At 66.1% G+C, this 230686-nt stretch carries 190 protein-coding genes and 7 pseudogenes (1 of these 197 running past the window's edge); 78 read left to right on the forward strand and 119 right to left on the reverse strand.

Features of this window, described 5'->3' with window-relative positions:
• Nucleotides 1-12 precede the first annotated feature (12 nt).
• Nucleotides 13-1026 carry a L,D-transpeptidase family protein gene (locus HIV01_RS11385; RefSeq protein WP_425600278.1) on the reverse strand — a complete coding sequence of 338 codons (1014 nt, stop codon included), beginning with the start codon at nt 1024-1026 and terminating at the stop codon, nt 13-15.
• A 113-nt stretch (nt 1027-1139) separates the two neighbouring features.
• Nucleotides 1140-2099 (reverse strand): hypothetical protein, encoded by a 960-nt coding sequence (locus HIV01_RS11390; protein WP_200607197.1) that lies wholly within the window; start codon nt 2097-2099, stop codon nt 1140-1142.
• A gap of 345 nt (nt 2100-2444) precedes the next feature.
• On the opposite strand from HIV01_RS11390, the gene HIV01_RS11395 reads away from it, so the two are divergent.
• From HIV01_RS11395 to HIV01_RS18385, 4 genes and pseudogenes are all read left to right on the forward strand, one after another.
• A complete protein-coding gene (locus HIV01_RS11395) occupies nt 2445-3164 on the forward strand; it encodes a TylF/MycF/NovP-related O-methyltransferase (RefSeq protein ID WP_207526938.1) in 720 nt (239 codons plus the stop codon).
• A 226-nt stretch (nt 3165-3390) separates the two neighbouring features.
• Complete coding sequence (locus tag HIV01_RS18375; RefSeq protein ID WP_425600227.1) at nt 3391-7464, forward strand: hypothetical protein; 4074 nt, start codon at nt 3391-3393, stop codon at nt 7462-7464.
• Nucleotides 7395-7931, forward strand: a pseudogene (locus tag HIV01_RS18380) (glucoamylase family protein); the annotation flags it as partial. The gene HIV01_RS18375 and the pseudogene HIV01_RS18380, both read left to right, overlap by 70 nt.
• 67 nt (nt 7932-7998) lie before the next feature.
• Entirely contained in the window at nt 7999-12333 is a 4335-nt protein-coding gene (locus tag HIV01_RS18385; protein WP_425600228.1) for a GH36-type glycosyl hydrolase domain-containing protein, read from the forward strand.
• Here the strand turns inward: HIV01_RS18385 and HIV01_RS11410 are convergent.
• Together HIV01_RS11410 and HIV01_RS11415 are read right to left on the reverse strand one after the other, a co-directional pair.
• Nucleotides 12310-13248: an NAD-dependent epimerase/dehydratase family protein gene (locus HIV01_RS11410; protein WP_200607204.1), complete on the reverse strand. Its 939-nt coding sequence runs from the start codon at nt 13246-13248 to the stop codon at nt 12310-12312. The two genes, HIV01_RS18385 and HIV01_RS11410, sit on opposite strands and share 24 nt — an antisense overlap.
• 1 nt (nt 13249) lies before the next feature.
• Nucleotides 13250-14761: an aldehyde dehydrogenase family protein gene (locus HIV01_RS11415; protein WP_200607206.1), complete on the reverse strand. Its 1512-nt coding sequence runs from the start codon at nt 14759-14761 to the stop codon at nt 13250-13252.
• 272 nt (nt 14762-15033) lie between these two features.
• Between HIV01_RS11415 and HIV01_RS11420 the strand changes: the two genes are divergently transcribed.
• The 3 genes from HIV01_RS11420 (at nt 15034) to HIV01_RS11430 (ending at nt 17648) form a co-directional block, all read left to right on the forward strand.
• Complete coding sequence (locus HIV01_RS11420; RefSeq protein ID WP_200607208.1) at nt 15034-16155, forward strand: sensor histidine kinase; 1122 nt, start codon at nt 15034-15036, stop codon at nt 16153-16155.
• A complete protein-coding gene (locus HIV01_RS11425; protein ID WP_200607210.1) occupies nt 16152-16913 on the forward strand; it encodes a LytR/AlgR family response regulator transcription factor in 762 nt (253 codons plus the stop codon). Before HIV01_RS11420 ends, HIV01_RS11425 begins: the two co-directional genes overlap by 4 nt.
• Nucleotides 16914-17099: 186 nt before the next feature.
• Nucleotides 17100-17648: an ester cyclase gene (locus HIV01_RS11430; protein WP_200607211.1), complete on the forward strand. Its 549-nt coding sequence runs from the start codon at nt 17100-17102 to the stop codon at nt 17646-17648.
• Between the two features lie 124 nt (nt 17649-17772).
• On the opposite strand, the gene HIV01_RS11435 is transcribed toward HIV01_RS11430, so the two are convergent.
• From HIV01_RS11435 to HIV01_RS11455, 5 genes are all read right to left on the reverse strand, one after another.
• Nucleotides 17773-18231, reverse strand: coding sequence for a PgaD family protein (locus HIV01_RS11435; RefSeq protein WP_200607213.1), 459 nt, complete (start codon nt 18229-18231; stop codon nt 17773-17775).
• Nucleotides 18228-19484, reverse strand: a complete 1257-nt coding sequence (gene pgaC / locus HIV01_RS11440) for a poly-beta-1,6-N-acetyl-D-glucosamine synthase (protein WP_200607215.1) — start codon at nt 19482-19484, stop codon at nt 18228-18230. The genes HIV01_RS11435 and pgaC overlap by 4 nt, the downstream gene beginning before the upstream one ends.
• Nucleotides 19481-21226, reverse strand: a complete 1746-nt coding sequence (pgaB, locus tag HIV01_RS11445) for a poly-beta-1,6-N-acetyl-D-glucosamine N-deacetylase PgaB (RefSeq protein WP_200607217.1) — start codon at nt 21224-21226, stop codon at nt 19481-19483. Before pgaB ends, pgaC begins: the two co-directional genes overlap by 4 nt.
• A gap of 35 nt (nt 21227-21261) precedes the next feature.
• The gene (pgaA, locus tag HIV01_RS11450; RefSeq protein ID WP_207526939.1) at nt 21262-23334 is read right to left on the reverse strand and encodes a poly-beta-1,6 N-acetyl-D-glucosamine export porin PgaA; all 2073 of its coding nucleotides are present in this window, start codon (nt 23332-23334) and stop codon (nt 21262-21264) included.
• A gap of 235 nt (nt 23335-23569) precedes the next feature.
• Nucleotides 23570-24136 (reverse strand): DUF2306 domain-containing protein, encoded by a 567-nt coding sequence (locus HIV01_RS11455; RefSeq protein ID WP_200607220.1) that lies wholly within the window; start codon nt 24134-24136, stop codon nt 23570-23572.
• A 383-nt stretch (nt 24137-24519) separates the two neighbouring features.
• Between HIV01_RS11455 and HIV01_RS11460 the strand changes: the two genes are divergently transcribed.
• Nucleotides 24520-25917 (forward strand): amidohydrolase family protein, encoded by a 1398-nt coding sequence (locus tag HIV01_RS11460; RefSeq protein ID WP_200607222.1) that lies wholly within the window; start codon nt 24520-24522, stop codon nt 25915-25917.
• Between the two features lie 40 nt (nt 25918-25957).
• On the opposite strand, the gene HIV01_RS11465 is transcribed toward HIV01_RS11460, so the two are convergent.
• The 5 genes from HIV01_RS11465 to HIV01_RS11485 all read right to left on the reverse strand — a co-directional run bounded on the left by HIV01_RS11465 (nt 25958) and on the right by HIV01_RS11485 (nt 31087).
• Nucleotides 25958-26371, reverse strand: a complete 414-nt coding sequence (locus HIV01_RS11465) for a GFA family protein (protein ID WP_486624451.1) — start codon at nt 26369-26371, stop codon at nt 25958-25960.
• An 82-nt stretch (nt 26372-26453) separates the two neighbouring features.
• Entirely contained in the window at nt 26454-26672 is a 219-nt protein-coding gene (locus HIV01_RS11470) for a polyprenyl synthetase (protein ID WP_200607225.1), read from the reverse strand.
• Nucleotides 26673-26778: 106 nt separating this feature from the next.
• Complete coding sequence (locus HIV01_RS11475; RefSeq protein WP_200607227.1) at nt 26779-28008, reverse strand: sensor histidine kinase; 1230 nt, start codon at nt 28006-28008, stop codon at nt 26779-26781.
• Nucleotides 28008-28685, reverse strand: a complete 678-nt coding sequence (locus tag HIV01_RS11480; protein ID WP_200608483.1) for a response regulator transcription factor — start codon at nt 28683-28685, stop codon at nt 28008-28010. The genes HIV01_RS11475 and HIV01_RS11480 overlap by 1 nt, the downstream gene beginning before the upstream one ends.
• A gap of 41 nt (nt 28686-28726) precedes the next feature.
• Complete coding sequence (locus HIV01_RS11485; protein ID WP_200607229.1) at nt 28727-31087, reverse strand: TonB-dependent receptor; 2361 nt, start codon at nt 31085-31087, stop codon at nt 28727-28729.
• 308 nt (nt 31088-31395) lie between these two features.
• Between HIV01_RS11485 and HIV01_RS11490 the strand changes: the two genes are divergently transcribed.
• The 5 genes from HIV01_RS11490 to HIV01_RS11510 all read left to right on the forward strand — a co-directional run bounded on the left by HIV01_RS11490 (nt 31396) and on the right by HIV01_RS11510 (nt 37906).
• Complete coding sequence (locus HIV01_RS11490) at nt 31396-32403, forward strand: amidohydrolase family protein (protein WP_200607231.1); 1008 nt, start codon at nt 31396-31398, stop codon at nt 32401-32403.
• A 1184-nt stretch (nt 32404-33587) separates the two neighbouring features.
• Nucleotides 33588-33944 carry a hypothetical protein gene (locus HIV01_RS11495; protein WP_200607233.1) on the forward strand — a complete coding sequence of 119 codons (357 nt, stop codon included), beginning with the start codon at nt 33588-33590 and terminating at the stop codon, nt 33942-33944.
• A 285-nt stretch (nt 33945-34229) separates the two neighbouring features.
• Nucleotides 34230-34763 (forward strand): HD domain-containing protein, encoded by a 534-nt coding sequence (locus HIV01_RS11500; protein WP_200607234.1) that lies wholly within the window; start codon nt 34230-34232, stop codon nt 34761-34763.
• A 488-nt stretch (nt 34764-35251) separates the two neighbouring features.
• On the forward strand, nt 35252-36007 hold the full coding sequence (locus tag HIV01_RS11505; RefSeq protein WP_245156786.1) for an isochorismatase family protein: 756 nt from the start codon (nt 35252-35254) through the stop codon (nt 36005-36007).
• Between the two features lie 81 nt (nt 36008-36088).
• A complete protein-coding gene (locus HIV01_RS11510; protein WP_200607236.1) occupies nt 36089-37906 on the forward strand; it encodes an amidohydrolase in 1818 nt (605 codons plus the stop codon).
• A 52-nt stretch (nt 37907-37958) separates the two neighbouring features.
• Here HIV01_RS11510 and HIV01_RS11515 read toward each other — a convergent pair whose 3' ends face one another.
• From HIV01_RS11515 to HIV01_RS11550, 8 genes are all read right to left on the reverse strand, one after another.
• Nucleotides 37959-38936 carry a hypothetical protein gene (locus HIV01_RS11515; protein ID WP_200607237.1) on the reverse strand — a complete coding sequence of 326 codons (978 nt, stop codon included), beginning with the start codon at nt 38934-38936 and terminating at the stop codon, nt 37959-37961.
• 3 nt (nt 38937-38939) lie between these two features.
• On the reverse strand, nt 38940-40187 hold the full coding sequence (locus HIV01_RS11520; protein WP_200607239.1) for a hypothetical protein: 1248 nt from the start codon (nt 40185-40187) through the stop codon (nt 38940-38942).
• Between the two features lie 35 nt (nt 40188-40222).
• A complete protein-coding gene (locus HIV01_RS11525; RefSeq protein ID WP_200607240.1) occupies nt 40223-41050 on the reverse strand; it encodes a hypothetical protein in 828 nt (275 codons plus the stop codon).
• Nucleotides 41051-41064: 14 nt separating this feature from the next.
• Nucleotides 41065-41553: a putative periplasmic lipoprotein gene (locus HIV01_RS11530; RefSeq protein WP_200607242.1), complete on the reverse strand. Its 489-nt coding sequence runs from the start codon at nt 41551-41553 to the stop codon at nt 41065-41067.
• Nucleotides 41554-41675: 122 nt separating this feature from the next.
• A complete protein-coding gene (locus tag HIV01_RS11535; protein ID WP_200607244.1) occupies nt 41676-42329 on the reverse strand; it encodes a penicillin-binding protein activator LpoB in 654 nt (217 codons plus the stop codon).
• Nucleotides 42330-42614: 285 nt separating this feature from the next.
• The gene (locus tag HIV01_RS11540) at nt 42615-43607 is read right to left on the reverse strand and encodes an aspartyl protease family protein (RefSeq protein WP_200607246.1); all 993 of its coding nucleotides are present in this window, start codon (nt 43605-43607) and stop codon (nt 42615-42617) included.
• Between the two features lie 96 nt (nt 43608-43703).
• Nucleotides 43704-44165 carry a DUF3617 domain-containing protein gene (locus HIV01_RS11545; protein ID WP_200607247.1) on the reverse strand — a complete coding sequence of 154 codons (462 nt, stop codon included), beginning with the start codon at nt 44163-44165 and terminating at the stop codon, nt 43704-43706.
• A complete protein-coding gene (locus HIV01_RS11550; protein WP_200607249.1) occupies nt 44162-44668 on the reverse strand; it encodes a YybH family protein in 507 nt (168 codons plus the stop codon). Before HIV01_RS11550 ends, HIV01_RS11545 begins: the two co-directional genes overlap by 4 nt.
• A gap of 217 nt (nt 44669-44885) precedes the next feature.
• Between HIV01_RS11550 and HIV01_RS11555 the strand changes: the two genes are divergently transcribed.
• Nucleotides 44886-46010, forward strand: coding sequence for a sensor histidine kinase (locus tag HIV01_RS11555; RefSeq protein WP_200607251.1), 1125 nt, complete (start codon nt 44886-44888; stop codon nt 46008-46010).
• Nucleotides 46007-46756: a LytR/AlgR family response regulator transcription factor gene (locus HIV01_RS11560; protein ID WP_200607252.1), complete on the forward strand. Its 750-nt coding sequence runs from the start codon at nt 46007-46009 to the stop codon at nt 46754-46756. The genes HIV01_RS11555 and HIV01_RS11560 overlap by 4 nt, the downstream gene beginning before the upstream one ends.
• A gap of 111 nt (nt 46757-46867) precedes the next feature.
• On the opposite strand, the gene HIV01_RS11565 is transcribed toward HIV01_RS11560, so the two are convergent.
• From HIV01_RS11565 to HIV01_RS11580, 4 genes are all read right to left on the reverse strand, one after another.
• On the reverse strand, nt 46868-47287 hold the full coding sequence (locus HIV01_RS11565; RefSeq protein ID WP_200607254.1) for a hypothetical protein: 420 nt from the start codon (nt 47285-47287) through the stop codon (nt 46868-46870).
• Nucleotides 47288-47422: 135 nt separating this feature from the next.
• Complete coding sequence (locus tag HIV01_RS11570; RefSeq protein ID WP_200607256.1) at nt 47423-47605, reverse strand: hypothetical protein; 183 nt, start codon at nt 47603-47605, stop codon at nt 47423-47425.
• 142 nt (nt 47606-47747) lie between these two features.
• Nucleotides 47748-48023 carry a hypothetical protein gene (locus tag HIV01_RS11575; RefSeq protein ID WP_207526940.1) on the reverse strand — a complete coding sequence of 92 codons (276 nt, stop codon included), beginning with the start codon at nt 48021-48023 and terminating at the stop codon, nt 47748-47750.
• Between the two features lie 247 nt (nt 48024-48270).
• Nucleotides 48271-48897, reverse strand: coding sequence for a response regulator transcription factor (locus tag HIV01_RS11580; protein WP_200607260.1), 627 nt, complete (start codon nt 48895-48897; stop codon nt 48271-48273).
• A gap of 842 nt (nt 48898-49739) precedes the next feature.
• Here HIV01_RS11580 and HIV01_RS11585 point away from each other — a divergent pair.
• A complete protein-coding gene (locus HIV01_RS11585; protein WP_200607262.1) occupies nt 49740-50087 on the forward strand; it encodes a transposase in 348 nt (115 codons plus the stop codon).
• A 118-nt stretch (nt 50088-50205) separates the two neighbouring features.
• On the forward strand, nt 50206-50988 hold the full coding sequence (locus HIV01_RS11590) for an alpha/beta fold hydrolase (RefSeq protein WP_200607264.1): 783 nt from the start codon (nt 50206-50208) through the stop codon (nt 50986-50988).
• 22 nt (nt 50989-51010) lie between these two features.
• Here HIV01_RS11590 and HIV01_RS11595 read toward each other — a convergent pair whose 3' ends face one another.
• Complete coding sequence (locus HIV01_RS11595; protein WP_200607266.1) at nt 51011-51427, reverse strand: nuclear transport factor 2 family protein; 417 nt, start codon at nt 51425-51427, stop codon at nt 51011-51013.
• A 26-nt stretch (nt 51428-51453) separates the two neighbouring features.
• Nucleotides 51454-52203, reverse strand: coding sequence for a glucose 1-dehydrogenase (locus HIV01_RS11600; RefSeq protein WP_200607268.1), 750 nt, complete (start codon nt 52201-52203; stop codon nt 51454-51456).
• A 98-nt stretch (nt 52204-52301) separates the two neighbouring features.
• On the opposite strand from HIV01_RS11600, the gene HIV01_RS11605 reads away from it, so the two are divergent.
• A complete protein-coding gene (locus HIV01_RS11605; protein ID WP_200607269.1) occupies nt 52302-53192 on the forward strand; it encodes a LysR family transcriptional regulator in 891 nt (296 codons plus the stop codon).
• A gap of 14 nt (nt 53193-53206) precedes the next feature.
• Here the strand turns inward: HIV01_RS11605 and HIV01_RS11610 are convergent, their stop codons facing one another.
• Nucleotides 53207-54076 carry an SDR family NAD(P)-dependent oxidoreductase gene (locus HIV01_RS11610; RefSeq protein WP_200607271.1) on the reverse strand — a complete coding sequence of 290 codons (870 nt, stop codon included), beginning with the start codon at nt 54074-54076 and terminating at the stop codon, nt 53207-53209.
• Nucleotides 54077-54148: 72 nt separating this feature from the next.
• Between HIV01_RS11610 and HIV01_RS11615 the strand changes: the two genes are divergently transcribed.
• Nucleotides 54149-54556 (forward strand): MerR family transcriptional regulator, encoded by a 408-nt coding sequence (locus tag HIV01_RS11615; RefSeq protein WP_200607273.1) that lies wholly within the window; start codon nt 54149-54151, stop codon nt 54554-54556.
• A gap of 8 nt (nt 54557-54564) precedes the next feature.
• On the opposite strand, the pseudogene HIV01_RS11620 reads toward HIV01_RS11615, so the two are convergent.
• A pseudogene (locus HIV01_RS11620) lies at nt 54565-55190 on the reverse strand (response regulator transcription factor).
• The gene (locus tag HIV01_RS11625; RefSeq protein WP_245156787.1) at nt 55183-58269 is read right to left on the reverse strand and encodes a sensor histidine kinase; all 3087 of its coding nucleotides are present in this window, start codon (nt 58267-58269) and stop codon (nt 55183-55185) included. The pseudogene HIV01_RS11620 and the gene HIV01_RS11625 overlap by 8 nt, the downstream one beginning before the upstream one ends.
• Nucleotides 58270-58839: 570 nt before the next feature.
• Here HIV01_RS11625 and HIV01_RS11630 point away from each other — a divergent pair.
• Nucleotides 58840-59880, forward strand: a complete 1041-nt coding sequence (locus HIV01_RS11630) for a LysR family transcriptional regulator (protein WP_200607276.1) — start codon at nt 58840-58842, stop codon at nt 59878-59880.
• A 460-nt stretch (nt 59881-60340) separates the two neighbouring features.
• Entirely contained in the window at nt 60341-61177 is an 837-nt protein-coding gene (locus HIV01_RS11635) for an alpha/beta fold hydrolase (protein ID WP_200607278.1), read from the forward strand.
• A gap of 415 nt (nt 61178-61592) precedes the next feature.
• On the opposite strand, the gene HIV01_RS11640 is transcribed toward HIV01_RS11635, so the two are convergent.
• The 3 genes from HIV01_RS11640 to HIV01_RS11650 all read right to left on the reverse strand — a co-directional run bounded on the left by HIV01_RS11640 (nt 61593) and on the right by HIV01_RS11650 (nt 65453).
• Complete coding sequence (locus HIV01_RS11640; RefSeq protein ID WP_200607280.1) at nt 61593-62378, reverse strand: TSCPD domain-containing protein; 786 nt, start codon at nt 62376-62378, stop codon at nt 61593-61595.
• 91 nt (nt 62379-62469) lie between these two features.
• A complete protein-coding gene (locus HIV01_RS11645; protein ID WP_200607281.1) occupies nt 62470-63015 on the reverse strand; it encodes a hypothetical protein in 546 nt (181 codons plus the stop codon).
• A 284-nt stretch (nt 63016-63299) separates the two neighbouring features.
• The gene (locus HIV01_RS11650) at nt 63300-65453 is read right to left on the reverse strand and encodes an adenosylcobalamin-dependent ribonucleoside-diphosphate reductase (RefSeq protein WP_200607283.1); all 2154 of its coding nucleotides are present in this window, start codon (nt 65451-65453) and stop codon (nt 63300-63302) included.
• A gap of 553 nt (nt 65454-66006) precedes the next feature.
• Between HIV01_RS11650 and HIV01_RS11655 the strand changes: the two genes are divergently transcribed.
• The 11 genes and pseudogenes from HIV01_RS11655 (at nt 66007) to HIV01_RS11705 (ending at nt 76850) form a co-directional block, all read left to right on the forward strand.
• Nucleotides 66007-67440, forward strand: coding sequence for a trypsin-like peptidase domain-containing protein (locus HIV01_RS11655; protein ID WP_200607285.1), 1434 nt, complete (start codon nt 66007-66009; stop codon nt 67438-67440).
• Nucleotides 67441-67528: 88 nt separating this feature from the next.
• On the forward strand, nt 67529-67891 hold the full coding sequence (locus HIV01_RS11660; RefSeq protein ID WP_200607287.1) for a hypothetical protein: 363 nt from the start codon (nt 67529-67531) through the stop codon (nt 67889-67891).
• 93 nt (nt 67892-67984) lie between these two features.
• Nucleotides 67985-68371 (forward strand): annotated as a pseudogene (locus HIV01_RS18390) (phage holin family protein); the annotation flags it as partial.
• Between the two features lie 153 nt (nt 68372-68524).
• Nucleotides 68525-68959 carry a hypothetical protein gene (locus HIV01_RS11670; RefSeq protein ID WP_200607291.1) on the forward strand — a complete coding sequence of 145 codons (435 nt, stop codon included), beginning with the start codon at nt 68525-68527 and terminating at the stop codon, nt 68957-68959.
• Between the two features lie 35 nt (nt 68960-68994).
• Entirely contained in the window at nt 68995-70077 is a 1083-nt protein-coding gene (locus HIV01_RS11675) for an AI-2E family transporter (protein ID WP_200608489.1), read from the forward strand.
• A 41-nt stretch (nt 70078-70118) separates the two neighbouring features.
• The gene (locus HIV01_RS11680) at nt 70119-70835 is read left to right on the forward strand and encodes an HAD-IA family hydrolase (protein ID WP_200607293.1); all 717 of its coding nucleotides are present in this window, start codon (nt 70119-70121) and stop codon (nt 70833-70835) included.
• Nucleotides 70832-72205 carry a leucyl aminopeptidase family protein gene (locus tag HIV01_RS11685; RefSeq protein WP_207526941.1) on the forward strand — a complete coding sequence of 458 codons (1374 nt, stop codon included), beginning with the start codon at nt 70832-70834 and terminating at the stop codon, nt 72203-72205. The genes HIV01_RS11680 and HIV01_RS11685 overlap by 4 nt, the downstream gene beginning before the upstream one ends.
• Nucleotides 72206-72323: 118 nt before the next feature.
• Entirely contained in the window at nt 72324-73583 is a 1260-nt protein-coding gene (locus HIV01_RS11690; protein WP_200607296.1) for an efflux RND transporter periplasmic adaptor subunit, read from the forward strand.
• Nucleotides 73584-73648: 65 nt separating this feature from the next.
• Nucleotides 73649-74344, forward strand: a complete 696-nt coding sequence (locus HIV01_RS11695; protein ID WP_200607298.1) for an ABC transporter ATP-binding protein — start codon at nt 73649-73651, stop codon at nt 74342-74344.
• Nucleotides 74345-74363: 19 nt separating this feature from the next.
• Entirely contained in the window at nt 74364-75521 is a 1158-nt protein-coding gene (locus tag HIV01_RS11700) for an ABC transporter permease (protein ID WP_200607300.1), read from the forward strand.
• Nucleotides 75522-75533: 12 nt separating this feature from the next.
• On the forward strand, nt 75534-76850 hold the full coding sequence (locus tag HIV01_RS11705) for an ABC transporter permease (protein WP_425600229.1): 1317 nt from the start codon (nt 75534-75536) through the stop codon (nt 76848-76850).
• Between the two features lie 61 nt (nt 76851-76911).
• Here HIV01_RS11705 and rarD read toward each other — a convergent pair whose 3' ends face one another.
• Together rarD and yedA are read right to left on the reverse strand one after the other, a co-directional pair.
• A complete protein-coding gene (gene rarD / locus HIV01_RS11710; RefSeq protein ID WP_207526942.1) occupies nt 76912-77823 on the reverse strand; it encodes an EamA family transporter RarD in 912 nt (303 codons plus the stop codon).
• A complete protein-coding gene (gene yedA / locus HIV01_RS11715; protein WP_200607304.1) occupies nt 77820-78764 on the reverse strand; it encodes a drug/metabolite exporter YedA in 945 nt (314 codons plus the stop codon). Before yedA ends, rarD begins: the two co-directional genes overlap by 4 nt.
• 203 nt (nt 78765-78967) lie before the next feature.
• Here yedA and HIV01_RS11720 point away from each other — a divergent pair, with 203 nt between their 5' ends.
• The gene (locus tag HIV01_RS11720; protein ID WP_200607306.1) at nt 78968-79459 is read left to right on the forward strand and encodes an Lrp/AsnC family transcriptional regulator; all 492 of its coding nucleotides are present in this window, start codon (nt 78968-78970) and stop codon (nt 79457-79459) included.
• Between the two features lie 6 nt (nt 79460-79465).
• Here HIV01_RS11720 and HIV01_RS11725 read toward each other — a convergent pair whose 3' ends face one another.
• The 13 genes and pseudogenes from HIV01_RS11725 to HIV01_RS11785 form a co-directional block, all read right to left on the reverse strand.
• Nucleotides 79466-80296, reverse strand: coding sequence for a methylated-DNA--[protein]-cysteine S-methyltransferase (locus HIV01_RS11725; RefSeq protein ID WP_200607308.1), 831 nt, complete (start codon nt 80294-80296; stop codon nt 79466-79468).
• A 69-nt stretch (nt 80297-80365) separates the two neighbouring features.
• A complete protein-coding gene (locus HIV01_RS11730) occupies nt 80366-82615 on the reverse strand; it encodes a carboxy terminal-processing peptidase (RefSeq protein ID WP_200607309.1) in 2250 nt (749 codons plus the stop codon).
• A gap of 300 nt (nt 82616-82915) precedes the next feature.
• On the reverse strand, nt 82916-83932 hold the full coding sequence (gene lipA, locus HIV01_RS11735) for a lipoyl synthase (protein WP_200607311.1): 1017 nt from the start codon (nt 83930-83932) through the stop codon (nt 82916-82918).
• Nucleotides 83933-83945: 13 nt separating this feature from the next.
• Nucleotides 83946-84584 (reverse strand): lipoyl(octanoyl) transferase LipB, encoded by a 639-nt coding sequence (gene lipB / locus HIV01_RS11740; RefSeq protein ID WP_207526943.1) that lies wholly within the window; start codon nt 84582-84584, stop codon nt 83946-83948.
• Between the two features lie 68 nt (nt 84585-84652).
• On the reverse strand, nt 84653-84931 hold the full coding sequence (locus HIV01_RS11745) for a DUF493 family protein (RefSeq protein WP_200607315.1): 279 nt from the start codon (nt 84929-84931) through the stop codon (nt 84653-84655).
• Between the two features lie 115 nt (nt 84932-85046).
• Complete coding sequence (locus HIV01_RS11750; RefSeq protein ID WP_200607317.1) at nt 85047-86267, reverse strand: D-alanyl-D-alanine carboxypeptidase family protein; 1221 nt, start codon at nt 86265-86267, stop codon at nt 85047-85049.
• A 73-nt stretch (nt 86268-86340) separates the two neighbouring features.
• Nucleotides 86341-87495, reverse strand: coding sequence for a septal ring lytic transglycosylase RlpA family protein (locus HIV01_RS11755; protein ID WP_245156788.1), 1155 nt, complete (start codon nt 87493-87495; stop codon nt 86341-86343).
• Nucleotides 87496-87506: 11 nt separating this feature from the next.
• Entirely contained in the window at nt 87507-88667 is a 1161-nt protein-coding gene (gene mltB, locus HIV01_RS11760) for a lytic murein transglycosylase B (protein WP_200607319.1), read from the reverse strand.
• 130 nt (nt 88668-88797) lie between these two features.
• Nucleotides 88798-89910, reverse strand: coding sequence for a rod shape-determining protein RodA (gene rodA, locus HIV01_RS11765; protein ID WP_200607321.1), 1113 nt, complete (start codon nt 89908-89910; stop codon nt 88798-88800).
• Nucleotides 89907-91959, reverse strand: a pseudogene (mrdA, locus tag HIV01_RS11770) (penicillin-binding protein 2). The gene rodA and the pseudogene mrdA overlap by 4 nt, the downstream one beginning before the upstream one ends.
• A 2-nt stretch (nt 91960-91961) precedes the next feature.
• On the reverse strand, nt 91962-92447 hold the full coding sequence (mreD, locus tag HIV01_RS11775; RefSeq protein WP_200607324.1) for a rod shape-determining protein MreD: 486 nt from the start codon (nt 92445-92447) through the stop codon (nt 91962-91964).
• Nucleotides 92444-93550, reverse strand: a complete 1107-nt coding sequence (mreC, locus tag HIV01_RS11780) for a rod shape-determining protein MreC (RefSeq protein WP_200607326.1) — start codon at nt 93548-93550, stop codon at nt 92444-92446. The genes mreD and mreC overlap by 4 nt, the downstream gene beginning before the upstream one ends.
• A gap of 164 nt (nt 93551-93714) precedes the next feature.
• Nucleotides 93715-94761 (reverse strand): rod shape-determining protein, encoded by a 1047-nt coding sequence (locus HIV01_RS11785; protein ID WP_158732703.1) that lies wholly within the window; start codon nt 94759-94761, stop codon nt 93715-93717.
• Nucleotides 94762-95025: 264 nt separating this feature from the next.
• Here HIV01_RS11785 and HIV01_RS11790 point away from each other — a divergent pair, with 264 nt between their 5' ends.
• Nucleotides 95026-95958 carry a carbohydrate kinase family protein gene (locus HIV01_RS11790; RefSeq protein WP_200607328.1) on the forward strand — a complete coding sequence of 311 codons (933 nt, stop codon included), beginning with the start codon at nt 95026-95028 and terminating at the stop codon, nt 95956-95958.
• 19 nt (nt 95959-95977) lie between these two features.
• Here HIV01_RS11790 and HIV01_RS11795 read toward each other — a convergent pair whose 3' ends face one another.
• The 5 genes from HIV01_RS11795 to ubiE form a co-directional block, all read right to left on the reverse strand.
• The gene (locus HIV01_RS11795) at nt 95978-96445 is read right to left on the reverse strand and encodes an aminoacyl-tRNA deacylase (protein ID WP_200607330.1); all 468 of its coding nucleotides are present in this window, start codon (nt 96443-96445) and stop codon (nt 95978-95980) included.
• A 195-nt stretch (nt 96446-96640) separates the two neighbouring features.
• Nucleotides 96641-97363, reverse strand: coding sequence for a hypothetical protein (locus HIV01_RS11800; protein ID WP_200607331.1), 723 nt, complete (start codon nt 97361-97363; stop codon nt 96641-96643).
• A gap of 11 nt (nt 97364-97374) precedes the next feature.
• A complete protein-coding gene (locus tag HIV01_RS11805) occupies nt 97375-98349 on the reverse strand; it encodes an alpha/beta fold hydrolase (protein ID WP_200607333.1) in 975 nt (324 codons plus the stop codon).
• Between the two features lie 80 nt (nt 98350-98429).
• A complete protein-coding gene (locus HIV01_RS11810; protein WP_200607335.1) occupies nt 98430-100373 on the reverse strand; it encodes a M1 family metallopeptidase in 1944 nt (647 codons plus the stop codon).
• 206 nt (nt 100374-100579) lie between these two features.
• Nucleotides 100580-101359 carry a bifunctional demethylmenaquinone methyltransferase/2-methoxy-6-polyprenyl-1,4-benzoquinol methylase UbiE gene (gene ubiE / locus HIV01_RS11815; RefSeq protein ID WP_207526944.1) on the reverse strand — a complete coding sequence of 260 codons (780 nt, stop codon included), beginning with the start codon at nt 101357-101359 and terminating at the stop codon, nt 100580-100582.
• 76 nt (nt 101360-101435) lie between these two features.
• On the opposite strand from ubiE, the gene HIV01_RS11820 reads away from it, so the two are divergent.
• From HIV01_RS11820 to HIV01_RS11850, 7 genes are all read left to right on the forward strand, one after another.
• Nucleotides 101436-103088, forward strand: coding sequence for an MFS transporter (locus HIV01_RS11820; RefSeq protein WP_200607339.1), 1653 nt, complete (start codon nt 101436-101438; stop codon nt 103086-103088).
• Entirely contained in the window at nt 103085-104197 is a 1113-nt protein-coding gene (locus HIV01_RS11825; RefSeq protein WP_200607341.1) for an HlyD family secretion protein, read from the forward strand. Before HIV01_RS11820 ends, HIV01_RS11825 begins: the two co-directional genes overlap by 4 nt.
• A gap of 31 nt (nt 104198-104228) precedes the next feature.
• Entirely contained in the window at nt 104229-104705 is a 477-nt protein-coding gene (locus HIV01_RS11830) for a GNAT family N-acetyltransferase (protein ID WP_200607343.1), read from the forward strand.
• A gap of 56 nt (nt 104706-104761) precedes the next feature.
• Entirely contained in the window at nt 104762-105217 is a 456-nt protein-coding gene (locus HIV01_RS11835) for a nucleoside deaminase (RefSeq protein WP_200607345.1), read from the forward strand.
• Between the two features lie 115 nt (nt 105218-105332).
• Nucleotides 105333-106049 carry an AraC family transcriptional regulator gene (locus tag HIV01_RS11840; protein WP_200607346.1) on the forward strand — a complete coding sequence of 239 codons (717 nt, stop codon included), beginning with the start codon at nt 105333-105335 and terminating at the stop codon, nt 106047-106049.
• A gap of 45 nt (nt 106050-106094) precedes the next feature.
• Nucleotides 106095-107162: a hypothetical protein gene (locus tag HIV01_RS11845; protein ID WP_200607348.1), complete on the forward strand. Its 1068-nt coding sequence runs from the start codon at nt 106095-106097 to the stop codon at nt 107160-107162.
• 45 nt (nt 107163-107207) lie between these two features.
• Nucleotides 107208-107657, forward strand: coding sequence for an OsmC family protein (locus tag HIV01_RS11850; RefSeq protein WP_200607350.1), 450 nt, complete (start codon nt 107208-107210; stop codon nt 107655-107657).
• A gap of 23 nt (nt 107658-107680) precedes the next feature.
• Here HIV01_RS11850 and hslU read toward each other — a convergent pair whose 3' ends face one another.
• From hslU to HIV01_RS11905, 11 genes and pseudogenes are all read right to left on the reverse strand, one after another.
• The gene (gene hslU, locus HIV01_RS11855) at nt 107681-109069 is read right to left on the reverse strand and encodes an ATP-dependent protease ATPase subunit HslU (protein WP_200607352.1); all 1389 of its coding nucleotides are present in this window, start codon (nt 109067-109069) and stop codon (nt 107681-107683) included.
• A gap of 7 nt (nt 109070-109076) precedes the next feature.
• Nucleotides 109077-109628 (reverse strand): ATP-dependent protease subunit HslV, encoded by a 552-nt coding sequence (gene hslV, locus HIV01_RS11860; RefSeq protein ID WP_200607354.1) that lies wholly within the window; start codon nt 109626-109628, stop codon nt 109077-109079.
• Nucleotides 109629-109704: 76 nt separating this feature from the next.
• Nucleotides 109705-110619, reverse strand: a complete 915-nt coding sequence (gene xerC / locus HIV01_RS11865) for a tyrosine recombinase XerC (RefSeq protein WP_280633563.1) — start codon at nt 110617-110619, stop codon at nt 109705-109707.
• A gap of 25 nt (nt 110620-110644) precedes the next feature.
• Nucleotides 110645-111319: a DUF484 family protein gene (locus tag HIV01_RS11870; RefSeq protein WP_200607357.1), complete on the reverse strand. Its 675-nt coding sequence runs from the start codon at nt 111317-111319 to the stop codon at nt 110645-110647.
• Nucleotides 111316-112185: a diaminopimelate epimerase gene (gene dapF, locus HIV01_RS11875; RefSeq protein ID WP_200607359.1), complete on the reverse strand. Its 870-nt coding sequence runs from the start codon at nt 112183-112185 to the stop codon at nt 111316-111318. The genes HIV01_RS11870 and dapF overlap by 4 nt, the downstream gene beginning before the upstream one ends.
• Nucleotides 112178-112600, reverse strand: a complete 423-nt coding sequence (lptM, locus tag HIV01_RS11880; RefSeq protein ID WP_207527174.1) for an LPS translocon maturation chaperone LptM — start codon at nt 112598-112600, stop codon at nt 112178-112180. The genes dapF and lptM overlap by 8 nt, the downstream gene beginning before the upstream one ends.
• Complete coding sequence (locus HIV01_RS11885; protein WP_200608495.1) at nt 112564-112989, reverse strand: YbaN family protein; 426 nt, start codon at nt 112987-112989, stop codon at nt 112564-112566. The genes lptM and HIV01_RS11885 overlap by 37 nt, the downstream gene beginning before the upstream one ends.
• 93 nt (nt 112990-113082) lie before the next feature.
• A pseudogene (locus HIV01_RS11890) lies at nt 113083-115231 on the reverse strand (S9 family peptidase).
• 36 nt (nt 115232-115267) lie between these two features.
• A complete protein-coding gene (locus HIV01_RS11895; protein WP_207526945.1) occupies nt 115268-117385 on the reverse strand; it encodes a prolyl oligopeptidase family serine peptidase in 2118 nt (705 codons plus the stop codon).
• Nucleotides 117386-117558: 173 nt separating this feature from the next.
• Nucleotides 117559-117894: a hypothetical protein gene (locus HIV01_RS11900; RefSeq protein WP_245156789.1), complete on the reverse strand. Its 336-nt coding sequence runs from the start codon at nt 117892-117894 to the stop codon at nt 117559-117561.
• A 71-nt stretch (nt 117895-117965) separates the two neighbouring features.
• Nucleotides 117966-118934, reverse strand: coding sequence for a helix-turn-helix transcriptional regulator (locus tag HIV01_RS11905; protein WP_200607367.1), 969 nt, complete (start codon nt 118932-118934; stop codon nt 117966-117968).
• Nucleotides 118935-119135: 201 nt separating this feature from the next.
• Here HIV01_RS11905 and HIV01_RS11910 point away from each other — a divergent pair, with 201 nt between their 5' ends.
• From HIV01_RS11910 to HIV01_RS11935, 6 genes are all read left to right on the forward strand, one after another.
• A complete protein-coding gene (locus HIV01_RS11910) occupies nt 119136-119747 on the forward strand; it encodes a hypothetical protein (protein WP_200607369.1) in 612 nt (203 codons plus the stop codon).
• A gap of 68 nt (nt 119748-119815) precedes the next feature.
• Nucleotides 119816-122671 (forward strand): molybdopterin oxidoreductase family protein, encoded by a 2856-nt coding sequence (locus HIV01_RS11915; RefSeq protein ID WP_200607371.1) that lies wholly within the window; start codon nt 119816-119818, stop codon nt 122669-122671.
• On the forward strand, nt 122668-122904 hold the full coding sequence (locus HIV01_RS11920) for a hypothetical protein (protein WP_200607373.1): 237 nt from the start codon (nt 122668-122670) through the stop codon (nt 122902-122904). The genes HIV01_RS11915 and HIV01_RS11920 overlap by 4 nt, the downstream gene beginning before the upstream one ends.
• A complete protein-coding gene (locus HIV01_RS11925) occupies nt 122901-123677 on the forward strand; it encodes a 4Fe-4S dicluster domain-containing protein (RefSeq protein ID WP_280633564.1) in 777 nt (258 codons plus the stop codon). The genes HIV01_RS11920 and HIV01_RS11925 overlap by 4 nt, the downstream gene beginning before the upstream one ends.
• 23 nt (nt 123678-123700) lie before the next feature.
• Nucleotides 123701-124690, forward strand: coding sequence for a dimethyl sulfoxide reductase anchor subunit family protein (locus HIV01_RS11930; protein WP_200607375.1), 990 nt, complete (start codon nt 123701-123703; stop codon nt 124688-124690).
• A gap of 106 nt (nt 124691-124796) precedes the next feature.
• The gene (locus HIV01_RS11935; RefSeq protein WP_200607377.1) at nt 124797-125459 is read left to right on the forward strand and encodes a DUF481 domain-containing protein; all 663 of its coding nucleotides are present in this window, start codon (nt 124797-124799) and stop codon (nt 125457-125459) included.
• 4 nt (nt 125460-125463) lie between these two features.
• Here HIV01_RS11935 and hemC read toward each other — a convergent pair whose 3' ends face one another.
• Entirely contained in the window at nt 125464-126378 is a 915-nt protein-coding gene (gene hemC / locus HIV01_RS11940) for a hydroxymethylbilane synthase (protein WP_200607379.1), read from the reverse strand.
• Nucleotides 126379-126465: 87 nt separating this feature from the next.
• Nucleotides 126466-126876 (reverse strand): VOC family protein, encoded by a 411-nt coding sequence (locus HIV01_RS11945; RefSeq protein WP_200607381.1) that lies wholly within the window; start codon nt 126874-126876, stop codon nt 126466-126468.
• Nucleotides 126877-127035: 159 nt separating this feature from the next.
• Between HIV01_RS11945 and HIV01_RS11950 the strand changes: the two genes are divergently transcribed.
• Entirely contained in the window at nt 127036-127974 is a 939-nt protein-coding gene (locus HIV01_RS11950) for a helix-turn-helix transcriptional regulator (RefSeq protein ID WP_200607383.1), read from the forward strand.
• A 111-nt stretch (nt 127975-128085) separates the two neighbouring features.
• Nucleotides 128086-131040 carry a TonB-dependent receptor domain-containing protein gene (locus HIV01_RS11955; protein ID WP_425600230.1) on the forward strand — a complete coding sequence of 985 codons (2955 nt, stop codon included), beginning with the start codon at nt 128086-128088 and terminating at the stop codon, nt 131038-131040.
• A 151-nt stretch (nt 131041-131191) separates the two neighbouring features.
• Here the strand turns inward: HIV01_RS11955 and HIV01_RS11960 are convergent, their stop codons facing one another.
• Nucleotides 131192-131929 carry a LytR/AlgR family response regulator transcription factor gene (locus HIV01_RS11960; RefSeq protein ID WP_200607387.1) on the reverse strand — a complete coding sequence of 246 codons (738 nt, stop codon included), beginning with the start codon at nt 131927-131929 and terminating at the stop codon, nt 131192-131194.
• 99 nt (nt 131930-132028) lie between these two features.
• Nucleotides 132029-132727: an alpha/beta hydrolase gene (locus HIV01_RS11965; protein WP_200607389.1), complete on the reverse strand. Its 699-nt coding sequence runs from the start codon at nt 132725-132727 to the stop codon at nt 132029-132031.
• A 105-nt stretch (nt 132728-132832) separates the two neighbouring features.
• On the opposite strand from HIV01_RS11965, the gene HIV01_RS11970 reads away from it, so the two are divergent.
• The 4 genes from HIV01_RS11970 to HIV01_RS11985 are packed head-to-tail and all read left to right on the forward strand — an operon-like array spanning nt 132833 to nt 139009.
• Nucleotides 132833-133219: a hypothetical protein gene (locus HIV01_RS11970; protein WP_200607391.1), complete on the forward strand. Its 387-nt coding sequence runs from the start codon at nt 132833-132835 to the stop codon at nt 133217-133219.
• 54 nt (nt 133220-133273) lie between these two features.
• Complete coding sequence (locus HIV01_RS11975) at nt 133274-134566, forward strand: TolC family protein (protein WP_200607393.1); 1293 nt, start codon at nt 133274-133276, stop codon at nt 134564-134566.
• Nucleotides 134563-135834, forward strand: coding sequence for an efflux RND transporter periplasmic adaptor subunit (locus HIV01_RS11980; RefSeq protein WP_200607395.1), 1272 nt, complete (start codon nt 134563-134565; stop codon nt 135832-135834). The genes HIV01_RS11975 and HIV01_RS11980 overlap by 4 nt, the downstream gene beginning before the upstream one ends.
• Nucleotides 135835-135844: 10 nt before the next feature.
• A complete protein-coding gene (locus HIV01_RS11985; RefSeq protein ID WP_200607397.1) occupies nt 135845-139009 on the forward strand; it encodes an efflux RND transporter permease subunit in 3165 nt (1054 codons plus the stop codon).
• A 51-nt stretch (nt 139010-139060) separates the two neighbouring features.
• Here HIV01_RS11985 and HIV01_RS11990 read toward each other — a convergent pair whose 3' ends face one another.
• From HIV01_RS11990 to HIV01_RS12000, 3 genes are all read right to left on the reverse strand, one after another.
• Nucleotides 139061-139648 (reverse strand): hypothetical protein, encoded by a 588-nt coding sequence (locus HIV01_RS11990; protein WP_200607399.1) that lies wholly within the window; start codon nt 139646-139648, stop codon nt 139061-139063.
• Nucleotides 139649-139658: 10 nt separating this feature from the next.
• The gene (locus HIV01_RS11995) at nt 139659-141836 is read right to left on the reverse strand and encodes a xanthine dehydrogenase family protein molybdopterin-binding subunit (RefSeq protein ID WP_200607401.1); all 2178 of its coding nucleotides are present in this window, start codon (nt 141834-141836) and stop codon (nt 139659-139661) included.
• Nucleotides 141837-141897: 61 nt separating this feature from the next.
• On the reverse strand, nt 141898-142353 hold the full coding sequence (locus HIV01_RS12000; protein ID WP_200607403.1) for a (2Fe-2S)-binding protein: 456 nt from the start codon (nt 142351-142353) through the stop codon (nt 141898-141900).
• A gap of 115 nt (nt 142354-142468) precedes the next feature.
• On the opposite strand from HIV01_RS12000, the gene HIV01_RS12005 reads away from it, so the two are divergent.
• Entirely contained in the window at nt 142469-143449 is a 981-nt protein-coding gene (locus tag HIV01_RS12005; RefSeq protein ID WP_200607404.1) for an XdhC family protein, read from the forward strand.
• The gene (locus tag HIV01_RS12010) at nt 143446-144051 is read left to right on the forward strand and encodes a nucleotidyltransferase family protein (protein ID WP_245156790.1); all 606 of its coding nucleotides are present in this window, start codon (nt 143446-143448) and stop codon (nt 144049-144051) included. Before HIV01_RS12005 ends, HIV01_RS12010 begins: the two co-directional genes overlap by 4 nt.
• Nucleotides 144052-144158: 107 nt before the next feature.
• On the opposite strand, the gene HIV01_RS12015 is transcribed toward HIV01_RS12010, so the two are convergent.
• The 3 genes from HIV01_RS12015 to HIV01_RS12025 all read right to left on the reverse strand — a co-directional run bounded on the left by HIV01_RS12015 (nt 144159) and on the right by HIV01_RS12025 (nt 146350).
• The gene (locus tag HIV01_RS12015) at nt 144159-144545 is read right to left on the reverse strand and encodes an HU family DNA-binding protein (RefSeq protein ID WP_158732745.1); all 387 of its coding nucleotides are present in this window, start codon (nt 144543-144545) and stop codon (nt 144159-144161) included.
• A 172-nt stretch (nt 144546-144717) separates the two neighbouring features.
• Nucleotides 144718-145353 (reverse strand): bifunctional 4-hydroxy-2-oxoglutarate aldolase/2-dehydro-3-deoxy-phosphogluconate aldolase, encoded by a 636-nt coding sequence (gene eda / locus HIV01_RS12020; RefSeq protein ID WP_200607406.1) that lies wholly within the window; start codon nt 145351-145353, stop codon nt 144718-144720.
• Nucleotides 145340-146350 carry a sugar kinase gene (locus tag HIV01_RS12025; RefSeq protein WP_200607408.1) on the reverse strand — a complete coding sequence of 337 codons (1011 nt, stop codon included), beginning with the start codon at nt 146348-146350 and terminating at the stop codon, nt 145340-145342. The genes eda and HIV01_RS12025 overlap by 14 nt, the downstream gene beginning before the upstream one ends.
• Nucleotides 146351-146596: 246 nt before the next feature.
• Here HIV01_RS12025 and HIV01_RS12030 point away from each other — a divergent pair, with 246 nt between their 5' ends.
• The 5 genes from HIV01_RS12030 to HIV01_RS12050 all read left to right on the forward strand — a co-directional run bounded on the left by HIV01_RS12030 (nt 146597) and on the right by HIV01_RS12050 (nt 152843).
• Nucleotides 146597-149422 (forward strand): TonB-dependent receptor, encoded by a 2826-nt coding sequence (locus tag HIV01_RS12030; RefSeq protein WP_200607409.1) that lies wholly within the window; start codon nt 146597-146599, stop codon nt 149420-149422.
• 140 nt (nt 149423-149562) lie between these two features.
• Nucleotides 149563-150915, forward strand: a complete 1353-nt coding sequence (locus HIV01_RS12035) for a pectate lyase family protein (protein WP_200607411.1) — start codon at nt 149563-149565, stop codon at nt 150913-150915.
• Between the two features lie 25 nt (nt 150916-150940).
• Complete coding sequence (locus tag HIV01_RS12040; protein ID WP_207526946.1) at nt 150941-151315, forward strand: pectinesterase; 375 nt, start codon at nt 150941-150943, stop codon at nt 151313-151315.
• Nucleotides 151316-151336: 21 nt separating this feature from the next.
• Nucleotides 151337-152086, forward strand: coding sequence for a pectinesterase family protein (locus HIV01_RS12045; RefSeq protein ID WP_207526947.1), 750 nt, complete (start codon nt 151337-151339; stop codon nt 152084-152086).
• Nucleotides 152087-152099: 13 nt separating this feature from the next.
• On the forward strand, nt 152100-152843 hold the full coding sequence (locus HIV01_RS12050) for a rhamnogalacturonan acetylesterase (RefSeq protein ID WP_200607414.1): 744 nt from the start codon (nt 152100-152102) through the stop codon (nt 152841-152843).
• 3 nt (nt 152844-152846) lie between these two features.
• Here HIV01_RS12050 and HIV01_RS12055 read toward each other — a convergent pair whose 3' ends face one another.
• A complete protein-coding gene (locus HIV01_RS12055) occupies nt 152847-154115 on the reverse strand; it encodes a pectate lyase family protein (RefSeq protein WP_200607416.1) in 1269 nt (422 codons plus the stop codon).
• 236 nt (nt 154116-154351) lie between these two features.
• Here HIV01_RS12055 and HIV01_RS12060 point away from each other — a divergent pair, with 236 nt between their 5' ends.
• The 8 genes and pseudogenes from HIV01_RS12060 to HIV01_RS12095 form a co-directional block, all read left to right on the forward strand.
• Nucleotides 154352-155203, forward strand: a complete 852-nt coding sequence (locus HIV01_RS12060) for a 2-keto-4-pentenoate hydratase (protein WP_200607418.1) — start codon at nt 154352-154354, stop codon at nt 155201-155203.
• The gene (locus HIV01_RS12065) at nt 155200-156204 is read left to right on the forward strand and encodes a TRAP transporter substrate-binding protein (RefSeq protein ID WP_200607420.1); all 1005 of its coding nucleotides are present in this window, start codon (nt 155200-155202) and stop codon (nt 156202-156204) included. The genes HIV01_RS12060 and HIV01_RS12065 overlap by 4 nt, the downstream gene beginning before the upstream one ends.
• A gap of 9 nt (nt 156205-156213) precedes the next feature.
• On the forward strand, nt 156214-156771 hold the full coding sequence (locus tag HIV01_RS12070; protein WP_200607422.1) for a TRAP transporter small permease: 558 nt from the start codon (nt 156214-156216) through the stop codon (nt 156769-156771).
• Nucleotides 156771-158051 carry a TRAP transporter large permease gene (locus tag HIV01_RS12075; protein WP_200607424.1) on the forward strand — a complete coding sequence of 427 codons (1281 nt, stop codon included), beginning with the start codon at nt 156771-156773 and terminating at the stop codon, nt 158049-158051. The genes HIV01_RS12070 and HIV01_RS12075 overlap by 1 nt, the downstream gene beginning before the upstream one ends.
• Before the next feature lie 80 nt (nt 158052-158131).
• Nucleotides 158132-159229: a LacI family DNA-binding transcriptional regulator gene (locus HIV01_RS12080; protein ID WP_200607426.1), complete on the forward strand. Its 1098-nt coding sequence runs from the start codon at nt 158132-158134 to the stop codon at nt 159227-159229.
• Between the two features lie 157 nt (nt 159230-159386).
• Nucleotides 159387-160232, forward strand: coding sequence for a 5-dehydro-4-deoxy-D-glucuronate isomerase (gene kduI, locus HIV01_RS12085; RefSeq protein WP_200607428.1), 846 nt, complete (start codon nt 159387-159389; stop codon nt 160230-160232).
• 8 nt (nt 160233-160240) lie between these two features.
• On the forward strand, nt 160241-160999 hold the full coding sequence (kduD, locus tag HIV01_RS12090) for a 2-dehydro-3-deoxy-D-gluconate 5-dehydrogenase KduD (protein WP_200607430.1): 759 nt from the start codon (nt 160241-160243) through the stop codon (nt 160997-160999).
• A gap of 85 nt (nt 161000-161084) precedes the next feature.
• Nucleotides 161085-161453: pseudogene (locus HIV01_RS12095) on the forward strand (cupin domain-containing protein); the annotation flags it as partial.
• A gap of 17 nt (nt 161454-161470) precedes the next feature.
• Here the strand turns inward: HIV01_RS12095 and HIV01_RS12100 are convergent.
• Nucleotides 161471-165487 (reverse strand): autotransporter outer membrane beta-barrel domain-containing protein, encoded by a 4017-nt coding sequence (locus tag HIV01_RS12100; RefSeq protein WP_200607433.1) that lies wholly within the window; start codon nt 165485-165487, stop codon nt 161471-161473.
• A gap of 353 nt (nt 165488-165840) precedes the next feature.
• Here HIV01_RS12100 and HIV01_RS12105 point away from each other — a divergent pair, with 353 nt between their 5' ends.
• Nucleotides 165841-166422, forward strand: coding sequence for a DUF4136 domain-containing protein (locus tag HIV01_RS12105; RefSeq protein ID WP_245156791.1), 582 nt, complete (start codon nt 165841-165843; stop codon nt 166420-166422).
• 54 nt (nt 166423-166476) lie between these two features.
• Here the strand turns inward: HIV01_RS12105 and HIV01_RS12110 are convergent, their stop codons facing one another.
• From HIV01_RS12110 to HIV01_RS18170, 6 genes are all read right to left on the reverse strand, one after another.
• Nucleotides 166477-168087 (reverse strand): serine hydrolase, encoded by a 1611-nt coding sequence (locus HIV01_RS12110; protein ID WP_245156792.1) that lies wholly within the window; start codon nt 168085-168087, stop codon nt 166477-166479.
• Nucleotides 168084-169127 carry an N-acetyltransferase DgcN family protein gene (locus HIV01_RS12115; protein WP_200607435.1) on the reverse strand — a complete coding sequence of 348 codons (1044 nt, stop codon included), beginning with the start codon at nt 169125-169127 and terminating at the stop codon, nt 168084-168086. The genes HIV01_RS12110 and HIV01_RS12115 overlap by 4 nt, the downstream gene beginning before the upstream one ends.
• Nucleotides 169128-169133: 6 nt before the next feature.
• Nucleotides 169134-171473: a TonB-dependent receptor gene (locus tag HIV01_RS12120; RefSeq protein ID WP_207526948.1), complete on the reverse strand. Its 2340-nt coding sequence runs from the start codon at nt 171471-171473 to the stop codon at nt 169134-169136.
• A 62-nt stretch (nt 171474-171535) separates the two neighbouring features.
• Nucleotides 171536-172879 (reverse strand): peptide MFS transporter, encoded by a 1344-nt coding sequence (locus HIV01_RS12125; RefSeq protein WP_200607439.1) that lies wholly within the window; start codon nt 172877-172879, stop codon nt 171536-171538.
• A gap of 2 nt (nt 172880-172881) precedes the next feature.
• On the reverse strand, nt 172882-173880 hold the full coding sequence (locus HIV01_RS12130; RefSeq protein ID WP_245156793.1) for a dipeptide epimerase: 999 nt from the start codon (nt 173878-173880) through the stop codon (nt 172882-172884).
• A gap of 19 nt (nt 173881-173899) precedes the next feature.
• On the reverse strand, nt 173900-175936 hold the full coding sequence (locus HIV01_RS18170) for a serine hydrolase domain-containing protein (protein ID WP_245156794.1): 2037 nt from the start codon (nt 175934-175936) through the stop codon (nt 173900-173902).
• 228 nt (nt 175937-176164) lie between these two features.
• Here HIV01_RS18170 and HIV01_RS12135 point away from each other — a divergent pair, with 228 nt between their 5' ends.
• Together HIV01_RS12135 and HIV01_RS12140 are read left to right on the forward strand one after the other, a co-directional pair.
• Nucleotides 176165-176797, forward strand: coding sequence for a helix-turn-helix domain-containing protein (locus tag HIV01_RS12135; RefSeq protein ID WP_200607443.1), 633 nt, complete (start codon nt 176165-176167; stop codon nt 176795-176797).
• Between the two features lie 77 nt (nt 176798-176874).
• Complete coding sequence (locus HIV01_RS12140) at nt 176875-177900, forward strand: methyltransferase (protein ID WP_200607445.1); 1026 nt, start codon at nt 176875-176877, stop codon at nt 177898-177900.
• Between the two features lie 44 nt (nt 177901-177944).
• Here HIV01_RS12140 and HIV01_RS12145 read toward each other — a convergent pair whose 3' ends face one another.
• From HIV01_RS12145 to msrA, 6 genes are all read right to left on the reverse strand, one after another.
• Nucleotides 177945-178295 (reverse strand): J domain-containing protein, encoded by a 351-nt coding sequence (locus HIV01_RS12145; protein WP_200607447.1) that lies wholly within the window; start codon nt 178293-178295, stop codon nt 177945-177947.
• Complete coding sequence (locus tag HIV01_RS12150; protein WP_200607449.1) at nt 178292-178999, reverse strand: hypothetical protein; 708 nt, start codon at nt 178997-178999, stop codon at nt 178292-178294. The genes HIV01_RS12145 and HIV01_RS12150 overlap by 4 nt, the downstream gene beginning before the upstream one ends.
• A complete protein-coding gene (locus tag HIV01_RS12155; RefSeq protein ID WP_200607450.1) occupies nt 178996-179865 on the reverse strand; it encodes a DUF2167 domain-containing protein in 870 nt (289 codons plus the stop codon). Before HIV01_RS12155 ends, HIV01_RS12150 begins: the two co-directional genes overlap by 4 nt.
• Nucleotides 179866-180028: 163 nt before the next feature.
• Nucleotides 180029-180700: a dioxygenase family protein gene (locus HIV01_RS12160; protein WP_200607452.1), complete on the reverse strand. Its 672-nt coding sequence runs from the start codon at nt 180698-180700 to the stop codon at nt 180029-180031.
• 80 nt (nt 180701-180780) lie between these two features.
• Entirely contained in the window at nt 180781-182646 is a 1866-nt protein-coding gene (locus HIV01_RS12165) for a serine hydrolase domain-containing protein (RefSeq protein ID WP_200607454.1), read from the reverse strand.
• 105 nt (nt 182647-182751) lie between these two features.
• Nucleotides 182752-183258 (reverse strand): peptide-methionine (S)-S-oxide reductase MsrA, encoded by a 507-nt coding sequence (gene msrA / locus HIV01_RS12170; RefSeq protein ID WP_200607456.1) that lies wholly within the window; start codon nt 183256-183258, stop codon nt 182752-182754.
• A 201-nt stretch (nt 183259-183459) separates the two neighbouring features.
• Between msrA and HIV01_RS12175 the strand changes: the two genes are divergently transcribed.
• Nucleotides 183460-183921 (forward strand): MarR family winged helix-turn-helix transcriptional regulator, encoded by a 462-nt coding sequence (locus tag HIV01_RS12175; RefSeq protein ID WP_200607457.1) that lies wholly within the window; start codon nt 183460-183462, stop codon nt 183919-183921.
• A 9-nt stretch (nt 183922-183930) separates the two neighbouring features.
• Here the strand turns inward: HIV01_RS12175 and HIV01_RS12180 are convergent, their stop codons facing one another.
• The 3 genes from HIV01_RS12180 to HIV01_RS12190 form a co-directional block, all read right to left on the reverse strand.
• Nucleotides 183931-185127, reverse strand: coding sequence for an epoxide hydrolase family protein (locus HIV01_RS12180; RefSeq protein WP_200607459.1), 1197 nt, complete (start codon nt 185125-185127; stop codon nt 183931-183933).
• 63 nt (nt 185128-185190) lie between these two features.
• Nucleotides 185191-186405: an epoxide hydrolase family protein gene (locus tag HIV01_RS12185; RefSeq protein WP_200607461.1), complete on the reverse strand. Its 1215-nt coding sequence runs from the start codon at nt 186403-186405 to the stop codon at nt 185191-185193.
• Between the two features lie 510 nt (nt 186406-186915).
• Complete coding sequence (locus HIV01_RS12190) at nt 186916-188163, reverse strand: glycosyltransferase (RefSeq protein ID WP_200607463.1); 1248 nt, start codon at nt 188161-188163, stop codon at nt 186916-186918.
• A gap of 75 nt (nt 188164-188238) precedes the next feature.
• On the opposite strand from HIV01_RS12190, the gene HIV01_RS12195 reads away from it, so the two are divergent.
• Complete coding sequence (locus HIV01_RS12195; RefSeq protein ID WP_207526949.1) at nt 188239-189453, forward strand: hypothetical protein; 1215 nt, start codon at nt 188239-188241, stop codon at nt 189451-189453.
• Nucleotides 189454-189510: 57 nt separating this feature from the next.
• On the opposite strand, the gene HIV01_RS12200 is transcribed toward HIV01_RS12195, so the two are convergent.
• The 3 genes from HIV01_RS12200 to HIV01_RS12210 all read right to left on the reverse strand — a co-directional run bounded on the left by HIV01_RS12200 (nt 189511) and on the right by HIV01_RS12210 (nt 191544).
• The gene (locus HIV01_RS12200; RefSeq protein ID WP_200607467.1) at nt 189511-189900 is read right to left on the reverse strand and encodes an MAPEG family protein; all 390 of its coding nucleotides are present in this window, start codon (nt 189898-189900) and stop codon (nt 189511-189513) included.
• A gap of 77 nt (nt 189901-189977) precedes the next feature.
• Nucleotides 189978-190430: an Ohr family peroxiredoxin gene (locus tag HIV01_RS12205; protein WP_200607468.1), complete on the reverse strand. Its 453-nt coding sequence runs from the start codon at nt 190428-190430 to the stop codon at nt 189978-189980.
• A gap of 310 nt (nt 190431-190740) precedes the next feature.
• Nucleotides 190741-191544 (reverse strand): SDR family oxidoreductase, encoded by an 804-nt coding sequence (locus HIV01_RS12210; protein ID WP_200607470.1) that lies wholly within the window; start codon nt 191542-191544, stop codon nt 190741-190743.
• Between the two features lie 423 nt (nt 191545-191967).
• On the opposite strand from HIV01_RS12210, the gene HIV01_RS12215 reads away from it, so the two are divergent.
• Nucleotides 191968-192645, forward strand: coding sequence for a hypothetical protein (locus tag HIV01_RS12215; protein WP_200607472.1), 678 nt, complete (start codon nt 191968-191970; stop codon nt 192643-192645).
• A 51-nt stretch (nt 192646-192696) separates the two neighbouring features.
• Here HIV01_RS12215 and HIV01_RS12220 read toward each other — a convergent pair whose 3' ends face one another.
• The 6 genes and pseudogenes from HIV01_RS12220 to HIV01_RS12245 form a co-directional block, all read right to left on the reverse strand.
• Entirely contained in the window at nt 192697-193149 is a 453-nt protein-coding gene (locus tag HIV01_RS12220) for a nuclear transport factor 2 family protein (protein WP_245157001.1), read from the reverse strand.
• Nucleotides 193150-193275: 126 nt separating this feature from the next.
• Nucleotides 193276-194462: pseudogene (gene prpF, locus HIV01_RS12225) on the reverse strand (2-methylaconitate cis-trans isomerase PrpF).
• A 35-nt stretch (nt 194463-194497) separates the two neighbouring features.
• Nucleotides 194498-194962, reverse strand: a complete 465-nt coding sequence (locus tag HIV01_RS12230; RefSeq protein ID WP_200607475.1) for an SRPBCC family protein — start codon at nt 194960-194962, stop codon at nt 194498-194500.
• 42 nt (nt 194963-195004) lie between these two features.
• Nucleotides 195005-197602: a Fe/S-dependent 2-methylisocitrate dehydratase AcnD gene (gene acnD / locus HIV01_RS12235; protein ID WP_207526950.1), complete on the reverse strand. Its 2598-nt coding sequence runs from the start codon at nt 197600-197602 to the stop codon at nt 195005-195007.
• Nucleotides 197603-197815: 213 nt separating this feature from the next.
• Nucleotides 197816-198595: a bestrophin-like domain gene (locus HIV01_RS12240; RefSeq protein WP_200607479.1), complete on the reverse strand. Its 780-nt coding sequence runs from the start codon at nt 198593-198595 to the stop codon at nt 197816-197818.
• 93 nt (nt 198596-198688) lie between these two features.
• The gene (locus tag HIV01_RS12245; RefSeq protein ID WP_200607481.1) at nt 198689-199717 is read right to left on the reverse strand and encodes an NADP-dependent oxidoreductase; all 1029 of its coding nucleotides are present in this window, start codon (nt 199715-199717) and stop codon (nt 198689-198691) included.
• A gap of 153 nt (nt 199718-199870) precedes the next feature.
• Here HIV01_RS12245 and HIV01_RS12250 point away from each other — a divergent pair, with 153 nt between their 5' ends.
• Nucleotides 199871-200476, forward strand: coding sequence for a hypothetical protein (locus HIV01_RS12250; protein WP_200607482.1), 606 nt, complete (start codon nt 199871-199873; stop codon nt 200474-200476).
• Nucleotides 200477-200488: 12 nt separating this feature from the next.
• On the forward strand, nt 200489-201343 hold the full coding sequence (locus HIV01_RS12255) for an outer membrane protein OmpK (RefSeq protein ID WP_200607484.1): 855 nt from the start codon (nt 200489-200491) through the stop codon (nt 201341-201343).
• A gap of 18 nt (nt 201344-201361) precedes the next feature.
• Here HIV01_RS12255 and HIV01_RS12260 read toward each other — a convergent pair whose 3' ends face one another.
• The 6 genes from HIV01_RS12260 to HIV01_RS12285 all read right to left on the reverse strand — a co-directional run bounded on the left by HIV01_RS12260 (nt 201362) and on the right by HIV01_RS12285 (nt 205784).
• The gene (locus HIV01_RS12260; protein WP_200607486.1) at nt 201362-201775 is read right to left on the reverse strand and encodes a low affinity iron permease family protein; all 414 of its coding nucleotides are present in this window, start codon (nt 201773-201775) and stop codon (nt 201362-201364) included.
• A 96-nt stretch (nt 201776-201871) separates the two neighbouring features.
• Nucleotides 201872-202489, reverse strand: coding sequence for a hypothetical protein (locus HIV01_RS12265; RefSeq protein ID WP_200607488.1), 618 nt, complete (start codon nt 202487-202489; stop codon nt 201872-201874).
• 13 nt (nt 202490-202502) lie between these two features.
• Complete coding sequence (locus HIV01_RS12270; protein WP_200607490.1) at nt 202503-203285, reverse strand: DUF899 domain-containing protein; 783 nt, start codon at nt 203283-203285, stop codon at nt 202503-202505.
• A gap of 116 nt (nt 203286-203401) precedes the next feature.
• Nucleotides 203402-204073, reverse strand: a complete 672-nt coding sequence (locus HIV01_RS12275; protein ID WP_200607492.1) for a Vgb family protein — start codon at nt 204071-204073, stop codon at nt 203402-203404.
• Between the two features lie 44 nt (nt 204074-204117).
• On the reverse strand, nt 204118-205338 hold the full coding sequence (locus tag HIV01_RS12280; protein ID WP_200607494.1) for a helix-turn-helix domain-containing protein: 1221 nt from the start codon (nt 205336-205338) through the stop codon (nt 204118-204120).
• A gap of 47 nt (nt 205339-205385) precedes the next feature.
• On the reverse strand, nt 205386-205784 hold the full coding sequence (locus HIV01_RS12285; protein WP_200607496.1) for a DUF1801 domain-containing protein: 399 nt from the start codon (nt 205782-205784) through the stop codon (nt 205386-205388).
• A 150-nt stretch (nt 205785-205934) separates the two neighbouring features.
• Between HIV01_RS12285 and HIV01_RS12290 the strand changes: the two genes are divergently transcribed.
• Both HIV01_RS12290 and HIV01_RS12295 read left to right on the forward strand, forming a co-directional pair.
• On the forward strand, nt 205935-206390 hold the full coding sequence (locus tag HIV01_RS12290; protein WP_200607497.1) for a DUF6010 family protein: 456 nt from the start codon (nt 205935-205937) through the stop codon (nt 206388-206390).
• A gap of 292 nt (nt 206391-206682) precedes the next feature.
• Nucleotides 206683-207039: a helix-turn-helix transcriptional regulator gene (locus tag HIV01_RS12295; protein WP_245156795.1), complete on the forward strand. Its 357-nt coding sequence runs from the start codon at nt 206683-206685 to the stop codon at nt 207037-207039.
• A gap of 288 nt (nt 207040-207327) precedes the next feature.
• Here the strand turns inward: HIV01_RS12295 and HIV01_RS12300 are convergent, their stop codons facing one another.
• The 12 genes from HIV01_RS12300 to HIV01_RS12355 all read right to left on the reverse strand — a co-directional run.
• Nucleotides 207328-207843: an SLATT domain-containing protein gene (locus HIV01_RS12300; protein WP_200607501.1), complete on the reverse strand. Its 516-nt coding sequence runs from the start codon at nt 207841-207843 to the stop codon at nt 207328-207330.
• A gap of 91 nt (nt 207844-207934) precedes the next feature.
• Nucleotides 207935-208555, reverse strand: coding sequence for a DUF3238 domain-containing protein (locus HIV01_RS12305; protein WP_200607503.1), 621 nt, complete (start codon nt 208553-208555; stop codon nt 207935-207937).
• Nucleotides 208556-208601: 46 nt separating this feature from the next.
• Nucleotides 208602-214811: a hypothetical protein gene (locus HIV01_RS12310; protein ID WP_200607505.1), complete on the reverse strand. Its 6210-nt coding sequence runs from the start codon at nt 214809-214811 to the stop codon at nt 208602-208604.
• Between the two features lie 4 nt (nt 214812-214815).
• A complete protein-coding gene (locus HIV01_RS12315; protein WP_207526951.1) occupies nt 214816-222156 on the reverse strand; it encodes a hypothetical protein in 7341 nt (2446 codons plus the stop codon).
• A gap of 20 nt (nt 222157-222176) precedes the next feature.
• Entirely contained in the window at nt 222177-222989 is an 813-nt protein-coding gene (locus HIV01_RS12320; protein ID WP_200607509.1) for a ComEC/Rec2 family competence protein, read from the reverse strand.
• A gap of 62 nt (nt 222990-223051) precedes the next feature.
• Nucleotides 223052-223804 carry a hypothetical protein gene (locus HIV01_RS12325; protein WP_200607510.1) on the reverse strand — a complete coding sequence of 251 codons (753 nt, stop codon included), beginning with the start codon at nt 223802-223804 and terminating at the stop codon, nt 223052-223054.
• Between the two features lie 11 nt (nt 223805-223815).
• Nucleotides 223816-224817: a DUF2235 domain-containing protein gene (locus tag HIV01_RS12330; protein WP_200607512.1), complete on the reverse strand. Its 1002-nt coding sequence runs from the start codon at nt 224815-224817 to the stop codon at nt 223816-223818.
• Nucleotides 224818-224897: 80 nt separating this feature from the next.
• Complete coding sequence (locus HIV01_RS12335) at nt 224898-226073, reverse strand: ComEC/Rec2 family competence protein (RefSeq protein ID WP_200607514.1); 1176 nt, start codon at nt 226071-226073, stop codon at nt 224898-224900.
• The gene (locus HIV01_RS12340; RefSeq protein WP_200607516.1) at nt 226057-227775 is read right to left on the reverse strand and encodes a gluzincin family metallopeptidase; all 1719 of its coding nucleotides are present in this window, start codon (nt 227773-227775) and stop codon (nt 226057-226059) included. The genes HIV01_RS12335 and HIV01_RS12340 overlap by 17 nt, the downstream gene beginning before the upstream one ends.
• A 61-nt stretch (nt 227776-227836) precedes the next feature.
• Nucleotides 227837-228913: a ComEC/Rec2 family competence protein gene (locus HIV01_RS12345; protein ID WP_207526952.1), complete on the reverse strand. Its 1077-nt coding sequence runs from the start codon at nt 228911-228913 to the stop codon at nt 227837-227839.
• Nucleotides 228906-230453: a hypothetical protein gene (locus HIV01_RS12350; RefSeq protein ID WP_200607520.1), complete on the reverse strand. Its 1548-nt coding sequence runs from the start codon at nt 230451-230453 to the stop codon at nt 228906-228908. The genes HIV01_RS12345 and HIV01_RS12350 overlap by 8 nt, the downstream gene beginning before the upstream one ends.
• Nucleotides 230450-230686, reverse strand: the 3' end of a protein-coding gene (locus HIV01_RS12355) for a caspase family protein (protein ID WP_200607522.1). The gene runs 936 nt beyond the window's last position; the window shows 237 of its 1173 coding nt (coding positions 937-1173); the start codon falls outside the window, past its right edge; the stop codon is at nt 230450-230452. The genes HIV01_RS12350 and HIV01_RS12355 overlap by 4 nt, the downstream gene beginning before the upstream one ends.

Consider the following 230686-nt stretch of genomic DNA (forward strand, 5'->3'; position numbering starts at 1 on the left):
GGTATGTGCGCGTCACTGCTGCAAGAGCGTCGGCGTTCCTGGCGCCACCGCATTCGCCAGCGCGGCGGCATTCCAGTTGGTCATGCGGATGCAACCATGCGATTCGGTCTTTCCCACCATGCCAGGCTCCGGCGTGCCGTGGATGCCGTAGTGGTCCTTGCTGAGGTCTACCCACACCACACCCACTGGGTTGTTCGGGCCAGGCGCGATCCTCGCCCCCTTGTGACCCGGCTCGGCGTCCCAGAACAGTTTCGGGTTGTACTGGAAATGCGGATCGCGTGCGACGCCCTTGATCGTCCAGTTTCCGATGGGCAAAGGATCGTGCTCGCTGCCCGTGGATGCGGGATATCGCGCGTACACGCGGCCCTGGTCGTCCCTGAGCATGACCGATGCATCCGACTTGTCGACAACCACCGAAGCCGCCTTGGCAGGCTCGGTCGCCTGCACGTCCGGCACCCACAGTGCAGTGCCTTCGCGCGTTAGGTCTGCGTTGGGATTGAGCGCCTTCAGTAGCGCGGGACTCGAATGGAAGCGCTCGCCCAGCGCTTCGACCAGCGAGGCGAACCCCAGTCGCGACAGGGCCGCCTTTGCCATCATGTCGTCCGGCATCGCACTGTACGGGCCGGCGACGTCCTCGGCCGTGAGGCGGTACTCCACCAGCACCGGCGAGGCGTCGGTGTTGAGCGCCTGCCATGTGGCCTCATCGAGAGCACCACTGGTTTCCAGGTCGCGGCTGCGCTGGAACGCCGCGATTGCGCGCTCGGTATTGCTGCCCCACCTGGCGTCGATCTCGCCCGGGCCGAACTGCATTCGATCGAGCAGTATCTGCACGCGCAGCCAGGCAGGAGCGTTGGCGTCATCCTTTGGATCGCCTTGAATCGGGGACGGTTCCAGGGCGCGCAGCAGCACTGGAGCTCCCGAGGTAACGCTCTGTGCAAAAGAGAACGCTGGCAGGATGAGAGCAGACAGCACCGCGGATCGCAGGATTGATTTCATGGGAGACCAGGCGGATGGACTGGCCTGCATGCTGCGTGGTGGCTTCCGCCCGTGATGTGAAAACAGTGCGTCCAGACTGTCCGACAGCTGAAGCTCGCGCGTCACGTTCGCATCACGCCACGGATGATCGGCGAAGTGACCTGTCAGATCTTCCTGGCCACATGCTTTCCGCCGGTGATGCGGCTCTTGATATACGCCTTCATCGACGTGGGCATGACCGATTTCACCTTGCTCTTGATGGAGGCGGCAAGTTTCGGCTTCGCCTGTTCGATTACAAAGTCCTCCCACTCCGGATGGGTTGTCACGTTGTCCACGTGATACCAGAGGTTTCCATACAGCTGGGTTCGCTGACTGCCCAGGTGGTCGTAGCTGGCCTTGACGCCATGCATGGTCAGGTTCGTTGGCGAGAAGATCACGATGCTGTTGTTCTCCCGCTGCATCTTCCTGGTGTCGCACCAGCTCCATGGCACCCAGCATCTGTCGGCCTCGGGATGACCCTCCCAATAGGCCTGCACATACTTGTATGCATCCCGGAACTCGAGGTAGTGAGTGTGGTGTTCCCTTTCCTCCGAGCCGGACCCTGGATTGATATTCACCATGAACGTGAGCGCCTTCTTCCGGATGTCCGGATGTGGGCTGATCTCATAGCCATCCAGGTACTTCTGGATCCCGCCATCAAAGAAAACATCATCCAGGTCGATCCCGAACTTCGCAGCCAGCACCTCCTGCAGCGCCCGGCCGTTTACGAACTGCATCAGTTCGGCAATGAAATCCGACCCCGCAGACATCAGGCGCAGTGTCACCCCGAAACCTTCGCAGGCCGAGTTGTTGTGCGTCTGCCTGGCGCCCTTGACCCTGTGCCACCTTACATAGGTGTCCTTGTTGGCGATACAGCCTGGGAAATCGATGATCTTGTAGCCGGCCTCGAACAACTCATCGAAGAGCTGGTCATCCGAATCCCGGGCATGCAGCGCAATTTCCGGCGCTGCCGTGATCCGGGAGAAATGCTGGCCGTTGAAGAAGTCGCGGATGTAGATGTGCGGGAACGGCTCATGTTCGAATTCGGCCGCCTTGATCTTCTCGAGCAGGTACTCGAAGGACATCGCTCTCCTCCCATTCCAACGAAGATCCGGCCATCGAGCATCTGAAATCGTCTTCGCGGCCGATGAGGTATCGCGACCACAGGCTAGCGGTTGGCATCTGCCAGACCAACGTCATGCCACGCGTCGCTTCATCGCGCCTTAAGTTGAAAGCGCCAAGCACGAGCAGCGCGCTATTCAGCCATGTGGCGGAATGCGCGACAACACTTCACGATGGTGAATCATCGCTGCGATGATGCACCGGTTGTTGCTGCGGCCTCACACTTGGCCGGCTAACGTTGGCGCGTCGAAAAGCCCGAAGCACCGGGTCTTCGGCATTGCATCCCGATGGCCCTGGAGAGATTCGACATGAGTGTGAATATGGCTCTCGACGTCCACGATTGGGGGTACCTGGACAGACGCATCACCGTCACGCCCAAGAGGACCGTGCTTGAACTTTGTGTTGCCCTGTCCCGGCGCGTGCCAGGGAACATCGTCGAGTTCGGCGTCGCCAAGGGTGAATCAACGCGGATCCTGCGCCGCGCGCTGGGGCATTCGAACAAGCGCATCTATGCCTGCGATTCTTTCGAAGGACTCAGCGAGAAGTTCGAGAACGCGGAGGTCGGTACGTTCGCCTGCGAGCCGCCGCGAATCCGCGGCGTGGAGATCGTGAAGGGCTATTTCGAGCAGTCCCTCACCCCCGAGCTCGCCGCGAGGGTTGGCCGGGTTTCATTCGCTTCGCTCGATGCGGATCTGTACTCATCCACGCTTTGTGCCCTGACGTGGCTGACGCCACTGCTGGGATCGGGAAGCCTTCTTCTCTTCGATGAGTTTCTCGGCGAAAAGGAATCCGAGAAGCGCGCCTTCGAGGACTGGTCGAAGGAGACGGGTCTTCGCACGGTCAGGATCGCCGAGTTCGTGCGGGAGCCAAGCGGCTGGGGAACGAGGATCGACAAACGCCCGCTCTTCCAGGTCGTTGGCGACGACCTCCTTCCAAAGGCTGCTGCGCCGCTTCGCAAGCGCCTACGCGCGAGTCCTCTGGGCGACATTGCCCGACGCGCGCGCGACCTGGTCCGGGAAAGGAAGTAGAGGAATCTCCGAAGCGCAAACCCAGAGACGCTGCTGTTCGAACGGTCGCTGCCTGGCTTCGGCTTGCGTGAGATGCCAGGGCAATCCTGGCGGACGTGGCAAGTGTGATCCGGATTTCACGTGCGAGTGCTGACCCGGATGCAAGGATAACCTCCACGGCCGCTGCCCCTGGCCAACAGGTTCCCCGATGCCACAGATCTGGAGGATGTTCAGCCGTTGGCTTCGCTTGCGTCGACGTGTGTGGCGCTGGCGGCGCGCCGCGACCAAGCGGACGCTGCAAGCCGAAGAACCGCTGCGCTCACAGTTGTTCAATGCCGAGCAGATGGAGCTGCACGGCAGGGCTCTGGCCCGTGCCCACCGCGTTCGTCCCCGACCCGGGCCCGAACGGTTGCTCGACCGGCTCGAGGAGAACGAAGGCCTGCTGGATGACGCCTGCGCCATGCTCACGCGGATGGTGCAGGACAACATGCGCATCACTCCGGCCGGCGAGTGGCTGCTCGACAACTTCTATCTGGTCGAGGAGCAGGTCCATACGGCAAGGCGGCATCTTCCAAAGGGATACAGCCGCGAACTGCCGTCGCTGGGCAACGGTTACTCGGCCGGTCTGCCGCGCGTGTACGACCTTTCGCTGGAAGCCATCGCGCACGGTGATGGCCGCATCGACGCCCAAACCATCAGTCGTTTCGTGGCCGCCTATCAAGCGATCACGCCGCTGAAGCTGGGCGAGCTTTGGGCGATCCCCATCATGTTGAGACTGGCGTTGATCGACAACCTCAGGCGCATGGCGGTGCGCGTGATGCGCGATGGCCTAGACAACCGGCTGGCGAGCGAGTGGGCCAATCTGCTCAACACGACCGCCGCCGAAAACCCCAAGAACGTCGTGCTGGTCGTGGCCGACATGGCGCGCTCCGAGCCGCCGCTGTCAGGCGCGTTCGTATCGGAGCTGACGCGTGGATTGCAGGGTCGCGGCGCGGTGTTCTCCATGCCCATGACCTGGCTGGACCAGTGGGCCGCCGACAGTGGCCACAGCATCGAGGAACTGGTGCACCTGGAAAGCCAGCAACAGGCCGCCGACCAGGTATCGATCAGCAACAGCATCGGCAGCCTTCGCTTTCTGGCCAACATGGACTGGCGCGAGTTCGTCGAGAACATGAGCGTGGTCGAACGAAGCCTGCGCGAGGATCCCGCCGGGACCTACGGGCGCATGGACTTCAGCACCCGCGACAGCTATCGCCATGTGGTGGAGAAGGTCGCCAGGCTCGGTGGCATCTCCGAACAGGAAGTTGCCGATATCGTGCTGCAGTTGGCGCAGGGAGAAGCTGACGCCACGACGATCACCGACAGCAAGGCCCACGTCGGTTATTACCTGATCGACGATGGCGTTGCGCAGACGCGCGTCGCGGTGGGCGAGGCCGCAAAGGCACGCCGGCCTGTGCGCCTGCCGCCTCGTCGCACCACGCTGCCGGTCTACCTCTTGCCGATAGCCATCATCACCGGATTGTTCACCTGGGGACTGCTTGCGCAAGCCGACGGCATCGCCCGCCACGGCGTGCCGACCTGGTTGCTGGGATTGCTGGCCGTCGTGGCCTTCAGCGAGATGGGCATCGGCCTGGTCAACTGGGCCGCCACCGTGCTGGTGCCGCCGCGACTGCTGCCGCGCATGGATTTTTCCAAGGGCATCCCAGCCGAATCACGCACGCTCGTAGTGGTGCCCAGCATGCTGGGCAGTGTCGAGGGTGTGGACGGCCTGGTGGAAGGGCTGGAAGTCCGCTTCCTGGCCAACCGCGACAGCCATCTTCACTTTGGCCTGCTCACCGACTTCCTGGATGCGGACCAGCAGACGCTTCCGGCCGATGCGGACCTGCTGGCCAGGGCCGCGCGGCAGATCGAGTTGCTCAACCACCGCTACGCGCCGGAGAGCGGTGACCGCTTCTTCCTGTTTCACCGTCCGCGCCAATGGAATCCTCGCGAAGGCCGCTGGATGGGATACGAGCGCAAGCGCGGCAAGCTCGCGGCGCTGAACCGGCTGCTGCGCGGCTCGGGGGACGAGGATTTCCTGCTGGTCACTGGTGCAACCGACATCTTGGGCAATGTCCGCTATGTCATCACCCTGGATACAGACACCCGCCTGCCTCGAGATGCCGCCCGCGAGTTCGTCGGCACGCTGTCGCATCCCCTGAACCGCGCGCGCTTCGATCCGCGCAAGCGCCGCGTGGTCCATGGCTACGGCATCCTCCAGCCCAGCGTCGGCACCAGCCTGAGCGGACGCCGCAGCACGCGCTATGCGCGGATGTTCGGCAGCGAACCGGGCATCGACCCCTACACCCGCACGGTCTCGGACGTGTACCAGGACCTGTTCGGCGAGGGTTCGTTCGTCGGCAAGGGCATCTACGACGTGGATGCCTTCGAAGCCGCGCTGGCCGACCGCTTCCCCGACAACCGCATCCTCAGCCATGACCTGCTGGAAGGATGCTACGCGCGCGCCGGCCTGGTCAGCGACGTGCGCCTGTACGAGGACTACCCATCGCGCTATGCCGCCGACGTGAAGCGGCGCTACCGCTGGATACGCGGTGACTGGCAACTGCTCCCTTGGTTGCTGCCCTGGGTGCCGCGCGCGCGCGGCGGCTACGAACGTAACCCGTTGTCATGGCTGTCGCGCGGCAAGCTGCTCGACAACCTGCGTCGCAGCCTGGTACCGGTGGCAGCCGCAACCCTCCTGCTGACAGGCTGGCTGTACTCGTCCAATCCGCTGGAATGGACGGGATGGTTGCTGTGCCTGTGGCTGCTACCCGTGCTGCTGCCGGCGCTGCGCGATGCCTTCGTCGTTCCGGTCGACATGCCGCTGGAAGCGCACCTGCTGCGGATCGCCACCTCCACGCTGCGCCAGTTGCAGCGTGCCGCGGTCAACCTGACCTGCCTGCCCTACGAAGCTTTCCTCAACCTGGGGGCGATCGCACGAACCCTGTGGCGGCTGCTGATCAGCCGCAGGAATCTGTTGCAGTGGAACCCTTCCAGCGAGGTCGAGCGCAGTCTGGGCAGCGGCATGGTTGCCGAGCTGCGCGGCATGGCCATCGCTCCGCTATTCGCCGTCACCGCGGCGGTCCTTCTTGCCGTCATCCAGCCGGCGTCGTTGTGGGTGGCGGCCCCGGTGCTGGCGTTGTGGCTGCTGTCGCCGGTGGTCATGGCCTGGCTGGGCCACCCGCCCGCGCAGCGCGATGCGGAATTGTCCACCTCGCAGCGTGCCTTCCTGGGCCGGCTGGCTCGCCGCACGTGGGGATTCTTCGAAACCTACGTGCGCGCCGAAGACCACTGGTTGCCCCCGGACAATGTGCAGGAACACCCAGCCCTCGTGGTGGCGCGGCGGACATCGCCGACCAACATCGGCTTGTCGCTGCTGGCCAACCTGTCCGCCTACGACCTGGGGTACCTGCAACCGGGTGGCGTGATTGAGCGCACGCGCCTGGTGTTCGCCACGCTGGAAACACTGCCGAGACACCGCGGGCACTTCTACAACTGGTACGACACCGAGACGCTGCAACCACTGCCGCCGCGTTACATCTCCACGGTCGACAGCGGCAACCTGGCGGGTCATCTGCTGACGTTGCGCCAGGGATTGCTTGCGCTGGTGGATGCACCCGTACTGGCGCCGTGCACGTTCGAGGGGATGGCCGACACGCTAGGCGTGATGGAGGAAACCGTCCAGGCGTCTGGCCGTGACGATGCGCTGACCAGGGCGCTGGTGAATTTCCGCGCGACGCTGGATCGGGCGCGCGCGCAAGCTCCCACAGTCGAAGACATCGACCGGTTGCTGGCCCAACTGGTGATACAAGCGGCCGAGATTGCCAGCGCGTGGCCGGCCCCAGGCGAGGACGTCCATGTCCCGGACTGGCCCGGTCTGCTGGCCGAGGCCTGCCTGTCCGCGCACGCGGAATTGCGATTCTTCTTCCCCGACCTGCCTGCGCAAGACAACGTCACCCAGGCCGCAGTCGAAGGCGCCATACCCACGCTGCGCCAGTTGCAGGCAGGTCTTCCAGGATCGCCGGGCCAGGCTCACGCACGCGAACGCATCCATCAGCTCGAACGGTTGGCCCATGTCGCCGGCCAGTTCTCGCTGGTGGAGTACGAGTTCCTCTACGACCGATCGCGGCATCTGCTGTCCATCGGCTACAACCTGGACGAGCATCGCCTGGACGCAGGCTTCTACGACCTGCTGGCGTCGGAGGCGCGGCTATGCAGCTTCGTCGCGATCGCCCAGGGCCAGTTGCCACAGGAAACTGGTTCGCCCTGGGACGGCTGCTGACCGAGGTCAATGGCGATGCCACGCTGCTGTCGTGGAGCGGCTCGATGTTCGAGTACCTCATGCCGCAGCTGGTGATGCCAAGCTACCGCGACACGCTGATCGACCAGACCTCGCGTCATGCCGTCGACGCGCAGATCACGCACGGCGAACAGCGCGCAGTGCCCTGGGGCGTGTCCGAGTCCGGCTACAACACCGTCGATGCACGCATGAACTACCAGTACCGTGCGTTCGGCGTGCCCGGGCTCGGGCTCAAGCGCGGCCTGGGCCAGGACCTGGTGATTGCGCCCTACGCCAGCATGATGGCGCTGATGGTCGCGCCCGAAGCGGCATGCCAGAACCTGCAGCGGTTGACGGCGCAGGGATTCGGCGGCCATTTCGGTCTGTACGAAGCCATCGACTACACGCCGTCACGCGTACCGCACGGCCAGGAGTACGTGGTGGTGCGTTCGTTCATGGCCCACCACCAGGGCATGGGGTTGCTGTCGCTGGATTACCTGCTGCGCGACCAGCCGATGCAACAGCGCTTCGTCGCCGATGCCGAGTTCCAGGGCCACGTTGCTGCTGTTGCAGGAGCGCATTCCGCACACCGGCGTATTCCACCCGCACGAGGCCGAGACGGTTGGCGGCGGGCGCGCCACGTCCGGCGAGGCGGAAACCCAGCTGCGTGTATTTCGCAATGCCAGTACGGCGCGGCCGGCTGTGCAACTGCTTTCCAACGGCCGCTACCACGGCCTGCTCACCAGCGCGGGCGGCGGCTACAGCCGACAGCGGGACATGGCGGTCACTCGTTGGCGCGAGGACGGCACGCGCGACCATTGGGGCAACTTCTGCTACCTGCGGGATGTCGAAAGCGGCGAGTTCTGGTCCACCTCGATGCAGCCGACCGGCGTCGCGGTGGAACAGTACGAGGCCATCTTCTCCGATGCGAAGGCGGAGTTCCGCGGGCGCAAGCGTGGCTATGAGAGCCATCTGGAAATCGCCATCTCGGCCGAGGACGACATCGAGCTGCGCCGCCTGCGCCTGACCAACCGCAGCAGGCGCACGCGCACGATAGAGATCACCACCTATGCCGAGGTCGTCCTGGCGCCGGCGATTGCCGACGAGCTGCACCCGGCCTTCAGCAACCTGTTCGTGCAATCGCAGATCGTCCGGCAGAAGCAAGCACTGCTGTGCACGCGCCGGGCGCGAGCCCACGATGAGGTACCGCCGTGGATGTTCCACCTGGTCGCCGTGCATGACGCCGACATCAGCGCCATCTCGTACGAAACCGATCGGGCGCGGTTCCTCGGTCGTGGCAATACGCCCCGTACTCCACGCGCGCTCGCAACCGATGATGCGCTTTCGGACACCGACGGGTCGGTGCTGGATCCCATCGTGGCCATTCGCTGCCGGATCGAACTGGCTCCGGAACAGACCGCGATGATCGACATGGTTTACGGCGTCGGTATCGACCGTGAGGCCTGCGAGCAACTGATCGACAAGTACCGCGACCGCCGCCTGGCCGATCGCGTGTTCGACCTGGGCTGGACCCATAGCCAGGTGGTCAGGCGCCAGATCAACGCGTCCCAGGCCGATGCGCAGCTCTACGAGCGCCTCGCCGGGTTGATCGTCTATGCCCACCCGTTGCTGCGCGCGGACGCTGACGTGCTGCTGCAGAACCAGCGCGGCCAATCCGGCCTGTGGGGCCATGCCATCTCCGGTGACCTGCCCATCGTGCTGCTGCAGATCGCCGATTCCGACAACATCGAGTTGGTCAGGCAGATGGTGCAGGCACACGCATACTGGCGGCTCAAGGGTCTGCGCGCGGACCTGGTGATCTGGAACGAGAGCCAGGCGGGCTATCGGCAGCAATTGCAGGATCTGATCCTGGGGATGGTCTCGGCCGATCCGGAAGCCAATGTGCTGGACCGCCCCGGCGGCATCTTTGTACGCCCGGCCCACCAGATGTCGCAGGAGGATCGCGTTCTGCTGCAGTCGGTGGCGCGGGTGATCATCAGCGACCAGAAGGGAACGCTTGCCGCGCAGATCGGCCGCCACGTGCCACCCGAGCGATCGATCCCTGCGCTGCTCACCGAAGGCCTGTCCGAAACGCGGCCCGAGCTGCAGCCCCTGGACGCATCGACCGGGCTGCCGCCGGCATCGGACACCCGCGAGGCGGACGACGCCTCGCCCTTCGACGCGGTCGCCAACGAGTTGATCTACGACAACGGCACAGGCGCCTTCTCCGCCGACGGTCGCGAGTACGTGATCGTCTCCCGCGAAGGCGCGCCAACACCGGCACCGTGGTCGAACGTGATGGCCAACGAGAAGCTGGGTACCGTCGTCAGCGAAAGCACGCCGGGCTATACCTGGTTCGAGAATGCGCACGAGTTCCGCCTGACTCCCTGGCACAACGATCCGGTGGCCGACACTGGCGGAGAGGCGTTCTATCTGCGAGACGAGGAGACCGGCCAGGTCTGGTCGCCGATGCCGTTGCCGCGGCGCGGACGAGGGGCCTACCGCACCCGCCACGGATTCGGCTATAGCGTCTACGAGCACATCGAGGACGGGATCGCCAGCGAGCTGTGGGTGTATGTGGACGTCGAGGAGGCGGTGAAGTTCTCGGTCCTGAAGCTTCGCAACCTGTCCGGCCGTTCGCGCAGGCTGGCGGCGGTCGGCTATGTGGAATGGGTGCTGGGCGACTTGCGGTCCAGGTCGCAGATGCACATTGTCAGCGAATTGCACGCCGGCAGCGGTCTGCTGACGGCACGCAACCCCTACAACACCGAGTTCAGCGGACGCGTCGCATTCTTCGACACCGACGCGACCGGGTGCAGCTACACGGCCGACCGCACCGAGTTCCTGGGCCGCAATGGAAGCCTGCAGGACCCCGCGGCATTGCGGCGTGAGCGCCTCTCCGGCCGATTGGGCGTAGGCCTGGATCCGTGCGCCGCCATACAGGTCCCACTGGCCATGGCCGAGGGCGAGCAACTGGAGACTGTGTTCCGTCTTGGCATCGGCAAGGATTACGGTGAAGCCTTGCAGATCGCCGAGAAGGTGCGGGGCGTACAACGGGCGCACGACGCGCTCGATGCCCTGCGCATCCACTGGCGCCGCCTGCTGTCGACCGTCCAGGTCAGTACGCCCGACGCCAGCGTCGACGCACTGGCCAATGGCTGGCTGCTGTACCAGACGCTGGCCTGCCGCTATGTCGCACGCAGCGGCTATTACCAGTCCGGCGGCGCGTTCGGTTTCCGCGACCAGCTGCAGGACACCATGGCGACCGTGCATGCCAACCCCGCGCTGACGCGCGAACACCTGCTGCTGTGCGCTGCACACCAGTTCCCGCAGGGCGACGTGCTGCACTGGTGGCATCCACCGCAGGGACGCGGCGTGCGCACTCGCTGCTCTGATGACTACCTCTGGCTGCCACTGGCCGCCTGCCGCTATCTGCAGGTCACTGGCGACGCCAGCGTGCTGGACGAGCGGGTGCGCTTCATCGACGGACGCCCGGTGAATCCCGACGAGGAATCCTATTACGACATGCCGGTGGCCTCGAACCTGCAGCAATCGTTCTACGATCACTGCGTCCTCGCACTGCGGCGTGGCTGCAGCCTGATCGGCGAGCGCGGCCTGCCGCTGATCGGAACCGGTGACTGGAACGATGGCATGAACCGCGTCGGCGAGGCCGGACATGGCGAAAGCGTGTGGCTGGGGTTCTTCCTCTTCGATGGGCTGCAGCGCTTCGCTGACGTCGCCAGTGGCCGTGGCGACGAGTCCTTCGCGGGTTATTGCCGCGAGCAGGCGCAGCAATTGCGCGCAAACCTGGAGGCCCACGCCTGGGACGGCCAGTGGTACCGCCGCGCCTGGTTCGACGATGGCACGCCCCTGGGTTCCACCGAAAGCGACGAATGCAGGATCGACTCGATCTCGCAAAGCTGGTCGGTGTTGTCGGGTGCCGCCGATCCTGCACGCGCACGCCAGGCCATGGCTTCGCTGGACGGCAACCTGGTGCGGCGCGACGCTGGACTGATCCAGCTGCTCGATCCTCCGTTCGACAAGACCGCGAAGGACCCGGGTTATATCCGCGGCTACGTGCCCGGTGTCCGCGAGAACGGCGGACAGTACACGCACGCCGCGGTGTGGGCGGCGATGGCTTTCGCCCATCAGGGCGACGCGGCCCGAGCGTGGGAACTTGCGCACATGATCAACCCCATCCACCACGCACGCGACGCTGAAGAAGCGGCCCGGTACAAGGTGGAACCGTATGTTCTGGCTGCCGACGTGTATGCAGTTCCACCGCACGTCGGCCGCGGCGGGTGGACCCTGGTACACCGGTTCGGCGGGATGGATGTACCGGCTGTTGACCGAGTCACTACTGGGCCTGCATCGGACCGGCAACGTGATGACACTGCGGCCATGTGTGCCGGCCCACTGGCCGGGATATCAGCTGCAGTACCGTTTCGGGACGACCCTCTACCTGATCGATGTGAAGCAACGCGACGGCGGCACCGCGGGCTTGGTACTGGATGGCGTGGAACTGGATGGCATGGAACAGGAAGGCCTCCAGTTTCCACTGGTGGACGACGGCAGCGTCCACCGTGTCGAAGCCTGGTGGCCGCGGGCCATGCCATGAGCACGCGGGCGCAACTGGATGTGCGTCTCGACGAGCTCGCGCTCATGCTCCCGCCGTGGCTCGCGCGGCTTCGTCATGAAGAACAGTTCTGGCCGCAGTTCAATGCGTTGGCGCAGCAGATACTGGACCAGGCCGAAGCGGACGATCAGTCGCATGTGCTGCAGCGCCTGGACGCAATGCTGACGGAACACCAGGCAATGGTGATGAGGCATCAAAGCGGCAGCCAAATTCTATCCATGACGCCTTGCCCCTGACGGCGCCTGGATTTTCCATGCGAGCGGCCTTGGTGAGAATCCAAGCAACTCCTTGGCGCGCTTGTTCGACGCCCCGGTCAAACTGGTGTGGTAGTAGACCCCTTCCTCACCTGCAAACTCGAGGGCATCTTTGACACTTACCCGCATTGGCAGGGGCGCATCGATCCAACGGGCGAATGCCGGCAGCCATTCAGACGCGGGCAGCGGGTCGTCATCCACGATGTTGTACACGCCCGGTTGCGCAGTCAGCGACGCGACTGTCGCGGCCACTGCGTCGTCGATGTGGACAAACGACCACACGGCACCGCCATCACCAATGATCTTCACCTCGCCATTCCGTACCTGCGCGGCTACGGCGCCATCCGGTCGGTACCACGTTCCCGGCCCGTAGAAGAATCCGTAGCGCAGCACGACGCCATCGATCGATGGGCTACCCAGGACGTCGTCCTCATAGGCCCCGAGAACGCGGGCACTCTCACCCACTTCGCCGGGCGCGTCGTACCGCATCCTCGAACTTTCGTCGGCAAGGTGCCCCTTCGGTGCGTCCAGGTAGAAGCCGCGAGACTGGACCACGTAGCGGCCGACACCGACATCGCGCGACGCTGCAAGTAGATTGGCACCCCCTTCACGATGGAGACGGGTGTCATCAGGCATCGACCTGATGATGTCGGCGGGGTTGGCTGGGAGCCAGGTCAACTGATCGATGACCACGTCCGGCTGCGCGACATCAATGGCGATGCGCACTGCCGCGGAATCGAACGCATCGGCGGTGGTTACCTTGGCGCCAAGCTCGCGCAAGCGATCGACTCCGGCGCCCGCGCGCGTCATTCCGACCACGTCGTGGCCCAGCGCAACGAGCACCCTTACCAGTGGCAAGCCCAGGGCTCCAGTGGCGCCGGCGACGAATATCCTCATCTCACTGCACCTCTTCGTTCGACGGAAACTGCCCGGGATTGAGGGCGATGTGCTTGTACTCAAGGAAATCATCCAGCGCTGCCATTCCGTTGAGCCGACCACGCCCGGACTGCTTGAAGCCGCCTTCCTCGAACTCGTCGTGGACCACAGCCCAGTCGTTGATCCAGACCGTACCGACATCCAGCTCGCCAGCCACTCGCAGTGACCGGCTGACATCGCGTGTCCATACGCTCGCGGCCAGGCCGTACTCGCTATCGTTGGCAAGTGCGATCGCCTCAGGTTCGGTGTCGAAGACCTGCAACGTCAGAACCGGGCCGAAGGTCTCCGTCTGGACAATGTCCATCGACGGGTCGTTGATCTCGAGCAGCGCCGGCCTGTAGAACGCGCCAAGGGCCAATGCCCCTTCCACCACCGGACCACCGCGCACGAGGACCCTTGCGCCAGCCGTGATCGCGGCCTGCACGGCCAGATCGACGCGCTCCACATTGCCCTTGTCGATCAGTGGACCCATGTCGCTGGCGGGGTCAGCGGCGGGCCCGACTCTCACCGCCGCCAGCCTTTCCGCCAGCTTGGCGCGCAGACGGTCTGCGACCGCGCGCTGCACCAGCACGCGGGATCCGGACATGCAGAACTGGCCGGAAAAGACAGTCAGGGCCTTCTCCAGTTTCGGAAGGGCGACGTCCAGGTCGGCGTCATCGAAGATCAGCATCGGTGTCTTGCCTCCCAGTTCGAGGCCGAACCGCTTCAAGTGGACAGCGCCCGCGGCGGAAATGGCGCGACCTGTCGCGGTGCTGCCGGTGAAGCTGATCACCGGCACGTCGGGTGATGCCACCAGATACCTGGAACCTTCCGCGCCAGATTCGGTGAACAGGTTGATGACCCCACGCGGCAGTGAAGGCGCCTGACTCATGATCCTGGCAGTCAAGGAAGCGACCTGGGCAGTCTGGCCAGGCATCTTGATGACAGTGGTCGCACCGGCAGCCAAGGCCGGTGCCAGCGACCGCACCATGAGGATCACGGGCGAGTTCCAAGGCACGATGATGCCGGCGACGCCCGCGGGCTGGCGCAACACCATCGAAACGGAACCCGCTTTTGGCTCCATGGCCCGGCCATGGTCGGTAAGGGCCAGTGCAGCGTAGTAGCGCAGCTTCGACGGCGCCATCGAGACCTCGAACGTTGCCTCGGCGCGCACTTTTCCGTTCTCCGTCATCAGCGCCTCCACCAGGTCTTCGGCATTGCGCTCGAATGCATCCGCGAGCTCATTGAGCACGCGCGAGCGCAGTCGCCGGTCCTTCTTCCATGGCGACTCCCTGAAGGCGCGCTTCGCCGCTGCAATGGCCAGGCTGGCTTCTTCGATGCCGCCATCGGCGTACTCGCCGATGGCCTCATACGTGGCCGGATTGATCGAGCGCTTGCGGGTGTGCGAATCACGCCACTCGCCGTCGATCCAGTGCATCGCAGTATCGTTGCCGGCGGACGTGGGGGTGCGAACGTTCATGTTGCGGAAGCTCATGGGGGATGGTGGCGCCATGCTATGCGGCGGCCGGATCCGCCCAGGGGGCCAATTCCCGCAATCTTCGGAGTCCGCCGGTGGGCAGCCTCCACTTACCCCACTGCGGCCCCCATTCGTCACTCCCCCGTGTCTCAGAAACCCTCAACCAAAGGATGATGTCCGCACGCTACGCGGGACGAGGAATGGATGTGCACCACTCGCACGGGCTGATGGAGCATTGGTTATGCTGCCAACGCCGGCGACTGGGTCGGCGACTGGACGCAGGCTTGCCGATGGCACAGCTCGCTGGAGAACAGCAGGAAGAAGCGCGACCGCTGGCGAAGACCGGGGCCGGAAGCGGCCGCCGGGGCGTCGCCATTCTGGCGGCATGGACGCTGGTCGCGATGCTCTTCGCCGGGCAGGCCTGGTTTGCCGCACAGGTTCGCGGCGAGCCACTGGCTTGGGCACGCGCCAGTGTCATCTGGCTCGTCTGGGCCGCGGTCTGGGCCGCCCTGACGCCGATCGCATTACGACTCGAGGCGCGGTTCCCGCTCCAGCGACCACGCGTCCTTGCAGCGCTTGCGGTGCACGGCGTTGCTTCGGCGATCTGCGCCTTGATCAACCTCGCGCTCTTCGCGCTGGCCGCGCCAGTCATCGGCGCGACCCAAGTCGAACCGACCTGGCTCGGCACCTTCAGCCGGCTGCTTGGCACGACGCTTCTGCTGAACCTCCCGGTGTACTGGCTGATCGTCGCCGCGGCACATGTGGAGCGCCTCGTGCGGACCGCCCGGGAACGGGATCGTCGACAACTCCGCCTCGAAGCGCAGCTGGCCGATGCCCGCCTGCAGGCATTGCGCGCCCAGCTGCAGCCGCACTTCCTGTTCAACGCCCTCAACACGATCTCGGTGCTGATGCACGAGAATGTCGACTCGGCAAACCGGATCCTCCTGCAACTCAGCACGTTGCTGCGCCGATCGCTCGACAGCACCGACGCGCATGAGGTGACGCTCGGCGAGGAGATCGGTTTTCTCGAGAGCTATCTCGAGATCGAGCAGGCCCGTTTCGGCGGACGTCTGAGCTACCGGATCCTCATTCCTGACCAGCTTCTCGAAGCGCGGGTTCCGAACCTGATCCTTCAGCCCCTGGTCGAGAACGCGCTGCGCCACGGACTGGCCACGCGCGCCGGACCGGGGCGAGTGGATATCAAGGCGGACCGGCAGGGCGACGCTCTCCTGTTGAGCGTTGTCGATGACGGCAGAGGCCTGCTCCCGGCGAGAACCGAACGCGTCGGCCTGGCGAACACCAGGGCGCGGTTGCGATTGCTGTACGCGGACAGGCAACGCCTGGACGTACGCAATTCCGATGACGGCGGCGTCATCGCCCAGATCGAGCTGCCTTGGCGCACGGCCCAATGACCATCCGCGTACTGATCGTTGACGATGAACCGATCGCCCGCCGCGGGATATTGCGGCTGCTGCGGCAGGAGCCTGACATCGAAGTCGTCGAAGAGTGCAGTGACGGTGAAGCTGCGATCTCGGCGATCAGCGCGCTTTCGCCCGACCTCGTCTTCCTAGATGTGCAGATGCCGGAACTCGATGGGTTCGCCGTCATTGAAGCCATCGGGGAGAGCCGCATGCCCGCGGTCGTGTTCGTGACCGCATTCGATCAACACGCCGTGCGCGCGTTCGATGCGCAGGCGATCGACTACGTGCTGAAGCCGATCGATCCGGAACGGTTTCGCCGAGCACTGCAGCGCGCCCGCAACCACCTGACTCATCCAGACGACAGCTTCGTCCGCCGTGTGTCCGAGGCCTTGAAGTCGATAGATCGGGGAGAACTGCAGCGCTACCCTTTGCGCCTGGCAATCCGTTCTGGTGGTCGCGTCCACTTGCTCGACATCGGCGAGGTCGACCGCATCGTCGCCGCGGGGAACTACGCCGAGATCCACACAGGCGCGAAACAGCACCTGCTGCGCGAGACGATGGCCAGTCTCGAGTCGCGCCTGGATCCACAACGCTTCATCCGGGTATCGCGGGCGGCAATCGTCAGCATTGCCCAGATTCGCGAAGTGCAGCCACTGTTCAATGGAGACTTCGTGGTTCTCCTCAAGAATGGCGCACAGGTGAACGGCAGCCGGCGCTATCGGTCGGCGCTCGACGTGTTGCTCCGTTGAGCGCTGCCTTCCGCGGGGACCACATGCCAGCGGAAAGAACGCGTTTGCACCGATTGACGACACGCCCTCGTCACTGCGCAGCCTCAACTCCTCCCGCCACCGCGTCCGCCTGGCCCCAATGGGACGCGAGCGGCCGTACGTAAGCCCATCATCCGCAGCACGCACTTCTGCGTATCGGAGATGGTCATGAACAAGTGCAACATCCTGCTGTCCGCGGTGGCAACAATCGTCGTTCTCTCGGGCGGAATCCTGCCGGAGGCCAATGCGTCCGACAGCGTTCGCGCCGAGTCTGTGGAGTTCAACAAGGCGGTCACCCGCAGGGTGTACGAGGAAGGCCTCAGCCAGGGTCGATTCGAAGTGCCGTACAGCGCAGACTTCGTTGGCCATGGCGGCAGGACGACCTTCACCCATGCCAATGGCATGGCCGAAGCCAGGGGATGGCGCGAAGCGTTTCCGGACCTGAAGGTCACGGTCGACAAGCAGGTTGCCGAGCAGGACCTGGTGGCGGTGCGCTGGACCGCGCGCGGGACCAACACCGGCACCGGCAATGGCATTCCGGCCACCGGTCGCTCAGTGCAGATCACCGGCACCACGCTGTTCCGAATGGCTGATGGACACATCGCCGAAGAATGGACATGCGCCGACTCGCTTGGCCTGATGAAGCAACTGGGCATGTTGGCGACACCGGCAGCGACGCCGGCGAGCAACGTAAGCCCTTCCGCAGGCGCTCCCTGACCCGAGCAGACGCTGACCTGCGCATCCGGCGAAATGATCTGCGTCGGATGCGCGGTTCTGCAACGCGGCGTCGATTCCGGGATCACGCTGAAAGACTTGGCCATCCAGCCCTTGGCCGCGACATCTAGCCCTGCAAGGGCTCCGGCGTACCGACGACGGAAATTCGGAAGTCGGCATCGAACTCGACCACCATCACGCGTGCCTGCTGCAGTTTCTCCGCTTCCGCAGAGGTCAATCCCAGATTCTGCGCATGGGCGGCTCTGTCCAGTGACGGTGATCCCTCGGCGGTTCTGATCTTGCGCTTCAACAACCAGCTTCGGACCGCTGCGTAGCACACCATCCACACACTCAGCAGCGCGATGAGCCAAAGAAATGGGCGCAGGTCCAGCCACAGCCATTCCACCGCAGGTGCCGATTGGCGCAGGCCCAACAGGACCTTCGTCTCGCTCCAGAGTGCATCAAGCATCGGCATCAGCAGGAAGGCCAGAAGCAGCCAGGCCGCCGCCGTGAGAACGATGTCGCGCAGGCGCGCCCACAACGGAACGTTGGCGGCACCGATGACAGGTGGCCAGTGAGTGGTCATCGAAACCCCCGATCTGGGCTGACCCATGTGCCGCCGGACTGGGGGGAACGCAGCAAGGCGCGCGGAAGACCGACCAGCGCGGCACCAGCCTGCAGCATCCAGAATGCCAGCGGGTACCAGACCACCCAGTACCCCGCCCGGAACATGTGCTTCTCGAACTTGCGGTCCAGGGTTCCACTCATGAATGCCTGGAATATGTAGGTCACGGCCAACACGAACCCCCATTCACGGGGGATCAGCGACAGTCCGGTCAGCTCGAAGTGCGGCCACAGGCCGGTCAGCTCCAGGAGCCATATCACTACGAGGGTCAGCATCGCGTACGCCCAGAACACCGACGCCACGAAGTTCAGCCAGATGGGCCATATTCGAATCGTTCTTCGCTGGAACAGGTGCGGCAGGGCCCTGAGCACCACGAGGGTGCCGCCTTCGGCCCAGCGGACCCGTTGCCGCCACAAGCCGCGCACCGTCTCCGGCGTGAGAATCCAGCCCATTGCCTTGGGTTCAAAACCGATCAACCAGCCTGCCAATTGCAGGCGCCAACTGACGTCTACATCGTCGGTGATGCTGCTGGGGTTCCACCAGCCGGCATCCTGGAGGGCTCGCTTGCGAAACGCGCAGACACATCCGGAGACCGTGAAGAGAGTGCCGTAAACGTTCTGCGCGCGCTTGATCAGGCCGACGATGTTGGAGAACTCCCCTACCTGCAGCCGTCCGATCAGCGTGCTGCGGTTGCGGATCCGCGGGTTGCCGGCAACGCCGCCAAACAATGGATTCTCCTGCAGGCGTCGCACGAACCATGCAACAGCAAACGGATCCAGCAACGTGTCGCCGTCGATGCAGACCAGAATTTCGCCGCGTGCGGCTAGCGCACCGGCATTGAGCGCGCTTGATTTTCCGTGGTTGCTGGCGAGGTGGACCACGCGCATCCTTTCGTAGCGCATGGACAGCTCTTCCAGAAGCGCGCCGGTCCTGTCGCTCGATCCGTCGTTGATGGCGATCACCTCGAAGTCCGGGTACTGGACGCGCGACAGGACCTCGAAGGTTTCACGCGCCTGGGCTTCTTCGTTGAAGCATGGCACCAGGATCGACACCAGCGGGTATTCCGCCAGCAAAGGCGGTTCGTCGAAGGGCGGTTCGTTGCGCTCTCTGAACCAATGGAACTGCAGGCCGCCGACCATCCAGTAGAACGCCATCACGAACGGATAGCCAAAGCAGAACAGCGCCAACCAGGTGCCGAACTGGGACAAGGTCATGGCCGGGTCTCTCGCGGAAACGGAAGGGCCGACACAGCCGGACTTACCAGCTCGCCTGCTGGGGCATCGATGAGGGAACCATCCGGCTGCCAGCCAAGCACGGTGCCGCCGTGTGCCTGGAAGTCGCGCGTCGCGGTGGCCAGATCGATGCCTGCCGGTGGAGTGGTGCCGCGCCACCACACACCCATGCGACGGTATTCCGGCGCCCTGAAGTCCCGACTCCACTCAAACTGCTTCAATGCGTCCCGGTCGCCGAGCTCGGCCGGAATGAGTGTCACGTCCGCCAGAGTCGATGGCGAAGAAGGCGTCCGGCCCAGTGCCGCGAGCCACAGCAACTCGACGCCGGGCCGCTCCGCCTCGACTGCTCGAAATGCCAGCATCGCCAGGGCGTCTTCAGGCGGCCAACCCGCCAGGTCCAGCCTTGCCCGATGCTCACGCACACTCCACGGCGTGTCGGTCGCGAGCACACCCGGGCGGGAAAGTTGCGCGGCATCTTCCACCATCACCGCAGCAACAGGAACATGGGCGGCGAGATCCGCGAACAGTTGCACGACCCGTTGCGCAGAGCCCAGGCTCTTCAATGCCTGCCGATGCGGGAGACGCACACCGACCTTTACGTTGGCGCGCCCGCGCAGTTGCGCGGCCAGGCGCGGCAAAAGGTCCTGTCGCATCGGCAGTACCGAGTTTGGAAACCAGGTGGCGACGAGGTCGCCGTCGGCACCCGGCACCGCCGCATCGATCAGCACGTCGGTGGCGCCGAGCGCGAGCAGACGCTCGATTACCCGACCGAGGCGTTCGTTGGTGACCGCCGGATCGGCGTCGGCCAGGATGGCGGGATCGAGGCTGACGATGCGTCGCGACGAGGGCCACGGATCGGCAAAGCGGATGTTCGCGACCCACGTGCCAAGGTCCGGGTCCCCGAGCGGCAAATAGCGTCCCAACGCCATGGGATGCATCGCGTCTCCCGGCTGCGGGTCGAGCGTGAGTGCGTACTCGAAACCAAGCTCGCGCGCGGTTTCAACGGCAGTTGCCCCGTATCGTCCGAACGGCCAAACGATGGCGCGCGGAGCACGCCCGAGCTCGCGCTTGATCTGGTCACGCGCGTGCTGCAGGTCGGTGCGAAGTCGCGTGCGATAGGCTGCTCCGTCCTCGTAGCCGTGCTCCTTGCTGTACAGGCGGGTGGTTGCAGCCGGCAGCACGTTGCCCTGCGGGTTGGCCAGTACCTCCTTGTGCAGGTCATAGCTGTGCGAGGCGAACTCGACCAGGCCCGAGGCCTGCATCTCCCGCGCCTGGTTCCAGTCGATGAACTGCGAGCGAGGGACAGGTACGCCGCCATAGTTCACGCTGCCGCCAGGCCGTACATCGAGCCACTGTCCGACTACGGCGGCGACAATGGGAGTGCGGTAGGCCAAGGCCAACGGGTAAACCCGTGTGTACAGGCTGATGTCGCCGTCATCGACGGTGATCAGGATCGCGCGCTCCGGCAATGGCTTGATGCCGCGGCGCGCGCGCTCGACATCGACAAGCGAGATCGCATGCCAACCATTGCCAGCCAACCAGTCGAAGAAGGCGACCAGGTGCTCGCTGGACACCCCACCCTCGCCCAATGTGTCCGGCCGGTCACCAACGCGGTGCAGTGCCACCACAGCGAAGCCCTGCCCCGCGGCCGGATACTGCCGTTCAACCGGTGCGGTGGGCTGCGCGGACACCGGAGCACACAGCGCAACGACCAGCGAGGTCACTATGGACAAAGCCAACGTCAGGCATCTGCGCATGGTCAGAACCTCTGCCTCAGGCGCACGAACGCCGTCAACAAACGCTCCGCGTCGCCGTCGTAGAGTCGCCGCGACCAGGAGATGCCGTAGTTCCACTCCGTGCGCGGATCGTGGCGATAGAAGTGTTCGTAGGTGATGTCGCCAATGACATCCTGGCCGAAGTCGCGCTGCCAGTAGCCGCCGGCGTTGATGATCAGCCGTTGCGACAGGCTGCGCTCGTACTCCCTCCACAGGATGTGCCACAACTCGGCGGCAACCATCAACGAAGCGTCCCGCTCAGGATTGAAGTAAGGCGTGTCGCGCAGCGTGTTGCGCGATAGCGAAAGCGATGGCCGCAGGACGACATCGAGCTTTGGCGTGTCGACCACCGTGGCGCCGAAGTCGGCATTGAGCTGAAGCCGATCGTTGCCGTCGGTGAAATCCATGGCGGTCAGCCCCACCGATGCGATCCGCGATTCGTTCCAGGCATAACCAGTCGAAATTCCGGCGGCATCCGCGCGAATGCCGGCCTCGACGGCGCGCAGCGGCGTCTCCATCGAGAAGGCCTGAAGGCTGGCACCGAGTGTCCAGTGATCGTCGGGCTGCCATTGCAGGCTCGCGTCGGCACCGGCATGGTCCAGCATGCCGGTGTTGGCCCAGCCGGTCAGTTCGAAAGTGACATCTGGCCAACGGCCCTCGATGCCGGCGCCGTAGCGGTTGCGCTCCAGCCTGACGTCTTCCGGTTTGCTGGTTTCGCGTTCGCCGGCGGCGAGCAGGCGCCAGCGTTCGCGGATGGGCGGCGTGTAGACGCGCACGGCGGCCGTCAATCCGTCGCCGGGCGCTACATCGCTGCCGCCTTCGGCCGTCCGCGGCGCAAGTTCGGCGATGAGCTCGGCACTGCGATGAGCAGCCTGGTCGTCCAGCAGCTGCTGCAGGTGGCTGTTGACCGGATCGATCCTTGCCAGGTTCTCGGCTCGCTGCTCCGACCCGCGCCAATCGCGCCTGCGGAACTGCGAATCGGCCAGTGCCAGATCGATGGTGAAGTCCTCCGGGGCAAGGCTCTTGGCAATCAGGATCTCTTCGTGCGCAAGGCGCGACCAGCCTCGTGCCGCTGCAGTCTCTCCACGCTCCAGGCGCAGGTAGGCCGACCCGGGTGCGGCATCGGCCAACGGATTGATGCGCCGCCAGGCGTCGGCCGGCATGTCGGCGAACCGCCGCGCCTGTGCGGCCAGGATCTGCGAGTCGAGCCAGTCTTCGTTCGGCCGGGCCGGCGGACCGGTCCCGACGACGCGCCACGCGGTGCCTTCGCTCGCGAGTGAATCGACGTTGGCGAATGCCGCGTCGAAATCCTCGCTTTCGACCTGGGCGAAGAACAGACCGATGCGCGCATCGCGGCTGTTGGGCAGTGCCACCAGCACCTCCTGGTATGCCTGCTGCGCCTCGTCCGGTCGACGTGCACCAAGCAGGGCATCAGCTTCGGCGATGCGCACATACGGTGGCAGGGAGCCAGCGCTCGCCCGCAACTGGCAGGCCAGCGCCAGCGCGTCATCCCAGCGACCGCGATCGCGCAGTGCAACCACCAGGTCGCGACGAAGGCGCAGCAGCAGGCCGTCGTCGACCGGCGTTGCCTCGCCCGCTTCGGTGATCAGTGATTGCAGGTGGGCGATGGCCGCGTCCGTGTCCGCATAAGGGTGCGTCCGGTCCAGCGATGGGACCTGGCTACCCCACCGGACTTCGGCGGCAGCCTGGCGGCTGCGGATGCCGATGTCCTTGTCGGCACCGAGCGCCTGCGCCGCGCCCTGCGGGGCATTGAGTTCGACCAGGACATCAGCGACTGCGCGCCCGTAGTCTGCGTTGCCTGGAACCAGGGAGCGTGCCTGGGCGAAATTGCGCAACGCCGCGAAGCGATCGCCAGCGCGCAGTGCGGCTCGACCCTGCTCGAACAGCATCTGTGCATGCTGGCGTGTTTGCGCGGCCCCGCCCGACTGGGCGAAACACGGAGTCGTGATCGCCAGGACCAGTCCAGTCCCCAATAACCAGCCACGCAATACGGCTGGCGAGGCACTAGGCATTGCCGGCCGATGACCCTCGCCCATGCTCGTGATGGCGCGGCATTAGAACGCACATGCCGCCGCAGCCGGGAGTCATTGCCGTTCTCCTCCAAGTACTGTGAGGCCAGCCTGGCGGCTGGCGCAGATCGGAGTAGTGCGATATCAGCAAAGTGATGATAACGCCGTGGACGCAGGGGAGATTACGCTCGAATCCATACGCCCCATGGAATCTGGCATGAAACGTGCTTGCTCCCGACCCACGGTTCTGCCGGCATCGGCACTAATGAGTTGCGCCTTCGGTGTTCTTGCCACGCAGGGTTGCCTGCCACTTGAGGGTGAAGTAGATCTCAACCAATGCAAGTGGAACCAGCCAGGCCACCCAGTCGCTGTGCGCCAGTTTGACGGGTTCCTGGCTGGCAAGTGGGGCGAGCAGCCACATGCCGTGCTGGTCAAGAAGCCGGGCAGTAAGGAAGTAGCATGCCAGCACGAAACTGCGCGCCATATTGTGTTGGTGGGACAGGACTTTGCCGGCACGAATGGCGCGAACGGCAAACAGCATGCAGAGAACCCACAGCGCCAGGGCGACCAACTGGGAAGTGAGGAACAACTCGATTTTGGGCAGGCCGATGAACCCGACCACCGCCATGATCGATGCCACGACGTATGTGTATCCGGCAACCCGGTGATAGCGGCGAAATCGGTTGCGTAATGGCGCGATGAACTGGAATGGGCCAAGTGTCAGAGCAACGGAACCGCCGACAATATGCAGGAAGTACCAGACTGCGCTGTCGCTACGATCTTTGAAGATGCTCGGCCCAAGGAGCAGCGCGGCCACAGTAAAGAACATGGATAGCAGTACAAATACACCAAGCAGGTAAGGTCCAGACGTGTCCGAACGTGACATGGCGCCCCCAGTGTGAATTGTTTGGTTTGTGGTCCATCTGCTGGGGCAGCCCCACCGCGTACCGAATACAGGCCGTCCACCCAAGTCTGTACATGGAATCGCCGCTACTACTGTGCAATCGGGTAGACGGCCTCTGGGGCCGCAATCGGCCAGAAGCAGAAGGTCGCGATCACGCAAGCCACCGAATTCGCATCTGTTGCGAGCTTTGAATGGCTGCCGGGCAAGTGTGTTAGCCGTGGAGTTCCATTCGCGTACCAGAGCAGGTCGCCTCACTACGCTAAGCTTCGGCTTCCGCCCGGACCTGGGGTGGGTCCGGAGGAGTCCGTATGCGCCCTTTCGTCCTCGCCCTGACACTCTTCGTTGCGGCCGGCGCCGCCTTCGCGCAGGCCGAACCCGTCGCGCTTATCGGCGTGCACGTCGTGCACGTCGAGAATGGCCGCATCGAACGGTCGCAGACCGTAATACTTCGGGATGGCCGCATCCAAGCGATCCAGCCCGAATCGCAAGCCTTGGCGGCGGGCCCGTTGCGGCGCGTCGACGCGCGCGGCCTCTACCTGACTCCAGGTCTCTGGGACATGCACACGCATGCCCATCGAGCGGGGCGCGAGCGCTGGCACTACCCGATGTACATCGCCAACGGCGTTGTCGGGATTCGTGATGCAGCCACCCATCTTGGATCGGGCATGGCCTTCCGCGCGAAAGGCCCACCCGCAGGACCAGCCCCACGCGTGATTTGGGGTTCCCCTGCCCTAGACCGGGCGCCCCCGGCGCTGGCCAGCGGGCTCGCCGTCGAGACGCCCGAGGCCGGCCGGCAACTGGTGCGCCTGCTGGCGGGATTGGGCTACGACTTCATCAAGGTCTACGATGGCCTTTCGCCAGAGAACTACCAGGCGATCGCCGAGGAGGCCAAGCGTGTTGGCATTCCCGTCGAGGGACACACGCCCTTGACCCTTTCGCCGACAGACGTCGCGCGGGCCGGGCAACGCACGATCGAGCATTTGACGCTGGTCCTGGAAGCCTGCATTCCCGGCGCCCTCGACTGGATCAAGGTGGATCCCTCGGCCGATTCAATGGGCCTGATGGCAGACGGTCGCCTGGCGGCGAGCCTGGACCGATTCGATGCCGCCGCCTGCCAGGCTCAGTCCCGGGTGCTGGCGGAAGCCGGCGTGTGGCAAGTGCCGACGCTGGTGCAGACGCGTGGCTATTTCGTTGTCGCGCATGACGATCCCGCGGACGAACCGCGCCTGGCATTCGTGCCGCCCGAAACCCGCGCCGAATGGCTCGCCCACGTGCGCGATGGAAAAACTGCGGAACGACGCAACGGCGCAAAGGTTTTCGAGCGCCAGAGCCGGCTGGTGGGTGAACTCCACCGCGCGGGCGTCGGAATCCTGGCCGGCACGGATGCCTCGGACGAGGCCTGGGTCTTCCCCGGCTCCGCGTTGCACGACGAGCTTGCGCTGCTGGTCGATGCCGGGCTTTCGCCACTGGATGCCCTTCGAACCGCCACTCTCAACCCCGCGCGCTATCGCGCTCGAGGCCGTCCGCTCGCGCCGCTGATCGCCCCGGGCAGCGATGCCGACCTGGTGCTGCTGCACGAGAACCCGCTCGAGGACATCCAGCGCGTGCGTGACATCCGCGGCGTGGTCGCCGCCGGGCACTGGTACTCACCAGAGGACCTTGCCGCGATGGTCGCGGGCGTGCGGGGCTCGTGGCCCCGGGACTGATGCACCGCCGGGTCAACAGCGCCGAAGTGGTGATAGGCGATCAAGTCCCATCGACCGGCGGCATCCGCTGATGTTCCACTAGCGCCAGTGCCAGTGCTGCCCACGGCGGGCGCTGGCTCACGAAGAGCGCGGCGTCCGGGACGAACGCCACGCAGTCGTCCAGGGTTCCGGCATAGATCGTCACCAGCTCCGGAGCGGACTCCGGCGTGCCAAACAGCAGGCTTCCGCACTCGATGCAGATGTTGCGAACGGCTGCATGCCCGCTGCCGCCTTTCGTTCGAACCTGCTTGATCGGTCCGATGCTGGTGAACGCTGCCCGCTGCACACCCATCACGGGAACGCCTGCGCTACCGGATGCGCGCTGACAGTCGCGGCAATAGCACACGATGGAGAACAAACCGGGACCCGGCGACTCGTAGCAGGCTGCACCGCAGAGACAGCGACCTGTTATCACACGTCTACCTCCGATGGCAGGTTGCCACGATCTCGTCCGGTTCGTTCCAGTCGGATCGCGTGAAGACGCAGTGAGCTACCACTTACTTCTTCAAGCCTGCGACGATTTCCGGCACGCCAAGTCCAAGCTCGAGCTGAAGGCGCACGTACTCGCGCTCCTTGCGCGACAGACTGCGACCCATCTCGATACGCACATCCTCAGCCTCCAGGATGCGCACGATCCTCGGCATCGCCGAGCCTATGGCGTCCGGCCCGTAACCTGCCTCGCGCAAAGCCGCACTCAGAAGGGCTTCAATGTCCATGATGCGTCCAGATCTGTTCGAGACGCCACATTGTGCACCAGCAGGTCCGAACGCTGCATTATCTGGCGCTACAACGTGCCTGCTGTTTGAGAAGGATCAGTCGTGCTCACCAGGAAAGACTGGCGGTTACGTGCGCCTCGTCCACTTGCAGCGAGAATTCCCAGCCGTTGCGCTCACACAGTCGTTGGACGATGCCCAGCCCCAGGCCATGTCCGTTGGAAGAGGAGTCGGCCGGCGTGAGCCGGCCAACGTCGTCAACGCGCAACCGGTTGGTGACCAGAAGCTCATGCTCCTTGAGGAGAACCGTGATGGGTCCGTGCCCGCCGGGCGTTTGCTCGAACGCGTTTCGAACCAGGTTGGTGACGGCGATGAGGAAGGCCTGCGGATGTCCGCGAACGACGGGTGTTGCGAGACTTTCGACCTCGACTTCGACGCGCTTGCCGTTCAGCAGGTAGCGCTGCTGATCGACCGCCCGGCTTACCAAGGGCGCGACCAGGAACTGCTCGCCATACAGCCCGTCGTCGGCTTCGCGAGCGATGCACAGGAACATTTCGATCGTGGACTTCATCTCGAGCGTCGCGCGCCGGATCCGATCCACCGCCTTCACGTCTTCGGCCGACAGATCGCTTTGCTCCAGCAGCTCGATCGAGCCCGTGATCACCGTGATGGGTGTCCGCAACTCGTGACTGGCGGAACCGGTGAAGTCCCGCTCGCGCACGACGAACGCGCTGATGCGCTCGAGCGTCTTCTCGATGGCACCGGCGAGGACACCGACCTCGTCCGTTCCGAACCGGCTGGCTTCAATAAGCTTGTGGTCTCCGGCAGACAGATGCTCCAGGTCGATGCCCGCGACCACATCGGCGAGCTGTACCACCGGGGCGACCGCTCTGCGCATCACCAGGACTCCCAGCCCGAAACCCAGGGCACCGAGCACACCCACGACACCGGTGATGACGAGGAGCCACCACCAGTCCTCGGAGGATGCCGCCTCGATCCCGGCGACATCGAACACCACGAATGCGCGCCCCCGTGCATTGTCGGCCGGGACGACAGCGACATGGAACTCTTCGGCGACGAACTCGTACAGGCCCTCGTCAGGACCCGCCTGCGCCCATTCCCTCAGGGCTTCCGGCAGGCTCGCGGGATCGTCGTAGCCGCGAAGACTCGTCGTGAGGTCGGGATAGTTCCCGGCGGCGCGTTGCAGCTGATTGACCAGCACCCGGTCTTCGCTGAACCTGATGGCCGCGTAGAACGCGAGACCCCAGGCCACGCTGAGTCCGACGACACACAGCGCGAACGCATACTCGACGCGTTTGCGCAAACTTTGCCGCAGCATTACTGGGAATCCTCTGCGATTCGATAGCCGATGCGATGCACCGTATGGATCAATGGCCGGTCGAACGGCCTGTCGATTGCCTGCCGCAGCTTGTACATGTGCGAGCGAAGCGCATCGCCATCCGGTCGCTCATCGGCCCACAGCAGCGTTTCGAGCTCGTCGCGATCCACGACGGACGGGGACTCCTCCATCAATCGTCGGAGTAGCTTCATGCCTGCAGGGTTCATCTCGACCCGCCGCCCCGCCCGATGCACCTGCAGCGTGGAGCGGTTCAATGTCAGGTCGGCGACGGTCAGCAGGTTGTCGGCATTCCGGTGGCTCCGCTTGTACAGGGCCCGGATGCGCGCATGCAGCTCCTGCAGCGCGAATGGCTTGACCAGGTAGTCATCGGCTCCGGCGTCGAACCCTTTGAGCCTGTCGTCGAGCGTGTCCCTCGCCGTCAGCATGAGGACGGGCGTTTCGATCTCGGCATCGGAGCGTAGCCTCTGGCAGAAGGTGAGACCGTCCATCCTCGGGATCATCAGGTCCAGGACGATGACATCGAACGGATTCGTCAGCGCCAGGTTCATCGCGGCGACGCCGTCGTGGGCGAAATCCAGGACATAGCCGAGCTTTTCGAGGTACGTGGCAATGTTCCCGCAGATGTCGCGGTTGTCCTCGACGATCAGCGCCCTGATGGGCGTAGCATCAAGATCGCGTGCCATCTGCCGCCTCCCCTTTACCAGGCGTAGTCTAGCCGAAGTCCGATCAGCGGCTCGGCTTCGCTGTCGTCCTCCACGTTGACACCCCTGCGGTAGTCGAACTCGGTGTCGTCGGTAGACGCCGCCGACGTAACGTTGATGACATCGAGAAAGGCCGTTACATCGATGGGGCCGAATGCGCGCCGATAGTCGACGCGAGCGTTCAGCAGGCCATAACCGGGCTTGCGGCCGACATTGCGCTCGATCGTCTCTCTCGAGTAACGCAATGGTTGTCCGGGTCCCAGCACATCCTCGTAAATAATGAAGGCGTCCTCCGGCCTTCCGGACAGATACTTGTAGCGCCCGGCAACCTTCCAGCGGTCCGTGATCTCCCATGTCAGCCCGAGAGTGGCAACATGCTCGCGACTGAAGTCGTCGGGGACGGCGCCCCGGCCGTCCTTACGGTCCACTTCCGCATCGTTGTAGGAGTAGGTCGCCGTTGCGTAGAGGCCTTCGCGAATCGTGCCCTTGACCACGACATCGAAGCCGTAGGACGTGCCATCGCCAATGTTGGCAAACGTTCCGCTCGTCCGATCCAGGTCGACCACGAGATTGGCGAGATCCTGATGATAGGCTTCCGTCAATACCGACCACCTGTCGTTCGCGAAGTACTCGAGGCCTAGACTCCAGTGCGTGATTTTCTCGTTCTCGAGCGTGTTCGCCTCGTTGGCCGCGAGGTCCAGGTACCGGGGCGACTGATGGAAGAGCCCTGCAGTGCCGAAGTATCTGACGCTTCGGCTCGGCTGCCAGTTCACCCTGAACCTGGGTGACACGAGGCTTTCGTCCGTCAGGCCATCCCGCTCGAGCCGTATGCCTGTGCTGATATCCCACGAGCCGCGCATGAAAACCTGATCCACGTAACCTGCGTAGTTCGTCGCTTTCCGGTTCAGCGTGGAGTCGATGCTCTCTGGAGTCAGCACGATGTAGCGCTGCTCAGGGTCCGGTCTGAAGTCATCGGCGTCGTAGACGTACCGGGTCCAATCGCCATCCAGCACGGTGCTGTAATCAAGTTCGATCTGCGTGAGCTGGACGCCTGCATTGAACACGCCCCATCGATTCTCCGTCCCGAAGTCGCTTCGCCAGCCGATCTCGGTCTCGTCTTCCGTCACGGTGACGATGTCTTCCCGTACCGGAAAGCTGGAAGCGGGCGATCCGGCGGGTACCAGATCGGGATACGCTTCGCCCTCCGAGCTGATCTTGTTGCTGGCACGGTGGTAAACCCTGTTGGTCCAGACAGCGTCCTCGCCGATCAGCGACCGTAGGCTAAGCCCGTACAGATCGCTGTCTTGTTCGGAATCCAGAAGCGATACATCTTCGAAATTTGGCGACTCGAAGACGTGGGTCACGTCGCGAGTGAACGTCTCGCGGGTATCGATGAGCAGCACTTCGAGCGTGTTGGACGGGTTGATCGGCACGGCTGACTTGACGATGACGTCCCGCAACACCGGGTTTCCGATGTCCAGTTCCTCGATATCTTCGAAGAAGGCGCCGAAATCCAGTCGGCGGGCGGAAACGAGCACAGTGGAATCTTCGGTGATGCCGGCTGGCCCGTCGTAGCCGACTTCATAGCCTGCGAGGTCGAAGCGCAGGCTGGCTGACGGGCTGGGACTGCCGTCGGCGACTTCGAGCTTGAGCAGCGATCCAGCCCGGCCGTCATACGCAGGGCCCCACCCACCCGGGGAGAACTCGGCGCCGCTGATGACGTTCGGTGCGAAGATCGAGAAACGGCCGCCACCGCCGACGTCCTCGTCCTCGCCCAGTGTCGCGTCGAAGTGCACCGCTTTGTCGAAGGGAAGTTCGTCGACGAGAATCAGATTATCTCGTGGCCCCCGGCCGCGCACACTGAAGCTTGCGAACTCGCTGGTGGAAGCCAGGCCAGGCAACCCGTCCAGCGAGAGGAGCGGATCTGCACCACCGCCAACGGCACTGCTCAGTGCTTCCCGATCGAGATAGGTGCTGGAAGGTGATGCGAATGCATCAAGCGCCCGCGCTTGAACCACTACTCTTTCCAACGTCGGCGTTCCAAGTTCGAGTTCGATCCTGGAGTTCTTCCGCGTAATGACGCGTACGCTTGGCTCGTATACCGGAGCGAACCCGACCTTGGTGACGTTTACCGAATAGAGGCCGGGATCAAGCTGCTCAACGACTATGCGACCTTGTGCATCGGTTTCGAGAGATCGCGCCAAGGCGGTTTCCCGTTCCGTGATCGTGACCTGCACGCTCGAAAGTGGCCGTTCGGTGTATTGATCCCTGACGATGATGGTCAGGGCGCCGGGCGCCTCCGCTGCGTGGGTGGACAGGGAGAATCCGATCAACTGCGCGGAAAGAGCAAACCACAACGCCCGTCTCACGTACCCGGCCATATCGCGCTACCCCCAAGAGTTGGCTATGTCACTTGATGAAGCAGCGCGAAACTAACAACGCAAATGTCGCCAAAAGGTCGCCACTGCACCGAGCGGTGCGCTCAACTGCCGGGCCGGCGGCCATAGCCCGCCATCGCGCGCAGCCCTTCTGCATTCGGACTCAAGAAGCTGCGCGCCTTCAAGTGACCGCTACCGGCCAGGAGCCGACGTTCGCCCTGGTGTCCGGGCGAAAGTCCCGGCTGCGTTAGCGTTCTGGACGGTCGTTGCGACCGGGAGTGCCATCGATGCGAAGGAAGCTGGTTCTACTGTTCTGCCTGCTCTCAGCCCATCCCCTGGTGGCGTCCGCGTTCCCCCATGGCGGCCCGGTGATAGACATGCATGTGCATGCCTTTCCCTTGGACCTGCCTCCGGGCACTGCGGCCTGTCCCGGTGACCATGGGGTGACCAGCCCGCCGATCGACCCCAAGGAGCCGCTCGATTTCGCCAAGTTCGCAACCTGTGCGAGCCCGATGCTTGTACCCGACAGCGACGACGCACTGCGTGACGGCACCATTGCCGCATTGCGCCAGCATGGAGTGCGGCGCGCAATGACCGAAGGTGCGCCGGATAGGGTCGCCGACTGGCGCCGTATCGCGCCGGATTTGATCCTGCCCGGAGTGGGCTTCGGCAAGCGCCAGGATCTGTCCATCGCCGAATTACGCCGCCTGCATGCCGCCGGCCAACTGGCGGTCCTGGGCGAGGCATATATCCAGTACCGCGGCTTGCGCCCTGACGACCCCCGGTACGAGCCCTATTTCGCTCTCGCCGAAGAACTAGACATCCCCGTGGGCATCCATCTGGGCGAAGGCCCGCCGGCGACGGCCCGCGTTCCCGGCCACGAGAGCTACCGCGCCAGCATGGGCTCGCCATTCCTGCTTGAGGACGTGCTGCGCAGGCACCCGAAGCTTCGCATCTACGTGATGCACTACGGTTCGCCGCTGATCGACGAAATGATCGCGATGATGTTCACCTACCCGAACCTGTACGTGGACGTGAGCTGCAACAACTGGGGATTTCCCCGCGCCCAGTTCCACGACGCACTCAAGCGCATGGTCGATGCCGGTTTCGGTCAGCGCATTCTGTTCGGTACCGACCAATTGTATTGGCCGGACGCAATCGGGGAAGCGATCAGGTCGATCGAACAGGCGCCGTTCCTCGACAATGCGCAGAAGCGCGACATCCTGTACAACAACGCGGCACGTTTCCTGCGTTTGAGCGAGCAGGAAATCGCAGCCGACCATGCGACATCCTGAGGCACCAAGGCGGGCACATGCTTGCTGCGGGGTGATTGGACAACACGCCCTGGACGTAGTCCATTCCACCTCATTGCCAATCTCCGCCATGGGTCGATAGCGGAGGTCGACCCCACCTCGCTAGCGTCTCCACCGACCCGCAAACAAAAAGGCCCCGAGCGATCGGGGCCTTTGTGGGCGCGGGCAAATCACGAAAACCCGAGACCAATGTACCCAGTGTGCTTCTCCCCAGCGTCGTCCGAAAAGATGAAAAGCGCCTGCGAGGGATAGATGAAAACGTCAGCGGACGTTCCGGAATACGGTCGGTTCTGGTCGAAAAGTGGGCACTTGCGCCTGCTCCAGCCTCCGTCTCCGTCTCCGCTCAGCGACGGCTATCGGCCAGAAGTGGACATCGGCTCGACATTGCGGGATATCGCTTCGCGAGCCGGATCAGACTGCTCGAACTTCTCAATGGCAGTCATCCACACTCCCTGCACAGATTAACGTCCGCTTTGGGTCGGAAGGGGACGTTAGCACCGGTCCCGGTGCCCAGGTAGCCACCGATGGCCGCTATCGGCCATAAGCGGCCATTCGCCAACGCCTGAATTAAGCCGAGCCGCGAAGCGACTTCGGCTTGAATGAATTGTTGGGCTGCTCAGAACTGCTTTGGCGCCCATATGGAAATTGAATCACCGGGACAGGCGACCACCAGCCACGTTTGATCCCCGGAGTAGGACTGCCCCGCCTGCCAAGGCTCGTACTGTTCATTGTGTCCGTTGACATACAGTACCGAGCCGTCGTCAAACGTAACGAGGAGATGGGGAACTGGCTGGCACACCTTAACGTCAACAACAGTCTTGTGACGTAGGGAGATGATGCACGCGTACTCTTCCTCGTCGCTAGTGGGGCCGAGTACGTCCGACTCTGTCGCAGGAAGCAGGTCCGGCAGAGAGGGAAATACGCACCAAGCCGACGCTAAGTTCACGTAGGGCTCGCCCATCGGCTTGCCAGGGCTTGATTGGAAAAGGATCTGAGTGGTTCCGAACCTCAATCCACTGGGCTGCTCTCCGATCAGCAAATGCCTCAGAACTCGGGTCGCTTCTGCTGCTGCCAGATTGCCATTGTCCATTGGTGAGCAGCCTAACGCCTGAGTTAAGCCGCACCGCGGAGCGGTGTCGGCTTGAATGAATTGTTAGGCGGCACGTGTGGCACTAGCCGCCCCAGCCTCGAACTGTAGATGCTACCGGCAATGGTGCAGGCTCATCCGAATACCCGACAATCTCCAGGCCGACAAAGTTTCCGTTCAGCGCGAAAACAAGAACGCCTACCTGCTCCCCTGCTGGTGTCTCGCCTATGGCGTCAGCTACCAGATCAGCGATCTCACCAGGCTTGAGGTGTCGGAACTCAACAGTGGCGCATCCGCACTGGCACCTTCCGACAACCTGAAGCGAGTCGATCTGTTCCAACGACGGCATGTCAGCGCCCTCTGCTGGAGCGGACTCAAGGGCGCGCGCCAGCACTGCACGCTCCTGGGAGGATATGCCCCTAACAGCGATCGGTGATCTTGCCATGCAGCCTAACTCCTGAATTGAGCCGAGCCGCGAAGCGGCTTCGGCTTGAATGAATTGTTAGCCCCCGGACCTGCCGGCCGTACGCCAGCGGCAGTCGAGTGTAGGGATCCCTAACCCGTTGCGCAAAGCCATAAGCCTCCCCCAAATGGGGGAGCCGGAGGGAGCGTGGATGTCCGATCCGGCGACGCGCCTGCGTCAATAGTCTGAGCTGTAGTCGACGAGCCCGGAACACACGCGCAGCGGCTCACGCCTCTCCTTGGCACTGTGGAGCCGCCGATGCTCGTCAACATTCCGCTACTCGATGACCTGCTGGACCGGCATGCCGAGGTCCTGGGCAGCGACTTCGACGCCTACCGGAATCACGCGTACCGCGTGGTCAACTTCTACCGACTGCTCGACAAGAATGAATTCGAAGATGTCGACAAGGTGGCCATTGCCGCCGTCTTCCATGACATCGGAATATGGACAGCCGGCACCTTCGACTACCTGCACCCGTCGATCGCCGCCGCGTCCGAGTACCTGCGGGAGATCGACAGGGAATCCTGGCACCAGGAAATCGCCGCGATGATCGACCATCATCACAAGCTCACCGAATGCGCAGTAGCGCTTCCCCATTCTGTCGAGCTGTTTCGCCGTGCAGACTGGATCGACGTATCGATGGGCTGGGTTAGATTCGGACTGCCACGCTGCATCGTCGCACCGGTGCGCGCCATGTTTCCGGGCTACGGATTCCATCGCTTGCTGACAAAGCTCGTGCTGAGGAGGGCCGCCCGGCACCCGCTAAGTCCGCTTCCGATGCTGCGCTGGTGAGGTACACGCTGTACCGGCGCGGTGCTCGCAGGCGCGACCGTCCTCCCCTGCTTGCGGCCTCGTTGCCCAGGGTCTCGCGGTGGCCCCATCGTGCGAGGCAGTTGCGGCCACGCGGCTTTCGACTGCCAGGGCTCGAAGAGCAGGACAAGCGCGTTACGTCACCCCATAGGGGGGCTCGGTACGGACGCAATTGGGGGTTTTCTGCTTGCGGGTTCCAGCGCAGCCTAGTTCTGGGCGCGCCCTTGGACGCTGGACTTCCGACCCGATCCGCGGGCTCTGATCAACGCACTCCGCTTCGGCCGGCCGTAGGACGCGCCGGCGTTACCCCTTTGGACCTGCCGGCTGTCGCCGCCAATCAGCCCTCCCCTTCCTGCATCGGAGGCGACGGCCGTGCAGGGGCATTTGCAGCCGGAACGGCCGGCAACCAACCAACAAAGGAGATTGTCGTGAACTCACCCTCAGCAAAGACTCGCGTGACTGGAAGATCCTTGGCTCTGGCAAGCCTGACAGCACTCGCCGCCCTGATGATCGAGCCCGCACAGGCGCAGGAGACGCGGGACACCAAGCCGGCCATGCCGGGTCTCTCCCGGCAGCCCAGCGCAGCCGCCCAAGGGGCCCTCCTTGACCCCAACGACACGGTTGTCCTCTTGCTCGATCACCAGACAGGCCTGTTCCAGACAGTCAAGGACGTTCCCATCCGGGAACTGCGGGCCAATACCGTAGCGCTCGCCAAGATCGCCGAGCAGGCCAGGATGCCGATCATCTACACGGCGTCGGAACCCGGCGGTCCCAACGGCCCGATCATGGATGAACTGGCGGCTGCTGCGCCCGGCGCGAAGTACGTTGGTCGCAAAGGGGAAGTGAGTGCTTGGGACAACGACGACTTCGTCAAGGCAGTCGAAGCGACGGGCCGCAAGACGCTGGTCATGGCAGGCGTGTGGACAAGCGTCTGCGTCGCATTCCCCGCGCTCCAGGCGAAGGCCGACGGATACAAGGTTTACGTGGTGATGGACGCCTCGGGCGACGTCAGCGAGATGGCGTCCGACGTCATGCTCGCCCGGATGACGCAGGCCGGAATCATTCCGATGACCACCAACACCATGCTCAGCGAGTCCCACCGGACCTGGAACCGTGCGGACGCCGCGAAGTGGGGCGCGCTCTACGCCGAGCTCGTGCCGAACTACCGTGCAGTCGTTGAGAGCTACAAGAAGGCTCAAGACGTCGCCAAGGGGTCCACGAAGTAACTTTGGCAAGGCTGACACGACGCCCAGATCGGTCGTAGGCGGCATCGCAGCGGCATTCATCGCATCCACGGGGCCGTCATCATGAATGTACATTTCTGTCGCGGCGCTGTGGCGCCCCTGCTCCTCCTGGTGCCAGCGGCCGTCACGGCGCAGGAGCTTGCAGACCTGGTGATCTACAACGCCGAGGTCACGACTCAGGCGAGCGGCAGCCCTGAGGCTTCTGCCGTTGCAGTAAAGGGCGAGAAGATCCTGGACGTCGGATCCGACCAGAAGATTCTCGCCTTACGCGGCCCGCAGACCAAGGTGGTGGATGCGGAGGGTCGGCGTCTGATACCGGGCCTCAACGACTCGCATTTGCATCCTACTCGCCAGGCGCGCTACTACGCGGCTGAACTTCGGTGGGACGGCGTTCCTACCCTGGAGCAGGCACTCGAAATGGTGCGCCAGGTCGCGATGACCACGCCGCGGGGCCAGTGGGTTCGCGTGGTCGGTGGCTGGTCGCCGTATCAGTTCGTTGAAAAGCGCATGCCGACCCCCGATGAGCTGACAAGGGTGGCGCCGAACACGCCGGTGTTCGTTCTCCACCTTTACAGCGGCGCCATCTACAACAAGAAAGGCATCGAGGTTGCAGGCCTGGAGGCTGATACGCCTGCGCCCGAAGGCGGCACGATCGAGAAGAGCGCGGACGGGCAGCCGACCGGGCGCATTCTCGCAACGCCGCGGCCGACGATCCTCTACCAGGCTGTCGGCGCACTGGGCGAGTTGCCCGCCGATGCCCAGGCATCGTCAGCGCGCCATTTCTATCGCGAGCTCAATCGCTTTGGCTTGACCTCGGCCATCGACGCGGGTGGCGGCGGCCACATGTATCCGACGCAGTACAAAGCGTCCATCGACATGGCGCGAACCGAGGGGTTACCACTGCGTATCTCTTACTACCTCTTCGCGCAGAAGGCGGGACAGGAGCTCAAGGACATCCAGAGCTGGGTCGAAAGCGAGCGTATCAACGCCAACCTGGATGCGCACAACGAGAGCGGGCTCGTGCTGGAGGGCGCCGGCGAGCAACTCGTGGCGTCCGCGGGGGACTTTGAGAACTTCCGTGCCGAGCGCCCCAACCTCGACGCCAACCCGAAATGGCGCGAGGAACTCACCGCCGCTGTCCGCACGCTCGTGCAGCGTCGCTGGCCGATCCGCATCCATGCCACCTACGACGAGTCGATCGATCGGATCCTGTCGGTATTCGAGTCGGTCGACCGCGAGGAAAAGGCAGCAGGCCGTCCTGGCTTCAGTGACCTGCGCTGGGCGATCGACCACGTCGAAACGATCCAGCTCCCGCGGATTGCACGCATCAAGGCGCTTGGCGGCGGCGTGATGATCCAGAACCGGATGGCCTTTGCCGGTGAGGAGTTCATCGAGCGCTATGGCCAAGGGGCAGCCGGGCACGCACCGCCGATCCAGCAACTGCTTGCAGCCGGCATTCCGGTAGGTGCTGGCACCGATGGCACCCGCGTTTCCAGCTATAACCCGTGGTTGTCGCTGTACTGGCTGGTGTCCGGCAAGAGCGTCGGTGGAACACAGCTGCTGTCGGAGGCCAATCGTCTCGATCGCGCAAAGGCGCTTGAGCTCTTCACGTTGGGCAGCGCCTGGTTCAGCGGCGATGAGGCGGTCAAGGGACGCATCGCGCCAGGGCAGTACGCCGACATGGCACTGCTGAGCGCCGACTATTTCACCGTGCCGGAAGAGAGCATTCGCCGGATCGAGTCGGTGCTCACCGTCACCGGTGGCAAACTCGTCTATGCGGCCGGCCCCTACAAGAGCCTCGTGCCGCAGCTCGAGCCGATCCTTCCGTCCTGGTCACCGGTCAGGACGTTCGGTGGCTACTACGGCACGCCGGGGAAGTGACATGACAATCGACCAGACGATCTCGATCGTGGCCGCTTCCGGCCTTTAGGGGTCATTTGGCACCCAGGGAGGCCGCAGTCGGCGCGGCCGGTGCCGCGAGTGCCTCGCTGAACTTCGGGCCGTTGCTGAAGATGAAGTACACGTGCAGCGACTCGCCCTTGGCCACCACCGTTTCGTGCTCTGTCTGAGTGGACTGGCCCAGGCGGCACGTGCCGCGCCCTTGCGGGTCGGAAGCAACGCCGATCTGGACTTTGCCCGCCGGCACCTTGAATCGGGCCGTCTCGGCATCTTCCAGGCGCGCCGCCCAGCGACCGTTGATGTACACCGCCGCGTAGCAGGCGCTGGCCTCCCATGCCTTTCCGCGCGTGATCTGCAGCGTGGCGTGCGGTCCACGAATGGGTTCCTGGTATGCCAGGACATTCTCGGCCGGCGCGTCGGTTGCCGGATCAGCGGGCACGCCGGCGGCACGCAACGCGAGCATGGCGGCCTGCTTGTCCGCCGCGGCCTTCACCTCCAGTTCCGCAACCCGCGCCCTCTGTGCTTCGGAATTGCTGTCGCGATACACCGCGACGGCCTTTACTTCGCCGCTCTTCTCTTTCAGCGTCCGCGTTTCGTAACTGTCGGGACCCAGGACGCGCACCACGTTCTGGTACCCGAATGGCAGGTCGAACACCATCGTGTCGGCATCGACCACATGGCCGGTCGCGTTGGGCGACTTCGGCACATCGAAGACCACGTCGCCCGGGTTCTTGCCCGGCAGGATGCGCATCCGCGGCAGTTCCTGGCCGTTCGGGTAAACGCCGGTCTCGACCATCACCTGCCCGGGCACTTCCCACTGGATGGACCGGGTGCGACTGGCGTAGCCAGGCCAGCCACTGACGTCCTCGCCGCTGAAGGTCTTGCCCACCAGCTTGGCGTATGGACCCCACACCGCGGGGTCGGCTACCGCGCTGGCATCCTGCGCACGCGCGTGCAATGCCAGTACCGACAACAGTGCGATCGCACCGGCTTTGATCAGTTTAGACAGCATGAATCATTCACCTCCGGCCAAGGCTTCGCCGTTCGACACGAACAGGCGGGTCATTTCGTTGCGGAAGCTCGCATCGCGCGCTTCGTTGCGTTTCAGTAGCGACTTGCGCTCGCCTGCGGTCAGGTTGCTGACCGGCTGCGCCCGCAATGCGCCCGGTTCGTGCGCGCGGTACACCATCAGTCGGCATCGGCCTGCGGTGCGGTCGATCACCGGCGACTCGATCGGATACAGCTCGCCGTCCGCGGTCTTCTCGGCCACCGGCACCGCGCCGCCCTGCTTGAGGAAGCCGCCGTAGATGCGATCAGGAAGGTTGTCCCACATGCGGATATCGGCCTTGGGCTTGGTCGCCGAGCTGACCAGGATCGCCGCGATGCCCACCACTGCCAGCGCACCGGCAGCACCGGAATCGCCGCTGCTGATCGCGACGGTCGCACCGGCGACGCCCAGTCCGGCCACCGTATCGCTGCCCTGGCGGAAACTCGCCTTGCCATCGAGGATCACATCGATCTGGCGACCGCCCAGCGTGCTGGCCTGCCAGCCGACATCGGCCAGCACCGGCAGTTCCTTGCCGTTGGCCAGCACTGCAACAAACGGGTTGTCGCCAGTCTGCAGGGTCAGTGCTTCACCATAGCCGCCCGTGGCGGTTTTCACCGGTGCCATGCCCGACTCCACCAGCACCAGCGTGTTCACGCCCGCGCCGGGTGCCTTCAGGCCTTCCGGCTGTTGCGTGGCGGCGCGCTGGTAAAGGTCCTTGGCCATGCCGGTGTCGCCCGCGCAGGTCGACGCCCATCCGGCCATCAGCGACATCAGGCCGAAGTCGCCGGCGTACTCCTCGTTGTTCGAGATCGTGTCCTGGTACTCGGCGGCGCGGAAGCTGGCGCGCGCGTTCTCGTAGTCGCCCTCCGCCATGAACAGCAGGCCACGGTAGTAGTACGTCATGGTGCGTTCGTACGGCTCGCCCTTGAAGTCCTTGACTCCCTCCGACGACCACATCGAACGCGCCTTCTTGGCCGAGTCGGAGTTGGCGTAGATCAGTTCGATGCGCGCCAGGCTCGCATCGAATGCGCGTGCCGCCACATCCAGGTGCCCCTGATCGATCGCCTCCAGGCCCAGGCGCTGCAGGTTCAGCACTGCGCCCCACTCGCCCTCGGCCAGCAGCGTCTCGTAGTACTTGCGAAGACTTTCGGGCACCTGTTCGGCGGCGGCGTCCTGCGCCACTGCAGGCGCGGCCAGGGCGATCGCGGAGAGCATTGCGATTCGAACCGCGTGCATCAGGCGGCGGGGGATCATCGCGCCACCGGCATGTCGGCCATCCGGCGCCCGGTTTCCCGTGCCAGGACCCGCGCGGTGTCGGCGCTGGTCGGCGCCGGTGGCGCGGCGCGCTCGAACCCGCCGGCGCCGGCCACGTAAGGCAACACCCCTGCATCGTCGACATCGGCGGCCGTATCGAAATCCAGCAGGATTTCGCCGTTGGCCACCGAGCGCAACGACACGTGATAGCGCCGCCCGGACTGGACCTGTGCATCGGCCACGCTGCTCACTTCCATCAGGTAGTCGGCGTGCCCGATCAGCGCCTGGGTTTCGATCGCATGGACGTTGGGACGATCGCCCTGGACCGACTTGCCGGCCAGGCGCGTGGCCAGGGTGCGATCGATGAAGCGCACGCCGCCCTGGCGCAATTGCGCCATGAACTCCGACTGCATCGCCCGCTCGCCTGCGGACAGCGATGTCCGCGACGGGGCGTCGCCTTCGACGAACTTCTCGCTGCGTTGCTGCAGCTGCGCGCTGCCACCGGCGACTGCCACGCCCACCGGACCGGAAGCGCTGTCGACCACGCCGTCAACCTGTGCCGCAGCACCCTGGACGCGACGGTCCAGGGTCTCCACCTCGCGGTAGCGGGTGTTCACTTCGCTGTCGAGCTCGGCGTCCCAAAGCAGCATCACGCGGTTTCGCGTGCCCAGCTTGCCGCGCAGCACCGACCACGGCGTCACCGCCTGCGGCGCCGATCGTGGCGTTGGAGCCAGGACCTGTGGCTGGCCTGCACGCATCTGGGCGGCGGCATCAGCCGTGAACATCAGCGCCACCGACACGGCGCAGGTCATCGCAAGGCGCATGGTCGACTCCCGGATCAGTTCGGCGCCAGTTCGATGTAGTAGTGCGCGACCTTCGCCGTCGAGAACGACGACTCCTGGTACACCGCCATCCCGCCGGCCGGCAGGAAGACCGTGCGCCATGCCGACACCGGCTCTGCCGGCGCCATGGCCTGGTCCAGGAAAGCGGTGCGCGCACGCACGGTCATGCCCGCGCCGGTGCAGTTGGCGAGGCGGGCATTCACCTGCACGGTGCCGCCTTGCGTGTTCTGCGTGCTCAGTTGCTGGACGATCACGCTGCGATAAAGGCCCGCATCGCTCATCAGCACTGCGTCGGCAGGGATGTCCGCGACCGACCCATAGGCCATGGAGGTCAATGCCGGGCCGCCGGTCAGCGCGTTGGCCTTGAGGGCCTTGTAGTCGCACTTGAGCAGTGCCTGCGGGCGGGCGTTGGGCGTGGTGGAACAGCCACTGAGGCTCAGCGCGAGCACGGCGGCGGAGCACAGCAGGGAAGCGGTGGGTTTCATGGGATCGAGTTCCTTTGGAGGTTTGTCGAGTGCGGAACCGGCGGGCACGCAGGTGCCATGCGATGGCCGGCAATCGCCGGCGGCGCGTGCGTGATGCGTGGCGGGTCCCTTGCAGGCTTGGGTCAGCGGTAGACCACGTCGTCGGCGGCGGCACGCTCGAACTCGTACATGCCCGTCCAAACGACCGCACCGGTTTCCGCATCCACCAGTTCGAAGGCGATCTGGTTGTAGCGCTGCACCACGCCACTGCGCGGGTCGCGGGCATCCTGGGTCATGATCGCGCCGGCCAGGAAGTAGTCGACGCCAGCCTGGGCACCGGTCATGCCGGTGGTACCCACGTCGGTGACGCCCTCGCGCTTGAGCTCGCGCTGCTTGGCCACCATGCCGGCGTAGCGCTGGCCGATGAAGGTCATGCGGCCCTGCGAGGCACGGTTGAGCTCGGTCATCAGGCGCTGGGTGATCATGCGCCGATTGATGATCTGCGAGCCCTCGTTATGGAACTCCTGCTCGTCGACCAGGATCCGCGGCGGCTTGCTGAGTCCGTTGAGGAACCCGCTCGCGAACAGGTCGCGCGCCATCTGGTTGGTCATCGATTGGATGTCGTGGGCTTCAATGCCCACGCCGGTGACCAGCCCCTTCTGCGACGGGTCCAGCTCGCGCGTCTGGACGCCGTTGCGGTTCTCCAGCTTGCGTTCCCGCGCCGCGGCGTCCGCACCGGCCAACAACAATGCCGCAACCGCCAGCCACAGGCTGGCCCGAATGAATTTAGTGCTCAAGATTCCCCCTGATTCATGACCCGTCCGGCAGTCATTGCGATATCACGCAACTGACCGGGTGGCGCTGCCTCCCCACGCGGGCAGCGCTGAAGTGGATCACGCAAGCAGGTGGGAGTCGCTTCCGAAGTACTGAAAACTTCTGAAAAGTTATGAACTCCGGGGTATGCGCCGCGATTATGCGACGTGCAAGTGCAAACGTTGCCGCAGAGCGTCAGGCATCGGGCTGCGATCGCGGGACTTACTCATGGCGAGCCCGCGTTACCCACCCAGGATCGTCATTCCGATTCAGTGCCCGGGAGCACGCGCGACGACCACCTGCCGGCGCCGAGGCTCGAGGATGATGCGTTCGCGAGCGTAGTCGAAAACCACGTTGAATCGCGCCAGGAAACGGGCGCCGAGACGGCCGTTCTGTCCGGCGGCGATTACCTCCCGGCCGGTGGCGTACTCGACCGGCGTGGTGATGGCGGCGCCGGCAAGACCGAGGTGAACGGGTGCACCTGTCGTGTAGGTGGCGCGACCGCCCACGAAGCACGCCTCACGCCCGCGTCCGCCGGGCGGCGCTTTGATGGCCGGGCTCGACCCCGGAAACAGCGTCATATTGATGCCCGCGCCACTGTCGACATGCAGGCGGGCTCGATAGGGAGCGCCCGTTGACGGAGCAACCCTGGCGTCGATGAAAGGCTGGCGGCCGGCGATTTCCGCGGACACGATCCGGCCGCTGCCGGTGTAGTGATAGGTGTCCGGATCGTGAAGCGTGACTGTTCCCTTGTCGCGGTTCACCTCCACCGTGAAGCGGCGGAACAGGGCGTGGCCGATCACACCGTTGAACGGCGCCATTCTCTGCTGTTCGCCCCTGCAGTCGAGGCTCTCGGCCGGGATGGCAAGCGCTGTCTGGTTCTCCAGCACCACGCCGCCAAAGTCGATAGCCAGCCCGTCCTGCCTGGCGCCGACGGGTGCAGCAAGGTCGTCGGGCGCGCCCAGGCGGCGCACGCCACGCATGTCGAGGTCGAGATGCGTCGTGCGCTGATCCGCGATAAGCGCCACGACCGAGGCGCCGGTGTCGAGCACGAAGTCGATGGAAGCGCGGCCGTTGACGCGCGCCGGTAACAGCACCCAGCCGTCGACGTCCTTGTAAGGCAAGGTGAGGGGCAACGGCTTCGTCACTTCAGCCGCCGTGCCGTTGTTGGCGAGGTAGAGGCGCGCAAGCTCCACCTGGGTGCAACCGGCAAGCGAGAGCGAGGTGGCGAGCGCGAGGATACCGATCGTCAGGCGGTGCATTGTTGGGTGCTCCTGGTTGGTCGATGCCGGACTGCGCGGCCGGTCCCAGTACCGCCCGGTCTACGGTGTCGGCACGCAGGCGCGGGCTGCGCCGGTTCAATCGTTATCGCTACCTGCCGGGCAGTTCGCGGCGATGCGGCGGCTGGACATGGTCATCTGCATGCTCACCGGCTCGGCGCCTGGCACGGGCGCCAGGGTCATGCTCATGTCCATCGTCATGGCGGTGGGCGAATACGTGCCCGACTGCTTGAGATTCGACCTGAACCCCTCGTTGTTGCAGGTGCCTGAGATTGCGAATCGCCCACCGCCGATGTTCCGTTGCGTGAACTGGCAACTGGCATCGTTGAGGACTTCGCCCAGCTGCCGTTCGAGTGATTCCTCCTTCGCCTCGGCCGACGTGAGGCATTCGCGCGTCGTCTCAACGCCCGAGCCGTCGCCCGGGTAGCTCACCCGAACCTCGTACAGTCCGGGCAGGAACATTGCGTCGGCGAAGGCCGCGCCCGCGGCGCCAAGGGTGATTGCGCCGACCAGGCCGGCGGCAAGCGTCTTCGCGTTCATCGCGTGCCCCCCTGCTGGACGGGTGCGGCAGCCCGGCTCGGCACCGCCATCCGTTGTGCGCGCACTGCGCGGAACCGCCAAGCATCGGCCTGGCGCAAGGCAAGGGTCTGGTTGTGGAACTCGGCCAGCACTTCCCGGCTTCCCTGCGCACCATCCCTTTCGATGCTCGCGCGCGTATCCACCAGCGCAAGGTCCGGCGTGAGCATGTCGATGTTCTCGACCCGCGTGACATGCCGCGCCCCGGCGGGCCGCCGGCCCATCGTTTCCACGAAGTAGCGCTGCACGGCGTCACGCCCCTGGACGACTGGAAGGCTGCCCATGCGCAGGCTGCCGTCAGCGGCGTAGAGCGCGGACACCGCCGCGGGGTCGCCGCTGTCCCAGACGGCATCCAGGTCGGCGGCGAGCTTCTCGAGCGCGACCCGGTCGGCGTCGTTGGGCTGGGCCGCGCAGGCGGCCTGGGCCATGAGGGCCGCCGCGGCGGCCAGGAGCAGTTTGCGCATCATCGGTTGGGTCCTCGGGCGATTCGGATGGCGACACGGCTGTGTCGATGAGAGGATGCTAGGAGCCATCGCAGGACCTCGCGAGCGCGCTTCGACGGGAACACGCAGCCTGTCGACAAAGCCCGGGCGCGTCGACGAAAGTCCGGAATGGCGAGACGAAAACCGGGTCCCGTTGACGCCGTTTCGCTAAGGTCCAACCGTTGGGAAACGAGGGGCAGTGATGGAAAGGTTCAGCGCGGACACGCGACAAGCTGCATGGTTGGGCTTCAGTGTCTGGACGGTGTCATGCGGGCTGTTCGTCCTGCCTACGTACTTTGGCGCGGGCGAGTTGCCGGCACGGGTCCTCGAACACGTCGGCGCGCTCTACGTCGTCGGAATCGCGCTCACCACGCTGATACACCTCGCCGCCGTGCGTGTCCGGGATCGCTCGATCGCGACCAAGCTGATCACCATGTTCGTCGCCGTAGCCGTCGCTGCGATTCTTCTCGGAGTCGCGGATTTCACGGCCACGTGGTGGCTGCGCCTGGCCGCGCGGGATGACCCGTTCGCGACGATCGCCAGGACGCTCAACAACGTCGTGGGGTATTTCTGGCTCTACGGGCTGATCGCGGCCATCCTCGTCGTCATCCAGGTCAACCGGACGGTGCGCGAACGCGAGCGCGAACTCGCCGATGCGCGTGCAGCCGAGATCGAAGCTCGAGCGCTCGCGGCGAAGGCCGAGGCCGCGGCGAGCGCCGCGCGGCTGGCGGCACTCACATACCAGCTCAATCCGCATCTGCTCTTCAACGCACTGAACGCCGCCTCTTCGCTGGTCGTCAACCACCGCAACGAACAGGCCGAAGCGCTGCTCGCGAAGCTGTCCGCGTTCCTGCGCAGCACGCTCGTCACCGATCCGCAGAGCACGGTGACGATCGGGCAGGAGCTAACCACCGTCGAGACCTATCTCGACGTCGAGGCGGTCCGTTTTGGCGAACGGCTGCGCGTCGTGCTCGACTGTCCGCCCGAGCTCGAGGACGCGCCTGTACCGAGCTTCCTCCTGCAGCCGCTGGTAGAGAACGCGGTGAAGTATGCGGTGGCGCCGACCCGGCACGCCGTGACGCTGCGCATCGCCGTGACGCAGGACGGCGACGACCTCGTCGTCACCGTCGAGGACGATGGCGATCCGGCCAAGGTCACGGATGTGCGCAAGGGGACCGGCGTTGGTCTCGCCAACGTGCGTCAGCGCCTCGACGTACTCTACGGTGAGCGGGGCACGCTGCGAGCGGGGCCGCTACCGCATGGGTTCCGTGCCAGTGTGCGTTTGCCGCTCGCGCCGGCGGATGCCCTGACTGCGGAGGCAGGATGAGCCGGCTGCGCGTGCTCCTCGTGGACGACGAACCACTGGCGCTGGACCGGTTGGTCGCCCTGTTTCGCCAGCTTCCAGACGTCGAGGTCGTCGGCACCGCGGGCGACGGGAAGGAGGCAGCCGAGGCGATCGCGGCACTCCGGCCCGACCTGGTGATGCTCGACGTCCAGATGCCGGAGAAGAGTGGGCTTGCTGTGGCCGCCGACCTGGCAATGGAGGAGCGCCCGGAGATCGTGTTCGTCACCGCCTTCGAGCAGTTTGCACCGGACGCCTTCGAGGTCGATGCGACGGACTACCTCCTCAAGCCGGTGCGCTTTGACCGGTTGCGCCAGGCCGTCGAACGTGCCAAGCGCCGCCGCGCACTTCGCGAAGCAGCGGCTACGACCGCAACCAGCAGCGCGGGCGCCTATGACGAAGTGATCTGGGTGCAGGTCAGGAACGGATCGCGGCGGGTACCCATCGACACGATCGACTGGATCGAGGCGGCACGCGACTACGTGATGCTGCATACCTCCACCCGCAGCCACATCCACCGCGCGACGATGAGTGCACTCCAGCGCACCCTTGATCCCGCCGGGCTGATGCGCGTCCACCGTTCCGCCTTTGTCCGCCCCAGCCTCGTCACCGGAGTCCAGCGGCACGCCAACGGCAGCACTACGCTCACCCTGCGCGACGGCGCCAACGTGCCAGTCGGACCGAACTACCTCGACGCGGTGATCGACCGGCTGAAACTCACCAAAGTTTAGAGAATCCCCGCATCCCGGGACTGCCCGCTCTCGGCCAGAAGCGGTCGCTCACCAGCCAACCTTGAAGCAGATTTGATCAGGTAGAACAGGTCGCTGTTCTGCGGGTTGCGCTTACAGGATCTGTCCGGTTTTCATGTCAACAGTGTAGGTTGCGCCGCCGGCGCACACTATCTCGGATACCCTCGCATCTTCTGATCTTTGCACAGCCAATACCTCGCCGCATGGCTTGGATCGATCAGCAAGAAAGGCGCGAATACTCTCTAGCGATCTCTTGCGAAGCTCAGGCGCCGAGCGCGGATCATTAACGGCGCCCATGATTGAAAGCGTAGCTAACGTCGCGACCTCGCTGGCAATCTGGGCTGTTATCCGCTGTGCTTCGACAACTGGAATCCGCGCCGCTTGCGCCTCTGCAGCCAATTGGGCCGCCATGGCTTCCCTTGCGGCAGTTTCCGCATCTGCCTCCTGGGATCTCGCGGTCGACCACGGCGCCAGCAATGCGAATAGGAGAGCAAGCCAGCCTGTCTTGTGCATTCTCATTACCTCGCACTGCGCCTGAGTTGACGCACCACAAAACGCGGATGCAGTTGAGCGCTCTATCCAGCTCGAAGTCAATGTGGCCGCAGCCGGCGCGTCGCGCAACGTCCGCTTTGGGTCGGAAGCGGACACTCAATTCCATTCGCTCAAGGCTTTGAACACTTCCCTGACCATAACGATCAGAGCGAGTCCGACCACAACGTAGAGTATCCATGGCTCATCAATTCGCCTGGACAGCCATCTCGCAATAAGAATTGCAGCGAACGCGACGATCACGTTCCTGCGGAAGATCGGATGCTGGTTCTGCTCGCGCATCGCCTTTGTCATGCAGATGGCCGCTTTGGGTCGAAAGCGGACATTAGCACCGGTCCAGGGCCTCCGCCCTCCCCAGTGTCCGCTGCCGGCCACAAGCGGACCTTCAAGGCTGGAGACGGCGGGCGTCGACCAGCGCCGCTTGTTATTTCTCGCTGGTACGCGTGATCTCAACCGAGCCGTCGTCGTCGATGATGGCGCCGTAGAGATACGTCGCGGATTCGTACTCCACCAGCCAAAGCCCAGACTTGTTCGTTGTGGCTTCGGTGAACCTGAGATTCGCACACGCTGCCCTGTCCAAGGCGCAATGTTGCGTCATGGCAGCATCGGCCAACTCTTTGGCCTTCTCCGAGGACAGATCCTCACGGCCGCAGCCAGACATCGCCGCGACCGCTATCGCCGCAAGGAATGCGCTCTTCATGATCAGCATCCGCCAATTCGCAAGAAAGAAAGATCCCTAGATCGTATCGATTCGCGTACCGCGGTCGAATGACCGCTATGGGTCGGAAGCGGACATTAGCACCGATCCTGGCCTCCGCCCTCCCCAATGACCGCTATCGGCCATAAGCCGTCCAGTGCAGATTCCAGCAATTCAGGAGGTGCGGTCCAGGAACCCAGGGTACTCGCGCGCCACCGCAGGCTGGATGATGTCGCCCACGGAAAAGGCATCAGATGTCGATGATGCCTCGCCGCGCCGCTACGGTGACAGCATGGGTGCGGTCGGCTACGCCAAGCTTGGCGAACACGTTCTTCAGGTGTCCTTTCACGGTTTCCTCGGACAAGCCAAGCTCACAGGCAACCTGTCTGTTTCCCTTCCCAACCGACACAAGGCACAGGATCTGGATCTCACGTCCGGTCAATGGCTCGTCTACGACATGAAGTGCGATCTCGTCGGCGATATCACGATGTACGTGGCGCTGCCCACGGTGAACATCATGGATCGCATCGATCATGTCGGTTCGAAGACCGCTCTTGAGCAGGTATCCGACTGCACCTGCCCTCAGCGCGCGAACCGCCTGGACGTCGCCTGCGTAGGTCGTGAGGACGATGATCTTGGCTCCGGCGTGAATCGAGCGAATTTCGGCAATAGCGTCGACGCCGTTCATCACGGGCATCTGCAGATCCATCAGCGTCACGTCTGGTAGCAACGAGCGAAAAAGCTCGACGGCTTCGCGGCCATCGCGAGCTTCGCCAATCATCACCATGTCGGCCTGGTTCTCAAGGATGGCGGCAACGCCATCCCTCAGCACCGGGTGATCGTCGACTACGAGCACGCGGATCTTCGAATCGCTCATCGGTTGAATTCCCATGCAGAAGAAGTACCCAACTTCACGTCCGCCAGGTTTGTGCTTCGAGCCGGCTCTGCCGGCCGGACGACTATAGCTTCCGAGGCCCCCAGCACCCTCATGGCCGGGTCATTCCGATACTTGCATTCTCGACCCGTGAGGCATGCCGATCACCGCGAGATAGTGGTGACAGCAGGGCGGACCGGGCTGTATCGCCCGCCCACTGGCGGATTCCGGCCTGCGGGCCAAGCTGATAGTTATGCCGCTTCGTGGCGGGCCATCTTACCCTCGATCGAGGTGTTTACACGCCCCTCATCCAGGGCCTTCTGGGCCTGCCGGCCCTATCGGCGGCGCCATTGATGTCGTGGAAGCCAACAGCGTGGTTCCGCCACACGCTCTACCGTCTTCTGGTCGCCCGACCTAGGGTTCGCGTCGGCCTCAGGACGAGAAACGCGTCCTGGCCGACGCTCCTGAACTGCATCGGGTCGCGAGATCTGCTCGCCACTCTGGGAACTCGACCGCAAGGGAAAAGCAATGTCATCAATGCGCGAAACGATCGACAGGCAGCTGTCTGCTCTCGACGATTCCGTCGTCATGCTGCGCGCGCAAGCGAAGAGCTGCGATGCGATCCTTGTCGCATTCGTGTCCATGGCCTCGGCCATTGGACACCAGGCGGACGAGGATGCACGGTACGTGGCCGCTCGTCTGCGCACCATTGGTCTTGCCAATGGTCTAGATGTCGCAAGCGCAAGGTCGTCGCTCCAGCCTCGACTTTTGTCCAGACGGCGTCACCGATTGATCGGAACGATCATCCGCGCATGCGCGCGACAGCGCTTGCCCCGAGGTGATTCATGCACACCGGGGTAAGGATCGACCCGGCAGCTTCAGTACAACTGGACGCGAGGACCTGGCAGGCCATCATCGACTCGCTTCCCGAGCGCGTGCAGAAGCGCGCCAGGAAGCACAGCGGCGAGTACCAGCGATTCGTCGAATCGGTGATCTGGGTAGCGTGGGTCGATGCGCGCTGGCCGGAACTACCCGCGGATCGCGGCGCGTGGCGATCGGTTCGCGGACGCTTCCTGCATTGGAACCGCTGCCGATTGTGGGAGGTTGTTGCACCTCATATCGGCCCGGAGGCGTCCGTGCACTTGCTGCTGCGGGTCGCCAGAGCCGGTCAGCCGCAGTCGCCCGGCGATTGATGCCGGGGAAGCAACACGGGGTGTCCGTGGCAGACCTTCCAGCCGACCGACACCTGACCTAAGGTGCCCGGACACAACGCATCGTTCGAGTTTCCCCTTCCCCGATCGGAGAACCGAGATGAACTCCCTGCTTGCCGGACTTGCCCTTGCTGCCGCCACCGCGTTGACTGCGAACGCTTCCGCGCAGACCGCAAAACCCACCGTCGTCCTGGTTCACGGCGCCTTTGCGGATGCTTCGAGCTGGAACAACGTCATCCGTATTCTGAAAAGAGACGGTTACCCAGTGATCGCGGTTGCCAATCCGTTGCGCAGTGTCAGCGCCGACGGCGCCTACCTGTCCAACCTGGTGGGTAGCATTTCGACGCCAGTCGTCCTGGTGGGGCATTCGTACGGCGGCAGTGTCATCACGGAGGCAGCTCGCGGCCATGGCAACGTCAAAGCGCTGGTCTATGTCAGCGCGTTTGCCCCAGAGGCGGGCGAGACGGCCGCAGCGCTTTCCGGCAGGTTCCCGGGAAGTACGCTCGGCCCGACGCTCGCTCCGCCCGTGACGCTCCCCAATGGCGGCGTGGACCTCTACATCCAGCCGCAGAAGTTTCACGACCAGTTCGCGGCGGATGTTCCAGCGGCGGATGCGGCCCTGATGGCGGCAACGCAGCGCCCCATCACCGAGGCCGCACTCAACGAGAAGTCAGGTGCTCCGTCATGGGACAGCATCCCCTCGTGGTTCATCTACGGCGACCAGGACAAGAACATCCCGCCGAAGGCGCTGGCGTTCATGGCGCAGCGTGCGCATTCGAGGCAGACGGATGTCATCCGCGGCGCCTCGCACGTGGTGATGGTGTCCCATCCGGAGCCGGTCGCAAAGCTGATCGCGCGCGCAAGCGCCGACGCAACTCACTGAGCCGGCGAACTTGCCCCGCGGTTCACTTTCGAGGAGGCAGGAATCCCCTCGCCATCGTCAAGTCCGGCCACGGCGAGACCGTCTCGCCAGCCACCCTCCATTCCCCATCGACTTTGCGCAATCGCAGCTCATACAAGGCCGGATCCGCCTCGTGGCTCATCCTGCGGTAGAGGAGCACCGTGGCCAGGTCCTGCTGCTCCTCAATGTGAAGAATTCGCCGTTCGGTCGATAGCGGAGCATCGCCTGCGTCGCGTCGGTCGCGGAACTCGCCGAGGATCTCGTCCTTCGAGAACCGAGCAACGCCGCCTTGTGGCGTCACCACCAGGAAGCCGAGGTCCTCGGTATACAGCGCCTGCATCTCCTCGATGCGGTAGTGACTGCCGGTCTCGGCAAGTAAATCGATGAAGCGGACTATTTCCGGATTGTGTTGCACATTCATATCGAAATTCCTTTGTCAGTGTGAGGTCATGCCAAGAACATGCCGCCGTCGACGCGAAGCTCGGTTCCATTGACGAAGCGGCTTTCGTCCGAGGCCAGGAACAGCGCGGCGTGGGCCAGTTCATCTGCCTCGCCCAGTCGGCCCGCCGGAATGCGTTGGGTCATCGAGCGCAGGAAGTCGGGACGGTCTGCTTCCGGAACACCGAGCTTCTCCAAGATCGAGGTATCGACCGGTCCGGGGCTGAGCACGTTCACCCGCACTCGCCGCTCCTTGAACTCCAACGCCCAGCTGCGCGCGAAGGCCTCCATTGCCGCCTTGGATCCGGCGTACACCGCATGCCCCTCAAGCACCTTCGTTGATGCGAGCGAGCTGGTCAGGATGATGCTGCCACCGTCGTGGACGACGGGTGCGATGGCTTGGACTCCGAAGAACACGCCGCGCGTGTTGACGCCGAACTGCGCGTCGAATTCCGCCGGGCTGACCTGCGCGGAAGGCGTGATGGTCAACACGCCGGCATTGGCCATGTAGATGTCGAGCGCGCCGAATCGGCGGCGCACCTCGTCCGCTACGGCGGCGTGGTGCTCGATGTCCGCGACGTCGCCTCGAATACCGAGGGCATCGTGGCCGATCGCCTGCACCGCGGCTTCAAGCACGTCGCTCCGCCGCGCCGTCACTATGACCTGCGCGCCATGCCTGGCAAACAGTTGCGCTGTCGCCAGACCGATTCCACTGTTCCCGCCCGTGATGAGGGCGACCTTGTTCTCGAGACGTTTCATTGATCGATGCCTGCGTAGTGTGGTCCCCACGATATGTGGCGCCCACTTCGATCGACCAGACCGCTGTCCCTCACTACTGTTGTGCTTAGGAGTCAACAATGAACCTCCTGAATCAGATGCCGAGCCTCATCGCCTTCGTGCGCAGCGTCGAGGCGGGATCGTTCAGCGCCGCTGCGCGCATCGCCGGCATGACGCCTTCCGCAGTATCCAAGGGCATCGGTCGCCTGGAAGGCGAGTTGGGTGCGAAGCTGTTTCGTCGATCCACGCGCCACCTGAGCCTGACGCCGGACGGCCAGGCCTTCTTCGAACGGGTGGCGCCGCTACTGCGCGGGATCGACGACTCCGCCGACGCGGTCCGAGCAGGTGGCGACGCTCGTGGCGTTCTTCGCATCAGCATGCCCGGCGAGATTGGCCGCCTGTTGCTGGAACCCATCACCAGGACGTTTCTGGCGCGTCACGAAGGTTTGGAACTGGACATGTCGTTATCCGATCGGCACGTGGAGGTGATCCGCGAGGGCTATGACGTGGTCTATCGCGTTGGCGTCGCAAGCGACAGCGAGTTGAAGTCGCGGACACTCGCGCAGCTGGACATGGTGTTGGTCGCCTCGCCTGTCCTGCTCGCGCGCCACGGCGTATCCACGTTGGATGAGCTTCGTGAGATCCCGTTCGTGCGATACCTGCTTTACGGACGCGCCCTGCCAATCACCTTCAACGACGGAACCTCGATCCAGCCGCGCGGCCGGATAGGCCTCGACACGGGCGCTGGTCTCCGCGCGGCTGCGCTCAATGGCATGGGGGTCGCGCACTTGATGAAGTGCACCGTGCAGGACGACCTGGACAAGGGCGACCTCGTGGAAGTCATGCCGCATCGGGGGTTGCCGCCGCTACCGCTGCGGGCGATGCACGCGTTCGGCAACCTGACACCGGCGAGGGTGCGTCTGCTCACGGAATTCATCGCTGACGAGATACAGCGGATCGTGGCGCCGTAGCGTTAACCGCCCCCTCAGTGGGGCGGGAGGTTCGCCAGGAAGTCGAGATTCGCGCCAGCCCGATCGGTCGAGAGCGTGACCTCCTCCCACGCCCTAGCCGCCTCGTCGCGGGCGTGTTCGGCGGCCCGGATCGCCGACAACGCATCGCTGCCGAGGATCAGGTGGTTGGGCAGCTCGTCCGCCCGTGACAGGTTGAACATCGCTTTCGCGTACTTGGCCAGATCGCCGATTTCGTGGCCCGCCAGTGTTTGCAGGATCCCGATCACGCGGCCCACGCTCGGCTCGTACTCGGGCAGCAGCACGGGGGTCGCCGTGCCGGCCGAGGCGGCCCACCTGGTCGGCATGCTGCCCGGCTCCACCGCGACCGTATGCACACCAAACCCGCGGAGCTCCTTGGCGATGGATTCGGTGAATCCTCCGACCGCCCACTTGGCCGCGTGGTAGGCGGCCATCCCGGGTGCGCCCAGGCGCCCCGCACCGGAGGAGATGTTGATGATATGGCCCGATTGCTGCTGGCGCATGGTGGGGATCGCGGCACGCACCAGGTTCACCACGCCATAGAAGTTGGCGTCGATCTGCGCGTTGAAGTCCGCTGGCGGCATCTGTTCGAATGGCCCTACCCTGGCGAAGCCTGCGTTGTTCACCAGCACATCGAGTCGTCCGAACTCGCGGAGCGCAACCTCCACGGCGATCTCTGCCTGCGCGGGGTCGGTGACGTCGAGCGCCGCGAGCGCCACGCGACCCGCGTACTTGTCACGCAGCTCCGCCACGACTTCCGGGCGCCTGGCGGTGGCCACAAGCCGGTCCCCCTGTTCCAGGACGTGCTCGGCGATCGCACGCCCAAGACCACTGGCGCTTCCCGTAATCAACCAGACTTTGGACACGTGGTATTCCCTTGAAATGGACTGGCGCCGACTCTACGTATGGAGCGCACTCCATGGTCAAGAGGCACGTGCATGCTCATTTCCGAGTTCTCGAAGGTGTCCGGGCTGAGCCGTGACACGATCCGTTTCTACGTTCAGCTCGGCTTATTCAAGCCTGCGCGAGGCGTCAGGGGCGGGCGAAACGCCTATCAGGAGTTCACCCAGGATGACCTCAAGGCTGCCAAGACGGTGCGCGCCGGCCAGTCGCTCGGCCTCAGCCTGAAAGATATTGCGCAGCTGGAAAGCGAGCGGCGCGAACGGGGAATCGGCAACGAGCGTCGCCTGGAGATCCTTCACAAGCAGTTGAAACTTCTCGAGCAGCGGAAAGCCAAGCTCGATCAAGCCACCGCATTCGTTGCGGCAAAGATCGGCTGGTTGAGCGCCGGCGGGACCGGGTCGCGGCCGGCGTTCGGCTCGTTCGAATGCCGTGACGACGGCTGAGTCGGGCGTCAGATCTCGATCATTCCGCGCCGCGCCGCCACGGTGACTGCGTGGGTTCGGTCCGACACATCGAGCTTGCCGAAGATGCTCTTCAACAATCCTTTGACGGTCTTCCGACAGGCCAAGTTCCGCGGCGATCTGCTTGTTCGCGTATCCGGTCGACACAAGCCGAAGAATCGCGATCTCGCGCTCGCTCAGGGCTTCATCGGCGACATGAAGCGCTATCTCCTTCGCGACTTCGCGATGGACATGGCGCTGGCCACGGTGGACATTGCGGATCGCGTCGACCAAGGTCTGTACGCAGACTGCTCTTCAATAGATAGCCAACGGCACCGGCCTTCAACGCGCGAACGGCCTGCGCATCACCCGAGTAGGTGGTCAGTACGATAATTCGTGCATCCGGGAATTGTGAGCGGATCGTATTGATCGCCTCGACGCCGTTCATGCCCGGCATCTGCAGGTCCATCAACGTCACATCGGGGCGCAATGCTGCGTGGCGCTCGACAGCTTCGCTACCGTCGCGCGCCTCGCCGACCATTGTCATGTCGCTCTGGTTCTCCAGGATGGCCGCGACGCCGTCGCGGAACACCGGATGGTCGTCGACGACCAGAATGCGGATCCTGGGCTCATTCATCTGCGAAGAGCCTCGCAAGGAAGTTCGGCAGCCAGTGCCGATTTCGGGTCTTGCGCCTGGCGAACGCCAACCTCGCCGGCAAGGTCAACAACACTTCGGTCCCGCCGCCATCCACGCTGCTGATGGTGAGGCTGCCACCGATCCTGTCGGCGCGCTCGCGCATTCCGACCATGCCGAAATGACCTTCCTTTCGACCGGTGGCCATGACCTGTTCGGGAATCCCACGCCCGTCGTCCCGCATGCGGATCGCCAGGTGTCTCGCGTCGTATCCGATGGCGATTTCGGCAGTGCTGGCACGCGCGTGATACGAGACATTGAGCAGCGCCTCACGCACGATCTTCGCCACCTCGGCCGCGACTAGGGGGTCAACTGCGCGTGCTCGACCCTCCAGGACGATGCGCACAGGAATCGGCGGATCGAATGGGGTTTCGGCCACCAGTTGTTCGACGCGCTCGCCCAGGTCAGCGGTGGTTTCATGGCCGCGCAGATCCCACACGCGGTCGCGGGCATCCACAACCACCTTGTCCGCAGCGTCCAGCGCCGCTTCCAGCTGCCGCTTCGAACCGTTTTCGTGGGGGATCCGGTCCGCGGCGGCCTGAAAGCGCAGAATGAGGCCCTGAACGCCCTGCAGCAGCGTGTCATGGAGTTCGCGCGCGATGCGCTCGCGCTCTTGCGTTCGCTCCTCCAGCCGGCTACGGATACGGGCGGTGACCTGCACGACGCGCAGGCGATACAGGCCCCAAAGCACAAGGATCGTTACGAAAGCGCAGAGCAGGACAAACCATTTTGTCTGGACGAACGCCGGGCGGATCTCGAACTCGAGCGAGGTTCCGTTCCTGTTCCACACACCGTCGCTGTTCGCGGCAATCACGCGGAACCGGTACTTGCCAGGGGCCAGATTTGTATAGAACGCTTGCCGCCTCGGACCCGGGTCGACCCATGCGCGATCGAATCCATCCAGCATGTAGCGCACTCGGACATGCCGAGGGTCAGCAAAGCTCAGCACCGCAAAGTCGATTTCGATCTTAGACGTCGCAGCCGGCAGCGTCAGCGAGGCCGGGTCGTGGTACATCCTGGCGTCGCCGATCAACGACCGTATCGCGATGCTGGGGGGCAACGGGTTTCGCACGATTCGGGCCGGGTCCATCCACAATGTCCCGGTCTCGGTGGCGACCCAAACGCGCCCGTCCCCGCCGCGCACGATGGAACGTTGCGAGTGCGAATGCGGTCGGCTCACGAGTCCGTCGCCGGGCCCGAGCGACAGGGATGGCGGCGGAAGTTGCCCCTGCGAGAGCGCGCGTTCGAGTTCCGCTCGCCGAAGTCTCACCAGCGATCGTGGGTAGGCGAGCCAGATGTCGCCTTCCGGCGTATCGACGACCCCGTTGATCCGACTGCCCAGCGACGCGTTGCTCGCCAGGGCAGTCTCGGCGCCACCGGCACGATAGCGGGACAAACCGAACGAACCGGCGGCAAAGACCGCGTCGTCGGCAACGTGCAGCGTCAACACGCTGATATCGCCGCCGCCGAAAAGCAGCGGCGTGCGCGTTCGTTGGGCGCCGTCGAACGAGATCAATCGATTTCCAGATTGGACGATGATGCCACCCGTTGGCGAACGGACCATCGTCGTGGGATAGAAGTCCGCGTGGTCGCCCGGTGGAAACATGGTTTGCCAGCGACCATTCTGGAACCGGTGCACGCCGCTCCCGGATGCGGAGATCCAGAATCCGCCTTCCGCATCGAACGCGCAGTCGTAAATGAAGTTGTGATGTCCTGCCCGGTCGGGACGCTCGATGACGCGGCGGACGCTGCCGTTCGCCCAGACTTGGATCTGCTCCGGCAAGCCGATCCAGAGTGCGCCGTCGCTTGCCTCACACAGGCTTTCCGGCTCCACCACGTCGCGCACGATCGGTTCGGGCTTGTGGCCCGGCCTGGCGCGATAGACGATGCGCGCCTGGCCGATGTAGACGCTGCCATCGGCGCCGACCAGAAGTTTGTCGCCAAAGACCGCTGGAGAAGTGAGCGCGGGTTCCGAGATCAGCGTAGCGGGTCGAAACTTGTCCAGACCGCCTTCGGTCGCCACCCATATATTGCCCTCCCGATCCTCCATCGCCTGCGTAGTCACATCCGCCGACAGCCCATCCTCGCTGGTGAAGGATTCGGCTCCGTCGCCGCTGCTGTTCTGGTCAGCATCCGCCATGGTCAGCCGTTTCACGCCGTCGTGGCGCGTGGTCAACCAGAGGTTGCCCTCGCGGTCGAACAGCGGCGCCCCCCGGAGCTTCACGTTGTCCAGGTGATACGCGCCTGCGCCGTCCGGTGCGTCACGTCCACCCGCTCCGGTAATGGCGTAGACGCGATCCTGCTGAGACAACCAGATGCGTCCCTGCGGATCCTTCGACACCCTGGCAAGAGGGGTCGGGCTGACCATCTCGAATCGGTCGGCCCCTGCGGCCAAACGGACGATGCCCGTGCTGCATGCGATCCAGAGCGCGCCATCGTCGGCCACCAGCATGTTGGTGGAGTTGCTTTTGGGAAGGCCGTCGGCGGCACTGTATCGGCGCCACATGCCGTCGTGATAGCGGAGCACTTCCGCGTCGTAGCTGGCGGTCAGCGCCCAGATGGAGCCGTCGCTGCCTTCGGCCATCTGCACGATTCGACTCGGTGCCATCCCGGTATCGAGAATGCGCAGCACGCCTTGCCGGTAGATCGCGAATCGCAGTGAAGACAGGAAGTTGGTCCAGACGTCGCCGTTCCGCGTGACCAGCACGGTGCTGGGCAGCTCATGCCGGCGGCCGTCCGCTTCGGGCAACAGCTGCTCGAATCGTGAGCCGTCGAACCGGAACAGACCGTCGCCCGTCGCGAGCCAGAGAAAGCCCTCGCGCCCCTGCGCCATGGCCACGACAGGTGCCGGCGCTTCACTGCCATCGAGCCAGCGCTGGTGCACGTAGTGCGCCAAGGGGTGAGGTTCCTTGGCTGACCCGGCGAACGGCATGCTCGCCAGGGCGAAGAACAGCAGGGCTGCGGATGACCACCTTGTCATGATCACTTCGCTTGTCGGGATTCCAGGCGGGCGGGAGCTCATGGTTATGCCCTGAGGTGGGTCAGGATGCTACCCCCGATCAGGGGTAGCCAGCCCCCTCGGTAGGGCATGGCATGGCGCTTGGCTGGCGTTACCGTCTGCTCATGTCAAATTATGTATGCCGTTATCCCGATGGTGCCGCCGGGCTTGGGTTGCTGCTTGCTCGGATTTGCTACGCATCGGCCGCGTTCGGGGTCGTAGCCATGTTGCCTCCGCCCTCCGCATTTCCTCATCTGCTGCCGTTCGCCGCTGGATGCGTGGCACTTATGCTGGTTGCGGGCCTGGCGACGCGATGGGCCGCGCTCATCCTGGGACTGGGGGCCGCCGTCGCCCTGCCGGGGTCCGGTGTGGCCCAGCAACTTTTGCTGGGGGGGCACGTGGGCGGCTGTGGCGCCATCGTCTTGATGGGTGCCGGGGCCTATTCGGTCGATGCCCTGCGCTACGGCCGGCGTGTCATCCATGTCCATACCCACACCCCTGATCGAGGGGGTGGCCAATGACCTGCACTGGGATTATGCAAGTGCGGCGTTGTCGAGATGATTGAGTGCCCCCCACTGACGCCACGAGGGTGTCATGTCGACGATCTCGCCACTCCGCGATGCAACTGACCAAAGGGATAAGCTCACCTCGCGCCTGACGACCAGCTGGGCCGGCGTCGTCGCCTTCATGACCGTTGCCAGCGAAGGAAGCTTTTCGGGGGCGGCACACCGGCTGGGCATCGGTCGCTCGGCCGTCAGCCGCAGCGTGCAGAAGCTCGAGGCGCAGCTGGACACCCGCCTGCTGTCGCGCACGACGCGCAGCACCACGATCACGCGCGAAGGCGAGCAGTTTTACGAGAACTGCCGCCACGGCGTGGAAAAACTCCTGCAGGCGCTCGAAGAAATGCGGGAGCTGCGCGATGGCCCACCGCAGGGTGAGCTGAAGATCAGCGCCCCGCTGGGTTTTGGCCGAAAGGTGGTCGCACCGCTGCTGGCGCAGTTCAGGGCGCTCTACCCGGCCGTAGCGCTGGAACTCGTGCTGGAGGACCGTCTGGGCGATTTCGCGGCCGAGCGCATCGATGTCGCCTTCCGCGACGGCCGTCTGGAAGACAGTCAGGTCATTGCAAAACGCCTGATCCCCATGCGCATGCTCGTGTGCGCGTCCAGCGACTACGCACGGCTGCACGGCTTGCCGACGTCGATCGAGGATCTCGCCTTGCACGCCTGCATCAACCAGCGACTGCCCAGCGGTCGTTTGCAGACTTGGGACTTCAAAGTCGACGGCATCGCACGCAGCCTAACGCCCGCTTCGGCCATCGTGGTCAACGACCCATCGCTGGCGATGCAGGCGGTGCTCGAGGGCCAAGGGCTGGCGCAGTTGGCCGCCTACCAGGTCTGCGACGCCTTGCGCGCCGGCATGGCAGTGACGTGCCTAAATGGCCTCGCCCCCGACGACCGGGGGCACTACCTGTGCTACCTGTCGCGCCAGCAGTTGCCGAAGCGGATCCGGGTGTTCATCGATTTCATGACAACCGGCATCCGAGCGCTGGATCTGGATTGCTCGCTCCTGCTCGGATCCAGGTACCCCGCCATGCCGGTTCCGAAGGCAGACCAGAGGCTGGGGGTGGCTGCTTGATCCCTCCCGCCTGATCTTCCTGCCCCAGTCGATCGCGCCCGACCGAGACCGCAGCCATTGGGTCGCACTGCAGCGCCTGCAGCAGGCGGGCGTGATCCTCACATCGTGCCTTCAAGTGTTGCTCAAGTTCCAGCGCGACTGGACGCGTCACGAAACTCAAGAGGCTCTACGCGGCATCGTGGTCCGAGCGTCCGCGGTGCGGTCTTGTGAACTCGCTGTTGAGCGCAGCGCAACCATCAATTGCCGCGAAAGTGCCACCCTGTACTCGCGAAATACACACCCCCTTCGAGACCCCGACATGGCTTACCAGACCATTCTTCACCTCGGACCTGCCAACCGGGAACGGCGAGAGTTTCTGGCACTGGGCTTCAACGCCGCAGTGCTGGCCGCCGCCTCCTCTGTGCCCTTCGCTGCGCGTGCTTCCGCTCACTCTCCCTCCATCGACCATGGAAACCTGACCATGAGCCACGTAACCACCAAAGACGGCGTCGAAATCTTCTACAAGGACTGGGGTCCGAAGGACGGCCAACCCATCGTGTTCCACCATGGCTGGCCGCTGAGCAGCGACGACTGGGACAACCAGGCGCTGTTCTTCGTCAGCCAGGGCTACCGCGTCATCGCGCACGACCGACGCGGCCACGGCCGGTCAGCGCAGGTGAGGGACGGCCACGACATGGACCACTACGCTGCAGACGTCGCCGCGGTGGTTGAGCACCTGGACCTGCGCAACGCCGTGCATGTCGGCCATTCGACCGGCGGCGGTGAGGCGGCTCACTACGTCGCCCGGCACGGCCAGAAGCAGGGGCGGGTCGCAAAGCTGGTGTTGATTGGCGCGGTGCCGCCGATCATGGTCAAGACGCCGGCAAACCCGGGCGGTCTCCCGATCGAGGTATTCGACGGCTTCCGCGCGGCGCTTGCGGCCAACCGCTCGCAGTTCTACCTGGACGTTGCCAGCGGACCGTTCTACGGGTTCAACCGCCCGGGCGCCGTCGTTTCGCAGGGCGTCATCCAGAACTGGTGGCGACAGGGCATGGAGGGTGCAGCGAACGCGCACTATGAGTGCATCAAGGCCTTTTCCGAGACCGACTTCACCGAAGACCTCAAGGCGATCGCCGTGCCCACGCTGGTGATGCACGGTGACGACGATCAGGTCGTTCCCATCGCCGACTCGGCATTGCTGTCGAGCAAGCTGCTGAAGAACAGCGTCCTCAAGGTGTATCCGAAGTTCCCGCACGGCATGTGCACGACGCACGCCAATGTGATCAATCCGGACCTGTTGAAGTTCATTCGCGGCTGACGGCTTCCTTGCGTGGCTGTGCGCGTGTCAAACCACCGGCTGCAGCCGGCCATCGCCCCATCGGGATGGCTCGCGAGAAACTCGACGCCCTACCTCCGTGGCTGCCCGCGGCAGCCTTCGAGTTCACCCGTACGGAGATTCACATGGACAAGATCGATCGCAGACGAACCGACCAGCAACGCCGCCGCCTGCTCGGAGCGGGTGCGTCGGGGATTGCTGCGGCACCGCTGGGCCTTGTCAACGCAGCAGGGGGGTAGCCAGCAACGAACGCGTCGTTCGTGCACCTACACCGGGTTCGCGCAGGGATGCTGGAGGTCGCATACGTGGACAGCGGGCCGAAGAAGGGCCCGCCCGTCATTCTCCTGCACGGCTCTGGTTAGCAGTGCCTATGGCACGCTCAGCCCTAACTCTCAGCTCAACCGCACTTGCTGTACCCGCAGTTCAAGCACGTCGCGCAGCCATCCATGATCACGACGGCCTTGGTATTGCACTTGTGGCACATCGTCGCGCTGGGCGGGAAACTGGCGCCCTCGCCGGTCACTTCGACGTCCTCGCTGCGCGGGGTGTCGCTGATTCGCGGCTCCGGGAACAACTCGCCGTGGCTTACGTCAGAGTTTTTTTTTGACAGCTGGTTGTACGCAGCACGCTTCTCGGCGATCAGGGCGCGCTGGGCGTCGCTCATCTCCGGGTCGTGCATCAGGCCGATCGACTTGAGATGGTCCTCGACGATGCTGCCCAGTTCTGCCACCAGCGACGGCATGTAGACGCCGCCGGCCTTGAAGTAGCCGCCCTTCGGGTCGAACACGGCCTTCATCTCGTCGACCAGGAAGGTGACGTCGCCGCCCTTGCGGAACACGGCGGACATGATGCGGGTCAGCGCGACGATCCACTGGAAGTGGTCCATGTTCTTCGAGTTGATGAAGATCTCGAAGGGACGGCGCAGCTCGTGCTCGGTGCCGGCGTTGAGGACGATGTCGTTGATCGTCACGTACAGCGCGTGCTCGAACAGGGGCGATTTGATCTTGTAGGTGGAGCCGATCAGGATCTCGGGGCGCTCGATGCGCTCGTGCATCTGGATGACGTCGGCCGTCGGCAGCGATTCGACCGCGGCGACGGGCGCGGGACGCGCAGCCTCTTTCGCCTTGTCTTCCGGGGTGACGACGCTGTAGCCCTTGATTTTCTTGTCGATCTTGACGGCCATGAACCCGCTCCTGGTGCGGTAATGCTGATCTAGTTATGTGTTGCTTAAGGCGGTCGCCGCGCCGCTGGGACGCGGCGACCAATCGGGGCACTTACTTCCTGGCAGCTTTCTTCGCAACCTTCTTGGCGGGTCGCTTGGCTGCCTTCTTCGCCGCCTTCTTGGCAACGGCCTTCTTGGCCGGCGCCTTCTTCACAGCTTTCTTGGCGGCTGATTTCTTCGCGACCTTCTTCGTCGCAGTCTTCTTGGTGGCCTTCTTCGCGGCCTTCTTCACGGCCTTCTTGGCAACCTTCTTCGTTGCCTTCTTCGCCGTCTTCTTTGCCGCAGCCTTCTTCACCGCCTTCTTCGCGGTCTTCTTGGTTGCAGCCTTCTTGGTCGCCTTCTTGGCCGTCTTCTTGCCGGCCTTCGCCCTCAGCGACGAAGCTTCCTTCTTGGCCTTGGCGCTGGCAGCGGCGAGCTTCTTCTTGGCGGTGCCTACCGCCTTCTTGGCGGCCTTGCGTGCCTTCTTGGCGGTGGTCTTGACCGACGCCACCGCTTCCTCGGCACGGTGCATCACCGCGCTGGAAATGTTGGATGCGGTTTCTTTCACGTTATCGGCGGCCTGCGACAGGGTCGCCGTCACTCCGTTGCCATTGCTCATGTGCCCTCCTGACGGGCGTCAAAACTGGTTGGCCTGGTGCGGTAATCGGGGTGTTGCAAGGGCGATGCTATACCTGCTGCAGCTGCATGACACGATGAATGCGTCGCGCACCTGGGCCGCGTACATGAACGCGGAACCGGCCCGGTTTCCGCGTGGAGGCGTCGAAGCCGCCTCCTGCCTGTTGCCGCTGCTACTTCGAAAGTGCGAGGGGAACCTGCTTCCCCCGGGTGCCATGTTTCCTTGACGCCTGAAAGCAGGCCCCTCGCAGCGCTCGATGCCAGCGCTTAGAACTTGCCGTAATACCCTTCCTTCAAGGCATCGAACAGGTTGGCGGCGGTGTGCATCTCGCCGTCGTACTCGATCTGTTCGTTGCCCTTGACCTCCAGCACGCTGCCGTCTTCCAGCTCGAAACGGTAGGTCGTGTTCTCCAGGTCGGCTTCCTTGACCAGCACGCCCTGGAAGGCGGCCGGGTTGAAGCGGAACGTGGTGCAGCCCTTCAGGCCCTGCTGGTGGGCGTAACGGTAGATGTCCTTGAACTGCTCGTACGGGTAGTCGGTCGGGACATTGGCGGTCTTTGAGATCGAGCTGTCGACCCACTTCTGCGCCGCGGCCTGCACGTCGACGTGCTCCTTGGGCGAGATGTCGTCGGCGGAGATGAAGTACTCCGGCAGCCTGGCGTGCTCCTCGTCGGAGAACGGCATGGCCTTGGCGTTGACCAGCTCGCGGTAGGCCAGCAGCTCGTAGGAGTAGACGTCGACCTTTTCCTTCGACTTCTTGCCTTCGCGGATCACGTTGCGGCTGTAGTGGTGCGCGAACGACGGCTCGATGCCGTTGGAGGCGTTGTTGGCCAGGCTCAGCGAGATCGTGCCGGTCGGCGCGATCGAGCTGTGGTGGGTGAAGCGCGCGCCGGTCTCGGCCAGCTCGTCCACCAGCTCCGGTGCCACCGAGGCGACGCGCTGCATGTAGCGGCTGTAGCGGGCGTGCAGGACGCGGCCCGGGATGTCCTGGCCGATCTTCCAGCCGTCCTTCACCATCTCCGGACGCTTGCGCAGCATCTCGGCGTCGACGGCGAACAGCTCGTCCATGATCGGCGCGGCGCCCTTTTCCTTCGCCAGCGCCAGGCCCATTTCCCAACCGGCCACGGCCATCTCGCGGGAGATGCGCTCGGTGAACTCGCACGACTCCTTGCTGCCGTACTTCATGCGCAGCATGGTCACGGTGCTGCCCAGGCCGAGGAAGCCCATGCCGTGGCGGCGCTTGCGCATGATCTCGTTGCGCTGCTGCTCCAGCGGCAGGCCGTTGACCTCGACCACGTTGTCGAGCATGCGGGTGAACACGCGCACGACTTCCTTGTATTCCTCCCAGTCGAAGGAGGCCTGGTCGGTAAACGGGTCGCGCACGAACTTGGTCAGGTTGACCGAGCCCAGCAGGCAGGCGCCGTAGGCCGGCAGCGGCTGCTCGCCGCAGGGGTTGGTCGCGCGGATGTTCTCGCACCACCAGTTGTTGTTCATCTCGTTGACGCGGTCGATGAGGATGAAACCGGGCTCGGCGTAGTCATACGTCGAGACCATGATCATGTCCCACAGGTGACGGGCACGGATGTGGCCGTAAATCTTGCAGGCCACCAGGCCGTCGTCGCGCACGATGTAGTTGCGGTGGGTCGGCCACTCGCGCCACACGACCTGGGTCGCGTCGTCGAGGTTGATGTCGCCCTTTTCCTTCATGTTGACCGGGAACACCAGCGGCCAGTCGGCGTCGGTGTCGACGGCCTCCATGAAGCCATCGGTGATCAGCAGCGACAGGTTGAACTGGCGCAGGCGGCCGTCTTCGCGCTTGGCGCGGATGAAGTCCTTCACGTCCGGATGGGAGACGTCGAACGTGCCCATCTGCGCGCCGCGACGGCCACCGGCCGAGGACACGGTGAAGCACATCTTGTCGTAGATATCCATGAAGGACATCGGACCGGAGGTGTAGGCGCCGGCGCCGGCGACGAACGCGCCGCGCGGACGCAGCGTCGAGAACTCATAGCCGATGCCGCAGCCAGCCTTCAGGGTCAGGCCCGCTTCGTGGACCTTCTCCAGGATGCCGTCCATCGAATCCTCGATGGTGCCCGAGACGGTGCAGTTGATGGTCGAGGTGGCCGGCTTGTGCTCCAGGGCACCGGCGTTGGAGGTGATGCGGCCGGCGGGAATGGCCCCGCGGCGCAGCGCCCACACGAAACGCTCGTTCCAGTACTGCTGCTTCTCGGCGTTGGGCTCGGCTTCGGCCAAGGCCTTGGCAACGCGCTGGTAGGTGGCGTCGATGTCGGAATCGACGGCCTTCCCCGTCTTGGTCTTCAGCCGGTACTTCTTGTCCCAGATGTCCTGGGAAGCGGGCTGCATGGGAATCTCCCTGTCAGCCGCGGCCGCCTTGACCGCCTCGAGGCGCACTGTGCTCATGCCTGTCCTTTCTCCTCGTTCTGGCAACGGATCGGGACCGCTGCCGGTGGATTCTTATATTGGTTGCCGCTCTGCCACTGGCGACTAAACAGCCGCCGACGGCGATGCCCGCGACCGGTCTTGCACGTCCGCGAAGCATTGGTTTTGGTTCGAATTAGGGCTCATCTTGCTCCCGTTCCGCGCCATCCCCCGAGGACGCTCACAGTACCGCAACTCCAAGCCGGAAAACCCTGACTTTGGGCTACCGTCGCCTGCAAACCACTACATGTAGTGGCAGAGGCGAGGGTTCAAGCTAAACCCGGTCCTGGATTTAGTCAACGCTTTTTTGATCGCAGTCTCAATTCGTGACGAACGTCGGCGACGCACTGCGGCAGGTGCACTTGCAGGGCGCGCCAGGGTGCGCGATCGCCGCTGCAGGGGGCTGCGCAGACCGCCTCGATTGCGGAAACTGGCCCGGAAACTTCATGGCCTATTTAGTGGTCTTGCCAGACACTGGCGCCGTTCAGCTGCATTTGCGGCGGACGCCACCCTCCCCTCCAGCCAGAACGACGCGATGCGCCCTCTGCCGACCCTGCTTACCCTGTCCCTGGCCGCCGCCTTCGGCGGCTTTGCCGCCACCGCGATCCGCGACGGCCTGGAGGCGCCTGCCCAGGCCGCTCCCGCTGCTGCCGCGACCGTTCCGGCGATCGCCGCACTGCCAACGGTGGTCAGCGGCCAGCCGCTGCCGTCGCTGGCACCAATGCTGGCCAAGGTCACCCCGGCCGTGGTCAGCGTCCACACCAAGCAACGGGTCAAGGTCAGCCCGTTCGGCGGCGATCCGATGTTCCGGCGCATGTTCCCGGAGCTGACCCAGGAGCGGATCAACGAGTCGCTCGGCTCGGGCGTGATCGTCGACGCCCAGCGCGGCTACGTGCTGACCAACCACCACGTCATCGAAGGCGCCGACGAAGTCTCGGTGACGCTCGCCGACGGGCGCACGCTCAAGGCCGAATTCCTCGGGTCCGATCCCGACACCGACGTGGCGCTGATGCGCATCACCGCGCCCAACCTGGTCGCGCTGCCGCTGGCCAACTCCGACGCGCTGCGCGTGGGCGACTTCGTGGTCGCGGTCGGCAACCCATTCGGCATCGGCCAGACGGTGACCTCGGGCATCGTCTCGGCCGTGGGCCGCACCGGCCTGCGCGGGCTGGGCTTCCAGAACTTCATCCAGACCGACGCCTCGATCAATCCCGGCAACTCCGGCGGCGCACTGGTCAACCTCAACGGCGAACTGGTCGGCATCAACACTGCCAGCTTCAACCCGCGCGGCTCGATGGCCGGCAACATCGGCCTGGGCTTCGCCATTCCCACCAGCTTGGCGCGCAACATCATGGGTCAGTTGATCGCCAACAACGGCGTGGTCATCCGCGGCACGCTGGGGCTGGAATCGCAGGCGGTCGATGCGCGACTCGCACAGGGCCTGGGCCTGGACGAAGCACGCGGCGCGCTGGTGACGCAGGTCTACTCCGGTGGCGGTGCCGCCGCTGCAGGGCTCAAGCCGGGCGACGTGATCGTCGCCGCCAATGGCGAACGCATCGACGACCCGGATGCGCTGCGCAACTTCGAAGGCCTGCAGGCGGTGGGCAGCCGCGTCGCGCTCGACGTGCGTCGTGACGGCAAGGTGATCCAGCTGAACACTTCGCTGCGCGAGCAACCCAAATCGTTCCAGGGTCTCGAACTCGATCCGCGCCTGGCCGGCGCCGTGTTCGCCGAACTGCCCGAGCGCCTGCGCCAGTCCGGCTACTCGGGCGTGCTGGTCGAATCGGTCGCGCGCGGCAGCCGCGCCGCGCAGAACGGCCTGCAGAAGGACGACATCATCACGGCTGCCACCACCGGCAAGTTCGACGACCTTTCAGGTTTCCGCGCCAGCTTCACGCAGGCTCCTGCACAGTTGATCCTGCGCGTCGTACGCGGCGGCGGCCGGCAGGGCAACTTGCCGATGCAGTGAGATCTGGGTCACCCTGCTTCGAGTCGATTGGCTCAATGAAGCCAATCCGGGCAGGAAAGACCCGCGACCCCTTACGGAGGAGTACCTGATGAATCCCACCCCCAGCGACGGCATGAAGACCCATCTGAGCGAGGCAGGCGGACACCTGAAGCAGGCCGCCAGCGATGCCGGCGAGGCACTGCGTGGCGCGGCGTCCGCGGCCGGCGACGAACTGCGCGTTGGCAAGGCGAACGTGAAAGCCGACCTGGCCGACACCGCGCTGTCGGGAATCGCTGCTGCCGAACAGGCCGGCGGTGTCGCCCGCGAGCAGGTGGATGCACTGATGGACAAGGGACGCGACCTGATCGACAGCGCCGCCGAACTGATCCGCGAGCGTCCGCTGGCATCCTTCGGCGTGGCATTCGCCGCCGGCTGGATCATCGCCAAGCTCGCCCGCAGCGGCGACAAGTAAGCACACGTGAGCCAGGCCGGGGACGAGCGCGAGCCTGACGGCTCTGAGCCTAATGGCCCCGAGCCCAATGGCTCCGCGCCCGACGGACCGCGGATCGAGATACCGGGTTCGCCACCGGACCTGGGCGAGACACTGGGCGCACTGGGCGCTACCGCGCGCGCCAGCCTCGGCGCCGCGGGCGAATCGGCCAAGGCACTACGCAGCCTCGTCGCCGCCGACCTGTCGCTGGCCCGCAGTGCACTCGGCCGTGCCCTCGCCTTCACCGGCATGGCAATCGTGTTCGGTGCCTCGGCGTGGTTGTTCCTGATGGGCAGCCTGGTGGCGTTGCTGACCAGCCTGGGTTTGTCGTGGTTGTTGGCGATGCTCGTCGCCGCAGTGCTCAGCCTGGCCGTCACCGGCTACGCCTGCTGGCGCGCGATGCATTACTTCGACCACACCCGCCTGCAGGCGACGCGTCGGCAGCTGGCGCGGCTGGGCATCGGCGAGCTGTCCGACCTCATGCCCAGCCCGGGTTCGACGGAGTCGGCGCGCGAGGTCCACAAGCGCCACGCGCAGACGCCGTCGGGAGAACCGAAGAAGGACAGGCAGGGCATCGATGTCGCACCGCCATGACCATGCGCCCACGGAATCGCCATGCGCTTTGAACAGCTGATCCAGAAGGTCGACCAGGCCGAGGACGTGCTCGAGGAGAGCGAGCGTCGCGTCGCGTCGCAACTGGGCGGGCTGCGCGATTCCTGGCGCGAGGCCTGGACGCCGGGACGGATCGTGATCGCCGGCCTCGTCGCCGGATTTGTCGTTGGCCGCGCCGAACCGCTTCGGACCATCGGCAAGGGCGGCGGACTGATGCAGTTGATCACGATGGTGTCGGGCCTGTTCGCCGGCGGCAGCGCCCAGGTCGCGGCCGAGGGTGCCGAGCAGGCCGCGGCCAGTGCCGAGCAGGCGGTGGCGGCGCCGACCGAAGCGAGTTTGGCCAAAACGGCCCGTGACGAGGAAGCGGCGACGCTGGCGCGCGCCGAGGCAACTGTGCAAGCTGCACGCGTCGCCGTCGTCGACCCGGTCCAACCTTGAGCATCCCAGAACCCGAGACACCTTCCGAGCCGGGACTGGCCGACAACGGCGAGGGTCCGGCGAGCCCATCGCTGCCGCGACCGCGGTCGAGCAGCGCGGCGGTGGTACTGGCCACGCTCGCGGTCGGCTACACGCTGTGGGCGGCGCAGGAACTGATCCTGCCGGTGCTGCTGGCGATGTTCTTCGCCCTGGTCGGCAACCCGATCATCCGCGGGCTGCAGAAGCTCTTCATCCCTCGCTTTCTCGGCGCGGTGCTGGTGCTGGTCGGTGGCCTGGCCGCGGCCGGCGCACTGGGCAACCAGTTGATCGAACCGGCCGGCGAATGGGTGCGGCAGGTTCCGCGCGAGATGAAATCGATCGCGCCCAAGCTGCGCGACCTGACCAAGCCGATGCTCGATGCCAACAAGGCCGCGCAGAACATCGCCCGCGCCGCTGGCGGCGAAAGCACCGGCAAGCCGGTGCAGGTGATCCGCACCGAACTCAACGAACCCTACAAGGCGCTGACCGCGACGCCGCGACGCGTGGCCTCGGTGCTGGCGGTGGTGCTGCTGACGTTCTTCTTCATGGTCTATGGCGAGAGCCTGCAACGCAACGCGATCGCGCTGTTGCCCACGCGCCAGCAGAAGAAGCTCACGGTCGACATCCTGCATTCGATCGAGCGCGAGATCTCGCGCTACGTGTTGACCATCACCCTGATCAACATCGCCGTGGGCCTGGCGCTGTCGGGTGCGCTGTACTGGCTCGGCGTGCCACTGCAGGAAGCACTGCTGTGGGGCACGATGGCGGCGATCCTCAACTTCGCGCCGTACGTGGGCCCGCTGATCGGCATCGTGATCATGCTGCTGATGGGCTTCGTCGCCTTCGACCAGCTGCTGCCGTCGCTGCTGCCGGCGGGCATCTACCTGGTCCTGCACACCATCGAAGGGCAGATCGTCACCCCGATCGTGCTCGGCCGGCGCATGCGCCTGTCGCCGCTGGTGCTGATCCTGGCGCTGATGCTGTTCGGCTGGCTGTGGGGAATCATCGGCCTGCTGCTGGCGGTGCCGCTGCTGGTGTGCGTGAAGCTGGTGCTGGACCGGATCGAGGGCATGGGGGGCTGGGCGCGGCTGCTGGAGTGACGGACACCGGGTTTTCCCAGCAAACAGGCTAAAATATCGCCATGCATTTCCCCGTCCGCGCCATCACCCTCGACCTCGATGACACCTTGTGGCCCTTCGCTCCGATCGGCGCGCGGGTCGAGCAGGTGCTGCACGAGTGGCTGCTGCAGCACTGCCCCGGCACCGCGCAGCACTTCCCGATCGCCGCCATGCGCGAGTTGCGCGAGCGCGTGTTCATCGAGCGCCCCGACCTCGCCCACGACTTCAGCCAGCTGCGCAAGCTGAGCCTGGTGCGGGCGATGGAACTCAGCGGCGACGATCCGGCCCATGCCGACGCCGCGTTCGAAACGTTCTACGCCGAGCGCAACCGCGTCGAGTTCTATCCCGACTCGCTGGCCGCGCTCGAACGCCTCGCCGCGCGCGTACCGCTGGCGGCGATCAGCAATGGCAATGCCGACCTCGCGCGCGTTGGCGTCTCGGCGCATTTCGTCTTCCAGCTCGGTGCGCGCGAACACGGCACGCCCAAGCCTGCGGCGAGCATCTTCCACGCCGCTTGCCGCCAGCTCGAGCTGGCACCGGGCGACGTGCTGCATGTCGGCGACGACATCGAGATGGACGTCGTCGGCGCCCATCGCGCCGGACTGCGCAGCTGCTGGATCAATCGCGAAGGCGCACGCTGGCCGCACGCCGACCTCCGCCCCGACCTCGAATTCACCACACTGTCCGCACTGGCCGACTGGCTGGACATGGCACAACAACCGGAACTCCTTAGCGCATGAGCATCCCGCACGGTTTCGCCGACGCGAACATCGACAGCCTGCCGCTGCACGTGGTCAGCCGCGACACGATCGGCCAGTGGCGCGCGACGCAGGAGGCTTCGGTTCTGGCCTCGCTCGATGCGCAGGCATTCGACGGTTCGCCGTGGACCGCGATCACCCTGCCCGCCGCCGACGGTGGCATCGCTGCCGCGGTGATCGGTGTTGCCGACCTGCTCGATCCCTACTCCTACGGCCACGCGCCCTACGCGCTGCCGGTACGTGCCTGGTCGCTGGCGACCGACCTCGCGCCCGAGGCGCGTTCGGCCCTGCACCTGGGCTGGGGCCTGGGCAGCTACCGCTTCAACCGTTACAAGCAGCCGCTGCGCCAGCCGGCGCAGTTGCAGACCCAGGGCGACGACGAAGCATTCGCCCAGCTCGCCGCCTGCATCCGCGTGCGCGATCTGGTCAACACGCCGACCGAGGACATGGGCCCGGACCAGCTCGAACAGGTGGCCTGCGAACTGGCCGAGCGCTTCGGCGCGCAGATCGAAGTCATCAGCGGCGACGACCTGCTCACGCGCAATTTCCCGGCGATCCATGCGGTCGGCCGCGCCAGCCATCGCGCTCCGCGCCTGATCGCGCTGCGCTGGGGTGACGAATCGCACCCGCACGTGGCGATCGTCGGCAAGGGCGTGTGCTTCGACACCGGCGGCCTCGACCTCAAGCCGGCCGACGGCATGCGCAACATGAAGAAGGACATGGGCGGTGCCGCCCATGCCATCGCCCTCGCCGAACTGGTGATGACGCGCAAGCTGCCCCTGCGCATGACGCTCCTGGTGCCGGCAGTCGAGAACGCGGTCGGCCCCAATGCATTCCGTCCGGGCGAAGTGCTCGCCACTCGCCAGGGCATGTCGGTGGAGATCGACAACACCGATGCCGAGGGCCGCGTGATCCTGTGCGATGCCCTGACCTATGCCGGCGAAATGAAGCCGGCGCTGCTGCTCGACTTCGCCACGCTCACCGGCGCGGCGCGCATCGCATTGGGTCCGGACCTGCCGGCGCTTTACAGCAACGACGAAGACGTCGCGCGGCTGTGGCTGGAGTCCGGCATCGAGCGCCGCGATCCGTTGTGGCGCATGCCGCTGTGGCGGCCGTACCTGCGCTACCTGACCAGCACCGTTGCCGACATCGCCAACGGTGGTCCGTCGAAGATGGCCGGCAGCATCACCGCCGCGATCTACCTCGAGCGCTTCATCCCGGCCGCGCAGAAGTGGGCGCACCTGGACGTCTACAGCTGGAACGACAGCGACCGCCCGGGCCGTCCGGCCGGCGGTGAAGCGCAAGGTCTGCGCAGCGCCTATGGGCTGCTCAGGAAGCTGTCCTCGACGTAGTGGTAGCGATATCCCGGCCCGGGCTCCGTGCCGGTTCCTGCACAAACTGACTTCCGGCAGGTTGGCGCAATCGGTTCTCTGACGTCACACTAGGCGCCGTCTTGCGTCTGGTGTGCATATGACTGCCTCGTCCGACCTGCTCAAGGAATTGCGCATAGACCGTAGTGCGCCACCGCCGCCGGCTTCACGCCGCGGTTTGTGGATCGCGCTCGCCGTCGCTGCGGGTGTTCTCGTTTTGATGCTTGCCGCGTGGGCCGTGTTCGGCCGCGATCGCGCGGTCGAGGTCCAGACCGCGACCGTCACCGCCATCGGCAACGGCGGCAATGCCTCCGTGCTCGATGCCACCGGTTATGTCGTCGCCCGCCGCATGGCTACCGTGTCGGCGAAGATCACCGGCAAGGTACGCGAGGTGATGATCGAGGAAGGCCAGAAGGTCGAGGAAGGCCAGGTCATGGCCACGCTCGATCCGATCGACGCCGATGCCGAACGCACGCTCGCCAACGCCCAGGTCGGCGCATCGCGCAGCCAGGTCGAGAGCGTGCGTGCACGACTGTCCGAGGCCGAAGCCAACGCCCGCCGCCTGTCGACGCTCGTCAACCAGCAGCTGGTGTCGAAGGCGCAGTACGACGAGGCCATCGCCGCTCGCGATTCGCTGCGCGCCGAGCTCACCACCTCCGAACGCAACGCCAAGGTCGCCGGCGACCGCCTGCACATCGCCGACCTGGGCGTGGACAACACCATCGTGCGCGCGCCGTTCGCCGGCGTGGTCACCGCCAAGGCCGCGCAGCCGGGCGAGATTGTTTCGCCGCTGGCGACCGGCGGCTTCACCCGCACCGGCATCGGCACCATCGTCGACATGGATTCGCTGGAGATCGAGGTCGAGGTCGGCGAGGCCTTCATCGGCCGCGTGCAGCCCAAGATGCCGGTCGAGGCGACGCTCAATGCCTACCAGGACTGGAAGATCCCGGCCGAGGTGATCGCGATCATCCCCGCCGCCGACCGCGGCAAGGCCACCGTCAAGGTGCGCGTCGCGCTCAAGGTCAAGGACCCGCGCATCGTCCCCGACATGGGCGTGCGCGTGAGCTTCCTGGAAGCCGGCAAGGCCGATGCGCCCAAGCAGAAGCCGGGCGTGCTGGTGCCAGCCGCGGCGATCGCCTCGCGTAACGGCAAGCAGCTGGCGTTCGTGGTCGCCGAGGAAAAGGCCGTGCAGCGCGAAGTCACTGTCGGCCGCAGCCTCGGCGAGGACCGCGAAGTGACACAGGGACTCTCAGGCGGTGAGACGGTCGTGCTCGATCCTCCCGCCGATCTGGCCGATGGCGACCGGGTCAAGGTCGCCGCCGCCGGTGCCGAGTCCGACAGCGATTCGGCGAGCGAGTAATCGCCAGGTAATCCAACGCAGGAAATCAACGCAGTTCCTCCTTCTACCGTTTCGAGGACGTCGCAATGTCTACGCTGGTTTCGATCCGCAATCTCAGGAAGACCTATCAACGCGGTCCGGAAAAGGTGGAGGTGCTGCACGGCATCGACCTGGACATCCCCAAGGGTGACTTCGTCGCACTGATGGGCCCGTCCGGTTCCGGCAAGACCACTTTGCTCAACCTCATCGGCGGCCTCGACTCGCCCAGCGGCGGCGAGATCCAGGTGGAAGGCCAGCGCATCGACACGCTGAGCGGTGGCCAGTTGTCGCAGTGGCGCAGCCACAACGTCGGCTTCGTGTTCCAGTTCTACAACCTGATGCCGACGCTCAACGCGCAGAAGAACGTCGAGCTGCCGCTGCTGCTGACCAAGCTGTCGTCGGCGCAGCGCAAGCGCAACGCCGAGATCGCCCTGCAGCTGGTCGGCCTGGCCGATCGCGGCAAGCACCGCCCGAACGAACTGTCCGGCGGCCAGCAGCAGCGCGTGGCGATCGCCCGCGCGATCGTTTCCGACCCGACCCTGCTGATCTGCGACGAACCGACCGGCGACCTCGACCGCCAGTCCGCCGAGGAGATCCTGGCGCTGCTGCAGTCGCTCAATCGCGACCACGGCAAGACCATCATCATGGTCACCCATGATCCGAAGGCCGCCGATCACGCCCAGCGCACGATCCACCTCGACAAGGGCACCCTGGTCGAGCGTGAGCTGGCAGTGGAGCACTGACACCCAATCGGGAGGCGTCATGAAATACCTGCACCTGATCTGGGCCGCGCTGTTCCGCAGCAAGACCCGCACGTTCCTGACGTTGTTATCGGTGATCACCGCATTCCTGCTGTTCGGGATGCTCGACTCGGTGCGCGTGGCCTTCAACTCCAGCGCCAACGTTGCCGGCTACGACCGCCTGATCACCACCTCCAAGCTGTCGATCACCCAATCGCTGCCGTATCGCCTGCAGACGCAGATCGAACAGGTTCCCGGCGTGGCCAAGGCCTCGTACGCGACCTGGTTCGGTGGCATCTACCAGGATCCGAAGAACTTCTTCCCCAACTTCTCCGTCGGCCCGGGCTACATCGAGCTGTACCCGGAGTACATCATCCCGCCCGACCAGCTCAAGGCGTTCTACGCGACGCGGAACGGCGCCATCGTCGGTGAGGCGCTGGCCAAGCAGCACGGCTGGAAGATCGGCGACACCATTCCGCTGCAGGCGACGATCTTCCCGACCAAGGGCAGCAACAACTGGGAGTTCAAGCTGGTCGGCATCTTCAAGCTCGCCGAGAACAGCCGCAAGGGCGAAGAAAAGCAGTTGATGTTCAACTGGAAGTACTTCGACGAGGCCAACGACTTCAGCAAGGGCCAGGTGCACTGGTACGTGGTCGACCTGGCCAACGCCAACCAGTCGACCCAGGTCGCGCGCGCGATCGATGCGCTGTCGGACAACTCCGACCACGAGACCAAGACCCAGACCGAGCAGGCCTTCAACCAGGCCTTCTTCAAGCAGATCGGTGACATCGGACTGATCGTCACCTCGATCATGGGCGCAGTGTTCTTCACCCTCGTGCTGCTGACCGGCAACACCATGGCGCAGGCGGTGCGTGAGCGCATCCCGGAACTGGCGGTGCTCAAGACAATCGGCTTCTCCAACCGCAGCGTGCTGTGGCTGGTGCTGGCCGAGGCGACGCTGCTGGTGGTGCTCGGCGGCCTGATCGGCCTGGGCATCGCGGCGATCGTGATGCCGGCGGTGAGCGCGGCCAGCATGGGCCTGATCCAGCTGCCGCACATGCCCAGCGCGACATGGCTGGTCGGTATCGGCCTGATGCTCGCCATTGGTATTGGCGTCGGCCTGCTGCCGGCCCTGCGCGCGATGCGCCTCAACATTGTCGACGCCCTCGCGGGCCGATAAGGGAGACCACATATGAGCCGCATGAAGAAATGGCTGGGCAATCTGGGTGTGGTGCTGGCGCTGATCGCGGGCCTGGTGGCCTGGACGATGCTGCCCTGGTACGGCGTGCTGGCGGTACTGGTGGCGCTGGTGCTGTGGCTGCTGCTGACGCGCACCGGTCGACTGGCGCTGGAGGCGGCGAAGATCGGCATTGCCAGCCTTCCGCAGCGCTGGGGTCCGTCGGCGGTGATCGTGGTCGGCATTGCCGGCGTGGTCGGCGTGCTGGTGGCGATGCTGGCGATGGGCGCCGGCTTCGAGGCCACGCTCAAGCAGACCGGCAACGACCAGACCGCGATCATCCTGCGCGGTGGTTCGCAGGCCGAGACCAACTCGGTGATCACCCGTGACCAGGTGCCGCTGATCAGCTCGCTGGCCGGCATCGCCAAGGGTCCCGATGGTCGCCCGGCGCTGTCGCCGGAGCTGTCGCAGGTGGTGAACATGGTGACCAAGGCCGACCACACCGATGCCAACGCGCAGCTGCGCGGTGTCGGCGAGGCGGCGTGGACGCTGCGTCCGCAGGTGAAGATCATCGAAGGCCGCAAGTTCAACCCCGGCATGCGTGAGCTGGTCGTCGGCCAGGGCGCGAAGAAGCAGTACGTCAACCTTGAGGTCGGCAAGCAGCTCGAACTCGCCAACCAGGTGTGGACGGTGGTCGGCGTGTTCGCCTCCGGCGACTCGCACGATTCGGAACTGTGGGCCGATGCCGACACGCTCGGCGCGACCTATCGCCGCAATGCGTTCCAGTCGGTGACCGCCAAGCTCGACGGCAAGGATGGCTTCAAGAAGCTCAAGGCCGCGATGGCCGCCGATCCGCGTCTGAAACTCGACGTCGATACCACGCGCCACTACTACGCCAAGCAGTCCGAGGGCCTGAGCAAGTTCCTCAAGATCCTCGGCACGATCATCGGCGGCATCATGGCGGTGGGCGCGGTGTTCGGCGCGTTGAACACCATGTACGCGGCGGTTGCCGGCCGTGCGCGCGAGATCGCGACGATGCGGGCGATTGGTTTCCGCGGCCTGCCGGTGGTGGTGGCGGTGATGCTGGAGACGATGCTGCTGGCGTTGCTGGGCGGCCTGGTCGGCGGCGCGATCGCGTGGCTGATCTTCAACGGCTACAGCGTGTCCACGCTGGGCAACAACTTCAGCCAGGTGATGTTCCAGTTCAAGGTCTCGCCGGAGCTGCTGTGGAACGGCCTGAAGTGGGCGCTGGGCATCGGCCTGGTCGGCGGCCTGTTCCCGGCACTGCGCGCGGCGCGGTTGCCGGTGACCGAAGCGTTGCGCGCTGCGTAAGGCGCGCTCGCACTGATGCGATGGCAACAGGGGCGCTTCGGCGCCCTGTTCTTTTACCGGGTCAGGCGGCTGCCGCCGCCAGCGTTGCGCGTCGCGCGCGCAGCAGCCCGTCGATCGCGAAGATCGCCAGCGCGACCCAGATGAAGATGAAGCCGGTGGCGCGGTCGCGGTCGAATACCTCGCCGAAGACCAGCACGCCGAGCAGGAACTGGATGGTCGGGGCGATGTACTGCATCAGGCCCACCACCGACAACGGCACGCGCCGCACCGCGTAGGCGAAGCCGATCAGTGGCAGCGCGGTAAGCACGCCGCAGAAGACCAGCAGCGCATCGACGCCCAGGCCCCAGCCGCTGGCGAAGTGGCCGGTGCCGTGCGTCTCGGTCCACAGCAGCACCAGCAACGCCGGCAGGAACAGGTACACGCTCTCCACGCCCAGCCCGTTGACCGAATCGACGGCGACCAGCTTGCGGATCAGTCCGTACAGCGCGAACGACAGCGCCAGGCCGATGGCGATCCACGGCGGCTGGCCGTACTGCCAGGTCAGCCACGCCACGCCCGTCGCCGCCAGCGCCACCGACAGCCATTGCACGCGGTTGAGCCGCTCGTGCAGGAACACCACGCCGAACAGCACGCTGACCAGCGGATTGATGAAGTAGCCCAGGCTGCTCTCGACGACGTGGCCGGCATTCACCGCCCAAACGTACAGGCCCCAGTTGAACGCGATCAGCGTGCCGCTGAGCGCCAGCATCCAAGCCGCGCGCGGTCGCGCCATGGTCGCGCGCAACCAGCCGCGGCCCTGCTTCCAGACCAGCCACGCTGCCACCAGCAGCGCGCTCCAGACAATGCGGTGCATGACGATCTGCAGCGACGGCACCACTTTGAGCAGATGCCAGTACAGCGGCATCAGGCCCCAGAGGACGAATGAGGCAGCGGCGACCCACAGGCCGCCGCGCACGGAAGCGTGGTCGCTCATGCCGCGGGCTCGGTCGGAGCAGCTACCGCCGTTTGCACTTGCTTGCCAGCGCGCGCCTTCGCCAGCGTGATGATGACGACGCCGACCAGGATCACCGCCATCGCGCCCAGGTCATGCGCGGTGAAGTGCTCGCCGCCGATCAGCGCGCCGAACAGCACCGCGATCGGCGGGTTGACGTAGGCGTAGCTGGTCGCCAGCGCCGGCCGCACGTGGTGCAGCAGCCAGATGTAGGCGGTGAAGCCGAAGATCGAGCCGGCCACGACCAGGTACAGCAGCGCGGTGGTCGCGCTGGCGCTGGGCATCGCGGTCATGCGCTCGCCATGCAGCACGGCGGCGATCAGCATCCACACGCTGCCGGTGAGCATCTGCCCGGCGGCCGACATGAACGGTTGCGGCAGGTCCTGGTCGCGGCTCCAGATCGAGCCCCAGGCCCACGCGATCGGCGCGATCACCAGGCACACCAGGCCGAGCGTTGACGACGACAGCTCGCCACCGGCATTGAGCCAGAGCACGCCGAGGAAGCCGATGATCAGGCCGACCCATTCGATCTTCGAGGGGTGGCGGCCGCGCAGCATCGCGAACACGCCCGCGAACAGCGGCATCGAAGCGACGGCGATGGCCGCGAGGCCGGAGCCAACTTCGGTCTCGGCCAGGTTCACCAGGCCGTTGGACAGCAGCACCATCCAGATCGACAGGACCCACAGCGTGCGCCACTGCTTGCCGGTCGGCATGGGCACGCCGCGCCAGCGCAGCACCGCGAACATGATCGCGCCGGCCAGGAACATGCGCCCGGCGCCGAGCAGGAACGGCGGATAGCTTTCCAGCGCAAAACGAATTGCGAGGTAGGTCGAGCCCCAGAGGATGTAGACCGAGGCCAGGGCAAAGGCGACGGCCAGCCCGCCGGGAGCGGCGCGGGCGGCGGTGGGTGCAGCGGTGCTCATGCGGATTCCACGTGGGGTGGGGGTGGGACGTGCTTGACGTGCTGCGGGCCGACGCGGCCGGCACCGCGCGGGCGGCGCACCTGGTCGTCATCGACGGCCGGGACGCCGCACCAACGGTGCTGGGAACGTTCGGATGACTGAATCGTAACGGCAGCGGCCGCGACGGGATTGATAAATCGTGCGCATTAACGCAAAAATTTTGCATGGCCAAGACTCCCGCGGCACTCGACGAGTTCGACCACCGCCTGCTCGAGCTGCTCCAGCGCGATGCCTCGGCGACGCTGACCGCCCTGGGCGAGGCGGTCGGGCTGTCGGCCAGCGCCGTGCAGCGGCGGCTTACCCGCTATCGAAAGAGCGGATTGCTGCGGCAGATCGCGGTACTCGACCCCAGGCAGCTCGGGACGACGCTGGCGACCGTGCTGGTCGCGATGGAGCGCGAGTCGGCCAAGTTGCATGCCGCGTTCCATGCCCGCATGCGCGCCGCGCCGGAAGTGCAGCAGTGCTACACGCTGGCAGGCGAATGGGACTACCTGGTGATCCTGTCGACCACGGGCGTGGCGCACTGCCGCGAAGTGGCGGACCGGTTGTTCATGGACGAGGGCAACATCAAGCGCTATGAAACGCGGATGGTGTTCGACGTGGTGAAGGCGGGATTGCATGTGCCGACTCGGGCGCCGGTGCGGCGGCGCAAGTAGGGGGCGTTACGCCGCCTTCTCGCGAGCCAACACCTTCTGCTTCATCGGCAGGCCCCAGCGATAGCCGCCCAGCGATCCATCGCCACGAATCACGCGATGGCACGGCACCACGATCGCCAGGTGATTGCCGGCACAGGCGCTGGCGACGGCGCGCGTGGCGCGGGGTTGCCCGATCGCAAGCGCGACCTCGGCATAGCTGCGAGTCTCGCCGCGCGGAATCTTCATCAGCGCGTCCCACACCTTCTTCTGGAACGCGGTGCCGATCAGGTCGACCGGCACCTGCGCCTGCTTGCCGGCCAGCGCGTCGGCGACCGAGTGCAGTCGCGGCGCGAGGAACTCGTCGCGACCTGCATCGACGCGCTCAAGCTGCGCCTGCGGAAACTCCTCGTGCAGGCGGGCTTCCAGCGCGTCGGCATCCTCGCCCAGTTCGATCATGCACACGCCGCGTTCGGTGGTCGCCACCAGGGCCTGCCCCAGCGCGGTCGCGGCGATGCTCCAGCGGATCTGCTCGCCGGCGCCGCCGGCGCGATAGCGCGCGGGGGTCATGCCCAGCTTGGCGGCGCCGCCTTCGTACACGCGCGAGGGTGAGCCGTAGCCGGCGTCGTACAGCGCGGCACTGACGTCGTTGCCTTCGCGCAGTGCGACCTTGAGCGTGCCGAGCTTGCGCTGCGCCAGGTATTCGGCCGGACTGAGGCCGAAGCGCGCGCCGAACTGGCGCTGCAGGTGCGAGGCGCTCAGGCCGACCGTGGCAGCCAGGTCGGTCAGGGTCGGCTCGCCGGCGTCGAGCAGTTGCCTGGCGTGGTCGAGCTTGTCGCGGAGTTGGCGGGCAGTGTTCATGGGCCAAAGCGTAACGGGCGCCCTGAGGCGCCCGCTATCCGTTTCTTGCAGGCGATGGCGCCGCCGCGGTCAGTCCGCCCAGTGCCCCGCCGTCGTCGCCGTCGGCAGCACCAGCGCCGAGAGCTGGCGATCGTTGTTGAGCAGGTGCACCGCGTCGGCCAGGATTGCCGCCGATTCGCGCAGCAGCGGGTCCGGACGGTTTTCGGCCAGCTTCTCGCGCTCGGCATCCTTGGCGATGTCGCGCTCGTTCGCCGACAGGCCGTCGTCGTTGTAGTCGTCGGCCAGCGGATCCAAGTCCAGGCCCAGCGCCTTGCGCTCTTCCTGTCGCTGCTTGCGCTTGTTGTCGTCGCGGTCACGCTCGCTGCGGCGCTCGGCCTCGTTGAGGCTCACCCACTTCTTGGCGCGCTCCTCGCGGAACTCGTTGACGTCGTCCGACCACCACTGGAACTCCTTGTCCTTGGCGATGCGCGAGCCGTGCAAGGTCTCCAGCTTGGGCAGGAGCGGTGCGAAGTTGCCGTAGGCGGTGTGCGGCACCGCCGAGATGCGGGTCCACGGCAGCGCGTTGTCGTAGGTGCTTTCGCCGTACTCGCTGGCGTCGACCGACACCGGGAACGAGATGTCCGGCACAACGCCCTTGTTCTGCGTCGAACCACCGCTGACGCGGAAGAACTGGGCGATGGTCAGCTTGACCTGGCCAAAGCGCGCTTCCTCGTTGGCCGGCCAGCGGTCGAGGTCGACCAGGTTCTGCACCGTGCCCTTGCCGAAGCTGGTTTCGCCGATGACCAGGCCACGACCGTAGTCCTGGATCGCGCCGGCGAAGATCTCCGACGCCGAGGCCGAGCCACGGTTGATCAGCACCGCGAGCGGACCTTCCCAGGCAATGCCGCTGTCGCTGTCGCCTTCGACGCTGACGCGGCCGCCGGATTCGCGCACCTGCACGACCGGGCCACGGTCGATGAACAGACCGGTCAGTTCGATGGCTTCGTTGAGCGAGCCGCCACCGTTGTTGCGCAGGTCGAGCACGACGCCTTCGACCTTCTCCTCGCGCAGCTTGGTCAGCAGCTTGGCGACGTCACGCGTGGCCGAGGCGTAGTCGGCGCTGTTCTTGCGGCGGCCTTCGAAGTCCTGGTAGAAGCCGGGCAGCTCGATCACGCCGATGCGCTGCTGCGGCGCGCCGTTGACGGCGGGAATGGTGATGACCTTCGACTTGGCGGCCTGGTCTTCCAGGCGCACCTTGTCACGCACCAGCACGATGCGCTGCGGCTGGCTGTCGAGGGTGGACTCTGCCGGGATCACGTCCAGGCGCACCTTGGTGCCCTTGGCGCCGCGGATCTTGGCGACGACATCGTCGATGCGCCAGCCGATCACGTCTTCCATCGCCCCGCTTTCGCCCTGGCCGACGCCAACCACGCGGTCACCGGGCTTGAGCTTGTTGGACTTGCCGGCCGGGCCGCCGGGCACGATCTCGCGGATCGCGACCACGTCGTCCTGCTTCTGCAGCACCGCGCCGATGCCTTCGAGCGACAGGGACATCGACACGTTGAAGTTGTCGGCGGTCTTCGGGGTGAAGTAGTCGGTATGCGGATCGACCGAATTGGCGTAGCTGTTGAGGAAGGTCTGGAAGACGTCCTCGCCCTTCAGCTCGGCGATCGACTTGCCCATGTTGGCGTAGCGCTTGTCGAGCGTCTTGCGGATGTCGTCGGGCTTCTTTCCGGCCAGCTTCAGGCGCAGGTAGTCATTGCGCACCGACTGCTTCCACAGCGTGTCGAGCGCGGCGGCATCGGTGGCCCACGGTGCGTCCTCGCGGTCGTACTCGTAGCGGTCGCTGCCGGTGAAATCGAACATGTCCTGCTTGAGCAGGTTGCGCGCATAGGTCACGCGCTGGTCGACGCGCTGCTTGTAGGTGGCGAAGATCGCGTAGGCCGGGTCGAGGTCGCCACTCTTGATGGCGTCGTCGAACTTCAGCTTGTAGACGTCGAACTTGGCGACGTCCTGCGCGGTCAGGAACTGCTTGCCGCCGTCGAGCGACTCCAGGTAACGCTTGTAGATGTCGGCCGACAGGGTGTCGTCGAGCGCCACCGGCCGATAGGCGTAGCGGCTGTCGGAGAGCAGCCCGTACACGAGCTTGGCGGCGGTGGTCTGGTCGGCGGTCGGCGCGCGCGGCAGCGGCGACGGTTCCATCGACTTGATCAGGCTCGGCTTCTCGTGCTGCGGCAACTCGACCTGGGTGGTCTTCTTGTCGACGCTGTCGGAGGACTGCGCGAGCAATGCCAGCGGTGTGGTCAGCAGGAAAGCGAATAACGTGGTCTTGGCATTCATCGCGGGACTCGCGGCCGCTGGCGGCCTGATCTTTGGTGCGGGGGGCGTCGGACGCGGGACAGCATATGAACCGACAGCATGGACCGGTGTTCGACAGCCCCACAGTGCCGAAAGTTGCAGCGGCTGTCACCCCACCACGGGTGGGAAAAACCGTGCCATGGCATGCACAAACGCCCGTTCATCCAAAAGCGTTCAGCTGGGCGACGGGTGGCGTTACACGGGCATTGGGCAAGCCGGCACCCACCCAAGCTGCAGGTTTGCCGGTCAAAGACAGGTGACGCCGCCAGGCGGCGCGCGGGCTCAGTTGGCCGCGACGACGCCGGCTTCGATCGCCGAACGGTCGGCGTGATAGGACGAGCGTACCAGCGGGCCGGAGGCGACGTGGGTGAAGCCCAGCGCCATGCCGTAGACCTCGAGTTCCTTGAACTCTTCCGGCGTCCAGTAGCGCAGCACCGGATGGTGGTGGGCACTGGGCTGCAGGTACTGGCCGATGGTGATCATGTCGACGTCATGCGCGCGCAGGTCGCGCAGGGTGGCCTGCACCTGGTCCATGGTCTCGCCCAGGCCGAGCATGATGCCGCTCTTGGTGGCCACGTTCGGGTGCTGCGCCTTGAACTTCTGCAGCAGGGTCAGCGACCACTGGTAGTCGGCGCCGGGGCGGACGTTGCGGTACAGGTCCGGCACGGTCTCGACGTTGTGGTTGAACACGTCCGGCGGATTCGTCGCGAGGATCTCCAGCGCGCGCTCCATGCGGCCCTTGCCGCGGAAGTCGGGCGTGAGCACCTCGATCCGGGTCTTCGGGCTGTGCTCGCGGATCGCCGCGATGCAGTCGACGAAGTGCTGGGCACCGCCGTCGCGCAGGTCATCGCGGTCGACGCTGGTGACCACGACGTACTTCAGGCCCATGTCGGCGACGGTCGTCGCCAGGCTCAGCGGCTCGCCGGCATCGGGCGGCTTCGGCCGGCCGTGGGCGACGTCGCAGAAGCTGCAGCGGCGGGTGCAGACCTCGCCGAGGATCATGAAGGTCGCGGTGCCGTGGCTGAAGCACTCGTGGATGTTCGGGCAGCTGGCTTCCTCGCACACCGTCACCAGGCGGTTCTCGCGCAGCTTGGCCTTGAGCTGCTGCACCGAGTTGCCCGACGGGATGCGCACTCGGATCCATGACGGCTTGCGCAGCACCGGCGCATCGGCGAACTGCACCGGCGAGCGCGCGATCTTGTCGCCCGCCACCTGCTTCACTCCCGGTTGCAGGGTCTCGGGCACGGCAGTGCCGCCGACCATGGCGAGCGGGATGGACTTGGCAGTGGAGTCGGTCATGGGGGCGGGCAAATCACGGTGATGGAGCGGCGGGCTCGACCTGCAGGCCGAACTGGCGGGCGACGTGGCCGATGAGCACCGGCTTGACTGCGTCCAGCCCCGAAGGGCCGCCCAAGTCTAGCATCGAGGTCACTTTCAGCCCCTGGTAGCCGCACGGGTTGATGCGCGCGAAGGGTTCCAAGTCCATGGCGATGTTGAAGGCCAGGCCGTGGAAGGTGCAGCCGCGGCGGACACGGATGCCGAGCGCGCCGATCTTGGCCCCGTTCACGTACACGCCCGGGGCGCCTTCGCGGCGCTCGGCGTGGATGTTCCAGTCGGCCAGGGTGTCGATCATCGCCTGCTCGATCCGGTGGACGTATTCCTTGACGCCGACCTTGAGCCGCTTCAGGTCCAGCAGCGGGTACAGGACGATCTGGCCGGGGCCGTGGTAGGTCACCTCGCCGCCGCGATCGACGTGCAGCACCGGGATGTCGCCGGCGAACAGCACGTGCTCGTCCTTGCCGGCCTGGCCAAGGGTGAACACCGGATCGTGCTCGACCAGCCACAGCTCGTCGGGTGTGTCGGCGCTGCGCTCGTCGGTGAAGGCCTGCATGGCGCGCCAGACGGGCTCGTAGGCGCGCCGACCCAGATCCCTCATCAGGGCCGCAGGCATGGCCCCCTCCCCTGCGACGGGAGGGCTGGCGAGGGGATGGGTTTCGGCCGCCGGGACGTCCACGTCGCTCAGAGCGTCCACTTCACTTCCGGATGCTCCCGCAGCACCGCATGGGCCAGGTCGTACTGCTCGCGGCTCTCGGCGCGGAAGCTGATGCGCACCGACACGAAGCGGCCGTTGCTGGAGTGCTTCCAGCTGACCGATTCGTTGACGACTTCTATCCCGGCGTCCAGCAGCAACGTCGGCAGCACCGTCTCCAGGTCCTTCTCGGCCGCGCCCATGGCGCTGAGCTCGAAGGTGCCGGGGAACTGGAAGCCGTGGTCGGGGTTGTCGGATTTGATTTCCATGGGGCGATTATGGGTCCGGGGGTGGGGGAACCCAAGTCTTCCAGGGCCGTGGGCAAGGGATTGAAACGAAGAAGCCGGCTTTCGCCGGCTTCTTGTTGCTGCAGTCAGCGTCGGATCACTCCGACTCCCACCACATCCACAACTCGTCCCACAGGCGCTTGAAGAAGCCACCCTGCTCGACGGCGTTGATCGCCACCAGCGGACGCTGCGAGATCACCTTGCCGTCCAGCATCACCTTCACCGTGCCGATCTTCTGGCCCTTGGCGATCGGTGCGACCAGGGTCTTGGGCACGTCCATCATCGGCTTGAGCTGGTTGTACTTGCCGCGCGGCACGGTCACCAGCAGCGGCTCGGCGACGCCGAGCTGGACTTCGTCGGCTGCGCCCTTCCACACCTTCTGCTTGGCGATCTGCTTGCCGACGTCGTAGAGCTTGTGCGTCTCGAAGAAGCGGAAGCCCCAGTTCAACAACGCCTGCGAATCGACGGCGCGCTGGTTCTCGCTGCTCGAACCCATCACCACCGAGATCAGGCGCTGGTCGCCACGCATGGCCGAGGCCATCAGGCAGTAGCCGGCGCCGGAGTGGTGGCCGGTCTTGATGCCGTCGACCGACGGATCACGCCACAGCAGCAGGTTGCGGTTGGGCTGGGTGATCGGACCGACCGTGAATTCCTTGATCTTGTTGTACGAGTACGCGACCGGGTAATCGTGGATCAGGGCGCGACCGAGCAGGGCCAGGTCGTGCGCGGTCGAGTAATGGCCTTCGGCCGACAGGCCGTGCGGATTGACGAAGTGCGAGCCCTTCATGCCGATGCGCGCGGCGTACTGGTTCATCAGCGCGGCGAAGGCGTCGGTCGAGCCGGCGACGTGTTCGGCCAGGGCGATCGCGGCATCGTTGCCGGACTGCACCACCATGCCCTTTTCCATCTGCACCAGCGGCGCGGTCTTGTTGACCTCGAAGCCGGAGTAGCTGCCGTCGGTGCCGGCGCCACCGGTGCGCCAGGCGTTTTCGCTCATCATCACCTGGTCGGTGTCCTTGACCTTGCCGGCGGCGAGTTCGGCGGCAATGACATAACTGGTCATGACCTTGGTGATGCTGGCCGGCTCGACGCGCTGGTCGTAGTTCTCGCCGGCCAGGATGTTGCCGCTGGCGGCGTCCATCAGCACCCACGCGCTGGCGGTGATCTGCGGCGGCGGCGGAACCGGCAGCGAATCGCTGGCGGCCGGCAGCGCGGGTGCGGCGGGCTGCGGCGACGGCGCCTGGGCGATGGCCAGGCCGGTCACCAGCGTGGTGACCGCGGCCAGTGCGGCGGCTCTGGCAAGAGCGGGTACTTTCATTGTCTCAACTGCTCCGGAGGCCGGCGACGTGCCGGCCAGTGTCTGAGGGGTGGAATTCTAGTTCGCGCACGCTTCAGTCGCGGACGCGCTGGGGCTGGCCGAATCCAAGACCGGCGATGCGGGCCGCAAGTTCCGGTGCCTGCGCGGCCTGGAGCGGGCCCACGCGCAGGCGCCAGATGGTCTGGCCGTTTGCGCTGGCGTCGCTGATCTGGGCGGTGTCGATGCCGGCCTGGCGCAGCGTCGTCAGCGCGCGGTCGGCATTGGCACGGGCGGTGAAACTGGCGACCTGCAGGACTACGCCGTCGCCGCTGCCGGCAGGCGCCGGCGCGGCGGTCGGCGACGCGGTGGCCGCACTTGCCACGGCCGCGGCGGCGCTGCCCAGCACGGTCGGCTTGCCGGTGGCGATGCGCACGCCCGGCGGCAACTCGCCGGCTGCGGCAGTGGCGACGGGCATCGCGGCGATCAGGCGGTCGATCGGCGTGGGCTTTGCATCGGCCGGCCGCGACGGCGCGGGGTCGGGCGTCGAGGCGAGTACCGGCCGGTCGTCGTCACCCGGCTGCAGCGCGCGGACTTCGACGCGGCCGGTGCCGCGCGCGGTAATGCCCAGCTTGACCGCTGCGGCGTAACTCAGGTCGATCACGCGCCCGTCGTGGAACGGGCCGCGGTCGTTGACCCGCACCACCACCGACTTGCCGTTGTCGAGGTTGGTGACGCGGGCGAAGCTCGGCAGCGGCAGCGTCTTGTGCGCGGCAGTGAAGGCGTACATGTCGTACACCTCCATGTTGGAGGTGCGACGGCCGTGGAATTTCTGGCCGTAGTAGGAGGCGGTGCCCTTCTCGACGTAGCCCTTGGTGCTGTTGAGCACTTTGTATTGCTTGCCCAGCACCGTGTACGACGCACGGTTGCCGACCGCCGAGCGCGGTTCGTTGGTCACTTCCGGCTCGGGAATCGCATCGACATCGGGCACGTGCTCGGGCGTGCTGTCGGACACGCCCGGCTTGTACAGGCCGCCGGCGGTGTAGTTGCCACGCGTGCGCGGATCTTCCTGCGCCGGCGCATACGGCGACTTCTTCTTTCCCTTTCCGTCGGGCAGCTTGCTGTGCTGGACGCCGCCCTTGTCGGGGATGCCCGCGGGCTGGGAAACGGACTTCTTCGGCGCGCTGGCACAGGCGACCAGGCCCAACGCCAGCATGGCGCCGAGCGTTGAACGGACAAGGCTGCGATGCATGGCCGTGGACCTCATGGCGAGGGCGGGACGACGACAGCGGCAGTGGCGGCGACGGGTTCGTTGGCGCGGCCGGCGATGAGCTCGCTCAGCTGGAACACCGCCATCGCGTAGTGCTTGGAGATGTTGTAGCGGGTGATCGCGTAGTAATTGCGGAAGCCGAACCAGTACTCCTGCCCGTCGACACCGTCGAGCTTGACCACCGTGGCGGTCTGGCCCGGCGACACCGGCGTCAGCGGGCGGAAACCGCGCGCGGCCAGGTCGTCCATCGAGTAGACCGGATCGAGGTTTTCCGGATCGATGGGCTTGGCGTCGACGGTGGCATTGGCGCGCACCGTGACCGGCCCGCCGCGCACCCAGCCGCCCTTCTTGGCGAAGTAGTTGGCGATCGAGGCAAAGACGTCGTCGAGGTTGTTGAACAGGTCGCGCTTGCCGTCACCGTTGCCATCGACGGCAAACTCGCGGTAGCTCGACGGCATGAACTGCCCCCAGCCCATCGCGCCGGCATAGCTGCCCTTGAGCGTGGTGATGTCCAGGCCGGTTTCCTTGCCGAGCGCGAACAGCTGGCCCAGTTCGCCGCGGAAGAACGCCTCGCGGCGATTCTCGCGGTCGGCCTTGGCCGGATCGCCGGTGCGCGGATAGGCAAAGGCCAGGGTGTAGAGCGCGTCGAGCACCGGATAGCTGCCGGTGTTCTTTCCGAAGTTGGTTTCCACGCCAATGATCGAGACGATCACTTCCGCCGGCACGCCGTACTGCGCCTGGGCGCGATCGAGCTGCGCACGGTGCTCGGCGAGGAAGGCGCGACCGCCGTCGATGCGCGACTGGGTGATGAAGATCGGCCGGTAGTCGCGCCACGGCTTGGCCTCGGCCGGCCTGGACATCGCGGCGATGATGCTGTCGCGGATCTCGGCGCGGTCCAGGACCGACTCGATGTAGGCAGGGTCGATGCCGTACTGGGCAGCGGTGTCGCGCACGAAGGCGGCCCGCGCCTCCGGCAGCGCCTTGCGCTCGTGCGGCTCGGGCAACGCCGGCGTACCCGGAACCGAAGTGGCCGGGGCAGCGGGTTTGGCGGGAGTTTGTTGGGGAGCTGGCGCCGAAGCTTGGGTGGCGCAGCCGGCCAACGCGAACAGGAGCGCGCTGATCACGGCGCTACGGAGAGTGTGGCGTCGGGTCATCGCCGCGAGGGTAGCACGCACTTAAGAAGGTCAAAACCGTGTGTTCGGGGGTGGCTGAACCGGGAGTCAGGTTCGGGTACCTGAATGGGAAAGGGATCAAGCGCCCCTCTCCCCGCCCTGCGGCAACCCCTTATCGCGCGTACACCGGCCGATGCGCCCGCACCGCCATCACCACGCCCAGTCCCGCCAGCAGCGACACCGCCGATGTGCCGCCATAGCTCAGCAGCGGCATCGGCACGCCGACCACCGGCAGCAGGCCCGAGATCATGCCGCCGTTGACGATCACGTAGACGCAGAACGCCAGGCCAAGTGCACCGGCGATCAGGCGCGAGTAGCCATCGCGGGCCTCGGCGGCGATCCACAGGCAGCGGCCGATCACGAACAGGTACAAAGCCAGCACGGTGGCCACGCCGACCCAGCCGAACTCTTCGCTGAGCACGGCGAAGATGAAGTCGGTGGTGTGCTCGGGCAGGTAGTTCAGGTGCGACTGCGAACCCTGCCCCCAGCCCTTGCCGGTCAGGCCGCCAGCACCGATGGCGATCTTCGACTGGATGATGTTCCAGCCAGTGCCAAGCGGGTCGGACTCGGGGTTGAGGAAGGTCAGGATGCGATCCTGCTGGTACGGCCGCAGCAGCCAGAACCAGGCGACCGGCGCGATCGCCGCGACCGCGCCGAAGGCCATGCCGAACCACCACCACGGCAGGCCGGCCAGGTACAGCGCGAACGCACCGCTGACCGCGACCAGCATCGCCGTGCCGAAGTCCGGCTGCATCAGGATCAGGCCGGTCGGCACCGCGATCAGCAGGCCGGCGATCAGCACTGTGCGGAACCGCGGCGGCAGCGACTGCCGGTCGAGGTACCAGGCCACCATCATCGGCAGGCTCAGTTTGAGCAGTTCCGCCGGTTGCACGTAGACCACGCCCAGGTTGATCCAGTGGCGCCCGTGCTTGCCGGTGCCGATCAGCAGCACCAGCATCAGCGGTATCAGCGACAGTGCGAATACAAACGGCGTCCAGTTGCGCAGCTGGTTCGGCGGGATCCGCGACAACACCCACATCATGCCCAGGCCGGCCACGAAGAAAGCGCCCTGGCGGACGACCAGGCCGATGGCGTGGTCGGCGGCGCTGTAGAGCACGGCCAGGCCGATCACCATCAGGGCGAGGATGGCGCCGAGCAACGGCAGGTCGAGCGTGCGCATGAAGCGCACGAGCAGGTCGAACAACCAGCGCAGGATCTGTCTCATCGGATCGGACCTGCGTCCCTCTTGGCGGTTGCTGGGGTAGAAGTTGGCGGCACCGGGGCGGGCACTGCGGCGGGCACCGCGCCCTGGGGCGCTGCCGCCGTGGGCACGGCAGCCACGGGCACGGGTGCCGTTGCGCCGATGGTGTCGGCCGGCAGTTCGGCCACCGGTTGCGGCGGACGCAGGTGCTTGGGATCGGTCGGCACCGGCTCGGGCATTTTGCCCAGCAGCCAGGCGTCGAAGATCTTGCGCGCGATCGGCGCGGCGGTGCTGCCGCCGAAACCGCCGTGCTCGACAGAGATCGCCACGACAATCGTCGGGTTGTCAGCCGGCGCGTAGCCGACGAACAGCGCCTGGTGGCGCAGGTGGTACGGCAACGAGTGCGGATCGAAGCTGATGTTGCCCTTGCGGCTGATCTTCTGCGCGGTGCCGGTCTTGCCGGCCATCAGGTAAGGCGCGCCCACGGCCATCGCGCGGCCGGTGCCACCCGGGGCCATCGTCGCCATCATTCCTTCCTGCACCGCGCGCAGGTTGTTGGCGTTGTCGGTGATGCGCGAGGGCTTGGGCTGTTGCAGCGGCGCCCACGGCGCCAGGTAGCCGTCGCGGCGGTCGGCGACGATGTGCGGGCGGACCCAGGTCGCCGCCATTGGCGATGGCCGCGGTGCCGCGTGCGAGCTGCAGCACCGTGGCGATCCAGTAACCCTGGCCGATGCCGGCGTTGACGGTCTCGCCGGCGTACCACGGCTCCTTGCTGCGCTTGCGCTTCCATTCCGGCGACGGCACCACGCCGGACTTCTCGCCGAGCAGGTCGATTCCGGTCGGTTCGCCGAATCCATACTTGCGCATGTACTGGTCGAAGCGCTCGATGCCCATGTCGTAGGCGAGCTTGTAGTAGTAGAAGTTCACCGACGCGGCGATCGACTTGCGCAGGTCGGTCCAGCCGGCGCCGCCGTGGGCGTCGCGCCAGCCGCGGCGCTGGCCGGGAATGTAGAACGTGCCGGTCGAGAACACCTTGTCCTCGGGACGGCGCAGGCCGCTGTCGAGGCCGGCCAGTGCGATCAGCGGCTTCACCGTCGAACCCGGCGGGCCACCGCCGAGGACGTTGCGGTTGAACATCGGGCGCGACGGGTTGTCCATCAGCGCGCGGTAGTCGACGTTGGAGATGCCGTTGACGAACAGGTTCGGGTCGTAGCCCGGCAGGCTGACCATGCCCAGCACCGCGCCGGTGCGCGGATCGAGCGCAACGGCCGATCCGTCCATGTCGCCGAAGGCGGTGACCATCGCCTGCTGCAGGTCCAGGTCGATGCTCAGGCGCAGGTCGGCGCCCGGCGTGGCGGGCACATGGCCGACCTGGCGCATCGGCCGGCCGTCGACGTTGGTCTCGATCTGTTCGTAGCCGACCTTGCCGCGCAGCGCTTCCTCGTAATAGCGCTCCAGCCCGGTCTTGCCGATGTGGGTCAGCGCCGCGCCGCCCTCGCCGAGGGCCTTGAGGTCGTCGGCGTCGATGCGCGCGACGTAGCCGATCACGTGCGAGAACAGGTCGCCGTACATGTAACGGCGATTGAGGTAGGACACCAGGTCGATGCCGGGATAGCGCCAGCGGTCGACGGCGAAGCGCGCGGCCTCCTCCTCGCTCACCCGCAGCTTCAGCGTGATCGGCTTGAAGCCGCGGGTGGCGCGGCGCTCGTCCTCGAAGCGGGCGATGTCCTCGGGCGACAGCGCGATGACCTTGGCCAAGTCCGGCAGCCAGGTTTCTGTCTTGCCGGCTTCGAACGGCGTCACTTCGATGCGGTACGCCGGCACGTTGTCGGCCAGCACCCGGCCCTTGCGATCGAGGATCAGGCCGCGACCGGGCACCACCGGCCGCAGCTTGATGCGGTTGGCTTCCGAGCGCGTCGCATAGTCGGCGTGCTGCCACACCTGCAGGCGGAAGTACCACAGCCCCAGGCCGGCCAGCGCCAGCAACACGCAGGTGAAGGCGATGGCGGAGCGCAGACGGAACTGGTTGGCTTCGGCTGCGGCGTTCTTGAGGACGCGACGACGCGGACCCATCGTCAACGCCCCCGCCAGCGGCCCAGTCGCAGCGAGTCCAGGCCCACGAACAGCAGCGGCCACAGCAGCATGCCGGCCAGCGGCGCCAACCAGGACGAGGCCGGCATCGTCGGCTCGCCCACCGCGATATGGATCGCGGCGGTGACGATGCGGTCGTTGAGCAGCAGGCCACCGATGGCCAGGGCCTGCTGCGACATCGGGAAGAAGCGCAGGCGCGCGCGGAAACGCTGCAGGATGTAGGCCATCACCACCAGCCGCAGCGCCTGTTCGCCGAACAGGCCGCCGTAGACCAGGTCACCGGCCAGGCCGATGAGGAAGGCCACGCCCAGGCCGATGTGGTCGGGATCCTCGATCACCCAGTAGGCCAGCACCAGCGCCAGCCAGTAGGGGCGCAGCGGCTGCAGGGTCGGCGGCAGCGGCAGCAGGCCCAGGATCAGCGCGACGACCAGGCTCAGCGGCAATACCCATTGCGGACGGACGCGGGTCATCGGCGCGGCTCCGTCGGTGCAGCGGGTTGCGCGGGAGGCTTGTTCGCAGCCGGCGCTTGCGCGTCGGGCTTGGCTGGCGTCGATGCCGGCGCTTGCGTGCCGGGCTTGGCCGGCGTCGTTGCCGGTGCCGGCGAGGCTTGCGTGGTGGCGGCTGCGCCCGGCAATGCCGCAGTACCCTGCCCGACCGCGATGGCGGCACCCGAGGGCGCGCTCATCGCCGGCGAGGTCGTGGCATTGAATGCGGTCGCGCCGGGAAGCGGGCTGGGCTGGTTCAGCAGGACCAGCACTTCGCGGCCGCGGTCGAGCTGCGCCGCGGGAGTGACTTCACCAATCAGGAATGCGCGGCTGTCGTCGGGACGCAGCGAGGCGATCGTGCCGACCGGGAAGCCCGGGGCGAAACGCCCGCCCAGGCCGGAAGTGACCAGCACGTCGCCGACCTTGATGTCGCTCGACAGCGGCACGCTCGGCACGCGCAGCAGGTCGCTGCGGCCCTCGCCGTAAACCACCAGGCGTACGCCGTTGCGCGCCACCGCCACCGGGACGGCATGCGAAGGGTCAGTCAGCAGCAGCACATTGGCGTACATCGGCGTTACCGCAATGATCTGCCCAAGCAGGCCGCCTGCGTCGATCACGCTCTGTCCGACCTGCACGCCGTCGCGGCTGCCGGCATCGAGCACCAGGCGCTGGCGGGTCGGGTCGAGGTCGATATCGAGCACCGGCGAGAGCACCACGTCGAGCTTGCCGCGCTCGGCGGCGTCGAGCAGGCCGCGCAGGCGGGCATTGTCGGCCGCCAGCGTCTGCAGCCGTGCCATCCGCGCCTGGTTCAGCATCAGGTCGTTGCGCAGGCGGCGGTTCTCGGCGGTCAGCTGGGTCAGCGTGCCGGCGTCGTCGCTGATGCGTTCGACCATCTGCCCGGGCCAGCCGGCGACCATCCACAGCGGCTGCACCAGCAGCGTCGCCTGGCGACGCACCTGACTCAGCCAGCCACCGCGGTGGTCGAGCATGATCAGGGTCACCGCCAGGGCCAGGTAGGCCAGCAACTTCAACGTACCGGCGACATCACCCGTGCGGGCAGCGGTGGGAGGACCGGCGTAGGAAGGCACAGGAGGGCTGGGTCGACAGAAGTGGGAATGGGAGGGTGGAGCACTGTTTTACCCGTTTCCCGCGTGCCCCTGGGCGAGAATCGGTCAAGGAATCTGAAATGCGCGGGCCGGATGCCGCGCAACCGCAGCCATCCGGCCTCGATGTTTCCCCACTCGCGCCGTGCTTACTCCGGCGCGAAGAACTCGTTGCCGTGCATGTCGACCAGTTCCAGCGCGCGGCCACCGCCACGGGCGACGCAGGTCAGCGGATCGTCGGCGACCTGCACGTGCAGGCCCGTCTCCTCGCTGATCAGGCGGTCCAGGTCGCGCAGCAGGGCGCCGCCACCGGTCAGCACGATGCCGCGCTCGGCGACGTCGGCGCACAGTTCCGGCGGGGTCTGCTCCAGCGCCAGCTTGATCGCCGAGACGATGCCGGCCAGCGGCTCGCGCAGGGCCTCGAGGACCTCGTTGGAGTTGATCGTGATCATCTTCGGCACGCCCTCTGCGAGGTTGCGGCCGGAGACCTCGATCGAGGCCGCCTTGGTCTGCGGGTAGGCGCAGCCGATCTCGATCTTGATGCGCTCGGAGGTCGCCTCGCCGATCAGCGTGCCGTAGGTGCGGCGCACGTAGCTGATGATCGACTCGTCGAAACGGTCGCCGCCGATGCGGACGGAAGCCGAGTAGACGATGCCGTTCAGGGCGATGACTGCGACTTCGGTGGTGCCGCCGCCGATGTCGACGACCATCGAACCGCGTGCCTCGGTGACCGGCATGCCGGCGCCGATCGCGGCCGCCATCGGTTCCTCGATGAGGTAAACCTCACGCGCGCCGGCCTCCTCGGCCGATTCCTTGATGGCGCGGCGCTCGACCTGGGTCGAGCCGCAGGGCACGCACACCAGCACGCGCGGACTCGGGCGCAGGAAACGCGACTTGTGCACCTTGCGGATGAAATGCTTGAGCATTTCCTCGGTGTAGGTGAAGTCGGCGATGACGCCGTCCTTCATCGGGCGGATCGTGGTGATGTGGCCCGGGGTGCGCCCGAGCATCATCTTGGCCTCGCTGCCGACCGCCGCGACGGTGCGGTTGCCGCCGATCAGGCGGTCCTGGCGGACAGCGACCACCGATGGTTCGTTCAGGACGATTCCCTGGCCGCGGACGTAGATGAGAGTGTTGGCCGTGCCCAGGTCGATGGACAGGTCGTTGGAAAACATGCCGCGAAACTTCTTGAACATCGAGGGATAGGCCGTCAAATGGGGGCGCGAGGGGTTCGCTAGCCTAGCAACCGCCCCCCCTGCGAGCAAGGAAAAAACCTGCAATTCCCGGCACTTCGTGCCGCCGGTGGTCACCCCGGGGGTTGCGGCCCGAATTCGCACCCGAAAGGCGGCCAAGAGCGTCTCCCGGACGGGGGTGATCGGCGTGCTGGTCGTCCGGGTCCCCAGCGGCTACCCTAGCGCCCGCGCGGCGCTCCGGCCGCTTTTTTCTTTGGGGTACGACCGATGTCTGCGCTGATCTGCGGCTCTCTGGCCTACGACACGATCATGGTGTTTCCGGACCAGTTCAAGAACCACATCCTGCCGGACAAGGTTCACATCCTGAACGTCTCGTTCCTGGTGCCGCGCATGCGCCGCGAGTTCGGCGGCTGCGCCGGCAACATCGCCTACAACCTCAAGCTGCTCGGCGGCGATCCGATTCCGATGGCCACCGTTGGCCAGGACTTCGGTCCGTACCGCGAGCACTTCGAGCAGCAGGGCATCAACCTGTCGCAGGTGAAGGAGATCGAGGAGCTGTTCACGCCGCAGGCCTTCATCACCACCGACCACGACAACAACCAGATCACCGCGTTCCATCCGGGCGCGATGATGCGCAGCTACGAGAACCACGTGCGCGACGTCAAGGGCGTGAGCTTCGGCATCGTCAGCCCCGACGGTCGCGAAGGCATGCTGCAGAACGCCACCGAGTTCGCCGAGCTGGGCATTCCCTTCATCTTCGATCCGGGCCAGGCGATGCCGCTGTTCAACGGCGAAGAGCTGCGCCACTTCATCGAGCAGGCCGATTACGTCACCGTCAACGACTACGAGTCCAACCTGCTGCAGGAACGCACCGGCTGGAGCGAGAACGACATCGTCAAGCGGGTGAAGGCGTACATCACCACGCGCGGCCCGCACGGTTCGCAGATCCACACGCCGGAAAAGACCTTCGACATTCCGCCGGCGCACGAGCGCCGCGTCACCGACCCGACTGGCTGCGGCGATGCGTTCCGCGCCGGCCTGATCTTCGGCATCGAGAAGGGCTACGACTGGCTGACCATCGGCCGCATGGGCAACCTGATGGGCGCGCTCAAGGTCGAACACCCGGGCACGCAGAACCAGCGCTTCGATTACGACGAGTTCAACGAACAGTTCAAGCAGCAGTTCGGTTATTCGCTCTGACGCATTGGCGATGCTGGCGCTACATCATGTGCGCCAGCCATAGCAGCTCCGGTGCCGCCAGGCGTTCGAACTCCTTGTAGGGCATCCGCACCACTTCGGTGTGGTTGCCCGCGTTGAACGCGATCTCGTCCTGGTGCGCCAGGCGCGAATCGACATACACCGGCATGCCGTAGAGATGGCCGAACGGCGGCATCGCGCCAGGTTCGCAGTCGGGGAATGCGCCGCGGAACTCGGTCTCCTCGGCCAGCTCGACCATCGCACCGCCCAGGGCCAGCCCCAGTCGATACAGGTCGGCGCGGTAAGTTGACGGCATCACCACCATCGCCAGTCGGCCGTCGGCCTTGATCATCACCGTCTTGGCGAAATGCACCGGTTCGATGTGTGCGATCGACGCGGTGTCGTGGGCGGTGATCGTGCGCGGGTGGTTGAGCGTGGTGTAGGGCGCGTGCCCCTGGTCGAGCAGATTGTGCAGGCGTGGTGAGAGCATGGCGGCCTCCGCCTGGCTCGGCTGCGCTCCAGTCACGGCCGTGCCGCTGGGGATGGACCGGCGCGCGCATCCGGGCGGGCGCCGCAGCGGCGGGCCTCAGGGCCAGCCGCAGCCCGAGCTTACTCCTGGCGTGCAAAGACGGCGTGGTGATGCCATGAGCCTGATGTCACGAGCCTGACGTCATGAGCCCGCCGCTCAATTCCACTTCGGCAGCTTCGAAGGGTCCAGGCCGCCGACTTCGAACACCGCCGTGCGCGTTCCGCCGGCCTTGACCGGGAACTCGATGGCGATGCGCTTGGCTGCCTTCACCGTCTTCCACAGCGCGCGCTCGTCCTCGATGAACATCGCGATCGCCTGGTCGGTCTTCGGCCGGCTCGCGGCTACCGCCCTGGGCGCGGCATCGTCGACCGCCAGCTTGACCTTGCAGCCGCCGTAGCAGTCGAAGTCGCCGGCTTCCAGCACCAGGTAGCTGCTGCGGCCCCAGTCGGGATGGTCGCGGAAGATCAGCTGCACCGGACGCGCGCCGCTGCCGTCGGTGTCGACGTACTCCTTGGCGTAGATCGATGCCGACAGCTGCTCGCCGCCCTTCACCGGCTGCGTCTGGTAGGTCCACAGCGCCGCGGTGCGACGTTGCTCGCGCGCCTTGTCCGCCTTGTCCTTGACCTCCTGGTGGCGCTCCTCGATGCGCGCCGCGGCGGCACTGGTCGGGTACTTCGCCATCAGCACGTCGCCGTGGGCGCGGGCCAGTTCCCAGTTCTGCTTGCCGTACTCGGCCTCGAATGCAGCGGCCATGGCATCGGCCTCCTGCTCGCGCGCGGCCGCCTGTTGTGCCTCGGCCACCTTCGGGTCCTTGGCCGGCTCGCACGCGGCCAGCGCCAGCGTCGCGGCGAGCACGATGGCTGCGGTCAGTGAGTTCATCCTGCGCTGGATCATTGTGTCTGCCCTCGTTCGATCAGCATTTCGATCGCCTGCGCGACCATCCCGGGTTGTTCGACCAGCGACATGTGCCCGCAGCCCTCGAGCAACACTCGATTTGCCTGCGGGATGCGCTCGGCATACAGCGCCATCGCGCTGAAGTCGATCACCGCGTCCTGCCGGCACCACAGCAGCAGCGTCGGCTGGCGAATGGCGGCTGCGGCCTTTCCGGGCAGGAAACTCTCGTCGCTGCGGCCGATGCGTTCGAGCACCTGCTGCTCGAATGCCGCATCGCCACGACGTCGACTGATGTAAATGCTGCTTGCCGGCCACGGTGCCCACGGTCGTACCTTGGCATCGTGGAAGACAGTATCGAGGTAGCGCTTGAGCGATGCCTCGTCCTCGACCGCGAACGGATTCTTGCCGGCCAGCACCTGCTCGCCGAAGCGATTGTCGGCGAAGCGCACGCCGGCCGCGTCGATCAGTCCGACGCGCGCGACCTGCCGTGGATAACGCGCGGCGACGACTGCGGCGATACCGCCACCCATCGAGTGCCCGAGCAGGACGACACCGCGCGGGTCGGCCGCGACCTTCTCGATGAATTGGTCGACGCGCTCGCTCTGGGCGAGAAAGCCATAGTCGGCGCCGTCGACGCGCTGGCTCTCGCCCCAACCCGGCAGGTCCGGGATCAGCAGGCGGTAGTGCCCGCGCAGGAGCTTCGCGACCGGGTACCAGTTTTCCTTGCTGCCGGTGAAACCGTGCAGCATCACCACGGTGGGCGCGTCCTTCGGTGCCGCGTCGCTGTAGGCGTAGACCCAGCGGTGGTCGTCGACCGTGGCGCTCTCGCGCGACAGGCCGGCGGCGATGCGCTGGCGGGCGAAGTCGGCACGCACGAGACTGTAGGGATCGCGCCAGAGGACGATGGCGACGACCAGCACGAGCAGCAGCGGAATGACGATCGCCAGGAGCCTGAGGCTGCGGTGCGTCACGGCTGGATTCCCTGGTGTGGCCTTGAGGAAGCGACACGCTGCCCTCCCCTTCGCTGCGCGAAAGGGAGGGCGCGGAACGATTACTGCTTGGCGGTCGCCTGCTGCGCCTTGGCGATCGCCGCTTCCACCGAGTCGGTGGTGATCGGGTGGTAGCCCGGTCGCGCCTTGGCGAAGGTGTCCTGCGCCAGCTTCAGGCCTGCGGGCGTTTTCACCAGCTCGTTGTAGGTCGGCATGATCAGCTTGCGGCGGCCGATGCGCTCCAAGAACGCGGCGATCGCGTCATTGGCCTGCGTGTAACCGCTGCGCACGGCGAGCGGATACCAGCGCTGGGCGATCTCGCCGTTCGGCGTGCCGGTGAAGTGATACGCGGCGTCGAGCGCGGCCAGCGGCTCGGGCTTGAGCGTTTCGGGCATGCCGTCGATGAAGTGCACCCATTCCTGCGTGCTCCACTTCGCGGTCGCGTCCTTGGCGGGCAGCGTGCCGGCATCGAGCCAGGCCTTGCGCGCGGCATCGACCGCATCGAAGCGCGGCGACACCGTCTTGGGTGCATTGGCCGGAACGCCCGGCTGGTAGATCCACTCGTCCAGCTCGGCTTCGCTGACCTTGCCCGGGTACTTGTCGAGCAGGTTGGCCTTCGCGTACTCGATGAACGTGGTGGTCGGGATGCTCTGGAAGGCGAAGTGGTCGAAGTAGCCCTTCAGGAACGGATCGAACACGTCGCGGCCGTAACGCTCCTCGAGGAACTGCAGGAACCAGGCGCCCTTGGTGTAGACGGTCGAGCTGCTGGAGTCATCGGGATTGGTGACGGTGCCCGGACGCTGCGCCAGCACCTGCAGCTTCGGATCGATTTCCTTGTACTCCGCGGCAAGCTCGTTGCGCGAGATCACTTTCTCCATGTCGGCTGCCGGCTTGCCGTACAGGTCCTCGACGATGCGGTTTTCGACGTAGCTGGTGAAGCCTTCGTTGAGCCAGCTGTCCTTGGGCGTGGAGAACGTCACCAGGTTGCCAGACCAGCTGTGCGCCAGCTCATGCGCGACCAGCGACACGAGCGACTTGTCGCCGACGATCACGGTCGGCGTGGCGAAGGTCATGCGCGGGTTTTCCATGCCGCCATACGGGAACGACGGCGGCAGCACGAGGATGTCGTAACGCTCCCAGCGGTACGGGCCGTACAGGCGCTCGGCCGTCTGCATCATCTTCTCGGTGTCGTCGAACTCCTTGGCCGCCTTCTTCACCATCGCCGGTTCCGCCCAGACACCGGCGCGGCCGCTGATCGGCTGGAACACGAGGTCGCCGGCGGCGATCGCCAGCAGGTACGACGGGATCTTCTGCGGCATGGCGAAGGTGTAGTCGCCATCGCGCGCGGCCTTGGGATCGTTATCGGCGCTCATCAGCACCATCGTGTCCTTCGGCGAGGTCACGTGCGCGGTGTAGGTGAAGCGCACCTGCGGCGTGTCCTGCAGCGGCACCCACGAACGGGCGTGGATCTGCTGCGACTGGCTGAACATGAAGGGCGTCTTCTTGCCCTCGGTCATCGCCGGCGTCAGCCACTGCAGGCCCGATGCGTCGGGCGAGGTGTGGTAGGTGACGCGGATGCGCTTGTTGCGCGACGGTGACTCGATGACGAACTTGCTGCCGAGGGTCTTGTCCTTGTCGCCGATCTTCCAGGTGAGGTCTTCCCACTTGCCGTCGGCGCGCTCGCCCACGACCTTCTCGACGGTGATGTCGCGCGAGTCCAGCACCAGCTGCGTCGCCTTGGGGTCGGTCCAGTCCAGCGTGTAGGTCGCGCTGCCGCCGAGTTCCTTCTTGTCGAAGTCGACGTTGAGCATCAGGGCGAGGTCGTTGATGCGGACCTTGGACGGCTCGGCGTAGGAAAACTCGTCGACGACGGCGGTGGACTTCTGGTCGGCTGCTGTCACGGTGGCGGCCTCCTTGGAAGCGGTGGCGGCCGGCGGCGCGGCATCGCGCGAGCAACCAGCGGCAAGGGCGGCAACGAGGCAGAGGGAGAGGATCGAATGACGCATGTGGGCCCACGACGGACAGGGTGAGCGGTCGAGTTTAGCGCCTCGATGGACCGGGGGCACCGGGCTCGGCGGGCCTCGCCAGTGTGAACTGCGGCACGGTCAAGGGACGACGGTCACGGGGCTGGGGGCGTGACGGCCTGGGTCCCGGCCTTCGCCGGGACGACGTGACAGTGGGTCCCGGCGTTCGCCGGGACGACGGGGCGGGGCTAGACCTTGTAACCCGTGTGGATCGCCACGATCCCGCCCGACAGGTTGCGGTAGTCGCAACGGGCGAAGCCCGCCGCCTGCATCATCGCCTTCAGCTCGTCCTGCGGCGGATGCTTGCGGATGCTTTCGGCCAGGTACTGGTAGCTGTCCGAGTCATTGGCGAACAGCTTGCCCAGCTGCGGCAGCACCTTGAAGGAGTGGAAGTCGTAGATCGGCTTGAACCAGTCGGCCTTCACTTCCGAGAACTCCAGCACCCGCGCCTGGCCGCCGACCTTCAGCACGCGATGCATCTCGCGCAGCGCCGCGTCCTTGTCGGTGACGTTGCGCAGGCCGAAGGCAATCGTGACCAGGTCGAAGCTGCCATCCGGGAACGGCAGCTTCTCGGCGTTCATCTGCACGTATTCGAAGCCGGCGACCTTGCCCATGTCGGTCATGCGGTCGCGGCCGACGCGCAGCATCTCGCCGTTGATGTCGCCCAGCACGATGCTGCCGGCGTCGCCGACGCGGTCGCGCAGCAGCAGGGCGATGTCGCCGGTGCCGCCGGCCAGGTCGAGGACGCGGTCGCCGCGCTTGACCTGGGCGGTGCCGACGAAATAGCGCTTCCACACGCGGTGCACGCCCAACGACATAAGGTCGTTCATCAGGTCGTACTTGCTGGCGACCGAGGAGAAGACCTTGCCGACCAGCTTCTGCTTCTCGCCGGTGGGAACGTCGCGGAAGCCGAAGTGCGTGGTGCCGGTCTTGTCGGAGCCTGGCTTGTCGGAGCTTGATTGGTTCATCCGGCGATTATCGCATCAACATGCAATTCCCGGGCCCGGCCCCAGCGCCTGCCCGGTCCCGTGGAGCCACGCTGCCATGAGCCAGGTTGCTCCCCGTGAATGGTTGCCGCACGAGCGGCCACTGTTTCCGGGCTCGCCGTCGACGCCGCACCACCCGACCTGGCTGCGCTGGGCGTTCGGGCTGACCGGCGCGCTGGTGGCGATCACCGGCAGCCTCGGCAATGCCATGGTCACCACCAACCTGCTGCAGTTGCAGGGGTCGCTGGGGGTGACGGCCACCGAGATCGCCTGGCTGCCGGCCGCCTACGTGATGACCAACGTCTCGGCCAACCTCATCCTGATCAAGTTCCGCCAGCAGTTCGGCCTGCGCCTGTTCACCGAGATCAGCCTGGTGCTGTACGCGCTGGTCACGTTCGGCCACCTGTTCGTGCACGGACCGGGCTCGGCCATCGCGGTGCGCGCCGCACACGGTATCGTCGGCGCCGCGCTGACCACGCTGGGCGTGTTCTACATGATCCAGGCCCTGCCGGCGCAGCACCGCCTGCGCGCGCTGGCCATCGGCATCGGCGTGAGCCAGATCGGCGCACCGATCGCGCGGGTGATCTCCCCCGACCTGCTCGAGTTCGGCGAGTGGCGCGGTCTTTACCTGTTCGAACTGGGCCTGGCCCTGCTGTCGTTGGGCGCGGTGTTGCTGCTGCGACTGCCGCCGGGCGATCGCTACAAGGTCTTCGAACGGCTCGATGCGCTGTCCATCACCCTGCTGTCGGTCGGCATGGCGCTGCTCTGCGCCGTACTGTCGCTGGGCCGGATCGTCTGGTGGCGCGAGGCGCCGTGGATCGGCTGGTGCCTGGCCGGTTCCATCGTGCTGGTGGTCGCGGGCGTGGCAGTCGAGCACTTCCGCACCAATCCGCTGATCAACACGCGCTGGCTCAGCAGCGGCCTGATGCTGCGGCTGGGCATCGCGATCATCCTGCTGCGCATGGCGCTGTCGGAGCAGAGCGTCGGCGCGGTGGGGTTCCTGCAGGCGATGGGCCTGACCAACGAGCAGATGCGCGGCCTGTTCGCGGTGGTGCTGCTGGGCTGCATCATCGGCATCGCCACCAGTGCGATGACGGTCAGGCCGGTGCTGACGCGGGTGCCGGCGCTGATCGCGTTGACCTGCATCCTCATCGGCGCGCTGATGGATGCGTATTCCAGCAACCTCACGCGGCCACCGCAATTGATGGTGAGCCAGTTCCTGATCGGATTCGGCAGCACCTTCTTCCTTGCGCCTGCGCTGATCGCCGGCGTCGGCAGCGTGATCGCGCAGCCGCGCAACCTGATCAGCTTCTTCGTGATGTTCTCGATCACCCAGAACGTCGGAGCGCTGTTCGGCTCGGCATTCCTCAGCACCTTCCAGGTGATCCGCGAGAAGTACCACTCCAGCCAGCTGGTCGAACCCCTGACCCTGCTCGACCCACTGGTGGCCGCTCGCATCCAGTCCGGCGCCAACGTCTATGGGCAGGCGGTCACCGACCCGGCCCTGCGCAATGCGCAGGGGCTGCGGCAGCTGGCCGCCGCGGCTTCACGCGAAGCCAATGTGCTTGCCTATAACGATGTCTACTTCGCCATCGCCGCCATCGCCGTGATGACCATGATCTGGCTCACGATCGTCGCCACCCGGGCGCGCCTGCAGGCCCGGCGCGAACGTCGGCTGGCCGCCCTCGCAACTGCAGGCTCGACGCCATGAGCACGCCGACCCCCACCCCGCCACCCTCGGCGCCACCGCAACCGGCACCCGCAGCCCCGCCGACGCCACCGCCGCGCCCGCGCTGGCAGATGGCGATCTTCGCCGCGGTAGCGATCGGCGGGGCGCTGGTGGTGCTGTATGCCTGGCACCTGCCACCCTTCCGCACGCCGATCCAGAGCACCGAGAATGCTTACGTCCGCGGCCAGGTCACGGTGATCAGCCCGCAGGTCAGCGGCTATGTCACGCAGGTGCCGGTGCGCGATTTCCAGCACGTGCGCAAGGGTCAGCTGCTGGTACAGATCGACGACCGCTTGTACCGGCAGCAGGTCGACCAGGCCAGTGCGCAGCTGCAGGCCGCGCGCGCCAATCTCGCCAACTGGACCCAGCAGTTGCGCAGCGCCCAGGCCAACGTGGCGCAGACCCGCGCCACGGTCGCCAGCAACAACGCCCTGCACGTGCGCACGGCGGCGACGCTGAAACGTACCGATCGCCTGGCCGGACAGCAGTTGCTGTCGGCGCAGGACCTCGACAACGCCTTTGCCGCCAACGCCCAGGCCGTCGCCGGGCTCAACCAGTCCCGTGCGGCCGTCGAAGCAGCCGAACAGACCGTGCGCAGCGTCAGCGTCAATCGCGACGCGCTGGAGGCGGCGGTGGCCGGTGCCGAGGCCGCGGTCAAACTGGCCCAGATCAACCTCGACCACACCCACATCGAAGCGCCGCGCGACGGCCAGCTCGGCCAAGTCACGGTGCGCGAGGGCGCGTACGTCACCAATGGCACGCAGTTGATGGCGCTCGTGCCGGGCACGCTGTGGGTGGTGGCGAACTACAAGGAAACGCAGATGGAGGACATGCGCATCGGCCAGCCGGCGCACTTCACCGTCGATGCGCTGGGCGGCAAGCGCCTTGCCGGGCGCGTGCAGGAGATCTCGCCCGCCGCCGGCTCCGAGTTCAGCGTGCTGCCGGCCGACAATGCCACCGGCAACTTCGTCAAGATCGCCCAGCGCATACCGGTCAAGATTTCGATCGACGGCGGCCAGGAGACCGCGGCGCGGCTTCGCCCCGGCATGTCGGTGGTGGCCAAGATCGACACGTCGGCCGAAGGCGACTGAGATTGCCGGCCGTCGCTGGCATCATGGCGGCATGAGCGAGACCCCATCGATCCGCTGGCAGGCGCTGCACTTCCGCGAGCTCGACATCGACACGCTGTATGCGCTTCTTAAGCTGCGCTCGGAAGTGTTCGTGGTCGAGCAGGCCTGCGTCTACCTGGACCCGGACGGCAAGGACCGGCATCCGCGGACCATCCACCTGATCGGCCATGCCGACAACGGCGAGCTGGCCGCCTACCTGCGCATCCTGCCGCCCGGACTGAGCTTCCCGCAGGTCAGTTTCGGTCGCGTGCTGACCGCACCGGCCTACCGGGGCCGCGGCCTCGGCGATCCGATGCTGCATGCGGCACTGGAGCAGATCGAGGCGCGCTGGCCCGGTGCCGACATCCAGATCGGCGCGCAGGAACACCTGCAGCGCTATTACGGCAGGCACGGCTTCGTGCCGTCATCGGAACCGTATCTCGACGACGGCGTGCCGCACATCGACATGCTCCGTCGCGCTCGCCGCTAGACTTTGCGCGACAACCCGCGCGCAACAACCCTGCGCGCAACAACACAGGTGCCTCCATGATCGCCACGCCCGACTACCGCGCACTGCTCGCCACCGCCGTCGCCGAGGCCCGCCAGGGCCTGGCCGAAGGTGGCATCCCGATCGGCGCGGCCCTTTACCACCGCGACGGCAACCTGCTCGGCTGCGGTCACAATCGCCGCATCCAGGAAGGCGATCCGTCCGTGCACGGCGAAACCGACGCCTTCCGCAAGGCCGGCCGCCAGCGCCGTTACCGCGACACGATCATGGTCACCACGCTGGCGCCATGCTGGTACTGCAGCGGGCTGGTGCGGCAGTTCAACATCGGCACGGTGGTGGTCGGCGAATCGGTCAACTTCCGCGGCGGCATCGACTGGCTGCGCGAGAACGGCGTCGAGGTCATCGACCTCAACGACGGCGAGTGCATCGACATGCTGGGCGACTACATCGCCGCGCACCCGGACGTGTGGAACGAGGACATCGGCGAGGACTGACGGGCCGCTTCAACGGTTGCCGCAGTCGCCGCATCCAACCCCGGTGCGCGGATGAACGAACCGATCGTGACTTCCGCCGGATGACCCCACCGCCGCCATCGCGCAGGATGCCGCCATGCCCGCCCACGAGTATGAAACCCGCCACGACGCCGGGGACACGCTGAGCACGCACCGCCACGACGGTGCCTATGCGGCGCTGGTGCTGGACGGCAGCTACGTGGAAGCCAGCGCCGACGGCCCGGTCGAATGCACGCCAGGCACGCTGGTGCTGCATCCGCGCTGGCACGCCCACGGCAACCGCTTCGGCGGCAACGGCGCCAAGGTCATCAACCTCGACCTGGGCGAAGTGTTTCCAGTGGGTATCGGCGGCCTGGAATTGCGGGTCCTGCGGGTGGCGAATCTGGCCGATGCCAGCGCGGTGTTCGCACGCGCACATCATCATCTCGATGACCTGCTGCGGGCCTGCGTGCCAGCCGATGCCCCTGCCCTGCACGACTGGCAGCCGGCATTCCTGCACGAGCTGCAGCACGGCGACCTGCCGGTTTCGGTACTGGCGCGCCGCGCCGGGGTCTCCCTCGCCCACGCCTCGCGCAGCTTCCTGCGTTCGCACGGCATGCCGCCTCAGCTGCTGCGGCGCGAACTGCGCTGCCGCCAGGCGTTGGCGATGCTCGGCGGCGACGCGGCCCTGGCCGAGGTCGCCGCGGCCAGCGGCTTCAGCGACCAGAGCCACCTGAACAGGACGCTGCGCCTGGCCACCGGCGCCACGCCGAGGCAATTGCGCCATCAGATCAAATGCGTTCAAGACCGGTCGGTCGCCCTTCGACTGCAATAGGGGCGAAGGCGGCACCCCGACCGCCACCCCCCGAATGGAATCCAGATGAAGTCCAAGGCCAACCTGATCCTGTCGACTGCCCTGCTGTGCGCGGCGTTCGCCGCAGCCGCCGCCGAAGAGCCGACCAGCAGCAAGACCGCAATAGCTTCCATCGCCGAATCCACCAGCGCCATCCTGCAGGGCGACAGCGCCCGCGCCCTGGCGGCACTGGAAGCGACGCCGGCGACCGAGTTCCTGGGCAAGGACGCGGACTACCGCGCCTGCATGCTCGAGCGCTACCACGCCCGCAAGCCGGTGCTGACAACCTCCGCGATCGAGGACAAGTTCCTGCGCGGCGTGCTCGACGACTACCAGGACTACTGGTGGCGCTCGATGGCGGCGCCCGCGCAGCGCGACAAACAGGAAGCAGCGCTGCTGGCCAAGCTGCACAAGCGCCTGGGCGCGAGCGCGGCCAGGGCGACCAGCATGGACGAGATCGAACCGGTTCTGCAGACGCAGCTGGAACAGCACGGCTACCACGCCCAGCTCGGCCGCACTCCGCCGCTTCGCGAACTGATGGTGTGGCGCAAGCAGGACACGCGCATGTACGACGTGCAGCTGCCGGAGCGCCCGTACACGGTCCGGGTCGAACTGCTCGACGATTTCGTCAGCCGCGGCTGGATGGCCTACGGTCGCTGCGAGCGCGGCTCCGCCGGTGGCTGGGCAACGGACAAGGCCTTGTATGCCGTCGTCGGCAGGTACACGCAAGGCCTCGACAGCGAGGAGTTCCGGGTCGTGTTCCTCGGCCACGAAACGCAGCACTTCGCTGACCAGAACGCGTTTCCGGGCATGACGTCGTGGGAACTGGAGTACCGCGCCAAGCTGGTCGAGCTGGCGCAGGGCCGCGAAGTCAGTGCCAAGCGGCTGGACTACATGATCACTGCGCAGAGCGACGACAAGAACTCGCCGCACACCTACGCCAACAAGCGTGTCGTCGCCGACCTGACCGCCCGCCTGGGCAAGTCGCCGGACGCGGTCAGCATCGACGAGCTGCAGGTTGCCGCGCGCGACCAGCTGCTGGAAGACACGCGCGAGCGCAAGGCGAAGGCACCCGCCACCGCGAACGCAAAGTAAACAAGCCTGTGGCATCGTGGCGGCTCCCCCAGACAGGAGCCGCCCATGTCCGAGCATCGCGCTTCAATCCACTGGCTGCGCAATGAAGGCCAGTTCGATTCAGACGGTTACTCACGCGACCACGAGTGGGCGTTCGACGGCGGTCAGCGGATCACCGGTTCGGCCGCGCCGGAATACCAGGGCAACGTGGCGGGTGTGGATCCGGAGGAAGCCCTGGTCGCCGCGCTGTCGTCATGCCACATGCTGACGCTGCTGGCGATCGCGGCGAAGAAGGGTTGGGTGGTCGACGACTACCAGGACGAAGCGGTCGGTACGCTGGAGAAGAACAGCGAAGGCCGCCTGGCGGTGACGCGGGTGGTGTTGCGGCCGCGGATCGTGTTCGCGGCAGGCAAGGGGCCGGATGCGGAGGCGCTGGTGAAGCTGCACGAGTCGGCGCACCGCAATTGCTTCATTGCCAACTCGGTGAAGACCGAGGTAACGGTGGAGGCGCGCTGAGGCGCGCCCCCTCCGCTTGTCTACTAGAGAATGTACCGGCTCAGGTCCGGGTCCTTCACCAGCTCGCCCAGGTGCGACTCCACGTACGCGCGGTCGATGGTGATCGCCTGCCCGCCACGATCGGGCGCTTCATAGCTCAGCGTATCGAGCAGGCGCTCGAGCACCGTGTGCAGGCGCCGCGCGCCGATGTTCTCCTGGCGCTCGTTCACCTGCGCGGCGATCTCGGCCAGTCGCTCCACCGCGTCGGCACCGAACTGCACCGCGACGCCTTCGGTCTTGAGCAGCTCGATGTACTGCGTGACCAGTGCCGCCTTCGGCTCGGTCAGGATGCGGACGAAATCGTCCTTGCTCAGCGCGGTCAGTTCGACGCGGATCGGGAAGCGACCCTGCAGCTCCGGGATCAGGTCGCTGGGCTTGGCCAGGTGGAACGCGCCCGACGCGATGAACAGGATGTGGTCGGTCTTGACCGGGCCGTACTTGGTGCTCACGGTCGAACCCTCGACCAGCGGCAGCAGGTCGCGCTGCACGCCTTCGCGGCTGACGTCACCACCGCCGACGTTCTCTCCGCGCTTGGCGACCTTGTCGATCTCGTCGATGAAGACGATGCCGTGCTGTTCGCAGGCCTCGATCGCCGCTTCGCGGACGTCGTCCTCGTTGACCAGCTTGCCCGCTTCGTCCTCGGTCAGCTGCGAACGGGCGGCGCGGATCGCCATCGACTTCTTGTGGGTCTTGGCACCGGCGACCTGCGAGAACATCTGGCGCAACTGCTGGCCCATCTCCTCCATGCCGGGCGGAGCCATGATGTCGACGCCGACGTTGACCGCCGTTTCGATCTCGATCTCGCGGTCGTCGAGCGCGCCGCTGCGCAACTGCTTGCGCAGCTTGGCGCGGGTCTCGTTGTCCTGCGACGAGGGCTCGTCCTTGGCCGCTTCGGCGGCGTTGAAGCCGAACACGGTGCTGGTGGCACCGGCGCGGCGCGGCAGCAATGCATCGAGGATGCGCTCTTCGGCGCGTTCCTCGGCCTGGGTGCGCACCTTCTGCTTGGCCTGCTCGCGGTAGAGCTTGACCGCGGTGTCGGCCAGGTCGCGGACGATCTGCTCGACATCCTTGCCGACGTAGCCGACTTCGGTGAAGCGCGTGGCTTCGACCTTCACGAACGGGGCGTTGGCGAGCGTCGCCAGGCGGCGCGCGATCTCGGTCTTGCCGACGCCGGTGGGACCGATCATCAGGATGTTCTTCGGCATGACTTCATTGCGCAGATCGTCGTCGAGCTGCATGCGGCGCCAGCGGTTGCGCAGCGCGATGGCGACCGCGCGCTTGGCCGCGTGCTGGCCGACGATGTGGCGGTCGAGCTCCTGCACGATTTCGCGCGGAGTCATGGTGGCGTGACTGGTATCGGGCTTGATGGGCATGGGGGATTCAAAGCTCTTCGATGACGACGTTGCGGTTCGTGTAGATGCACACGTCGCCGGCGATGTTGATGGCCTCGGTGGCGATGGTGCGGGCGTCGAGCTGGGTGTGCGCGATCAGCGCGCGCGCGGCCGACAGCGCGTACATGCCGCCCGAACCAATGGCGATGATGCCGTCCTCCGGCTCGATCACGTCGCCGGTGCCGCTGATGATCAGCGAGGTGTCGCGATCGGCGACCGCGAGCAGCGCTTCGAGCTTGCCCAGGCGGCGCTCGGTGCGCCAATCCTTGGCCAGTTCGACGGCGGCGCGGGCGAGCTGCCCGTGCTTCTCGAGCTTGGCTTCGAACAGTTCGAACAGGGTGAAGGCGTCGGCGGCGGCACCGGCGAAGCCGGCGAGCACCTGGCCGTCGCGGCCGAGGCGGCGGACCTTGCGCGCGTTGGCTTTCATCACGGTGTGGCCGAGGGTGACCTGGCCGTCGCCGGCGACGGCGACGCGGCCGTCACGGCGCACCGACACGATGGTGGTGGCGTGGAAGACGTTGGGGTTCTGGCTCGGGTCCATGGGGACCTCCGGGGGGGACCGGAACGAGATGGGGTCGGCCGGGGCGGCTTTTCAAGGCGGCCGGGGACCGCGGCCCTTACGGCTTCCGCTTCGCCCGCGGATGCGCCGCGTCATACACCTTCGCCAGGTGCTGGTAATCCAGGTGCGTATAGATCTGCGTCGTGGCGATGTCGGCATGCCCCAGCAGCTCCTGCACGCCGCGCAGGTCGCCGGACGATTCCAGGATGTGGCTGGCGAATGAATGCCGCAGCAGGTGCGGATGCACGCGCTTGAACAACCCCTGGCGCTGCGCGAGCTGGCGCAGGCGCAGCTGCACCGCGCGCGGCGTGATCGGTCCGCCGCCACGCCCCGGAAACACCGCTGCATCGTTCGCGGCACCCGTCGATGCGCGCCATTCCTGCAGCGCGGCGCGCGCATGCCGGCCCACCGGCACGCTGCGCTGCTTGCTGCCCTTGCCGAGCACGTTCACCAGCGCATCACTCAGGTCGATGTCGCGCCAGCGCAACCCGCACAGTTCGGAAAGTCGCAGGCCGGAGGAATAGAACAGTTCGAGCAGCGCACGATCGCGCAGCCCGAGCGGTGCATCGGTCGGAACTTCGACCAGTGCCTTGGCTTCGTCCGGATCGAGCACCTGCGGCAACTTGCGCGGCGCCTTCGGCGAGCGGATCGCCGCGGCCGGACTCGCGCTCAGCCGGCCCTGGCGGACCAGCCAGGCGTAGAAACTGCGACAGGCCGAAAGTCGGCGCTGCAGGCTCTTGGGCGACAAACCGCGACGGTGCTCGGATGCGACGAAAGCGCGCACCTGTTCGGCGTGCAGCGCGGTGACGTCTGCGGACTGCGTGCGCGCCCATTGCGCCAGCGCCAGCAGATCGCGGCGATAGGCATCGAGCGTATGCGCCGACATGCGGCGCTCGACCTGCAGATGGGAGAGGTATTGCTCGACGGTCGGGTCGGCACCCACACCGTCATCCCCGCGAAGGCGGGGATCCAAGGACTTTGCCTTGGCCTTCATGGGTTCAGCCGTCGAACCGCTTCAGCGCCGTCACCAGCGACTCGCCCATCATGCGCAGGAATAGCGTGCCCATGCCGGGGAAGAAACGATTCGGATCGCGACTGCCCACTGCGACCATGCCCACGCCCGGCAGCGGCAGCAGCGCGGTCGACTGCACTTCCTCGGCGCGCATGCCGTACAGCACTGCATGCTTCTCCGGCTGCAGGCGGCCGCACAGCGGTTCGCCGTCGCCGAGGCAATCGCGGAACGGCTGCAAGCGCGCGTCGTCCTCCGCGATCACCTGCATCCAGTCGACGTCAGCGATGCCTTCGACCGGCTTGAACACCACCAGCCGCACCAGGTCACCGTTGAAATCCTCGGCCAGGCTGGCCGCCATCGCCCGCAGCGTGTCGGCCGCGGTGTCCTGGCGCATCAGCGCCAGGGTGAGCTGGTGCGTGCGCACCGACAGGCGCTCGTTCTCCTGGGCATTGCCGAACAATTCCTGCAAGCGCCGTGCGAGTTCGCGGTTCTTGTCGCGCAGCACTTCCAGCTGGTAGCTGGCCAGCGACGCCGCCGAGCCTTCCTCGCGCGGCACCACCAGGGTGACGGCCAGGTCGGGGAACTGCTGCAGGAATCGCGGGTGCCGGCGCAGCCAGGCCGCGATTTCGTGCGCGCCAAGCTTTTCCTGGGTCTCGTTCATTGGTTCCACTCCCCTTCGAACACGAATGCGGTCGGTCCGGACATCGTCAATGGCACGTCGTCGGCCGGCCAGGAAATCTGCAGGTCGCCACCGGGCAAGGCCACGGTGACGTCGCGGTCGACGCGGCCACGCCGCATCAGCACCGCTGCGGCGGCGCAGGCGCCACTGCCGCAAGCCAGGGTCTCGCCGACGCCGCGTTCGTACACGCGCAGGCGGATGCGCTGGCGCGACTCCACATGGGCAAATCCGACGTTGACCGATTCCGGGAACGCGGCGTGCGACTGCAGCACCGGCGCGACGGTCTCCACCGGCGCGGCATCGACGTCCTCGACTTCGATCACCGCGTGCGGGTTGCCCATCGACACCGCGCCGAAGGTGAACACCGAATCGTTGCGCTCGACGACGTATTCGTCCTGCGCACCGGCGAAGCCGTGCAGCGGGATGCTGGCCGGGGCGAAACGCGGCGTGCCCATGACGATGCGGTAGCGGCCCTCGCCGAGCTGCGTCACCGCGTGCGTGCCGACCGGGCTGTCGAGCAGGAAGTCCCTGGCCAGTTCGCGGCCATTGCCCTGCGCGTCGCGCACCAGCCAGGCGGCGATGCAGCGCGCGCCGTTTCCGCACTGCTGCGACGAGGAGCCGTCGGCATTCCAGATGCGGTAGCGGGCGACGGCGTCGCTGCCGTGTGCATCCTCGACGGTCAGGATCTGGTCGCAGCCGACACCGACATGGCGATCGGCGAGCACGCGGCACAGCTCCGGCGAAGGTGCGGCGGCGGCGCCACGGAGGTCCAGTACGACGAAGTCGTTACCGGCGCCGTGCATCTTGCTGAACCGTACGGGCTTGCGCGCGTGCACGTGCTCAGCCATCGGTTTCGTCGGCCTGCTTGGGAAGCGTGCCCGGAACCGTGGTCGGCTCGGCGGTGCCCTTCTTCTTGCCGTTGACGTCTTCGGCATCGGAGGCCGGCACCGTCGTGGCCGGCTCGTCGGTCTTCTGTTCTTCGCTCGCCGGCTCGTCGCTGGTGGGCGTCGCGTCGGCCGGCGGCGTCATCGGCGGCAGGGTCGACGGGTCGACCGGGATCGACTTGGGCGCCAGGATCAGCGGGCCCTTGTTGCCGCAGCCGGCCAGGACCAGCGGCAGCGCGACCAGGGACAGCGCGATGAGGATCTGTCGTGGGGCGGAAGTTGCGTTCATGGCCGCAGTGTAGCCCGCGGCGATGAACGATTCGACGTGCGCCTGCGAGGCGGTCAGCGTGGCGGCCTGGGCGGCTCCGGCCGTGCCCACAGCCAGACTGCGACCACGGTCATGATCGCGGTCCCGGTCGCTGCCATCCACCAGCGTGGCGCGGTCAGGAACATGATCACCGCGCAGGCGGACATCATCGACACCGCCAGCCACTTGGCGCGGCGGCTGACCGCGCCGTGCGCCTGCCAGTCGCGGATGATCGGGCCGAACTGCCGGTGCGCCAGCAGCCACTCATGCAGCCGCCGCGAGCCGCGCGCGGCGGCGAACGCCGACAGCAGCACGAACGGCACGGTCGGCAATCCGGGTATCACAATTCCGATCACGCCCAGCCCGAGGCTGGCGTAGGCCAGCAGCCACCAGGCCCAGCGCCAGCGACTGGACGTTTTTGCCCTCCCCTCGCTGGCGCGGGAAGGCTGGGGCGGGGGCACGGTGGTCACGTCTTCGGTCTTGAGGTGCGCGGTGAGGACGGCGGTCCGCCCTCACCCCAACCCTCTCCCGCGAACGGGAGAGGGGGGCAGGCATCACTTGGCTGCGGTTGCGGTCGTTCCTGCAGTCGCCAGGCCGAGCTGATCGAGCATGAATGCGTACATCTCCGACAACTCGCGGTAGCGGCGGAAGCGGCCCGACTTGCCGCCGTGGCCGGCGTCCATGTTGGTGCGGAACACGATCGGCTGCGTACCGGCATCGAGGTCGCGCAGGCGCGCGATGTACTTGGCCGGCTCCCAGTACTGCACCTGCGAATCCCACAGGCCGGTGCCGACGAACATTGCCGGATAGGCCTGCTTCGACAGGTTGTCGTAGGGCGAGTACGACAGCATGTAGTCGTAGTACTCCTTCTTCTCCGGGTTGCCCCACTCGTCGTACTCGTTGGTGGTCAGCGGGATGCTCGGGTCGAGCATCGTCGTGACCACGTCGACGAACGGCACCTGCGACAGGATCACGCGGTAATGGTCCGGCGCCATGTTGCTGATCGCACCCATCAGCAGGCCGCCGGCGCTGCCGCCGTAGGCCGCGACGCGATCCTTGGCCGCGTAGCCCTGCTTGACCAGGTCGCCGGTCACGTCGATGAAGTCGGTGAAGGTGTTCTTCTTGTGGAACAGCTTGCCGTCGTCGTACCACTTGCGGCCCATTTCCTTGGCCACCGCGGATGTGGGCGATGGCGTAGACCATGCCGCGGTCGAGCAGGCTCACCACCGGGCCGTTGAAGCGCGGATCGGTCGAACTGCCGTAGCTGCCGTAGGCGTACTGCAGCATCGCCGCCTTGCCGTTCTTCTCGAAGCCCTTCTTGTAGACCAGCGACACCGGCACCTTGACGCCGTCGCGGGCGGTCGCCCAGACGCGTTCGGTGACGTATTTCTCCGGGTCGTAGCCCAGCACCGGGTCGCGCTTGAGCAGCTTGCGCTCGCCGGTTTCGACATTGACCTCGTAGGTGGTGCCCGGCGTGGTCAGCGAGGTGTAGCTGTAGCGCAGCCACGGCGTGTCGTGCTCGGAGTTGACCGACAGGCCCATCGCGTAGGCCGGTTCATCGGCCTTGACGAATTCTTCCTTGCCGTCCTTCTTGAGCAGGCGCAGGCGCTCGAGACCGTCGGAACGCTCGGCCACGGCGGTGAAGCCGTCGAACAGTTCGAAGCCTTCGACGAAGACGTCCTCGCGGTGCGGAATCCAGTCCTTCCACTGCTTGCGTGAGGTCGCATCGCTGGGCGCGGTGACGAGCTTGAAGTTGGCTGCGCCGTCGGCGTTGGTGCGGATCACCCAGCGGCCGTCGAGGTGGTCGGCCTGGTACTCGACGTCGCGCTCGCGCGGTGCCAGCACCGCGAACTTATCCGGGTTGGCGGCCGGCGCGCAGCGCATCTCGCTGGACACCGTGCTCTCCACGCCGATGCAGATGTACTTGTCGTCGCGCGAGCGGTCGATGCCCATGTAGAAGCTGTCGTCCTTCTCCTCGTACACCAGCACGTCCTTCGACGCCGGCGTGCCGAGCACGTGCTTCTTCACGCGCACGGTGAGCAGGGTTTCCGGATCGTTTTCGACGTAGAACAGGGTACGGTTGTCGTCGGCCCAGACGATGTTGGGCGACACGCCGGGGATCTCGTCGGCATAGACCTCGCCGGTGGCGAGGTTCTTGAAGCGGATCGTGTACTGGCGACGGCCCACGGCGTCATCGGCCCAGGCCAGGATCTGGTTGTCCTGGCTGACTTCGTAGTCGCCGACGCTGAAGTAGTCCTTGCCCTTGGCCATCGCGTTGACGTCGAGCAGGACCTGCTCCGGCGCGTCCATGTTGCCGCTGCGGCGGGCATGGATGGGATAGTCCTGGCCGGTCTCGAAGCGGCTGTAGTAGTAATAGCCGCGCTCGCGGTACGGCACCGAGCTGTCGTCCTGCTTGATGCGGCTGACGATCTCTTCGTACAGCTTGTTCTCGAGCGGCTTGAGCGGCGCCATCAGCGCGTCGACGTAGGCGTTCTCGGCATTGAGGTACGCCAGCATCTCCGGGTTCTTGCGCTTGTCGTCGCGCAGCCAGTAGTACTCGTCGTTGCGCTGCGCGCCGTGCGGCGCCTTGACCACGTGCGGCTTCTTGGCGGCGTCGGGGGGCGTGGCGGCCGTCGCGGCGACGGTGGGCGTGGAGAGGGTCATGGTCAGGACAGCCGAAAGCAGGAGGGAAGTCGGGTTCATAGATTGGGTCCGGATGGGGACGACGCAATGGGTCGGCTACTGCTGGCTCAATTCATTCCACAGGAACGTAAACGCCAGCGCGCTCATGTGCGCGGCCTGGGCATTGTTGGCCGAACCGCCGTGGCCGCCCTCGATGTTCTCGTAGTAACGCACGTCCTTGTTCGCCTCCAGCATCTTCGCCGCCATCTTGCGGGCGTGGCCCGGGTGGACGCGGTCGTCGCGGGTGGAGGTCATGAAGATCACCGGCGGATACTCGCGTTTCGCGTCGAACAGGTGGTACGGCGAGAACGTGCGGATGTAGTCCCAGTCTGCGGTATCCGGATCGCCGTACTCGGCCATCCACGACGCGCCGGCCAGCAAGTGGCTGTAGCGCTTCATGTCGAGCAGCGGCACCTGCACCACGACCGCGCCAAACAGCTCCGGGTACTGGGTCAGCATGTTGCCGGTGAGCAGGCCGCCGTTGCTGCCGCCCTGGATGCCCAGGTGCTCCTTCGACGTGATCTTGCGCGCGACCAGGTCCTGCGCGACCGCGGCGAAGTCCTCGTAGGCCTTGTGGCGATTGGCCTTGAGCGCGGCCTGATGCCAGCGCGGGCCGTACTCGCCGCCGCCACGGATGTTGGCCACGGCATAGACGCCGCCCTTCTCGAGCCAGCCCTTGCCGACGCTGCCGGAATAGGCCGGCGTCAGCGAGATCTCGAAGCCGCCGTAGCCGTACAGCAGGGTCGGTGCCTTGCCATCGAGCTTGAGGTTCTTCGGCCGCACCAGGAAGTACGGCACGCGGGTGCCATCCTTGGAGGTGGCGAAGTGCTGCTCGATCAGGTTGTTGCTGCCGTCGAAGAACACCGGCATGGTCTTGAGCACTTCAGGCCGCTCGCCCACCTGCGCCAGCGACAGCGTGGACGGGGTGAGGTAGTCGGTGGCGGTCAGCCAGACCGCATCGCTGTCGTCCTCGTCGACCGCGGAGACGGCGAGCGTGCCGAAGCCCGGTGCGCCGGTGAACTCGCTGTGCTTCCAGGCCTTGTCGCCGGGCGTGAGCACGCTGAGGCGGTTCTTGACGTCGTCGAGGACGTTGAGCACGAGGTGGTGACGCGTCCAGCTGAAGCCGGCCAGCGATGTGCTCTCGCTCGGCGCGAACAGCACGGTGAAGTCGCGCTTGCCTGCCATGAAATCGTCGAAGCGCGTGGCGATCAGGCTGCCCGCGGCGTAAGTCTGGCCACCGGCGCTGTACGGATCGCGCAGCTCGAGCAGCAACCACTCGCGGTGGACCGACTTGTTGGCCGAGTTCGGCGCGTCGACCTTGCGCAGCTTGCCGTCGGCATCGCGCAGGTAGAGCTCGTCGTTGTAGAAGGCCAGCGTACGGCTGACGAAGTCACGTGCGAAGCCAGGTGTATGGTCGTGGCTGGCGGCGATGTACATGTCGTTCGCCTGGCCCTCGTAGACCACGCGCGCCTGCTCCAGCGGCGTGCCGCGCTTCCATTCCTTGACGATGCGCGGGTAACCGGAGCTGGTCATGGTGCCGGCACCGAAATCGGTGAAGACATACACCGTGTCGCGGTCGATCCACTGCAGGCCGCCCTTGGCCTCGGGACGGACGAAGCCGCCTTCGACCCAGGTCTTCGTGGTGAGGTCGAACTCGCGCGTGACATCGGCGTCGGCGCCGCCGCGCGACAGCGCGATCAGGCAGCGCTCGTTGTCAGGTTTCAGGCAGTCGGCCCCGTGCCACACCCAGTTCTCGCCCTCGGCCTTGTTCAGCGCGTCGAGGTCGATGATGGTTTCCCACGCCGGCTTGTCCTTGCGGTATTCGGCCAGCGTGGTGCGGCGCCATAGGCCGCGCTCGTGCTGCTTGTCCTTCCAGAAGTTGTAGTAGTGGTCGCCGATCTTCTCCACGCCCGGGATCTTGGCGTCGGAGTCGAGGATGGCGCGGATGTCGGATTCGAGCTGCTTGAACTGCGGCGTAGTCGTCAGCTCGGCCTCGGACTGGGCGTTGTGCTGCTTGACCCAGGTCAGCGCACGCTCGCCCTCGACATCCTCGAGCCAGGCATAAGGGTCATCGGACACGTTGGGGGATTCCTTGGGGGCGGCGCCCACGGCCGACGAGGCGGCAAGTCCTGCGGTGATCAACAAGGTATGACAGGCCTGCGTCAGCGTCGGCATGGGCGGTCCGTGGTTTGGCGGGTTGGCGTGGGGTCGGCGCCGGTGGCGCTGCGACGGACATGCAGTTGGAGATGCTGGGCCAAACGCTAGCACAAGGCCCGCGGCGGGCACCGTGCCGAAAGCCAACGCACGGCGGTGCCGTCAGCCCCCCTGCCCTTGCCTTTGCGCCCCGCTCAGGCGGCTTGCGAGTGCTTCCGGCGCGGGCTGGCCGTGCGCCGGCGGCGGGCCTGCTCACCGCTGCGGCGGCGCAGTCGCGGCTGGACTTCGGCACCCGCCTCGTCGGCCGGCAGGCGGAAGCGGTGCAGCGCCCACCAGGCACACAGCGGCATCGCCAGCAGCCACAGCGGCATCCAGCCGAGGGTGTCGCTGAAACCGCGCGCGGCCGGGATCAGCAGCACCAGCACCGCGCCGATGGCGACGGCATGGCGGAGCAGGTCGTCCAGGCCGGGTCCGATGGTCTCGACGTCCTGGCCGGTGGTGTCTGCAGGGATGCGGTCTTGACGGTTCATGGCGCTGGCTCCTGGGTCGATGGAGCGAGCGTGCTGGGGCGGGGTCTCAGGGGTTGCGACTGACGGCGACCTCAGCGGTCGTAGTTCGACAGCGCCAGCTGCAGCAGGGCCCGCGCCTGCTCGCGCAACACCGGCGGCTCGACGATCTCGGCATCGCTGCCGTAGTGCATCACGTCCATCAGCAGTTCGCGGCCGGCGCTGTAGGGCACCTTGAGCTCGTAGCGGCCGTCGGGCAGGTAGCGCCCCTGCTGCTGCGAGTGCCAATGCTCGTCGGCCACCCAGCGCGCGGCCTTGGGGCTGAAGAGGATCGTTGCCCAGCCCTTGGGCGTGCCGGAGAAGATGCCGTAGCTGGAGGCCAGGTGGCTGTCGAGCTGTTCGTCGGAGACATCCTGGGCCGGCTGTTCGCCGAGCTTGGCCGCGCTGATGCGGTCGACGGCAAAGCTGCGCAGTGCTTCGCGGTTGTGGTCCCAGGCATCGAGGTACCAGTTCTCGCGGTAATGGGTCAGGCGCTGCGGCGAGACCAGGCGCCGGGTCTGCTCGTCGGTGGAGCGAGCGCGATATTCGAAGCTCAACTGCTTGCGATCGAGCACCGCGGTGGCGACGATCCGGAACGAGGTTTCATCGAGCTTGCGGGTGCGGTGCGGAATCACGCGCACGCGCTCGACCGGTACGCGGCGGCCGCCGGCGTGCTCGTCGAGCAGCTTTTCGATGCGGTGCTGCAACGGCGCCAGCGCATTCGACAGCACGCCGCCACCGCTGCGCACCAGCAGCTGCTGCGCGGCCAGCAACGAGTGCAGCTCCTCCGAGCTGAGCCACAGGCCCGGCAGTTCGAAACGCTCGCCTTCGCTGTGGTCGTAGCGGAAGCCGGCTTCGCCGTTGCCGACCACCGGTGCCATCAGGTAGTCGCGCAGGTAAGCCAGGTCGCGGTAGACCGTCGCGCGCGAACACTCCAGGTCCTCCTGCAGACGCTGCACCGTGACCGGGTAGCGCGAAGCGCTGAGGATTCGGTGCAGGGAGTGGATGCGTTCGATGCGTTCCATTGGCTTGGCGGCAGGGAAACAGGTGCAAGGATCGCACTGCCGGCGCATCCGCCGCCAGCACGGACCGCGACAACCGGGCCTGCCGTCAAGGTCGGCGCCACCTCGCCATCGGCCGCTGGCGGGTGCCGGCGCCGGTTTACCTCGATAACTCTTGCTTAACCGCCTGCTGACCATACTGCCGCCGGAGCGACAGGGGGCCGAATGGATTCGACCAGGGGACAGCGGCTGGAAGCCGCGCTGGCATTGATCATTACGGTAGTGGTGCATGCGGCCCTGGTCTGGGGCCTGTCGCGGGCGATGCGCCCGGTGCTGCCCCCGCCCGTCGACAAACCGCTGCAGATCGTCTGGGTCCCACGCCACAAGGCGCCTGCAAAGGCCGTGGAACCGATTGTCCGCCCCGAACGGGTCAACAACCCGGCGAGAACGCGCCGCACGCCTGCCGTGTCGGCGAAGGCGCCCGCGATCGTCACCACCGAAACGCCACAGGCGACGCCAGAGTCGGCCCGCCCGATGTCGGCGGTGTACCTGATGCAGGCACGCGATCAGCTCGGTGCGGCTTCCGTCCAGGCCGCCGATCCATTGGCCGATCGCGTTGCCGCCCTGCCCGGCGCCGGCGCAGGCCGCTTCCGCATGAAGCCACCACCGACCGGCGTTGCCGGCGTGGTCGCCAGTGTCGGCAAGCTGTTCGGCGCGGAGGATGCGGGCGCGCCCTGCCGCGAGAACCGCAGGAACATCGGCGAACTCGCCGCCGCCGGTGACAGTGCGGCATTGCAGCAACAACTCGAATTCGAGAAGCGGCTGTGCCGCCCATGATCGGGTGATGTCCGGCCGCTTGCCATGAACGGTCGCTTTGCCTGTGGCGTCGCAGGCACAATGCCCGGATGCGCGCGCCCGTTGAGCCAGCCATCGATCTGTCACCCCGGACCGCCGACGAGGTCAGGACCACCACGTGCTACATGTGCGCGTGCCGTTGCGGCATCAAGGTGTGGCTGCGCGACGGACAGATCCGCTACATCCAGGGCAACCCGGAACATCCGGTCAATCGCGGCGTGCTGTGCGCGAAGGGGTCGGCCGGGATCATGCAGCACTACTCGCCGGCACGGCTGGACAAGCCGCTGCTCCGCGTGGGCGAGCGCGGCAGCGGTGAGTTCCGCGAGATCGAGTGGGACGAGGCGCTCGACATCGCCAGTTCGTGGCTGGCACCGATCCGCGCACGCAATCCCGACGAGCTGGCGTTCTTCACCGGCCGCGACCAGTCGCAGGCGCTGACCGGCTGGTGGGCGCAGCAGTTCGGCACGGTCAACTACGCCGCGCACGGTGGATTCTGCTCGGTGAACATGGCCGCAGGCGGTCTGTACACGCTCGGTGGCAGCTTCTGGGAGTTCGGCGAGCCCGACTGGGAGCACACGCGTTATCTGATGATGTGGGGCGTGGCCGAAGACCACGACTCCAATCCGATCAAGCTCGGACTGGGCCAGCTCAAGGGACGCGGCGCCAAGATCGTCGCGGTCAATCCGGTGCGCTCGGGTTACGGCGCCATTGCCGACGAATGGATCGGCATCCGCCCCGGCACCGACGGGCTGTTCGCATTCGCCCTCGCCCACGAACTGCTCAAGGCCGATCGCATCGACCTCGATTACCTGGTGCGCTACACCAATGCGCACTGGCTGGTGGTGCGCAATCCCGGTGGCCCCGACGACGGCCTGTTCGCGCGCAACGGCGACGGCGACGCGCTGTGCTGGGATCGCCAGGCCGGGACCGAGGCGAATGCCAACGATATTGGCGTGTCGCCGGCCGTGGTCGGCGAGTTCGTGCTGGCCGATGGCCGTCGCGCCGTTCCGGTTTTCCACCTGGTCGCCGAGCGCTACCTCGACCCGCAGTACTCGCCGGATGCGGTCAGCGAACGTTGCGGCATTCCCGCCGACACCATCCGACGCATCGCACGCGAACTGGCCGAAGCGGCGTTCGACCACGCCATCGAGCTGCCGATCGCCTGGACCGATGCCTGGGGCCGCGAGCACGCGACCATGCGCGGCAGGCCGGTGGCGATGCACGCGATGCGTGGCATCAGCGCGCACAGCAACGGATTCCATACCTGCCGCGCGTTGCACCTGCTGCAGCTGCTGCTCGGCGCGGTCGATACGCCGGGCTCGTTCCGCTACCAGCCACCGTTCCCCAAGCCGATCCCGCCGCCGAACCGGCCCGGCAAGCGCCGCCAGGACAACGGCGTGCTCGATGCGGCACCGCTGGGCTTCGTGCACTCGCCCGAGGACCTCGTCGTCGACGCGAATGGGCAACCGCGCCGCATCGACCACGCATTCTCCTGGGAGTACCCGCTGTCGGCGCACGGCATGATGCATACCGTCATCCGCAACGCCTGGGCCGGTGACCCGTACAAGATCGACACGCTGATGATGTTCATGGCCAACATGAGCTGGAACTCGGCGATGAACACCGCGCAGACGATGCAGTGGCTCACCGACAAGGACGAAGCCGGCGAGTACCGCATCCCGCGCATCATCTACGCTGATGCCTACGCGTCGGAGATGGTCGCCTACGCCGACCTGGTGCTGCCCGACACGACCTACCTGGAGCGCTTCGACGCGATCAGCCTGCTCGACCGGCCGATCTCCGATGCCGACGGCGCCGCCGACGCGATCCGCCATCCCGTCCTCGATGCCGCCGAGCAGAGCCCCGGGCGCGACGTGCGCGGGTTCCAGTCGGTGCTGATCGATCTGGGCGCGCGCATCGGCCTGCCCGGCCTGGTCAACGAAGACGGTTCGGCGAAGTACCGCGATTACGCCGACTACATCACCCGCCACGAGCGCGCGCCGGGGGTGGGCCTGCTCGCCGGCTGGCGTGGCGCCGATGGCGAACTGGAAGCCAAGGGTCCGCCGAATCCCGACCAGTTGCAGCGCTACATCGACAACGGCGGGTTCTGGCGCAGCGAAGTGCCCGAGGACGCGCGCTACTTCAAGATGGCCAATCGCGGGTATCTGGACTGGGCGCAGCGGATGGGTTTCCTCGGCCACGCCGAACCGATCGTGCTGCAGCTGTATTCGGAGACGCTGCAGAAGTTTCGGCTGGCTGCGCAGGGGCATGGACCCTCGCAGCCGCCTGATCAGCATCGCGAGCGGGTGGCCACGTACTTTGATCCGCTGCCGATATGGTTCGAGCCTTTCGAAGGCGCGCAGACTTCACGCGACGCATTTCCGCTCAGCGCGGTCACGCAGCGGCCCATGTTCATGTACCACGCCTGGGGTTCGCAGAACGCCTGGCTGCGCCAGATCGCCGCACGCAACTGGATGTACATGCATCCGGAAACCGGCGCACGCTACGGCATCGGTGACGAGGACTGGATCGACGTGACCTCGCACAACGGCACAATCACCGTGCAGGCCAAGTTCGCCGCCAACGTCCAGCCCGACACGGTCTGGACCTGGAACGCGATCGGCAAGCGCCGCGGTGCCTGGCGCCTGGGCAAGGACGCGCCGGAAGGCAGGCAGGGCTTCCTGCTCAATCATCTGATTTCCGACATCACCCCGCGCGGCGATTACGCCAACGCCGACCCGGTCACCGGGCAGGCGGCCTGGTTCGACCTGCGCGTGCGCATCACCAAGGCGGCCGACACCGGCGTGAGCACCAGCGAACCGCAGTTCGCGCCGCTCGAACTCGGCCAGGCCGACGACAAACCGCTGCGCTACGGCGCCCAGTTCCGCAGGAACCGATCCGAATGAAATCGCAGGCCCCGATGAAAGCTTTGCGCCTGATAGCCGGCTGGGCCTGCATCCTGCTCAGCTTCGCGCTGGTGGTGCTGCTCGGCTTCGGCGCGTTCGAATTGCCGTTCATCGCCCCGACCGGATCCACTTCGATGATTCCCACGTTGATGGGGCTGCTGCCGAGCACGACGTTCTCGATCGCACTGTTCGCCGTCGGCGTGTGGTTGCTGCTCAAGGACAACCGTCGATGACCGGACTGCCGCCGCCGTCGAAGAAGAAGATGGGCCTGGTGATCGACCTCGACACCTGCGTCGGCTGCCACGCCTGCGCGGTGAGCTGCAAGGAATGGAACGCCGGCGGTTTCGCCGCGCCGCTGACCGACGAGCAGCCCTACGGCAAGGACCCGACCGGGGTCTGGTTCAATCGCGTGCACAGCTACGAAGTGGCGGCGACCGAGCCCGGTTCGTGCGGCAGCGCCGCGCCGTTGCCGGCGATGACCCTGCACTTCCCGCGCTCGTGCCTGCATTGCGAAGAGCCGGCCTGCGTCACCGTCTGCCCCACCGGCGCCAGCTTCAAGCGCGCCGAGGACGGCATCGTCCTGGTCGACGAGGACAAGTGCATCGGCTGCAAGCTGTGTTCGTGGGCGTGTCCGTACGGCGCGCGCGAGTACAGCCCGGTCGAAGGCGTGATGAAAAAATGCACGCTGTGCATCGACCGCATCTACAACGAGAACCTCGAAGAGGCCGAGCGCCAGCCGGCATGCGTGCAAGCCTGCCCGACCCGCGCCCGCCATTTCGGCGACCTCGGCGATCCGGAGTCGAAGGTGTCCAAGCTGGTGGCCGAGCGCGGCGGGCTGGACCTGCTGCCGCAGCTGGGCTACCAACCGGTCAACAAGTACCTGCCGCCGCGGCCGCGACGCGCCGGCGAAGCACAACCGGCCGCGCCGCAGGCCCCGGCCGAAACGCTCGACACGGCGGCGCTGTCGCCATTGCTGCGCTGGGTCGACCGCGTGCTGTCGCGCTGATGGCCGCCTGAAGCGAACTGAACATGCATCCTGCCTTCTCCGTCATCTTCTTCACCACGCTGTCCGGCGCCGGCTACGGCGTGCTCGCGCTGATCGGGGTGATGCTCGCAAGTCCCGGCTCGCAACTGCTGGTGCGCAACAACGAACCGGCGGCGTCGATGCTGCTGCCGCTTGCGTCGGCGCTGCTGCTGGCACTGGCCCTCGTCACCGTTGGCCTGCTCAGCTCCACCTTCCACCTCGGCAAGCCGATGCGCGCCTGGCGCGCGTTCTCGCAATGGCGCACGTCGTGGCTGTCGCGCGAAGGCGTGCTGGCCGTGACCACCTATGTGCCGGCCGTGGCGCTGGTCGTGCTGGTGCTGGGGGCATGGGCAGGCGGCGATCGCGAAGCCAACGCATTCGCGATGTCGGCGGCGGCGCTGGGGATCGTCACGACGGTGCTGGCGCTGGTCACCGTGGTCTGCACGGCGATGATCTATGCCTCGCTCAAGCCGATCCCGGCCTGGCAGCACACGCTCGTCGTTCCGGCGTACCTCGGGTTCGCGGTGCAGGCAGGGCTGGCCATCGTCGGATCGTTGATTGCGCTGTTACAGGCCACAGGAACCGGACTCGCGCCGCTGGCGATGGTGCTCGCGGCCGTCAGCGTCGTCCTGGTGGCAATCAAGATCCGCTACTGGCGCGACATCGACGGCCAGGCGCTGCCCGCAACGCGCGGCGATGCGGTGGGACTGCCCGGGCGCGATGTCAGCGTGTTCGAGCGGCCGCACAGCGAGCAGAACTACCTGACGCGCGAGATGGGTTTCGTCGTGGCGCGCAAGCATGCGCACAAGCTGCGCACGATCGCGCTGATCCTGTTCGGACTGGTGCCGGTCATCGCGGCGGTGCTGGTGTGGGCATTCCCCGCCGCCGCTGCGGTGGCGATGCCGCTGGCGGCGCTGTCCGTGCTATTCGGCGCATTCGTCGAACGCTGGCTGTTCTTTGCCCAGGCCCGGCACCTGGTTACGCTCTATTACTGAACGCAGCGCGTTTTCTGAATGCACGCGGCACTTTGCGCGCTGCCGGGTGGACCTGTAACCGCTTTCACTGCATCATTCGGTCCCTCCACCACTGCCGCGACCGACCATGCTTGGTGTGCTCGGACTCGCCCTGCTGGGCGGCTCCATCCTCACCCTGCCCTCGCCAGCCTTGAATGGCGACCCGACGCTGATCGCCATTGCGAGCGATCCGGCGCAGATGCGGCTGTACTGTTTTTCGACGCGCTGTGGCGACGAGGAGTGGCAAGTGGCGACGTCATCGTCGACGCCGACCGTTCCCGCCACGGCCGCGCGCGCGAAGTCGGTCCGCCTGCCCGGCAGCCAGCGCTACGCACAGCTCAGCGCGCCGGCGACGCCGCGCGAAAGCCGCAGCAACTACTCCAATGATTTCCGCATCGGCACGCGTTATGGCGTGCAGGCGATGCGCGATGGTCCGACGCAGCTGGGCCTGACCCTCGGTGCCGGTTACCGGCTGGCGCCGCTGTACGACGACGGCATCAACCAGGCCGGGCCGGTGCTGCGAGGCGAGCTGAACTTCGGACAGAAGATCGGCGAACGGGCGGTGTGGACGCAGCGCGTGCAGTTCGAAAGCGGACGCGGCGAGGCCTTCGTCAAGCAGTCGTTGAGCCTGGACGTGGCCCTGTGGCCGAACTGGTCGCTCGAGAGCGACTTCGCGATCCGCCACGACACGCAGAACGGCGGCGGCAGCGAGACCGCCGAGAGCAAGCTGGAACTGCGACGCCGGTTCTGAGGCCTCAGCTCGCCGCGATGAACTCGCCGGCACCCTGCTCCAGCAGCATTTGCGCGACTTCCAGTCCGAGGCATTCCGGCGCATCGCCGCGACCTTGCGCGTGCGCGCGCACGACGCGGCCGTCGGCGGCCGAACCGACCAGGCCGGCCAGGTAAAGATGTTCGCCATCGAGCTGCGCATAGGCCGCGACCGGTACATGGCAGCTGCCATGCAGGGCGCGGTTCATCGCGCGCTCGGCCTCGGCGCACACGCGCGTGCCGCTGTCGTCGAGCTGCGCGCACAACTCGCGCGTGGCGACGTCATCGTCGCGGCATTCGATCGCCACCGCGCCCTGCGCCGGCGCCGGCAACCATTGCGGAGCCTGCAGGCGCGAGCGGATGCGGTCGTCAAAGCCCAATCGCTCCAGTCCTGCGCAGGCCAGCACGATCGCGTCGTAATCGCCGTTGTCGAGCTTGGCCAGGCGCGTGTTGACGTTGCCGCGCAGGTCGAGCAACTGCAGGTCGGGTCGCAGCGCGCGCAGTTGCGCCTGGCGCCGCAGCGAGGACGTGCCCACGCGCGCGCCCTGCGGCAGCGCCGCGATGTCGGCAAAGTGGTTGCTGACGAAGGCGTCGGCGTAATCGGCGCGCGCCAGGATCGCCGGCAGGGCGAAGCCCGGTTCCAGCTCCATCGGCACGTCCTTGAGCGAGTGCACGGCGCAATCGGCCTCGCCACGCAGCATCGCCAGCTCCAGTTCCTTCAGGAACAGGCCCTTGCCGCCGATCGCCGCCAATGAACGGTCCAGCACCTCGTCGCCGCGCGTGCTCATCGGCACCAGGGTCACGGTCAGGCCGGGATTGGCGGCGCGGAGGCGGTCGGCGACGTGCTCGCTCTGCCACAGGGCAAGCGGGCTTTTGCGAGTGGCGATGCGGAGCGTGGTCATGGCGACATTATCGCCGGGAATGGGGGCAGGTGGCGCCGGAGGCCTGAATCGTGCCGGGCCGCAATGCGGCTCAGTTGTCAGGCCGCCTCATCTGACGCTGGCCGCATCGAAGTGCGGATTCTCGATGATGCCGAACCGGTTGCCGAACGGATCCGTTACCGCAGCGACCTTGATGCCGCCTCCGACGTCGGTGACCGGGTCGAGCGAGGTGGCGCCGAGCTCGATCAGCCTGGCGTGTGCCTGCGATGCGTCCGCCACGCCCCAAAGGGCCTGCGGCCCCGCAATGCCGGGTTCGCCATCGGGGATCAGACCAAGCTCGAAGCCGCCAACGTTGAAGCCGACGTAGAACGGCTCATCGAAGTAGGGCTGCTGGCCAAGCACCTGTGCGTACCAAAACTTCGCGGCCGCCAGATCGGGGGTCGGGTAGATCGTCGTTCGCAGGCCAAGGATCACTTGATGTCTCTCAATGAAATGACGGGATGCCGGCGAGCGGCCCATCGCCGGAGTCTAGCCCAGTCGTGCAGAGGCCTGGACTGGACGAGTGATCAAGCGATGTCCCGGGTGTCGATTCCTCCAACATGGGAATTGTCTTATGTACTTCCTTCGTGAGCCGGTCCAGTTTACGAACTGTGTCGAAAACCGATCGAGTACGAGTACATGGAACGCAAGAACTGGGCGGATCGTGAGCAATTGCTGCAACTGGGCGGCGCGACGCGCGAGCGGGCGAGGTTCTATGGCGCATCGCGCATGGGCAGCATCGAGCTTCAGTGCCCGGAGATGTCCATCTGGCTGCAGATGCGCGGCGCTTCCTGGCTGGAATCGAAGGAAGGCAGGTTCCGCCTTCTCGCTGGCGACTGGATGATCCTGGCGAAGGACTCGATGCCGGTCCTGCAAGCGGGTCAGCAGGGCATCTGCATCGGCCTGACCGTAGGCGAAGATGCGGTAAAGGCCATGGCTCACTTCTCCGATTTTGGCCTGCATGTCGGCCGCGGGCGGATGTCGACGGAAGAGGCCGGGGCGTTTGCCCGATTGTGGCGCCGGGCTGCCCGCCGCGCCGGCGAGTGTGATGGCCCGCTCCGCGTCGACCCGACGTTGCGATCGATGTTCATGCGACTGGAGTCGCTTCAACGCGATCAGCGCGCGGCACTGCTGCTGTGCCCGGGCAGCGCGCTCGCGCGAAAGCGCCAGGTCTTCGAGCGCATGCAACGCGCCCACCTGTACCTCGAGGGCAACTGCCATCGCATCGTCCGCATCACCGAGCTGGCCGAGCGCGCGCAGTTCTCGTCGTGGTACTTCTCGAAGGTCTTCGTCAAGCTGTATCGCAGAACGCCGCAGGAAGCCGCATCCTCATTCCGCCTGGAGCATGCAGCGTCATTGCTGACCTCCACTCCGATGACCATCAGCGAAGTCGGCATAGCGAGCGGCTTCGACAACAACTGCAGCTTCGCCCGAAGCTTCCGTGCTCGGTTCGGCATGACGGCAAGCGAATATCGCAACAGTCCGCAACCGTTTGAACACACTACGCAAACATGCGGAACATCACGGGCACGCCACGTAGCCATTGACCGCACGCAGCACCAACACAACGCAGCATGATGGTTTGACTCGCTCCGTCATAACGTTTACCGGCGTTTAACACGCTCATAACAGTTATCTGGAGAGAGATAAATGAACCATCGCAATCTGCGCACCGCGATACGCGTCGGCATGCTGCCGGCAGGCATCGCGATCGCACTGACGCCGGCGTTTGCCAGCGCCCAGGAAAACAGCGGCAAGGACGCCACGACCCTCGACAAGATCGAGGTCACCGGTTCGCGCATCAAACGCGTGGACATCGAGACTTCGCAGCCTGTGTTCTCGCTCAGCCGGGATGACATCGCCGCGCAGGGGCTGACCTCAGTTGGCGACGTCATCCAGAACATCACCAGCGCCACCTCGGCCCTCAACAGCACCAACAACAACGGCGGCAACGGCGAAACCCGCGTCAATCTGCGCGGTCTCGGCTCCGCTCGCACCCTGGTGCTGGTCAACGGCCGTCGCTGGGTCGGCGGCACTGGCCTGGGCGGCGCGGTCGACCTGAATACAATCCCGACCGCGGCGGTCGAGCGCATTGAAGTGTTGAAGGACGGCGCCTCAACTATTTATGGCTCCGACGCCATCGCCGGCGTGGTCAACGTGATCCTGCGCCAGAATTTCGAAGGCGCCGAAGCAAACGCCTATCTTGGCCAGTACGACAAGGGTGACGGCACCCGCCAGGCCTATGACTTCATCGTCGGAACGTCCAACGATCGCTTCTCGGCGATGCTCGGATACGGCTACGTCAAAGAAGAATCTGTCATGGCCGGCGACAGGTACATCTCGAAGGAGCCCATCTACACGACTGGCAACTTCTTCGGCAGCGGCACCAGTCCGGACGGACGCTTCGCCCTGTGCCGCAGTGGCTACGATGCCGCAGCCCGCAAGTGCAACGGCCCTCAGACCAATGCCCCGGGCCTGCCTGCTGCGGGAACGTTCACCTACGATGGACAGGGGAGCAGTCCGAGGGCGTACGTCCCAGGCCAGGACGCCTACAACTTCGCCCCCGAGAACTACCTGCTGACCCCGCAGGAACGCCGCTCTGTGTTCGGGAATGCATCATTCGACATCACTGATGACATTCGCTTCAAGACCACGGTCACCTACAACCAGCGTGAATCCGAGCAGTTGCTGGCGTCAATGCCGGTGACCCTGGGCACCGCGCCGGGTGCCACTCCGATCGGGCAGAGCATCTTCATCAGCAAGGACAACATCTACAGCCCGTTCGGCGCCGATGTTTCACGCATCAACCGCCGCACCACCGAAACCGGCGGGCGCTCGTTCAACCAGGATGTCAGGACGTTCGCGCTGGATGCCGGCCTCGAAGGCTCGCTGGCTATCGGCGAGAAGTTCCTTGACTGGGAAGCCGGCTACTTCTACGGCGAGAACAAAGCCAACGAAACCACATTCGGCTTGTTCAACCTCGAGGCCCTGCGTTCCGGCCTTGGCCCGTCTTTCCGCGACGCAAATGGTGTCGCCCACTGCGGTCGCCTGGGGGCCCCCATTGACGGCTGCGTGCCTCTCAACTTCCTGGGCGGCGTTGGCGGGCTCACGAAGGAAATGTTGGACTATGCGTCCTTCACTGCCCACGACGAATACAAGTACCAACAGAAGTCCTACTATGCAAACGTCAGCAGCGAGCTGTTCGACATGCCTGCCGGTCCGCTGGGTTTCTCGCTCGGACTGGAGCACCGCACCGAGTCTGGCTACGACTCGCCGGACGCGCTGATCAACGCGGGCAGCACCACGGGCAACGCCCGTCGTGCCACCGCGGGTGGCTACAGCGTCGACGAGGCCTATCTGGAACTCGCGATCCCGGTGTTGGCCGACCTGCCCGGCGCCAAGTTGCTGGACTTCAGCGTGGCCTCGCGCTACTCGGATTACAGCAACTTCGGCGACACGCTGAACAGCAAGTTCGGTTTCCGCTGGAAGCCGATCGATGACTTGTTGGTTCGCGGCAACTGGACGGAGGGCTTCCGCGCCCCATCCATCGATGAGCTGTTCGCAGGCCAGGGCGATTCGTTCCCGAACCTGAGCGATCCCTGCAACACCACCAACTATCCGCTGCTGCCCCCCACGGCCCAAAGCCGCTGTCATGCTGAAGGCGTGCCGGCCGGTGGTTACGCCCAGGATGGCCAGCAGATCCGCATCTCCGTCGGCGGAAATCCCCACCTGAAGCCTGAGAAGGCCGAGAGCGTCACGTTTGGTTTCGTCTACAGCCCGCATTTCGCCGAAGGTCTGGATATCTCTCTGGACTGGTGGAAAATCAAGCTGGACGACGCCATCACGACCGTGGGTGGTACCGAGATCATTGACCAGTGCGTCCGCTCCGGCGGGACGGGTCCGACTTGCTCGCTGTATACCCGCAAGGCCGATGGCACCATCAACACCCTGCGCAACTACAACACGAACATTGGTGGCACCCGCCGCGAGGGTTACGATTTGACGGCGGCCTATCGCCTGCCCGAGACAGCCCTGGGCAAGTTCAGCTTCACCTGGGATACCACCTACATGGCGCAGTGGTTGGATGACCTGGATGGCGACGGCAAGCTTGGCGAAGACCAGCAATTGGCCCCGGCCATTGGCCAGCCGCTGAACCACGACGAAGGTGGAAACCTCGTTGGTGAGTACACGGACCGCGACAACAAGTGGCGCATTCGCTCCAACCTGGCGACCCGTTGGGACAAGGGCGACTGGGGTGCAACCTGGAACGTTCGCTACTATTCGTCGCAGGACGAGGTTTGCGACGCTCAGTATGAGGCGAATGGTTTCGGCTACCTGTGCACCCAAACCGACCGTTACATCGGCATTCCGACCGATGCCAACAACAACGGCGTGTGGGATGGGGAGGCAGGTGGTGACACCATCGCATCGCAGAAGGAATCGAGGCACCACATCGGCGCCACGACCTACCACGATGTCAGTGCCTACTGGAGGGCGCCGTGGAACGCGACGGTCACCCTCGGCATCAACAACGTGTTTGGCAAGAATCCGCCGATTGCACTCGAGGCGTTTGCCAACACGTTTGATCCGAGTTATGAACTGCCCGGCCAGTTCTTCTACATGCGCTACTCGCAGAAGTTCTGATGATTTTCGGTAAGTGAACGCAGCCTACGGCCCCGCAAGGGGCCGTAGTCTTTCTGGGCCGCGACGGCTGCAGGTGCCCGTACGGGCGTTCGGCGAAGCGCGGTCATGACCGGCGCCTGCGGCAGATGAGGGGAGGCACCTCACCCCAGGCCTACAGGTGCTTGAGCGTTTCCTTAAGCCCCGCCACGCAGCGGCGGCTGACTTCCAGCGGCTGCTTGCCATGGCGCAGCACCGCCTGCACGTGGCCGTCGGCGGCACGGCGCAGTTCGACGATCTCGTGGCGCGCGACCAGGCAGTTGCGATGGATGCGGACGAAGCGCTCGCCGAACTCGTCTTCGAGCGACTTCAGCGATTCCTCGATCAGGTCCTCGCCGCGGGCGTGGTGGACGACCACGTACTTCTCCTCGGCCTGCAGGTAGTGCACGTCCTCGATCGGGATCAGGCGCAGGCTGCCGCGCAGTCGCGCGCACAGGTGGCTGCGGCGCTGCCCGGCGCCGGGACCGGCGGAGGTGGTGGCGCGTTCGCGCCCGGCGGCGAAGGTGCGCACGCGTTCGAGCGCGGCGGCCAGGCGCTCGGCGCGCACCGGCTTGACCAGGTAGTCGATCGCCTCGGCTTCGAATGCCGAAAGCGCATGCGCGTCGTAGGCAGTGCAGAACACCACGGCCGGCCGCGGTTCGAACGCGGCCAGGTGGCGCGCGGCTTCGAGTCCGTCGATGCCCGGCATCGCGATGTCCAGCAGTACCAGGTCGGGATGGTGTTCGGCGCAGGCGTGCAGCGCATTCTGACCGTCGGCCGCCTCGGCGACGACCTCGACGCCGCGCTGCTCGGCCAATAGTCCCCGCAAGCGCTCGCGCGCCAGCGGTTCGTCGTCGGCGATCACTATCCTCATTGGCGCCTCTACCCGTTGGGCATTGCCTCGGGCTGATGGTAGCCCCCGGCAGCGTCCGCTACCAATCGGTCAGGGGGATTGGATCAACAAGGATGCGACTCAGCCCGCAAATCGCTCGTCCAGCCAGTCGCCCAGGGCCTGGATTTCCTCGGCGCAGACCTGGTGGGCCATCGGGTAGTCGTGCCATTCCAGGGCAAAGCCCAGGTCCTTCAAGGTCGCCGCGCCCATCTGGCCGACCACCGCCGGCACCACCGGATCGAACTGGCCGTGGGCCATGAACACCGGCTGCGACAAGGCCGCAGGCTTGAGTTTCGTTGCCGCCTGGTGCGGTCCCAGCGGCAGGTAGGTCGACAGTCCGGCAATGCCGGCCAGGGGCTGCTCGCGCCCAAGGGCCGAGGCCAGCGCAATCGCGCCGCCCTGGGAAAAGCCGATCAGGACGATGCGCTCGGGTGCTATCCCGCGCGCGGCTTCGCGCGCGATCAGCGCCTCGACCTGCGCCACCGACTCGGTCACGCCGGCTTCGTCGGCACGCTTGCCGGCGGCCAGTGCGTCGAAGTCGAAGCTGACGATGTCGTACCAGGCGCGCATGCGCATGCCGTTGTTGATCGTGACCGCGCGCACCGGCGCGTGCGGGAACACGAAGCGGATCGCCGGCCAGTCGCGGCGCACCAGCTCGGGCACGATCGGGGCGAAGTCATGGCCGTCGGCACCCAGCCCGTGCAGCCACAGCACGGTCCAGGTCGGCGAAGGGGCGGTTTCGTGCTCGACCGTCTCGAGCAGGGGGGCGTTGGAATCCATGCCGGCATTGTCGCCGCTGTGGGGTTGCCCTGCCATGCCTGCCGCCCCGGACCGCCGCGCCAGCGAAATTGTGTATCGCCGGGGTCGGCGCGTACCCTTGCCGGCATGTCCGCGTCCTCCGCCCTCCACGCTGCCGTACGCCTGCTGCTGCTCGGCCTGCTGTTGGCCAGCTTCACGCTGAAGCCGGCGTTGGCGTTCGCCGAGGAAGTGCACGAGCTGGTGGCGCATGCGGCGGCGGGCAGTCACGGGCATGGCCACGAGTTTGGTGAGCATGATGTGGATGACCACGCGCCGGCACCCGACGACGGCAAGTCCGGGCATGACGACGACCACTGGCACCTGACCCATTGCTGCGGCCAGCAGGCGGCGATGCTGCCGCGGATGCAGTTCGACCTCCCGACCACCGTTGCCGCCTCACCGGTGGCAACGCTGTCGGTCGCCTTCGCGCCGACGCGCCTGACCGCTCCGTTCCGTCCTCCGATCGCGGTGTGACCTGTCCGGCCCTTGCGCCGGCTGTCCGTCCCCTCTTCTTTCGGAGCTTCTCCCATGTATTCGCGACTCGCGGCCCGTGCCGCGTTGGTCGTCGTGCTTGCTGCGGCCCTGCCCGCACAAGCCGGCGAACGCTTGACCCTGGACGATGCGTTCGCACGCGTCGTCGGCACCGCATCACTGCCTCCCCATCCCGAACTGCGCCTGGGCGGCGCCCGTGGCGATGTCCTCGCCGCCGAACTCGAAGTCGCCGCGCAACGGCCGGCGCTCGTGGCCGGCGCCGAACTCGAGAACGTGCTGGGCAGCAACACTTACCGCGGCATCGATCGCGCCGAACTGACGCTGACGCTGGCGTCGGTGCTGGAGCGCGGCGGCAAACGCGATGCGCGTCGTGCCCTGGCGCAAAGCCGCATCGATGCCCTCGGCATCGAACGCGAAGCCAGTCGCCTGGACCTGCTGGCGGAAACCGCGCGGCGCTATCTCGCCGTCGTCGCCGCCGGCCCGCAGCTGGCGATCGCCGACGAGGACATCGCGCAACGTCGCCGCACGGTCGTGGCCGCGCAACGGCGGCTGGATGCCGGCGCATCACCGGAGTCGGTGGTGCTGACCGCGCAGGCCGCACTCGCGCGCGCCGAACTCGAACGGCGCCGTACCGCCCAGCAACAGGCAGCCGCGCGCCAGCACCTGGCGGCCCTGTGGGGCGAGCGCGAGCCCGACTTCGAGCCTGCCGGCGCCAACGTGCTGGACCTGCCGGAGATCGCCGACTTCGGCGAACTCGCACAACTGCTGCAGCGCACGCCGGAACTGGCGCGCTTCGCCGACCAGCGCCGCATTGGCGAAGCGCGCCTGCAGCTGGCACGCGCGCAGGCCACGCCCGACCTCGAATGGCAGCTCGGCGTGCGCGGCTTCAAGGAAGACAGCGACATCGCATTGATTGGCGGCCTGTCGCTGCCGCTGGCCAGCGGACGCCGGGCGCAGCCGCAGATCCGCGCCGCGCAGGCCGAACTGGCCGTCACCGAAGTCGAGCAGGAGGCGCAGGGACTGGCCCTGTACTCGACCCTGGTCGAAGCGCACGGCCGCTACCGCGTCGCGCAGCTGGAAGTGCTGCGTCTGCGCGACGACGTGCTGCCCAAGCTGGCGCGTGCCCAGGCCGCAGCCGAGCGCGCGTTCGGCGCCGGCGCGATCAGCTACCTGGAAATCGCCCAGCTGCAGTCGGAAACCACCAGCGCGCGGCGCGAGCAGCTCGATGCCGCGCTGTCGGCACAGCGTGCCCTGATCGAAATCCAGCGACTCACCGGCGAACCGCTCGTCGTTGCCGCCGCCCCAGCACAAGGCCAGCCCCTGCCATGAACAAATCCACGAACACGATCGCGCTTGCGATCGCGCTTGCGCTGACGCTGCTGCTGGCCGCCTGTGGCGGCGAGCGTTCCGCCGAGGCCGGGCATGCACACGACGCCGGCGACGAACACGGCCAGGCCGAGGAAGCACGCAAGGGCGCCCATGGCGGCCGCGTGCTGGAACAGTCCGGCTACCGCGTCGAACTGGCGATCGCCGAAGCCGGCATGCCGCCGCGCTACCAGGCCTGGCTGTACCGCGGCGACGCGCCGCTGGCGGCGACGACCGGGTCGGTCGAGGTGCGCCTGCGACGCCTGGACGGTGCCAGCGAGCGTCATGTCCTCACGCCACGCCCTGACGGCAGCCTGATCGCGACCAGTATCGTCGGCGAGCCGCATTCGTTCGACGTCGAAGTGCTCGCCACCATCGAAGGCAAGGCGCTGCGCTGGAGTTACCCGAGCTACGAGGGACGCACGCGCATAGCCGAGGCGACCGCGCGGACGTCGGGCATCCGGGTCGCCCCCGCCGCGGCCGGCATGATCGCCGACGAGCACGAGGTGCAGGGCCTGCTGACGCCGGTCGAAGGGCGCCAGGCCAAGGTGGCCGCGCGCTTCCCGGGCCCGGTGCGCGCGTTGCGCGCGAACCTCGGCGATCGCGTCCGCGCCGGCCAGCCGCTGGCGACGATCGAAAGCAACCTCAGCCTGAGCGCCTACACGGTCACCTCGCCCATCGACGGCGTCGTGCTCGCGCGCAATGCGGCAGTCGGTGACGTGGCCGCGGAAGGCGCATCGCTGTTCGAGATCGCCGACCTGTCCAGGCTGTGGGTCGACCTGCACATCTTCGGCGCCGACGCCCAGCACATCCGCCCGGGTGTTCCGGTGCGGGTCACGCGCCTGAGCGATGGTGTGAGCGTGGACACGCAGCTCGAACGCGTGCTGCCCAACACCGCCACCGCCAGCCAGAGCACGGTGGCCCGCGCCACGCTCGACAACGCCGACGGCCTGTGGCGACCGGGTTCGGCGGTGCAGGCGCGCATCACGGTCGCCCAGCAACCGGCCGCGCTGGTGGTGCCGCTGTCGGCGCTGCAGACCTTCCGCGACTGGGACGTGGTGTTCATCCGCGTCGGCGATACCTTCGAGGTGCGTCCGCTCGAACTGGGCCAACGCGACGGGCAACGGGTGGAGGTTCTGTCCGGATTGAAGCCCGGCGACCAGGTCGTGGTCGAACAGAGCTACCTCATCAAGGCGGACATCGAAAAGTCCGGCGCCTCGCACGACCACTGAGGACGCCGACATGCTCGAGAGAATCATCCGCTTCGCCATCGGCCACCGCTGGCTGATGCTCGCGCTCACCCTGGCACTGGTGCTGCTGGGCATCTGGAGCTTCCGCCAACTGCCGATCGACGCCACGCCGGACATCACCAACGTCCAGGTGCAGATCAATTCCGAAGCCACCGGCTACTCGCCACTGGAGTCGGAACAGCGCATCACCTTCCCGATCGAGACGGCGATGGCCGGCCTGCCCGGGCTCGACTACACCCGTTCGCTGTCGCGCTACGGCCTGTCCCAGGTCACGGTGGTGTTCAAGGATGGCACCGACCTGTACTTCGCCCGCCAGCAGGTCGCGGAGCGCTTGCAGCAGACGCGCTCGCAGCTGCCAGCGGGGATCGAGCCGGAAATGGGGCCGATCGCCACCGGCCTGGGCGAGATCTTCATGTACACCGTCGAGGCCAACCCGGAGGCGCGCAAGCCCGACGGCACGCCCTGGACCTCCACCGACCTGCGCACCCTGCAGGACTGGGTGGTGCGGCCGCAGCTGCGCAACACGCCGGGGGTGACCGAGGTCAACACGATCGGCGGCTTCGCCCGGCAGATCCACATCACCCCGGAGCCGGCGCGGATGGTCGCGCTCGGCTTCACCCTGCGCGACCTCGTCACCGCGGTGGCCGCCAACAACCAGAACATCGGCGCCGGTTACATCGAGCGCAACGGCCAGCAGTTCCTGGTGCGCGTGCCGGGCCAGGTGGCCGATGCCACGGCGATCGGCGAGATCGTGCTGGACCGTCGCGATGGCGTGCCGATCCGCGTGCGCGATGTCGCCAATGTCGGCGAAGGGCCGGAGTTGCGTAACGGTGCCGCCACCCAGGACGGCCGCGAGGTCGTGCTGGGCACGGTGTTCATGCTGGTCGGCGCCAACAGCCGCGATGTCGCCCAGGCCAGCGCGGCGCGGCTGGAACAGGTCAACGCCAGCCTGCCACCGGGCGTGGTCGCCACCGCCGTCTACGACCGCACCGCGCTGGTCGACCGCACGATCGCGACGGTGTCGAAGAACCTCGCGGAGGGCGCGCTGCTCGTGGTGGTGGTGCTGTTCGTGCTGCTCGGCAATTTCCGCGCGGCGCTGATCACGGCGGCGGTCATTCCGCTGGCGATGCTGTTCACCGTGTGGGGCATGGTCCGCGGCGGCGTGTCGGGCAACCTGATGAGCCTGGGTGCGCTCGACTTCGGCCTGATCGTCGACGGCGCGGTGATCATCATCGAGAACTGCCTGCGCCGCTTCGGCGAGATGCAGCATGCGCTGGGCCGCACGCTCGAGAAGGAGGAACGCTTCGAGCTGACCGCCAAGGCCACGGCCGAAGTGATCCGGCCGAGCCTGTTCGGCGTGGGCATCATCACCGCCGTCTACCTGCCGATCTTCGCCCTCACCGGTATCGAGGGAAAGATGTTCCACCCGATGGCGATCACGGTGGTACTGGCACTGAGCGGGGCGATGCTGCTGTCGCTGACGTTCGTGCCGGCGGCGATCGCGTTGTTCCTCGGCGGTCGCGTGGAGGAGAAGGAGAACCGGGTGATGCAGTGGTGCAGCCGTCGCTATGCGCCGCTGCTGGCGTGGTCGCTTCGCCGCCGCGCCTGGGTGTTCGCTGCCGCTGTAATGCTGGTGGTGGGCTGTGGCCTGCTGGCCACGCGGCTTGGCAGCGAGTTCATCCCCAACCTCGACGAAGGCGACCTGACGATCCATGCGCTGCGCATTCCCGGAACCAGCCTGACCCAGGCGGTGTCGATGCAGGCGACGCTGGAGCGCACGCTCGGAAATCTTCCCGAGGTCGAGCGCGTCTTCAGCAAGATCGGTACGGCCGAGATTGCCAACGACCCGATGCCGCCGTCGGTGACCGACACCTTCGTGATGCTCAAGCCGCGCGGGGACTGGCCCGACCCGGGCAAGTCCAGGGCGGCGCTGCTCTCCGAGTTCGAGGCGGCGGCGCGCAGCCTGCCGGGCAACAACTACGAGTTCACCCAGCCCATCCAGATGCGCATGAACGAGCTGATCTCGGGCGTGCGTGCCGATGTCGCGGTCAAGGTCTACGGCGACGACCTCGACACGCTGGTCGAGCTCGGCCAACGCATCGAGGAAGTGGCCAAAGCGGTGCCTGGCGCGGCCGACGTCAAGATCGAACAGGCCACCGGCCTGCCGCTGCTGACGGTGGTTCCCGATCGCCAGGCGCTGGTGCGTTATGGCCTCAACCCGGGCGACGTGCAGGCCACGCTGGCCACGGCGGTCGGTGGCGAGGTGGCAGGGCAACTGTTCGAAGGCGACCGCCGCTTCGACATCGTCGTGCGCCTGCCGGAGCGGTTGCGACAGGATCCGGCGGCACTGGAAGACCTGCCGATTCCGTTGCCGGCCGATGCCGCCGGCCACGACGAGTCCAGCCTGGCCGGCAGCTGGAGCGCCGGCACGCCGCGCACGGTTCCGCTGCGCGAGGTGGCGAGGATCGAAACCCTGCTCGGACCGAACCAGATCAACCGCGAGAACGGCAAGCGCCGCGTGGTGGTGACGGCCAACGTGCGCGGTCGCGACCTCGGCGGCTTCGTCAGCGAACTGCGCGAACGCGTCGACGCGCAGGTGCGCATGCCCACTGGCTACTGGATCGACTACGGCGGCACGTTCGAGCAGTTGATCTCCGCCAGCCAGCGCCTGTCGGTGGTGGTGCCGGTGACCTTGGCGATCATTTTCGCCCTGCTGTTCTGGTCGCTGGGTTCGGTGCGCGATGCCGCCATCGTCTTCAGCGGCGTGCCGCTGGCGTTGACCGGTGGCGTGGTGGCGCTGGCGCTGCGCGGGATTCCGTTGTCGATCTCCGCCGGCGTCGGCTTCATCGCGCTGTCGGGCGTGGCCGTGCTCAACGGCCTGGTGATGATTGCCTTCATCCGCAAGCTGCGCGAACAGGGTGCGGCGCTGGACGTGGCCATCGTCGATGGTGCGCTCGGGCGGTTGCGGCCGGTGCTGATGACGGCGCTGGTGGCGTCGCTGGGCTTCGTGCCGATGGCATTCAACCAGGGCGCGGGGGCCGAGGTGCAGCGCCCGCTGGCGACCGTGGTGATCGGCGGGATCGTGTCGTCGACGCTGCTGACGTTGCTGGTGCTGCCGGTGCTGTACCGCTGGCTGCACCGCAAGGACCACGCCTAGGGATCCGCAGGTGCAGGGGCCAGCTTGCTGGCTCCTGCATCACGCGATGCGCTAGCCCTTTGCCCCGGGGCACGGACCGCCCGCATCCATCCAGGTCTTGAATGCCAGCACGAACTGATCGTGCGGCACCGGCACCGGCGCGCGGTTGCCGCCGGGCGCCCAGCCCCACAGCACCAGCTTGTCCTCGGACACATGCTTGAACAGCGCGGCGAAGTCGCGGTCACCGTTGCGCTTGCGGTCCTTGATCATCTCGCACAGTTGCGAGGCCGGCAGTCCGATCCACGCCATCTTGTGGTCCGGCGGCGGCAGCGACCAGTGCGGCGCGCCCGGTGGTGCGTTCGGTCCGTAGCTTGCCGGCAGGTTGGCTTCGCCGTGGCAACTCGCGCACGGCAGCCCCGCTGCGCCCTTTCCATCCGGGCCGCGCACGACGTTCATCATGTGCGGTGTCTGTGCATCGAACTGCAGCGGCTGGTCGCCGGGGATGTGGCAATTGCTGCAGCGTGGATGCTGGAACACCTTCTCGATCGTAGCGAAGGCCTCCACGCCCCGGGCCTGCTGCTCCGGGCTCACCTTCTGCGTACAGGCCGTCGCCGCGAGGATCAGCGTCGACACGAACAGCGATGCGATGGCGACACGCATGGTCGGCTCCTCAGGCTGTCGCTGCGGGTGTGGCGGCCAGGCGCAACGGCAGCTCGCGCAACCGCTGCCCGGTCAGGGCGAAGACGGCATTGGCCACGGCCGGTGCGATCGGCGCGGTTCCCGGCTCGCCGGCACCGCCCATCTTCTCGCTGCTGGCGACGATGTGGGCTTCGATCTTCGGCATTTCGCTCAGCCGCAGCACCTGGTAGTCGTGGTAGTTCGACTCCTGTACGTGGCCGTCCTTCAAGGTCAGCGCGCTGTGCAGGGCGGCGCCGAGACCGAAGGCGATGCCTGATTCCATCTGCGCGCGTACGCCTTCCGGATTCACCGCCAGGCCGCAATCGATTGCGCATACGACCCGATGCACGCGGATCGCGCCGTTCTCCACCGACACCTCGGCGACCTGTGCCAGATAGCTGCCGAACGATTCGTGCACGGCGACACCGCGGCCGCGCCCCTCCGGCAGCGGCGTGCCCCAGCCGGCCTTTTCCGCGGCCAGGTTCAGCGCGGCAAGATGGCGCGGGTGGTTCTTGAGCAGCGCGCGGCGGTACTCGACCGGATCCTTGCCGGCGGCGTGGGCGAGTTCGTCGACCAGGCTTTCCATCACGAAGGCGTTGTAGCTGTGCCCAACCGAGCGCCACCACAGCACCGGGATGCCGGTGCGTGGCGAATGCAGTTCGACGCGGTGGTCGGCGATGTCCTTCAGGTAGGGCGAATCGGCGACGCCCTCGACCGAGGTCGCGTCGATGCCGTTCTTGACCATCATCGCTTCGAACGGCGTGCCGGCGAGGATCGACTGGCCGACCAGCACGTGGTGCCAGGCGATCGGCATGCCCTGCGCGTCCAGGCCGATGCGCGCCTGCTGCAGGTACATCGGGCGGTAATAGCCGCCGCGCACGTCATCCTCGCGCGTCCAGACCGTCTTCACCGGCGCGCCGGCGGCCTTGGCTACCTGCACTGCCTCGCTGACGAAGTCGGACGTAGGGGTCGCTCGCCGGCCGAAGCCGCCACCGAGGAAGGTGGTGTGGATCTGCACCTGCTCGGGCTTGAGGCCGGTGATCTTCGCCGCGACCTGCTGGTCGATGGTCTGGAACTGCGTGCCGGTCCAGATCTCGCAACCGTCGGCGTCGATCTTGACGGTGCAGTTCAGCGGTTCCATCGGCGCGTGCGCCAGGTACGGCACGTTGTACTCGGCTTCCAGCGTTTTCGCTGCCTTGGCGAACCCTCCCTTTGCGTCGCCGGCGGTGCTGGCGACGGTGCCGGCGCTCGCGGCCAGCGCGCGGAACTGTTCGCGCATGGCGGTGCTGTCGAGCGCGGCGTTCGGACCCAGGTCCCAGTCGATGCGCAATGCGTCGCGACCCAGTTTGGCCGCCCAGAAATGATCGGCCACCACGGCGACACCGGAGGGCACCTGCACCACGTTGCGCACGCCGGGAACGGCCTTGGCGGCAGTTGCGTCGAAGGATTTCACCGTGCCGCCGAACACCGGAGCGCGCGCGACCAGCGCCGTCAGCAGGCCGTCGAACTGCACGTCCATGCCGAACTGTGCACGGCCGGTGATCTTCTCCGGCGTGTCCAGGCGCTTGGTCGGATGGCCGATGATCTTCCAGTCCTTGGCGTCCTTGAGCGCCACCTGCGCCGGCACCGGCAACTGCGAAGCCGCCTGCGCCAGTTCGCCGTAACGGGCGCGCTGGTCACCGGCGATAGCCACGCCATTCTCGGTGCGGACCTGATCGACCGGCACGCCGAAGCGCTGCGCGGCCGCGGCGACCAGCAGCGCGCGGGCGGTGGCGCCGGCCTGGCGGTAGCGGTCGAATTCCGACCAGGTCGATGTCGAGCCGCCGGTCATCTGCATGCCGAAGGCGGTGTGGGCGTAGACCGGCGTCGCCGGCGCGTGCTCGACCTTCACCTTGGACCAGTCGGCATCGAGGTCCTCGGCGATCAGCATCGCCAGGCCGGTCCAGATGCCCTGGCCCATTTCCGAATGCGCGACCAGCACGGTCACGCTGTCGTCGCTGCCCACGCGCAGGAAGGCGTTCGGCGCGAAGGCCGCCACTGCACCGGCCTCGGGTTGCGCCATGGCGAAACGGCTTGCACCGGGAATGACGAAGGCCACCACCAGGCCCGCACCCGCGGCGGCACCAGCCTTCAGGAATCGGCGACGGGATGCTTGCATCGCGGCGTTCATGGGGATCTCCGTGAAGCGTTGCTTGCGCTTGCTCTCAGAGCAGCGGTCAGGCCTTGTCGATTCAGGCCTTGTCGAAGCTGGCCGCGCGATGCACCGCGGCGCGGATGCGCTGGTAGGTGCCGCAGCGGCAGAGGTTTCCCGAAAGCGCCTGGTCGATGTCGGTATCGGTGGGTGCGGGCACCTTCGCCAGCAGCGCCGCGGCCGACATGATCTGGCCGGACTGGCAGTAACCGCACTGGACCACGTCGAGTTCGGCCCAGGCGAGCTGCACGGGGTGCGAGCCGTCCTTCGACAGGCCTTCGATCGTGGTGATCTGCTTGCCCGCCACGGTCGCGACCGGAGTGACGCAGGCGCGTCGTGGCGCGCCGTCGACGTGCACGGTGCAGGCGCCGCACTGGGCGATGCCGCAGCCGAACTTGGTGCCGGTAAGGTGGAGCAGATCGCGCAGCACCCACAGCAGCGGCATGTCGGGCGGTGCTGTGACTTCGTGTTCGCTGCCGTTGACTAGCAACTTCATGGCGATTCCCTTGCGGCGGCTGGGGACTGGGCGAGCCTAGCACCGCTTGCGCTGGGGCCGCGTGCACGCGGGGCAATCACGGCACCACAGCCCGGAGAAGCCCTAGACTCGCGCCATGGACCTCTTCCTGCCCGGCGCCACGCGTGGCGTGCTCGAAGCCGCCGCCGACGCAATCGCACACGGCGAGCCGGCGGCGCTCGCGCTGGTGCTGGAAACCTCCGGGTCGACCTACGTCCATGCCGGCGCACTGGCGCTGTTCGGCAGCGACGGCCGCCAGGTCGGCTGGCTCAGCGGCGGCTGCCTGGAACCGGAGATCGCGCTGCGCGCCGAAGAAGCGGTGCGCACGCAGACGATCCAATGGCTGGAGATCGATACGCGCCACGATGAGGACCTGCTCTCCGGCTCCGCCGTGGGCTGCCGTGGCCGCCTGCGCATCGCCCTGCTTCCGCTGGCGTCGCTGGCGCCGTGGCCGGCGCTGATCACGGCGTGGCGTTCGCGACAGGGTCCGCTCGAAGTCACCCTGGAACCAGGCGGCGCCGCCAGCGCGAGTGTCGGCATGCAGCAGAGCGTTCACCGATTCGAGGTCGCCAGCGTGCCGTGGCCGGATCCGCCGCCGGCATGGACGCTCAGCATCGCGCGCCCGCCGGCCGTGCTGGTGCTGGGCGCCGGTCCGGAAACGCCACTGCTGCTGCCCATGCTGCGCCTGCTCGGCATCACCACCACGCTGGTCGAGCGGCGTCCGCGCTGGCAATCCATCGGCAGCGATGCCGATGTCGCCATCGCCCAGTCGCCGGCGCAGGTGCTGCCGGCCGCCGACGGCCAGTTCGACGCGGCGCTGGTGATGCACCACCATTTCGAACTCGATCGCGAAGCATTGGCGGCGCTGGCGGAAAGCACGATCCGGTTCGTCGGCCTGCTCGGTCCGGTGCGGCGCCGCGAAGACCTGTTCCGCGTCCTGCCTGCCACCGTTCGCGATGCGTTGCTGCCGCGCCTGCACTCGCCGGCAGGCCTCGCGATCGGCGGCACCGGTCCCGAGGCGATCGCGCTGAGCATCGCCGCGCAGTTGCAGAACCATTTGCACGGAGGCCGTGCGTGAGCGAGGCGGCGCATGCCGCGGTGGTGCTCGCTGCGGGCGGCAGCCGCCGGCTCGGACGTCCCAAGCAGTTGCTGTGCCGCGATGGCGAGACCCTGGTGCATCGCGCCGTGCGCCTGGCCGCTGCAACGCACCCGCAACGCCTGCTACTGGTGACCGGAGCCGATGCGTTGCGGATCGCCGAAGCCGGCGCCGGCTTCGATGCCGAGAGCACCGTCAACCTGGACTGGTCGCAGGGGCTGTCGAGCAGCCTGAAAAGTGCCGCATCGGCGCTGGCGGACTTTGAAGGCAAGGTGCTGGTGCTTGCCTGCGACCAGCCCGCGCTCGAGTCACATCACCTGCAGGCGCTGCTGGACGGCGCCAGTCAATCCGCCTCGGGCTGCGCGGCGACCGCGCATGGCGAAGCGGCCGGTATTCCGGCCCTGGTCACGATGGCGCTGCTGACGGAGGCTTCGGCGCGCCTCGATGGCGACCGCGGACTGGGCGCGCAACTGACGGCGCTAGGCGGAGCGGTGTGGCGGATGGATGCGCCGGAATTGCGGCTGGACATCGATTGCGAAGACGACGTCGCGGCGGCAGTGGCGTCGGGATTGCTCGATCGCTGAGCGCGGATCGGCGGGAGACGAGACCGGCGCCGAGCGGCGACCGGAAAGGATGCGGTGGCTTGCGCACACCGCATCCCGGCAGATCCGTCAGTTCAGAGCATGACGGCTTAGGCCGCTGCGTCCTTCAGCTTCTTCAGCGGACGGACCTTGACCTTGACCGAAGCCGGCTTGGCGGCAAACCAGACTTCTTCCTTGGTGAACGGGTTGATGCCCTTGCGCTTCGGCTTGGCCGCAACGCTGACGGCGGTGATCTTCAGCAGGCCCGGCAGGGTGAACGCACCAGCGCCCTTCTTGCTGACCGAGCCGTGCACGGCACCTTCCAGGGCAGCCAGGACAGCGCGCACGTCCTTGGCAGCGACGCCCGCGGCCTCGGCGATGTGCGCAACCAGGCCCGACTTGGTCAGCGCTTCCTTGATCGGCTTCGGTGCAGCCGGCTTGGCGGCGGCGGCCTTCTTCGGCGCGGCCTTCTTTGCCACTTTCTTCGTCTTCGCCATATGTGTCTCGTAATACTCGATTAGTTGATGGGTGCCCGGATTTCCCCGCTAGGCAAGCGGAATGTAGGGCAAGGCAAGTGCGCCGCCAAGTGGTAAGAGGCGAAAAAATGCGGGAAATTGCTACTTTCTTCGCCATTGGCCGCCACGGCGGCCTGGTTTGGCCGTTTGTCCGTCAGACAATCGACAGTGCAGCGGCCTCGCGCGCCAGGGTTTCGACGCGTTCCCAGTCGCCTTGCGCCAGTGCATCGGCCGGTGTCAGCCACGAACCGCCCAGGCATGCGACGTTGGGCTGGCGCAGGTATTCGGCTGCGCGTGCGGCATCGATACCGCCGGTCGGACAGAAGCGGACCTGGGCAAATGGCCCGCGCCAGGCCGCCAGCAAAGCCAATGCATTGATCGCCTGCGCGGGGAACAGCTTGAGCAGGTCGAAGCCGGCGGCCATCGCCGCCATCACCTCGCTGCCGGTGGCGACACCGGGCAGGTAGGCCATCGATTCGTCGCGCGCGGCGGCCAGCAACTGCGGCGAAGATCCAGGCGAGACCGCGAACGATGCACCGGCGCGCTGTACCTGGCGCATCTGGGCGGCATCGAGCACGGTGCCCGCACCGACCTTCATCCCCGGCACCTGCGCGGCGACCGCGGCAATCGCGTCGAGCGCCACCGGCGTGCGCAGCGTCACCTCGATGGCATCGATGCCGCCGCGCAACAGCGCCTGCGCCACCGCCACGGCTTCATCGACGCTGCCGGGGGTGTAGACCGGGATGATGCGACTGCCGCGCAGCAGCGCCTGGGCGTCAACGACGGACATGGAAGCCGGCCTGCGCGGTGAAAGCCTCGACATCTTCGCGCGAGACCAGATTGAAGTCGCCCGGCAGCGAGTGCTTCAGGCAAGCCGCGCCGAGGCCGAAATGCAGCAGTTCGGGCGGCGCCATGCCGGTGATCAGGCCATGCAGGACCCCGGCGGCGAATGCGTCGCCGGTGCCGATGCGGTCGACGATCGCCTCCAGCTCGTAGCCAGGGGCGCGATGGCGGGCGCCGTCGCGACCGCACATCACCGCCGACAGCGTGTGGTGGTCGACGCTGTGCTGGCGGCGCAACGTGCAGGCGAGCCACTGCAGGTTCCCGAAGGCGGCAAAGGCATGCGCGGCGGCCTGGGCCACCGCGTCCTCGCCTTCGGCGGCGCTGCGCTGGCCCAGTACCACTTCGATATCGCGGTGGTCGGCGAACACCAGGTCGGCCTCGGCGAAGATGCGGCGCAGGATCGCGGCGGCGTCGCCGTTCCACGCCTGCCAGAGCTTGCCGCGGAAGTTGCCGTCGAACGACACCTTGACCCCGCGCCGGCGCGCGGCCTGCGCCGCGGCGATCGTCGCCTCGGCGGTGGCGGCGCCCAGCGCCGGACTCACGCCGGACAGGTGCAGCCAGCTGGCGCCGTCGAGCAGCGCGTCCCAGTCGTAGTCGGTGGAGCGCACGAACGCCGAATCGGCGCGGTCGTACAACACTTCGCTCGGGCGATGCATCGCGCCGTGGGAGAGGAAGTACAGCCCCATCCGTCCGGGCGCTGCGCGCACATGGCGGGTGTCGACCCCATGTCGGCGCAGTTCGCCGATTGCAGCCTCACCCAGCGCGTTGTCGGCCACGGTGCTGACCACCGCCGCGTCATGGCCCAGACGTGCCAGCGACACGGCGACGTTGGCCTCGGCCCCGCCGATGTGGACTTCCAGGCCCGGTGACTGCAGCAGTCGCTCGCGCCCTGGCGCCGACAGGCGCAGCAGCAGTTCCCCAAAACACACGATCCGTTGACTCACGCCCAACTCCCGGAGGAAGGAAAGATGACCCTATAGATAGCGCCTGCCATGCCGTCCTGGCGGTTATGGCGCACCGCAGCATGCGAACCGCTGTCCCTTTTGTTAGGGTTTTGACCATCGGTGTCATTTGCAGCACCGAACACTGCCGGACACCACCGGATCACCATAGCAAGCGTCGCAAACCAGTCAACAAGCACCTTACAAGCAAGCACCTTACAAGCTGTCAGTCATTAGGGAGGGGAACCTATGCAATTTCAGCGTGCCACTAAAAAGACACCGGTTACCTTATTGGCGGCCTCGATAGGCCTGGCGCTCCAGATGGCGGCGCTCAGCGCGCTTGCCCAGGATGCGACGCCGTCCAATAGCACCGCTGCGCCGGCCGAAGCCGTCGCCAATACTGCCGCACCGCAGCGCCAGGACGCGACCGAGCTCGACACGGTCGTCGTCACCGGCTTCCGCGGCAGCCTGGAAAAGGCGCTGGACAAGAAGCGCAGCGAAGTCGGCGTGGTCGACGCCATCGTCGCTGAAGACATCGCCGACTTCCCGGACCTCAACCTCGCCGAATCGTTGCAGCGCATCCCGGGCGTGTCGATCGCGCGCGATGCCGGCGAAGGCCGCCAGATCTCGGTGCGCGGCCTCGACAGCCAGTTCACCCGCGTGCGCATCAACGGCATGGAGGCGCTGACCACCACCGGCGGCACCGACAGTTCCGGCGGCGCCAACCGCGGCCGCGGCTTCGACTTCAACGTGTTCGCCTCGGAGCTGTTCAACAGCATCACCGTGCGCAAGACCGCCTCGGCGGAGATCGAGGAAGGCGCGCTCGGCGCCACCGTCGACCTGCAGACCGCGCGTCCGTTCGACTACGACGGCTTCACCTTCGTCACCGGTGCGCAGCTGGGTTACAACGACCTGGCCGGGGATCTCGATCCGCGCGCCACGATGCTGATGAGCAACACCTGGTTCGACAACAAGTTCGGCGCCCTGCTCTCGGTGGCCTACACCAAGCGCCGCCTGGTCGAAGAAGGCCACAGCACCGTGCGCTGGGATCCGGGCAACGCCAACGGCGGCTTCGCCGGCACGCCCGCGGCCGAAAGCGCGACCGTGTTCCATCCGCGCATCCCGCGTTACGGCGTACTCGAGCACGAGCAGGAGCGACTGGGCGTGACCGCGTCGCTGCAGTTCGACCCGACCGACAAGACCTCGCTGGGCCTGGACGTGATGTACGCCGACCTCGATGCCACGCGCACCGAGAACTTCCTCAACGGCCTGTCCTTCAGCCGCGCCGGTGCGGCCGGCAAGCCGCAGACCGTGGTGGTGGAAAGCGCCATCGACGGTCGCGGCAACCTGGTGTACGGCCGCTTCAACAATGTCGACGTGCGCTCGGAAGCCCGCTACGACGAGCTGGAAACCAAGTTCACCCAGTTCAATTTCTACGCCGACCATGAACTGACCGACGACTTCAGCCTGAACTTCGAGGCCGGTCACGCCAAGTCCGAGTTCGAGAACCCGATCCAGACCACGATCACGATCGACAAGCTCAACGCGCAGGGCTACGTCTACGACTACCGTGGCGACAACCGCCTGCCGGTGATCACGAATGGTTTTGACGTCAACAACCCGGCGCAGTGGTCCTTCGTCAACGGCACCACCGCGGTCCCGGGCTCGGAAATCCGCCTGCGTCCGCAGTTCGCCGACAACACCATCGACAACGCCCAGCTCGGTTTCGCCTGGCAGCTGACGGACGCCTTCCGCCTCAAGGCCGGCGGCCAGTTCAAGGAGTACACGTTCGATACGCGCGAGGAACGTCGTGCCTCCGAGCTGATCGTGCCGGGCCTTCCGGCCGGCACCACGCTGGCTGACCTGACCAGGCAGATCGGACTGGAAGACATTTCCAACGTCGGTGATGGCACCTGGCTGATCCCGGACATCGATGCGTTCAACCGCGCCTTCAACATCTACAGCGACCAGGGCATCTTCGCGGTCAGCGACCGCGTTCCGGCCGTGCTGGGCAACAACCGCAGCGTGGTCGAGCGCGACCAGGGCTTCTTCATCCAGGCCGACTTCAACACGCAGATCGGCAGCTTGCCGCTGAGCGGCAACGTTGGTGTGCGCCAGGTCGACACCAAGCAGACCTCGACCGGCTTCTCCACGCCCGCAAGCGGCCCGGCACAGCAGATCACCGTGTCGCGCAGCTACGACGACACGCTGCCGTCGTTCAACCTGGTCGCCGACGTGACACCGGACTTCCTGATCCGCCTGGCCGCATCGAAGGTGATGGCACGTCCGGGCCTGGGCAACCTCACCCCTGGCGTCACCGTCAACGTCAGCGGCGGCAACCGCGTCGTCACCGGCGGCAATCCGATGCTGGATCCGTTCCGGGCCAAGACCGCGGACCTGAGCTTCGAGTGGTACTTCGCCGAGGAATCGCTGCTGGCGCTGGGCCTGTTCTACAAGGACATCGACACCTTCGTCCTGACCTCGCGCGAGACCCGCCCGTACTCGACCTCCGGCCTGCCGGAGAGCCTGCTGATCGGCACCGGCGCCACGGTCAACGACGACTTCCAGTTCAACGTCCCGATCAACAGCAAGGGCGGTCCGCTCAAGGGCCTGGAATTCACCTACCAGCAGCCGTTCGTGTTCCTGCCGGGCTTCTGGAGCGATTTCGGTGTGCAGCTCAACTACACCTACGTCGACTCCAAGATCCAGTACGTGACCTCGACCGGCGCGCCGTCGCTGCGCACCGACCTGACCGGTCTGTCGAAGAACGCCTACAACGCCACGCTCTACTACGAAGGCGAGAAGTTCAGCGCGCGCGTCTCGGCCGCTTACCGCGACGACTACCTGACCACGGTGCCGGGCCGCAACGGCAACGACGTGGAAGGCACGGCCGAAACACTGACCTTCGACATGTCGGCCTCGTACAAGATCAACGATCACTTCGAGCTGACGCTGGAAGGCCTGAACCTGACCGACGAGTTCCAGGACCAGTGGGTCGATTCGATCGGCGATCGCGCCTCGGTCTACCACCACACCGGTCGCCAGTACTTCCTGGGCGCCCGCTACAAGTTCTGACGTTTGCTCCAGGCCCCTCTCCCGCTCATGGGAGAGGGGCGTTTTCTTTGCCGCAGTCGCATGTCGTGTCCCACCAGCGGACGCCGTGCCGCCTCCGCTGCCGACGTCCGCTCCGTCCACACCACGAAGGAGCGGTACCGATGAGCACTCGCAAGTCCGTCCTGCTGTCCGCACTGTTGCTGGCCCTGTCCTCCCCGGGCTCGTTTGCGGCGCCGCCGCAACCACTGGAACGCCAGACCCTGCCCGCCAACGACGGTTGGGCATCGCTGCCGACCGCGGCATTGCCGTCGGGCACTACCGGTGGCTCTGCCGCCGATGCCATCCGCGTGCATGACGTCAGCGACCGCAACGCGCTGGTCGCCGCACTCTCCTTTCCCGATCCGACGCCGAAGATCATCCGCATCACCGGCATGATCGACGCCAATGTCGACGACGCCGGCAACCCGCTGACCTGCGCCGACTACGCGCGTCCGGATCCGCAGAGCGCAACGCCCTACTCGCTCGATGCGTTCCTCGCTGCTTATGACCCGGCGGTGTGGGGACGCGTCAATCCCAGCGGGCCGCTCGAGCGCGCGCGCGTGGCCTCGGCCGCGGCGCAACAGGCGCGCGTGCGCATCCGCGTGCCTGCCAACACCACCATCGTCGGCGTCGGTCGCGGTGCCGGCCTGCGCGGCGCCTGGGTCGATATCCGCCCGAGCAGCACCAGCGGCAACCAGCCGATGAACGTGATCGTGCGCAACCTCAGCTTCGTCGACACCTACGACTGCTTCCCGCAGTGGGCACCGACCGACGGCGCCGAAGGCAACTGGAACTCGCTGTACGACGCGATCTCGGTGCGCAACTCGACCCATGTCTGGATCGACCACAACGCCTTCCTCGACATCGACACCGCCGACAGCACCCAGCCCAGCTTCTTCGGCCGCCTCTACCAGGTGCACGACGGCCTGGTCGACGTGACCAACGAGTCCGACCTGGTGACGGTGTCGTGGAACCTGCTGGCCAACCACGACAAGGCGATGCTGTTCGGATCGTCCGACGGTGCCGTCGCCGATCGCGGCAAGCTGCGCGTGACGCTGCACCACAACCTGTTCCACGACCTGGGCCAGCGCGTGCCGCGCGTGCGCTACGGCCAAGTCCACGTCTACAACAACCAGTACAGCCTGACCCCCGACGGCGCCCAGACCTACGGATACAGCTGGGGCGCCGGCATCGAGGGGCAGATCTACGCCCAGAACAACCATTTCCTGATGCCCGTCGCGGTTACGCCGGACCTGTTCGTGGAACGCTTCAACGGCACCGCGTTGCAGGCACAGGGCACGTTGCTGAACGGATTCACCCGCCACAGCGAGGTCGACGTGGTCGCCGCCTTCAACGCGACCAGCGCCACGCCGCTGCAGCCGAACGTGGCATGGACGCCGACGCTGTATCGACGCATCGATCCGACCTGGTCGGTGCCGTTGACGGTGATCCTCGGGGCAGGTCCGTACAAGTAAGCCAACCGTTGGGGAGCGGAGCTTGATGCGCGACGACTTCAGAAACCTTGACGTGTGGATGCAACGGCGGCGCCTGCTGCAGGCGTCGCTGGCCGCCTCGGTGGCGACGTTCTCACCGCTTGCACCGCTGCGCGCAGCAGCCACCGCGCCACCGTTCGATGCGGCCGTCGCGCGCACGCCCCTTCCGGGCGTGCGCACGTTCGCCAGCGTCGGCGAGGCGATCGCCGCGGCCCCCGCCGACGGGCGCTCGCCGTTCCGCATCCTGGTCACGCGCGGGCGCTGGCACGAGAAGCTGGTGGTCGACCGGCCGTGGATCCATCTCGTCGGCGAGGACCGCAACGCGAGCGTTTTGAGCTTCGATGCCGCCGCGGGCATGAAGCGTCCGGATGGCGAGCCCTAGGGCACCTGGGGCTGCGCCAGCGTGACCGTGCGTGCGCCGGACTTCCGCGTGCAGCGCCTGGCGATCGAGAACTCATTCGACTACGTCGGCAACCTCGCCGCGCCCAGGTTCGAGCCGATCGGACCCAATGGCGCGCAGGCGGTGGCGCTGATGCTCGATGACGGCGCGGACCGCTGCCTGTTCGAGGATGTCGACCTGATCGGCCACCAGGACACGCTGTTCGCCGATGTCGGGCGCAGCCTGTTCCGCAACTGCCGGATCAGCGGCAGCGTCGACTTCATATTCGGTGGTGGCAATGCACTGTTCGAGGACTGCGACCTGCATTCGCGCTTCCGTCCCGGCAAGGACCGTCAGGGCTACGTGGCGGTGCCGTCGACGGCGGCCTCGCAGGTCTACGGGCTTACATTCGCTCGCTGCCGCCTGACTCGCGACCCGCAGATTCCCGACTCCAGCGTCGCGCTCGGGCGCGCCTGGCGGCCTGGGCGCACCTTCGCCGACGGCAAGTACGGCGACCCGGATGCGGTGGGCGCCGCGGTGTATCTGTCCTGCTGGATGGATGCGCATATCGACGCCAAGGGCTGGGACGCGATGGGATACACCGCGCGCGACGGCAAGCGGGTGATGCTGGAGCCGGAGCTGGCGCGTCTGTTCGAGCACGACAGCCGTGGCCCTGGCGCGCACGACTCACCGACGCGTCGCCAGCTCGATGCGCGGCAGCCGGGCCTCTACACGCGCGATCGCGTGCTCTCGGGTTGGCAGCCCGCTCTCTGACGGAAGGACTGCAATGCTGAAACTCGGCCTGGCACTGTGCCTGTCGACGCTGACCGTGATCGCCCCGGCGCGTGCGTCCGAACCGGTCACGATCCACCTCGCCGGCGATTCGACGATGGCCGAAAAGCTGCCGGAGAAGCGACCGGAGACCGGCTGGGGCGAATTCCTGGCGGCGCAGTTCAAACCGGGCACGGTGCTGGTCGACAACCGCGCGAAGAATGGCCGCAGCACGCGCACCTTCATCGAGGAAGGTCGCTGGCAGGAGCTGCTCGACGCGACCCGGCCGGGCGACGTGGTGCTGATCCAGTTCGGCCACAACGACCAGTCGGTGGAGAAGAAGGACCGCTACACGCCGCCGGCGGACTATGCGCGCAACCTTTCGCGCTTCGTCACCGATGTCCGTGAGCGCCAGGCCACGCCGGTGTTGCTGACGCCGGTAGCGCGGCGGCGCTTCGACGAGGCGGGCCACGTGCTCGACAGCCATGGGGAGTATCCGGACCTGGTGCGCGCGCTGGCGGCGCGCGAGCATGTGGCGCTGATCGACATGGAGCGGCGCAGCGCGGCGGTGTTGCAGGAAGCCGGCGCCGAGCCGTCGAAGCGGCTGTTCCTGTGGGTTGGCGTTGGCGAGAGCGCGAACTATCCCAAGGGCGTGGAAGACAACACGCACTTCTCGCCAGCCGGCGCGGAACGGATGGCGGAAGAGTTTGCGTTCGCGCTGCGGCAGTCGGGACTGCCGCTGGCGCAGTTGCTCAACTGACGGTCACTTCAACGGCGCCCGCCGCGGAAGCGCCTTCAACGGCTCCATCGTCTCCAGGTCCCAGTCGGCCGGCACGAACGCCTGCTTCGTGCCTTCCTGCTTCGGATACCCGCCGACCTGCTCCTGGCTGTCGATGATCCGACCGCGCCCTTCGATGGTGTCGGCCAGGATCCGGCGGTCGACGTCATCGCGGTCCCACGGCCTCGCGCCGGCATTGGCGATCACCGCATCCTGCACCTGCGCCGACGGCAGCACGGTCACGCCGAACGGCAGCGCCGGCGCGCGCTTGAGCGCATCGATCTTGATCGGCGTGGTCGTGTAGCGGCCCTGTTGCGGCAGCGGCGCGCCGAGACGATCGACGGCAAGGTTGTCGTCCAGGTACACGTCGACATCGCCCGAGCCGCCGACGCTGAAGAACGCCACCTCCTCGGTCGAGATGCCCGCGCGCATGACATTGCCGCGCGCGATCACCTGCCCGCGCGAGTACGGATGCCCCAGCCATTCCTCGGCAATCAGGTTGTAGTGCACGCCGCGCTGGCCCGGGTCGTAGATCAGGTTGTTGATCACCTGGCCGCGCGCGCCGCCCTTGAACAGCGGGTTGCGCTCGTAGTTGTGCGCATAGAGGTTGCCGATGATCAGCACGTCGTTGACGTGGTCGTGGATCAGCGAGCCCTTGGAATGCTCGCCCTTGGCGTGGGTCGCGTTGGCCAGGCCTTCGGCGATGATGTTGTTGCTGTAGGTGATGCGACGCGAGGCGGCATCCATCCAGTCCTTCTCGCTCTCGCCGAAAAAGCGCGTGCTCGACGCCGACAGGTTCTCGTCGGTGGCCCAGGTCAGCGAGCAGTGGTCGACGATCACGTCGCGCGCGCCGCGCACGGTGGTGATCGCATCGATGTCGCCGGACCACTTGGGCTTGTTGCCGTCACCCGGGCGCATGCGGATGTGGCGCACGACCACGTCGTGCGTGGCAATAGTCAGTCCGCCCTTGATGAAGGTGATGCCGGGCTGCGGCGCGGTCTGGCCGGCAATGGTGAGGAACGGCTCGGTGATGCGCAGTTCCTTCATGCCCAGGTCGATCACGCCGCCCACCTCGAACACGACGATGCGCGGCCCGCTCGCCGCCAGCGCCTCGGCGAAGGAGCCGGGGCCGGAGGCTTCCAGCGTGGTCACGCGGATGATCCTGCCGCCGCGGCCGCCTGGCGTATGCGCGGCCCAGCCCTGGGCGCCGGGGAAGGCCAGCGCGGCCGTTGCGGCATCTGTCCTTTGGGACACGGCCGGGGTGGGGGACGTGCGCGCCGTTTCCGCAGCCAGTCCCGGGCCGGCCATGGCCAGGGCCAGTGCGGTGACCGCCAATCCGCGCCCAAGCCCCTGAAAAACGTGCCCCTTCCCCTTGATCCCCATCCGTACCTCTCCCCGAGTCGTGATCCGAGTGTAGGTCCTGATTGTCAATGACACCGGTTTCCTATACAACTCCACCGAAGAGACATCACCAGGGGAAACCGCACCGCATGGACAGACTCGCGCCGGATGGGGACAGCGCCGACAGCGCAGCAATCGCGCAGCGGCTGGTCGCGGCACGGCGCCAGGCGGTGGCGCTGCCGGACTACCCGGGCGCACTGCCGGCGACGCTCGACCAGGGCTACGCGATCCAGGACCACGCCATCGCGCTGTGGGGACGGCCGGTGGTGGGCTGGAAGGTCGGGCGCATTCCCGCGGACTGGGAAGCGCGCCTGGGTGAGGAGCGCCTGGTTGGCCCGATCTTCGAAGGTGCGGTGCAGTCGCCCGCGGACGGTGCAGGCAGCTTTGCCGTGATCACCGGCGGCTTCGCCGCGGTCGAGGCCGAGTACGTCTTCCGCCTGCGTGCCGACGCGCCCGCCGACAAGACCGCATACAGCGAAGCCGAAGCCGCGGCGCTGGTCGATGTGCTGTTGATCGGCGTCGAGCTGGCCGGCAGCGCGCTGCCGCTGATCAACGTGCTGGGTCCGGCGATTGTCGTCTCCGACTTCGGCAACAACACCGGGCTGATCCTCGGCGCCGAAGTGCCGGACTGGCAGGCCGTGGACAGCGCGCAACTGCGCTGCGAAACCTTCATCGACGGTGCCTCGGTCGGCACCGGCGGCGCCGACTCGATTCCTGGTGGACTGCTTGCCGCGCTCGCGTTCGCGCTTTCGCGTTGCGCCAGTCGCGGTCATCCGCTCAAGGCCGGCATGCTGGTCACCACCGGCGCGGCAACGGGTATCCACGACATCCTCGCCGGGCAGGACTCGCGCATCAGCTTCGGCAGCTGGGGCGAACTGACCTGCCGCACCACCACCGCTACCGCCACCGGCGAGAACAGCATGATCGAGGGCCGCGCATGATCGAAAGACGCCGCTTCCTTGCCGGCATGGCCGCCGCCTGTGGCGCTTCGGTGCTGCCGGCCCTCGCCCTGGGCAACAACAGCGCCAGCCCTGATGTACGCATCCTCACCGCCACCGACGTCCACGTGAAGGACTACCCGACCGTTGCCGCCGTGCAGTGGATCGGCAAGCAGCTCGAACAGGAGACCGGCGGCCGCCTGCGTCTGCGCGTGTACCACTCCGGCCAGCTCGGCCGCGAGTCGGAGGCCATCGACATGGCCCGCTTCGGCGCGATCGACATCACCCGCGTTTATTCCGGAGCGCTCAACAACGCGTTTCCGCTGACCCAGGCGCTGTCGCTGCCGTATGTCTTCGACTCGGTGCCGCACCTGCGCGCCGCGCTCGATGGCAAGGTTGGCGCGGCCGTGCTGCAGGGCTTCGAGAAGCGCGACCTGGTCGGCCTGGCGATCTACGACTGCGGTGCGCGCTGCTTCTACAACGTGCGCCGCCCGATCCACACGCCGGCCGACATGCACGGCCTCAAGTTCCGCGTGCCGGCCTCGGACATCTTCATGCGGATGATCCGCCTGCTCGGCGGCAATCCGACGCCGCTGGCCTACGGCGAAGTGTTCTCGGCATTGCAGACGCACCTGATCGACGGCGCCGAGAACAACCTGCGCAGCTTCCACTCCAGCCGCCAGTTCGAGGCCGCGCACTACTGGTCGCAGACCGAGCATTCCTATTCGCCCGACGTGCTGCTGATCTCGCGCCGCAGCCTGGAGTCGCTGTCCAAGCGCGACCAGGCACTGCTGCTCGACATCTCGCGCGCGTCGGTGGCGGTGATGCGCAAGCTGTGGGACGAGTCCGAAGCCACCGCGCGCCAGGAACTGATCGCCGCCAACGTCCGCATGAACGACTGCGACCTGGGCGCGTTCCGCCAGGCCGTGGCGCCGCTGCTGGCCGACTACCACCGCGACCCGGCGATTGAAGCGCTGTACCGCGAAATCCGTTCACTGGCCTGAGGCATCACCATGGCAGAAGCTCCCATTGCAATTGCGCCGGACGTTGATGCCGAAGACTCGGGCAGCGAAGTCGAGCACGGCCCGCGCACCTGGCTCGATCGCGTTGCCAGCGTCGCCACCGGTGTCGCCGGCGTCGCCCTGGTCGGCATGGTCGCGGTGCAGGCGCTGCAGGTGTTCGCGCGCTACGTGCTCAACGATTCGCCGGGCTGGACCGAGCCGGTCGCCCTGTTGCTGCTCAACACCGCGATGAGCTTCGGCGCGGCTGCAGGCGTGCACCGCGGCTCGCACTTCGGCTTCTTCATCCTCGTCCATTGGGCACCGCCGGCAGTGCGCAAGGTGCTGCTGTCGATCACGAACCTGGTGATCGCCGGCATCGGTTTCGTGCTGGCACTGTGGGGCGGCGAGCTGCTGCTCGACGGCATCGACATCCCGATGGCGGGCGCGCCCATGCCGCAGAGCGCGGTCTACGCGCCGATGTCGATCGCCGGTGCGTTGATGGTCCTGTTTGCCCTGCAGCGCCTGGTCGCGGTCGTCACCGCGCCCGCTGCTTCGATGCGGAGTAAATGATGGAAGTCACCGTCCTGTTCGTCGTGTTCGGCGTGCTGCTCATCATTGGCGTGCCGGTGGCCTTCTCGCTTGCCTCCGCCGCGCTGGCGACGCTGCTCTACATCGGCCTGCCGCCGATCGTGATGGTGCAGCAGACCGCCGCCGGTGCCGGCTCGGCCTCGCTGATCGCCATTCCGCTCTTCATCTTCGCCGGCGAGATCATGCTGCGCGGCGGAATTTCCGAGCGCCTGATCGGCCTGGCGTCGTCGCTGGTCGGCCACCTGCGTGGCGGCCTGGGCCAAGTCAGCGTGCTGTCGTCGCTGTTCTTCGGCGGCGTGTCGGGCTCGGCCATCGCCGACGTGTCGGCCATTGGCAGCGCGATGATTCCGCAGATGGTGCGCCGCGGCTTCGACCGCGACTTCGCCGTCAACGTCACCATGACCGCGGCGATGGTCGCGTTGCTGGTGCCGCCCTCGCATAACCTGATCCTGTACTCGGCCTCGGCCGGCGGCAGCATCTCCATCGCCGACCTGTTCGCCGCGGGCATCCTGCCGGCATTGTTGATGACGGCCACGCTGATGGTGACCTGCTGGATCATCGCCCGCCGCCGCGGTTACGCCATCGAGGCGTTCCCCGGTTTCGGCGTGGTGCTGCGGCGCCTGGTCGCCGCGGCGCCGGGCCTGCTGCTGGTCGCGCTGATCTTCGTCGGAATCCGCGCCGGCATCTTCACTGCGGTGGAGAGCGCGGCGATCGCCGTGGTCTACGCCCTGCTGGTGACGGCGCTGGTCTATCGCAATCTCAACTGGCGCGATTTCCTCGAGACCGTCACCGGCGCGGCGCGCACCACCGGCATGATCCTGTTCGTGATCGCCTCGGCGGCTTCGTTCGGCTGGCTGCTCGCCTACCTGCAGGTTCCGTCGGCCGCAGTCGACGGGCTGACCAGCATAACCACCGACAAGAACCTGCTGCTGTTGCTGATGATCCTGATCCTGCTGGTGCTGGGCACCTTCATGGACCTGGCGCCGATGATCATCATCTGCACGCCGATCTTCCTGCCGCTGGCCAAGGCCATTGGCGTCGACCCGGTGCATTTCGGCGTGATCCTGATCCTCAAGGGCGGCATCAGCCTGATCTCGCCGCCGCTGGGTTCGGTGCTGTTCGTCGGTACCGCGATTGGCAAGATAAGCATCGGCGACACCCTGAAGACGATCTGGCCGTTCTGGCTGGCAGCCTTCGCGGTGCTGCTGGTGGTGACCTTCGTTCCGCAGCTGTCGCTGTGGCTGCCGGCGATGATGAAGTGAGGCAAGGGCCTGGCCTCGTCCCCGGCAACCGCCGCTGCTGTGCCCGCCCCGGCTAGAATGGGCCAACCCACGGGCTGCCCATGACCGACACCACTTCCCGACCCCGCCGCCGCGTCCGCACCACCACGGCCTCCGCCACGGCGGCGCCGTCGGATCCGGTGACGCTGGCGGGCAAGGCGACGATCAACGACATCGCCCGCCTCACCGGCGTGTCGAAGAAGACCGTGTCGCGGGTGATCAACGATTCGCCGCTGGTGCATCCGGAGACCCGCGAGAAGGTCCTGGCGCTGATGAAGCAGCTGGGCTACTCGCCCGACCCGCAGGCGCGCGGCCTGGCGTTCCGGCGCTCGTTCCTGATCGGCCTGGTCTACGACAACCCGACCGCGCAGTTCATCGTCAACATGCAGTACGGCGCACTGGATGCGTTGCGCGACTCCGGCTACGAGCTGGTCGTGCATCCGTGCGACAGCTCGAAAGAGGACTACATCGACGGCGTGCGCCGTTTCGCCCAGCAGCAGAAGCTGCATGGCGTGATCCTGATCCCGCGCGTGTCCGAGGACGAGCAGCTGGCGACGGCCTTGCGCGAAATCGGCGTGCGTTACGTGCGCATCGCCTCGATCCCGCTCGACCAGGCCAGCAACATGGTGGTCACCCACGACCGCCGCGCCGGCACGGAAGCGGCCAATTACCTGGAATCGCTGGGCCATCGCACGCTCGGCCTGATCACCGGCCCGCGCCGTTACCGTTCCACCATCGAGCGCGGCGGCGGGTTCCTTGCGGGCCTGGCCGAGCGCGGCATCGAGCTGCCGCCGGACTACATGTTCGAAGGCGGTTACACCTTCGAATCCGGTGTCGCCGGCGCCGAGTACCTGCTGGCGAAGTCGCCGCGGCCGACCGCGATCTTCGCCTGCAACGACGAAATGGCCGCTGGCGTGTACAAGGCGGCGATGCGTCGCGGCCTGTCGATCCCCGGCGACCTGTCGGTGGTCGGCTACGACGACAGTCCGCTGGCCTCGCAGCTGTGGCCGGCGCTGACCACGATCCACTCGCCGATCCGCGACCTCGGCCGCCAGGCGGCGCAGATGCTGCTGGCCAACGAGGCCGCCGCACCGGCGGTGCCGCGGACGGTGACGCCGCAGCTGGTCGTGCGCGATTCGAGCCAGCGTCCCAAGGCCTGAGCCACCCCTTTCTGCTTCCCAGATGTTTGCGCGGCCATCGATGGCGCGCTTTTGACACCGGTTACCAAAACCCCGTTATCATCGTCCCATCATCCCGCCGCGCGCCTTGCTGGCACCCGGCACACGTACTGCAATACCAGGCACGCCCGGAGGCCCGATGTTCCGCAAGACCTACCACGCCACCCACCCCGACATGATGGATGGGGCCAGCAACGACCAGCTGCGCGAGCGCTACCTGATCCAGGACCTGTTCGTCGCCGGCCAGGTCGTCCTCAACTACTCGCACAACGAGCGCTTCGTGATCGGCGGCGCCGCCCCGACCACGGCACCGGTCGCGCTGCCCGCGCAGACCGAGCCGGCCTCGGCCGCCGGCCAGCCGTTCCTGCAGCGTCGCGAACTCGGCGTGGTCAACGTCGGCGGCGGCACCGGCACGGTCACCGTCGACGGCACCGCCTACACGCTCGAGCCCAAGGACGGCCTGTACGTGCCGATGGGCAGCGACAAGGTCGAGTTCGCGTCGAATGACGCCGCCAATCCGGCCAAGTTCTATCTCGCATCGACGCCGGCGCACACGCGCTTCGAGGTCAAGCACATCTCGATCTCGCAGGCCGTGCCGCTCGAGCGCGGTTCGCTGGAGACCTCCAACGAGCGCACGATCTACCAGTACATCGTCCCGGCCACGTGCAAGTCATGCCAGCTGCTGCTCGGCCTGACCATCCTCAAGACCGGCAGCGTCTGGAACACCATGCCGCCGCACCTGCACGACCGCCGCTCGGAGGTCTATTTCTACTTCGACCTGGGCAGCGAGCGCGTCATGCACTTCATGGGCGAGCCGGCCGACATGCGCCACATCGTCATCGCCAACGACGAGGCCGTGGTGTCGCCGCCGTGGTCGATCCACATGGGCTCGGGCACGAAGAACTACTGCTTCATCTGGGCGATGGGTGGCGAGAACCTCGACTACACCGACATGAACCAGCTCGACATCTGCCAGCTGAAGTAAGGGGACGCATGGGCACGGAAATCTTCAACCTGCAGGGCAAGGTCGCCGTCGTCACCGGTGCCAACACCGGCCTGGGCCAGGGCATCGCCCTGGCGCTGGCGCAGGCCGGCGCCGACATCGCCGCGGCCGGCACGTCGGCCCCGACAGAGACGGCCGAGAAGGTGCGTGCCCTTGGCCGCCGCTTCATCGCGATCGAAGCCAACCTGTCGAGCCTGGAGCCGGTCGATCGCATCGTCGGCGAGACCCTCGACGGTCTCGGCGGCCTCGACATCCTGGTCAACAACGCCGGCATGATCCGCCGCGCCGATGCGGTCGATTTCAGCGAGCAGGACTGGGACGACGTGATGAACGTCAACCTCAAGTCGGCGTTCTTCCTTGCCCAGGCCGCCGGCCGGCACATGATCGGCCAGGGCAGCGGCAAGATCATCAACATCGCGTCGATGCTGTCGTTCCAGGGCGGCATCCGCGTGCCGTCGTATGCCGCCAGCAAGAGCGGCATCGCCGGCATCACCCGACTGCTCGCCAATGAGTGGGCCAGCAAGGGCCTGAACGTCAACGCGATCGCGCCGGGCTACATGGTCACCAACAACACCGCGCAGCTGCGTGCCGACGAGGACCGCAATGCGCAGATCCTCGGCCGCATTCCGGCCGGGCGCTGGGGTGAACCGTCGGACCTGGGCGGCGCGGCGGTGTTCCTGGCCTCGCGTGCTTCGGACTACGTCAATGGCGCGATCATCCCCGTCGACGGCGGCTGGCTGGCGCGCTGATCGAAACGGGCAGGAGGCGACGATGCGTGCACACCCTTTCATCGTGACCACGGTCGTCGCCGCCCTCGCCTGCGGCGCCGTCATCGCCGGCGAGCCGCGCCGCGACTCCTACGTCGAGCAGGCGCGCGACATCGCGGTGCAGCAGCCCGGCCCGCACGAGGGCGAGGGCACGACCACGGCCTATCCGTTCTTCGCCGACGCGGCCGACTTCGACCTGGTCTTCCGCCAGCGCGCCCTGCACCCGGGCGCGACCATCGGCGAGCACCGCAACGACAAGGACGAGATCTACTACGTCCTGTCCGGCCGCGGCGAGCTGCTGCTCGACGGCAAGCGGCGCGACGTCGGGCCCGGTGACGCTATCCTCACCCGCAACGGCAGCACGCATGCGCTGTTCCAACGCGGCAACGAGGATCTGGTGATCATCGTCGCGTACCGCAAGCAGACGAAGCCATAGCCGGCATCGCGCACGGCCTACCAGTTTGCGCGCAGTCCGAACTTGCCCTCCCAGGAGTGGCGATCGTCATCGAACCCCTGGGCATAACCGGCGTTGCCATAGAAGAAGACGTTGCGGTCGATCTCACGCGTCAGGCCCAGCTCGAGTTCCCACCAGCTGCCGCCGAGGTCGGCATGGAAGGGGACGAAACCTGCCTGTGACGAGAAGCTGGTGACGGGGTCGCCGCGGAACTCATGCCACACGCTGACCCGGCCCCAGCCGGTGCTGAACAATGGCGCGCTCGCTTCATCGTGCGACCACTCGCGCGACAGCCGCGCACTGAGACGGCCGACCAGCGAGTCGACATCATCGAAGCGGACGTCGGCCGCGAGGTCGGAGGTGTCGTTCAGATCGATCCACTGGTAGATCAGCTGGCCCTGCGGCTCGAGCACCCAGTCGTGCTTGCTGCGGAACGGGTAACCGCCCTCGATCGACGCCGCCAGCCCCAGGCCGTCGGTGCGCATGCGCTTGAAGATGCGCCCTCGCTGCGGATTGGCCGACGCTTCGTACCACGTGGCCTGCAGAACGGAGTCGACGTACCACTGCTTGCGGCCATACCGCGTCCAGTAGCCGCCCAGAGTGTAGCCGTCGATGCGCTCGTCACCGGCACTGCGACCGTCGAAATGCTCGACCTCGGCTTCGGCATAGCCCACCGCACCGTAGAGGCCTGCATGGTCGCGGTGCTCGTCGGGTTCCTCGTGACGATACAGGTCGTAGCCGATCTGAACGGCACCGGTGACGAAGTCATAGCTCGGGCCACGACCGAAGATGCCGTTGGCGGAGCCGTCGCGATCACCGTTGACGTATATCAGCCGGCCCCACATGCCATCGACCGTGCTTCGGTCCTCGTCGAGGTCGCTGCGCGCCCATAGCAGTTCCTGCTCGCCGACGCGTTCGTGCAGCGTGTCCAACAGCGCGCGGCCGTAGTTCAACGCCGTCGGTGCCAGCGCGGCATACAAGGACACCTCGGCGCGGATGTTCGGGATCGGAGGCGTCGGCGGCGTTGGTGGCGTCGGCGTAGGCGGGTCGGGCGGCGGCGGCGGCGGAGGTGGCGGCGGAGGTGGCGGAGGCGGCGGCGCCGGGCACGGCGGTGATGGCGCATTCGCTGCGGAGCAGTCGATCGTCGAGCGCAGAAACCAGTCTTCCGGTCCACTGGCATCGCGGCTGCTTCGTTGCAGCGTGTATTCGTAGGGCCCGGCGAACACAGGTGCCGCCAGCGCAAAGGCCGTCGGCGTTGTCGTCGCTCCGTTCACGGCATCGACTACGAGGATGCCGTTGGCGACCGTCACCGCGCCGGCACCACCGGCCTGTTTGATCTGCAGGTGGCTGGCACCGGAAGCGGTGCCGCCGTCGACGACGAGCAGGTCCGACGGCGAACTGTCGTCGCCGAGCACGGTGTTGAGGGCGATGGTGCCGTCGCCGCTGTAGTTGACCACCGTGAGGGTCTTGAAGGCACCGCCGACCGGCGCGGAAAAATCGATCAGGCTCGGATCGTTGACCAGGTTGGTGAGGTTGGAACTGCCGGTCATGTTCCAGGTCGCGTCGACCAGCGTGAGGTTGGCCACGCTGCCAGCGGCGGTGAACGCCGAACCGGTCATGGTCGATCGTGTTGCCGTGATGTCCGCCAGCCCGGGGGTGACGGCAAAGGGCGGCGCTGCCAGCGGCGGCGGGGCGGCGACGGGCGGATTGCCTTCGTCGTCGGGGAAGTCGCCCGGGCCGGTTTCGGGAAGGTCCGTGGCGACGGGCGGCGGAAAATCGTTGATGGTGCCAACGCGCAGCCATTGGTCCGATCCATCGACGGTGGAGTCGGTGAGTGCAATGACGCCATTGCCGGCGACGCCGACATTCGGCCCGCTGGCATTGGCCAGCGTGCTGCCGGCGAAGTCCGCGCTCGAGACAGCGCCGGGTTCGCCCAGCACGAACAGCGACATCGACAAGGCACCCGAGGCCGCCACGTCCGCGTCTGTACCGCTGATGCGACCGCCGATCGCCGATACCGCGCCATGCGCGGCCGCACCACTGGTGCGGATCGAGGTCTGGTTGATTGTCACCGACGTTGGCGCGTCCTTCGACAGCGCGCCATGCGCCGAATCGCCCTCGGTGACGACCGTGCTGCGATTGGCGACGACGACTGCCTCACCGCGCCCGGTCGGCGTCGAGCCGTAGTTGGCCAGCACCGCGCGCAGGCCTTGCGCGCCAGTGCCGTGGGTGGTGACGGCCGAATCGCCGAGGCTGACGGTGGCCGTGGCGCCAGGCAGGTCGTTGCGCGCCTGCGCGGTGGCGCCATGGGCATTGGTGCCGAAGGTCTCGATCGTCGTGTTGTTTCCGGTCAGGCTGGCGACGAACTGATCGCCTTGCTGCTCGACGATGGCGAATGCGCCGATGCCGCGCTCGCCTTCCGTGGTGATGCGCACATTGGCGATGTTGGTAGTGCCCCCGTCATCGGCCCAGGCGCCCATGGCGATGAAACCGCGGGTGTGGGCGATCGTGCCATCGGCGTTGAGTACACCACCGGGATTGCGTGCGCCCATCGCGTGCGGGTAAGCCGCCTGCGCCACCGAATTGCCACTCGTATCGATGGTGCCGCGGATCAGGGTCAAGACATTGTTGCCGTCCGACAGGGCGCCCATGGCGTTGTTGTCGCCGGTGGTGACGATGGTGAGGTCGGTACCGGTGATGGTCGAACTGCCGCCTTGCAGCGCCGCCGAGTAACCGCCGGCGGTGGTGATGGAGGTGTTGGACAGGTTGATGTCGGCGCCGGCCAGTGCGCGGATGCCAAACGACGTCTGCTGCAGGGTGCTGACCTGGCTGCCGGTCATCACCAGCGCCGAGCCGGTGCCTTCGACCTGTACTCCCGGCGCCCACGGTCCAGCGGTGACGCCGGCATTGACGATGCTGCTGTTGCTGATTCCGGCAGTGCCGCCATTCCTGATCAGCACGCCCATGGCACGCCCGGCTTCGACGCGGATGGCGGTGTCGGACACGGTCGCGGTCGATCCGGCGTCCTCGATCTGCAGGCCGTTGCCCCACAAGCCTGTCGCGGTCACCGCGCTGCCGGTGCCGCTCATGTTCAAGGTGCCGCCGGAAAGCACGCGGATGCCGGCCGACGATGCGATCGCGCTGCCGGCGCCGGTGCTGGACAGTTGGCTGCTGATCAGGCTGAGGGTGGCGCCGGCCTCTGCCCTGGCTGCATTGGCGAGCGCTCCCGAGGTGCTGGCGGTGATCTGGTTGGCATTGACCTGGCTGCCGATGCCGGTGGATACCAGCGCGTGGCTGCCGGTATTGGAAGCGACGATCTGCGCGCCTGCAGAGGTGACCTGGGTGCCGTGGCTGAGGTCGACCTTGCCCCCGTCCTGCGCCAGTACGGCGAATGCACCCCGCGACGACGTGTCGATGGCGCCTCCGGAAATCGAGACCAGGCTGCCCGGGCCGAGCGCCTGCACGCCGTAGTTGCCGGTTCCGTTGGCGCCGCCACGCACGGTCACGCGGGTGTCGCCCAATGCGATGACGCTACCGGCTTCCGCGCTGACACCGCGCAGGTTGTTGGTGGTGCCCGATGCCGGCGCCAACGATATGTCCGAGCTCGCGGACTCGATGAAGCCGCCACCGCCGGTTGCGCGCAGGCCGAACTGGCCGTTTGCCGCGGCACCGATCGACGTCGTGGCTGTCGCGCTGCGGCGAAAGAAAACAAACGCGCCCAGCTGCGAGAAGATCGCCGTTGTCCCCGCCGCGCCGAGGCGCACGTTGACCTCGTCGGCCGTGACCTGCCCCGTGGGGCCGCTGGCACTTACGCCTGCCCCGTTCGCCGTGGCGACGGTGATGGTGGTGCCGGCGGCGACGACGCACGTGGTGCCGTCGACGGCCACCGGTGTCGGGCAGGTCTGCGCATGGACAGGCGACAGCAGCGCCGAGGCGATGCCAAGGGCAAGGGGAAGTCGACGCAGGCGGGCCTTACGGCAAGCGCCCGCCAGATCGTGCCTGGACGGTTCCAACATGGCCACGCTCCTTTATGCGTGGACACCGGCTGACTGAAGCTTCCCTTGGTTGCCGGCGCCGGCGCGCCGACGGGGCGCGAGCAGGGCCGAAGTGGTATCGCAACCGCGGTGAAAGCGACGTCACCGCGCGCAGTCATGTCGCGCCAGCCCGCGAGGAAGGCCTCGCCGCCGGTCTGGCACGAAAGCGCGCGGGGCGGCCTGCGGGGCAGCCGCGCCCACAAAAGTCCGGACAGGTCCCGGAGCCGAAGTGGGCCTACCGGGCACACTGAATGCTTCAGAAAGCCTCCGGTCCGCCCTCGCTTGCAGAACGATCGCAGGCGTATGCTGATGTCGCCGCCACCTGGGAGCCGGCCATGAAACGTTCACTCATTCTGTTCGTCGCGATGGGCATCGCGATGGTCTCCGGCTGCGCGACCACGCCAGCCGTTTTCACCGACTACGACCCGGGCGTGAGCTTCGGCCAGTACCGGACCTACCGCTGGGCGCAGAAGCCGGAAGGCTATTCGCCGCTCGAGCAGCAGCGCCTGGTCGCGGCCGTCGACGCCAAGCTGCGCGAGCGCGGCTGGACACAGTCCACCGAAGCGCAGATCGACATCGTCGCCAACGTCGCCACCGAGACGCGCTACAGCCTCGACAGTTTCTACAGCGGCCCTGCGTGGGGCGGCTGGGGCTGGGGCGGCGGTTGGGGTGGCTGGGGTTGCTGCGGCGGTTGGGGCTGGGGCGCGAGCTACGGCTCGACCACGACCCGCGCCTACACCTACGGCACGCTGGTGCTGGACATGTTCGATGCGCAGAGCAAGCGCGCCATCTGGCGCGGCATTGCGCAGGGCACGGTGCCGTCCGATCCGCAGCGGCAGACCACCAACATGCTCGCCAGCGTCGACAAGATGTTCGCGACCTTCCCGCCGGGCGCGCCGATCGCACAGGCGCAGTAGCAAGTCAGAACCTGCCAGTGCGGCGCCGGGGAGAGATCCGGCGCCGCACTTTCTTCAGCCGCCCCCTTGCGGCGTGAATAGCAGGTCGTGGTAATCCCAGCTGAAGTCCGCCAGCGGCGACACCGCCTTCATCGTGATGCGGTCGACCTTGCCGTCGGCGTCGACCCCGAAACTGACGTAGGCCGGTTCGGCCGTGCGGTCGTCCCAGCGAACCTGGTACGTGTCGTACTGCCAGTGCTCCAGGGTGCCGACCATGTTCGGCGTCTGCTTGAAGTCCAGGCGCAGGCGACCCTTCTCCTGTCGGATCTCAATCGGGCCATACCACGGGTCGGCAAACTTGCCGGCATAGCCGTTCAACGGCAGCGACGGGCGTGATGGCTTCTTCTCGGTCTTGCTCTTGGCGAGGAAGTCGAGGGCGCCCTGGACGCGGGCCTTCTTGTAGGCAGCGAAGTCGCCGACCCAATCGCGCTTCGGTCCGCCCAGGTAGTGGTCGAGCAGCTCGAAGGTCAGGCCGCGCAGGACCACGCCATCCTCGGAGTTGATCTGCAGCGAGAAGGCGACCTGCTTGTCGGGGATCAGCACCACCATCGTCTGCACGCCGAACACCGCGCCGCCGTGCTCGATGATCTTGGCACCGCGGTAGTCGCGCACATCCCAGCCCAGCGCGTACGCCGAGAACTGCGGGGTGGCTTCCGCGATCGGCGCCGGATAGGCGTTGATCGGCATCAGCACCTGTGGCGTCCACATCTCGCGCGAGGCGTCCTCGCTGAAGAGACGGCCCTTGCCGTCCGGCAGTGCGCCGTGGGCGAGCTGGATCTGCAGCCAATGGCCGAAGTCGTTCGCGCTCGACGACACGCCGCCGGCCGGCGACGCGTTGGCGCCCAGGCTCTGGCGCTCGTCGAGCACTTCCTGCTTGCCGACGCCGCGGAAGCCGCCGTCCATGCGCGCATGCGGCTGCACGCGGTTGGCGGTAGCCCAGCGGTCGACATCGCGCGTGGTCGAGGTGCCCATGCCGGCCGGCTTGAGCACGCGCTCGCGCACGAAGGTTTCCCAATCCTGGCCGCTGACGTCCTCGATCAGCTGGCCGGCGACGGCGTACAGCAGGTTGTCGTAGGCATAGCCGCTGCGGAAGCTGGTTGCCGGCTTGATGTAGCGCAGGCGGCGCACGGTTTCGGCGCGGCTGAGCGACGAGCGCGGCACGAACATCAGGTCGCCCGCGCCCAGGCCAAGACCGCTGCGGTGCACGAGCAGATCGCGGATGGTCATCTCGCGCGTGACCCAGGCGTCGTACATCTGGAAGCCGGGGATGTGGTCGATGACCTTGTCGTCCCAGCCGATCTTGCCTTCGTCGACCAGCACGGCCAGCGCCGCGGTGGTGATCGCCTTGCCGGTCGAACCGGTCGGGAAGATCGTGTCGGCATCGACCGGCTCGGGCGAGCCCAGCTTGCGGACTCCATAGCCCTTGGCATGCACCACCTTGCCCTGCTCGACGATGGTGACGGCCATGCCGGGCACGCCCTGCTCGCGGATCACCGCGTTGACGTGCTCGTCGAGGTCGGCCGGCGGCGCCGCCCACGCGGCAAAGCTGAAGGCGACCCCGGCTACGGCCGGGACGATTCGTAGCAGGGTTCGCTTGTGCATGCGGCGCTTGGCAGACATGTTCATCCCAGACATTCGTTGATGAGTGCTTCGAACTCGGCGCCGCCGCGGATCGGGTCGGCGACGGCACAACCGAGGCGGTCGCTTTCGGCCGCCAGCAGGCGGCGCGCGGCGTCCTCGTCGAGGTGGGCGGTATTGAGGCTGACGCCGCCGCAACGGATGCGCGGATTGGTGCGACGGCCCAGCTGCAGGTTCAGCGCGATCGTGTCTTCGATGCTCGGCAACGCGTAGTGCGCATGTCCAAGCACGCGATCACGACCAGGCTGGTGGCAGACCACGACCACGTCGGGCTGGCTGCCATGGAGCAATGCCAGCGACACGCCGGCGTAGGCCGGATGGAACAGCGAGCCTTGGCCTTCGATGACATCCCAATGGGCCGCAGCCGCATCCGGCGTGAGCATCTCGGCCGCGCCGGCAGCGAAGTCGGCGATCACCGCATCCATCGGAATGCCGCCGCCGGCGATCAGGATCCCGGTCTGGCCGGTGGCGCGGAAGTCCGCATCCAGCCCGCGCGAAGTAAAGGCGCGCGCCAGTGCCAGCGCGGTGTACTTCTTGCCCAGCGCGCAATCGGTGCCGACGGTCAGCAATCGATTGCCGCTGCGTTTGCGGCCGGTGGCGATCGGCAGCTTGTCCGGCGGACGGCGCACGTCGATCAACTCGCGGCCATGGCAGGTGGCGGCGCGCTGCAACGCAGGCAGTTCCGACAGCCGCATGTGCATGCCGCTGATGATGTCCAGACCTGCTTCCACCGCGGTGATCAGCGCGGCCACCCAATGCTCGGGGATGACACCCCCGGCATTGGCGACGCCGATGACCAGCGCGCGTGCACCGGCCGCGTAGGCCTGCGTCGGCGACATCGCCGGCAGGCCCGTGCTGACACGGGCGCCGGGTAGCAGGTACTCGCCCACGCACCGCTCCGGCGCCCAGTCACGCAGACCGAAGGCGGTCTTGGCGTAACCGGGTTCCACCGTGTCCCCCAGGAACAGCAGGTACGGCGCGGGCAGCGCGGGCGGCTCGGATTGGTGCAACGAACGGGCGGCGTGCATCTTCGATCAGAACCTGTAGTCGACCTCGATGCCGAAGGTCCGCGGCTGGATGGGCGCGGCGACGAGCTTCTCGGTGACGTCGGTCAGTTCGCTGGTGACGTCGCCGATGGACTGGTACGCGCGCTCGTCGCTGACATTCTTCACGTACGCGCGGAACGTCCAGTTCTCGTTGCTGATGTAGGCGTTGAGGTCGGCAACGGTGTAAGCGTCCAGCTCCAGCGGCAGCGTGACATCGCTCATCAGCAGCGTCGGCGGCGCGGTGCTGGGGTCGAGGATGTCCTGGCGCGTGGTGGTGCCGTTGCGGCGCTCGCTGACGTAGCGCAGGGCGCCGCCGAAGTGCGCGGTCCAGCCGTTGGACAGCGGCAGGTAGTAATCGGCCGTCGCATTCCACGACCACTCGGGCACGTACGGCAGGGCATCACCCTTGGCGCCGCTGGTGATCTCCACCAGGTACGGCGGCGACGATGCCCGGATCACCGGGAAGCTCTCGTCGAGCTTGGCATCGGTGTAGGAACCGTTGAGGCCGACCTGGAAGTTCTCGGTGGCATGGAACACCGTGGACAGCTCCATGCCGGTGCTGCTGGCCTTGCCGGCATTGACCAGGCCGGACACGCCGTTGACCACCGAGGCCACCTGGATGTCTTCCCACGCGATATGGAAACCGGTCAGGTCGACCTGCACGCGGTTGTCGAGCCACAGCGACTTCAGGCCCAGCTCGTAGTTGGTCAGCGTCGAGGAATCGACCTGCGAAGGCAGGCCCTCGACCAGCACGTTCGGGCCACCCGGCTGGTAGCCGGTGGCAACGCGCGCGTAGATCATCGCCTCGTCGCTGAGCTGCAGCTGCGGGCTCAGGCTCCAGGTGAACACGTCCTCGGAGGAGCTGTTGGGCGTGTCGCCGATCGGAAGCAGGATGCCTTCAGTGACATTCTGCGAGAAGTCCTGCTCGTTGCGCGCCCAGCGCACGCCGGCACCGATCTTGAAGTCGTCGGTGAAGTTGTAGGCACCGTTGGCGAAGAACGCGGTTTCCTCGTAGGTGCTCGGGATCGCCATCACCGCCAGCGTGCCGGCGATGCTGTCGTACGGCGCCGGCAGCGGCGAGCCGTCGAGCTGGTTCAACTTGGCGACCTGGTTCTGAACGGCGTCTTCCTTGGTGTAGAACACGCCGGCCATCCACTCGAACGGGCCGCTGTCCTTCGAGACCAGGCGGAACTCCTGGGTGAACTTGTCCAGGTCCAGGCCGATGTCGAACGACGAGCTGCCCGGCTCGGGCAGGCCGAGGAGCAGGTCGGCGACGCCGCCGAACTGGATGGTCGAGTCCTGGCGCTGGTTGCTGCGCGACTCCGAGTAGCCCGTGGCGGACACGAAGTCGGCCCAGCCCAGGTTCCAGTTGACGGTGGCCGAGTAGAAGTCGACGTCCTTGTAGAACGGTTCGTCGACGAAGACGTTGTTGGTCAGGTCGCCGAACAACGGCTTGAGCGATTCGGGATCGAGCGCGACCTGGGCGTTGTTGTCGCTGTCGACGGTCTGCCGCATCGCGGTCAGGTCGAGCGTTGCGGCCTCGCCCTGCCAGCGCATTGCCACGCGCGCACTGGTCTGCTTGCCGGAGTTGATGTCTTCCTCGCCGTTGACGCTGTTGTCGATGTAGCCCGGCAGCTCGTTCTGGGCGTAGCTCACGCGCAGGCCGAGGCGGTCGTCGACCAGCGGCACGTTGGCACCGAAGCGCGCGTTCCAGCCCAGGTCACCGGAGTCCTCGACGCTCGACAGGCCGCCGCCGACGCGGAATTCGGTGGCGCTCAGGTCAGGCGCCACCGACACGTACTTGATCAGGCCGCCCATCGCGCTGGCGCCGTACAGCGTGCCCTGCGGTCCGCGCAGCACTTCGATGCGGCCGATGTCGTAGGGCAGCAGGTCGAGGGCGAAGAAGTTGGCGGCCTGGTAGATGCCGCTGGAGCCCAGCGGGGTTTCGTCCAGGTAGGTGCCGACGGTCGCGCTGGAAGACAGCGGCGACACGCCGCGCAGCGAGACCTTGGTCTTGCCGGGCGAACCGTTGGTGCTGATGTACAGGCCCGGCACGGTGGCCTGGAAGTCGCTGAGCTGGGTGGCGTGCGCGTTCTCGATGCTCTCTTCGGTGATCACGCTGATCGAGGACGGCACCTCGCGGATGTTCTCCGAGCGCTTGTTGGCCGTGACCACGACCTTGTCCAGCTCGGTCGCGCTGTGACCGCCGGCGGAGGCGGCGTCCTGTGCGAAGGCCGATCCGGCCACTGCCATCGCCAGCGTGCCGGTGATGACCATCGCCAGCGGGCTGCGGCGCAGCGTTCGCATCGACGTGCGCGTGGATGACATCGGGTTGCTGCTTGCGTCAACGTGATGCATATCGTCGTTCCCCTGGTGGTCTGTGATGCGAACTAAGGAGTCGTCGGGGCCGCGATCGTGGCCGCCGCAGGCAACTGCGCGACCGCTTCCACCCGGCGGGTGGGACGGTCGAGCAGCCACAGCAGGACGCCGGCGGCGATGCCGACAGCGCCCATGAGTACGAAGAAAGAGGAAGGCCCGAGCACGCTCCAGTACGTGCCCAGCAAGCCTGCGAGCAGGCTGCCGCCGAAGGTCGCGGAGAACCACGCGGCGATGGTGGTGGCGCCGTGGCCGGCAGGCGCCAGGCGCGCGAACAGGCCCAGGCCGATCGGCAGGATGAAAAGTTCGCCCGAGGTCAGCACCAGGAAGAACAGCGCCAGCCAGATCCAGCTCGCCTGTCCTGCCGGTGTGCTTGCGCTGACCGCGGCGAGCATCAGGTAGGCGCAGGCGACGCCGATCGCGCCCATCGCCATCTTGCGCGCCGGCGCGGGTTCGCGACCGTGTCGCGCCTGCCGCGTCCAGTGCGCCACGAACAACGGCGTGAGCACGATCACCAGCAGTGGATTAAGCGACTGGAACCAGGTCATCGGGATCACGAAACCACCGAGCATGCTTCCGGCGAGCGTCCGGTTGATGCCGGTGTCGGCCCACAGCGCGATCGTGTTGCCGACCTGCTCGTAGGCGCCGCGGAACAGCATCACCGTCAGTGCGATGGCGACCAGCACGCGCAGGCGCTGCCACAGTTCATGGCGCTGCAATGCGACGGCGGGCGTGGCGGCCGTGTCCTTGCGAGTCGGATGCAGCCCTTCCTCGGGCAGGTGGCGCGCGCCGAGCACGTAGATCAGCAGGCCGGCGACCATGCCGATGCCGGCGGCGCCGAAGCCGTAGTGCCAGCCGTAGAGTTCGCCCAGGGTGCCGCAGACCAGCGGCGCCAGCAGGCCGCCGACATTGATGCCGACGTAATAGACGTTGTAGGCCGAGCCGCGACGCGGATCGTCCTTGGCGTACAGGCCGTCGATCTGGCTCGGCAGGCTCGGCAGGAACAGGCCGTTGCCGAGTGCGATCGCCGCGAGCGCGAAGTAGAACAGGCTCTCGGAGGCCATCAGGAAATGGCCGAACGCCATGATCGAGGCGCCGATGATCACGGCGCGGCGACGGCCGAGCCAGCGATCGGAGATGACGCCGCCGATGATCGGGGTGAAGTAGACGGTCGCGGTGTACACGCCGTACACCAGCGACGCCTGCTGCTGGCCAAGCAGCAACTGCTTGGTCATGTAATAGACCAGCAGCGAGCGCATGCCGTAGTAGGAGAAGATCTCCCACATCTGCGTCAGGAACAGCACCGAGAGGCCACGCGGCTGGCCGAACAGGTCCCGGCTGCGCGCGCTTGCGACCATGATCAGCAGCCGCCCCAGACGTTGCCGGGGCAGTCGACCTGGCCGTCGGCGTAGATCACCCCCGGGCTGCGGTCCTGCGCCAGGAACAACGCGCCGTCGAGATCGACGATGTCGCAATGCTGGCCGAGGACGAAACCGGCGCCCATCGCCCAGCTGGTGCCGATCATGTTGCCGACCATCACCTGCAGGCCCAGCGCGCGTGCACGCTCGGCCATCAGCAGGCCTTCGGTGAGGCCACCGCATTTGTCGAGCTTGATGTTGACCACGTCGAAGCGGCCCAGCAGCGGTTCGATCTCGTCCAGGCCCTGCACGCTTTCGTCGGCGGCGATGGCGACGGAGCAATCGAGACCGTCGAGGCAGGCTTCGTCGCCGCGCGCACACGGCTGCTCGAGCAACGAGACGTCCTCGTCGACCAGCACCGGCACCAGGCGTTGCAGGGTGTCGGCGACATAGCCCTGGTTGGCGTCGACGCCGAGCCAGACGTCCGGACGCGCAGCGCGCACGGCGCGGACGCGCTCGATGTCGATGTCGACCTCGCCCGTCAGCTTCATCTTGATCGCGCGGGCATGCGTATAGGCCACCGCGCCGGCGCCCATCACCTGCGGCTCGTCCGCACCCAGTGTGTAGGTCGTCAGCAACGGTCGCGCCGATTCCAGGCCGGCCAGCTTCCACACCGGCACGCCGGCGCGGCTGGCCTGCAGCTCCCACAGCGCGCAGTCGAGCGCGTTGCGGGCGCCGCCGGGCGGCAGCAGCGAGCGCAGCTCGTCGCGGCTGAGCCCGGACTCGATCGCTTCGCGATGCGATTCCAGCGTCGCCAGCATGTCGGCGGGCTCATCGCGAAGGTAATAGACCCCTGCCCCTTCGCCACGGCCCTGGTGCGGGCCATGGCGCAGGGTCACCACCGTCACCGGCGAATCGCGGAAGACGTGACCGGAGATGCGGAACGGCTTGGCAAGACGAAGCAGTTCATTGCGGATATCGACACTGACGGCAGTAGCCACTGAAGTATTCCTGCCGTCGTCAGTAGTTGGCGCCGTAGCCGAGGATGTTCTGGGAGATGCCGAACCACAGCAGCCCCAGCATCGACAGCGCGAGCACCACGCTCCACAGCTTGGCCGGCCAGCGGCGACCGCTGCGCAGCACGTGCCATGCATTGGCCAGGCCGACCAGCGTGGCCAGCGGCAGCACCACCAGGTTCAACAGGCGCAGCGTGTTGACCCATATGTCGTTGGCCGGCGAGAGCATGTCGAGGCTGCTCAGCATCGCTATGGCCATGGCCACCGCGCCGCCCAGTGCGACCAGCACGGCCAGCGATGCGATGCGGATGCGCTTGTGCCAGACGGCGTCGGCACCGACGAGCTGGTACGGCACCTTGTAGTGGCGACGCACCAGGGCCGAGATCGGCCATGCCAGCACGGTCAGCAGCAACGCGCCCAGGCCAATGGCGAGGATCGGCAGGAACACGCCGCCGGAGCGGTACCAGGGCGTGCGGTCGAAGACCATGAAGGGCGAGATCGGATCGGTGCTGAAGCGCACGACCTTGCCGTCGACCACTTTGGCGGCGATGCGGTCGGCACTGTCGAGGTCGCGCCAGACATACGGGGCGACTTCGCGCCACTTTTTCGGTGCACCGTTGGCGCCGAGCAGGTCGGGCACGGTGATGGTGCCGTCCTCGTTGGCGACCACGGTCGGCTGGCCGAGCAGGTAGGCCAGCGCGACGAAGCCATCCTCGGAACGGCGACTGTTGTCGTAGCGGCCGGCGATCTGCGCCGCGTGCTGCTTGGCGGTGGCTTCGTCGACCTTGCCTTCGGCGTTCGGGCCGGGCAGGTAGCGGTCGGCGAACCCGTGGAACAGCTCGTTGCGGACCACGTGGGCCGCGCCTTCCTTGCCACTGGAGTTGACCGAGATGTAGAGGCCGACGCCGTCATCCGGGAACAGGTGCAGGTCGCTGTGGAACCACTGCGTGTCGCCGGCGTGCGCGACCGAGCGGTGGCCGTTGATGTTGGCCTCGTAGAATCCCAGCGCCATGCGGTTGAGCGGCGGCAGGATCGTCAGCGTGGTGTCGTGCATCTGCCGCGCGGTCGCTTCCGACAGGATGCGCGCATCGCCGTAAGCGCCGTTGTTGAGGTGGGCGATCATGAACTTCGCCATGTCCGCGCCGGTCGCGGCCAAGCTGCCGGCCGGTGCCGGGTTGACGATCTCGTACGACTTGGCCTTGCCCTCGGACGCCTTCGCGTAACCGCTGGCCATCAACGGCTGCAGGTGCTTGGGCAACGGCTGGCGGAAGCTCGAGTGCTGCATCTCCAGCGGCTTGAAGATGTGCTGGTCGATGTAGTCGTCGAACGACTGGCCCGACACGCGCTGGACCACGTAGCCGGCCAATGCGGTGGCGTAGTTGGAGTACGACGGCGTGACGCCCGGATCGTAGATGCGCGTGGGCACCCAGTGCTTGAGGTAGGTCTCGAGCGGGATCAGGCCCTTCTCGTCGTTGGCGATCAGCGCGCGCGCGGTTTCTTCCATGCCCGTGGTGTGGGTCATGGCCTGGCGCAGCGTCACCGGCTTGCCGTCGCGGGCGGGAACGGCGAAATCGAGGTACTTGTTGATGTCCTCGTCGAGGTTGAGCTTGCCCTGCTCGACCAACTGCATGACCGCGGTCCAGGTCAGCAGCTTGGACACCGAGCCCGGGCGGAACAGCGTCCTGTCCGGATCGACCGGCTTGCGCGAGGCGACATCGGCATAGCCGTAGCCCTTCTGCAGCAGCACCTGGCCATCCTTCACCACCACCACGACCGAACCGGCGATGTCGCCGCGCTTGAGCGCGTAAGGCATGAAACCGTCCAGCCAGGCTTCGACGTCGGCGCGGTTGAGCGCGGCCACGCCGGGGGCTTGCTGGATTCCAGGCGCTTCGGTCGCCACGGCTGGCGCATTCGACAGGGCCGCCGGTGCGTCCGGTACCGGCACCGCAGGCTTCAGTTCCTGCCCCTGCTGGGCCAGCGTAGGCGAACCTTGCAGGGCCAGGATCGTTCCGATCAGGCACGAGACTGCAGTCAGACGCATCGACACGTACTCCCCAAGTTCATGCCCGAAGGCGGATCCCCACTGGCGCATCCGGCCAAACCGGGCGCAGTCAGGCCGCTTATCGACCTGTTTGGGCATTAATGATCCTAATCAGAGAATTGTCAACCCGTTCTGGCCAATCTCGGCAAAACGCAGGATCATGGCTACCAGTCCCCGGTGCGCCGCCAGGCGCGTCCGGACGAAGTGCCCGGCAGGAGCCCCCGCTAGATGACTTCGCAACACCCCACGATTGGCAGCCTGCTGCGCTCGCTGCGCGCGCGTAATGGCTGGACGCTCAAGGAAATGAGCGAGAAGTGCGGCATCCCGCTCTCGACCCTGTCCAAGATCGAGCACGACCGCCTGACGCTGAGCTACGACAAGCTGTTGCAGCTGAGCCAGCGGCTGAACATGCGCATGTCCGAACTGTTCGCCGAGACCGACGAGGCCTCCGAGCCGGCGGTGACCGCGCGTCGCAGCATCGGCCGCATCGACGACTCCATCCGCGTCAACACGCCCAACTACGACTACTACTACCTGTGCCCGGAACTGCGCCGCAAACGCATGATCCCGGTGGTCACGCGCGTGCGCGCCAAGAGCATCCGCGAGTTCGGCGACCTGGTCCGGCATTCGGGCGAGGAGTACATCTACGTGCTCGAGGGCCGCGCCGAAGTGCACACCGAGTTCTACGATCCGATCGTGCTGGAGGCCGGCGAGTCGGTGTACATCGACTCCAACATGGGCCACGCCTATGTCGCCGCCGAGGGCTGCGAGGAGGTCGTCCTGCTCGGCGTGTGCTCCAGCAGCGACGAGCAGCTGATGCAGTCGCTGATGACCCTGCACGGCGACGAAACCGCCCGCTGACGCCGGCAAACATGTGGCTGGCCGCGCACCCTGCCCGGCCGCGTTGTTCAGCAGACTCCGGTTTGCCGAGGTGCCGCATGAACGACGAGCTGACTCCTGCGCGGATCATCGAGGTCGGCATGGGTTTCTGGCCGGCCAAGACCCTGCTCTCGGCGGTGGACCTGGACCTGTTCACGCGCCTGGGCTCGGCCGCGATGACCGGCGCCGAGCTGCAGGCGGCGCTGGGACTGAGCCCGCGCGCCAACCCCGACTTCTTCGACACCCTGCTGGCGCTGGGCTTCCTCGAGCGCGACGGCGACGGCGCGCAGGCGCGTTACCGCAACACGGCCGAGACCGCGCTGTTCCTCGATCGCGCCAGCAAGGGCTACATCGGCGGCTTCCTGTCGATGGCCAACGACCGCCTCTACCCGTTCTGGGGCGACCTGAGCGAAGCCCTGCGCAGCGGACAGCCGCAGAACGAGATCAAGCGGACCGGCGCCTCGATGTTCGAGGAGCTGTACCGCGATCCGGCCCGGCTGGAGCAGTTCATGGGTGCGATGGCGGGCATTTCGGCCGGCAACTTCCGCGCCTTCGCCGAGGCCTTCGACTTCTCGCGCTGCACCACCCTGTGCGACGTCGGTGGCGCCACCGGCCAGCTGTCGATGGCAGTGGCCCGGCGCCACCCGCACATGCGCTGCATCAGCGCCGACCTGCCGGTGGTGACGCCCATCGCCGAGCGCGAAATCGCCAAGGCCGGGCTATCGGACCAGGTGCGCGCGCAGTCGGTCGATTTCCTCACCCAGCCGTTGCCGAGCGCCGACATCATCACGATGGGGATGATCCTGCACGACTGGAACCTGGAAGGTAAACGCCATCTGGTCCGCGCCGCCTACGAGTCGCTGCGCAAGGGTGGCGCGTTCGTCGTCATCGAGAACCTGATCGACGATGCCCGGCGCGAGAATGCCTTCGGCCTGATGATGTCGCTGAACATGCTGATCGAGTTCGGGGACGCGTTCGACTTCACCGCGCGCGACTTCGACGGCTGGTGCCGGGAAGCGGGATTCGAACGTACCGAGGTGATTCCATTGGGCGGGCCGGCAAGCGCGGCGGTGGCCTGGAAGTAGAAGCAACGTCCATGGGTTCCCGCCTTCGCGGGAACGACGGCCCCCTACACCTCGCGACCGCGCGGCCGCAGCCACTCCAGGTCGCGCAGGGCCGCGTCGTAGGCAAGGTCGAGCTGCTCGCTGCGATAGCGGCTCATCTCGCGGATGTCCGCGGCCAGGTGCGCAACCCGCGCCGGATCGTACTCGGCCTTCTTTGCCCGATACGCCGCCTCGATCTGCTCGCGGCTGGCATCGGCGGGCACGCCCAGCTCCTCATGCCACATCAGCGCCTGCCCCTGCGGCACCGCAGGCGGCGCCGCGCGGCCGCCCTTGCGCAGGTTGGGCCACATCACCGCCACCAGCCAGTAGCCGAGCGCACCTGCGCCCACGATCACCATCAACTCGGTCGTCGTCACCGCAACACCTCCAATCGCTGCTTCGCCTTCAGCAACCGCGCATCGTCTTCGGCGAAATCCAGGGCCAGTGCCATCCGCTCGCCAATGGCGCGACCGGTGCGCGCGGCATCCTCACCCGGCAGTACACGGCTCGCCACGTCGATCGCATTGCCACGCAAGCCACGACGCAGCGACACGCGCCGGATCAGGTTGATCGCATGCGGCGGGCAACACAATGCTTCGAATGCAATCGAGCGCGCCTCGCCATCGCTCAGCCCGAACACACGCCGATACCGCCACAACTGCACCACCAGCCAGGCACAGGCGGCATACACCACCGCGGTCAATGCCAGCAGCGCCAGCGGATGCGGAAAACGCCACAACAGTAACGGCAGCGCCAGCAGCAGCAACCACCACAGCAACCGGCACCCACCTTTCAACGCTGCCAACCCGGCGACGAAATGATTCAGCCCGGCCCAGTACTCCGGTCGCGCATCGGCGCCATCGTCGAGCCAGGTCAGGCGGAATGTCGGGGCAGTCGGACGAAACGGATTGGGCAGGTACACACGCCGACCGGCCAGTTCGAACCCCGAACCGGTCGAGGCCCGCCAGCGCCAGCCCGACCGTTCGAGCACCACCTCGTCGTAATGAAGCAGCAGCATGGAGTCCTGCAGGTATAGCGCGAGGACGCCGACCACCAGCAGGAACTCCATCGGCAGGTTCATTGCACCGTGCCGTCCTTCTTGCCGAAGAACTTGCGGAAGGCCGCCCAGCCACCGGCGACGCCCAGCAGCACCAGCTTCCAGGCCTTGGCCAGGAACACCGCGATCGCCGCGAAGAAGCCCTTCTTCGAGGCCACTGCCGCGGCACCGCCAGTGATCAGCGCGGCCAGTCCGTACTCGGCGACGTGATCACCCGCCTGGAACTCGGCGTACTTCTCGCCGGCGTTGAACGAGTAACCCGGCACCAGGCCCTTGAAGTCGGCAATGGCGGCGTCGAGTCCTTCCGGATCGGCGACCAGCACCACTTCCATCACGCCATGGCGGCCGAGCAGGCGCGTGTTGTAGTTGACCACCTTCTGCTTCGACTGTTCGGCCTCGGCAAGGATGGCCCACTCCAGCAGTTGCAGCTGCTTGTCGTACTGCGGCTTGAAGCTCCAGCCTTCGATGCGCATCGTCTCCCAGCCGCGCTCGCGGCGTGCCGAATTGGATGCTTCGGTGCCTTCCTTGATCGAACCGAGGATCTCGTCCGGATCCAGCGTCTCGTCGTCCTTCACGTAACCGACTTCGTCGTAGCTGAAGAACGAGAACCAGCTCAGGTCCTTCGGTGCCAGCGTGTACTCGTCGCTGCCGGTCGGCGGGTTCTGCAGGATCTCGTTGAGCTGGCGCGTGCCTTCGGCGCCGAGGAACGCATAGCCCTTCGGCACGTCGATCGCGGCCTTGCCGGCGATCACGCCCTTGCTCGGGCCGACCTGCCACGGCAGGCTCGTGATTGCCGAGTCGCCATCGGATTCCTGCGCGATCGCAGGCATGAGCCCGGCTGCCAGCGTCAGCGCAATCGCCGCCAGCACGGAAAACAGATGCTTCCGCATGATTCGTTCTTCCCCTGGTTGATGTGGATTCGCACGAGCCAGCGGTCCCCACCGCCGGTCCCGCCGGTATTCCACATGCGCAGGACGGGGCCAAGCCTAAGGGCTGCGGCCCTGAACGGGCAACAGGCAAGGCCAGTTCGGCTATGTGGCGACCGCCGCGACTTCAGGCCAGCACGATGTCGAAGTGAAGCAGGCTCGCACCCGGCTCGATGTCCGGCGTCGGCGCGATCACCCTGGCGATGACCGTGTCCTTGCTTCCCTTGATCGCGTTGAAGATGCGGTCCTGGCTGTTGAGCTTCTCGCCGGGGAAGTACATCTGCGTGACCAGGTGCTGGTCGGCCGCAACCACGTCCAGATGGATGTGCGGTGGACGGACATTGACCGGGTTGGCCGGATTCATCGGATAGGCGCCGGGCTTGATCGTCTTGAACCGGTAGCGTCCTTCCGCGTCGGTCAGTTGCGTGGCGAAGCCCTGGAAGTTGGGATCCAGCGGTTCGGGATTGATGTCGTCGGGATGGTCGTAACGACCACCGGCATTGGCCTGCCACAGTTCGATGCGGGCTCCCGGTACCGGCTTGCCATTGCTGTCCAGTACGCGCCCGGTCACATGGATCACCTGCCCCTTGGCGCGCCCGGGACGCCCGGCGACAACGGTCAGATCCATGTCCTGGTCGAGCGGCCGCAGCTTCGGGTAGAACGGGCCGCTGGTCTGCGCAGGCGTGGCCGGCAGCAGGGTCCTTGCCAGGGCGCCGCCCCAGCGCGACGCCAGGGTGAAACCCGCGAGCGCGCCGAGCAGGTATCGACGCGAGTCAGGCACCTTGGGCACCTTGCGCATGCGCTGCACTCCCGCTGGCCGTGATGATGGGAGAACGCTGCCGCTGCCGCGACACGGACATCGCCATGCGCTGTCCCGGTTCAGGCCCAGAGCCGTAGCGGCAACAGTCCCCAGTACATCAACACCAGCGCCCATTGCAGCACCGCCAGCATCGCCAGCAGCTCGACCCGGGTTGCAGTCGACAACGGCCGCCGCCGGTAAGCCACCGCAAGGCCGATCAGCATCGTCACCGGCAGCAGCAACGTCACCGCGAACAGCAGGGCGCTGGCCACGGTCAGGTCACCGAGCTGCAGGAACGACTGTCGCAGGAAGAAGGGCAACGGCACGAGCAATGCCAGCACGCCGAGCAATGGAGCGAACACCGGCCGCGACACCAGCGCGCGCGGCGCGGCCACCAGCCTGGTCACGCCGGCGAGCAGCAACCAGACCAGTCCGAGCAGGCCAGCGGCCAGGCTCGTCCACAGCAATGCCAGCTTCAGCAGCGAGGTCTGCTCGTACGATTGCAGCCCGGTGCTGATGACACCCCTGCCATCGCCAAGCGTCAGCGCCACGTGCGAAGGGATCGTGCGATCGGCGGCGCGGAACAGCGCCCCGCCCGCGGGCACCAGTGTCAGTTCGGGCGACTGGAACGGCTTCAGGATCAGGCCACCGCGATCGCCGCGAACACGGACGAAGTTCAGCGTCGTGTCCAGCCAGGCAAATGATGCGAAGCGGTTGGGTGATGGAATGTAGTAGCCGCTCCAGCGTGAGATATCGACCGGCGCGGCCGTGACCGGTTTTCCGTGCGTTTGCACGCCAAGTGCATCCACCAGCGCGCGATCCAGCCGACCGTAGTCCGCGCCTTCGACATCGGCGTTGACGGCGACGAAGAACGCAAGCTGCCGTGCCGGAAACAGGCACAGCATCGCCCGGTAACCGACCGTGCTGCCGCCATGGCACTTGCCGACGGCGCCGTGGCGATCGCGCGTCGCCAGGCCAAGGCCGTAGCCCACGCGCAATCCGCCCCGCGCTGCCTCGGTGGCGACAGGCTGCCCCATCGACTGCAGCAATGCAGTGTCGATGAACGTTGCGCCGTCGATGCGGCCGTCACTCATCAGGAAGCGCGCCAGCCGGCCCATGTCGGCCGCGGTCGTGGTGAACTGCGACGCCGGCCTGAGGTCGATCGGCACCGCGAACTGCCGCTTGCCGGCTTCGAAGTGCCCCATTGCCAGGCGCGGGTCGGCACCTGCGCCTTCCTGGGTGGTGAATGCGAAGGTGCTGTCGTGCATGCCCAGTGGCCTGAGCAGGTTCGCGTCGAGATAGGCCTCGTAGCGCGAACCGACCACCGCCTCCACGACCATCCCCAGCAGGGTGTAGCCGCTATTGGAATAGGAATGCCTGCTGCCAGGGCGGCTGCGCACCTGCAGCGGCACGGATCGCGCGAAGGCATTCGCCAACGGCGCATCGGCATCCGCTTTCAGGCTGAAGACCTGCGAGAAGCGGGCATCGTCGAGGCCGCTGGTGTGGTCGAGCAGATGGCGCACGCGCACCGGATCGCTCGCCTGCCATGGGTTGTCGAACGCGATCCCCGGCAGCAGCGTCGATACGGGCGTGTCGAGCGTGAGCCGTTTCTGGCTGACCAGGTGCAACACGCCGGTGGCGAGCAGGGTCTTGGCAATCGAGCCGACATGCACGCGATCGTCGGCACCCAGCGCGGCACCGTCACGGGTGTCCCGGATGCCTGCTGCGTCGGTGACGATTCCACCGTCTTGCGTCACCAGCGCCCAGACCGCGCCCTGCAGTTGCTGGCCTCGCAGCTGCTCCGCCATGGTTGCGTGCAATGCGTGCCGCTGGGCGGGAGCCATGCCGGCAGCGGCCTGCAATGGCAACAACAAGAACAAGTAGGCCAGGACCAGCCATGAGCCGCGCGGGAATGCGCCGGTTCCATCCTTGGGACGTGATGCCATGGCTGCCTGATGGAGATGCGGTGCTGGCCAGTGTCGGCCATCCACGGTCGAACAGACAAACAGCCGGGGTGAGGCCACCCCGGCTGCGTCAAAGCACTCAGCGTGTCACGCGCGTTCCGGCAGCACCCAGTCCGGCCGGATGAAATGGCAGGTGTAGCCCTCGGGGTAGCGCTCCAGGTAATCCTGGTGCTCCGGCTCCGCTTCCCAGAAGGGTCCGGCCGGGGCGACTTCGGTGACGGCCTTGCCCGGCCACAGCCCGGAAGCGTCGACATCGGCGATGGTGTTTTCCGCCGTCTTCTTCTGCTCTTCGCTGGTGTAGAAGATCGCCGAGCGGTAGCTCAGGCCGAGGTCGTTGCCCTGCCGATTCTTGGTGCTCGGATCGTGGATCTGGAAGAACAGTTCCAGGATCTTGCGATAGCTGATCACCGCCGGATCGAACACCAGCTCGATGGCCTCGGCATGGGTGCCGTGGTTGCGATAAGTGGCATTGGGGACATCGCCTCCGCTGTATCCGACGCGCGTGGACACGATGCCGGGATAGCGACGCAGCAGGTCCTGCATTCCCCAGAAGCAGCCGCCGGCCAGGATGGCGGTCTCGGTTGCAGTGGTCATATCGGTACTCTCCAAGTGTTCAATCTATGTTAATCGCATGCGTGTTGATCGGACGCGATGTACAAGATGGAGCCGGTGCGGTCGAATTCAATGGTCCCCCGGCGATGCCGCCGGGGTCGGGTCGACTCCAGCGCCGAATATACCACGCTAGCGATTGCATCGCATACGTGATACGATCCGGCCATCGATTCGGAGGCATCCATGAAAGCCAAACAGAATGAACGGGCCGCGGACCGGAAGCTGTCCGAGTTCCTGTGCTTCGCCGTCTACTCGGCCAACCTCGCCTTCGGCAAGGCGTACCGGCCCATCCTCGACGCGCTCGGCCTCACCTACACCCAGTACGTCACGCTCGTGGCGCTGTGGGAGCAGGACGACCAGACCGTCAGCGGGCTGGGCGAGAAGCTGTTCCTGGAGTCCAACACGCTCACGCCCATCCTGAAGAAGCTCGAGGCGATGGGCTTCGTCGAGCGCGCGCGCGACCCCGCCGACGAGCGCCAGGTCCGCGTTCGCGTGACCCGCGCCGGCCAGCGCCTGCGCGAGCGGGCCGATGTCGACCTCGGCAATGCGACCGGCCTGACCGCGAAGGACTTCAACCGGCTGCAGAAGGAAATCGTCACGCTGCGCAACAACGTGCTGCACGCCACCGAACAACGCGACGCGTAATCCTGATTCTCACCGCAAGGTCCTGAAGCCGGCGCGGACTTCCTTGCAGAACAGCTCGGGCTGTTCCCATGACGGGAAGTGGCCGCCCCGGTCAAGGCGGTTGTAGTGGACGAGCTTCGGATAGGCCTGCTCGCACCAGCTCCTTGGCGCCTGGTAGAGCTCGTCGGGAAAGGCACTGACCGCCACCGGCAGCGTCACGCCCTTCACGCTGAAGTACGCCGTCTTGTTCTCCCAGTACAGGCGCGCCGCGGACAGGACGGTGCCGGTCAGCCAGAACAGCGTGACGCTGTCGAGCACATCATCCGGCGTCAGCCCTTCCGGATGGCCGTCGATGGAGCGCGCGATCATTTCGTAGCTCTTCGGATACAGATCGATCAGGTAGGCCGCCAGTCCGATCGGCGAATCGGCGAGACCGGTCATTGTCTGCGGCCGGTCACCATTCATTCGCGCGTAGCCGATGTGCCGGTAGGCGAAGGCGAGCTGCTCAAACGCGCGCAATTCTTCTTCGGACAGTCCGGCCGGTGGCGGCTCGCCGCGCGAGGCCGCGGCATCGATGTGCGCCGGCACCGCGCCCGCCATGTTGGTGTGTATGCCGGCCAGGCCGGACGGATGCTTCGCCGCCATCAGGTCGACGACTATCGCGCCCCAGTCGGTGCCCGAAGCGACCCAGCGACGGTAGCCGAGCCGGTCCATCAGTGCGCTGTAGGCGTCGGCAATGCGCGGCGGATTCCAGCCGGTGGCGGCAGGCCTGGCCGAGAAGCCGTAGCCCGGCATCGACGGAATCACCAGGTGGAATGCGTCGGAGGCGTCCGCGCCATGCGCCGTGGGATCGGTCAGCGGCGCGATAACCTTCATCCGCTCCACGAACGTGCCCGGCCAGCCGTGCGCCAGCAACAATGGCAGCGCGTCGTCATGCCTGGAACGCACATGGACGAAATGGAAGTCCAGTGCGTCGATGGTGGTGAGGAAGTTCGGCGCGGCATTGATGCGTGCCTCGATCCTGCGCCAGTCGTAGCCGCTCGCCCAATGCCGCGCGAGCTTGCGCATCGTGGCCAGTCTTGCGCCCTGGCTGGAGTCGTTGACCGTCTCGCCATCCGGCCATCTGGTGGTTTCGATTCGCCTGCGAAGCTCGGCCAGTTCGGCATCCGGCGCGGTAAACCGGAACGGACGGATCCCCGCGGAGGTCGTGCTCGCAAGCTGGTTCATGGCGCCTTTCCTCCGAGCGAGGGCCCCGCGGGTTCCGGCAGGAACCCGCAGGGGAGCGTCGCATTACCGCAGGGTCTTGAATCCCGCACGGATCTCTTCGGAGTAGTACTTGGGCTGCTCCCAGGCGGCAAAGTGACCGCCCTTGGGAAGCCGGTTGTAGTGCACCAGTTTCGGATACGCCTTCTCGGCCCAGCTCTTCGGCGCCTGGAACAGCTCGTCGGGGAAGGCACTGACGGCGACCGGAATGGTCACGCCCTTGACCGCGAAGAACGGAACCTTGTTCTCCCAGTACAGGCGACCGGCGGAGATCGCCGTGTTGGTCAGCCAGAACAACGTGATGTTGTCGAGCACGTCATCCGGCGTCAGCCCTTCCGGCGTGCCGTTGATCGAGCGCGCGATCATGTCGTAGCTGACCGGGTCGTGGTCGATCATGAAGGCGGCAAGGCCGACCGGTGAATCGGTCAGGCCGGTCAGCGTCTGCGGCCGGTCGCCCATCAGCAGCGCATAGCCGATGTGCCGGTAGAACTCGTGGAGCTGGTCGGCGGCCTTCTTCTCGTCGCCAGTCAGGTCCGAAGGCACCGGCTCACCGATGAAGAGTTTCTTGTCGAGGTCCGGCGGCACCACGTTGGCCATGTTGGTGTGGATGCCGACCAGTCCAGGCGGCGTCTTCAATGCCATCTGCTCGACGACTATCGCGCCCCAGTCGCCACCGGCGGCGCCCCACTTCTTGTAGCCCAGGCGCGGCATCAGCGTGTTGTAGGCGGCGGCGATCCGCACTGGATCCCAGCCGGTCGTGGTCGGCCTGGCGGAGAAGCCGTAACCGGGCATTGACGGGATCACCAGGTGGAACGCGTCCGCCTCGGTGCCGCCGTGCGCGGTGGGATCGGTCAGCGGGCCGATGATCTTCATCTGCTCGATGATCGAGCCCGGCCAGCCGTGGGCGATCAGCAGCGGGAATGCGTTCTCGTGCTTGGAGCGGATGTGCATGAAGTGGAAATCCAACCCATCGATGTTGGTGATGAAGTTGGGAACGGCGTTGATCCGCTCTTCGACCTTTCGCCAGTCGTGCTTGGTGGCCCAGTGCTGCGCGAGTTTCTGGATGGTCGCCAGCTGGACACCCTGTTTGGAATCCTTGACCGTCTCGGCATCCGGCCACCGCGTTGCCTCGATGCGCCTGCGCAGGTCGGCCAGGTCGGCATCGGATGCCTTGTAGGTGAATGGGCGCAGCTCGGCTGAACCGGTGGCCGGAGCCGCTTTCTGCTCTGCAACTTCGTTCATGGCTTCTTTCCTTTCTGAACAACCGATCAGACCCAATGGGGCGGCAGCAAGCGTGGTCGCCGTGGCGACGCACAATCTGCGTCTGGTTTGGAAAGTCGAACTTTCGGTGTCTGGCATGCAGCCTCCTTCGGCGTGCAGTTACCCGCCACGTGGAGCTGGCTCCACGCGAAGTCCCAATGCTCGGAATTTCCCGCTTCAATGCGGACGTGGCCATAAGGCAATGCACCGGCCTTCCGCGAGCGTCCTGCTCGCAGATTCATTTCGTCCATCAGGGCGCGCGTACTCCGTACGCGACACGTGGGCGCAAGGCCCCGGAAGCTGTGCGGCTCACCGTGTCCAAGGCAACCGTTGCGGTTGCCAGGTGACCGTCTTCTTCGTGTCTGCCGCCATCAGTTCTACGCCGCGGCCATTACGTCCGCAAGTCCCTATGCGTGCTTGCTTTTTCGGCAGATCGCGTCGGCGCGCTCCCGCCTTGTTGGCCTGAAACTTGTCAGGCCGTCGTCGTGCCGGTCAGTTGCGCGCACGCAGCTGCGTGCCCAGTTGCTCGATCGCCGTGACCGCGGTTGCCAGACCGTTCTCCTCGCGCATGCGTGCACCCAGTTCACGGGCACGCTCGCGCACCGGTGCAGCCAATGCCTCATCGATGCGCCGCGAAAGAACATCGGCGGCAATGTCGCGGCCCTTGACCGCATCGGGAGCGACGCCGCGTCGTTTCATCTGCGCCGCCCAGAAGAACTGGTCGCCGGCAAACGGCACCACGACCGACGGAATGCCCGCGCGACATGCCGAATGCGAAGTTCCCGAACCACCGTGGTGGATCGCCAGTGCGGTACGCGGCAGCAGCCAGTCGTGCGCGGTCTCGCCAACCACCAGCACGTTGTCCGGGAGATCGCTGGTATCCACGCCGCTCCAGCCGGGATAGAACAGCGCGCGCCGGCCGCGCAGCCCTGCAGTCAACGCCTGCTTCAGGCGCGAGGTGTCGAAGCCGGTCATGCTGCCGAAGCCGATGTACACCGGTGCTTCGCCTGCGGCGAGGAAGTCCTGCAACTCGCGCGGCGGCGTCCAGTCCGGCGATGGCAACAGCCACTGGCCGCAGGCCAATGTATTGGACGGCCAGTCATCCGGTTTCGACAGCAACGACGGCGACACACCGTAAAGCATCGGATGGCCTTCCCACATGCGCTTGCGGGGCGGCAGGCCACCGACCTGCGTAAGCGCGGCGTTGGTCGAACCCTTGAAGGCCCGCCACATCATCGCGCTGACGAAATTGTGGCTGGCGCGATTGAGGAAGCCGGGCACCAGCGACGGCGGCAGGAACGGCGATGGAAACGCGCGCGTCGGCGACAGCGGGATCATGCCGGCGCCGATCACCGGCATCCGCAGGCAGTCACCGGCGGCCAGTCCGACGAATGCAGCCAGGCCGGACACAAGCAACACGTCCGCGCCCCTGCCCTCATCGAGGATCGTGCGCAGCCACGATGCGGCGTGGGCATTGGCGATCGCAGCCAGGGCCTTGGCGGTGGCATTGAGGTCGCTGCTGCCACCAACCACGGTGCCGATGCCCTGGCCGGGTTCGAGCGCGCCGCGGATGTCACCTGCCAGGGCCTTGCTGGGCACCCCCAGCGCATGCGCGCTGCCGAGTGTTCCGGCATCTGCGAGCAGCAGCGTGTCATGGCCGGCGCTGCGCAGTGCGTGGCACAACGCGGCCAACGGGCGGGTATCGCCCTCGGTGCCATAGGTGGCGGCAACGATCTTCACGCAGCGATCTCCTCAGGCTGCACGGTCGGGGGTCTGCGCGCCAATGATCGCACCACCTCCCGCGCGTGCGCGACGATGGCGGCGCGCGACGACGGTCACGTTTATGCTCTGCGCACGCCGGAGGGGAGATCCCGGCGACATCGACGATCAACAGGGGGAATCCAGATGCAGGCATGGAGGATGGCGGCTGTGTGCGCCACGATGGGCTTGGCAACGGGCTGCGCTTCGCTACCGGACGCGCGGGTCAACTACTACCTGCCGCGAGCGGAGGTCGTGCTCAAGGTGGAGCGTTATGTCACCTGCAAAAACGACAGGTTGCGCATGTGGCCGATGGCGACGCTGTCCGCCGCCTACTCGGCCGATCCGGCGCGCGGACCGATGCAGTTGGACCTTGCGGAGCTGGACCGCTGGTATGCCGGATCGGAGCTGGCGATAGCGCTCACCGCGGACGGTCGGCTGTCGTCCATAAACAGCACCAACCAGGGCGATGGCCAGGCCTGGGCGAAGACTGCGGCGTCGGTGGCGGGACTGGCGATTTCGCTGGGCACGGTGCCCGCACTACCGGTGGCGAAGATCGGCGGCCCGCTGGCGACCGAAGGCGAGGAAGCCCAGGCTCGCCGCCTGCTTTGTGGCCTTGCGAAGGACGCGACGGAGGGCGTGGCCGTGTTCCCGTATCAGGCGCGGTTGCAGTTCGACGATCCCATGGACAAGGGCGTGGTCGATGACAACTTCCCGGTCTATGAGTATCCGCGCAGGACCTGGCGCCTGGAGCCCGCGTTCGACGACACGTGGGCCGAGCGCGCGCTGGCAACGCTGGCAGGCGAGATGCACGCTTCCGCGCATCCCGAGAGCACTCAGGCGCCGACGGCGGCGTTGAGCGTGTGCACGGCAAAGGAAGGTGCGCGCTGCCCGGACTATCCGGTGATCCGCGCACGCATGCCCGTGCGATACGCAGTTCGACTGCTGGAGAAGGACCGCGAGCGTTCCGTCGGCGTGGTTGCGGTACCGCAGGCCGGGCGGATCTATGACCTGCCGCTGCCCGCTCCTCGCCTGTTCGGCAAGCAGACCGCGGGACTCGCCTTCGCCGCCGACGGCAGCCTTACCGGTATCAGTTACGGCAGTACCGGCGGCGCCGCCGCGATGGCCGAAGGCGGCACGTCACTGGCCGGGAGCGTCACCCAGACGTCGGCCGAAGACGCCGAGCGCATGAACGAGCAGGCGGACGAGATCGCCAGCCGGGCGCGCCTCGAGCGCTGCCTCAACGACCCGGCCACGTGCCAACTCAGGTGACAAGCCTCGCCAGCGCGTCGGTGATCACCCGGCGCGCTGGATTTGAGCGAGGCGTTGTTATCCCAGGACCACCATCGCCCACAGGCCGATGACGGCAAGGAAATTGATGGTGAAGACGGCGCCACGGAGGCGGATGTTGGTGGTCAGGATCTGGACGAGGCTATGCAGCACGCGCCCGCCGACAAAGATCCATGCCAGCGCCAGCGCGTCGTCAGCCGCATCCGACTGCATCAGGATGATGCAGGCTGCGTAGAACAACAGCGGCCATTCGAACTGGTTGGACAGATTGGCGCTGATGCGCGGTTCGATGCGTGCCCACGGATTGCCGCCATCGGCGCGACGGCCAATACCCCAGATCGCAGGCGCGCGCGCCACGGTAAGCAGCACATACAGAAAGGCGGCCAGCGCAACGTGCGCCGCCATGGGCAGGATCAGCGGATGCGACATCGTGGCCCCGGAGTCGAACGGACAGCGGCCATGCTGCCTGCTTCAAATCGGGGCCACAAGCGCACTCACAGGCGAACTCAGACAGTGACTCTGACAGCCACGTCGATATTGCCGTGGGTGGCCTTCGAGTAAGGACAGATCTCGTGCCCCCTGTGCGCGAGCGCTTCGGCATCCGCCTGCGACATGCCCGGCAGGATGACGTTGAAGCGGGCCTCGATGAAGTAGGCGTCGCCGGTCTGGCCCAGGTCGATCTCGATCTCCACGGCCAGGCCATCGGGCAGCTTGAGCTTCTTCTCCTGTGCCGCAACGCCGATCGCTGAGTGGTAACAGGCCGACCAGGCACCAGCGAACAACTGCTCCGCCGTGGGATGCGCCAGCACGGCATCGAACGACTGTTCCTGGCTGGTGCCGGAGCCCGACGCCGAGGTCTTGATGTCGATGCGACCATGACCGCCGCGCGCCGCGCCATCGCGAGCGCTGGCGGCAGTGTGGGTTTTGCCTGTGAACAGGACTTTCTCGATCTTGGACATGGGGAGATTCCTCTTCGTGCCGGGAGGGTCGACCCGCGACACTACGTCCAGCCCTCACAGGCACAGACGCCACTGCGCTGTGCGCACGAGCTCACAGCGAAGATGCCGGTTCGTCGAGATGCACCTGTTCCGTAGGTGGAACTCTGGCGTGGGTAGGCCGGGGGAACGCGCGAATGCGTCCATGGCCTTGGATCAATGCCACCGGAGCCGGTGGTTGCCAGGCAGCTGTCCAGTGCCTGCTCATCCATTCTTCTACGCCGCGGCGGGGAGTGTCGCAACTCCCGTTCGTCAGCCGCCCCGTGCGCGTTGACTACGACTTGTGCGCGAGCGGATCGGGGTGGTGGACATGCGGAATTTCGATGGCCCCGGACAGGTAACCGTCGAGCCAGTCCTTGAAGTAGGTATCGGCGATCAGCGCCTGCTTGTCGGGCGTGAGCGTGTGGTCGTCAAGGATCGCGCCGTAGTAACTGGCCGCAGGGTCGGCGATCACCGGCCGGTCGTCCTGGTAGCTGTACATGACCCACTGAACGAGTTCGCACAGCCGATAGGTCTCCGGTCCGGCGATCTCGATGGTGGCATTCGACGGTCGCGCGACCACCAGGTCGGCAAGCCGCACGGCCACGTCGTCCGCGGCCACGGGCTGCACCAGCGCAGGCGACAGGTGGACGATGTCCTTGCCACTGCCAGGCGGAATGATGTTGGCCATGAACTCGAAGAACTGCGTCGCCTGCACCAGCGAATGCGGCACGCCCGAACGTTTCACCAGACGCTCCTGTGCGTCCTTGGCGCGGAAGTAGCCGCTGGTCTGCAGGCGTTGCGTGCCGACCACCGAAAGCGCCAGGTAATGCGAGACGCCGGCACGCTCGGCGGCGGCAAGCAGCCGCTCGCTCGAACGCGTGAAGAATTCCGTCACCTCCGGCTCGTCGAACGAGGGCGCATTGGTGACGTCGACGACGACATCCGCACCGTCCAGCGCCGACTGCAATCCTTCGCCGGTGACGGTGTTGACGCCGGACCGGCGGGAGGCGGCCAGCACGTCGTATCCGCGACTCTTCAGCCGGGCGACGAGCTTGGATCCGACGAGGCCATGGCCGCCGGCCACTACGATTTTCATTGCGCCGATTCCTTCTGTAGCCGGCTTCGCGGCCGGCTACAGAAGACCCGCTTTCGTGCCGCGCCGGTAGACCGGGGGGCGGACACCCCGTGTTGCCCCATTGGCAACAATGCCGGACGAAGCTGGCAAGGGGATGTCCAGCCTCCTGCTCCGAGCGGCATCGCATGGCGCGACCGCGGGCCCCGATCGACGGCAGTGCGTGACGAGCATCACGCTCGACAGTCGCCCTGCCAGCGCCGTGAGAAAAAGTCTCGTCATGTAGAAGGCTACGCGCAGCTTTGCATGTACGGGCCGAGGCATACTTTCGCCGCTGCGTGGCTCCCGGATTCGTGCCGGGACGCTCTTGGGGAGCGCGATCGCGGCTTGATCGCGAGACGGTCGCAATGACCGCTGGCATGGATGAATCAACTACTTGGGGAAGCAATGAAGAAGGAACTCGTACTGGCTGCTTTGCTGGCAGCGGCACCGTTTACCGCGTTTGCCGGCTCGTTGAACTACTCGTATGTCGAAGGCGGTTACGCGCACCTGGCACAGGACGATGTTTTCTCGTTCCGGAGAGCGAGATTCCTCTCCGCGCGCCCCGAGGACGTGAAGAGCGACGGCTTCTTCGGCGCCGTCTCGGTGGCGGTGGGGGAGTCGTTCTACGGTTTCGGCAGTGTCCGCCGAGGCACCGACACCGTGGAGGTGCAGGTCTACGACACATTCATGGGACGCGTTTCGTATACGTACGACGCTGACGTTACCGTGACGCGGCTCAACCTGGGTGCCGGTTATCACTACGGACTGTCGGACAGCACCGACCTGCTGGCCGAGGTCTCGGCGATCGATACCGACCTGGACATCGAAGACGAGAGCGAAGACGACGGCGGCTACCCGAATGGCTTCGGTGGTCGTGTTTCGGTCGGCGTGCGCTCGGCATTGACTGATGCGTTCGAGATCTGGGGCAAGGGCAACTACACCAGCGGAGAGTTCTACGACTCCGAGCTCAGCGCCAGCGTTGGCATGCAGTACCGCTTCGGCCCGACCTGGGGCATCACCGGCGAAATCGAAAGCGGTAGCAGCTACTCGCAGTACACGCTCGGCGTTCGCGCCAGCTTCTGATCTGCTCCTGGGCCCGGGCGCATCGCGCTCGGGCTTTCCAGGACCGCCAGGTCACTTCGGCTTGGAGTACCAGAGCGCGTTGACGATGATCCAGCGGTCGTCGAACTTGCCCATGTGGAAGAAGTCGACGAACCACGGGGTTTCCGCGCGCACGGCCGCGGTATTGCCGGCAACGTCCAGCACCGTGCAGGAGCGTTTCCATTGCTCCTTCGGCGTCTTCAGCGCGCCCTGTCGCGTCAGCTCGACCAGTTCTTCCTTGCTCATGCGCCGCAGGCCCAGACGCTCGTCGGGGGTATCACCCAGCACGCGACGCTTGGCGAGGTCGGGGTGCAGCGCGCGGGCGACGCGTTTCGGATCGCCCTCGAGCTGCCCGTCGACATAGTCGAAGCACGTCGCCTCGATCGCGGCGCGGGTGGTCGGGTCAATTGCGACGGGCGATGCGGCAGGCGACACGGCGGTCGCTGCCGTTGCTGCCGTTGCTGCGGCAAGCACCAGGCTCATCATGGACACACACTGCTCCTTTTCTGCGGGGGAGGGACGCCGCCGGAGCCTAGCGCCTCCTGCTGCCCGCAGAGAAGTGCGACTCGGCACGGTCGGCCGGACCAGCGTCCGGCCAACACGGCCAAGGGGTCAGAACGAGTCCGCGGGAACCCTGACCGCGCCTTCCATCAGCACGCGCGCACTGCGGCTCATGACCGCCTTGGTGACCGTCCACTCGCCGTCGACCAGCTTGGCCTGCGCGCCGACGCGCAGCGTTCCCGACGGATGACCGAAGCGCACCGCATCGGGTTCACCACCGCCGGCGGCGATGTTGACCAGGGTACCGGGGACGGAAGCTGCGGTGCCGATCGCCACCGATGCGGTACCCATCATCGCGTGGTGCAGCTTGCCCATCGACATCGCACGCACGTGCAGGTCGATGTCGGACGCGGCGATGTGCTTGCCGCTGGATGCGACGTAGTCCTGGGCCGGAGCAACGATCGCGACCTTGGGCGAGTGCTGGCGGGTGGCGGCTTCCTCGATGCTCTTGATCAGCCCCATGCGCAGCGCGCCATGTGCGCGGATCGCTTCGAAGCGCGCCAGCGCCTTCGGGTCGTCGTTGAAAGTCGGCTGCAGCTCGGTGCCGGTGTAACCCAGGTCGGCGGCGTTGACGAAGATGGTCGGGATGCCGGCGGTGATCATCGTCACCTTGAACGTGCCGACACCCGGGACTTCCAGGTCGTCGACAAGATTCCCGGTCGGGAACATCGAACCGCCGTCGCTGTCGTCGGCCGGATCCAGGAACTCCAGCGCGATCTCGGCTGCCGGGAAGGTCACGCCGTCGAGTTCGAAATCGCCGGTTTCCTGCACCTCTGGCCGTTGCTCATCGGCACGTGCGCGATGATGGTCTTGCCGATGTTCGCCTGCCAGATCCGCACCACGGCGATGCCGTCGGCGGGCACGCGGCTGGCATCGACCAGGCCGGCGCTGATTGCGAACGGACCAACAGCGGAGCTGAGGTTGCCGCAGTTGCCGCTCCAGTCGACGAAGGGCTTGTCGATCAGGACCTGGCCATAGAGGTAGTCGACGTCATGGTCGGGCACCGATGCCCTGGAAATGATCACGCACTTGCTGGTGCTGGACGTCGCGCCGCCCATGCCATCGGTGTGCTTGCCGTAGGGATCGGGCGAGCCGATCACGCGCATCAGCAGTGCATCGCGCTTCGGGCCGGGGACCTGCGCCACTTCGGGCAGGTCCTGCAGGCGGAAGAACACGCCCTTGCTGGTGCCGCCACGCATGTAGGTGGCGGGGATGCGGATCTGGGGGAGATGGGACATTGGAATTCCGTCGGCCTTGGTGCGATCAGGGATTGTCAGGGAGCGGGTTCGTCTGGAATCTCGGCTTCGATCAGCTGCGCCAGCAGCGTCAGCGATTCCTGCCAGCCCAGGTAGCAGAACTCGACCGGGATCATCGCCGGGATGCCTTCCTGCACGATGTTGACCTCGGTGCCGCAGACGACCGTCTTCAACTGCACGGTGACCTGCATCTGCCCGGGCATGTTCGGGTCTTCGAACTCGTCGACATAGCGCAGCAGCTCGCCGGGCACCAGCTCCAGGTACTTGCCACCGAACGAATGGCTCTTGCCGGTGGCGAAGTTGGTGAACGACATGCGGTAGCTGCCGCCGACCTTGGCATCCATCTGATGCACCTTGCCGGTGAAACCGTGCGGCGGCAGCCACTTCGCCATCGCATCGGGATCGAGGAACGCACGATAGATGCGTTCGGCGGGCGCACGAAGCACACGGTGGAGACGCACGGTTCCGGTAGCTGCTGACATTGCCTTCTCTCCTTCCTGGGGGGACTGCAGGTCGCAGGCGGCCTAGGCGGCCTGCGCGGACTCGAGGAAATCGTTGGCGAAGCGCTGCAACACGCCGCCGGCGTCGTAGATCGACACCTCCTCGGCGGTGTCGAGGCGGCAGGTCACCGGCACTTCGACGCGCTCGCCGTTGCGACGATTGATGACCAGCGTCAGCTGCGCGCGCGGAGTGCGCTCGCCGATGACGTCATAGGTCTCCGTGCCGTCGATGGCCAGCGTGGTGCGGTTGGTGCCCGGCAGGAACTCGAGCGGCAGCACGCCCATGCCGATCAGGTTGGTACGGTGAATACGCTCGAAGCCCTCGGCCGCGATCGCCTCGACGCCCGCCAGGCGCACGCCCTTGGCGGCCCAGTCGCGCGAGGAACCCTCGCCGTAGTCGGCACCGGCGATGATGATCAGCGGCTGGCGACGCTCCATGTAGGTTTCGATCGCCTCCCACATACGCGTGACCTGCCCTTCCGGCTCGATCCGCGCCAGCGATCCCTGCTTCACGTTGCCCGACTCGTCGCGCACCATCTCGTTGAGCAGCTTCGGATTGGCGAACGTGGCGCGCTGCGCCGTGAGGTGGTCGCCGCGGTGGGTCGCGTAGGAATTGAAGTCCTCTTCCGGCAGGCCCATCTTCGCCAGGTACTCGCCGGCGGCGCTGGAGGCCATGATCGCGTTCGACGGCGACAGGTGGTCGGTGGTGATGTTGTCGCCGAGCACGGCCAGCGGGCGCATGCCGCTGAGCGAGCGCTCACCGGCCAGCGCGCCTTCCCAGTACGGCGGACGACGGATGTAGGTGCTCTGCGGGCGCCAGTCGTACAGCGGGCCGACCTTCTCGCCGTGCATTTCGCTGATGCGGAACATCGGCTCGTAGACCTGGCGGAAGTGGTCCGGCTTGACGCTGCTGGCGACGATCGCGTCGATCTCCTCGTCGCTCGGCCAGATGTCCTTGAGCGTGATCGGATTGCCATCGGCGTCATGGCCGAGCGCGTCGCGCTCGATGTCGAAGCGCACGGTGCCGGCGATCGCATACGCCACCACCAGCGGCGGCGAGGCGAGGAAGGCCTGCTTGGCGTACGGATGGATGCGGCCGTCGAAGTTGCGGTTGCCCGACAACACCGCGGTCGCGTACAGGTCGCGGTCGATCACTTCCTGCTGGATCGCCGGATCCAGCGCGCCGCTCATGCCGTTGCAGGTGGTGCAGGCGAAGGCGACGATGCCGAAGCCGAGCTTCTCAAGCTCCGTCAGCAGGCCGGCTTCTTCCAGATAGAGCTGCACGGCCTTGGAACCCGGCGCCAGCGACGACTTCACCCACGGCCGGCGAACGAGTCCGCGGGCGTTGGCGTTGCGCGCGATCAGGCCGGCGGCAATCACGTTGCGCGGGTTGCTGGTGTTGGTGCAGCTGGTGATGGCGGCGATGATCACCGCGCCGTCGGGCATCTGCCCCGGCACGTCTTCCCATGCACCGGCGATGCCGCGCGCGGCCAGGTCGGAGGTCGGCAGGCGCTTGTGCGGGTTGGACGGGCCGGCCATGTTGCGCACCACCGACGACAGGTCGAACGTGAGTTCGCGTTCGTACTCGGCGGTCTCGAGCGCATCGCCCCACAGGCCGGCCTGCTTCGCGTAGGTCTCGACCAGCTTGATCTGCGCATCCTCGCGGCCGGTCAGGCGCAGGTAGTCGATGGTCTTGTCGTCGATGAAAAACATCGCCGCCGTCGCGCCGTACTCCGGCGCCATGTTGGAGATCGTCGCGCGGTCACCCAGGGTCAGCGCCGACGCGCCTTCGCCATGGAATTCCAGGTACGCGCCGACCACCTTCGATTGGCGCAGGAACTCGGTCAGCGCCAGCACGATGTCGGTGGCGGTGATGCCGGGCTGCGGCTTGCCGGTGAGGTTGACGCCGATGATGTCGGGCAGGCGCATCCACGAGGCGCGGCCGAGCATCACGCTCTCCGCTTCCAGGCCGCCGACGCCGATGGCAATGACGCCGAGTGCATCGACGTGCGGGGTGTGGCTGTCGGTGCCGACCAGCGTGTCCGGGAACGCGACGCCATCACGCGCATGCACCACCGGCGACATCCGCTCCAGGTTGATCTGATGCATGATGCCGTTGCCCGGCGGAATCACGTCGACGTTGCGGAACGCCTTCTTCGTCCAGTTGATGAAGTGGAAGCGGTCCTCGTTGCGGCGATCCTCGACGGCGCGGTTCTTGGCGAACGCGTCCTTGTCGAAGCCGCCGTACTCCACCGCCAGCGAGTGGTCGACGATCAACTGCGTCGGCACCACCGGATTGATCTGCGACGGATCACCGCCACGCTCGGCGATCGCATCGCGCAGGCCGGCCAAGTCGACCAGCGCGGTCTGGCCGAGGATGTCGTGGCAGACCACGCGTGCCGGGAACCACGGGAAATCGAGATCGCGGCGACGCTCGATCAGCTGCGTCAGGTAGGCATCGAGCATGCCCGGTTCGGCGCGACGCACCAGGTTCTCGGCATGCACGCGCGAGGTGTACGGAAGCCGGTCGTAGGCACCGGGCGCGATCGCCTCGATCGCGGCGCGTGCATCGAAGTAGTCGAGCGCGGTGCCCGGGAGCGGCTTGCGGTATTGGCTGTTCATGGCGGCTGCTGTGGTCTTGATCGGAGTGCGGCAGCGACACTCGGGCACGGACTTCGCATCGTGTGGCCATGCGGAGCCCGGTCGGGCGAGTGCGCTGGGGCCGGGGAATCCCGGCACAGGCGATTATCCCGCAATTGGCCGGGGGCCGGGTCCCAGAACTTGTCTTTGGACGTCAACTAGCCGCCGGAAAGCCCTGGCGGCCGGGCCAGTGCCTCAGCGCAGGTGCTTGCGCAGGTCGACCAGGGCCTGGTCGGCCGAATCGACGCGGATCAGGCCCATGCGCGGGTATTCGATCTCGATCGTCACGTACACCGTCAACGTCAGGATGGCGGCGAACACGAACCGGTGCAGCCAGCTGCGATCGGGGTTGACCGAAGTGGCGTATCCGACGAGGAGCCCGGCGATGAGGCACAAGCCGGCCAGCAGCCAGTAGATGATGCGCGGCGGATGGTTGCGGGTCGCCGCGACGCGGGTATCGGTGATGTCGAACATCTCGTTCAGCGAGTTGATCACCAGCGCCGTCGCCGGCGGCGACGCATCCGGGCGACGGGTCGCGTGCACGGCCTTGCGCCAGATTTCGTCCTGCAGTGCCGAACCCTGGTCCAGTTCCTGCTGCGTGTACTCGCGGTTCTCGGCGTCGCGGTAGGTCGCCAGGCGCACGTCCAGGTAGCGACGGAACAGCGCGCGCAGTTCCGGCTGCGCTTCGTCAGGCAGCAGGTCGAGCCGCTGGTAGGCCGTGCCGATGGTGTTGGCTTCCTCGGCCACCAGGTGGCGGCGATCGTCGAAGCGGGATGCCGCGCCGAAGAAGGTGAAGGCGATCAGCAGCGCGAGCAGGCCGAACACGGCGCCCTCGGCAGCATCGGCGCCCTTGGTCAGCCCGCGGTTCTCGCGGGCGAGGTGGGATCGTCCCAGCCGTCGCCCCAGCTCGATGAACAACACGATCCCCGCGAACAGGCCGGCCGAGAACAGCAGTACCTGCACTGCGAAGCTCACGCTCGTCGCTCCACGGCGCCAGGTGCCGGCGCTCGGCCATGCAGTCTTGGCGAGCCGCCATTAGGCGGTCGTGAAGCCGTGAAACCGGGCGACTCAGTCCGCGACGTGGACCACCAGCTTGCCGAAGTTCTTGCCTTCGAGCAGGCCCATGAAGGCCGCTGGCGCGTTCTCCAGCCCGTCGACGATGTCCTCGCGCAGCTTCACCTTGCCGGCCGCGACCCAGGCGCTCATCTCGCGGTAGAACGGCGCGAAGCCATCGGCGTAGTGGTCCAGGATGATGAAGCCCTGCAGACGGATGCGCTTGCGCAGCACCAGGCCCAGCAACAACGGCAGGCGATCGGGCCCAGCGGGCAGCTTCTGGTCGTTGTAATGGGCGATCAGTCCGCACACCGGCACGCGCGCGCCCTCGTTGAGCAGCGGCAGCACGGCATCGAGCACTGCGCCGCCGACGTTCTCGAAGTAGACGTCGATGCCGTCCTTGCAGGCTTCGGCGAGTTTCTGCGCGAACTGCGGGTCGTTGCGATCGATGCAGGCATCGAAGCCGAGTTCGTCGAGCACGTAGCGGCACTTGTCGGCGCCACCGGCCACGCCGACCACGCGCGCGCCCTTGATCCGGGCGATCTGCCCGACCACCGCGCCAACCGCGCCACTGGCCGCGGCAACTACCACGGTCTCGCCGGGCTTCGGCTCGCCGATGTTCAACAGGCCGTGGTACGCGGTGAAGCCGGGCATGCCCAGCACGCTCAATGCGAGCGAAGGATGGGCGGCGTTGCCGAGCGCCATCAGGTCGCGGCCGTTCGATACCTCGTAGTCCTGCCAGCCCGAACCGCCGAGGACGAGATCGCCTTCGGCGAACTTCGGATGGCGCGATGCAACGACGCGGCTGACGGTGCCACCGACCATCACATCGTCGATCGCGGTGGGCGGCGCATACGACGGCGCATCGCTCATCCGCCCGCGCATGTAAGGGTCGAGAGACAGATAGAGAGTTCGCAGGAGGACCTCGCCTTCTGCGGGCGTTGGCACATCGCGCTGTTCGAGGCGGAAGTCCTGCGGCGTGGGCGCGCCCTTGGGGCGCGAGGCGAGGACGATGCGGCGATTCACGTTTGCGGTCTGCGGCATGGCGGACTCCAGTGGCGATGCGACAGTGCTGTCGCGATCAGGCCCACATCTTATGCCTGCGCCGTGCCGGAAAACCCGCGACACTGTGTTGCGCGTGCGGGAACGATGCGGTGTCTCCTGCCCATCACGCAGGCATCACCGTCAGCGGCTGTAATGAGCGCCGTCCCCCAGCCGGTGTGCATCGTCATGAAATCGCTCCTGCTCCCCGTCGTCGTAGCCGTGTCGTCCCTGTGCGCATTCAGCGCGCACGCGAAGTTGCCGCTGATCAACGCGACCTGTCCTGGCAAACTGGATGTGCATGTCGACCAGGGCGGTCCGGTCTATGTCAATGGCAAGGAAGCCAAGCTCAACGCAGTCAACGAGAATTACTACGAAGCCAAGGATGCGGCGACGGGCACGACCATCTCCATCTCCATCAACCCCGATGGCTCGCCCGACGTGTCGTACACCGGCAAGAACCGCGCGAATGGCGTGTGCACGATCGCCGGCGACACGGCGGCCGCGCCCGCTGCCGCCGCACCTGCTGCTTCGTCGCGGGGCTCAAACCCGGCTTCGGAGAAGGCCTGCCTGACGGCGGTGTCGAAACAGGTCGGTGTCGCCAGCAGCAAACTGTCCGTGATCGGTTCCGAGTTCAGCCAGGCCGGCACCTCCGTATCGGTGTCCGTGCCGGGCGCGGATGCGCCCTGGTCGTGCGTGAGTGACCCGAAGGGCAGCAAGGTCTGGAACGTGATGTACACCGGATCCGAAGGCAAGTTGTAGCGGCCTTCTGCGGTGTCAGCGCGGGTCCTCATCGGGTCGCTGCTGGGCGGACTGGGGTTCGCGGCCTTTCCGGCGGTCGCGCAGGACGCGCCAGCGCCCGCCGCGGATCCTTCTTTCTTCCTGTGGACCGATACCAGCCTCACGCTGCTTGCCTACGGCAAGGGCTTCGCGGTCGATCCCGACGAGCAGTCGACCTTCACGCTCGAGCATGCGCACGAGTCGAGGATCGGCGACTTCTTCATGTTCATCGACTTCACCGATTTCCACGGCCAGCCTGCCACCGAGTCGACGTGGTACGGGGAGTTCGGACCGCGCCTGAGTTTCGGCAAGCTGCTCGACAAGGACCTCTCGCGCACCCTCTTCCGCCACAGCCTGTTCGAGATCAAGGATGTCCTGCTGGCCATGCAGTACGAGCGCGGCGAGGATCCGGACCTCGCCGAAGCCGCGCTGGTCGGACTGGGGTTGAACCTCGATGTGCGCGAGGCCGGCCCGCTCGGTGGACTGGGCAAGTTCAACTACGTGCAATTGAACATCTACGGCCGCGCGGAGCTGATCGAAGGTGCGCGCCATGGATTCCACGACGCACAGGTCACGCTGGCCGCCAGCTATCCGTTCCGGATCGGCAAGGCGACGTTCTTGGCCGATGGCTACTTCGATTGGGTGGCCGGGCTTGGCTCGGAGGACTGGAGCTACCACCTCAATCCGCAGATCTCGTGGGATGCCGGCGCCTCGATCTGGAACACACCCGGCAAGTTCTTCATCGGTGTCGAAGTGGATCTGTGGTGGAACAAGTACCAGATCGTCAACTCGCCCTTCTTCGACACCAACCAGAATGCCGTGAGCTTCATGCTCAAGTACCACCTGTAGCCTCCCGGCCTGGGCGCGTCACGCCTCGGGCGTGCCGGTGTCCTTCTTGCCCCGGTCGAGGTCATTGCGCGCATGCGTGGCGAGTGCCTGGTACTTGGCCTTGAACTCGTCGAGGGTCATTTCCTCCAGTTCCTCCAGGTCGAGCAGCGCGTTGTGCGCGCCATGGGTCGCCCGGATCAGTTCGTCGAGCTTGACCTGGATCGCCTCGGTGTCGCGGTTCTGCGTGTTCTGGATCAGGAAGACCATCAGGAAGGTGATGATGGTCGTGCCGGTGTTGATCACCAGCTGCCAGGTGTCGCTGAAGCCGAAGATCGGCCCGGTCACGATCCAGACCAGGATCAGCAGCGCAGCCAGGGCGAACACGCGTGGCCGGCCGGCGAAGTGCGCGGCGGACTTGGCGAACCGGGTGTACCAGGATTTGTGGGTGTGCATGGCAGGGCCTCGCTGGTCGGCAGACCATGGGCCGGGGTGCGTGCAGGCGCGGTCAAAGGCGAAACGGACGCTGACCGAGGGTTGGCGGCTGCCTTGCTATCGCCACAGGAGCAACGCCGCACCCGCCACGGCGAGTGCGGCGGTCCATGCGTTGCGCGGCGCGGTGCCGGTCAGCAGAGCGGGAAACATGGCAATGCCCCGGCAGACACCGTTTGCGATGGCACCGGTCGTGAGCAGCATCGTCGCCATGTGCACGGCAACTGCTGCGAGCGCGAGGGCGATCGAGCCCGAGGCGGTGATCGCGCGGGCCGGGCTGTCGCTGATGCACAGCGGTACCAGCGCCGGAACCAGCATCAGGCCGGCACCGTGGGCGGTGGCCATCAGGCAGGACCAGAGCGCGATGCCGGCATGACTGGTGCGGGCACCGATCGACTGCATGCCGGCTCCGCGCAGACAGCGGTAGGTTGCGGCGGCGATCAGCAGGCCGCCCGCCAGCACCTGGACTCGCGTGCGGTCCACCAGCATGCCGCCGTAGACGGCAGCGACCACGATCGCGATCGAGGCGAGGTGCCCGATCGCGATCGGCAGCAGCACGCGCAATGCCTGGCCACTGTCGCGCGCTTGCAACCCGCAGCCTGCGGCGAACATCCAGCCATTGACCGGGCTCAGCCCATGCAAGGCGCCGAGTCCGGCGATGGCCAGCCATGGCCACAAGGTTTCCATTTGCTCACGCCTTCGACGCGCAGCACGACGCGGCGGGTGCGGCCGTCTCGTAGCGATCGTGGTGGCGCACCCACGCCATCGGGTAGTCCATGCCGTCCTCGTCGCGGCCCTTCGGCGTGAGCTCGAGCAGGTTGTAGGTGTGCATCATCACTTCCACGCCACGACCGTAGCGCGAGTAGGTGTGAAAGACCTGTCCACCCTCGTCGCGATGGAACACGCTGATGCCCGGCGCCTCTTCGTGCGGGAACTGCTGCCGGGTGTAGTTGTAGTCGACCTTGCCGCTGGACATCTCTTCCTGGCTGAAGTTGACGCCGAAGTCATGGTTGAAGGTGGTGCCATGCGAGGACACCCACTTGAACTTCCAGCCCATGCGCTGGCGGAAGCGTCCGATCTCGGCCAGTGGCGCGCGCGAGACCGCCAGCAGCGTGACGTCACGTTGTGCCAGGTGGAGGTTGGCGCCGTCGTTGTGGTCGGCCATGAAGGAGCAACTCTTGCAGCCCTGCTCCCAGCCCGGTGCGAACATGAAGTGCTGCACCAGCAGCTGGCTGCGGCCATCGAACAGCTCTGCCAGCGTCCTTGGGCCTTCGGGCGTATCGAAGACGTAGTCCTTGTCCACACGCACCCACGGCAGTGCGCGGCGCTCACGGGCGATCTGGTCCTGCAGGCGCGTGAGTTCCTTCTCGCGTGCGAGCAGTGCCTTGCGTGCGGCGAGCCATTGTTCCTTGCCGACGACCGGGTGGTCAGCAAGGGAAAGGTCGATGGTCGATTCGTTGAGTGCGGTGTTCATGATGTTCTCCGGGGTGGCGGATGTGCGGCTGCCCAGTCGCGGAGCAAGCCGCGCCCGTCTCCGGTCGCTGGACCGGAGGTTGAATGCAGCAGGAGGGGGCGCTGTGCCGCTCGGGATCAGCGCGGCGGTCGGCGGACGGCGCGGACCTTTCCGCTCGGTCCGCCACCGCAATAGAACATTCCGGCGCCGTCCGATTCCAGGCCGCTGACGCCGGTGCCATGCGGCATCTCGAGCCGCTCGAGCACGGCGCCGGACTCGGCATCGATGCGTCGCAGTTCACTCTCGTCGCCATCCCACACGCCGTGCCACAGCTCGCCGTCGACCCAGGTCACGCCGGTGACGAACTGGTTGGACTCGATGGTGCGGATGATCGCGCCGGTGTCGGGGTTGATCTGGTGGATCTTCCGGTCGCGGTATTGGCCAACCCAGAGGCTGCCCTCGGCCCAGGCCATGCCCGAATCGCCACCGTTGCCGGGTGCAGGGATCGACGCGACCACGGCACCGGTGGACGGATCGATCTTGTCGATGCGCGCTTCGGCGATCTGGTAGAGGTGCGTACCGTCGAAGGCAGTGCCGGCATCGGCGGCGCACTCGACCGAGCGCTCAACCTCGCCGTTGGCGGGATCAAAGGCGACCACTTTCGATCCGATCGCGGTCCACACGTGGTGGCCATCGAAGGTGACGCCGGCGACGTTGCGGGCGCCTTCGAAGGGACCGTACTCGCGCACGATTTCGGCGGCGCGAGTGGGTGCCTGTGCTGACGTGCTGCTGGCTGGATTGCGGCTCATCGGGGGGCTCCTGGTGGCGCCTGTGGTGGCGCCGTGGGACCAATCTACTCAGGCGGCAGTGCGGCAGGGAGTAACAAGGTCGTCGTGAATCCAACCAGCGGTGGGGCCAGCCATCGCTGCGCCCGGGCACGGCCGATCGAGCGCACCTGCCCGGCGGCTTCGAGCTCGGCGAGTGCGCGCTGGACCGTGCGCTGGCTGTCGCCCAGCGCCAGCGCCAGGGCCGACGTGGACCAGGCCGCGCCGTCGGCGAGCAGCGCCAGCAGCGAGGCCTGCTCGCCATCTATCGGCGGCACCAGCACGACAACGCCGCGGTCGTCGGTTGGCACAAGGGTGAATCCGCGCGCACTGGCCTGGATGTCCAGCAGCGGCGCAACCAGCGACCGCAGGCGACCAACCTCGACACGCAATCGTGCGCGGTGCGTCTCGTCCGGCTGGCGCGTGCGGAACACGCGGGCGATCAGGGCGTTGCGCTCGACGTCGCCGGGCCAGTTCTCGGCGAGTGCACGCAGCAACGCGAACAGGATGGGGCGTCGCGCCAGCGGCACCCAGACGTCGCCGGCGCGCAGTCCGCGACGGCACGCGTCGACAACCAGCACGTCCGAACCCATCAGCGCCTCGATCTGCTCAAGGCGAAGCGGCTCTTCATGCCCGGCGTGGATGCGCCTGGCGGCGGCGCGGTCGAGTGCGGCGCGCGCCTCGGTCACTTCGGCCAGCAGCGCGGGGATCGCAGCGCGTTGTGCGGCAGCAAAGGCGCGATCGAGCGCCGAACGCGCGTCCGCCGTGCGCAGCGAACGCAACGCCAGTTCCGCCGTGGCCAGTTCGGTGATCGCCGCCAGCGACGGCGGCAGGCCTTTCGCGTCGAGACCGACCAGCGCGGCGCTGGCCTCGTCGAGACGACCCAGCAGAAGCAGCCGTCGTACCGCGATCAGTCGCGCCTGCAATGCATTGGCACGATCGCCGCGTGCGTCGAGCGCAGTGGCTGCCTCGGCAAGTGCGCGCGGCGAGCCACCCAGGTCGCGCATGGCCAGCGCCACCTCGGCCCCGGCGACGACGCAGCGCGCTCGCGCCAGCGCCTCACGCGTACCGAAGCCCCGTGCCGCGCGCCGCAGCAGTTCCCGCGCGCGTGGATACTCGCCCAGCTGCGCCATCGCAATGCCGCGTAGGGCGAGCGCCGGCGGGTCATCGCGCAAGGCAACGCGCTTGAGCGCACCGAGCGCGTCGCCGGCGACCAGCGCGCGCCCGGCGGCGGCAATGAGGGAGTCCATCGCGGCAGGCTACCGCGCCGTCTTGCCCTCGCGATAGCCGCTGGCGATCACTTCTTCCTGCTCTTGTTCAAGGCCACGGCGGCGCGGATGAGTGCCTTCAACGCCTTCTCGTCGATCTCGTCGCCCTCGTGGATGTCGATGGCGCGGCGGGTGTTGCCATCGAGGCTGGAGTTGAACAGCCCCGACGGGTCGTCCAGCAAAGCGCCTTGGGCGAAGGTCATCTTGACCGCCTTCTTGTACGTCTCACCGGTGCAGATGATGCCGTCATGCGACCAGGTCGGGACGCCCCGCCACTTCAGTTCCTCGACCACGTCGGGATCGGCCTGCTTGACGACGACGCGGACCCTGGCGAGCGTCTCTCCCCGCCAGTCGCCCAGCTCCCTGATCTGCGCATCGATCTGCTCGGAGACCGATCCTTCACCGACTTCCTTCGAACCGCTCTTCATGGTGGTTGTCACTCCCTCAACTGACCGCCCAATCGAAGCGCCGGGATTATAGGAACAAGGCGTGAAGGGGCCGCCTGCCCCGCCTGGCGTTCACAGAGAACGAGCGCGGGCTGGACGAAATTGGAGGCCCCGAACCGTTCCGGAGGCACCATGTCGACCACGACGACGCACGCCCACGAACGCCCGAACTCCTCGGTCTTCGCCCGGCGCCCGCTGGCGACCGGCGTGGCCGTCGGCATCGGCTCGCTATTGCCTCACTTCTTCCTGACACCGCAGGCCTCGCTCGGCTTCGCCGCGATACTCATCGCACTCATCGCCGGCATCTACTTCGGCTTCGCCGTGATGAACGGCTCCAGCCGCGACCAGATGGTGGAGTTCAACGTCGCCGGACTGTTCGCCGTCGCAGGCCTGCTCGGACTGCTGCTCTGGCCGGTGCTGGTGGCAATCGCCTACTTCGCGCACGCGGCCTGGGACTTCGCCCACCACAACCGCTCGCGCCTGTCGCTGGTCAGGATCCCGAGCTGGTACGTGCCGTGGTGCGTGGTGATCGACGTGATCGTGGGGATCGGGTTGCTGGTGATATGGAGTCGCAACGGGCTGATATGAGCATCCGTCCCTTGCATGGCCCGGTCAGGCCGGATTGCTTAGCTGCGCTTGCGCGAGCCCCCGCACGGGCGGGCCAGGCAAAGGGCGCGGGCCTTGGTTAGCGCGACTGTCCAAGATGACGTCAGGGACGCTTCCCGGGCAGACCCGCTACCCGAATGGCCGCAGCGGACGCTGTGGGGGCCCTCAATACTGTCCATCCCGGCGACGCGGCGCGGGGTGCATGGCTGCCCGTTAGCGGAACTTACGTTTGAACTGGAGCAGAGGACCCATCGAGGAATGCCCAGTGTTCTCCATGTCGTCACGGATACGACGAGCCCGGGTCGCGGCCCACCTGACCCAGGCCGAGCTTGCGCGCCGCCTGAGCGTGCAGCGCAGTGCTGTAACCCAATGGGAGCGCGAGAGCGGCACCCACCCCAGCCTGTCGCACCTGGCCCAGATCGCGTGCGAAACGCAGGTGCACTTCGAGTGGCTGGCAACCGGACGCGGTGAATGCCACGCCAGCATGGGTGCCCTGGACACCGCGGTGATCGCGCAGGACTACGCCCAGGACGAGCTGGAAAGCCGCGTCCTGCAGGGACTACGGCAGGTGCATAGTCGCGATCGCGAGGCGGCGGTGAGGATTGTCGAGATGTTCGCGAACCTGCGCTGACGCAGACGCAGACGCACACACGATCAAAGCCGACGTGATGTATTGTCGCCCACCAGCAACCCAATTGATGAATTCAACCTATTGACGCACAACGGAATAACAGACCGCAGACGGACCTACAAAATGGATGGTGTCCTGGATCCAACGGCTCGATCATCGATCATCGCCAGCATGCGGATAGTTCGGCGCATGCGTAGCCGCTTTACGCTGGACAGGACTCCGGCACGAGCCGATGGATAAGAATAGCGGAGGCATCGTCACGGGAGCGCTTCGCTTACGCGAGGCCGCTCACGCGGGATCGTCAACCGCCGCTCCGTCTCGCTCACTTCCATTCGCAAGGGAACGATCGAGCTGCAACTTAGCATTGCGCCAGACCCCCTGCCGTACGGCGGGCGCTTCCTGGTCGACGGCGTCCCATCGCGTGCGGAATTCTTCAACGGTTGCCGTCCAAGCATCCTTGGACTCTGGAGGGTCGTCCAAGAACTGCTCCAACTCTCGACGCAGCGCACCGTACTTGAGCGCCACCGTCCTGTGACGCTCCGCACTGGTGGCATAACTCAGGAAAGTCTGCAGACTGGATAGGACCACAGCCCCGATACTCAGGAGTCCGGTAGCGATCTTCAACGTCTCGCTCGGCACCTCTCCAAGGTTGGAGAACACGGTCGTCCCTACGATCGTCGTCAGAATCACCACCGGAATGCCCAGCACCTTGTGTCGCCAGCTGTCGCTAGACGACGCCTGGGCGTGGGCGATGTGGGCAAGCCTTAGCCCCTTCAACCAGTTCGTGAGTAGGTCGGTACGCATCTTCTGATCCCATGCCACAGGTGGCCGACGAGGGGGCAATATCCTGACCCCGGTGCAGGCGGCCAAGAGCGGTCGTAGGTATTTACAGGTATCACGGAAACGCGACGCTTCCTGTCACCGTCTTGTTCGGCGCACCCGGCAAATCCCATGGGGTCGCAGCAGGATCAGGGGGGCGTTGGAACAGGGCCTTGGTCGTTCCGCCGACCGACGCGTAGCATTCAAAGGCCGGGAACGGTTCGACGAGGCTCCCAGTACCGATCTTCACTGTCACCGTGTCGCCGCTCCTTTCCACAACGACGTGCACCAGCCAATCGATGTCCGGCGCCAACGGGCCAGCACAGGGATTGCCTGCGCCGCCTTCGAAGGTGAAGGTGCAGCGCGTCGCCGTCGAACTGAAATTGGTGATCTTGAGGCCACTGCTGTCTGGCGTTTGATTGCACTCGATCTCACCATCCTCGCAATCGACTTCCACCGTGCTGTCGCAGTGGTGGACAACAGAGACGGGCTGCGGCGATCCGAGGTTGACCTCCACCAGGGAGCGCGTGCGCGAGGAGGCGTTCGGCGACGATGAGAACGAGCGCTGGTCGGTGAGAAAGCAATCACTCAGCGTCGTCGGACCGGGGATCATCGTGGTTCCGCCCCCGGGCACGGGATGCGTGTATCCATCAATCTGTCGCGGTATGAAGCTGGCGATCCAGATCTTGATACTCATGGCGGCTCCTGAGAAATTTGGCGAGTGAACATGTGGACGTAAGTCGCTAGGTCGGTTCAATCTTTACCGGGGGCGACACGGCAATTAGTCGGGCTTGTGCCTCCCGGAGCGTGCGCAGGCTTGTCTCGCCGACGTCCAGCACTGGGTTGCCGGCCGGCTCCCCGAAGAACCAGTCGAAGTCGATCGGTCCATCATGTCTGAAATCGACATCCGACAAGCGCGAGACGAGCAAGGACAGCTCGATCCACAGCTCATCCGTGGGCGCCTGAGCGAACTGCACCAGTAGGCCTTGGAGTTGATCGTGCGAACCGGGCCGCCATGCTTGCGGACCGATCGGCAAAGGATTGATGCGCTGACCATTGACGTCGATGAAGGAGGCATTGACGGCCAGGCCGTCCGTCCGACATTGGACCGAGAGTATGAACCCGGTCAATTCCACGTCTGTGCTCGCGCGTGACAGTTCCAGTTCCATGCCATCCGATTCGTCGTTGCCACGGAGCTTCAGATGCAGTGACTTCAACCGCGTGAGCGCATCGCGCGAACCGACAAACCGCCCAAAGAACGACAGAATCGCGCCCTCTCGGCCGATGCGAGATCCCTCAAATCCGATGGCCTTCAGATCAAAGTAGGCCTGGCGGAAGTCATGTGGCAGGTAATCGGCGGTGTCGCCACCGGGGATGTGTCCGAGGATGCGCGCCGGCATCTCCAACTCGAGTACCTGGACATGCGTGGCCGGGATGCCGTCGAAGGGGGTCTGCCGAAAAGGTGCCATGCATGCGCTTGAGGGGACCGACATCGGCGCGCCGAGCCCCGTGTGCTCACGGCTGAAAAGCAGCCCGATGTGACGTTGCATGTGGAGCGGATAGCGTTGTCCCTGTTGGCGGGCCCGGATCCAGCACAGCTGCTGCGCTTCATCCCGGAACATGAAGGCTCCTTGGCTGATAACTCCGTGCAGATCTGACACGGCCTTGGGTTGGCTCGTCTCGATCTTTTCGCCGGTCTGAAGCGCAGTGATTGCATCGGAGTTCCGCAGCAATCTGGTCCAGTTCAACGCGGTAACAGCACTGGCGCTGGTGGGGATCACCGCCAGGGGGGCGCCATTTTCGTCCTCCAACGCGAGTTCAGCAGCCTGAATCTCCTTTGGGAGGGTCCAATCCAGGCTCGCCAGCAAGTCGGCCGCCAGGTCCTTCCGCAGCAGAAGCAGCGCAAGCGACGCGCGTCGCTCATCGAGCGGCGTGTGCAGGAAAGCCAGGCGGGCATTGACGGGCACTCGAGCGACCAGCAGCTCTTGCGCCTGCGTCGGACTAGTGTGGTCCACGGCCCAGGGTTGCAGCAGAACGTCCAAGTGGGCGCTGTCAGCCGCTTTCTGGCAACGCAGGAAGGGACGTCTTTCTTCAGCGTGATGCAACACGATCTGCCAGGGACGCGGACCCTCAAGATCGGCTGGGCCCCACCACGTCGTCGCTAGCGGCGACTGAGTTTGGGTTTCCTCCTCCACCAGCCAGGCCGGATCAAGGTAACGACGCAGGCCCACGCTTAGAAGATGCTCGTCCAGATGCGCCGCACGGCTCCCTCCCACATCTACCAGGCGCGGGGATAGCACATAAGCCGCATTCGGAAATGCCGGAGCGCTGATTTGGGGCTCAAAAGTGAGACCCAAGGGACCGCGTGTTTCGAGAAACATCGCGGCGGCGCTGTCCTGGTCCGCAGCCTCATAAGCCAGCCGCGGATCCGGTCCAAGTTCCTTGCGCGCGTCCAGTGGTCCGACCACCTTCGGGGGATCGAGCCATCCGTAACCGACCCCTGTCCGAATCTCGGCGGCGACGCGGTCGGCGAGGCCTCCATGGTGGTATGGACGTTCCTGCAGCAGCGCGAGTACCGGCGGGGTGGCGCCGGGATCCTTCTCTATCGGCGCAGTCAGCGGCACCAGTGCTCGCAACTGTGGACGCGTCAGCGTGACTCGCGCGCGGTCGGCAAGCATGGCGACTCGCCGCCATGCCTGTGATCCATTCTCTTCGTCCGACCACGCTTCGACCAGGCCATCCATATGCCGTCTCATCGCTCCCAGGTAACGTGAGCGCAGTTCGAAACGGTGGCGGAAGATCGTGGCGCTTGGGGCCTCCCACGCGACGTCGATGAGTTGGGTCGGTGCTGGTGCGGGCTGCAGGCGGATTGTGGTCAGGTCCGCATCCCGGGCATCCCGCGTGCCAAACGCATCACTCTCGAATGCCTTGAGACTCTCGTCCCATGGCAGCGCGACCGAGGTCGCTCGGCCGCGCGTTTTGCGAGGCGGAGGTGAAATCCATGTGTCGATGGGTCGACCATTGAACCGCCAGCGCTGAGTCGCGACAGTCACGGCACCAATGTGTCGCCAGCGCCACCCGGCATCGGCTGGACGGTACTCCAGGCCATACCGACGCGTGGCGGTCGCTCCCTTGTGCGAGATGGCGCTCGTCATTGCAGACTTGCACCAGGCCGCGCGCGAGTCCTGCCAGACTGGCCGGTCGTGATCCTCATCGCCCACACGCAGCGGCCCCAGCATGGCCTCAAGTTGCAAGGCCGCCCCTTCGAACACCACGCCTTCCTTCTGATCTCCGAGGGCCAGTTCCCGAAGCCGTCGGTGAAGGACCGGGGCCGGTGCATCGTTCACCACCTCAAAATGCTCGATCGGAACCACCGGTCGCACGGCCAAGTGCGCACATGTGCCTTCGGGCATCGAGAGGCGGTCCGCGCGATCCGATAGCTCGAGTGGCCCGTCAGCAACGACGTCGATCGCGATTGTCAAGGCCAATGTGTTTCTGATTCGCCGCAGCGCACTGACCGCATTGCGCTTTTTTACGTCCTGCCACAGGTCGTCGTCATCGCGCAGCAACTCCCCCAGCGTTGGTAACGGGCGCAGTGCCGTGTCGGCGCGAAGCGTTTCTTGCAGTGTCCTAGTGTCGACACGCAAACCATCCACTGGACTAACGTCGATCCTCAGGTTGCCGACGGCTGGATCGGGCAACTGGTCGAGCAGCGCCGCCAGCTCAGGGGCTTTCATGCGATCGATGTGGGCTGCCAACAGCAGCGTCCGAAACGCGAGGGCGCGTCGCCGCTCTTCGACGGTGGTTCCGAATACCTGGTCGTGCAGTCGCGGATTGCTGATCCAGCGCACCCAATCCACGTAAGGCACGCTGGGAGACCCGACGCGCACCTGGGTCTTCGAACCGTACGGCGAACGCCACGCTCCTGCCTGGCTGGAGCCGAGCAACAAGAGATTGCTGGGGCTGGGTCGGCTGGCCGCGGCCGGTCCCCGCAACTCGCGCGCCGGATCGGCGAGACTGATGCAGTCGCGGAGCTCCGCGTTGGCAATCTTCAAGCGCAACCAGAGTGATCTGGAGTCGGTCGCCAGGACAGCGCGGTGCGCGGCCGCACCGTCCGCGACGAAATCGACGGCCACCTCGCCGGGGACTTCGCACGACAAGACGACCTTGAGCCGGGCGATGTACTTCAAGGATAGTGAGACGAACTCCGCCGAATTCGTGGGGAATTTGAAATCGGCGTCGGCATTGGCCATCGGCGCGACGTCGAGCTGAAGACGCTGGCCGGCCGCGCAGAACGCCCGGAGCTCGGAAAGTTCGAGTTCCTCGCTCGTGCCGACACCGGGAATCGCGATGGCGCCAGTCCCGTCGGCATTGCGGCACAGATCCAGCGCCAACCCCGAGACCACCGCGACCTGCGGGTAATCGGTCAGCAGCGGTTGAGTGTCGGCGGGGATGATACCGATGCGTGCCGTTGTCCCCGAATCTCCGATTTGCGGGCTGCCGATGGCGGTCGTCCGCGTGTAGCGGATGGTTTCGTGGAAACCTTGGCTATGCGGCAGAGATGGCAAATCGACAGGAATCCACGGACGCGCGTCCTGTAGCGACAGGGGCAAAGACCCGGCACGCCCGAGCGCATGCGCTGCCACCTCCACCGCGGTGCCGTACGCGAGCGGAGGCAGCGCAGTACCTTTGTTGCCCACATCGCTCGGATAGTCGACCTGGTAGAACCCCTCGCGCTTCGTTCCGTCCGCTGAACCTTCAGGCAGCGTGTCTTCGAAGGCCAGGGTCGCGAACGGCAGTCCGTCATACGGGACGAACAGCGCGCGACGTCCGTCGCAGACCGTAGCCGGCAAGGGCTGCACCGTGCGGACGTCCGGCGTCCAGGGCGCCTTGTTCGGACCTAGAACTTCGGCTAGGCAGGCGTACGCCCAGGGTGGATCGACAGCTGTTCGGTCCCGGCGACGCAAAAGCAGGGCGACTCCGCTGAAGCAGGCGGCAAAGTCATCGGCGTCGCCGCTGCCATCGTCCGCCGTGGGATCCACCGCGACCTGGATTGCCACCGAAGGCGGCACGGCATCGGGCACATAGCGGCGGCGCCCCGGTGGAAACAGGTCATTGACGACCGACTCGGTCATGTCTCTCGCGGCCGTTTCAATGGCTTGGCGCGCGTCGCCCTCGGCAGGCGACGGGACCTGCCAATCCAGCGGCAGGCTGTTGGGCGCGGTGATTTCTGCGAAGAACCGCGCCGGGTCGGCAAACGGCCACGAAAGCGCCGCGAACAGTGGTGCACTGTCTGGGCGCGCGGGGGAAGTGGGACGGTCGATAATCTGAAAACGCCGCGCCCAGAACGCGACATCCTCGAAGTTGCGTTGGAGCTCGGCGGACGGCGGCCCGGTGAAGGTACCAGGCACGAGGAAATCGGCGACAAGGGAACCGACGGCCTGGCGTGCCGCCGTGGCGCCGTCGGCGCCGGTGACGAACTGCCGCTCATAGGCGTCGAGCGCTTGCACGTAGGGGTTGTCGGCCGGGGGCGTGAGCCCCAACTGAGTCCAAAAGGTCTGTTGCAGGCCCGGATCACGCAGCAGCTGCACGACGATTGCTTCCAAACCCGCCTCACCGGTAGAACTGTCCCGCAGCAACGCCAACTCGCGTTCCAGTTCGCGCGACTGGCGCGCCCACAACGCCCGCAGGTCTGTCGGACGATCGGCCCCGTCGCCGATGCCCAGGGCGCGGCCGCGCTGTGCAATGTCGTGCCACGTTTCACCGTCTTCGGCGATGTAGCCCAACAGCAGCCAACTCAACCAGGACGTGTCCGCCTTGTCTTGCAGCGGCGGGGGGGCAATTTTGCAGACCGCACAGATTGCCTCGATCAGCTTCCGGCGTTCGTCCGGCGTGGCACCAGGCGACTTGATTACCGGCCATTGCGTCATTCCCGCGCGCAGCGCACCGCGCAGTCGGCCGCGTTCAACGCCCCGGTTGTGTTCATCGACAACTCGCGCCGCCAGCCCGTCGAGAAACGGCGCGAGTAACGCCCCGTCCCGCTGCGTCGCGCCAGGCATGGCCAGAGCGATCATCACGGTGTCCAGCACAGACGCCAAGGCAGTCACCGCACGCCAGGACAGCCGACGGACATGGCTCCGCTCCTCCGCCGAACTTGGCCCCAGTTCGGGCGGAATGCCAGCATCACCGCCGGGCAGGTCTGGCCACTGGATTTCGTGCGTGGCCAAGTGGCCCGACAGCAGGGAGCCGATCCGGCGCTCCAGACGTTCGACCGTCAGATGAGCTTCCTGGCTGAACCCGTCGGCCTCGACGAACCCTTGCGCCAGGTCGACCTTGGTCGACAACGCGGCGACCGGAAAGGTCACACTGGACTGGCAACGTACGCCGGCCGCCTCCAGCACGATGGTTCCACCAAGCACGGCACCGGCACCAGGAAGGGTGTCCGGCAGGTCTCCCGTGACGTGCGGCAGCACAACCACGGAGGCGTCCGGCGTTGGCGCCAGTTCGGTGCGCGGAACGCGCAGCACGACTGCCAAGCGCAACCGGTGGGGCACGGGCGCCGTGGCGCTGGCGATGCCCAGGAGCACCGCGCGCGCATCCACCGTGCTCGCCGTGACCTCTATCGGCTCGGTCAGCGCGGGCGTTCGATAGAACATCGCTGCGCCCGCAGGCTGCTGGCTTGGAAGCCAGCCAAGCAACTGGTCTGCAAGCCCCGCGTCATGGGGCTCGGCGTGCAGCACGACCCCGTTCACCCGGTGCAGGGTGCCGTTGTCCAATCGGTATAGCCCGAATCGCATTTGGCCCAGTTGCCTGACGAACGTCTCGAACCGTTGCTTGGCGAGGTCCTCGATTGGCTCGTCGGTCTGGAAGGACAATCGCACGGCAAAGCCGCGCTGGTCATCGGATTGAAAGCACGCCGCTTCTTCTTCCGTGACGCAGATGATGGTGTCCACGGCATCAGCTCCCTTGGCCGGTGATCAACTTCTTGGCCTTGTCGTAAGCAACAGGTGAGACCTCGACGCTCGTAGAGGTCTGACTGGAGGACTGCTTCTTGCCGCCGGTCATGGCGTAGCGCGCTTGGCCGCCGGCAGAAATCGTCACGAACCGGCAGATCCGGATCTTGATGCGGAAGCTGCCGTACGCGTCGATGTCGCCGTTTTCCTTGTACGACAGGCGTAGCAGGATCGTGAGGTAGGCCGTGGCAATGCGCAGCACGTCCACTACACCCACGATCAGGACGACCATGGATACCGTCAGCCCGCCGCCGGCGTGACCGATGAGTTTGCGATAGGTAAGCGCGACGCTGACGCTGATCGCAACCGAGCCCGTGACGCCTGCAAACGCAAAGCCAATCGAAGCCGACCCGCCGGCCCCGGCATCCACTACCACCAACAGTCCTTGGTTGAACGGGCGGTATTCGACATCCACCGTCAACCAGCCTGTGCCGCCGATGATGAACACGGTGAAGAAGAACGGAAGATCGGGCCGCGCCAGGGAAAAGCGGTTTGCGATCAGGAAGTCGGGATAGGCGATCAACTGGAATTGGTTGCTGATCTGGATGTTCTGCACCCCGCTCGTGCCGAACATCAGGCTCATCGGTGGCATCGAGAACAGATGCTCCAGGCCCACTGGCAGGCCGTTGTGCTTGATGACGGTCAGCCCACCGATCTCGTCCGGAATGATCGAGCCGAGTGTGTTCTGGATGAATTGAAGCGTGGGATTGAGCTTGATCTTCTTTGGATCGAAGTCGACCTTGAGGCTGCCACTGTCGTCGTAACGGACCACGACCTGCTGCAGTGTCACCATTACCTGTCCGGCGACCACCATTTCGAAGTCCGTCTCGAAGCTTGAGCGCGCCTGCCGGGCGACCTCGTCGGTGTCCTTGGAGGCCTCTACGCGCAGTACCGCGCGGGCGCGCGAATTGACCGCGTCCAGCGAGAACGGGCCGCAGGAGAAGAGCGAGTTCCTCCCTTCCAGTGGTGCGTCGACCTCGATCTGAAGCCAGGCCCGGTAGTTCTTCTTGTCGAAATCGTGCGACACATGGATCGCGTCGGCGGCTCCGCGTGGCAACCGGCAACCTTTGAACAGGCGGTCGAACTTCATCCCACCACAGCTGCGCAGGATGCGGCCGATGTCGAACTTCGACAGGTCCACGGCCATCAACTGGTGGCCGATCCGGTCGAAGGGCAGGCTCAGGCCAATGGCCTTGATCTCGTCGCCGAGGCGTCCAAACCAGGCTTCGACGGGCGTGGTATCGACGTGCCCGTCGACCATCCCGTAGTAGTACGCCAGGCGTTCGCGCGCGAAGTCGAGGTTGGGCAACTCCGGCGGGCTGCCTGCCGCCGCCAGCGCTCGAAGAATGTTTCCGGGCGCCGACATCAGATTTCCCTCCCCGATCCGGGATATAGCATCCACAACACGCGCCCCATAGCGCTGGGCCTGGTCGGTCGTCGCCGCGAGTCTGGCGACGACATCGCGCGAATCTTGTTCAAAGGTCGTGAAGGCCTTGAGCAGTTCCTTGTACTCCTCCGCGTTGTCCAAGATCGAATCTGCGTCCTGCACCCACGCCGCAAAAGTGCCATCAAACTCGGGAAACCTGGAGACGAAGGCGTCCGCAGTCTCATCCAGAAATTTATCGAGGCCCTCTCCGATGGCCGAACACGCGGTTTCGACGTGCTGGATCAGCTTGCCGGCGAGCGCCGTACCGCTCTGGATCCAGGCGAGCGCTTGTTGCAGCAGTTGGCTGGAGGCGGCGCGCAGCGTTGCGGCCACGTCTACAGCCAGATCACCAGATCGGAACCAGGAGGCATCGAGCGCCTCGACCCCAGGCTCAACGACGACCGCCGTCAGCTGATCGACCAGTGCAGCTGCCAGCGCTTCGGGTGCCAGTTGCTGCTCGACTGCCTCGAGATCTGCTTCCAGTTCAATCACCCAGCGCTCGGCCACGGCCGAGGCCTCATTCACCAGGTTCTCGGCTCGCGCGGATAGTCCATCGACTCCATCGATGCTCTCGTGCGCTGCCTGGATCACGGCTTCGGCCCAGTGGCTGTCCCGGCCAATCCGGACGAGAAGGTGCTCGACCATGGCTGAGAACGCCAGATGTGCCTTTTCCAGCTCGATGCGGCTGGCTGCTATGACGGACGCAGGCAGGAGCCCGGCCGCGTCCTGCAACGCCTTGATGGCGCCATCGATCTCGTCCCTCGCGACGACCATGGCCGCTCGAGCGTCGGTTGAGGCTTGACCGATTCCCTCGCCTATCGTCGCGGTGTAGCGAGTCCAGTCCTGCTCCACGCGGTTGAACTGCTGGGTGGCGGTGGACAGCTGCTGGCGGATCGCCGCCAAGCGCGTCAGCAACGTCTGGCACACGGTCTTCTGGTCGTCGGGAGTGGCCGGGTCGTCGTGGTGGGTTTGCAACGCGCCGATTGCTTTGCCCACTTGCGTATCACCGTTTGAGAGCTGTGATTGCAGAGTCCGCAGCATGACCTGCACATCTTGCTGGAGCTCATGGAGCCCCGCCTGCAGTGCATTCTCCCGGGCTGCGACGTGGGCCAGCGCGCGCGCCGCATGCACGCCTACCTGTTCGGAAAAGCTGTCGGTCTCCGCTGCCATGCGCCGCTGTGCATCTTCGACAGCGCTCTCGGCCAATCCCGCTGCGCGCTGGAACAACACCGCCAATCGCGCCTGAAAGTCGCTACGCCGCTGTTGCGACCATGGCGCATCGTGATCGATCGATTTCCTCAGTTGCTCGAGGTCCGCGTGCGCCTTTTTCAGCGCCTGCTGCAAAGAGGTCCGCGTGTCGGCAATCGCGGTCCGCACGGCCACGATGCCCCGCCGCGCCGACCCCAGCTCAAGGGTCGTGGCGGCCAGCGCCGGCCGAAGTTCGGCCAGAAGGCGCCTGCGCAGTTCTTTTTTCAGATCCTCTTTCGAATTCCAGAAGCCCTGTGCGGTTGGCACCATCAACTGCCGCTCCAACTCGGCCGCGAATTCCGCGTCCCAGACCTGGAGCTGTTGGCCAAGGGCAAGGCGTTTGGCATCCATTGCTGCAGAGAGGCGTCGTCCGAGCTGCGCGCACTCAGAGGGCACCGGGCCCAGATCGCCCTTCAGCTGTCGGCACTTGTCCTGGTATGCGTGGACCTGCTGGCGTAGCGCACCGGCCGGGTTGCGCAGCGCGTCCATCGCCTGCTTCACGGCCCCCATCGCGGCCTTCAAGCGCTCGCGCTCGTCTGCGTCCTGCGGGGCATCACGCGGGAAGCGAACCGCTGCGATCACGTGGCGTGCCTGATCGAGATCTGCATGTCCCGATGAACCCCAGTCACCCTTGACGGGGCAGGCCGCCAGGCTCGCGCCACTCATCGCCAGCGCCGTCTCCAGCGTGCGGAACTCCGGTAGTTCGGCAGCCGCCGGGGCGCGGCCCGCGCGCGAGAACGTCAGCGTTTCCAGCGCAGCGTAGAGAGGCTTGTCTCCGCGGTGCGCGTTGACCGGCGTGCGCAAGGACGGCGGGGCCAATCGCCACGTGTAGCGATAATGTCCGGGCGGCGTTGCCTCAGCATTGGGCGCTGGGCGATCAGAGGCAGCGTCCTCCGGGTGATACGCGGGAACGGGCCATTTGTAGCGCGGGACTGGCAGATTGGGATAGTCGATCCGAGCGCGCGGCGCCCATGCATCCGTGTCATCGGTGGCACCGTCGGTAGTGTCTGCAAAGAAGTACAGGTTTTCCGGGTTCAAGCACTCCTGCGCCGACTCCGTGGCTTCCTCACCCTCGGCGGCGCACACGAACGCGATGTCTGGACGCCCGTATACCTGCGGTCGCAGCAGGGCAGCGTGGCGGTTCCACAGTGGCACTGCCCAACCGACGGGACGCGGCGAGCCACCCACAATTTCATCAACGTCCTCGGCCCATAGACTGTCGACTGCAATCTGCTTCTGGTTGAACCGCAGGGCCCGCAGGAATGAACCATGCAACGGTGCAGCTCCGGGGGCATCCGGGTAACGACGCTCGGGCTGCAGCAGTTCGATGTATTCCCGCACTTTGCGCAGGACCGGGCGGCGCGAGCGGGTCTTCAGGGCCTCCTCGGGCGTGAACTGCGCACTCGGATTGACAGTACGCTCGTACACGATGACGTGCTTGGCGCGATGCCACCACACGGCGATGCGTCCAATGACCTCGACCTGCTGTCGTTGAACGAAGCCACCGCGGGTCTCACTGATGATGCGCACGCGGCGATTGCAGAATGCTGCCATCTGATCTGCGTCGCCGCCGAGGACCCCGAGCGCAATCCCCTCCACCGTGCCGCCGTCCGAGGCAGGGGCCTCGAGCAACATCGCGAGGATGTTGCGCGATTCAAACGGCCATAACGCACCACCACGCAGGCCCGCCGGATGCAACCGCGGCGAGAGTCCCGGAATAAGCTGAGTGGGCGATTCCGCGGGCGCGTCGAGCTCGGCGATCGGTGCGCGATGCAAGGCGGTAGTGCGCAACGCGAAGCGCGCGCTTTGGCGAAAGCGCGCCGGCGCAAACAGCACGGAACTGGCTGGCTCATCAGCCCATACCTCAAGCCGCTCCAGCCGTCGCGCGTACGCATTTACGATCCGCCGCCAGGGCGTATCGCCTTCGCCCGGAACCGAGACGGGCCGTCCGAGTAACGCCTCGATTTCGGCGACTCGCGCCCTCCTGGCCGGCCCCTGTTCCAGCGCCGGTTGCACGGACATGGGGAGTCCGTAGAGGAACTCGGTGCGCAGCGCCTCCAGTGCAACACCCAAGCCCAGTTCGGCCCGCTGCCGGTACAAGCGCGCGGCCGCCCATTCCGGAAGCACGAATTGGCGCTCCACATCCGCCGGACGGACCCACAGATCAGTGGGAGGGGTCAATCGGAAGTCGACGCTGCGGCGCTTCGGGATGCTCACAGCGGTTTCGCCCGGATCCATCGGAGGCAAGAAGTCGTCCTCGGGCGGTTGGCCGGGAGCATCGTGCAGCTCCAAGCGGCCGGGCTTGTCCATGCTCTCACCGATCGACTGGGGCGGCAGTGTGTAGTGGTAGACGGTGTCCAATTGCTTGGTCTGCCACTCCCACGTGCGACTGTCGTACACCGCGACGACGACTGTGTCCTGCCCGCCGCGCGCCTCGAGCGGTCGATAGTGCGCGCGGAAGAAGGCGAATGGCTCGGTCGATAACACGACCGTGCTCCCGCGCGAGTTGGCGCTCTCTACTTGCTCAAGTAGTTCTGCAGTGAGCCAACGCTCGGTGTCCGGCGCGATGCGCTCTTTCAGCGATAGCGTATAACGACCCTTCGCGGCCGGATCCGAGTGCAACATCACCGGCGGACTCGTGCGATCGTATCCGAACCGAGGCGCATCCAATGCAACCGGCATGACACGGTCCACGCGTAGGTTGAGTTCGCTAAACACGTCGGCGGTGGAAACTTGTTCGCCATTGGGCAACGTCAACGGTGCGCGCGGATTCAGGCGTAGACGAGACGCGCGGGCGCCGGAGGTTGCATCCACCAGGGACACACCGTCCTCGCCCAGGTGCTCAAAAAAGAATCCACCGAGTGCCAATTGATGCGGGGACCTCGTGCCTACCCGGTTCTCCGGGGAACGCAGCTCCACGCTGAACCAGTATTGATCCTCTTCGTCCTCCTTGTGGCTCGCCGCATGCGCCAAGATCACAGGCACGTGGGCCTTGGTGCTTTGCCGGTGCTCGAGAACCAGCAGCGGCCAGCGTGCTCTGCACCGAGCCGCGATCAGGGGCGACGTCCCATCGAGGGTCACGTCCTCTGACTGCATGCTCGCGCGATACTGGGTTCGATTGAAGGGCGGCCCATCACTGCCAAGCTGTGCCCATTGCTCAAGTTCTTTCCATTGCTTGGACACCACTGGAGAGAAAAGTGCAAATAGCGCTCTATCGGCATCCTTCTCAAGACCGAGAGAAAAGAGACTGGAATGGGGCTGGGGCGGTTGCAGGTGCTGCAGGTCGACGTGCGCCAGCCTCATGCCGCCGAGCGACGCACCGAGTAGGCGGGGAAGCGTAAAGCTCTTCGTGGGTTCCGCCACGAATGCGGAGGTGTCCTTTAGGCCGGACAGGGCCTGCCGCCCACCCACGCTGCAGCTCACCCGGAAGTCGGTTGACTCGGCGTTCCACACATCGGTGATGACACCCTCAATCGTGCTGCAAATGTGCATCCCACTCTCGTAGGCAATCCACCCCAACTCGTCCCGGGCACGAATCTCGACTTGAAGGCCCTGCCCTTGATCGGCACCCACGCGCAGATCACCTGCCGCCCGACCTTGTTGGATTGCCTTCAACGCGGCCCGCTGACGGATAACGAACCCAGGAATGGCCCCGCCGGTGGTCGCGTAGATCGCAACACTGGGGAACCGTCGCAACCCGTCACTCTTGGACTCTTCGTCAGCCTCCTCGAACAGCATCGGGCTCATTTTCGCAGTCGAGAATCCCAAGAGCGGCAGGGAGGAACGCAACAGCTGGCGCTTGCTTGGCCAGTGCTTCGGAGGAATCCAACCCGAGGAGCCGGCGCGCTGCGAGAAATCAAATTGGCCAAGAATGGAGGACTTCGCAGCGTTCGCTTCAGATGGTGTTCTGATCTTGGATCCGGCGAACGTGCAGGTATCGAACGCCAATCCGTCGGTCTGTTCGTCGTGACCCGGTGCCGGCTGACCAGCAGCGAAGATCAGGGAGAACTCACAGAAGGCCGTTTGGTGTACCGCTTGGTCGGCGTCCAGTGGCGTAACCAACGGCACAGCGAGATCGAATCGAACGCTCGCGTCATCGGGTTGGCCAATTCGCACCCTACTACGCTTAACCTTCCCTTCACGCTGATAGGTGGCGAGTACAGGCAGCCGCAACGTAAGAGGCGGTGGCCTATCTCTCGTGCTTGGCGAGGCGGCGAACTGGTCCAGAACCGTGACACCCAGAAATTCCAGTCGCACCCCTTGGACCTGGTGAGTGCCCTGCCCGCCAAAACGCAGGGCAATCGGCGTGTCCGCCTGAATGAACCGCGCGTGCAAGTCTTCGATGGAAAGCTGGTACAGGTTCTCCAGCGCATCCAGCGGGTCGGTGAACGGAGCCGTCGCCGTCCCGGGCACCCAAACTACACACGCGGCATATAGGTCTGGCTGCGTTGCGTAGCGCACGTAGTGGATTTCGACCGCGCCCGTTCGGGCTGTGCCAACCGGCGCCGCACCAGGAATCGGCGGCCATTGAAAGGTGCCATAGGCACGAAAGCCAAGAAAGCGCGGTTCCATGAGGTTTCCTTCGCTGAAGCAGTCGCCGGAATCCGGCATCTGCCAAGACTTCGAATGCGCTAGAACAGTATGTCGATCGACGATCTTCCAACGGAACGCAAGTTAGCGGTGACGTGCGCCGTAGCCCGAGGCGCCGCCTCCAGATAGTTCCGTATGTGCGGGTGGTTGTAGGGATTCGGGTTCGCGCACGAGAACGCGATATCAAACGTCGGGCTTCGAGCCGCGAAGCCGCGAAGCAAGTGGCGCGTGGTGCGGTTCCAGTCCGACTTGGAGCCATGGTGAAACGCAACCAGTCCGCGAAGCAGGTGCGCGCCACCGAGGTACTGCTTGTAATGACCTACGGCGTGCAGCGGAGCGTCTCCCGGCAGCAGAATCACTGACTTGTCCTCTGCTCTGACGATCGAGCACGCTAGGCCTGTGAGATTGCAGTCTTCGTGTGAAGCCGGAGGCCGAGGCGCCGAGCCGATCTTCTCCCACCAGAAGGCATCTCCGTTGCTAGCAACGAAGCACTTTGCGTTACCCACCCACTTCTCGGGAACGCAGTAGATCTCGTCGAGATCCGCCGAGAACATGACCGCTCGGGGAGAAGTGAGCTGGCGCGGAACCAACCAGGTAGCCTGCCGCGCCGCACCGCCCCGCCTGGCCGAGAACCAGTGGTCTTCATCCCAATGGGTCAGTACGAGTAGCGAGCCTGGACGCACCGGCATGGTTTTATCGATTCTTTGCGCGCCCCTTACGGCGAAAGGATTTCCCTGACGTCCGCCATAGTCGATCTGGAGAAAAGGTGCTTCATCCTGGTCGAGCAAGGCAACGGCATCGCCCTGACCGACGTCGTAGACCCTCACGCCCGTTACGCGGGTAACGCCGGCCATGGGCTCGACGCTCGAGACGCTTGACAGCTCCGCCGAGGCGATTATCCGACGAATTCGGCTAGCTATTCGCATTTCCAAGGATCTCGTGCGTGATCTTCACTTGCCGCTGCTACTGTGCTTTCCAAATCCGGGGCGAGGGGGGCGGGCGGGACGGGCATTCGGTCGTTCTCTCTCCCGCGTGAGTCGAAACGAGCATCCGGAATGTGCTTCATCGAAAAGATGTCACGCAGGCGAGTCTCGATCCGAGGGTCGACCGGCAGGAGCATGTCAATCCTTGCGACCCTTTGGTCACCGCCCGGAATGTCTCCGACCAGAACGAAGGGTTCACTTCCAGACACGGGCGATGCAGCGTCATCGGATACCTGCAGGTAGTGCCAACTGCCAGGCTCAAGCAGCGTCTGCAGTTCCGCGAGCAAGTCGGACGATCGCGATACGTACAGGTCAACTACCGGCATCGCCACTTGGGTCAGATGCGCGCGCAAGTGCTGCAATCTACGTTCCCGTTGACGAGGGGACGGCCGTGGTGAGAGTTCCTCGAAGTTGCCCATCTGCTCAAGGAACTGTGAGGAGACAGGGCCGGACATTCGCACCCGGTAGTGCATTCGATTCCTTTTGAGAAGTTCCGGCAGTTCAGTGGGAAGGGCCGCCCCGTAAGGTCCATCCCAGTTATCCGGTTGTCCGGATAGCCACCCCGCCTCCTCAACATAGCTGAAGTAGCGCGTGGCCGACGCAGAGCGCTCGACCAGCAGGTCGAGTTGGGTGTACAGGTCGCCAAGCATCAACATGGTCGCATTCGCGTGGAACAGTGGGCTCAAGGTGGTTGTAGTCAGGGCACGTTTGCGGGCCGGTAGTCGGCATTCGCCCGCCTCCGGCACATTACCGATTCATGGATCGACTCGGACGGATCTATCACGCAAGTCGGGCGCAACATCCTGCCCATCGCCCGATACAGCGGGTTCATGGAGTCGGCCAGATAGGAGTCGCAGCGCGCTTGGTAGAATGCTAGGTAATTCGTGTCGAACTCCAGCCCGAGCGCGGTGGCACGATCGACGATCCAGTGTAGAGCCCCATTGGCCAGGCCGTCGGGGGAGTAGCCTCCGCCGACGTTGCAATGGACGCCGGGAAACCACGATTGCTGCAGCACGCCCGTCCATCCGGTAGGCCGCGTCCATACGCTCGGCGCGAACGCCTTGCGTTGCTCGTCCACGGCCAATGCCTGGTACGCGTGCTGGATGGACGGATTCAGCCCGATGTCGTGGTAACGGTATTTACGCTTGTTGAATAGCTGTCCAAGTACGCCGGGCGCGCCGAGCGCACCGACCGTGTCCCACACGCCGATCATGCGGATGGGTGGGCACGGCCGCGTGCCGCGGACCCTGCGGTTGGCGTGTTCCCATTGGGTCGTGCCGGGGCCTTGCTGGCGCTCGTAGCAGGCGTATAGCTCGGGCACGAAGTAGTCGTCGTCCTTCTCCACCAAGCCGATCATCCACATGAAACCGGCGAGCGTACGAACGGTGAAAGCCCCCCGGCTGAAGCCGAACAGGTAGATCTCGTCGCTTGGTGAATAGTTGTAGAGGATGGATCTATACAGCTCGCGGACGTTGCTCTCGATTCCATGCCCAAAGGCACCGCCGGTGTACTTGTCCAGGCCCTCGCCGGTGCCGACGCCATCGTCGTAGATCACGATCTGGTCGATGCCCGCGACCGTCCCCGGAAGCACGGCCCGCGCGAGCTTGGTGACGTTGGTCGGACGACGCTTCCCGGATTCCTTGTCGACCTGGTCCCGGATGTTCCAGGTTCCGTCCGCGCAGATCACGATTCGCTTCATCTTGACCAACTCCCTCGGCGTCAGAGGTCCCGTGACCTTGTGAACGGTGGCGCGAGCCGGCCAGGGCCGCCTCACGCGGACTACAGAGTGAGATCGACGTGCGTGCCAGGGGCCCCGTCAGTCGTCACCAGTTCGGAACAACGGCGTCGCAATTCCGTCAGCAGCGCCGTATCCGGAACGGGATTTTTGGTGCCGTAGATGTTGCGTTTGGTAGACACAAGAATTTTGGCCTGTCCTGCCCGCTTCACCGGGAGCAAGGTATCGAGCAGATCGAGCGGCGTGCCGTTGTGGCTGCCGTGGTGGGAAACCTTCATGAAGTCCACTGGTTTGAGATCCTTGCCGCTGTGCTGGCGGATCTTTTCCCAACTCTCCAACTCGGCGTCGCCTGGCAGCAAGAGGCGTTTGCTCACGGCCTCGATCAGCAAGCACAATGAGGTGTTGTTCTGTGCTTTGTCCAAGAAGCGCGCGGCAGCCACCCCCTCTTCCCGGATCGCGCGTCGCAGGCGATGGAAATCACTGGCCGAACAGCCGGGCAAGGAACCATCATCGCCCCTGGCTACGTTAGCGAAGTCCCAAGCGAAGCCGTCGCTGGGGCGCCGCGCCTTGGCGGCATTGGGTTGCCGAGCCAACGTATCCATGAAGGCTCGCGTCCGCCCGCTGCTGCCGTAGTAGACACTCGTGTCTTTCTCAGGCGCCAGTACACGCACCCTAATCGACGGCGACCATTTTGCCGTTCCCGCGCCTTTGCCGCGCGCAAGATACAGCGGCGGCTGCTTGCCCAAGCCCCTCAGGTAGTCGATCCGATCCTTATTGGAAAGATTGTTGATCAGTAACGAGCGGAAGGCAGGATGCAGCACTAGCCCTTTCTTCGTGGCACTGTCGGCGAACGACGACACCGTCTCGTGTAGCCGCTTCTGCAGTTTGGCCTTGGGATAGTCGGCGTAGTAATCAGGATGGCTTGGCAGGCCCATCCAGATCCGATCGATGTCCATCTTGTCGAATATCTCCCGCTCCCGATAGAACCCTTCCATGTGATCCAGGTGTTCGTGGGTGACCACGACCAGATCGAGGTGGCCGTTGCACGTAGCGGCAATGTCCCGGGCGATCGCCGGGAATCGCTCCAGGCTGACCGCGTCGTTCGGTGCGCGACCGAAATCGACAAGAACATGGCGTGTCTGCTTCTTGTCAGGCAGACGTAGCAGGATGCAGTCGCCAAACCCAACCACATAGGCGCGGATCTCAATGCTCGCGGTCATGCTGCTCCCCCGAGTGGTGGTGACGCATTGCCGCATTGCGTTTCAAGCATACGCGGCCGCGATCAACCGTAGCGGAAACGGCAGCGCCACCGATGCTGGGAGCGCCGATCCCAGCCATTGCGTCGGCAATGGCTAGATTCCCGGACTGCACGAGATAGGCGGCGTAGTCTTTGAGTTCTCTGATTCGCTGCGGGGTCGATGGAACCAGTGCGGCGTGCAGGTAGTTGCCATTGGCGTCGAACACCAGCGTGCCTCCACACCACAGCGGAAGGAACGTGCCGTTCAAGCCATGGAAGCGGGCGCCGGAGAGCTTTACGTCCTCGCTCCAGGTGAACTCGATGACGTGTTCCTTCGGTGGCCGATAGCCACTCTTCGTCTGCTTGTTGGTGCGATATACCGACGTGACCGACAGATTGGCAGCGTACGGAATACGAAAAAGATCGCGATGACGATCGAGGAAGCGATAGGCATCGGCCGGGGTCGACGCCTCTTCGGCGATGTTGCGCCCGCGCAGCGCGTACTGGACCTGGGCGCGCACATCGGCTTCCTCGGTCGGCAGCGCGATTCCACGGGCATCAAACAGCTCACGCAGTTTTTTTCTGATGCCCATCACGTCGTAGGGATACGCCACCTCTTGAGCACGCAGTACCGCCCGAGCGTACTCATCGTAGCGGAGGTCTACCGGTGGGCAGTAGTCGATACCGCGGAACATCACACCCGCCGTGATCGTTGCAGCTCGAATGAGTGCTTTCATCGAGTAGTACTCTGCCCTGCCCGTGTCGGTGACGGCACCGTTTTCCTGCTCCAGCGCCTTACGGATCCTCGGGTAGAGGTATTCAAGAAGGTCGTAATAGACGCCGGTCAGCACTTCGGACCAGTCGTGTTCTTCGAAGGTCTTCAGCAAATTCTTATCGATCTTGCGGTTGTTCCAGGCGCCGCGCAGGTAAGCCGCGTCGGGTAGCCCGCGCAGGGCAGCGCCGAACTCGCTGGCGATCGCCGAGACAACGTTCATTGGATCGAGCTTCTCGGGCCCTCCCCTAGTGACCACGCGCGCGGTTTCGCGGGTTCCGAGGCTGGCCATCATTGCGACGGCATCGCCGAAATACTCATGGAAGCCTGCGGTCTCTCGCGAAGTCACTTCGTTGTAGCCGGGCTTGAGTCCGTCCAGCACAGCATGGCCGAGTTCGTGAGCGATGATGTCGTGCGACAGGCAGGTATAGACCGGCTTGCCGTCCATTCCTTCGAAGTAGAAGAAGTGCAGAGCGCCCGAGGCGCGGTCGTAGAACGCGTTTTGGTCGTAACCGGCGTGCGGGATCAAGAGCAGCCGGCCCGACTGCGTCGCCCAAGGCACGGTTCGCCCTAGAAGGAATTCGTCTTCGATCATAGCCAGGGTGCGCTCGACGATTGCCCAGACATTGACCTGGTGGAACTGGAAGTTCTCCAGAAGCTTCTCTCCCGAGAGCGCCGCGATTCCCTTGTAGGAGCCGTTCTTCTGCAACACCGCTGGCGCGAAAAGCACATCGAGATCGGCGTTGTAGTCGACCACCACGGAATGCGGCCCGGTCGGTCCGGTGCCCGGCGTCGGGCAATCGATGTCGATCTGGATTGGCCACAAGCTATCGCGACGCGCCACGAGAGGATCTTTGGGTAGGATCTTGACTCGAACCTTGCCGGGGCTGGGTTCACGCTTCGTGCTGGCCATATCGTGCACCGCACCTGGGATGAATGATTGCCGCGACGGGTGTATTCGGCACGACGGCGCGCTAACCGATCAGATGGAGTTCCATCGGTCCGCTGCCGTCTCCGTACTCGACTTCGTAGTCGTGGTCGGTCATGAGTCCGTAGTCGTCCCACATTTCGTTGTACGGTGTCCGATAGTTGAAGTAGAGGGATTTGTGACCCGGGCTGCCATGCAACACACGAGCGATGCACTCGAGGTTCGGATGCTTGGTCTGCGCCCCGTTCGAGCTGACGATCCACTTGCCTGACCTGAGATACCCGACCAATTCCATACTGGTGTTACGCCGGCTGCCGTGATGCGACAGCTTCACGCAGTCCACTTGCATCGGCCCGGCCGGCGAGAGCTGCTTGAGACTGCTCAAGACCAGGCTCGGATGCGCGTCGCCAAGCATCAGCGCCCGCTTGCCCTGAAACTCCAGCAGCAGGGCAATACTGGATCCGTTGGGGGCTGCGTCGTCTTCGTCGAAGTGCTGTTCGGCGAGCGCGGTGACATCGAGCGGCCCCATGGGCTCCAGCCCTCGAAAGGCCGCGTCCTCTACCTCCCTCGCGGCCTCCACTTCGACGTCGCTCGCCCCCATTTCCTCCAGGGTCTCCTGCCAATGCAACGCCAGCTCTTTCAGCTTGGCCGCATCCGGCGACAGCACGGTCACCGACATACCGCCCGGAAGTTCGATCGACCTGGGTTCACCACATGCACCTACACATATCGCCTGGTCGCCGGTGCCGACTGCCCATGCCTGCGCATGCTGTCCCTCCAGCAGCGCGGTCAGTTCGACGGCGTCGGCGATGCCCTGCGGCTGCAAAGGCAGGTGCTTCTTCCCGTTGAACCAGACGCTGCCGATGGTAACGTTGGCCGGCAGCTCTTTTAGCAGCGTCACCGCACCCTGGATGTGGTCCTGGTCCAGATGCGTTACCACCAGGACATCGATGCGTGTCCCGGCGCCCATCGAGCCGAAATGCGATAGCAGGTAATCACGGGCAGTTCGCGTAATCCCGCCATCGATCAGGATCCGCTGCGGCGCCGCGGCATCTGCATACTCGACCAGGATCGCGTCGCCTCGCTGTGCGGGGAATACCTTGATGTCAAAGATCTCAGGCATCGGACTTCGCCTCGAAGCGCAGGACAGTGAAGAACTCGCCCGGCACGACCAGGCGATTGATCTTGCGGACCCGCTCGTAGGCCTGGGTCGTCGCGTCCACCCGGTCTCCCAAACGCTGGCTGTCGATGTCGTCCCGGTTTAGAACCAGCAGGATGTCGCTCAGCAAGGTGATACCGATCGAGAGATAGGGCAGCCCTCGCTTGACCGCTTCGAGTGCGTAATCGCGCAGCAGCTCCACATCGACTTCATCGTCGCCGCTGGGATCGTGCGATCCGTACCGCCAGTACATCTGTGCCATTGCGATCGCGCCATCAGGAAGCCGGGGCGCTATCTGGTAAAGGTTCTCAATCCATTGCCGCCAGTCCGGGCGCTCCCGCTCGTTGTCCTCTCGCGCGTATGTCAGCAATCCGAACGCGCCCGCAGCGGCGGCGATCGGGTTTTGCTTTTTCTCGAAGAGGTAATATTCAGCCTGGCGCAGCAACATGTCGGCGACCTGGGCTTGGCCGTTGTAGAGGAACCCGAGATAGGTACTGGCCTCCAGGTCATCCACGACCGGCGAGCATCGCCAGCGGGCGCGCTCGGAAGCGGCCGATTCCGAGCGCATGACGGTATCGAAGGACACCGTCATGAGAATCGAGGCATCGGCCATGGATCCGATGGCGTCGGCGGATGCGCATCTCCAACCTTGCGGCAGCACGGCGACGTGCGCTGTTCCTGTCGGATCCACGACTGAGGCATAGCAACGGCGCTCACCTGTGATGAATCCGGGGGCGCACAACTGGTCCGAGGTGACCAGGCGCGCGCAACGCTCGTCGATGGCGACCATATCGAGGTCGGTGGCTTCGGGATCGCTTGAGCCGATCCAATTCATCGCCAAGTCGAACTCCCGGGGCTGGTACCTGTCCGTTCCCCCCGGCAGATGCAGCGGCGGACCGCCAGGCGCAGGGGTGCCGCCCGTGGTCCAGCGCCGGCCGGCCAGCCGCGACAGCGCATGCTGGCTACTGATGCGATCGATGGAACTGGCCGTAGCGCGTACGTCCATGGCCGCCTGGCGCAGGCGCACGACTTCGGACTCCAGCTTCGCATCGGACAGTGGAGGCGCGGCGTCGTCCGGGCCTGGCGACCTCCGCTCGCTTATGGTCTTCTCAATCTGTTCGCTGAAGCTGGACAAGGCTTCAGCGCGTTCCATGGTTGGGAGGCGCTGCGCGACACCGAACAGCGTATCGGCCGCGTGCTGCGCACTGCGCGCCACAGGCAACTGGAAATCCACCTCAGTCTGTCCGCTTGCGCCGCTCACCGACACCGACTCGGCCAGGATGTCGCCGTTGGGAAGGAACAAGCGCACGGTGTATTCACCGGGGTCTACCGTCAGGTTCTGCGGCTCGTTGACTCCGAGCGAAAAACGCAGGGTCTGGCTGTTGGCACTGGCGTCGCCCTGCGGCACGATCTCGGCAACTGCGCCGCCCTTCCTGGGCTTTTCCCAAAAGCTCGAACCCAGCAGGATCTTCAGGTTGTGCACGGCGTCTTCAGGAACGTTCACAGCGTGACCTCCGAGGCCGGCGGTGCGACGTGCTTTTCGCAGCTGCCGATGAGGAGGCTGCTTCTGTGCGAGACCGCGGTAAAGGTGTACTGCCCTGCCGGCAGGTGGATCCACCATGGGGCTTTGCCCGGTGGGATGCGCTTGTCGGTGAACAGCGGCGGCGGCGGCTTGGATTCACAGGAGAACAGCGTATCGTTGAGTTGCTCCTCGCTCGTGGTGACCTTGACCACGAC

This window comes from Lysobacter arenosi (assembly GCF_016613475.2).
Classification (GTDB): Bacteria; Pseudomonadota; Gammaproteobacteria; order Xanthomonadales; family Xanthomonadaceae; genus Lysobacter_J; species Lysobacter_J arenosi.

Coding starts and splice junctions, on each gene's coding strand:
- HIV01_RS12030 (WP_200607409.1), top strand. CDS start 146,597: ATGCAATTTCAGCGTGCCACTAAAAAGACACCGGTTACCTTATTGGCG.
- mreD (WP_200607324.1), bottom strand. CDS start 92,447: ATGACCCGCGTCCGTCCGCAATGGGTATTGCCGCTGAGCCTGGTCGTC.
- HIV01_RS11670 (WP_200607291.1), top strand. CDS start 68,525: ATGCGCTTTGAACAGCTGATCCAGAAGGTCGACCAGGCCGAGGACGTG.
- HIV01_RS11950 (WP_200607383.1), top strand. CDS start 127,036: ATGGAACGCAAGAACTGGGCGGATCGTGAGCAATTGCTGCAACTGGGC.
- HIV01_RS11525 (WP_200607240.1), bottom strand. CDS start 41,050: ATGCGCCTTGCGATGACCTGCGCCGTGTCGGTGGCGCTGATGTTCACG.
- HIV01_RS11425 (WP_200607210.1), top strand. CDS start 16,152: ATGACCATCCGCGTACTGATCGTTGACGATGAACCGATCGCCCGCCGC.
- HIV01_RS11635 (WP_200607278.1), top strand. CDS start 60,341: ATGAGCCACGTAACCACCAAAGACGGCGTCGAAATCTTCTACAAGGAC.
- HIV01_RS12195 (WP_207526949.1), top strand. CDS start 188,239: ATGGCGGCGCGCGACGACGGTCACGTTTATGCTCTGCGCACGCCGGAG.
- msrA (WP_200607456.1), bottom strand. CDS start 183,258: ATGACCACTGCAACCGAGACCGCCATCCTGGCCGGCGGCTGCTTCTGG.
- HIV01_RS11645 (WP_200607281.1), bottom strand. CDS start 63,015: ATGAGCAATGGCAACGGAGTGACGGCGACCCTGTCGCAGGCCGCCGAT.
- acnD (WP_207526950.1), bottom strand. CDS start 197,602: ATGAACAGCCAATACCGCAAGCCGCTCCCGGGCACCGCGCTCGACTAC.
- kduI (WP_200607428.1), top strand. CDS start 159,387: ATGTTCCGCAAGACCTACCACGCCACCCACCCCGACATGATGGATGGG.
- HIV01_RS11700 (WP_200607300.1), top strand. CDS start 74,364: ATGAAATACCTGCACCTGATCTGGGCCGCGCTGTTCCGCAGCAAGACC.
- HIV01_RS11695 (WP_200607298.1), top strand. CDS start 73,649: ATGTCTACGCTGGTTTCGATCCGCAATCTCAGGAAGACCTATCAACGC.
- mltB (WP_200607319.1), bottom strand. CDS start 88,667: ATGACCCGACGCCACACTCTCCGTAGCGCCGTGATCAGCGCGCTCCTG.
- HIV01_RS11515 (WP_200607237.1), bottom strand. CDS start 38,936: ATGCTGTCTAAACTGATCAAAGCCGGTGCGATCGCACTGTTGTCGGTA.
- HIV01_RS11730 (WP_200607309.1), bottom strand. CDS start 82,615: ATGAATGCCAAGACCACGTTATTCGCTTTCCTGCTGACCACACCGCTG.
- HIV01_RS12215 (WP_200607472.1), top strand. CDS start 191,968: ATGAAGAAGGAACTCGTACTGGCTGCTTTGCTGGCAGCGGCACCGTTT.
- HIV01_RS12290 (WP_200607497.1), top strand. CDS start 205,935: ATGTCGACCACGACGACGCACGCCCACGAACGCCCGAACTCCTCGGTC.
- HIV01_RS12075 (WP_200607424.1), top strand. CDS start 156,771: ATGGAAGTCACCGTCCTGTTCGTCGTGTTCGGCGTGCTGCTCATCATT.
- HIV01_RS11845 (WP_200607348.1), top strand. CDS start 106,095: ATGAAGTCCAAGGCCAACCTGATCCTGTCGACTGCCCTGCTGTGCGCG.
- HIV01_RS11660 (WP_200607287.1), top strand. CDS start 67,529: ATGAATCCCACCCCCAGCGACGGCATGAAGACCCATCTGAGCGAGGCA.
- HIV01_RS11565 (WP_200607254.1), bottom strand. CDS start 47,287: ATGCACAAGACAGGCTGGCTTGCTCTCCTATTCGCATTGCTGGCGCCG.
- HIV01_RS11395 (WP_207526938.1), top strand. CDS start 2,445: ATGAGTGTGAATATGGCTCTCGACGTCCACGATTGGGGGTACCTGGAC.
- HIV01_RS12035 (WP_200607411.1), top strand. CDS start 149,563: ATGAGCACTCGCAAGTCCGTCCTGCTGTCCGCACTGTTGCTGGCCCTG.
- HIV01_RS12340 (WP_200607516.1), bottom strand. CDS start 227,775: ATGGCCAGCACGAAGCGTGAACCCAGCCCCGGCAAGGTTCGAGTCAAG.
- HIV01_RS11830 (WP_200607343.1), top strand. CDS start 104,229: ATGAGCGAGACCCCATCGATCCGCTGGCAGGCGCTGCACTTCCGCGAG.
- HIV01_RS11945 (WP_200607381.1), bottom strand. CDS start 126,876: ATGGGCCGCTCGCCGGCATCCCGTCATTTCATTGAGAGACATCAAGTG.
- HIV01_RS11650 (WP_200607283.1), bottom strand. CDS start 65,453: ATGAGCACAGTGCGCCTCGAGGCGGTCAAGGCGGCCGCGGCTGACAGG.
- HIV01_RS11530 (WP_200607242.1), bottom strand. CDS start 41,553: ATGAAACCCACCGCTTCCCTGCTGTGCTCCGCCGCCGTGCTCGCGCTG.
- HIV01_RS12110 (WP_245156792.1), bottom strand. CDS start 168,087: ATGAACATGTCTGCCAAGCGCCGCATGCACAAGCGAACCCTGCTACGA.
- HIV01_RS11985 (WP_200607397.1), top strand. CDS start 135,845: ATGCTCGAGAGAATCATCCGCTTCGCCATCGGCCACCGCTGGCTGATG.
- HIV01_RS11600 (WP_200607268.1), bottom strand. CDS start 52,203: ATGAAACGTCTCGAGAACAAGGTCGCCCTCATCACGGGCGGGAACAGT.
- HIV01_RS12050 (WP_200607414.1), top strand. CDS start 152,100: ATGCTGAAACTCGGCCTGGCACTGTGCCTGTCGACGCTGACCGTGATC.
- HIV01_RS12275 (WP_200607492.1), bottom strand. CDS start 204,073: ATGAGCCGCAATCCAGCCAGCAGCACGTCAGCACAGGCACCCACTCGC.
- HIV01_RS11840 (WP_200607346.1), top strand. CDS start 105,333: ATGCCCGCCCACGAGTATGAAACCCGCCACGACGCCGGGGACACGCTG.
- HIV01_RS11785 (WP_158732703.1), bottom strand. CDS start 94,761: ATGTTCAAGAAGTTTCGCGGCATGTTTTCCAACGACCTGTCCATCGAC.
- HIV01_RS12285 (WP_200607496.1), bottom strand. CDS start 205,784: ATGAAGAGCGGTTCGAAGGAAGTCGGTGAAGGATCGGTCTCCGAGCAG.
- HIV01_RS11850 (WP_200607350.1), top strand. CDS start 107,208: ATGTCCGAGCATCGCGCTTCAATCCACTGGCTGCGCAATGAAGGCCAG.
- HIV01_RS11470 (WP_200607225.1), bottom strand. CDS start 26,672: ATGGACATTGAAGCCCTTCTGAGTGCGGCTTTGCGCGAGGCAGGTTAC.
- HIV01_RS11920 (WP_200607373.1), top strand. CDS start 122,668: ATGAAATCGCAGGCCCCGATGAAAGCTTTGCGCCTGATAGCCGGCTGG.
- HIV01_RS12120 (WP_207526948.1), bottom strand. CDS start 171,473: ATGTCATCCACGCGCACGTCGATGCGAACGCTGCGCCGCAGCCCGCTG.
- HIV01_RS11560 (WP_200607252.1), top strand. CDS start 46,007: ATGAGCCGGCTGCGCGTGCTCCTCGTGGACGACGAACCACTGGCGCTG.
- HIV01_RS12280 (WP_200607494.1), bottom strand. CDS start 205,338: ATGGACTCCCTCATTGCCGCCGCCGGGCGCGCGCTGGTCGCCGGCGAC.
- HIV01_RS12150 (WP_200607449.1), bottom strand. CDS start 178,999: ATGAACCTGCCGATGGAGTTCCTGCTGGTGGTCGGCGTCCTCGCGCTA.
- HIV01_RS11490 (WP_200607231.1), top strand. CDS start 31,396: ATGCGAAGGAAGCTGGTTCTACTGTTCTGCCTGCTCTCAGCCCATCCC.
- HIV01_RS12160 (WP_200607452.1), bottom strand. CDS start 180,700: ATGCGCAAGGTGCCCAAGGTGCCTGACTCGCGTCGATACCTGCTCGGC.
- HIV01_RS12155 (WP_200607450.1), bottom strand. CDS start 179,865: ATGCGGAAGCATCTGTTTTCCGTGCTGGCGGCGATTGCGCTGACGCTG.
- HIV01_RS11925 (WP_280633564.1), top strand. CDS start 122,901: ATGACCGGACTGCCGCCGCCGTCGAAGAAGAAGATGGGCCTGGTGATC.
- HIV01_RS12320 (WP_200607509.1), bottom strand. CDS start 222,989: ATGGCCGGCGTTACCCGCGTAACGGGCGTGAGGGTCTACGACGTCGGT.
- HIV01_RS12200 (WP_200607467.1), bottom strand. CDS start 189,900: ATGTCGCATCCGCTGATCCTGCCCATGGCGGCGCACGTTGCGCTGGCC.
- lipB (WP_207526943.1), bottom strand. CDS start 84,584: ATGCCTGCGGCCCTGATGAGGGATCTGGGTCGGCGCGCCTACGAGCCC.
- HIV01_RS11410 (WP_200607204.1), bottom strand. CDS start 13,248: ATGAGGATATTCGTCGCCGGCGCCACTGGAGCCCTGGGCTTGCCACTG.
- HIV01_RS11990 (WP_200607399.1), bottom strand. CDS start 139,648: ATGCGTGTCGCCATCGCATCGCTGTTCGTGTCGACGCTGATCCTCGCG.
- HIV01_RS11895 (WP_207526945.1), bottom strand. CDS start 117,385: ATGCCGACGCTGACGCAGGCCTGTCATACCTTGTTGATCACCGCAGGA.
- HIV01_RS11580 (WP_200607260.1), bottom strand. CDS start 48,897: ATGAGCGATTCGAAGATCCGCGTGCTCGTAGTCGACGATCACCCGGTG.
- HIV01_RS12230 (WP_200607475.1), bottom strand. CDS start 194,962: ATGTCAGCAGCTACCGGAACCGTGCGTCTCCACCGTGTGCTTCGTGCG.
- HIV01_RS11540 (WP_200607246.1), bottom strand. CDS start 43,607: ATGCACCGCCTGACGATCGGTATCCTCGCGCTCGCCACCTCGCTCTCG.
- HIV01_RS12250 (WP_200607482.1), top strand. CDS start 199,871: ATGAGCGCCGTCCCCCAGCCGGTGTGCATCGTCATGAAATCGCTCCTG.
- HIV01_RS12070 (WP_200607422.1), top strand. CDS start 156,214: ATGGCAGAAGCTCCCATTGCAATTGCGCCGGACGTTGATGCCGAAGAC.
- HIV01_RS12185 (WP_200607461.1), bottom strand. CDS start 186,405: ATGAACGAAGTTGCAGAGCAGAAAGCGGCTCCGGCCACCGGTTCAGCC.
- kduD (WP_200607430.1), top strand. CDS start 160,241: ATGGGCACGGAAATCTTCAACCTGCAGGGCAAGGTCGCCGTCGTCACC.
- HIV01_RS11900 (WP_245156789.1), bottom strand. CDS start 117,894: ATGAACCGTCAAGACCGCATCCCTGCAGACACCACCGGCCAGGACGTC.
- HIV01_RS11685 (WP_207526941.1), top strand. CDS start 70,832: ATGAGCATCCCGCACGGTTTCGCCGACGCGAACATCGACAGCCTGCCG.
- HIV01_RS11825 (WP_200607341.1), top strand. CDS start 103,085: ATGAGCACGCCGACCCCCACCCCGCCACCCTCGGCGCCACCGCAACCG.
- yedA (WP_200607304.1), bottom strand. CDS start 78,764: ATGAGCACCGCTGCACCCACCGCCGCCCGCGCCGCTCCCGGCGGGCTG.
- HIV01_RS11975 (WP_200607393.1), top strand. CDS start 133,274: ATGTATTCGCGACTCGCGGCCCGTGCCGCGTTGGTCGTCGTGCTTGCT.
- HIV01_RS12140 (WP_200607445.1), top strand. CDS start 176,875: ATGAACGACGAGCTGACTCCTGCGCGGATCATCGAGGTCGGCATGGGT.
- HIV01_RS11640 (WP_200607280.1), bottom strand. CDS start 62,378: ATGGCCGTCAAGATCGACAAGAAAATCAAGGGCTACAGCGTCGTCACC.
- HIV01_RS11605 (WP_200607269.1), top strand. CDS start 52,302: ATGAACCTCCTGAATCAGATGCCGAGCCTCATCGCCTTCGTGCGCAGC.
- HIV01_RS11510 (WP_200607236.1), top strand. CDS start 36,089: ATGAATGTACATTTCTGTCGCGGCGCTGTGGCGCCCCTGCTCCTCCTG.
- HIV01_RS12000 (WP_200607403.1), bottom strand. CDS start 142,353: ATGAAGTTGCTAGTCAACGGCAGCGAACACGAAGTCACAGCACCGCCC.
- HIV01_RS12105 (WP_245156791.1), top strand. CDS start 165,841: ATGAAACGTTCACTCATTCTGTTCGTCGCGATGGGCATCGCGATGGTC.
- HIV01_RS11870 (WP_200607357.1), bottom strand. CDS start 111,319: ATGAACGAGACCCAGGAAAAGCTTGGCGCGCACGAAATCGCGGCCTGG.
- HIV01_RS12315 (WP_207526951.1), bottom strand. CDS start 222,156: ATGCCGGATTCCGGCGACTGCTTCAGCGAAGGAAACCTCATGGAACCG.
- HIV01_RS12180 (WP_200607459.1), bottom strand. CDS start 185,127: ATGAACCAGCTTGCGAGCACGACCTCCGCGGGGATCCGTCCGTTCCGG.
- HIV01_RS12065 (WP_200607420.1), top strand. CDS start 155,200: ATGATCGAAAGACGCCGCTTCCTTGCCGGCATGGCCGCCGCCTGTGGC.
- HIV01_RS12040 (WP_207526946.1), top strand. CDS start 150,941: ATGCGCGACGACTTCAGAAACCTTGACGTGTGGATGCAACGGCGGCGC.
- HIV01_RS11570 (WP_200607256.1), bottom strand. CDS start 47,605: ATGCGCGAGCAGAACCAGCATCCGATCTTCCGCAGGAACGTGATCGTC.
- ubiE (WP_207526944.1), bottom strand. CDS start 101,359: ATGAACCAATCAAGCTCCGACAAGCCAGGCTCCGACAAGACCGGCACC.
- HIV01_RS11680 (WP_200607293.1), top strand. CDS start 70,119: ATGCATTTCCCCGTCCGCGCCATCACCCTCGACCTCGATGACACCTTG.
- HIV01_RS11595 (WP_200607266.1), bottom strand. CDS start 51,427: ATGAATGTGCAACACAATCCGGAAATAGTCCGCTTCATCGATTTACTT.
- pgaA (WP_207526939.1), bottom strand. CDS start 23,334: ATGGGCGAGGGTCATCGGCCGGCAATGCCTAGTGCCTCGCCAGCCGTA.
- HIV01_RS12335 (WP_200607514.1), bottom strand. CDS start 226,073: ATGACCGCGAGCATTGAGATCCGCGCCTATGTGGTTGGGTTTGGCGAC.
- HIV01_RS11550 (WP_200607249.1), bottom strand. CDS start 44,668: ATGATGCGCAAACTGCTCCTGGCCGCCGCGGCGGCCCTCATGGCCCAG.
- HIV01_RS12115 (WP_200607435.1), bottom strand. CDS start 169,127: ATGCACGCCGCCCGTTCGTTGCACCAATCCGAGCCGCCCGCGCTGCCC.
- HIV01_RS11420 (WP_200607208.1), top strand. CDS start 15,034: ATGGCACAGCTCGCTGGAGAACAGCAGGAAGAAGCGCGACCGCTGGCG.
- HIV01_RS12345 (WP_207526952.1), bottom strand. CDS start 228,913: ATGCCTGAGATCTTTGACATCAAGGTATTCCCCGCACAGCGAGGCGAC.
- HIV01_RS12015 (WP_158732745.1), bottom strand. CDS start 144,545: ATGGCGAAGACGAAGAAAGTGGCAAAGAAGGCCGCGCCGAAGAAGGCC.
- HIV01_RS11905 (WP_200607367.1), bottom strand. CDS start 118,934: ATGGAACGCATCGAACGCATCCACTCCCTGCACCGAATCCTCAGCGCT.
- eda (WP_200607406.1), bottom strand. CDS start 145,353: ATGTCCGTCGTTGACGCCCAGGCGCTGCTGCGCGGCAGTCGCATCATC.
- HIV01_RS11520 (WP_200607239.1), bottom strand. CDS start 40,187: ATGCTCTCCGCGATCGCCCTGGCCGCGCCTGCAGTGGCGCAGGACGCC.
- HIV01_RS11460 (WP_200607222.1), top strand. CDS start 24,520: ATGCGCCCTTTCGTCCTCGCCCTGACACTCTTCGTTGCGGCCGGCGCC.
- HIV01_RS11475 (WP_200607227.1), bottom strand. CDS start 28,008: ATGCTGCGGCAAAGTTTGCGCAAACGCGTCGAGTATGCGTTCGCGCTG.
- HIV01_RS11965 (WP_200607389.1), bottom strand. CDS start 132,727: ATGGATTCCAACGCCCCCCTGCTCGAGACGGTCGAGCACGAAACCGCC.
- HIV01_RS11430 (WP_200607211.1), top strand. CDS start 17,100: ATGAACAAGTGCAACATCCTGCTGTCCGCGGTGGCAACAATCGTCGTT.
- HIV01_RS12210 (WP_200607470.1), bottom strand. CDS start 191,544: ATGAAAATCGTAGTGGCCGGCGGCCATGGCCTCGTCGGATCCAAGCTC.
- HIV01_RS12125 (WP_200607439.1), bottom strand. CDS start 172,879: ATGGTCGCAAGCGCGCGCAGCCGGGACCTGTTCGGCCAGCCGCGTGGC.
- HIV01_RS12245 (WP_200607481.1), bottom strand. CDS start 199,717: ATGCCGCAGACCGCAAACGTGAATCGCCGCATCGTCCTCGCCTCGCGC.
- HIV01_RS11810 (WP_200607335.1), bottom strand. CDS start 100,373: ATGCGTCATTCGATCCTCTCCCTCTGCCTCGTTGCCGCCCTTGCCGCT.
- HIV01_RS11930 (WP_200607375.1), top strand. CDS start 123,701: ATGCATCCTGCCTTCTCCGTCATCTTCTTCACCACGCTGTCCGGCGCC.
- HIV01_RS11955 (WP_425600230.1), top strand. CDS start 128,086: ATGCTGCCGGCAGGCATCGCGATCGCACTGACGCCGGCGTTTGCCAGC.
- HIV01_RS12205 (WP_200607468.1), bottom strand. CDS start 190,430: ATGTCCAAGATCGAGAAAGTCCTGTTCACAGGCAAAACCCACACTGCC.
- rarD (WP_207526942.1), bottom strand. CDS start 77,823: ATGAGCGACCACGCTTCCGTGCGCGGCGGCCTGTGGGTCGCCGCTGCC.
- HIV01_RS11795 (WP_200607330.1), bottom strand. CDS start 96,445: ATGCTCTCACCACGCCTGCACAATCTGCTCGACCAGGGGCACGCGCCC.
- HIV01_RS11390 (WP_200607197.1), bottom strand. CDS start 2,099: ATGTCCTTCGAGTACCTGCTCGAGAAGATCAAGGCGGCCGAATTCGAA.
- HIV01_RS11980 (WP_200607395.1), top strand. CDS start 134,563: ATGAACAAATCCACGAACACGATCGCGCTTGCGATCGCGCTTGCGCTG.
- lipA (WP_200607311.1), bottom strand. CDS start 83,932: ATGACCGACTCCACTGCCAAGTCCATCCCGCTCGCCATGGTCGGCGGC.
- HIV01_RS11755 (WP_245156788.1), bottom strand. CDS start 87,495: ATGCATCGCAGCCTTGTCCGTTCAACGCTCGGCGCCATGCTGGCGTTG.
- HIV01_RS18170 (WP_245156794.1), bottom strand. CDS start 175,936: ATGCGTCTGACTGCAGTCTCGTGCCTGATCGGAACGATCCTGGCCCTG.
- hemC (WP_200607379.1), bottom strand. CDS start 126,378: ATGACCACGCTCCGCATCGCCACTCGCAAAAGCCCGCTTGCCCTGTGG.
- HIV01_RS12295 (WP_245156795.1), top strand. CDS start 206,683: ATGTCGTCACGGATACGACGAGCCCGGGTCGCGGCCCACCTGACCCAG.
- HIV01_RS11910 (WP_200607369.1), top strand. CDS start 119,136: ATGGATTCGACCAGGGGACAGCGGCTGGAAGCCGCGCTGGCATTGATC.
- HIV01_RS12175 (WP_200607457.1), top strand. CDS start 183,460: ATGAAAGCCAAACAGAATGAACGGGCCGCGGACCGGAAGCTGTCCGAG.
- HIV01_RS12165 (WP_200607454.1), bottom strand. CDS start 182,646: ATGGCATCACGTCCCAAGGATGGAACCGGCGCATTCCCGCGCGGCTCA.
- HIV01_RS12220 (WP_245157001.1), bottom strand. CDS start 193,149: ATGATGAGCCTGGTGCTTGCCGCAGCAACGGCAGCAACGGCAGCGACC.
- HIV01_RS11555 (WP_200607251.1), top strand. CDS start 44,886: ATGGAAAGGTTCAGCGCGGACACGCGACAAGCTGCATGGTTGGGCTTC.
- HIV01_RS12270 (WP_200607490.1), bottom strand. CDS start 203,285: ATGAACACCGCACTCAACGAATCGACCATCGACCTTTCCCTTGCTGAC.
- hslV (WP_200607354.1), bottom strand. CDS start 109,628: ATGGACCCGAGCCAGAACCCCAACGTCTTCCACGCCACCACCATCGTG.
- HIV01_RS11745 (WP_200607315.1), bottom strand. CDS start 84,931: ATGGAAATCAAATCCGACAACCCCGACCACGGCTTCCAGTTCCCCGGC.
- hslU (WP_200607352.1), bottom strand. CDS start 109,069: ATGCCCATCAAGCCCGATACCAGTCACGCCACCATGACTCCGCGCGAA.
- dapF (WP_200607359.1), bottom strand. CDS start 112,185: ATGGCTGAGCACGTGCACGCGCGCAAGCCCGTACGGTTCAGCAAGATG.
- HIV01_RS11575 (WP_207526940.1), bottom strand. CDS start 48,023: ATGAAGAGCGCATTCCTTGCGGCGATAGCGGTCGCGGCGATGTCTGGC.
- HIV01_RS11435 (WP_200607213.1), bottom strand. CDS start 18,231: ATGACCACTCACTGGCCACCTGTCATCGGTGCCGCCAACGTTCCGTTG.
- HIV01_RS11590 (WP_200607264.1), top strand. CDS start 50,206: ATGAACTCCCTGCTTGCCGGACTTGCCCTTGCTGCCGCCACCGCGTTG.
- HIV01_RS11585 (WP_200607262.1), top strand. CDS start 49,740: ATGCACACCGGGGTAAGGATCGACCCGGCAGCTTCAGTACAACTGGAC.
- HIV01_RS11835 (WP_200607345.1), top strand. CDS start 104,762: ATGATCGCCACGCCCGACTACCGCGCACTGCTCGCCACCGCCGTCGCC.
- HIV01_RS11915 (WP_200607371.1), top strand. CDS start 119,816: ATGCGCGCGCCCGTTGAGCCAGCCATCGATCTGTCACCCCGGACCGCC.
- HIV01_RS11690 (WP_200607296.1), top strand. CDS start 72,324: ATGACTGCCTCGTCCGACCTGCTCAAGGAATTGCGCATAGACCGTAGT.
- HIV01_RS12305 (WP_200607503.1), bottom strand. CDS start 208,555: ATGAGTATCAAGATCTGGATCGCCAGCTTCATACCGCGACAGATTGAT.
- HIV01_RS11655 (WP_200607285.1), top strand. CDS start 66,007: ATGCGCCCTCTGCCGACCCTGCTTACCCTGTCCCTGGCCGCCGCCTTC.
- HIV01_RS12060 (WP_200607418.1), top strand. CDS start 154,352: ATGGACAGACTCGCGCCGGATGGGGACAGCGCCGACAGCGCAGCAATC.
- HIV01_RS11455 (WP_200607220.1), bottom strand. CDS start 24,136: ATGTTCTTTACTGTGGCCGCGCTGCTCCTTGGGCCGAGCATCTTCAAA.
- HIV01_RS11625 (WP_245156787.1), bottom strand. CDS start 58,269: ATGAGCTCCCGCCCGCCTGGAATCCCGACAAGCGAAGTGATCATGACA.
- HIV01_RS11970 (WP_200607391.1), top strand. CDS start 132,833: ATGTCCGCGTCCTCCGCCCTCCACGCTGCCGTACGCCTGCTGCTGCTC.
- rodA (WP_200607321.1), bottom strand. CDS start 89,910: ATGAGACAGATCCTGCGCTGGTTGTTCGACCTGCTCGTGCGCTTCATG.
- HIV01_RS18385 (WP_425600228.1), top strand. CDS start 7,999: ATGCCGAGTTCCAGGGCCACGTTGCTGCTGTTGCAGGAGCGCATTCCG.
- HIV01_RS12135 (WP_200607443.1), top strand. CDS start 176,165: ATGACTTCGCAACACCCCACGATTGGCAGCCTGCTGCGCTCGCTGCGC.
- HIV01_RS11500 (WP_200607234.1), top strand. CDS start 34,230: ATGCTCGTCAACATTCCGCTACTCGATGACCTGCTGGACCGGCATGCC.
- HIV01_RS11615 (WP_200607273.1), top strand. CDS start 54,149: ATGCTCATTTCCGAGTTCTCGAAGGTGTCCGGGCTGAGCCGTGACACG.
- HIV01_RS12300 (WP_200607501.1), bottom strand. CDS start 207,843: ATGCGTACCGACCTACTCACGAACTGGTTGAAGGGGCTAAGGCTTGCC.
- HIV01_RS11385 (WP_425600278.1), bottom strand. CDS start 1,026: ATGCAGGCCAGTCCATCCGCCTGGTCTCCCATGAAATCAATCCTGCGA.
- HIV01_RS11720 (WP_200607306.1), top strand. CDS start 78,968: ATGGCCAAGACTCCCGCGGCACTCGACGAGTTCGACCACCGCCTGCTC.
- HIV01_RS11935 (WP_200607377.1), top strand. CDS start 124,797: ATGCTTGGTGTGCTCGGACTCGCCCTGCTGGGCGGCTCCATCCTCACC.
- HIV01_RS11750 (WP_200607317.1), bottom strand. CDS start 86,267: ATGAAAGTACCCGCTCTTGCCAGAGCCGCCGCACTGGCCGCGGTCACC.
- HIV01_RS11725 (WP_200607308.1), bottom strand. CDS start 80,296: ATGAACACTGCCCGCCAACTCCGCGACAAGCTCGACCACGCCAGGCAA.
- HIV01_RS11630 (WP_200607276.1), top strand. CDS start 58,840: ATGTCGACGATCTCGCCACTCCGCGATGCAACTGACCAAAGGGATAAG.
- HIV01_RS12100 (WP_200607433.1), bottom strand. CDS start 165,487: ATGTTGGAACCGTCCAGGCACGATCTGGCGGGCGCTTGCCGTAAGGCC.
- HIV01_RS11800 (WP_200607331.1), bottom strand. CDS start 97,363: ATGAACTCACTGACCGCAGCCATCGTGCTCGCCGCGACGCTGGCGCTG.
- HIV01_RS11820 (WP_200607339.1), top strand. CDS start 101,436: ATGAGCCAGGTTGCTCCCCGTGAATGGTTGCCGCACGAGCGGCCACTG.
- HIV01_RS11705 (WP_425600229.1), top strand. CDS start 75,534: ATGAGCCGCATGAAGAAATGGCTGGGCAATCTGGGTGTGGTGCTGGCG.
- HIV01_RS11995 (WP_200607401.1), bottom strand. CDS start 141,836: ATGAACGCCGCGATGCAAGCATCCCGTCGCCGATTCCTGAAGGCTGGT.
- HIV01_RS11960 (WP_200607387.1), bottom strand. CDS start 131,929: ATGAGGATAGTGATCGCCGACGACGAACCGCTGGCGCGCGAGCGCTTG.
- HIV01_RS12005 (WP_200607404.1), top strand. CDS start 142,469: ATGGACCTCTTCCTGCCCGGCGCCACGCGTGGCGTGCTCGAAGCCGCC.
- HIV01_RS12080 (WP_200607426.1), top strand. CDS start 158,132: ATGACCGACACCACTTCCCGACCCCGCCGCCGCGTCCGCACCACCACG.
- HIV01_RS11415 (WP_200607206.1), bottom strand. CDS start 14,761: ATGAGCTTCCGCAACATGAACGTTCGCACCCCCACGTCCGCCGGCAAC.
- HIV01_RS11790 (WP_200607328.1), top strand. CDS start 95,026: ATGTCTGCGCTGATCTGCGGCTCTCTGGCCTACGACACGATCATGGTG.
- pgaC (WP_200607215.1), bottom strand. CDS start 19,484: ATGACCTTGTCCCAGTTCGGCACCTGGTTGGCGCTGTTCTGCTTTGGC.
- HIV01_RS12330 (WP_200607512.1), bottom strand. CDS start 224,817: ATGAAGCGAATCGTGATCTGCGCGGACGGAACCTGGAACATCCGGGAC.
- HIV01_RS12260 (WP_200607486.1), bottom strand. CDS start 201,775: ATGCACACCCACAAATCCTGGTACACCCGGTTCGCCAAGTCCGCCGCG.
- HIV01_RS11545 (WP_200607247.1), bottom strand. CDS start 44,165: ATGAACGCGAAGACGCTTGCCGCCGGCCTGGTCGGCGCAATCACCCTT.